The organism is Devosia sp. J20-27 (assembly GCF_055808595.1).
On record NZ_CM147875.1, the window covers coordinates 3,613,240 to 3,830,741 of the forward strand.

The window sequence follows — 217,502 nt, forward strand, 5'->3', positions numbered from 1 at the left end:
GGCGCGCGACTTCTTCGATGTGCACGACTTTTTCTGCTGGTCCGTATGCGGTGTTGACTGCGGCCTTCATGTCTTCAGTCCCTTCGATCTGCGCTTGCTGTTGTTGACGGAGGCGTTCTAGGCACAGCGCGTCCAAAGAGAAATTAACTGAATCCCTCCATTTGATATGCGTTTTCGCATGGATTGGCGCAGCGTAAGATTTAACTGGAACCGGGCGCGGGCGTTTCTCGTCACCGCGGAGGAGGGCTCGCTCTCGGCGGCGGCGCGGGCGCTCGGCATGACCCAGCCGACGCTCGGGCGTCAGGTCGATGCGCTGGAGGAAGAGCTCGGCGTCGTGCTGTTCGAGCGTGCCGGGCGGGGGTTGGTTCTGACGCCTTCCGGTCTCGAGTTGCTCGACCAGGTCCGTCGCATGGGCGAGGCGGCGAGCGGCGTGTCGCTCACCGCCTCGGGGCAGGCGCAGACCATCGAGGGCAATATCCGCATCAGTGCCAGCGAAATCGAGACCTTGACGCTGCTGCCGGCGATCGTCGCCAGACTGCGACGGGAAGCGCCCGGCATCGAGGTTGAGGTCGTCGCCTCCAACGCGGCGTCGGACCTGAGACGCCGCGAGGCGGACATCGCCATTCGCAGCTTTCGTCCGACCGAACCGGAACTGATCGCCAAGAAGATCCGGGAGAACTCGGCCCGGCTCTACGCCTCTACGGAGTTTCACGATCGGCTCGGGCGGCCCATCGATATCGCGAAGATCAACAGCGCCGACTTCATCGGCTACGAGCCGCCGGAGACGTTCCTGCAGAGCCTTAACGAGCGCATCGGGCTCGACGTGTCCCGGGCCAACCTGAAGGTGATCAGCTCAAGTTCCGCGATACACTGGGAACTGGTCAAGCTGGGCGTGGGCATATCCGTCATTCCCGATCGGTTGGGCGACGCCGAACCGGGGGTGGAACGGGTGCTCGACGGGGTTGCGAAACCCATCGTCTTTCCGATGTGGCTGACCACGTACCGCGAGCTCAATACCTCGCGCCGGGTGCGCTACGTGTTCGACTTCCTCGCCGCCGAGCTGTCGCACCAGGCGCCGGGCGCAGGGGCTACGCCGGTCGCGCGTTCGCCTCGCCGCTGACGTCGAGGACGACGATGCCGGTATTGGCGCCGCTTTCGACGTGGCGCGGCGCCGCGACGGCCTGCTCGAGCCGAGAGCTGCGATCGATGACGACCTTGAGCGCTCCGGCAATCTGCTGCTTGAGGTAGTCGAGGTCTTCGACCGGTTCGCCGGCCAGCTGGAACAGCACGCGCACCCGCTTGCGCCGGTTCTCGGTAGCGTCAGCACATCGGGTGGACCATAGCGTGTGCAGTGAACGGCTCTCATCGTCGCGCAGCTTAGCGATAGCGGCCCCGATGACAACCGCCTGTGGGTGACTTCCAGCCGCCAACCGGCGCACCGGGTTGCCAGGGCCAATGGTGTCAAACCATACTGCGGCGCCATGGGGACGGTAACGCCGACATTCGCGCAGGCACTGGCAAGCGCGGCAGGTTTGACGCTGGCGACCGATGGTCGGCTGCTCAAGGAGGACCAGGTCGTACGTCGGGTCACGGCGACCAACGGCAAGCTGTCGCACGAGGACTATTTCGATCTGGTCGAATGGGTGCAACAGACCACCCCAGACAGGACCGGGCTGCCCTTCGCCTACGCCCGTGCGGTCAACATCGACAATCTCGGCGCCCTGGGGCTTGCCATGAAGACGGCGCCCAGGCTTCGCGATTCACTGCAACGAGCCGAGCGCTATTTTCGCCTGCTGACTGACACGGTGGCCTACCGCCTGGACGACGGGCAGGAGCCGAGCCTCTTCACGTTGCATCAACAGAGCGAGCCCCATCCGGCGCTCGACCTGCGCAACGAATGCGCCATTTGCGGCTTTGGCCACATCTTCAAGAAGTTCGTCGGGCCGGACCTCCGCTACGAGTATGTGGCCTTCCGGCACGCCGGCACCGGCGAAGTGGGGCGCTACGAGACCTTCTTCGGCTGTCCCGTGCGTTTCGGGGCCGATCGAAACACCATCGCCATCGAAACGGCCATGCTCGACCTGCCGACCCGCCTCGGGGATCCAGCGGTCTCGCGCTTTCTGACCGAACACCTCGAAGCCGAGCTCGGTAAGCTGCCGGACGCTGAAGCGACGTTCGAGCGCCTGCTCGCCGAGCATTTGTCCAATGCCCTCAGCAATGGCATCCCCAGTGCCGCCGCGGTGGCGCGGGCCGTGGGTATGAGCGAGCGGACGCTCTATCGCCGGCTCTCGGAGTCACGCCTGACCTATCAGGGCGTGCTCGAGAAGACGCAGAAGTCGCTGGCCGAGAACCTGCTGTCGGAGAGCGCGTTCTCGATCGCCGAGGTGGCCTTTCTCACCGGCTTTTCCGAACAGAGCAGCTTCACCCGTGCCTTCAAGCGCTGGGCGGGACTGTCCCCTGGCGCCTACCGGAAACAGGCCGCCCTGACCTGAGCCGAAGGCGGTTTTGGCAGGCTCGCTCAAAAGCCTGGCGGTCTCGGCAAATACCGGGGGACACCTGCCGGCCTATCCCTTGGTCATCAATCAACCAAGGGAGACCACCATGCCTGCCCCCCACCACACCCCGGCCACCAACAATCACGCGCTGCGCGTCCGCTCGACCTACCGAGCCGCGGCAATCGCCCTGTCGCTGTCCCTGATGAGCTCCGTCGCGCTTGCCGAGACCGGCCGGTTCGACTCCAACGGGGTGCCGATCCACTTCATCGATGAAGGTACCGGCGAGACTGTCATCTTCCTCCACGGCTTCGCCGGTTCGTCCGACATGTGGCCGGCCGTCGGGCTGCTGCCGCTCGACGGTTTCCGCACCATTGCCTTCGACGCGCGCGGCCACGGCCAGAGCGGCAAGCCGACGGACCCGTCGGCCTATGGGCGCGAACTCGTCGACGACGTCCTCCGCCTGATGGATGCGCGCGGCGTCGAGGCCGCCCACGTCGTCGGCTACTCGATGGGGGCCGAGATGGCACTGGCTCTCGCTGCCGAACATGGCGACCGCGTGCTGTCGGTCGTTGCCGGCGGCTCGGGCTGGTCCGGCGAAGCGGAAGCGCAGAGCTATGGCTTAATCGCGGATGCTCTTGCCGAGTCCGGCTCGTTCGGCGAGTTCATGGCGGCGATGGCGCCACCCGACCAGGAACAGCCGCCCGAAGCAGCGGCGGCGATGATGGACCTGCTCGGGACGCACGGCATCGACCCCGCCCAGGCGGCTGCGCCGCTGGCAGCGGTTGCCGGCGGACTGCCCGAGATCATCTCGATCGAGGCCCCGGCCCTGGCTGGCGTCGCGGTGCCGGTGCTGGGCATCAGCGGGGAGGCCGATCCCGAGCGCGCCAATGTCGAGGCCCTCGCAGAGGCGCTGCCGACAGTAACGATCACGATCGTGCCCGGCGCGGACCACCTGTCGACGCCGGTCATGCCCGAGTTCGCCGAGGCGATCATCAGCTTTCTCGACGATTGAGCCCGAGCGCGCCGGGCCCGACCGCCCGGCGCGGCAACCATCCAGCAGAGGACAAATCCATGACACGCATCGCCATCATCGGCATTTCGGGCAAGCTCGGCCAGTACATGGCGGCCCACGCCCTCGACCTCGGATACGAGGTGGTCGGGGTCTGCCGCCCCGAAAGCACTGCCAAGCTCGAACGGTTCGGCGACCGGATCACCATCGTTGCCGGCGACACCAGCAATCCGCAGGTGATTGCCGAAGCCGTCAAGGGCTGCGACGGGGTGCTGACGGTTCTCGTACCCTGGGGCACGAATGGCATGGCCACCCGCACAGCGCTCGCCGTGCTGGGTCACGCAGCGCCGGGGACGCGACTGGTCTTTTCGGGCGGCTGGCACATGCGCCGCGACGACAGCGATCGCTACTCACTGCGGCAGCGTCTGACGAACTGGTTGTTCGGACGGATCGCCAAGCTGACGCGCATGGCCGACTTCGAGGACCACAAGCGCGCCGCACGGCTGATCTTCGCCTCCGAGGCGAACTGGACGCTCGTGCGCGCCTCGGACCTCGAGGAAGGCGAAAGCGAGGGCCTGCCGATCTGGGCGCCGCATGTCGGCGACCCGCTCCTCAGTTCGAACATGACCCGGCGGACCGACTTCGCCCTGTTCATGGTCAACGCCCTGACTGACGACAGCCTCATCCACGAGGCCCCCGCCATCGTGAGCCGCATTTCGGTGTCAGCCCGCATCCACGCACAGACCGCCGAACGCGCTGCCGCCTGATGGCGCGCGGCACAACACAAGGAGTTCCCACCATGACCGCCCAACTCACCCGCACAGAGACATCGACGGCCCGCTATGCCGGCCTGCTGTACCTGATCATCATCACCTTCGGCATCGGTTCGCAAGTCGCGCTGCGCGGCCCGCTCGTCGATCTCGCCAACGCCAGTGGCACGACGGAAGCAATCCTCGGTGCGGCCGGCGCCTATCGCCTGTCGATCGCCGCCGACCTGGTGATGGCCATCGCCGACGCGGGCCTCGCCATCCTGCTCTACGTCCTGTTCAAGCCGTTCGCACCGACGCTGGCGCTCGCCGCGATGATCTTCCGGCTCATCCAGTCGGTGCTGATCGGCGCCAACCTGATGTACATGCAGGCGGCGTGGCTGCTGATCTCCGGCGGCCAGGACATCGCCGGCCTGGCGCCGGGACAGGTGGACGCGCTCGGGGTCCTGTTCCTCAACCTGCACGCGCACGGATACGATTTCGGGCTCGTCTTCTTCGGCATCAACAGTCTGATGACCGGCTACCTGATCTGGCGCTCCCGCATCGTGCACAAGGCCATAGGCATCGGCGTCGCCCTGGCCGGGGCCGTGTACCTCGTTGGCAGCGCGCTGCACTTCCTTGCGCCGGATGCCTATGACGTGTTCTCCGCCGCATACGTCATTCCGATGCTCACCGAAACGGCCTTCTGCCTTTCGCTGCTACTGATAGGTGCCGTGAGGCATCAGAAGCGATACGCCTGACTATCCTCAGGTAGGCGTCGGCGACAACGGCAGCGTCTACCACTCCGTCGCATCCCTCAGCGGCACAGCCGAGTGCTTTTCCACCGAGTTGGCACCGGCGCTGGAGCGATAATGTCCGCTTTGGCGCAAAGGGGCCAACCTGCGTGGCTAGAGGGATGTCCACTTCTGGGCACCGCTACCGCCGCAATGACCGAGATGGGGGCGTATGCCGGATTGTTCGGCATGTGGGTTTGCGCGTGCAAACCGTGCCATAAGTTAGGGCAGTTCGAAGTACGGATCGTCAGCATTCTTGAACTCGCAGGGATTGCCGTCCGGGTCCGAAAAGATGGCGATCGTACCCCAGTCGAACCTCAGAACCTCGACTTCGATCCCGAACTCTGCAACTCGATCGGCTGCACGATCAACATCGGCTACATCAAACCGCAAGACGACCGGATTGCTCTCCGTGCCCTTTCGAAGACTCGACCCCACGCCGCCCTGCTCCACCAATAGGTAACTGTCGGCACCGAAATGGAAGCAGAACAGATCTTGCTTCTGGTACCATAATTTCAACGAAAGCACGTCTCGATAGAATTCAATGCATCCGGCGAAGTTCTCTGTCTTGAGGATGATGCCGAACCGAGCGGCGGTTATGTCTTCCATTTTGTTCTCCTGGTGACGGGTCGCAGTCGTTACAAACAACGGGGGCCTGGGCGAGGATCAATTGTAGCCTGCTTGGCAATTCACCGTTGGCGCTGGACAAACGAGATCTGAGTGCGAGAGTCCAAGATCATTCAGTCGGTGTTCCGAAAGAGCACAGAGGTCGACGGTCGCAATGCGCTTTCGGCGGCGGTCGGCAAGACGACCAAGCTTGGAGGCCAGAAACTTATGCGGTCCCCAATGGTTTTCGGAAGGTAGCAAGATCTGCGCAGTGCTGATTTCGCCTCGCGGTCGACGATTATTGATTTGTCCGGCCCAGACGGAAGCCAGAACGATAGCGCCGCCAAGGATCTGCAATGGCGTCAGTGACTGGTGCAGCCACAACCACCCTAGGGCAACGGCAACAAGCGGGCTGACCATGCCCAGCATGGAGACGGCTGCCGGTTCCAGCCGGGCCAGCCCGCGAAACCAAAGGCCATATGTTGCAGCCGCCCCTATCAGGCCGAGCCAGGCAAGGGCCAACCAGTTGGTGCCAGACAAGGATGGCAGTGCTGGCTCAACAACTATGGCAACAGGCAGCAGCACCAGACCGCCGGCAGTCAATTGCCAGGCCGTGAACCTTAGAGGGGAAACCGGCGGAGCCCATTTCCGACTCAGCACCGTGCCCGCAGCCATTGATGCCGCCCCTAGCACGCCGGCCAGAATGCCCACCGGATCAAGCGCAGCGGTTGGTCCCAGTAGCAGGAGTGCGACCCCGACCACACCAGCAAGCGCTGCAAATACGGCGCCGCCCAAAATGGGCGTGCCCAGCCAGGCGCGAGCCAAAATGACTACCATGAGTGCCTGGACGGCACCCAGGGTTGCCGCCACACCGCCTGGCAGCCGGTCTGCGGCGATGAACAGCATGGTCCAGAAAAGCCCGAAGTTCAGGAAGCCAAGGACCAGGATGCGTCCCATAAGGGCAAGGGGTGGAAAACTGCGGGTGAGCGCCAGGAGCAGGATTCCCGCGGGCAGAGCTCGGAGCGCAGCCAGGGTCAGAGGGTGACCACCCGGGAGAGCCTCGGTGGTCACAATATGGGTGCTGCCCCATACAGCCGGTGCCAGGGCAGTCAGGAAAATGTCTGATATCCGTGCCATTTCTAGGTTCCAATGCCGGATGGTGCAGGATCGGGTCAGTGCGTTTCAGGCCGCGTCCTGTACCCAATCTTCTTGTGCAAGCCGCCCTGCAACCCGGGCAACGTGAGCACCCTGGAAACGGGCGCCAGCGAGATCGATTTCAGTCGGATGAAGCGAGCCATCGACGCCTGCAATCGTCCCTGCGCCGTATGGGGAGCCCCCTATGACGTGGTCACCATGCGTCTGCCCCGCAAATGAGTAAGGCAGTCCGACAATGATCATGCCGAAGTGCATGAGCGGAACATGTGCCGACAGAATCGTGTTTTCGTGGCCACCGTGTTGCGAACCGGTCGAGGCGAAGACTGCACCAACCTTGCCCACCAGGGCATTGCGCGCCCACAAACCGCCCGCCTGGTCAAGAAACTGCTTCATCTGCCCCGCCATCATGCCGAAGCGTGTCGGGGTTCCAAGGATGATGCCGTCGTAGTTGGCGAGGTCGCCCGGACTGACCAGTGGCGTTTCGTCAACAATATATCCGGACTTCTCGCGGACGGCCGCAGGAACCGTTTCAGGAATACGGCGCAGGTCTACGATTGTCCCTGGGACGCTCTGCGCGCCTTCGGCCTCTGCCTGCGCCAAAGCGCGAACATGGCCATAGCTGGAATAGTAGGCGACAAGAATGCGGGTCATTTGGATGCCTCTGGCAAGGTTTAAAGCTGCCAGCAACATCCCTGAACTTGGGCGCCCGAGTAATCACCCGGCGCTCAAAACACTGTTCACGCCACGTCAGGAATAGAGGTCGTTAAGCGCATCCTGAAGATGGGCAACAAAGGCCTTGGCCCTGGGGTCGGATCCCATATGCGACGCGGTGACGGCAAAGACCTCGGGCGATGGCAACTCGTATTCGGGCAAGACGCGCTCGAGACGCCCATCGATCTCGGGCTCACGAGATATGAAGTCTGGAAGTGTCCCGATGCCGCAGCCTGCAATCAGCAGATCGCGCAGAACGACGCTGCTACCAACTTTGATGCGCGGATGCAGGGCAAGCTTTCTTGGCTCGCCTGGCCCATGCAATTGCCACTCGCTCTGATGACCGGCCAGAGTGAACCCGATCACCGTGTGAGCGGCAATATCTTCCGGCCTAGCCGGCGTCCCGAAACGTTTGAGATAAGTGGACGAGGCAAAGATTGCCTGCTTGAGCTGTCCCAATCGCCGAATCACCAGCGAAGAGTCTGGTAAAGCGGGTCGAATACGGATGGAGATGTCGAATCCACCCTCGATCATGTCGAGAATCCGATCATCCAGGGACAAGTTGACCTCGAGGTCAGGATGATCCTGCAGGAAGCGAGGCAGCATAGGCGCGATGACCAATTGTCCGAAGGAATGCGGAGCGTTGATCTTGAGTTGGCCGATCAGCGAACTGGCGCTCGCCCGGATGTCATTTTCGAGCGTGTTTATGGCCGACAGTATGGTCACGGACTTCTCGTAGTAATCTCGCCCGGCCTCCGTGAGTGACATGCTGCGGGTGGTTCGCGTCACCAGAGTGCAACCCAGGCTTTTCTCAAGCAGCTTGATTTCCTTGCTGAGCAGGCCGGGAGATACCCCGAGATCGCTGGCTGCGCCCACAAAGCTTCCACGCTCCACGATCCGTCGGAAGGCATTCATCACCGAAAGCTTGTCCATGTTCGGCCTGCGGTCTCGAAAGGGCTTTGGCCAACGGTAACCGGGTTTGCGGGCGGATAAAAGTCGTTCAACCTCGTCGGGCGGTAGGGGCAGAGTTGAGCATGCGCTAGATGCTGCCGAGTTCCTTAGCGAGGAAGTCGGACACCATGCGGACATGCCCGGGGGTATTGTGCTCGCGATGCGTGGTGAGCCAGATGGCGAATTGAAAGGGTGGGTAGGCGCCCTCCAAGGCGCGGACGATACCAGGGGTGGCTTCGCCCAGCAACTCTGGGACCATGCCAATGCTCAGGCCAGCCTTGAGCAGTTCCCAATGGACCAAGTGGCTGTCTGCCAGGATGGTCAGGTTGCTGCGGTCGACTGGCAGGCCCGCCCCGCCAGTGCAGACAGGTAGGTGTCAGGCGACCACAGGCTGATGAAGTCGGCCTCGGCGACTGTTTCCGCGCTCAGCGGCTTGCCGAAACGTTCGATATAGGCCTCCGATACATAGAGCCGCGCAGCAACGTCCTTGATCTTGCGGGCGATCAGTTCTGGCTGGTCGGGACGGAAATTGCGGATGGCAATGTCGGCTTCTCTGCGGCGCAGGTCGGCGGCGGAGTTCTTTGCGATTAGGTCCACGGTCAGGCCCGTGGCGGTGCGGCGCAACTTCTCGATGATGGGGGGCAGCAGATAGGCTGCGTCGATCTCGCTGGCGGTGATGGCGATTGTGCCTTCGAGCGCCTGTGCCCGTCCTGATGCGCCGAGCGAAAAACGCCCTGCCGCTTCGCCCATGGTGCGCACATGCTCGAGCAGGTCCAGGCCGCTGGGTGTGAACTCCAGCCCACGGCCGGTGCGCTCGAAGAGAACCACGCCCAGTTCCTCCTGCAGGGCCTCGACCTGACGGCCATGCGTCGGGTGCGCCATGCCCAGCGCGCGCGGCGGCCGACAACGAGCCCTCCTCGGCCGTGACCAGAAAGGCTCGGGCGCGGTTCCAGTCAACGGTGGGTATCCTTCTCTACCTGCTGTTTCGCCAGGTTGCGCCGCGTGTGGCGCTGACCGCGATGATCCTGCGACTGACGCAAGCCATCGTGCTTGCCACAAACCTCCTCTTTCAGGCGGCCGCGATGGTGCTGTTGCGCGGGGAGCACTTTGCCGAGGCTTTCGGGGCCGACAATCTCGCCTGGGCGGTGCAAGCATTGCTCGACTTGCAGGGGCAAGGCTATGATCTCGGCCTCATCTTCTTCGGGATCAACTGCCTGTTGACGGCCTGGCTGATCATAGGTTCGGGCATTGCACCCCGCCTAGTCGGGTTGGGAATTGCCGCATCGGGCCTGGTCTATCTTTCAGGGAGCGCATTTGCCGTCGTGACCGGCGATCAGCCGACGGTTATGACCATTGCCTACCTCATACCGCTGATTGCCGAACTGGCGTTCGCGATTTGGCTGCTGGTTGGCGCTCGGCCGAAACCAACCCGCGCCGCAGCTAGGTAGCCGTCACCAACAATCGATTGAGGACTCTTATCATGTCGTCGAACATTGCTAAGCTGCACTTGGTGTGCGGCAAAATTGCTGCTGGGGGGGCTGGTACGCTTACAGGTCATCCAAGGCCGCGCTCAATCAACTGGTACGAACGGCCTCGATCGAACTGAGGCGGTGATGCCCCGAGGCAATCTGCGTGGCTCTGCACCCGGGTACGGTGGCGACGGGACTGTCAGCGCCATTCGCGTCGGCCGGACTTGAGTTCCATAGCCCTGCGGTGGCGGCCGGCCACCTGCTCTCGGTGATCGATGCGCTGGGGCCAGAGGGAAATGGCGGCTTCTTCGACTGGAAGGGGGAGACCGTCCCCTGGTAGGTCCATGACTCTCTGAAACTATCTGGGGCACATTGCCGTAGCTCTTGGCAGGCACAAGGGTGTTCGGAGACCGATAATGACCAAAAAATTGACGGGCTTTGCTGCGGGAGTAATGCTGGCGCTGACGTGGGCGTCATCGGCGGGTGCCTTTGAATTCAAGGCATATGATGCTTCCGCCGTGCAGAAGGTAATCGCCTCAGGCAAACCCGTAGTAGTGCATGTGTTTGCACCTTGGTGCCTGCAATGCCGGGCGCAGCAGACCATTCTCGAGCGCTTGTCGACTGACGCCAGCTTTGACGGCGTCGCCTTCTATCGCGTCGACTATGACAAGCAGAAGGATGCAGTAAAAACCCTTGGGGTGCCGCGCTCAACTCTGATCGCCTACAAGGGCGGAGCGGAAGTGTCGAAGATGTCCTGGGGTACGAGCACGAGTGCGGTGCTGGGTGTGCTTGAGACTGTAGAATAGCATGCTCAGCATAGGGCTGGCGTTCCTTGCAGGCTTGCTGACCATCCTCAATCCCTGCGTGCTCCCGCTTGCGCCGATTGTGGTGGCCGGAGCGGCTGCAAAAGACCCGCGTGGGCCCTTTGCTCTGGCGCTAGGGCTGGCTCTGACTTTCGGAGTTGCAGGCGGGTTGATCGCATCGGCTGGGGCTGAATTGGGCGATAATCTCGCACTTCGCGTTGCATCGTCCTTGATCATGATAGTCCTCGGCCTCGCGATGGTGTTGCCAGTGATATCACACGGAGGCGAGCGGCTCCTGGCCCCGGTCGTGCAACTCGGACACCGCTTATCTGCGGCTATCCCTCAGACCGGATTGCTTGGACAGGCTGGACTTGGCGCTCTTCTAGCCCTGCTATGGGGGCCATGCGTTGGACCAACGCTTGGGGCAGCGCTCGTCTTGGCAGCTGGAACCGGCACATTGCCGCTGGCGATGCTGACCATGGGCGTTTTCGCCCTAGGGTCGGCACTATCTCTCCTACTTGCGGGCTTCCTGCTGGGACGGCTGACAAGTCGCAACAAGGCGATCACCCGCCAGTCGGCACGCATAGGCCGTATCGCTCTAGGAGGCGTCCTTGTCATCGTGGGGCTTTTTGCGATTACCGGTCTTGATCGCATGCTGGAAGCAAGTCTGGTGCAATTGATGCCGGATTGGCTGGTTCTGTTCGCGACACAGGTATGAGGTAGCGTCGAACTTCGACGTCCAGGAAGCTCTGCTGAAGGTCAGCAACTATCATCAGCCCGCAGGCTGGAAGAGGCACAATTCGAGGCGAAGAAGAATGGCTACCGAAGAACCTAAGTTTTCTCTCGTCTCGAGGGACCGGGCCTTTGAGTTGCGTGACTACCCAAGTCTCATCGTCGCTGAAACCATTGTGGGAGGAGACCGACGATCTGCTTCCAGTGAGGGGTTTCGTTTGCTTGCTGGTTACATCTTTGGGGGGAACTCGGGTAAACGCAGTATCGCCATGACCGTCCCGGTGGGGCAGTCTGCCGCAACCGGGAGCAAGATCGCCATGACTGCGCCGGTCAATCTGCTGGGAGAACAGGGACGGTGGACTGTCAGGTTCACAATGCCAAGCCGACTATCTATCGAAGAGTTACCGATACCCAATGACCAACGTGTGGTCATCAAGACGGTACCGCCGGTTCGCATGGCGGTCTTGAGATTCTCAGGGCTCGCCGGCGATGATGCAGTCGCTCGACATACAAAAGAACTTGAGAATATCGTGCGGCAGCGCAATCTGAGCCCGCTTGGCGCGACGTCCCTCGCTCGCTACGACCCGCCTTGGACGCTTTGGTTCATGCGACGCAATGAAGTGATGATCCCTGTTGAAAGGCACCAGATGTGACACTTAGTCGCGCACAAAGAATGACCGTTTTACCGCCTTTGTTAGGATGTACTTTTACGAATCTGCTACCGGGTGACGGTCTTGGCTTCTTTCGGACCAGACCTATGAAGCAATTGGTGACACCGCACTGCCCCTGCTGTGGCAAGGGCGCTCACAGTTCCGGTGGGGTTTTATCTTCCATCAAGAACAAGCATCGCTTGCGTAAAAGCAGAACGAGGATTTCTAAATCGTTCAGGACCTCAATGGGGTCACGATCGAGAGCGTCTCTCAAGGCCGTTTTCAGCCATGTGCTCATGTCTGGATGAGCAAGTACGAAATCCATCTGTTCTTTCAGCGCGATCTCGGCATCGACACCGAAAGACGATTTGTTAGATCCGCTCATTTTATATACGCCGCCATGTTGTTGAGTGATCATGGATTGCAGTTGTTGCATTGGCTGGGGTCTGCTGTAAGGTGTGTCGCAACTGCTCGATGCTCACTGTACCCACAAGAGGGGCATGAGAAGACCTTTGCCATTGTCGCATGCGTGGGCCGACCGCACCACGAGCAGGGCAAGCCAGATATGATGTCGGTGATATCAAAGCCGCGCTCGTCACACCGAGGGCAATGGCTGTGAAATCGTCGCGCGAGATCCCGCGTTGCCCGCTCTATTGCGAGCATGCGTATGGGGTTCCGATGGGCCCGCATGTCCGTTTGAATGAAGGCGGCGCCGCAAGCGCGAACAGCGTCCATAACCGACGCTTCAAGACGCGACAGTTCGGTTGCTTGTTTGTCCATGAGAAGGTCTGGAGCGGGCTGGTTGTCCCTACAGCTGACCTGAGCCCCTGGATCTCCTCCAGATTTTGGTAGAGTCCGCCGCATTAGGGGGCGGACGGATGAAGCGCAGCAGGTTCAACGAAGAGCAGATCATTGCGATCTTGAAGGAACAGGAGGCCGGGCTGGGGACGGCCGACCTGTGCCGCAAGCATGGGATCGGCAGTGCCACCTTCTACAAGTGGAAGGCCAAGTATGGTGGCCTGGAAGTGTCCGATGCCCGTCGGCTGAAGGCACTCGAGGACGAGAACACTCGGCTCAAGAAGCTTCTGGCCGAGGCAATGCTGGACAACGCCATCCTCAAGGATGTCGCTGCAAAAAAATGGTGACGCCCGACGCGAAGCGGGATGCGGTGGCCCATGCCTGCCTGGTGCATGGCGTGAGCCAGCGGCGGGCGTGTGAAGCTCTCGAAGTTGACCGATCGAGTGTCAGGTATCGCAGCCTGCGGCCGGACGATCGGGAACTGCGTGAGGCGATGAAGGCAGTCGCGTCACAACGCCGGCGGTTCGGCTACCGCCGCATCCACGTGATGCTGCAGCGGCAGGGCATCGACATGAACATCAAGAAGCTCAGGCGGCTCTATGGCGAGGAGAGACTGCAGGTGCGCAAGCGCGGCGGTCGCAAACGGGCCTTGGGCACGAGGCGCCCGATGATCGTGCCGGACCAGCCGAACCAGCGCTGGAGCCTCGACTTCGTCTCCGATGCCTTCACCGATGGTCGCCGCTTCCGGGTGCTGGCCGTCGTCGACAATCATACGCGCGAGTGCCTGGCTCTGGTCGCCGATACCGCGCTCTCGGGTAGGCGTGTGGTGCGCGAGCTCGATACCATCATTGCTCGCCGCGGTCGGCCCCTGACGGTGGTCAGCGACAACGGCACCGAGTTCACCAGCATGGCGATCCTGCGCTGGACCCAGGACCGCCAGATCGACTGGCACTACATCGCTCCCGGCAAGCCCATGCAGAACGGCCTCATCGAGAGCTTCAACGGCAGCTTCCGCGATGAATGTCTCAACGAGACGCTGTTCTCGTCACTGGCTGAGGCTCGGGACCGGATCAGCGCATGGAAGGAGGACTATAACACCCAGCGACCACACTCCTCGCTGGGCAATCTCACGCCCAACGAGTTCGCCACGCAACTGGCACTGGAAAAGCAGGCCGCATAGGGCCAAAACATCAACCAAGGACTCTCCTCAAAGCCGGAGGGAACTTGGGGCTCAGGTCACAGCCAAGGACGATTAGCCCTTGTTTGGGAAATCCGACGCTACTCGCGAAAGAACGGGCCACCTCTGTGCTGCTTGCAATAATGTGCCGGAAGTTAGCCGCAACACTGACATCGATGCCAGTCAGCTCGGTGCTACTCTCGCGGTCAACCAAGAGGACGATCTCCCGTCCCATCGCCAAGAATGGGACTGTGGGATGCGGCCGGAAGCTTCCTTCGCTCGCGACACCCACCTTCGCATCAGGTCTATGCCGAAATCCTTCGGCAATCTTTAGTCGGGCCGCTTCGAGCTGCGAGCCAGTCCGCTTGATCTCGTGACTGAATGTGCCGAATTTGTCAGTATCTACCGCAGTACAAACCTCCAAAATCAGTCCCATTTCATCTCGGAGAACCGGGGCGATAACCCGTTCCTTTCCATGCATTGATGTCAGCATGGCTAGCCGTTTTGGGTGACAGACCATTCCCGCTGACGTTTTTGTACCTGAGGCCTTTACAGCACTTCCTGCAACTGAGGAGGCGATGCAAAATCATCAGCACTTGCCATTGCAATCCACTGCAGGCCACCTCCATAGCGCCAAGCCATCTGCCCATCTTCATCGAGAGCGAACAGATGCAGCCAGGAGTTGTCGAACAGAGCTCGCACGGCATCATGCCGGGACAGCACGTTTGAAATTGCTTCGCGCGGCGCTTCAATACATACCGACAGCCGCAACGGGTCGTGCGCAAGCCGCTCGCCGTCGTGGACCGATTGCCATGGAAGCCCTGCCCTCAGCAGACCCCCGTTGCCCTCAACGACGCCGATACCGCCCGTGACGTTGTGGAGCAGTTTATTGCCGCCGCCGAAAGCATCGGGAGCTACTGTCGAGCCGTAGTATTGTAGGCTAATCCAGCTCGCCACTACGACCGGCGCGGTCAATATAAGCTCAAGAACACCAAATTCCTTGTCCAGTTTCCAGTCGTAGTTATGCAAGAAGGTTCTACCTTCCAAGTTCTTTCCGGCAGTTCTCGAACGCGGTGCGGCTATGAAAGATTGACATCCGGCAAGCGCCCATTCCGGACGGGTTTCGGCCCAGTTCCGACTCCGGCCCGCAATGGACATGTCGCCTTTTGCTCTGGGCAAACGCAGCGCCCTTTCCGTTCGAGCAATCCTGCCCGCGGCGGCAAGCCAGGACCCCGCACGCTCGATATCCTTGGTGTGGTCAGCGATCGAAACATCGTCGACGTAAAGCGTCACGTGATCTGTAGTGGTATCGTGCAGCGCCGCAACAAACAGCGTGTCGTCAGGAATGCTGATGCCGGCGAGTTGCAGACCTGCTCGCACCTCGTAATCGTTTAGGAGGGTAGCCAATAGCCGAGCATTCACTTCTCCTGAATATCCCCCGCAGGCGCCGCAATGCAGGCTGCTGGCATGGGGGTTGTTGACAACGTTGGCGCCGTGCCCAGCAACAATGAAAAGCCGCGCAAACCCACCTGTCATAGACATGGCTCGTAGCACGCCTTCAGCTATTTTTATCCGGGTCGGGAGATCAAGCGCCGGGTCGAGGTAAGGAGGCGGCTCGCTTTGTGAAACGCCCGTGCGAATGCCCAATGCATCTTTGATGAGTTTCCCGATGTAGACGGGTCCAGCGGCCTCGACGAACGCGAACGACGAGACGGCAGCAAGTTTGAAGCGACCCCACGCGCGCGTCGCCCTCGCTTGCACCCTGGCCTTTTGATCTGCCTGGGCGACAGCTGTGCCGCCTGACCTTGAATGCAAACCCGGATTGAGCAATACCGGCAAGTGCAGTTCGTCAACGTCCGATGCGAAGCGACGGTGGGACGTAGTCAAACCGAAAAACCCAGCAAATCCAATCGTCTGGATGTTTGGAGACAGGCCCTCCAAGGCGCGCCGGAAGACCTCGGACCGGACGTCGATGCAAAAGGCCGCCTGCAGGGAAGGACGACCAGCGCTTGTAGTTAAAGTCTGCGCGAGCACATGCCCGAGGGCCCTCTGTGCAGAACGCTCGGCAGCCTCTTGCAGGATCGCATCCAGAACTGTTTCTGAACAAGCCTCTACCGGCTCAGCGTGGGCTGTACATACGAGATGCCATTCGTCCATGATATCAGCGGAATACCGAAGAAAGAGAGCTTCTTCCCATACCAAGCGTATAGCGAGTAAGTCCGTGACGGTCTGATCTGAATGGCCGGCAAGCTCTGCCTGCCAGAGCTTGTAGCGCGCATACTGAGCCCAGCCCCCAAGCGTCGAAAGCATCTGGTGAAAATAGGTTTCCAGAGCCTCTTCGTTTAGGCCAAGTCGGCTGACCACACCCACGATCAGGTCATTTGCATTCTCAGGCCCTTCGGATACGTGCTGCGCAAAGCCTGCCAGACCAGCGATTTCGGGGGTCAGGTCATGGGTAGCAACCGCACGCCAGGCAGCATACGCACTCTTGAGCCGGGGCGCGGACCAGAGAGCCTGTCCCTCGTCGAAATAGCCGGCCGCCCACGCACCTATGCGCTCTGCCATCAAGCCAGGCCAATCGGTACCAGATGTGCGCGCCGCAATGTCGGCGATCGTCGGTAGCCTTGAGGGCTTTGGCGTCTCCACCCGTGCGGCCACTTTCAAGGTATAAGTATCTACAGGTCTCAGGTGCACTGGCGCGCGAGACCAAGCTTGCCTCAAGTCCTCGTCTGAGATCGTACCGGCTGCGATCTTCTCAAGATACCAACTCCTGGGCATCGTGACCGCTAGACCCGCAACTCTTGCAAGGCGGGCGCCAGCAACTGCAAGATTCTCTCCTGTCTGCCCGAGGAATGGATTGACGGCCACGCTTGAGGCCAGCGGCCAGGCAGGCGGGATAGAGCGGGCTGCACGAGAGGCTGCATCCTTGACGGTTTTCAGATCGAGGATATGGGAAGTACCGAGCTGTGGCATTTGAGGATCTCTCTGGACAAGGATGGATCAGGAATTGGCGCGAAGCGACCATCCCCGGATCAGACGATCAAAGACGGCGTTGGCATAAAGGCCGTTCGAGAGATGGACCCGCAGCCCGGCGGCCGCGGGATGATAGGCCCAGAGCGGGAACATGGCCTGCACAATGGCGACAAGGCCAAAGCTCATGACAGCGAGGATGATCAGCGACCACTCCAGTGCCCCGGTTGCTGGCGTTGCCGGCAGGTCAGCAATGGTAAGACTTGTAGCTAGGGCTTGAAGCGCGAAGTAGGCGATCGAAGTGGCCACGGCATAAAGCGCTGTCCGACGAGTGAGAGCCTTCGGCGCAGCGTCAGCAAAGCCTTGCGCCAGCATGTAAGCCACTCCAAAGATCAGGATCGCGCCAAGCGCGATCGCCTGGGGAGACTTGTGCGTCAGTCCGAAGCCAAAACCCACGACTACGTAAATAACGAGCGCCACGATGAAGGCTCGAGCGACGGCGCCGGCTCGTGGAATAGCGATGGCACCTGGCCTGCGGATCGCTGCGACCCTCTCTACCGCGCCTCCTGACGCGAGAAACGAGTGCGCCTTGTAGAGCGAGTGCGCGACTATATGCAGAAGTGCCAATGGAAAGAGTGCAAGTCCGCACTGCATGATCATGAAACCCATCTGTGCGATGGTAGACCAAGCGAGCGAGGTCTTTACAACGGGTTGCGTGAGCATCACAAGGCTACCGAAAAGTGCGGTCAACCCCCCAATGATGACGAGTATCGCCAGCACGGAAGGCAATAGAACAACGACGTCAGCGAAGCGGATGAGTAGAAAGCCGCCGGCGTTGATCACACCCGCATGGAGAAGCGCCGATACGGGCGTAGGTGTTTCCATAACCTCGGTCAGCCAACCATGGAGCGGGAACTGCGCAGACTTAAGGACTGCAGCGAACGCCAATAGGCCTGCAGCCAACATGACCAAACTGCCGCCTTCACCGTTGCGCGCAGCCTGAAGTATCGAACCTATGTCAGAAGTGTCATAAGCTAGCGCCAGCGCGACGGTTGCTCCAATAAGTGCAGCATCGCCCAGACGCGCTGTCAGAAACTTTTTGCGCGCCGCTCGCTGCGCTGCCAACCGATTGGGATAGAAAAGGAGCAGTTTGTGCAGAAACAGACTGGTCCCGATCCAAGCCAGGACCAAAAGTACGAGGTTTCCTGCTGTTACAAAGAGCATCACCGACGCCAATGTCAGGCACAGCCACCCGGTGAACGCTCTTTGGTTGAGCTCACCGTCTAGATAGGTCCGTGTGTAACGAATGACGATCCAGCCGATGAAGGCAACCAGAAGCAGCATTATCGAACTGATTGCGTCGAGCCGGAACGACAGCCCAACGCCGTTGATCCCGATCAACGCGCTGACGCCGGCACCGAATGTGATCAGATAGGCCGTAGACAATACCGCTGCCACAAGAGCCAGCAGAGCTCCAGCTTCCGCCAACGCATACTGGCGTTTTCTCCGCGAAGGACGCGACTGGAGGTAGACCGCAGCGACCGCAAGCAGCGGCGCTATCGCTAATGTCGGCAGAAACAATATCGGCATTCATTGCTCTCTCAATGGACCCATCCGGCGGGGACATTGATATCGGAGCCATCTGCCCGATGAAAAATTCATTGTTTCGGCCTTATCGTTCGCTATAATAGAACTATATGAGAGGGATAAACTTCAATCACCTGCGGTATTTTTGGGCCGTCGCTCACGAAGGGAGTCTCACGCGCGCTGCCGCCAACATGAACTTGTCGCAGTCGGCGCTCTCGGTGCAGATACAAAAGCTTGAACAGCAGATGGGTCATCTGCTCTTTGATCGGATCGGCCGAAAGCTCGTCCTCACTGAAGCGGGACAGATCACGCTCGACTATGCCGATTCCGTGTTCAAGGCTGGCGACGAACTAATGAGTACGCTGCAGGGGCGCCCCGCGGCTAACAGCCAAGTCCTCAGGGTCGGCGCACTGACAACCCTCTCCAGAAATTTCCAACTGGAGTTCCTTCGTCCGCTGGTCGGCCGCGCCGACGTTGAGCTCATTGTCAGATCCGGTAACATTCGCGATCTCTTTTCGCAGCTTGAAGCTCACACGGTCGACGTCGTGCTCGCAAATAGCGCTGCACCACAGGAAGCACGTTCGTTGCTGCGTAACCATCTGCTCAACGAACAGCCGGTGAGCCTTGTTGGCCGGCCGCGAACTGCCACTCGAGCGTTTCGCTTTCCGGACGATTTGCGCACTGAACCCTTGCTCCTACCAAGTCTCGACAGCGATATCCGCGTGGCCTTTGACCGTGTCCTCGAACGCGCAGGAATCAGGCCGATCATTTTGGCTGAGGTCGATGACATGGCGATGTTGCGACTACTCGCTCGAGAGCGCGAGGGCTTGACGCTGGTTCCACCAATTGTCGTGCGTGACGAGCTTGAGAGCGGCGTTCTGGTCGAACATTGCCGAATCCCAGAGGTGACTGAAAGCTTCTATGCCATCGTCCAGAAACGTCGGTTTCCCAACCAGCTACTGGCAGAACTGCTCCTCGAGATTGCTCCATCGGAGCACGCGCTCTAGTTAAGTGTGGCGCCCCGGGCGCAGTGGCTCGGGGCACCTCAGCCTCATTCGGCGAGTTGTAGAATTAAGGCACCAATAGCTAGCGATATCCCCATGGCCGCATCGTCGAGATGTTCGCCAACGCATCTTCCTCTGCGGGATGCCGCACGCCGTCCGCTTCAAGCACCGAAACGCAGACGCCGAGAAGCGCTCGGAACTTATCGTCGCTCAGATCGGCCATGACGATCTGCGAGCGTGCACGACGATCGGCGGAGGCGTGGTCCAGTTGAAATGCCTGGGTATGAGAGACAATTTCCCGAGCGATATCGTCGGCCGAAAAGCCTTGGAGCATCGGGTTGGTTCGAAACAACGAGATGACGCGGCGGCGCTCTGTCAGGTCGGCCTGGCCATCTGCATGCGCAATGATCATTGCTGCGGCGATCGTTGCCTCCATGAACGTCTCGTGACCCGCAATATCGGCCTCGGCAAGAACGTCCAGTCGGTTGAGCTTGGCGCGGAGGTCTACGACAGGGCGGCGGGTAAAAATGTCAGAAGTCGTTGTTTCGATGCTTTGTCATGGCGGAACTCCTCATTGCCGTTGGCGAACAAGGGACCAAGAGTTCATCACACCATGTGCTGAATGCTGGCCCCTGAGGTGAACCGACATCGTGGGTAAAGCTAGAACCTTACCGCACCAGAGGGGCCCGGATCACAATGAAGAGTTAGGATCCGATCTCCGCACTTCAAGGTCCGGGGTTTGATTTTGTCTGCATCGTCTCCAAACGGAACTGCGCTCTATGGTGTGTGCTGTGCAGATGCCGCTGGTGGGAGTTCGGCCGCACGGTGTATTTCGGCAACCAGACCCGCGTCCAGCCCCAGAACTCCGGGCGAGGCGATTCAGGTAACTACGCTCTATGTCGGTATCGGCAACCATCGCAACCAGTGAAGCGGCGTAGATATCCGCGGCATGCTCTGGACTGTCGGCGCTGGCGATAATTGCATCCATGTCTAGTGGACCTGAGAGCTCGTCAAAGACAAAAGCCTTCTCTTCGGCAGAAAGCGGCATTGCCTCGAGCTGGCTGAAGATACGCCGCTTTTCGTCAGCATCGATCTGACCGTCGGCCTTTGCAGCGGCGATCATCGCGCGAACCATCTTTTTTCCAAGTTCCTCGTTGGCCACCGGAGCGTGTGCAGACGGCGCAAAATCCTCGAGTTTCGGCTGCACACCACCGAGCTGTTGTTGATGATCTTTCCAAGCGGCATAAGCGATCCCCCCGATTGCGGCGACAGCGCCAACCTTTGCAGCATTGCCCGCGAGTTTGCCCAATCCGCCTCCGCTCAGCAGCATCCCAGCCGCCAGCCCGGCAGCTCCGGTCAGCGCGGTGCGTTTTGCATTTGGATCTGACTGCAGCGCTTTGATAATCCCATCGATATTGAACATGCTGATGCACTCCCTGGCCAGCTGTCGTGTGCAGCGTCAGGTGATGCGTCCAGTGACCATCGGCAATGGGGTGCGACAGGTTGTCAGCGCGTGCCTTAATTAAGACGCGCCAGATAGTCGATCGCCTCCCAGGCCAAGCTCGGTGATTTGGCTTTCGACTGGAGCGCAGGCCGTCATCTGATCGGCACGGCCCCCTTGGCGCAAACCAGTCTGCCGAGACCCTTGCAGCCAAGCTAGAAGAGGGTGACCGGCTCACCGCCCTTGATCCGATCGACAACCACCTTGCAAGAAGGCTGCAAGTCAGACCGTCGCTTGTCGAGGCATTCGGTCATCGCATCGCCATAGCCGACACCTTTGCAGAACTTTTTCGCATCGTCGCCGCACTTGCCGGCGATCTCGCCAACCGACACAGCCATTGCTGCGGTCGTAACAACTGCAAGTGCGGTGGCAAGGAGCATCCTGCCGAGTACCTTCATCGTTGCTTTCCTTTGTCTCACGAGTCATCTGCTGCCAGCGCGACTTGGGCATATCTGCCAGGCGCCCGGCCCAGGCTTGGTTCCGCCGTTCCGCTACCGCGACACAACAACGATCGCCCTGCACGGATCGTCGCTGTCCCGACGGTAGCTGTGGGGGTAGGCCGAGTCGAAATACATCGCGTCACCCGCGGCAAGAGACGTCTCGGTTCCGTCGACATTGATCACAAGGACACCTGAGATCACATAGATGATCTCTGCTCCCGAGTGCGTATGTGGCTCGGAGGCGCGGTTTGCACCCTCGAACTCCGCAAAGAATGCCTCCATCTTGCGGTCACTGACCGGGTAGTCGAGGCTCTCGAAAAAGTAGGTCGGCGGCTCTTTCCCCGGCTGGCTCGGAAGCCGCATGCGATCCTTCTTGCGCACCACTGCGATCGTTGCCTGCTGTTCGTTGACGAAGAAGTGCTCCAACCCAACCCCGAAGACCATCGCAATCCTGAGCAACGTGGGCAACGTCGGGAACACCGTGCCGCGTTCGATCTTCGACAGCATGCCTGAGGACAGACCCGTGTGTTCACCCAGTTGCACGAGGCCAAGGTCCTTGGCCTGGCGCAGGGCGCGGATCTTTGGGCCGATCCTGTAGGTCTCAAGACCCTCAGAGAGTGTGTCAGACAGCATCGTTTCGGTTTCCGGTTCGCATATCAGTCTATTCCTATTGTCGTGACAGGAAAGTAAATTATCACAACACGAACATGTGCATTACGTGCAAAAGAATTATCATGTTATGACATTCTGATTCGCCGCACAGAGTCGATGGACGACGCGGCATCAAACGCCACACGGAGGATAGAAACCATGTTTGCTTCCAAGATCGTAAAGTTCGCAGCCACCACGGCCACAGCTGTCGTTTTCGCAATGGCGAGCTCGGCCGCAATGGCCGCTGACCACTCCAAGGACATCGTCGATACGGCTGTTGCTGCCGGCGACTTCAACACTCTGGCCGCCGCACTTGGTGCAGCTGGTCTTGTCGAAACGCTGAAGGGTGATGGTCCGTTTACCGTTTTCGCGCCGACTGACGCAGCCTTCGCCAAGCTTCCCGCCGGCACCGTGGAGAGCCTTCTGCTGCCCGAGAACAAGGACAAGCTCACAGCAATCCTCACTTACCACGTGGTCGCTGGTGCAGTACCAGCTGCCGATGTTGTCACTTTGACCGAGGCGACCACGGTCAACGGCGCCAAGGTCTCAATCAAGGTAGAGGGCGGTACAGTGATGCTGAATGGCGACACGACAGTGACCGCCACCGACATCATGACCTCGAACGGTATCATCCACGTAATCGACACCGTGCTCATGCCGCCCGCCAACTAAGACATCGACGCGCCCTCTTCCTTTGACGCGTCGACATCCCGCCGGTCTGACCCTGCCCAACATTCCCCCACCCAGACCGGCGGGAAACAATTCTGGAGATCGACGAGACCGTCGCGGGGTCAGTAGAGTGTCAGTCACCAAGCTCTCAAACTTTTGGAGAAGAGACCATGCGTCGAATATTGCTTGCAGTTGCCATTGCCCTGACCGCGACATCGGCCCATGCCGAAATCGTCTCCGAGGCATTCACCTAAGATGTTGGCGGTGCCGTATTTGAAGGGCATGTGGCCTATAATAGTGAACTTTTAGAGACCCGTGGCACGGTCGCCATCCTGCACGACTGGGACGGGCTGACCGACTACGAAGTCCGCCGAGCCGAGATGCTCGTCGAGCGGGGCTACACTGGCTTGGCCATCGACGTTTTCGGACGCGACAACCGCCCCGGTTCGACCGAAGAAAACCAATAACGGACCAGCGAACTGTACGCCGACCGCGCTCTGTTCCAGCAGCGCCTGATCGGCTCGATCGCCGCCGCCAAGGAACTCTCGTCTGCCGCCCTGACCTGATAGCCGGTGTGTCCGCTATCGAGATCCTGCCACGATCGACCCAACGTCCGAAATTGGGCGCAGAGCCGACGTGCAGTTTTGAGCCAAGTGCAGACGTCGAAACCCAGCGTAGCTATGAGCACACAGACCTGCCCAACTCGAACCAGGTACTCATTGGTGCTTCGGTCAGAGATCCCCTCTCGCCGGCAGTCCTACGACAGTCCTACGGGTCGAGACAACAAACGCCAATACGTCCAGAATTCTAGCCTGTCTCCGCCTCAGTGGGTCCAGTCCATCATCGGCGCCACGGAGAATTTCCGGGCGGTCGCGAGATCGATGGAAGGCTGGTCGGACGTCGCAGGCATGGGCGAAACGGGCACCTTTTCGAGGTTGAGGGGCCGTATATCGGTCGAGACGACCACTTTGTCCACCGCCTGACCGATGCGTGATGGTCAAAGGGTTGGCTGCGCCGGGCCCGTCGCCTCCTAGCTCACCGCAAATCCGTCCAGCAGGTCCCAGCGGAAGCTGACGCCGGTGCCGGGGTCGTCCGGGGCGATGGCGAGCCTGTCGCGGACCACCAGCGGGCGGGTGGTGTACTGGTCGATGGGGAAGGAATGGACTTCGATCCAGCCGGCATTGGGCTGGCCGGCGACGAGGCTGACATGGAGCTCCTGCATGCCGTGGCTGCAGATCTCAGGCCCGTGCGGACGGGTCAGTTCTGCTACCTGCAGAAAGCCGGTGATGCCGCCGCAGTTGGACGAATCGGGCTGGATGTAGGTCAGGCTGGCCTGATCGAGCGCGAACTCGAACTCGTGGATGGTGTGGAGGTTCTCGCCCATGGCCAGCGGCATGCCGGTGGCCGCCGCGATGCGGGCATAGCCGGCATAGTCGTCGGGGATGATCGGCTCCTCGAACCAGAGCAGGTCATAGGGCTTGAACGCCTCGGCGGCACGGATCGCCGCGTCGACGCTCAGGGCATAGTTGGCGTCGACCATGAAAGCGACGTCGGGCCCGATGAGCTCTCGGACCGCCGCGACGCGTTCCACGTCCTCGCTCAGATGCGGACGGCCGACCTTGATCTTGATGCCGTTGAAGCCGCGCGCCAGATAGCCGCGCACATTGTCGAGCAGCCTGGGCAGCGGGAAGCCCAGATCGATGCCACCGCAATAGGCGCGACAGGCCGAGCCGGCGCCGCCGGCCATCTTCCAGAGCGGCTCGCCGGTCCGTCGCCCGCGGATGTCCCACAGCGCGATGTCCACGGCCGAGATGGCAAACGAGGCGATGCCGCCGCGGCCGACATAGTGCACATGCCACTGCATGGCCTCATAGAGCGCCTCGACATCGGTGGCGTCCTGGCCGATGAGGAACGGCGCCAGATCGTGCGCGATCATCGCCCGGATCGCATGGCCACCCTTGCCGCCGGTATAGGTGTAGCCGGTGCCCTCGGTGCCGTCGGCCAGCCGGATGGTGGCGGTGACCAGCTCGAAATGCGTGTGGTCGCCGTGCTTGGCGTCCACTAGCACCTCGGCCAGCGGCACGTGGAACAGCCGGACGTCGATCGCGTCTATGATGCTCATTTGCCGGCCCAGTTCACATAAAGCGTCTGCTTGCGCATATGGCCGTCAAAACCATACTTGCCGTCTTCACCGCCCAGGCCCGAGTGCCCCCAGCCGGTATGAAAACCCTGCACGGCCTCGCCATTGCTGCGATTGAAGTAGATCTCGCCGAATTTCAGCGCCGTCGGCAGCCGCAGCAACCGCTTCATGCTGCTGGTGAAGAGATAGGCTGAGAGGCCATAGCTGGTGTCATTGGCGAGAGTCACCGCCTCCTCGAAACTGTCGACCCGCATGGCCGGCACGACCGGACCGAACACCTCCTCCTGCATCACCGGCGAGGCATTGTCGGCGAGTTCGAGAACGGTCGGCGCATACCAGTGGCCGCGCGCATAGGCGCCGTCGGACAGGCGGCCGCCTTCGAGCAGGACACTGGCCCCGCCCGCCACCGCGCGATCGACCAGATCGGCAACCTTATCGACCTCGATGCCGCTGACCTTGGGGCCGATATCCACCGCACCGAGCGGATCGCCGATGCTGAGGGCGCGGGAAGCGGCCACGAATTTTTCGAGGAATTCGTCGGCAATGGCCCGGTGCAGATACATGCGCTCGTTGCAAGTGCAGATCTGGCCGCAATTGGTGTAGCGCGCCGTCACCGCCGCAGCCACTGCAGCGTCAATATCGGCATCTTCCATGACGAGGAACGGCGCCTTGCCACCCAGTTCGAGGCGCACGACCTTGAGGTCGGCAGCGGCGCTGGCGTAGATTTCCTTGCCCGCCCGGGTGCTGCCGGTCATCGTCACGAGGTCGGAGAGCGGGCTCTCGACCAGCGCCTTGCCGACCACCCTGCCCCGGCCGGTCACGACATTGAAGACCCCTGGAGGAAAGCCGACGCGCTGTGCCAGACGGGCCAGTTCGAGGCCCGACAGTGGCGTGATCTCATGGGGCAGCAGCACGAAAGTATTGCCGGCCACCAACGCCGGACCCAGCTTGCGGGCGGCCAGTGCCGAGGGATAGCTCCAGGCGGTCAGCCCGACTACCACGCCATAGGGGTGGCGGCGGATCTGGATCTCCTCGTCGGGATTGTCCGAGGCGATAATATCGCCTTTGATGCGGCGGGCATTCTCGGCGGCGTAGCGCAGGAAGGTTTCCACCGCCCCGATCTCGCCGCGGGCCTGCGCCAGCGGCTTGCCCTGCTCGAGCGTCACGATGCGGGCCAGTCGCTCGGCATCGGCGACTACCGCATCGGCGAGCTTGGCGACGAGGCGCCCGCGCTCGATGGCCGGCAGTGCGGCCCAGGCCGGTTGCGCCCGGCGCGCTGCCGCCAGTGCATCGAGTGCATCCTCGGCGGTGCCCTCCGGGATGGTGGCGATGACAGCTTCGGTCGCCGGGTTCTCGACCTCGATCTGCTGCCGGTCGCCGGGCGCGCGCCAGTCGCCATCGATGAACATGCTGGCCCTGATCACCGAGCCATTGCCAAAATCCTGATCCGCCACTACGCCCTCCGCTTTTTTGGTTCTACCAAATTTGCCGATGGATTAGGCGACTGTTTCCTTGTTGTCAAATTTCAGCGTTTTGTTATACCAAATTGAGCTGTTAGCAGACCTTTGGAGATCTCATGCCGGGACTGGATACCGCGATGACTCGCCCGGCCTCCGGCCGGGCCGCCGATGCGATCATTGCCCGCCTCGAGCAGCAGATCGTTTCCGGCGCGCTCGCCGATGCAAAGCCGTTGCCGCCGGAGCGCGATCTGATGGAGCAGTTCGGCACCAGCCGGACGGTGATCCGCGAAGCCATTTCGACCCTCGCCAGCCGCGGCCTGATCGAAAGCCGCCCGCGCTTCCGGCCCGTGGTGCGCAAACCGGACTACGGTACGGCGCTGCATGCGGTGGGCGGCGTGGTGCGGCACCTGCTGGGCGACCTCGAGGGGGTCAAGAACCTCTATGCCAGCCGTCTCTTTCTCGAGCGCGGGCTGGTGCGCGACGCAGCAACCTCGGCGCGCAAGGAGGACATTGCCGAGCTTCGGGCCGCGCTGGCCGCCAATCATGAGGCGATCCCCGACTCGCAGGCCTTCTACCGGACGGATACCGCCTTTCACGCCGTCCTCTACCGCATTCCTCGCAACCCGATCTTCCCCGCCATTCACCTCGGCTACACCGCCTGGCTGGCGCCGCAGTGGGACAAGATGGAGCGCTCCCGCGCGCGCAACGAGATCAGCTATCACGGCCATCAGGCGATCCTCGACGGCATCCTGTCGCGCGATCCGGCGGCGGCCGAAGCAGCGCTGGTCAGCCATCTCGACGCCGCCTGGCGCCACGTCGAGGCGACCTTCGAGTTCGACAACCAATGAACTTGATCGATCAGGTTGTGGTCGGGGGCGTCGGCGCGGCAAGGTCCGCCAGCGATATGATCATGGGGCGGCTATGACCGAAACGCTGAGCGCTGCCTCGCTCCGTGCCAGGGCCCATACACGCGGCCCCGAGTGGTATTGCGAGTTGCGGACCTACCCGGTCTCGGGTGACCTCGCGGTGGCAAGGCCCGGCATGGTCCGGCGCGATCCCAGCGCCATCATCGAGGCCGACGGCCGCTATCACGTCTGGTACAGCCGCTCGACCGGCCGCAGCCATGGCTTCGGCAGCGGCGATCCGCTGGCCAAGACCTTCCCCTGGGACTATTGCGACATCTGGCACGCCAGCAGCGTCGACGGCTGGGAGTGGCGCGAAGAAGGGCTTGCCGTAGCGCGGGGCGAAGCGGGAGCCTTCGACGACCGCAGTGTCTTCACCCCGGAGATTCTCGCCCACGCGGGCCGCTTCTACCTCGTCCATCAGGTGGTGCAATCGCCCTATGTGCGCCGGTCAATGGAGCACATCGCCATGGCAGTGGCCGACTCCGTGTGGGGGCCGTGGACCAAACTGCCCGAGCCGATCCTGCAGACGTCAGCCGACGGCGAATGGGACGGCGAGGAGGACAACCGCTTCCTCGTCAAACGCAAGGGCAGCTTCGACAGCCACAAGGTGCACGACCCCTGCCTGCTCGCCTATGGCGGCAAGTTCTACCTCTACTACAAGGGCGAACCGATGGGCGAAGAGATGACCTTCGGCGGTCGCGAGACCAAATGGGGTGTCGCCATTGCCGACCGGCCCGAGGGCCCCTATGTCCGCAGCCCGTTCAACCCGGTGACCAATTCAGGTCACGAGGTCTGCGTCTGGCCCTATGACGGCGGCATCGCTGCGCTGCTCACCACTGACGGCCCCGAGCGCAATACCCTGCAATGGGCCGCCGACGGCATCAATTTCGAGATCATGGCAGCCATCAAGAGCGCCCCGCATGCCCTGGGTTTGTTCCGGACGGCGGAGCCCGACCTGGGTCCGCTCGAGGGACTGCGCTGGGGCCTCTGCCATGTCGTCGACAGCCAGGGTGGCTACATGCAGCGTTTCGAGATCGACGAGACCATGAAGTCGTTCTACGCCCAGCGCCGCGCCTACGAGTAGCTCTGCCCCGTGAAGGTGAGGCCGGCCGGACCGACGCGCAGCTGGTGCGTCCGCCCGTCAACCGTTACCGCGACCGACTGTTCGGTCGCCGCGGTCATCGTCACTTTCGACAGCCTGCCGTTTGCCCAGTCGAGATCGAGCGTCAGGCCGCCGCGCGCGCGAACGCCGTGTACATGGCCGTCGGGCCAGGCAGCGGGCAAGGCCGGCAGCAGGAACAGTTCCCCTGGACGCGACTGCACCAGCATTTCCAGAATGCCGGCGGCGCCGCCGAAATTGCCGTCGATCTGGAACGGCGGATGGGCATCGAACATGTTGGGATAGGTGCGCTCCGGGCCGAGCAGCAGTTGCACCACGTCGTGGGCGTGGTCGCCATCCCGCAGCCGGGCCCAGAGATTGATGCGCCAGCCGATACCCCAGCCGGTGGCCTCGTCACCGCGGATCTCCAGTGAGCGACGCACCGCCGCCGCCAGTTCCGGCGTGCCATCAAGCGAGATCTGATGGCTCGGATAGAGCCCGTAGAGATGCGAGACGTGGCGGTGGTCGATCTCGGGGACGTCGAGGTCCCAGTCTTCCGGCCACTCCTGCAGCTGTCCGGCCTTGCCGATGCGGTGCGGCAGCAGCCGCGCTCTGGCGGCCTCGACCTCGGGGAGCATGTCGTCGGCAATGCCGAGCGTGGTCGCGGCGGCTTGCACCGCATCGAACAGATCGCGGATGATTTGGTTGTCCATGGTCGGGCCGTAGCAAAGCGCAGCGCCCTCCGGATGCACGTTCTCGGGCGACAGCGATGGCGCGGTGACGAGGAACTCGGTGCCCGGCAGCGGCACGAGCACATCAAGGATGAAGCGGGCCGCCCGCGCAAGCACGGGGTAGAGCCGGCGCATCAGGTCGAGATCGCCGGAAAAGCTCAGCTGGTCCCAGAGCTGGGCGCAGAGCCAGGCGCCGCCCGTCGGCCAGAGCCCCCACTTGGATCCGTCGACCGGGCCGGCGGCCCGCCACAGGTCGGTGTTGTGATGCATCACCCAGCCGCGCGCGTCATAATGCGCCTTGGCCATCTCGGCACCGGTGACCGTCAGGTCCTCGGCCAGCGCCACGAGCGGCTCGAGGCACTCGCCCAGGTTGGCCAGTTCGGGGAGCCAGTAGTTCATCTGCAGGTTGATATTGGTGGTGTACTTGCAGCCCCAGGGCGGGTCGGTCAAATCGTTCCAGATGCCCTGCAGCGTGGCCGGCTGGGTGCCGGGCCGTGACGAGGAGATCATCAGGTAGCGGCCGAACTGCGTGTAGAGCGCTGCCAGCCCCGGATCGGGTGTTGTCAGGTTCGCCGCGATGCGCCGGTCGGTCGGCAGGCTCTGGCCGGGCGACGCTCCCAGATCGATATCCAGCCGCCGGAACAGACGGCGGTGCTCGGCCACATGGTCATCGCGCAGGCGCGCGTAGCTGTGCTGGCGGGCGCTCGACAGACGTTCGGCGACCGATGCGAGCGGATCGCCGGAAACATCGTCAAAGCGCCGATAGCTGGTCGCGGCATCGACCAGGATCGTTGCCTGCGTCGCCCCCGAAATCGAGATGCCCTGGCCCTCCGCAGCCAGTGCGCCATCGGTGGCGATCTCCGCCTCGACGACAAAACTCAGCCGGCCCTCGATCCCCTCGGCGCCACGGTTGCGGCCGGTAAGGCGGATCGTCCCCTCTGCCACCCGCTCGACCCCGCCGGGCTGTTCGGAGGTCATCGACAGCACCGCATTGAGCGCGCCGGGCTGGCTGGCAGAAAGCTGGACGACAAGAATGCCGTCGACGGCCGTCGCGAACACCTCGCGGCGGAAGGTGATGCCTCCGGCGATAAACGTCGTCACGGTGATCGCCGTGTCGAGATCGAGGGCCCGGCGATAGTCCTGCGCCTCGCCGGAAAAGGTCATGTCCAGCCAGAGGTCTGCTGTCGGCTGGTAGGGCATCTGGCGGATGGGAATGGCCATCAGGTGGCGCTCGGCAAGGGCCTCGGCCTCCGCGTAGCGGCCGGCGAAGAGCAGCCCCCGCACCTCCTGCAGATGGGGCAGCGCCTGCGGGTTGACCGGCGAATACGGGCCGCCGGCCCAGAGCGTCTCCTCGTTGAGCTGCAGACGTTCGCGCGCCGTGCCGCCAAACACCATCGCCCCCAGACGGCCGTTGCCGACCGGCAAGGCCTCCGTCCAGACGGTGGCGGGCTTGTCGTACCAGAGTTCGAGATCGGTCATTTTCTACCCTGTCGGGCCATGTCTGCGGGAGCGATCAGGCGGCGGGTCGAGCCGCGCAGGATGACGTTGCACTGATGCGTGATGGTATGGAGATCATGGTGGCCGGCCCGTTCGGAGAGGCGCGTCTCGACCACACTGGCAATGCTTTCGGCGATCTTTTCGAGCGGCTGCTCGATCGCCGTGATGCCGGCGTCATGCAGCCGGAACAGCGCGATGTCATCGAAGCTGACCAGCGAGATATCGGCGGGCACATGCAGGCGCCGCTCCTTGAGCAACTGCAGCACGCCGATGGTCATGTTGTAGTTGCAGCAGAACAGCGCCGTCGGCGGCCGCGGCAGCGACATCATGCCAAGCGCGCCGGTATAGGCCTCATCCTCGTTCCAGTGGGTGTCGAGGACATAATCCGGATTGATCTCGATCCCCCGCTCCTGCAGCGCCAGACGATAGCCCTCGTAGCGTTCGCGGGCCGTCCAGTTGCTGGTTGCGCCGGTCAGCACGGCGATATCGGTGTGTCCGAGATCGAGCAGATGCGAGACGGCCCGGTAGCTCGCCTCGCGGTTCTCGACCAGCACGCGGTCAACCGGGAGTCCCGGGATGTCGTTGTCGTAGAAGACCACCGGCGTGCCGTTGGCGACGATATCGCGGATACGATCGTCGACGCCGACATGCGCATCCATGATCAGGCAGTCGACGCGGTGCATGTCGAAGAAATCGAGGGCATTGATCACGGCATCGGTATCGCCGGCGTGGCAGTAGCTGATCATGGCGCGGCCGGACCGGCGCATGCGCCGGCTGAGATACTCGAGCACCGGCGAATGGAACTCGCTCAGCGAGGGCACCATGAAGCCGACCGTATTGGTGAGGTCGGTCTTCATCGCCGCGGCCACCGCATTGCGGCGATAGCCGAGTTCGGCAATGGCCTGCTCGATCTGCTCGCGATTGCCCCGCCGCACGGGATGGCCGTTGAGATAGCGCGAGACGGTGCCGATCGCGACACCGGCGCGATCGGCTACCTCGACAATGGTCGCCTGCCGCCGGCGGCCGACATCTTCTTCAATCGTCACAAAGTCCCCTCGAACACCAGGGCGGTGTGGATCTTCAGGAATGGCACGGTGATCTCCACGCGATCGCCACCGTTCACGAACGGGATGTCCGCACCGGTCAGGGCGTCATAGACGCGCGACGGCGTTCGGGGAAGCCGGATGCTGGCGGTGACCGGGCCGAGCGTGGGGACGTCCTCGATCATTTCCATGACGCGATAGCCACCGTCGCCGGTAGGAACCTGCTTGCCGCGCACCTGCGGCGCGCCATAGAGCAGATGCAGGATGTGCCGGCCCTCTGTCGATTGCCGGGTCAGCGTGGCGCGGCCCGACGACGGCAGGTTGGAGATGATCACCGGATTGGGCAACAGGCGCTGCAGCAGGCCGCGGACGACATACTTGTACAGCGGCTGACCCATGGCGTGGTACATGCTGAAGATCGGATAGGCGATGTAGCCTACCGACTCCGACACCGTGACGGCGGCACCGAGCGGGGCGGCGTCGGGATCGTCCGGCGCATGCTGGTGCGAGCTGAAATGCGCGTAGGTCCGGTTGAAATAGGGGCGTCCGATTTCGGCCAGAACCTCAGCACCCTCGGACGCGATGGTCTGCCCGACGCCATACATGACGAACGGCGTCACCGGCATGGAGGCATCGAGCGCCTGCCCTGCCCGCAGATAGGATGGATTGAACGCCACCTCCGGACCACTGCGCCGGACGCCGGCCGGCACGGCGAAACTGCCGTCGGCCTTGATGCCTGAGGTGCCGCTCAGCAGCAGCTTGCCACCGCCCTCGGCATAGGCGCGGAGCCGTGCGCCCAGCGCATCGTCGACCGGGATGTTGTCGGGCAGGATGATGAGCCGGTAGTCCTCGAAGCGGGCACTGGGGTCGATGACGTCGAAGGGCTGCTTGAGTTCCTGCAGCATCTGCGCGGCACCGTCGTCGCTCTGGTTGTTCTTGGCACCGACCGGGTGGAAGAACTCGGCGGCGAGGATGGCGACGTCGGACACCTGGCGTGCGTCTTCGAGGTAGGGTTCCAGCTTCTCGATGCGGGCATAGGCCGGCGCGATCGAGGCATAGGTGTCGGGATTGATGGCGCCATTGGGGTGCAACTGGTCGCCGACCAGGCATTTCGATCCCAATGCCACCATCTGCGCGGCCTCGAATTCCAGCGCATCGGGATGCTTGAGGCCGCCGAACTCGCCCCAGGAGGTATGGAACTTGCCGGTGTGGGCGAGGAAGTCCAGTCCGAGCGTTGCAGCATAGCGGGCGCTGGAGGGAAAATGGTCATAACCCCAGCCGCCGGTCGGCAGACTCTCGAGTTCGAGATGGCTGTAATTGGCGAAGCGCTGCGGTCCCTGCTTGTGGATATGGCCGCAATTGTAGAACAGCCGCAGGCCGGGGAACTCTTCGCGGAGCGCAGCGCTCGTTTCGGAGCGGAAGCGCTCGTTGACCCACTCGTCGTTCTTGAGCCGGTCGGCCGCGCTCTCGGGATCGAGACCATGCTCGGCCATGGTGGCAAGGCACTCGGCACAGACGCAGTCCGGCGTCAGCACGATGTCAAAGAACAGGCCTTGCGTGGGGTAGAGGGTTGCCACCTCGCGCGCCTGCTCGAGCAGTTCATCACGATAGGCCTTGTGGTTGAGGCAGAGCGTGTGCCAGCCGGCCGTCAGTTGGTCGGGATCGAAGCGGTTAGGACGGGCCGAACGCACACGCCACTCCGGATGCAGCCGTGCGTTGCGCTCGTCCCACTGCACCGAGATGTAGATCGGACTGTCGATATCGGCGGCCGACAGCGCCTTGACCATGTCGCCCATCAGGTCGGGGCGCACGAGGTTGGGATGCGGCGCGCCGACCTTGGTCGGATAGTACGACCAGCCATGATGACACTTGGCGAAGATGGTCACCGAATCCACGTGGGCAGCCTTGAAGGTCGCCACGAAGTCGTCCGGGTCGAAGGCCGAACCGATCCCCGGGATATGCTCGGACGTGTGGAAATCGAGGTGAATCTGGCGGTAGCGCAGCGGACGATTGGTTGAGGTCGGCATGGTTATTCCTTGGCGCCGGACCGGGTTTCGGCCCCGGCGGCGAATTGACGTTGGAAGATGAGGAAGACGAGAAGCGGCACGATGGTGGTGATGATGGCCGCCACCGAGCGCATGTCCCAGTTGAGGTCGTAGGTTCCCGAGATACGGGCAAGGACGACTGGCAGTGGCACGTCGGTGCGCAGGTAGAGCATGGGCAGCAGCAGGGCGTTCCAGGTCCAGAGAAACTGCAGGATGCCGACGGCAAAGACAGGCGACAGCGAGTTGGGCAGCACGACGAACCAGAAGGTCTGCAGCGGCCCGGCCCCGTCGATGCGGGCCGCCTCGACCAGTTCCCTGGGAAAATCCTCGAGGAAGTTCTTCACGAGGAAGATCGACCACGCAAAGCTCAGCCCGACATAGGGAATGAGCACCGCGAGGATGTTGTCGATCAGGCCGGTGTCGCGCCAGAGCTGGAACAGCGGGATGATCACGACCTGCTGGGGCATCACGAAGGCGTTGATGATGAGCACCAGCAGCAGACGCCGGAACGGGAACTTCAGGAAGTGGAACGCATAGGCCGCGGCCGGGGTGAGCAGCATGGTGCCGGCGGTGGCGATGAAGGCGAGCTGGGCGGTGGTCCAGAAGGCCTTGGCCAGCGGATACTCGCTCCAGACGCGTATCCAGGCGCTGAGGGTCAAGGTCAGTTCGTCGATACGCCACCAGCCCAGCGTGATCTCCGAGGGCGGACGGATCGAGGTCACGACCATGCCCACGATCGGGATGATCCAGAGGAAGGCAACGATGGCGACCACCGGCGTGGTCCAGACGGGCGGGCGACCGATCATCTGACACCTGCCGTACGCTGGATGATGGCGGGGACGGAGACGACAAGCACGGCCACCAGCAGGATGACGGTCGCGGCGGCGCCGTAGCCGAGTTTGAACTGCGTCATCGACTCCCGGTACATGAAATAGCCGACGGTTTCGGTGGCGCGCACCGGTCCGCCACCGGTGATGATGTAGATGATGTCGAAGGCCCGCAGGGCGCCGAGCAGGTTGATGAAGATGGCGACGCGCACACCGGGCAGCGACAGCGGCATCATGATGTGACGCATGATCTGGGTCGAGGTGGCGCCATCGAGATAGGAGGCTTCGAGCACCGATTTCGGGATGGCCTGCACCGAAGCGAAGCAGAGCATCAGCGGCAGTCCCACGCCGCTCCAGGAGGCGGCGATGATAAGGGCGCCGAGCGCGGTGTTGGCGTCGCCCAGCCAGGCATGGGCAAAGCCCGGACTGAAGATGCCGATGACGGTGTTGAGCAGCCCGCCGGCGTCGGGGCGCAGGATGCCCAGCCACATGAAGCCCGCCACCGCTTCGGAGATGCCGAAGGCGGCAAAGATCATGACACGGAAGGGCAGCGTCCGTTGCGGCGAGAAGGCGCACAGCATGGCCAGCGCCCAGCCCAGGCAGACGGTGATCGCCGTGGTCCCGAGGGTGAAGATCAGCGTCGTGCTGATGGTATTGAGAAACGTGGCATCGCCGAACAGGCGCACATAGTTGCCGATGCCGACGAACTTTGGCTTACCCAGGCCCTTGATGTCGAACAGGCTGAGCCGGATGGTCTCGAACAAGGGGTACACCACGGCGATGCCGAACAGCACCAGGACCGGGAGGATCAGCAGCCAGGCCGCCGGCCAGTCGCGCAACCGCCAGCCACGGCTGGCGAGCAGCTTGCGCCGCTCACCAGCCATGCGGGAGGATCGCCCGACGTCCGAGGCCGCCGCATCGGATGCGACGGTCTCATGCATTAGTAGGCGTCCGCAGCTTTGGCCTCGATGGCAGCAGTCACTGCATCGATGGTGGCGTCAGACGGGTCCTGCAGGAACTTCTGCAGTTGCACGCGGTATTCATCGACCAGATCGCCGGGCAGCAGGTCGCCGAGCACGAACTGCACCTTGGATGCCGCGACGGCAGCGGTTGCCGTCTGCTGCACCGGACCAAGCAACGACGTGTCGGCAGCGGTGCTGGGTGAGGCATAGCCATAGTCGGCCTGGATCTTCGCGGCCTCGGCGCTGACGATGAAGTCGAGGAAGGCGTTGGCGGCTTCCGGGTTCTTGCCGTTGGCAGTGACGTTGAGTTCCTTGGTGTCGACGCTCGAGGTGTCGTCATGGCCCATGCCGAGGGCCGGGAACTGGAAGATGTTGTAGTCGACGCCTTCGGTCAGCGCGTAGTCGTTGCGGGCACGGGCGTTGTTCCACATGCCGATCATCATGAAGTTGGATGTGTCGGCCTTGAACACGAGGTCGGCAGCGCCGTCCCAGTCATTGGCAAACATGGTGTTGGCGTCGCCGCAGCAGCCGGCGGCAAGCATCTCGGCGAACTTCTTGAGCGCGCCCTTGACGGCCGGATCGGTCCACGGAATTTCGTGCCGGGCGAGCCTGGCCGCCGTCTCGACGCCGGCGGTACGCAGCAGCAGCGTTTCGAACCATTCGGCATGGGCCCAGTACTTGGCACCGATGGCAACCGGCGTTGGGAAGCCGGCGGCCTTGAGCTTGTCGAAGCTGGCGAGGAATTCTTCCCAGGTCTTGGGGGCCTCGATGCCGGCCTTTTCCATGTGGGCAGTCTTGTACCAGACGGCCGAGCGATCGCCATAGGTATAGGTCAGGCCATAGGTATCGGAACCGATCTGGCCGAGTTCCTTCCAGGAGGCGCTGAGCTTGTCGTCCCAGTTGTACTTGGCCCATTCGGCATCGATCGGGCGCAGGATGCCGGCATCGGCCAGTTCGGCACGGAAGGCCGGCCAGGTATTGATGATGATGTCGACGACCTCGCCGCCCATCAGTGCGGTACGCATGCCGCCACGGGCATCACCCTGAGCGGTAATGGCCAGTTCACGCACGGTCACGCCCGGATTGCTGGCGACGAAGGCGTCCTCGAGCTTCTTCCACATTTCGCCATCGGTGCCGCTCTGAAACTGCAGGATGACGAGTTCGCCGCTGATGTCCTGCGCCAGAACAGGCGCGGTTGACAGCAGCAGCGCGGCGCCGGCGGCAGCCAGTACAGAGCGCCTCGACAGCGCGGCCTTCAACATACCCATGGTCATTGATTTCCTCCTCCTTGTGACGCGACCTTATTGATCGTCGTCAACTAAGTTGAAACGTTATCATCTTTAGGCGGCTTGGCAAGCCGTCACGTGACCCTGTGAATTTCGGCAATGCTGAACGACGTCCCGCCGTGTGCGACCGGCTCGCCGCGCCGGCAACTAGGCTGAAGTCCTATATGCAGGCGAGGCAATCGCCCTAAGCTGCGGCACGAACGGATGGGCTGCCTGGGTGGCTCGCAGACGACAGGGGGAGAACATCATGACCGAGACGATCGAACGCCCGCAGACCACCGGGACGCTGCCCCTGAACGGCGTGTGCGCCGTTGTCACCGGCGGCGCCAGCGGCATCGGTCTGGCCACCAGCAAGATGCTGTCAGAGAACGGGGCACGGGTGATCATTGCCGATCGCAACACGGAGGCTGCCGCCGCAGCAGCCGCAGACCTGCCTCAGGCGACGGCCGCCGAACTCGACGTCGCCGACGCGGTCCAGGTCGACGCGTTCTTTGCCGGTCAGCCCGATATCGGTGTTCTGGTCAACTGTGCCGGCATCGCGCGGCGCCACGCCGCCGTGGATCACCCGTTGGACGACTGGGACCTGGTCACCAGCATCAACATGACGGGCAGCTTTCTCTGCGCCCGCGCCGCGGCGCGACAGATGATCGCCGCCGGCCGCAAGGGCAGCATCGTCAATATTGCCTCGATCATGGGACTGTCAGGTGGCGGGCTCTACCCCAACGTGTCGTACCAGACGACCAAGGGCGCCGTCGTCAACATGACCCGGGCCCTCGCAGTGGAATGGGCACCCAACGGCATACGGGTCAACGCCGTGGCCCCCACCTATGTCAAAACCCCGTTCATCGCCGCACTCACGGCGCAGCCCGAACTGGTGGCCCGCATCGAGGCAATGACGCCGCTGGGGGAATTCGCCACGCCCGAGGACATCGCCAATGCGGTCCTCTTCCTCGCCTCCCCGTCCTCCCGCATGGTGACAGGTCACATCCTGCCGGTTGACGGCGGGTTTCTGGCGCAGTGATGCAGCAGGGGTAGACGCGTCTTTCGCAACCAAGCGCAGCGCAGCGTCCACCGTCTCAGGGACGGGGACGCGCACTGCGTCAGGTTCAGCCCTTGCTCAGTTCGAGCTGGCAGGCCTGCGCGAGGTCGACGTTCGGCTTTTCGGCGCCGAGTGGCGTCGCCCAGCCGGCCTTCTCGACGATCGCGCGGCGGTTGTAGCTCGAGGCGGCCTTGAGTTCGGTCATCACGGCCATGGACGCAGGGTCGCTTGCCGACTTCTGGAGGCAATAGGGTACGAGAGCGGTGACGACTGCCGCTTCGGATTGGTCGCTTGCGAGCGTGGCAGCGGTACTGCCTGTCACCCAGCCAAGCTGCATGAATCCCAGAGCAGAAATAACGATAGCACCTGCAGCCGCGCCAAACAGAGCGGGCTTCAGCCAGATTGGAAATTTCATAGAGAGTGTCCGATTCGTGTCGGAGAAAACGACGCAGGATCACGACGCCTGTGCAGGTTAACACATATTGACCGGCATTGAGACGAAATCGATGTTCTGTCCCGGATCAGGCTGTGGTGCGGTCCGCGGCAAGCGCCAGTTCGAGATCCTGCCGCGTCACGTCGAGGGCCTGGGTGATGCCGCCGGACACAAGCATCAGGCTGAGGCTGATCTGGTAGGCCTGCCAGCTCAGGTCGAGCTCGCGCCGGGTTTGCCGGAGCTCGAAAGTGCCGGCACGATGCGGCTTGTCCAGCCCCGGCAGCATGAACGGGGCGCGAAACGTGACGCTTTGCGGTGGCTCGGGCAAGGCGACCGCCATTTCTCCGCCACCCGGCTCAGGCGCCATGCTGTCGCCGGCAAGGTTCGGAAGCGGAATGATCTTGGTCGGAGTCACATCAATGTCTCCCGAAGGCGGTTCCGGAACCGGAGCGCACAGCACGCATGGCTGCATGCCTATCACGTCCTGAGGGCCACGTATCGCCGCTGCGGGGCCATCGAGTGATTAGTTGCCATTGCCGATGGCCGGACAGACCCCACATAAGGTGAGCCGTGCCGATTGTGCACGCAGCTCTCACATCCGTTCGACCCGCGCCGGCATTCGCAGCGCAGGAACCGGTCCGCCGTTTCGGCAGATCCAGGAGTGCGCCATGCCGACCAAGACATCCCAGCAGCTCCGCGCGGAGCTGACCAATACCTTTTACGGAATCGATCCCGAGACCATGCTGGTCGAGACGGTCACCGTCTCACGCGGCGGCGTGTTGTCACGCTCCCGGAACGGCAAGTCGGCGATCGACTATCGCATTCGCGGCGGCAAGCCTGCCCTCGGCGAAGTGCTGCGGGTGTTCGGGCTGACCGACGTGGTTGCCGTGTCGCCGCAATTCATCCCGACGTTGGCGCAACCGCATCATCCGCTGGTCGTGGCCCTGCAGCGCCGCGCGGGACGGCAGCGGCTTGCGCGCGACGGCAAGCCGGAGGCACCGCGCCATGTCTGATGCAGCCGCACAAACCGATCAGTCGGTCACCACCGCCCCCAAGCTCGAATACATCCCCGTCTATGCCTACCATCTGCTCCGCAGGCTATCCCAGGGCACCGGGGTCCCGACGGCAACGCTGTTCGGTCAGGACGACGATGCGGCCGTGGCGTTCCTCGTCTCCCGGGGCCTGGCGCGCATCGATGGCGACGGCGATGCCGAGATTATCGCGACCGCAGCCGGCGACGCTATCGGGCTGATCGCCGACGAACGCTAGCGTCGGCATCAGCTCAACGCTGCCCGCCCGCATGCATGGCCGGCATGCACGACGGAACGATTGCTGTCCCGCGTCGTTGGCGTAATAGTCAGAAAGAGACATCTGCGGGTCATATATCGTGCGTTTGCGTTGGTTGTTGTCCGTCGTCGTTGCAGCGCTCCTCCCCTCGGCGGCTCTGGGCGAGGGGCTCAGCTTCAAGCCGGTGACGGTAAATTCTCCGCTGATCAGCGAGTTGCGCGTGGGTGCCGCCTTCGAGGGCGTGGAGCTCAACGAGACGTTTCTGATCCTGCCCGGCGAGGTACCGCTTGATCGCCTCCACAAGCTGAGCGTCGAAGCCATCTTCGGCGGCGTCGACCTCAATGTGCTCAATCTCTATGGCTCCTTCCGGCCCGCCGCCGGCGCAACGATCAGCCTGACCGGCGACGACAGCTGGGCGTGGGCGGGCGTCAACTATCACGCGCCGCTCATCGACCCGGTGTTCTTCGAGTTCACGCTCGGCGGGACGATCCACGATGTCTATCTCACCAACGCCCCCGCCGGCCGCGACGCCCTCGGCTGCCGCGCCCTCATCTACGCCCGGGGGACGTTCGGCCTCGATATCAACGAGCACATGACGGCTTCGGTCAATCTCGAGCACGGCTCGCACGCCAAGTTGTGCGGCCCGACCAATGACGGCTTCAACGCCGTCGGCTTCAACCTCGGCTACAAGTTCTAGGCTCAACAGCGGTGCAACACGGCAGCAAGCCAGTACGTTGACATCCTAAGTGTACTTATTATATGTGCGCTTATGAAAAACGAGACGTTCAAGAAGCGCGCCCCGCTGGGCTACCTGATCCACGAAGTGGCGCGGCTGATGAAGCGTCGCTTCGAGGACGAGGCACGCACGCACGGCATCACCCTGCCGCAGTGGAAGACGCTGGCGCAGATCGCCGAGAGCGAGGGGATGACCCAGTCGGCGCTGGCGGCCGCGACCGATATCGATCCCATGACCATGTCAGGCATTCTCGACCGGCTGGAAAAGCGCGGGTTGATCGAGCGCCTGCCCGATCCCGCTGACAGCCGCGCCAAACTGGCTCAGCTGACCCGGGATGGGGACGACCTGCTCGAGACCGCCCGTGCCTTTGGCAGTGCGATGTACGAGGCGACCCTCGACGGCATCTCCATGGGCGACCGCGACGTCGTCATCTCCTCTCTTGCGCGCATGCGCGACAACCTCTCGGGCCCGACGGCCGATCAGAAGGAATCTGCCTAGATGAACGCACCTGCCAAAAAGCCCGGCCCCGGTGAGGCCACGCCCGTCGACGCCACACTGGCCGAGACCGTCGCTCCGGCAGCGCCCGCCGCAAAGAAACGCTCGGGGCGACGTATCGCGATCATGCTGTCGGTGCCGCTGCTGCTGGCGGTCGCGGGCGGCTATTTCTACCTGACGGGCGGCCGCTTCATCGAAACCGACAATGCCTATGTGAAGCAGTCCAAGGTCTCGATCTCTTCCGACGTCGCCGGACGCATCGCGTCGGTGGCCGTTGCGGACAACCAAATGGTCAAGACGGGCGATGTGCTGTTCGCCATTGACGCCGAGCCCTACCGCATCGCGCTGGCCCAGTCCGACGCCGCGCTGGCCGCTGCCCGCGTCAATGTCGAGCAGTTGCGCGTCGCCTTCGGCACGGCCAATGCCAAGCTGAAGGCAGCGCAGACGACACTCGACATCCGGCAGAAGGAATTCGACCGCAAGCAGAGCCTCGTCAGCCAGGGCGTGAGCGCCGAGTCGACGCTCGATGACCTGCGCCTGTCGCTGCAGACCGCCAGTTCGACGCTGGCCCTGGCGCAGCAGGAAGTGGCCAGCAGCACCGCCGCACTGGCCGGCAATCCCGACATCGCCACCGACGAGCATCCCGCCGTGCTGGCCGCCCTGGCGGCGCGCGACAATGCCCAGCGCAATCTCGACAAGACCACGATCCTCGCTCCCGCCGACGGCATCGTCAGCCAGGTGGGCAGCCTGAACCCCGGGCAGTTCATCAATACAGGCTCGACCATCGCCACGCTGGTGGAGACCGGCGACATCTGGGTGGAAGCCAACTTCAAGGAAACCCAGCTCGTCGGCATCGCCGCCGGCATGCCGGCCGAACTGACCGTCGACGCCTACCCCGGCACCAAGCTGCCCGGCCATGTGGAATCGATCGGCGCGGCGACCGGCGCCGAGTTCGCGCTGATCCCGGCGCAGAACGCCACCGGCAACTGGGTCAAGGTGACCCAGCGCATCCCCGTGGTCATCCGCGTCGATGACGCCAAGGGCGAAGTGCTGCGCTCGGGCATGAGCGCACTGGTCTCTGTCGACACCAAGGCACCTGCCGCCGGCGAAAAGGCGCAGTAGGCATGGCCGCCGCTGTTGCCGACTCGGTCCCGACGGTCGTCGTCCCGAACAAGGGACTGCTGACGTTCGGCATCATGGCGGCCGTCATCATGCAGGTGCTGGACACCACCATCGCCAATGTCGCCCTGCCGCACATGCGCTCGAGCCTGGGGGCCAGCCAGGACGAGATCAACTGGGTGCTGACGAGCTATATCGTCGCCTCGGCGATTGCGACGCCACTGACCGGCTGGTTTGCCGACCGCTTCGGTCGCAAGGAGCTGATGGTGGGTGCCGTGTTCGGTTTCACCGCCGCGTCGCTGCTCTGCGGCATTGCCACCAACCTTGAGCAGATGGTGCTGTTCCGGGTGCTGCAGGGCATTTGCGGTGCCATGCTGGTGCCGCTGGCACAGGCCACCATGATGGATGTCAACCCGCGCGAAAAGCTCGGCCAGGCAATGGCGATCTTCGGCGCCGGCATCATGATCGGGCCGATCATCGGACCGACGCTGGGCGGCTGGCTCACCGAGTCGTTCAACTGGCGTGCCGTGTTCCTCGTCAACCTGCCGATCGGCATTCTGGCATTCTTCATGCTGTTCGCCCTGATGCCCAAGAGCGAGATCAAGATCCGCAAGTTCGACTTCTTCGGCTTCGGCATGCTGGCGCTCGCTGTGGCCTCGGCCCAGTTGCTGCTGGACCGCGGCCAGGGCGTGGGCTGGTTCAACTCGCCCGAAATCTGGCTCTACCTGATCCTCGCCATTTCCGGCGCCTGGGTGTTCATCTTCCACTGCGCCACCTCGGGCAATCCGTTCGTCGACCTCAAGATGTTCAAGGACCGGAATTTTGCCACCGGTCTGGTGATGATCTTTGTCATCGGCATCTCGCTGTTCGCGGGGCTGGCGCTGTTGCCGCCCATGCTGCAGAGCCTGATGGGCCTGCCGGTCATCGAGACCGGTCTGGTCATGGGGCCGCGCGGCATCGGCACGATGGTGTCGATGATCCTGGTGGGCCGGCTGGTGGCGCGTTACGATGCCCGTATCCTGGTGTTCGGCGGGACGCTGCTGATGGCCTATTCGCTCTACATGATGACCGAATTCGACATCGTCATGGGCACCGGACCGATCATGCTCTCGGGGCTGCTGCAGGGCGTCGGCATGGGCTTTGTGTTCATTCCGCTCAACACGCTGGCCTTTGCCACCATCAACGCCAAGTACCGCGTCGACGCGACGGCGATGTTCAGCCTCATCCGCAATGTCGGTTCGGGCGTCGGCATCTCGATCGTGACGGCGGTGCTGGCCAATATGCAGGTGATCAACCACGCCGAACTGGCCGAGCGCATCACGCTCGATTCCGGTCCTGTTCGCGACTTCACGGCCGCGGCCGGCGGCTTCCAGAACGTCATCGGCACGCTCAACGGGCTGATCACCCAGCAGGCGGCAATGCTGGCCTTCCTCGATGACTTCAAGCTGATGATGTGGATCACGCTGGCGTCCGTGCCCATCATCCTGCTGTTGCGGCGGCCCAAGGCGGCCGCCAAACCCGACCCCGCCCACGCTGTGGCGGAGTAAGCAGCGGCGCCGGGAGCGACCTCCCCCGGCGCCGTTTCATTTGCAGAGCGGGTTCGCCAAGCCCTGTCTCGTGTGCCGAGGCAGCCGCAGCACTGTCCCAACGACACCGCTTGCCAAACGTGCAGTTTCGTGCAATTTCACGCATGAACCGGCACGAACACTATGCTCACCGACGAACGACACGACATCATCCGCCATCTGCTGGCGACCGACGGGAGGGTGCTGGCGCAGGAGCTGGCGCAGCGGTTCGGGGTGTCGGAGGACACGGCCCGGCGCGATCTGCGCGAGCTCGCCAGGGCGGGTGACTGCCGGCGCGTCCATGGCGGAGCCCTGCCCCCTGCCCCGGCGGCGGGCAGCATCGCCGAACGGCGGAAGGTCAACGTCGCCGGCAAGGCCCGGCTGGCGGCCAAGGCCGCAGGACTGGTGACGTCGGGGCAGACGCTGTTCATCGATGCCGGTAGTACCAACCTCGCCATCGCGCGGGCCCTGCCGGCAGACATCAGCCTCACCGTGGTCACCAATGCTCCGGGGATTGCCGAAGCGCTGGCGGCGCATGCCGGCATTTCGATCATGCTGCTGGGCGGGCGCTACAATGGCCGGCTCGGCAGCACCGGCGGCCCGAAAGTGCTGCGCGAGATCGACAACGTGCAGGCCGATCTCTTCGTGCTGGGCGGCTGCGCCGTCGAGGCCGGCTTCGGCGTCTCCGCGCTGGACGACGAGGAGGCCGAGATCAAGCGCGCCATGGCGGCCCGCAGCGGGTCCATCGTGGTCGCGGCGACCTCCGACAAGCTCGGCACCGCAGCCCCCTTCCGCGTCGTGCCGCCGGAGCAGTTGACGCATCTGGTGGTCGAGCCGGACGTCGATCCGCGTCTTCTCGGCGGCCTGACCCGAACCACCATCCACCTTGCCGATTGGGAGACACACCGTGACCATTGACGCCGCAGAGACTCTGTTCCCGCCCGCCGCCCGTCGCGAGCAGGTGGCGACGCGGGTGATCTTTCTCGTTCTCGGCTTTGTCATGGCAGCCTTTGCGCCGCTGGTGCCGCTGATCAAGCTGCGTCTCGACGCCGACGAGGGCTCGCTCGGGCTGTTGCTGCTCTGCATCGGGCTGGGGTCGATCGCCGCCATGCCGTTCACCGGCGCCATCAGCAGCCGCATCGGCTGCCGGCCGGTGATCGTTGCCGGCACCGTGCTGATGGCGCTGATGTTCCCGCTGCTGGCGATCCTCGACAGCTGGCTGCTGCTCGCCCTCGTGATCATTCTCTATGGCGCGGCACTCGGCACAGTGGATGTGACCATGAACATCCAGGCAGTGCTGGTGGAGCGTGACGCCAGCCGGGCCATGATGTCGGGCTTCCATGGCCTCTTCAGTGTCGGTGGCATGGCCGGTGCCGGCGGCATGAGCGCCATGCTGCTGCTGGGACTTCAGCCGCTGGTCGCGGCGCTGATCGTGAGTGCGCTGTCGATCGCCGCCCTGCTGCTCATCGTGCCCGGGCTGCTACCCTATGGAGACCGCAGTGCCGGCAACGCATCACCCTTCGTCTTGCCGCGCGGTGGCGTGCTGTTCATTGGCTTGCTGTGCTTCGTCACCTTCCTCGCCGAAGGCTCGGTGCTCGACTGGAGTGCCGTGTTCCTCAGCAGCGAACGCGGCGCCGGCATCGCGGAGGCGGGACTGGGCTACACGTCCTTTGCCGTCGCCATGACCATCGTCCGGCTGACCGGCGACCGCATTCGCAGCGCGCTCGGCGATCCGCGCGTGCTGCTCGTCGGCGCGCTGATCGCCGCCGCCGGCTTTGTCATGGTGCTCGGCGTGCCGTCGTTCGCGGCCGGCCTCGTCGGCTACTTCCTTGTCGGGGCGGGAGCCGCCAATATCGTGCCGGTGCTGTTCTCGGCTGCCGGGCGCAGCAAGGACATGCCATCCGGCCTCGCCGTCACTGCCGTCTCCACGCTGGGCTATCTCGGCCTGCTGGCCGGTCCGGCGCTGATCGGGTTCGTCGCGCACGCGACCTCGCTCCCGACAGCGTTTGCCCTGCTCGCGGCGGGTGCGCTGGTGGTTGCCGCCAGCTTCCGTATCGGCGCGCGCTAGCCTCGCGGTGCATGCCAACCATGCGCCGGCAGATGCCGGCATGGCTTGAGCCCGCCGCCCGGGACGCTTATCTCTGAATGGCCGGGGGCCCGGCACAGGCAGGCAGAAAATGACCAGCACAGGCAAGCATCGCGTCGTCATCATCGGTGGCGGCTTTGGCGGGCTGAGCGCCGCACAGGAACTCAAGGGCGCCGATGTCGAGATCACTCTCGTCGACCGGCGCAATCACCATCTCTTTCAGCCCCTGCTCTATCAGGTCGCGACCACCGCGCTGTCGCCGTCCGAGATCGCCTGGCCGATCCGGCAACTGCTGCGCCACCGGCCGGAGGTCACGACCCTGCTGGGCAATGTCACCGGCATCGACAAGGCAGCACGGCAGGTCCTGCTCGAGGACGGCAGCACCCTGCCCTATGACAGCTTGGTCATCGCCACCGGCGCGCGTCACGCCTATTTCGGCCACGACGACTGGGAGCCGCATGCGCCCGGCCTGAAGTCGCTGGAGGACGCCACGGCGATCCGCCGGCAATTGCTGATGGCGTTTGAAAAGGCGGAGCGCGAGACCGATCCGGCGCGCCGCAAGGCCTTGCTGACCTTCGTCCTGATCGGCGGCGGCGCCACCGGCGTCGAACTGGCCGGCGCCATCGTCGAACTGGCGCGCATCTCGCTGCGCGAGGATTTCCGCACCATCCACCCCGAGGAGGCGCGCGTGCTGCTGAACGAGGCGGGTCCGCGGGTGCTCGGCAATTTCCGCGAGAGCCTCTCGGCCTATGCGCTCAAGGCGCTGAACCGGCTGGGCGTCGAAGTCTCGCTGGGACAGGCCGTCACCTCGGTCGCCGACGGGATCGTCACTTACGGCGACTCGACGGTAAAGGCCGAGACCATCGTCTGGACGGCCGGCGTGCAGGCCTCACCCGCCGCCAAGTGGCTCGGCGTCGAGGCCGATCGCGCCGGCCGGATCATCGTGGCGCCAGACCTGAGCGTGCCGGGCAGCCCGGAGATCTTTGCCGTCGGCGACACGGTGACGGTGATCGGCCCGAACGGCAAGCCGGTGCCCGGTGTCGGCGATGCCGCCAAGCAAGGCGGGCGGCATGCAGCCAGGGTCATCCGGGCGCGGCTCAAGGGCGAGACACCGCCGGTGTTCCGCTACAGCCACGCCGGCGACATCGCCACCATCGGGCGCAGCGCGGCAGTCATCGACTTCGGCTGGATCCAGCTGACGGGCTGGGTCGGCTGGTGGGCCTGGGGGCTCGCCCACATCTATTTCCTCATCGGCCTCAAGAACCGCATCTCGGTGGCAATGAGCTGGCTGTGGATCTATCTGAGCGGCCATCGCAGTGCCCGGCTGATCACCTGGGGCGAAGCGGGCAAAAAACACTGAAACGAAAAACGGGGCGCCAGAGGCACCCCGTTTCCACGTTCAGACACCGTTCATCACGGTGGCGATTGTGCGGCTTACTCAGCCGAGATGTTGTTGACGGCCATCTTGCCGGTGCGACGGTCTTCGGCGGTATCGAAGGAGACCTTCTGACCTTCCGTGAGGCCGCGCAGACCAGCGCGCTCAAGAGCGGTGGCGTGGACGAAGACGTCCTTGCCGCCGTTGTCGGGCTGGATGAAGCCATAGCCCTTCTGGTCGTTGTAGAATTTGACGGTACCGTTTTCCATCGGTGAAGTCCTTGTGTCAGCTTACGTTTTGGGATTGTAGCGACACACGTCACCTCGTCCCGGCCAGTCGATGTTTGGAAGTCTCTGAACGTGCGCCTGGCCAGTTATGGTGGCACCCGGCCGAATGTCAGCCAAATGTCGATACACTAGAGATACTTGCAGACCAATCCAAATGCAACCCGGAGCTTGGAGTGATCGCTATGCTCTGGACAGTAACCGGTCCGGGGCCAGCCAGTAGGGCGGCATGGCTGAAGCAAGGTTGGACAATGGCAACACCTCCGGCTTGAGCCGGATCCCCAGGACGTCGGCCATGAAGGTCCGCCGCGCCTCGACCCGCTGCCACAGGGCTGGGAACTTTTCCGCCATCTCGGCGCGCCCGCGCTCGTCCAGCAGGGCGATGCCGTCCTCGATATTGGCCGAGTGGTAAGGCGCGCCCACGGCCGGAATGATGTCGCACTGGATCGCCTGCCCGGAGCGCAGCGTCTCGGTGGAGCCGGGATAGACCGGGGTGTTCATCCACTCGTCGATATGGATGAGGTGGCCGGGATTGAGCACGAGATTGAAGAATGGGCCGCCCAGGTGCCGGCGCACCAGCGCGTCGAGTTCGCCCCCGGTCACACCGATGCCGACCGTTTCGTACCACTCGGCGACGCAGGCAAAGTACGGCGCGGCGAGGCGCTCGACATAGTCCGCTGCCTCCGCCGGCAGCCCGGACTCATCCTCGCAGAGCCAGCCGACACGGCTCGAGAGGCCACCGACATAGCCCACGGCGCTGGTCACCGGATCGCCTGCCTGCAGTCGCCGGCTTGACGGGCTGTTGAGCCCGACAAGGTTCTCGCCGGAGGACAGCATGGTATGGCAGGAGTGCGGCAGCACACCCAGACCCATGAGCTGGGCGGCCTGCATTTCGGTCATACCCGGTCGGATGCCGGCGATCAGTGCCTTGAGTGCCTCGGAGCAGGCGACCGCTCCGAACTCGAACTGGGCGATCTGCTCGACTTCGTTGATCGCGCGCAACCCGGTAGAGGACTGCATCAGCAGGCCATTGGCGTTCACCACGCGGCCGGCCTCGCCGGCAATACGGCGCAGCGTGTCAACGATATAGGATGGCGTCTCGAACCACGATTCGGGGCGCGCCGCCTCGTCGGAACCGAAGTATTTCCATCCCAGGATGCCGATGCGCTGTCCGGACTGAAGGCCGGCATGGGCCAGCACTTCATGCAGCGCCGGGGTGCTGGAGCGGTCCTGCCCCAGCAGCCCGAAGGGCGGATAGAGGCGCGCCTCGACTTCGATTGCCGAGGCCTGCGCGCGCCCCAGGTTCTCGGGTCCGGCCAGCAGGGTGGGCGTGCACCCCGGCGCGAGGATCAGCAGCGCCTCCTCGAAGCGCGGATCAAAGCCGGTGAGCCAGGCGAGATTGGCGCAATGCTCGCGGTCGGCGTAGATCAGCAGCGCATCGAGACTGGCCTGTCGTCGCGCCTTGCCAAGGGCGGCAAGCCGCTCGGCATAGACGTCGCGTGAGAGCTCCGGACGGTCCGTGGGCACACCGAAATCCGGCAACCTGGCCTGGATCAGTCGGACTTTGGTCATGGGCAACACGCAACAACTACAGGGATCGGGGATTGATGGTGCGGCAATCGACGCGGCTTTGCAATCGCGGGCATTGACAAGTCCGTCAAGATCAGCTGCTATTAGGAACCATTTGCAACTAACGAGCCCATTGATGTTTCGTCTTCTCGTCTCCGCGCTGCTGGCAGGCGCCCTCGGTCTTGCCGCCCTGCCGGCATCGGCGCAGGACAAGTTCAAGGTCATCACCACCTTCACCATCATTGCCGACATCGCAGCCAACGTGGCCGGTGACGCGGCGACCGTCGAGTCGATCACCCGCCCCGGCGCCGAGATCCACGGCTTCCAGCCGGGACCGCGCGATATCGTCAAGGCGCAGAACGCCGACCTCGTGCTGTGGAACGGCATGAACCTCGAAAAATGGTTCGAGAAGTTCTTCGAGAATGTCCGCGACGTGCCGCAGGCCGTGCTCAGCGATGGCGTGGAGCCCATGGGGATCGCCGAGGGGCCCTATACCGGCAATCCGAATCCGCATGCCTGGATGTCGCCGACAAGTGCCATCATCTACGTCGAGAACATCCGCAAGGCACTGGTCGAACACGACCCGGCCAATGCCGAAACCTACAATGCCAACGCGGCCGCCTACTCGGCCCGGATCGAAGCGCTGGATGCACCGCTGCGCGAGCGGCTGGCGCAGATCCCGGAGGGGCAGCGCTGGCTGGTCACCAGCGAGGGTGCCTTCAGCTACCTGGCGCGCGACTACGACATGAAAGAGCTCTATCTCTGGCCGATCAATGCCGACCAGCAGAGTACCCCGCAGCAGGTGCGCAAGGTGATCGACGCGGTGCGGGCCAACAACATCCCGGTGGTATTCTCGGAGAGCACGGTGTCCGACAAGCCGGCGCTGCAAGTCAGCAAGGAAACGGGCGCTGCCTATGGTGGCGTGCTCTATGTGGACTCGCTGAGCGAGGCGGACGGGCCGGTGCCGACCTATCTCAAGCTGCTGGAGGTGACTGTGGATACGATCGCCAAGGGGTTCGGCAAGTGAATCAGGCCGGCAAGGCTTCGCCAATGGCTGGCACCACGACTCCCCTCGCCTCGCTCAGCGTCAGCGGCGTGACCGTGGCTTATCCGAACGGCAATGTCGCATTGCGGGACGCCAGCTTCGAGCTGAGCGCCGGCACCATTGCCGGGCTCGTGGGCGTCAACGGCAGTGGCAAGTCGACGCTCTTCAAGGCCATCATGGGATTCGTGCGTCCCGTAGCAGGTTCGGTCGAGATCGCCGGCATGCCGGCCGTTGAGGCGCTCCGCAAGAGCATGGTCGCCTACGTGCCGCAGGCCGAGGAGGTCGACTGGAACTTTCCGGTGCTGGTCGAGGACGTGGTGATGATGGGCCGGCAGGGCCATATGGGCTTCTTCCGCATTCCGTCGGCCCATGACAAGCAGCTCGTGGCGCAGGCCCTCGAGCGCGTCGGCATGACGGATTTCCGCAAGCGTCAGATCGGCGAACTCTCGGGCGGCCAGAAAAAGCGCGTCTTCCTCGCCCGGGCACTGGCGCAGGAGGGCAAGGTGATCCTGCTGGATGAACCCTTCACCGGCGTCGACGTCAAGACCGAGACGGCCATTGTCGAGCTGCTGCAGGACCTGCGGGGCAGCGGTCACCTGATCCTCGTCTCCACGCATAATCTGGGCAGCGTGCCCGACTTCTGCGACCAGGTCGTGCTGGTCAACCGGACGGTGCTGGCGGCTGGCCCTACGGCCGAAGTGTTCACCCAGGAAAATCTCGAGCGGGCGTTTGGCGGCGTGCTGCGGCATTTCCATCTGGGCGGTGCAGACCTGCACGACGACAGCGACACCAGGCAGGTGACAGTGCTCACCGACGACGAGCGTCCCGTGGTGTTTTATGGCCAGCCCAGGTCGCAAAGCCCGACAAGTTCCAGCGGCAGCGGAGACTGACCGGTGGAAGAATTGCTGGTGCCGTTCGGCTACGACTACATGCTCAAGGCGATCTGGGTCTCCGCCCTGGTGGGGGCGGTCTGCGCCTTCCTGTCTGCCTACCTGATGCTCAAGGGCTGGTCGCTGATCGGCGATGCGCTGGGTCACGCCGTGGTGCCGGGCGTCGCCGGAGCCTACATGCTCGGCCTGCCCTATTCGCTCGGCGCCTTCTTTGCCGGCGGCCTCGCCGCCGCTGCCATGGTGCTGGTGCGGCAGCGGACGCGGCTGCGGGAGGACGCGGTGATCGGCATTGTCTTCACCTCCTTTTTCGCACTCGGGTTGCTGATGGTGTCGCTCAATCCGACGGCGGTCGACGTGCAGGCCATCGTCATGGGCAATATCCTCGGCATCTCGGACGGCGACGTGATCCAGGTCGCCCTGATCTCGGTGGTGTCACTGGTGATCCTGATCGCCAAGTGGAAGGACCTGATGCTGGTGTTCTTCGACGAGAGTTATGCGCGCACCGTCGGGATCAATGCCCGTGCCCTGCAGGTGCTGTTCTTTGCCTTGCTGGCGGCCTGCACCGTGGCTGCCTTGCAGACCGTTGGCGCCATCCTCGTCATCGCGATGGTGGTGACGCCGGGCGCGACGGCCTACCTGCTGACGGACCGCTTCAAGGTGCTGCTGATCCTCGCCGTGGTGCTGGGATCGGCGACCTCGGCGCTGGGCGCCTATGTCAGCTATTTCGTCGACGGCGCCACCGGCGGCGTCATCGTCACGCTGCAGACCGTCATCTTCCTGCTGGCATTCTTCTTCGCGCCCAAACACGGGCGGCTCGCCGCGCGACGCCGGGCTCTGGCTTCGGGGGACGTGCAGTGATGGACGCAGTCATCGGCTTCTTCGTCGACCCTCTGGCTTACGACTTCATGCAGCGGGCGCTGATGGTTGCCATCCTCGTCGGCTCGGTCTCGGCGGTGCTGTCGTGCTTTCTGGTGCTCAAGGGCTGGTCGCTGATGGGCGATGCGATCTCGCACGCCGTGTTGCCCGGCGTGGTGCTGGCCTATGTGGTCGGCCTGCCGCTGGCTGTCGGCGCCTTTGTGGCCGGCCTGTTCTCGGCGATCGCCACCGGCTATCTCAAGGACAACAGCCGGATCAAGGAAGATACTGCCATGGGCATTGTCTTCACCGGCATGTTCGGGTTCGGGCTGGTGCTGTTCTCGCGCATCGAGACCGACCAGCATCTCAACCATATCCTCTTCGGTGACATGCTGGGGGTGGGCTGGAGCGATCTGATCGAAACGGCGGTGATCGCCGGCGGGACGCTGCTGGTCATCCTCGCCAAGCGCCGGGACTTCCTGCTGCATGCCTTCGACCCGCAGCACGCCCGGGCCATCGGTCTGCCCGTCGGGCTGCTGCATTACGGCCTGCTGGCCATGCTGTCGCTGACCATCGTTGCCTCGCTCAAGGCGGTCGGCATCATCCTTGTGGTGGCCATGCTGATTGCGCCGGGCGCAACCGGCTTCCTGCTCACCCGCAGGTTCGACAGGATGCTGCTGGTGGCCCTCGCCGTATCGATCTCGTCGAGCATTCTGGGCACGCTGGTGAGCTTCCAGATCAATTCCTCGACCGGCCCCAGTATCGTCCTGATCCAGACAATGCTGTTTCTCGCCGCCCTGCTCTTTGCGCCGCGCGGCGGGTTGCTGCGCCGGCGAGCGCCACAGGAACAGCCCGCAGCACCGGAAGTGCCGCGCTGAAGCCGGATGGCGCGGCAACCGAACGCCGCGCCACCAGAAACTGACTCAGTGGCCGGCGTGGTGCTCGGCGTTGCGCTTGCGTGTCGCCGCGGCCTTCCTGGCTGAGGCCGAACGCTCCGCAGCGCTGCGGCTGGCGGACGCCTCGCCGCCCTTCTTACCACCCTTCTTGGCGGCTGGATGGCCGGTGTCCTTGCCGCGGCCTGAGCCGCCCGGCTTCTTGCCACCACCATCATCCTTGTTGACCGTTGCCCAGGCACGGCGCTCGGCCTCCTTTTCGGAAACACCGCGCGCTTCGTAGCTTTCCTCGATGTGCTCGGCCTTGCGTTCCTGCTTGTCGGTATATTTCGACTTGTCACCACGGGGCATGTCCGCCTCCTCATGTTGTTGAGGTGGCAAAACGTCGATGTCGGAGCGCTGTTCCGCGAAATCGGCGCGGACGCGACCGGTTCAGGGTGCTAGGTTCTGTACCCATAAAGGGGATTCCCTTTGAGTACGAAGGCTGATTCAACCTCCTGAATGGAGGTGGCGATGGCTCGATTTGATCTCAGCGATGCGGAGTGGCGGATCATTCTGCCCCTCCTGCCCAACAAGCCGCGCGGAGTGCCGCGCACCGATGACCGACGGGTGATCAACGCCATCTTCTATGTGCTGCGCACCGGCTCGCCCTGGCGCGACCTGCCGGAGCGCTACGGCCCCTATACGACCGCCTATAACCGGTACAACCGGTGGGCCAAGGCCGGGGTGTGGCTCGGGATATTCGAAGCCCTCGCCGAGCGCTCGCCGCAGTCGATGGCGCTGATCGACAGTTCGATCATCCGGGCACACCAGCACGCCGCGGGCGGAAAAAAGGGGGCCCGGATCACGCCATCGGTCGGTCTCGTGGAGGACTGAGCACCAAAATCAATGCCGTGGTCGATGGGACCGGCCTGCCGATCCGCATCATGCTCACTCCCGGCCAAGCCTCCGACAAGCAGGCCGCCGCCGTCCTCATCGAGAGCCTTACACGCACCCGCGACCTTGTTGCCGACCGCGGCTATGACGCTCGCGTCCTCATCGACCTGGCTGCGGCACGGGGAGCCCGTGCCCACATCCCCACACAGAAAGACCGCAGGGTCCAGCGCAGCATTGACCGGGGCCTCTATCGCGAACGCAATCTGGTCGAGCGCTTCTTCTGCAAACTCAAACACTTCCGTCGCGTCGCCACACAATTCGACAAGCTCGCCCGCAACTTCCTCGCCAGCGTTCTGCTCGCCTCAATCCCACTCTGGACCAGAAGTTATGAGTCCAAGACCTAGTCCCGCGACGCCAGTTCCGTGACCACCGGTTTGGCGAGCTGACGCTCGCGCACCCAGATATAGAGACCCGAGCCAATCACGATGGGCGCGCCAATAAAGATCCAGATGTCGGGCGGCTGGTTGAATACCAGCCAGCTCGACGCCGTCAGGTAGACGATCAGCGAGTAGTTGAACGGCGCCAGAACCGAGGCCTCGGCGAAGCGGTGGGCGACGGTGATCGCCTGATGCCCGGTCAGTGCGGCGGCGCCGATCAGGATGAACGGAATCCAGGTTTCCGGACCGTCCGGCCACTGCCAGCCGCCGAGGGCGAACGGGACCAGGCACAGTGTCGAGATACCGGCGGCATAGAACTGCTGGGTGGTGGTGGCGTCGATGCCGGCCAGCTTGCGGGTCAGCAGGAAGTAGAAGGCGGTGAACACCACGCCCAGCAGCGACAGCAGCATGGCCGGGTGAAAGGCATCGGTGCCCGGCCGGACGATGACGAGCACACCGGCGAAGCCGACGAGGATCGCCATCCAGCGGCGCCAGCCGACCTTTTCACCGAGCAGCGGGATCGACAGGGCACAGAGCACGAAGGGCATGGTGAAGCCGATGGAGGCGGTCACCGTGAGTGGAATATAGACGATGGCAACGAAGTTGCAGATGGTCGAGCCGAGCAGGCAGAGTGCCCTCAGCAGCTCGAGCAGCGGCCGGTTCGTCTTCACCACGGCAACCACACCCTGCCGCGGCATGAACAATGCCAGCACCAGGACGAACTGCCCGAGATAGCGGACAAAAACCACTTCCATCGGCGGCAGCCCGTGCAGCATCAGCCACTTGGCGCAGCTGTCGATGATCGAAAAGCAGAAGTAGCCGAGGAGCACGAGGCCGATGCCGAGCAGGCGGCGGTCTTCCATCGGATGGATGGTAGCGCCGGCCATCAGTCCTGCACCGTCTTGAGCATGATGGCGCGGCGCAGCATGCGCTCACGCAGCCAGATATAGAGGCCCGAGGAAATGATGATGGGTGCTCCGATATAGAACCAGATGTCGGGTGGTTCCTTGAAAATCAGCCAGCTGGCAAAGGCGAGGAGAAGCAGCTCGGTATAGCTGAAGGGCGCCAGCAGCGAGGGCGGCGCGTAGCGCAGCGCGATGGTATTGAGCTGGTGCGCGATCATGCCGGCAACCCCGGCCGCGCAGAAGGCGAACCAAGTCGGCCCGTCGCTGGGCCAGACCCAGCCCTCGAAGGCAAAGGGCGTGACGCAGCACAGCGCAATGATACCGGAATAGACCTGCTGGGTCGCCGGGGCGTCCACGCCGGCCAGTTTACGGGTGAAGATGGTGTAGAGCGCGGCGGAGACGGCACCGGCCAGCGCGATCAGGGCCGCCGGATGAAAAGCATCGGTGCCCGGGCGGACGATGATCAGGACGCCGACAAAGCCGATCAGCACCGCGATCCAGCGCCGCAGCCCGACAGTCTCGCCCAGCATGAAGACCGACAGAACGGTGACCATCAGTGGCATGGTGAACATCAGCGCGCCGGTCACCGGCAGCGGCAGGAAGCGCATGGCCAGAAAATTGCCGAAGGTGACGCCGAGCAGGCTGAGGCCACGGGCCAGCTCGAGCTTCCAGTTCTGGCTGCGAAAGAGCTGCCAGCCGCTGACGGGGAGAAACAGCGCCAGCGTCAGCAGCACGTGCACGCCGTAGCGCACGAAGATGATCTCGGTGGTGGGCAGCCCGGCGACAGCGAGGAATTTGGCCGAGGTGTCCAGCGTCGCAAAGAACAGCTGCGCGACCATCAGAATGCCGATGCCGAGGCCTCGGCGATCCTCGATCTGCGCTATTGTCGTGGTCATGGCTTATCCGGCGGGCAGTCCGCTTGGGCAAATCCAGGCCGGGAGGGGGACCTGCGATGCTGCAGCAAACAGACCGGCGGATGGCCCGCCTGTCAATCGCAGCGGCCGTCAGTTCGGTACGCATCAGACGAAAAGACGATGGGCCGGCGCGGGCCGGCCCATCGTCATCGTGTCAGCTGGCAAATGCGCTCAGGCGAGCCACTTGGCGTAATCAGACACCAGCAGGTGCCAGGGTTCCTCATCCTCCTCGATGCCGCCGAAGCGGGCGATCCTGGGATCCTCGAAGACGTTGTCAGTGTTGTCGTCGTTGACGGTCGACACCTCGCCGATGAAGACGTCGCCGCCCTCGCCCCAGAAGGCGTGCCAGTGCTCGTTGGGCATCAGGGTGACACTCTCGCCCGGCTTGAGCCGCAGCTTGTGGCCGGGCGCGAACTCGTGGCGGATGCCATCGGTGAAGACAACGGTGCCCTTTTCACGGTCGCACTCGCCATTGGTATCGCCGAACAGCTCAATCACCAGCGTGCCGCCGCCGCGGTTGATGATGTCCTCGGCCTTCAGGTTGTGCCGATGCATGGGGGAATACTGATCCTGGCGCGAAATCATCGCCTTTTCTGCGTAGAGCATGCCGCGGCCCTTCGCCAGATCGGCGCTGTTGCCATTCCGGACCGTGAACAGGAACAGCCCGGTCTTGTCGAAATCGCCGAGACCGTAGTCGGAAATATCCCAGCCAAGATTGGAATTGATGATGGCCTGGGCAATCGGCTTGTTCTGCTTGAACTCGGCCGGGCTCCAGTAGGCGAAGGGCGGCAGGATATAGCCAAACGAGCGGATGAACTCGTCACTTTCGCGCATGATCTGGTTGACGCGGCTGCGCTTGATGGATGGTTGGGTCACGAGGTCCTCCGGAACATTTCAAGGCCGACCGGCCTGGAACAGTACCTCTTTCCTAGCGCGCGCCGGGACGAACGTCATGTCCACAATTGGGGGCATCGGCAACGCCCGGTGTCAGGCCAGCATGGTTCCGGTCGCCATGCGTCGCGTGTGCCAGGCGAACGCCTCCTCCAGCAGATGCGGGGTATGTCCGCCGCGGGCAGTGGCGCGCCGGAAATAATCGGCCAGGGCGTCGCGATAGGCTGGATCAACGCAATTGGCGATCACCTCGGCCGCGCGCTCGCGCGGCGCGAGGCCGCGCAGGTCGGCCAGGCCATGCTCGGTGACGAGGATATCCACGTCATGCTCGCAGTGATCGACATGGGTCACCATTGGCACCACCGAGGAGATGGCGCCGGCCTTGGCGGTCGAGCGGGCGACGAAGATCGACAGATAGGCATTGCGGGCAAAGTCGCCGGAGCCGCCGATGCCATTCATCATCATGGTGCCGTTGACATGGGTGGAATTGACATTGCCGTAGATGTCGAACTCCAGCGCCGTGTTGATGCCGATGATGCCGAGGCGGCGGATCACTTCGGGATGATTGGAGATTTCCTGCGGGCGCAGAACCACCCTGTCGCGGTAGGCCGCCAGATTGCCGAAGACCCGGCTGGAATAGTCCGACGACAGGGTAATTGCCGAGCCAGAGGCAAAGTTCAGCTTGCCCGCATCGAACAGGGCGAAGGTCGAATCCTGCAGCACCTCGCTATACATGCGCAGATCGTGGAACGGCCCCTCGGCGAAGGCGCCGAGCACCGAGTTGGCGATCGTGCCGATGCCGGCCTGCAGTGGATTGAGCGTCATGTCGAGCCGCCCCGCGGCGACCTCGGCCGCCAGGAAATCGACAAGGTGGGCCGCAATGGCTTCGGTCACCGCGTCGCCGGGTTCAATGGTGGAGAAGCTGTCGGCCTCGCCGGTCATGACAATGGCGACGATACGGTCCGGATCGACGGGGATGGCCGTGCTGCCAATGCGGCTGTCGCAGGCAACAATGGGAATGGGCGTGCGCGTCGGGCGTTTGCCGGGGATATAGATATCGTGCAGGCCCTCGAGTTCGAGCGGCTGGTTGAGGTTGATCTCGACGATGATCTTCTGGGCCAGCCGGCCAAAACTCGCCGTATTGCCAACCGAGGTGGTGGGAACGATGTGCCCCTCCTCGGTGATGGCCGTGGCTTCGATCACCGCGACGTCGAGGGCCCCCATCTCCCGGGCGCGCAGATGCTCGACCATCTCGGACAGATGCTGGTCCACGAACATCACCTCGCCGCGATTGATCGCGGCACGCAGGTTCGGGTCGGTCTGAAACGGCAGGCGCCGCGCCAGGATATGCGCGCGGTTGAGCAGGCCATCGATGTCGTGGCCGAGCGAGGCCCCGGTGAGCAGCGTGATCTTGAACGGCTCCGCCTCGGCGCGCCGCACCATGGCCAGTGGCACGGCCTTGGCATCGCCGGCCCGGGTGAAGCCGCTCATGCCGACGGTCATGCCGTCGCCGATATGGGCGGCGGCCTCGTCCGGCGTCACGATGCGGGACAGCAATTCGGGGCGGCGGATACGATGCTCAAGCAAGTTGAAGACTCCGGGACCAGGGTCTGCACCTTCTAGTCCCGAAGCCCACGCTCCCCCTTGACCGAGGTCAAGCGCTCAGTAGGTCTCGCGCAGATGCCGGACCTTGAGGCTCCTTGCCAGCGCCTTCTGCGTCACCTTGGCGCCAAGCCGCGGCGTGAAGGACAGCCTGGTCTCGCGGCCCGGTAGCAGGGTGACGGCGTTGTCGGAGAAATACCCCGGCACGTCCACGGTCGCGGTGACGAACAGCGCCGGCTTGTCGGCGCTCAGCGTCAGCACGGGCGACGCATCATCCCCCGACCAAGTCGCCGTGACCTTGGCCATGGCGGGGTCGTAGGCCTTGTAGGGTTTGGGGAAGTAGTCGTTCTCGCCGAGCAGGGTACCGGCCGCGTCGCGCCAGGAGAAAAACAGGAACTCCCCTGCCCCGAGCTTTTCGGCAGGCAGCCTGAAGGCAAGGCCGGACGCATCGGGAGACACCGCAGTCTTGCCCGAATGGATGACGCGATCGCCGCCGTCGACGTCGACGGCACGGATTTCGAGGCTGATCTCGGTCCTGGCGCCGGTGTCGTTGATGGCCTTGAAGAGGATGGTGTCGCCTTCCGGATAGGCCACCACATTGACCGGCAGGAAGAAGCGCTTGGCCATGTACTGCAGGATCTTCCACTGCCCGCCATAGTCGAGGCTGGCCCAGCTGGCGACCGGATAGGTGTCGTTGATCTGCCAGAACAGCGTGCCCATGCAGCGCGGCTTGGTCGAGCGCCAGTATTCGATGGCCGTCTTGATGGCGAGGCCCTGCTGGATCTGGCTGAGGAACACCATCTGGTCGAAATCGCGCGGGAAGCGGAAGTAGCGCGTCATGGTTTCGAGGATGCGGGCATTGCCACCAGTATTGCGCTGATGGCCTTCCATCACCGCGGATGACGGGTTGCGGTCCTCGGGATTGGAAAAACTCTCGATGACGTTCATCGAGGTGAAGGACTGGAAGCCGAACTCGGAGGCAAAGCGCGGATTGACGTTGCGATAGGCGGAAAAGTCCTTGGCCGAGTGCCAGACGTCCCAGAAATGCAGGTCGCCGCGGGTGTCGGAGTGCCAGCCGTCGGAAAAGTCCATGTAGCCCAGCGAGGGCGATGACGGCCAGAAACGGCGCGCCGGATCCTCGTCCTCGACCAGATAGCCGAGCATGGAGTTGAGCCGGTCGTAATTGGCGACGTAGCGCTCGGGATTGGCCTTGGTCTCGGGGTACCAGCTGAGGGAACCGATCACCTCGTTGTCGCCGCACCACAGGGCAATGCAGGCGTGGTGGCTGAGACGCCGGATCTGCTGGGTGATCTCGACCCGCACGTCATCGAGGAACTCGCGGTTGGACGGGTAGCTCATGCACGAGAACATGAAATCGTGCCAGATCAGCAGTCCGAGTTCGTCGCAGATCTCGTAGAAGACGTCGGGCTCGTACTGGCCGCCACCCCAGACGCGGATCATGTTCATGTTGACCGCTTTGGCGCTCTCGAGCAGGTCACGGATGGCGGCCGGGGTCTGGCGCGACGGAATGGCGTCGGCCGGAATCCAGTTGGCGCCCATCATGGTGATGTCGCGGCCATTGATCCGGCACTTGAAGCTGTGGTCGATCTTGTCCTTCTCGACGATCCACTCGAGCTTGCGCAGCCCGATCCGGCGCGTCGTCAGCTCGCCATCGAGGGTCGTCTCAAGGGTATAGAGCGGCTGCTCGCCCTGCCCGTTCGGCCACCAGAGGTTCGGCTCCGTGACCTTGATCTTGTGGATGAAGACGTTTTCGCCCTGGCCCACCTTCACCTTGCCGCCGATGGCCTTGCCGTCGAAGACGTGGCCGAGTTCAACCTCTCCTGCAGCGAAGGCGAAAAGCCGAGTCTTTACGGTCAGTTCGACGCCCGACTTCGAGTGCTTCTGGTCGACCTGCACACTCTCCTGGCGGGCCAGCCTGCTGCGGCGGATCGCCATCCTGCCGTAGACGCCGGTCGGCATCAGGCAGATGCCCCAGTCCCAGCCAGCGTGGCAGGCGGCCTTGCGCACGAAGTTCATGTGCACGCCTTCGAGGCCGTTGGTCAGGTAGTTATAGGTGAAGGGGATCGGGAACGGATGTGCCTCGGCGCGCGCCTTGGCCACCTCGCGGGTGACGTCGAACTCGATGCGCAGCGTGTTGTCGCCGGTTCTGACCTTGCCGGTGACGTCGATGTCGTAGCGGATGAACTGGTTCTGCGTCCGCGCGACGACCTCGCCGTTGAGCAGCACGGTGGCGATGCAGTCGACATTGTCGAGCGTCAGCGTCAGGAACCCGTCGACATCATCCGCCGTCGCTTTGAAGGTGCGCTCCACGGTCCAGGCGGTGTGATTGACCCACATCACGTCCTGCTCGTTGAGGCCGAAATAGGGATCGGGGATTTCACCCGCTTCCAGCAAGGCGGTGTGCACGTCGCCCGGCAGGCTGATCCTGGCCCTGGTCTTGTGGCCGGGCGACGACAGCGCAAAGTCGCCGGCCAGGTTGAGCTCGGCGTAATCGGTCGACTTCGGCATTGCAGCGGCTTTCGCCATGGATCTCTACCTCGATCAGCGTGCGGAATGGTGCGGCAGTCATAGACAGGCCGATGAGGGCTGCCAAGCCAGGTGCCGACACTGCCACGACCATACGCAGGACAGTTGACAGTGATAGCTAACTTCATTATCTATCATCGCTACTGTACTTAGCTATAAGGTGCTTGCCATGACTGGCTTTCCACCGCGGGAGGTGTCGCTCCTGCTCCGACTCGAAGGCGTTGTCGCGCTGATCGCGACGATCGCCGCCTACCAGATGCTTGGCGGCAACTGGTGGCTGTTTGCGCTGCTGATCCTGGCGCCCGACCTGTCGATGCTGGCAATGCTGGCCGGGAAGACAACGGGTACCCGCATCTACAATCTTGCCCACACCTACGCGCTGCCGATCGCCTTCGGCGGCCTCGCCTGGCTGGCGGGCGCGATGCCCGTGGTCCCCTATGCATTGATCTGGGCGGCGCATATCGCTCTGGACCGTGCTCTGGGCTATGGCCTCAAATATCCCGGCAAGTTCGATGCGACCCATCTGGGTCCGATGGGCCAAGCCAGGAAGGACGCCAAGCTTGCCAACCCCGGCTAAGACCTCACGCGACGCCTTGGTCGGCATCGCCCGCGCGCTGGTCGATGCCGGCGGTGCCGAGGCGCTTACGGTCAGCGCCGTGGCGCAACAGGCCGGGGTCAAGCCACCCTCGCTCTACAAGCATTTCACCGATCGCGCCGCCATCCTCAAGGCCGTCGAGATATCGGTCCTGCACGACCTCGAGCAGAGCCTCCGCGCCGGGACCAAGGGCACCCATGCGCGTCAGCGCTTGCTCAGCATGGCGCAGGCCTATCGGCGGTTCGCCAACAGCCAGCCCCATCGCTATGGCGTCATCTATTCGCGGGAGGCATTCGACGATCCCGAGATCGAGGCCGCCTGCCGCTTTTCAGCCGAGCCGCTGTTCGAGGAACTGGCCAAAGCCGGCGTGCCGGCCGGCCGCATTCTGCCGCTGTCGCGGACCCTTGCGGCCTTTCTTCACGGCTTTGTCTCCATGGAGATCATCAAGGCGTTCCGGCTGGGCGGCGATCTCTACCGGGACTTCGAGGACTCCGTGGCGACCATCCTTGCCGAAGTCGAAGACAGACCTATCGCCTGAAGTCCGAAACGGCAGGGCGCATGCCGCCCTGCCGCCTGGTTGTTACTCGGCCGCCTTGGCGTCGAGGTCGAGGAAGCCGCCGGACTGGCGCTCCCAGAGCTTGGCATAGTGTCCGCCCGAGGCGAGGAGCTGGGCATGGGTGCCCTCCTCGACGATCCGGCCCTGCTCGAGCACGACCAGCCGGTCCATCGCGGCGATGGTCGACAGCCGGTGGGCAATGGCGATCACCGTCTTGCCCTGCATCAGGCTGGTCAGCTGCTCCTGGATGGCCGCCTCGACCTCGGAGTCGAGCGCCGAGGTGGCTTCGTCGAGCACGAGGATCGGCGCGTTCTTGAGCAGCACCCGGGCGATGGCAACGCGCTGGCGCTGACCGCCCGAGAGTTTCACCCCGCGTTCGCCGACATGCGCATCGTAGCCCCGGCGATCCTTGGGATCGACGAGGCCAGCGATGACCTCGGCGACCTTGGCCTGTTCGGCCGCGCGGATCATCTCTTCGTCGGTCGCCGACTGGCGGCCGAACTTGAGGTTCTCCCGCACCGAGCGGTGCAGCAGCGAGGTGTCCTGGCTGACCAGGCCGATAGCGGCGCGCAGGCTCTCCTGCGTCACCTTGCTGACATCCTGCCCGTCGATGCGGATGGCGCCGGCCTCGACGTCAAAGAGCCGCAGCGCCAGGTTGACCAGCGTCGACTTGCCGGCACCCGACCGGCCGACAAGGCCGACCTTCTCGCCCGGCCTGATGGTGAGCGAAAAATCCTCGATCACCGTGCCGGACTTGCCGCGCCAGTAGTTGAAGCTGACATTGTCGAACTCGATGCCACCGGCCTTGACCACCAGCGGCGGCGCGTCCGGAGCGTCGAGCATGGTGAGCGGCTGGGCGATGGTTTCCATCGAATCGCGGATGGTGCCGACCTGGCGGAAGATGTTGGAGCCGATCTCGAGGATCCAGCCCGACATGTTCATGATCTGCAGCACGAACGGGATGACGGTGGCCACGGCAGCCGCCGAGAGCGTGCCGGCATTCCAGCCGGCCAGCGCCAGCCAGGTGGTCGCCACCACCAGCCCGCCGTTGAGCAGGAACAGGGTCGACCACATGTAGGTAAAGACCCGCATCAGCTTGCGGAATTCCACCGTGTGCGCGGTGACCGAGTCGGCGACGTACTGATCCTCGTGACCATCGGTGGAGAAGGTCTTGATGGTCTGGATGTTGGTGTAGCTGTCCACCACCCGGCCGGTCAGGACCGACTTGGCCTCGGAAAGATCCTCCGAGTACTTGGCGATCAACGGCATGGTGATGGTGAACAGCACGCCATAAAAGATCAGCCAGGCTGCGATGGGCAGCAGCAGTACCGGATCGAGGCCGGCCAGCACCACCACCGCCACGATCACAAAGACCAGCGCATACCAGGCCGCGTCGATCAGCAGGTTGACCGCCGTCTCGATGGCTTCGCCGGTCTGCATGATCTTGTTGGCAACGCGCCCGGCAAAGTCGTTCTGGAAGAAGGTCCAGCTCTGCCGGATGACGTGCCAGTGGCTCTGCCAGCGCGCCAGGTTGACGAGGTTGGGGACGATGGAATGGTTGCGCACCAGCGTGTCGAGAAAGAACGACAGCGGCCGCACAATCACGATCACCGCAATCATGGCGAGAAAGGCCGGCCAGTGGGCGGAGAACATCTCGCCCTGTGCAGTGGTCGCGAGGAAGCCGACGACCAGGCCGACAAAGATCGGCATCATCGAGTCGGAGACCGAGCCGATGGCCACAAGGATCATGCGCAGGATGAAGCCGGTGCGGAACTGACCGACGAAGTAGAGGATGAACTTGTTGACGCCCATGGGCGGCTGGCGATCGGCGGCCAGCGCAACGGGGGAATACCTGGCATCGAACCAGGAAATGACGCGATTGAGCATTTTTCTCTCATCGGGATGAGAGCCGGCGCTGACCTCAGGTCAGGGACTGGCTCTTGTGGAGTTGTTTTCGTCTCACGGCCTCGGGCCCCTGGCCCCCGGCATTGAAGTGACGTCCCGCGCTGATGATTGAACTGTTATCCATTCTGTCCTCCTTGGATGGTTGATGGTTGCGACGCTGCCTACTCGGCAGCCTCGGTATGGTCTGCGTCGATGAACCCACCCGACTGGCGGGCCCAGAGCTTGGCGTAGTGGCCGCCCAGTTCCAGCAACTGGGCGTGGCTGCCCTGCTCGACGATCCTGCCGCCATCGAGGATCACCAGCCGGTCCATCGCCGCGATGGTCGAGAGCCGATGGGCGATGGCGATCACGGTCTTGTTCTGCATCAGCAGCTGGAACTGGCTCTGGATGGCCGCTTCCACTTCGCTGTCGAGGGCCGAGGTCGCTTCGTCGAGCACCAGGATGGGGGCGTTCTTGAGCAGCACCCGGGCAATGGCGATACGCTGTCGCTGGCCGCCCGAGAGCTTCACGCCGCGTTCCCCAACCTGCGCCTCGTAGCCACGGTTACCCTTGGGGTCGACGAGCGTGTCGATGAACTTGTCGGCCTCGGCCAGCCGCGCCGCTTCGTACATTTCCTCGTCCGTTGCCGCGGGGCGACCGTAGAGAATGTTCTCGCGCACCGAACGATGCAGCAGCGAGGTGTCCTGGGTCACCACGCCGATCTGGCTGCGCAGCAAGTCCTGTGTCACCTGGGCGATGTCCTGGCCATCGATGGAAATGACACCGCCCTCACGGTCGTAGAACCGCAGCAGCAGGTTGACGATGGTCGACTTGCCCGCGCCGGAGCGGCCGACCAGACCGATCTTCTCGCCCGGCCGGATATGCAGGTCGAGATGATCGATGACGCCGGCCTTCTTGCCGTAGTGGAAGGAGACATCGCTGAAGCGGATATCGCCCTTCACCGTGCCGATCGGCTTGGCGTCGGGCACGTCGGCGACGATGCGCGGCAGCGAGATCGAATTGATGCCGTCGCGGACCACGCCGATATTCTCGAACAGCGCCGACATTTCCCACATGATCCACTGGCTCATGCCCTGGAAGCGCAGCACCAGCGCCGCCGCAACAGCAATGGCGCCCGGCGTCATCGTGCCGGTGAGCCACTGCCAGATGCCGACCGATACCACGGCCGCCAGCAACGTCGCGTTCATCGCCGTGATGGTGACGTTGAGGATGCTGACCATGCGCATCTGCGTGTGCACGGTGCCCATGAAGCCGTCCATCGCCTCGCGGGCGTAGGCCTCCTCCCGCTTGGAGTAGGAAAAGAGCTTGACCGTGGCGATGTTGGTGTAGCTGTCGACGATCCGTCCGGTCATCATCGAGCGGGCATCGGCCTGCTTCTCGGACACCTTGCCGAGTCGCGGGATATAGTGCCGGAGCAGCAGCGTGTAGGCGGCCAGCCAGACGAGGAAGGGCACGGCCAGCCACGGATCGCCCATGAAGGCGAGAACCACAGCGCCGATGAAGTAGACGACGACGAACACGGTGACGTCGAGCAGTTTCATCACCACTTCGCGCGCCGCCAGCGAGGTCTGCATCAGCTTGGCGCCGATGCGGCCGGCGAACTCGTCCTGGAAGTAGCTCATCGACTGCCGGATCAGGTAGCGGTGGGCCATCCAGCGAATGCGCTGCGGGAAGTTGCCGAGCAGCGACTGATGGATGATCAGGGAGTCGGCCAGTTGCAGCGCCGGCAGCAGGAGCAGCAGGAAAGCCGCCATCAGGCCGAGCTTCCAGCCTTCGGTGGCGAGGAACGTCGCCTTGTCGGCGGTCCCCAGCCAGTCGACCAGCGAACCCATGAAGCCGAACAGCATGACTTCGCCGACCGCGATGCTGGCGCCGAGCACCGTCATCGCCGCCAGCCAGCGCTTGGCTCCGAACGAGTAATGCAGGCAAAAGCCCAGCAGCGTCTTGGGCGGCTGCTGCGGTTCTTCCTGCGGGTAAGGATCAATGCGGCCCTCGAACCACTTGAAAACCTGATTGATCATTCCGTTCTTCCTCCGACGCACGACACGTGCTGCGCTACAACCTCAACACCTGTTGAGGTCAAGCGCGAAAACGTTCCGATGCAAAAACTCGCCGCGCGGGCTATGCTGGATTTCGCACGCGGCATGCCCACAATTGACATGACGGAGGTGCGAGCTGAGATCCGACCGGCCACCCCAATGCTGCCGCGGTTGGCAGGAAGTATGGCTATTCAGTCGTTCACAGCCCGTCAGAATACACGAACTGTCGGAGTCGGCTGTTGCGCCACTGCCACAATCAGATAACGAGTTACGAGTTGACGCCCTGCGGAGTGAATGATGCGCGCTGAAGACGAACACACCATCTACCTCAAGGACTACGTCCCCGCCCCCTATATGGTGGAGCGTGTCGACCTTGACGTGAGGATCGAGCCCGGTCTGGCCCAGGTGCGCGCCCTGCTGACCGTGGTGCCGCGCGAGGGTACGCCACCCGGTACACCGCTGATCCTGGATGGTGACGGACTGACGCTCCACTCCATCGCCATTGACGGACTGCCGCTGGCGCTGACCGCCTATGACACGACGCCGACCACGCTCACCGTGCTCGAGCCGCCGAAGAAGCGCTTCGTGCTGGAAACCGAAGTCGAGATCGAGCCCGAGAAGAATACGCGGCTGATGGGTCTCTACCGCTCGAACGGCACCTGGTGCACGCAGTGCGAGCCGGAGGGGTTCCGCCGCATCACCTATTTCCTCGACCGGCCCGACAATCTCGCTGTCTTCAAGGTGCGCATGCATGCCGACAAGGCGCTGGCGCCGGTGCTGCTGGCGAACGGCAATCTGGTCGACAGCGGCGACGAGCCCAATGGTCGTCACTTCGCCGTCTGGGAGGATCCGCACCCCAAGCCCGCCTATCTGTTTGCCATGGTCGCCGGTGATCTCGGCTCAATCCATGACAGCTTCACGACGGCCTCTGGCCGCGAGGTAGCGCTGGGCATCTATTGTGCGCATGGCAAGGAAGACCAGTGCACCTGGGCGATGGACTCGCTCAAGCGCTCGATGGCCTGGGACGAGCGGCGTTTCGGGCGCGAGTACGACCTCGACATCTTCAATATCGTCGCCGTCTCCGACTTCAATTTCGGCGCAATGGAGAACAAGGGCCTCAACATCTTCAACGACAAGGTGGTGTTCGTCTCGCCCGAGTCGGCGACCGATGCCGACTATGACGGCGTCGAACGGGTCATTGCGCACGAGTATTTCCACAACTGGACCGGCAATCGCATCACCTGCCGCGACTGGTTCCAGCTCTGCCTCAAGGAAGGCCTGACCGTCTATCGCGACCAGGAATTCTCGTCGGACGAGCGCTCGCGCCCGGTCAAGCGCATCAGCGACGTGCGGCTGCTGCGCACGGCGCAGTTCCCCGAGGACGGGGGCCCCCTCGCCCACCCGGCGCGGCCGAGCCAGTACAAGGAAATCAGCAACTTCTATACGACCACGGTCTACGAGAAGGGCGCCGAGATCGTCCGCATGCTGGCGACGCTGCTCGGCGAGGCCGGCTTCCGCAAGGGCATGGACCTCTATTTCGAGCGCCATGACGGCGAGGCCACCACGATCGAGGCCTTCCTCAAGGTGTTCGAGGACGCCAATGGCGTCGACCTGGCGCAGTTCGGCCAGTGGTACCTGCAGGCCGGCACACCCGAGGTGACCGTCACCGACAGCTACGACGCTGCTGCCCAGACCTATACGCTGACCCTGACACAGCACACCGCGCCGACCCCCGACCAGCCTGACAAGCAGGGGATGGTGGTACCGGTCAAGTTTGGTCTGATCGGCCCCAATGGCAGCCCGATGACCTGGACCGGCGTCAGCGGCGGCCGGGTCGAAGGCGACATGATCGTCCTCGACACCGACAGCGCCACGCTGACGTTCACCGGCATTGCGAACCGGCCCGTGCCGTCGCTGTTCCGCGACTTCTCGGCTCCGGTGAAGATCAGGTCGAATGCCACAGAGGCCGACCGGCTGTTTTTGGCCCGTCACGACGAAGATCCGTTCGGGCGCTGGCAGGCGTTGCAGGACGTCTCGATGGGGCTGCTGGTCAATGCTGCCGGCGGTAAGCCGTGGAGCGAGGCGCAGATCACCGGCCTTGCCGAGGCGATCGAACAGACGGCGACCAGCGAGACGCTGGACGATGCCTTCAAGGCACTCGCCATCACCCTGCCCAGCGTCCCCGAGATTGCGCAGGCCAAGGGCAGCGATGTCGATCCAAGCGCCATTCTCGACGCGCGCAATGCCATGATCGTGCAGATCGCCGATCGCGCCGGCGAGGCGCTCGAGCGCGTCTACGAGCGCACCCAGGACAGCGAGGCCTACGCCCCGTCCCCTGCCCAGTCGGGCAAGCGGTCGCTGAAGAACATGGCGCTCGACTATCTGGTCCGCGGCCTGCCGGAAAGGGGCGCGGAACTGGCTGCCGCGCAGTACCGCACGGCGCAGAACATGACCGATCGCTTCGGCGCGCTGCGGGCCTCGGTTGCAGTCTGGACGCCGCAAGCCGCCGGCCTGCTCGGCGACTTCCGTACCATGTACACTGCCGACCCACTGGTGTTCGACAAGTGGCTGATGCTCAACAGCGCCCCGGCGCATGACGAGACCATCGCGCGGCTGCGCGCCATCCTGGCCGACCCCGACTTCCCCAAGAACAATCCCAACCGCCTGCGCGCGCTGGTCTATACCTTCGCCAACGCCAATCTGGTGCAGTTCGCCCGTCCCGACGGCGAAGGGTTCCGTTTCGTCACCGAGTTCGTTGCGGATGTCGATACGCGCAACCCGCAGGTCGCAGCCCGTGTGCTCACCAGCTTCCGCATCTGGCGCAGCCTCGAGCCGGGGCGTCGCGAGCTCGCGGAATCCGCTCTGAAATCGCTGCAGGATTCCGGTTCCTTGAGCCGCAACGCCGCCGACATTCTCGAGCGAACGCTGGCTGGTTAACAGAACCTAAATTTGGAAGAATTTTTCTTCCCTGCGTAAGTGACTCTGCGGACTCACGAAATTCCCGAACGACCCGGACGGCCGTTTAGGCCCTACTGGACAGCGTCGCAGCGCTGATTCAAAGTTGCTTCGCGGTGCAAATCACCGCCGGGGCGAATACTAAAACTGCGAGGACTATTTCATGGTGTCGGCAAGGCCATCCGACGTCGGAGGTGAAGGATTCGATCATCCGCAACCTCCGCCGGCCTACAGTGGCGCGCGGACCAACCAGCTTCGGTTTCCGCCCGCCGCCACGCTGCTGATTACCGTCGCCGCGCTGTTCGCTGCCGTGCTGTCGGTCGGCATGGACCTGCAGCGCACAATCGACGAGGACAGCAGCCGGAAGGCGCTGATCGCGCAGATCGCTGTTGCACAGGGGCCCGTCGCGGCGCTGTCGCAGACCGAAACCAACCTCGATGGCGTCACGCAGCGCGGCCTCGCCGCCTTTGCGCTGGCACTGCTGATCTCGGGGCTCGCCTGGATGCGCCGACCGGCCGCAGTCAGGCCGGAACCGCCGATTGACTGTCACGCGCTGATGTCGTCGATCCCGTTCGGGGTTGCCTGCTGGACCGCCGAAGGCGACCTGATCAGCTGCAATGAGCAGTTTCGGGCCCGGCTGAACCTCAAGACCGGCGAGTTCCCGGCCGGCACCCGCTATCTTCAGTCGATCAGGCAGCTGACCATTGGCGGCTACACGCAACTGCTGCGCGAGAATGACAAGAACCGCCTCCTGGAACTGCATCGCAGCGACGATTCCTGCCTCCTTATCGACGAGCGCCCGCTGGGCAACGGCACGTTCATCACCCTGATCTCGGACGTCACGGCCTCGCGTCGCACCGACCAGCTGCTGGCCACCATCCGTGAGGAGCAGCGCCTGCTGGCCCGCCGCTATCACGAGGAAAAGCTCAAGGCCGAGGCTGCCAACCGCGCCAAGACAGCCTTCCTCGCCCACCTCTCCCACGACATCCGCACCCCCCTCAACCACATCATCGGCTTTGCCGACCTGATGCGGCAGCAGACCTACGGCGCGTTGGGCGACCCGCGCTACGTCAACTATGTCGACGCCATGAAGGGCTCGGGCGAACGTCTGCTCTCCTACTTCGCCTCGATCCTCGAACTGGCCGAACTGGAAGCCGGCCGGCGGCCGCAACGTCTCGAACGGATGGGCGCGGACGACCTGCTGCAGGCGGCGGCACGACGCTTTTCCAGCCAGGCCAGCCGCGCGGGCCTGACCTTGCGCATCGGCGAGCGCTGCCAGGCCTCGATCGTGGGCGACCGGTTCTCGCTGGAACGGATGGTGGCCAATCTGGTCGACAACGCCCTCCGCTTCACGCCGAGCGGCGGCAAGGTGACACTGGCCGCCTATGCCGCAAGCGATGGCGTGGTGCTCGAAATCACCGACACCGGAATCGGTATTCCCCCTGAACGGCTCGAAACCCTGTCACAACCCTTTGCCTTCCGCGATGACGTGCTCACCCGGCAGCAGAGCGGCGCCGGGCTGGGTGTGGCTATCGCCCGCGCCATTGCCGAAACCAGCGGCGGACGACTGGCCATCGACAGCCGCCTGGGCATCGGCACAACCGTGGCCGTTTCGCTGCCGCTGCAGCCGGCCATGGACCTGCCCGCCGCCGCGGCCGCCTAAAGCGACCGGGCCTTCTCGTACCATTTCGTCGCTGCCGCACTGACTTCGGTCTGCATGTCCTTGAGGTCGGCTTCGAGACGCTCGAAACTGGGGCTGTTGGTGCGCTGTGCCAGCAGTTCGCGGAAGGCGTCGGTCCAGCCGCTGTCCTTGAACGGCGCCACCAGCGCGGCACTCATGACCTGCAGCACCGTCGCATAGGTGCGGTAGATCTCGGCCAGCCGTTCGCCTTCGGGCAGCAGCCCGGTCAGCGCGAGGCGCTGCAGCACCGCATCGGTTCGCGCATGCGGCGCATCGACCTGCTGGCGCGCCACCAGTTGCGCCGACTGGGCAATGAACTCGAGGTCGACCAGGCCGCCGGCCGCCAGCTTCAGATCGAACGGATGACGCGGCCGCCGCTCGCGCGCCATCAGGGCCCGCATCGACACGACGTCATCAATGGTCTTGGGCACGTCGCGCGGCCGTGACAGGATTTCCTGCAACGTCGTCTCGATCCGCTCGCCCAGCCCGTCATCGGCCACCATCACCCGGGCGCGGCTCAGTGCCAGATGTTCCCAGGTCCAGGCGTTCTCGTGGTGGTAGATGATGAATCCCGGCATGCCGGTCGCCAGCGGCCCGGCATTGCCCGACGGACGCAGGCGCATATCAGCCTCGTAGAGCACACCCTCGGACGTCGGCGAAGTGATTGCTGCCACAAGGCGTTGGGTCAGCCGGGTAAAGTACTGATTCACGCTCAGCGGCTTTTCGCCATCGGACTCGTCGGCCTCCTGCTGCTGGTCGTAGAGCAGGATGAAATCGAGATCGGAGCTGACCGTCATCTCGCGGCTCGCCATCTTGCCGAAAGCCAGCAGCGCCGCGCGCGCTCCGGGGATGGTGCCGTGGCGCTTGGCGAACTCGGCACGCACGGCATCAAAGAGGTGATCGAGCAGCGTCTCGGCCAGCGCCGTGAACTGCTCCCCGGCCCGCTCGGCGGTCATGGTGCCCGAGAGCAGGCCGGCAGCGATCAGGAACTTCTGTTCCTGGCCGATGATCCGGGCCCGATCGATCAGGTCCTGGTAGTCGCGGGCCTCGTCCAGGAAGGCGCCCACCTTCTTGACCAGCAGCTTGCGCCGCCGCACGTCGTCGGCAAAGGCCGGGTCGATCAGGCCATCCATGACATGGGCACGGTGGATGACCGCATCGGCCATGCGCGGCGCCGAGGCCATCAGCGCGATCAGCAGACTGCGCAGGTTCTCGTGCTGGCGCAGCAGCGAGAACAACTGCACTCCCGCCGGCAGGCGCGACAGGAAGTTGTCGAAGCGCAGCATCGCCTCGTCGGCATTGCCAGCTCCGGCGATGGTGGTCAGCAGCGCCGGGAGCAGCTCGGTCAGATGCGCGCGCGCCGCCGAGGTGCGGGTCGCGGCGTAGCTGCCATAGTGCCACTTGCGAATGATTGCCGACGCCTTGGCCGGTTCCTTGAAGCCCATGTGCGAAAGGGTTTCGAGCGTCCCGGGATCGTCGTCGGACCCGGTAAAGACCAGGTTGCCGTCGATGCTCCCCAGGGTCTCGCCTTCGGTGAACAGCTCCGAGTAGTAACCGACAACCAGAGTCAACGCGTCGCGGTAACGCTTTTCAAATGCAGGCAAATCCGCTTCGCCCATCAGCGTCGCGATGGTGGCGACCTCGGCCGGGGTCTCGGGCATCACGTGGGTCTGCTCGTCGCGCAGCATCTGCAGCCGGTTCTCGACCCCGCGCAGGAACCAATAGGTCGCAGTCAGCTCGTCGCGCGCCGTCGGCGAAATCCAGTTGGCTGCCGCCAGCGCCGCCAGCGCTTCGGTCGTCGGCCGCACGCGCAGCGAACGGTCGCGGCCGCCTGCGATCAGCTGCTGGGTCTGGGTGAAGAATTCGATCTCGCGAATGCCGCCGAGCCCGAGCTTGACGTTGTGCCCCTCGACCCGGATGTCGCCGACATTCTTGGCGATGTTGATCTGCCGCTTCATCGCCTGGATATCGGCAATGGTGGCGAAGTCGAGGTGCTTGCGCCAGATATAGGGCGCGAGTTCGGTGAGGAAGGCTTCGCCGACAGCGATGTCGCCGGCGCAGGGCCGCGCCTTGATCCAGGCGGCGCGCTCCCAGTTCTGGCCGCGAGCCTCGTAATAGGTCAGCGCCGCCTCGATCGGCAGCGCCACCGGCGTCGAGCCGGGATCGGGCCGCAGCCGCAGGTCGGTGCGAAACACATAGCCGTGCTCGGTGCGATCCATCATCAGCGCCGCCAGCTTCTGGACAATGCGCGTGTAGATCTTGGTGCACTCGTACGGGTCGGTCAGCACGGGTGTGGATGGGTCGAAGAAGGCAACGATGTCGATGTCGCTGGAGTAGTTGAGTTCCCGGCCGCCATGCTTGCCGAGCGCAAAGATGGCGAGGCCGGATTTGGCCGCGCTGGCAAACTCGGGGACAACGTCGCCCTTTTCCGCAGCCTTGCGCATCAGGAAGTCGAGGCCCGCATCGAGCGCCGCATCGGCGAGGTCGGACAATGCCGCGGTCGATTGCGCCGTGCTCCAGACGCCGGTCACCTCGGCCGCCGCCGCAAGCAGGGCAACGCGGCCCTTGGCGACGCGCAGGGCCTGCGACACCGACGGCTCCTCGCTGGCGGCAACGCCTTGGGCGCGCAGATCGGCGAGCAGCGCGGCAAGTGCCGCATCGGGCTCCGCCAGTGCCTGGTCAAGCCAGGCGCCATGCAGTTGGGCAAGGTCCGCCAGATACGGGGCAGAAGCGAGAAGCGTGTCGAGCGAGGCGGTCATTTCCGATCGATAGCGCACTGGCCGCAAATGTCACTGGATTTCGGCACGGAGCCCGCTATCTTCCGGCGCGAAAACCAGCCCTGCGAGTTCCCATGCGCCTTGTCTCTGTTGCTGTTGTAGCCGCCCTGTCGCTGGCGTGCGCCCTGCCCGTCGCGGCTGCCTCGCTGGGCGGCATGGGCAAGGCGATCTTTGGCAATACCTTCAATTTCAGCAAGGCAAACCTGGAAAAGACCCCCGTCAGCGCCATCACCGTGGGCAAGCTCAAGATGGCACTGCAGACGACGCGGCTGAAGGATGTGCAGAAGGCCTTCGGCGGCACACTGCAGCAGGAAGGTGATGGCGCGGAGCGGGCCGACTGGCTCTGCTACAATACCGAAGGCGCCACGGTGTGGTTCGTCTCCAACGCCCTGGGCGGCTATGAATTCGTGATGATGGTGGCGGCTGAAGCCAGTACGCGCCCGGCGGCCGGCTGCGATACGGCACCTGCGGAATTCGCTGTTCCCGATCTTGGCATCCCGGGGCTGGGCGCCAGTGCCGCCGACCTCAAGGCGGCGTTCGGCGCGGCCTCGGGCAGCAAGGTCAGCTACCGCGTCGACCGGCCGGGTGGCTATGCCAATATCGCCCAGTATATCGGCTACACCCTCAAGGGCGGCAAGGTGTCGGGCATCGGCGTGGGCGAGACCTCGGTACCGACCCAACACTAGGCTCTGACGCGGTCAGTCCGCCGGCAGATCGATGATGGCCCGTACACCGGGCATGTTGTCCTCGATGCGGAACTCGCCCTTGTGTAGCCGGGCGACGGCGGCGACCAGCGACAGCCCGAGTCCCGAGCCGGGCTCGGTGCGGCTCTTTTCCAGCCGGACGAAACGCTCGAGCACTCGTTCGCGATCCTCCGGCGCGATGCCCGGACCGTTGTCGCTGACCTCGATCAGCACCCGGCCATCGACGACGCGGATGCCGACCTTGATCCGGCCCGTCTTGCCCTCGGCGGGCTCGTAATATTTCAGCGCGTTCTCGACCAGGTTGACCAGCGCCTGGCCGATCAGTTCGCGGTTGGCGCGCGCCTTGATGCCTTCGGTCACCTCCGTCTCGAGGTCGATCCCGGCGTCCTCGGCCACGGGGCCATAGAGCTCGGCAACGTCGGCGGCCACGGCACTGAGGTCGACTTCGGCAAAGGCGCCCGAAGGCGCCCCGGCCTCGGCGCGGGCAATCATCAGCAGCGCGTTGAAGGTCTTGATCAACTGATCACTCTCGCCGATCACCGTTTCGAGTGCCTCGCGGCGCGCCTCTTCGCTGTGGCTGTCGCGCAGCGCTGCCTCGGCGCGATTGCGCATCCGGGTCAGCGGCGTCTTGAGGTCGTGCGCGACGTTGTCGGTCACTTCCTTGAGCCCGGCCATCAACTGCTCGATCCGGTCGAGCATCTGGTTGAGGTTCTGGGCCAGCTCGTCGAACTCGTCATTGCGCTTGGTCAGCGGCACCCGCTCGGAGAGATTGCCTGACATGATCTTGCGGGAGGTCGAGGCAATGGTGTCGATGCGGCGCAGCACGCGCACCGCGGTGATGCCGCCGGCAATCAGCGAGAACACCAGGATGCCGCCGACGCCGAACAGGAAGCTCTGGAAGATGATCGCGGTAAAGCCGCGCCGCTCCACCACATCACGTCCGACCACAAGGATCAGGCCGCTGGTCAGCACGGTGGAGCGCACCATGGCGTTGCCTTCGCGCTTGTCGTCGGGCTCGCCGTCGAACGGCCGCGACAGGGCGTAGTTGAAGCTGAAGGTGCCCGGTTCCTTGAGCACGTTGAGCGGCAGGTCGGAGACGTTGCCGGTGATCATCAGGCCGGCGTCGGTTCCCAGATAGTAGACGCCGGGTCCCGGCTGGCGCGACAGGCGCTCGACGGCCACGATGGTAGCGCGGAAACCGCGCTCGCGGTCGACGCGTTCGAGCTGGGTCACTTCCCGGTCGATGTCGTTGGACTGCTGGGTCTGGATCTGGATGCTCGACTGATACGAGATGATCGCCAGCAGCAGCACCGAGAAGACGACGAAAATGACAATGAAGAGCGCGGTCAGGCGGACGGTGGACGTGCGCCAGAGCTGGATGATCCTGTTCAAGGTGCTGGCTAGTCCCGGATCATGTAGCCGGCACCGCGAATGGTGTGCAGCAGCGGGCTGGCGAAACCCTTGTCGATCTTGCTGCGCAGGCGGGACATGTGCACGTCGATGACATTGGTCTGCGGATCGAAGTGATAGTCCCAGACATTTTCGAGCAGCATGGTGCGGGTCACCACCTTGCCGGCATTTTTCATCAGGTATTCGAGCAGACGGAACTCGCGCGGCTGCAGCAGGATGCTTTCGCCTTCGCGTTCGACCTTGCGGCTCAGGCGGTCCAGCGACAGGCCGCCCACCTCGAAGCTGGTGGCGGCCTCGGCCGGGCTGGAACGGCGGGCCAGCACTTCGATGCGGGCCAGCAGTTCGGTAAAGGCATAAGGCTTGACCAGATAGTCGTCGCCGCCGGCCCGCAGTCCGGTGACGCGGTCGTCGACTTCACCGAGCGCCGAGAGGATGAGCACCGGGGTCTTGTCGTCCTCGGCGCGCAGTGACTCGATGATCGACAGTCCGTCGCGGCGCGGCAGCATGCGGTCCACGATCAGCACGTCGTAGTCCATGCTCGAGGCCATGGCATAGCCGGTCTCGCCGTCGCTGGCATGATGGGTGACGTGCCCGGCCTCGTCGAGCGCCTGGATCAGGTAGCTCGCCGCCTCACGGTCGTCTTCGATCAGCAGGATCTTCATGGGTCGCCCTCGGCCTGATCAGAAAGGGATAGCGCCGTTCCGGTGAAGACCGCAATCGTGCTGCCTGGCGGAGGCAGGACACAGGGCTCCAGATACGCGGACTAACCCCTGACTGACTGCGGCCTTCGCCGGAACGTCGAAACGGAATGGTCCCGGGGCGAGCCCCGGGACCACGCGTGCTGCGTCTTAGTTGGACGCGTCGAGCGGCAGGCCGAGATAGCGGACATTGCCGCCGCGTTCGGCCTTGATCAGGGCGGTGTTGCGGCCGCTGTCCTTGACGCCCTGGATGGCGTCCTCGAACTCGGCGGCGGTCGCCACCTTCTTGTTGTCGACTTCGAGGATGGCATCGCCGACGGCAAACCCCTTCTCGGCTGCGATCGAGGACGGATCGATGTCCTGCACCAGCAGGCCTTCACCATCGCCATTGGGGACAACGGTCACGCCAACGCTCGATGGAGCGGGAGCGGCAGGTTCCTCGGCCGGCGCGGGCTGCTCTTCTTCGGCAGCGGCAGCGACGTCTTCGTTCAGCTTGCCGAGCGTCACCTTGATGCTGGTTTCCTCGCCATCGCGGAACACGGTGAGGTCAACCTCGGTGCCGGGGTCCTTGCTGGCAATGGTGCGCGACAGGGCGAGCGCATTGCTGATCGACTTTCCGTCGACCTCAGTGATGATGTCGCCCGACTTGATGCCGGCAGCCTTGCCGGGGCCATCGGCGGCCGGCTCGGTGACGAGGGCGCCACGCGGGGAGTCGAGACCGACGCTGTCGGCGATATCGCGGCTGACATCCTGGATGCCGACGCCGAGATAGCCGCGAACAACCGTGCCGCTCTTGATCAACTGGTTGGCCACCTGCTTGACGATATCGGACGGAATGGCGAAGGCGATGCCGACATTGCCGCCATTTGGCGAGAAGATCGCCGTGTTGACGCCGACCACTTCGCCCTTGAGGTTGAAGGCCGGGCCACCCGAGTTGCCGGTGTTGACGGCAGCGTCGATCTGCAGGAAGTCGCCCTGCGACGAGCCGGCGATGTCGCGGCCACGGGCCGAAACGATACCGGCCGTCACCGTGCCGCCCAGACCGAAGGGATTGCCGACGGCAACGACCCAGTCGCCGACGCGGACGTCCTCGGTGGTGAAATCGACATAAGGCAGGTCGGAGACATCATCGACCTTGACCACAGCGAGATCGGTGCGCTTGTCGGTGCCGACAACGGTGGCGGTCTTTTCGTCGCCATCGTCAAAGATCACCGTCACCTTGCTGGCGTTCTCGACCACGTGGTTGTTGGTGACGATGTAGCCGTCGGCCGAAATGGCAAAGCCGGAGCCGGCCGCCATGAACTTGCGGGCCGGTGCGCGCTGCTGCGGGGCGCCGCGGTCGCCCTGACCGAACTGCTGGCCAAACTGCTCGAGGAAGTCGCGCAGGTCGCCATCGGGCAGGTCGGGGAACTGGAAGTTGAACTGACGGCCGCCCGACCGCAGGTTGCGGCTGGCATCATCGCCTTCAACGACGATGGAGACCACGGCCGGCTTCACGGCGTCGACGAGGTCGGCAAAGCTGGTGGGGGTGACTTCGGTGGGCAGGGTGATCTGGGCCGCAGGCTGGACCTGGGCGAAAGCACTGGGGCTGGAAGTGGCCAGGAAGGCCGAACCGCCGCCGACGCCGACCAGAATGGCCAGCGCCGAGGCGCCAATCCACTTGCGGGTGCGAGACAGGAAACCGGTGCGCATCTAGATATTCTCCTTTGAGCGTCTCAACAGTTGCAGGGACTCTTGCAACGCGTCGCCTTTCCGCACTGTGACGCCCGCATTAACGTTCCGTAATGTTGCTCAATATTGCCCAGATTGGCCCGGCATTGCCGAAACTGGCCGCCGGTCAGGCGAACACGGCGCCGCGCACGAGGTTCAGCGCCACCAGGCTGAGGACGATCTTGAAGCCCCAGCGAAACGCCGCTTCGGGCACGCGGAGCAGAAAGCGGCTGCCTAATGCCGTGCCGCCGAAGCCGGCGACGACCATCACGAGAATCAGCGGGAGATAGCTGGCAAAGGCAAAGCCCAGCGCCACAAAGACGATGACCTTGAAGCTGTTCTGGAAGGTCATCAGCATGGCGTGGGTGGCCACGAGGTGCTGGCGCACCGGCAGGCCCCGCAGAAACACCGCCACCAGCGGCCCCGTCGCCCCGACCAGCATCGACAATGCCCCGATCACGGCGCCGCCGGCCACCTGAGCTGCCCGGCTGGTGCCCACGACCCTCGGCTGCGGCAACCAGACGGACACGAGGATGAAGGCGCCGATCAGGGCGGTGAAAAGCTGTTCGGGCAGGAGATTGGCAAACTGGCCGCCGGCCACCGTGCCGATGGCAGCACCCAGCGACATCCAGAGCACCAGGTTCCACTGCACATGGGCGCGCTGCAGCAGTGTCCGGCCGGCATTGGAGCCGAGCTGGATGGCGCCATGCAAGGGTACGACGATTGCCGGCGGGAAAACCGAGGCCAGCATGGCCAGCATCAGGATGCCGCCACCCAGGCTGAAGGTGGCGGTAATCAGCGACGACACGAAGCTGAGCGCGACCAGCGTCAGCGCCATCAGGGGATCGAGACCGGCGGGGAGGAACTCGGAGAGGGGCACGCCGGCTGGATACGCCGCAAAACCCCGCCCGGCAAGAAGCGGCGGCAGCTAGCGCTCGAGCTTTTCCAGGGCGCGGGCTTCTTCGGCCGACAGTTCGGCCTGCGGGGACGGTGCGGCGCGACGGCGGCGCAGGCCGATGAACACGCCGATGCCACCGATCAGCAGCACCAGCGGCGCGGTGATCCACAGCAGCAGCGTGTGCGGACCCATCCGCGGGTTGAGCAGCACGTACTCGCCATAGCGATCGACAATGTACTGCACGGCCTCGCCATCGCTATCGCCGGCGCTGAGCCGCTCGCGCACCAGGATACGCAGGTCGCGCGCCAGATCGGCGTCGCTGTCGTCAATCGACTGGTTCTGGCAGACAAGGCAGCGCAGGTCGCCGGAAATGGCGCGCGCCCGTGCCTCCAGCGCCGGATCGTCCAGCATCTCGTCGGGATTGACCGCGAAGGCCGGCAGCGTCGCCAGCAGCAGCAGCAGCGCGGCGAGCAACCGTCTCATTGGGCGGCCACCGGCTTGTGCGATGGACGTGGCGCCCCGACGCGCAGACGCCGATAGGAGAGCGAGATCACCCCTGCCCCGGCCATCAGCAGCGCGCCCAGCCAGATCAGCGTCACGAACGGCTTGTACCAGAGCCGCACCACCTGGCTGCCATCGTCCTGGGCCTCGCCCAGCTGCATGTAGAGCTGTGAGAAGCCGTAGGTTTCGATGGCCGCTTCGGTGGTCGGCATGCCGCTGGCGGCATAGATTCGGCGCTCCGGTGTCGGCTGGCGCAGGCCGCCCTCCGGCCCGGCCACGGTGAAGGAGCCGGTCTGGCTGCGGAAGTTGGGGCCGGCGACGTCCTCGAGACTGTTGAACGTCACCGTAAAGCCGGCGATTTCCGCCGACTGCCCGGGCGTCATGGTAGTCACCACTTCGCTCTGCCAGGCCGAGGCCGAAACGATGCCGATCACCGAGATGCCGAGGCCGAAATGCGCCAGTGCGGTTGACCACGCGGTGCGCGGCAGGCCGAAGAGGCGACGGAAGCTGGTGCCGATGTCGGTGCGGAAGAATTTCGCCCGGTCCTGCAGTTCGGCCAGCGCGCCGATGGCCACCCAGAAGCCGAGGAAAAGCCCGAGCGGCGCCAGCGACACCGAGCCGCCACGCAGCGCAAAGAACAGGATGGTGACAAACAGCGCCAACCCGGCGACCCAGGCGAGGCGCTGGGTGACGGCCACCAGATCAGCCCGCTTCCATGCCAGGAATGGCCCGAACGGCAGGATGACCAGCAGCGGCGCCATGATCGCCCCGAAGGTCAGGTCGAAGAACGGTGCCCCCACCGAAATCGTCTGGCCGCCCAGCGCATCGAGCAGCAGCGGATAAAGCGTCCCTACCAGAACTGCCACCGTCGCCGAGGCAAGCAGCAGGTTGTTGAGGATCAGCGCACCCTCGCGGCTCACCGGCGCAAACAGGCCGCCCGATTTCAGGCTCTGCGAACGGAAGGCAAAGAGTGCGAAGGCGCCGCCGATCACCGCGGCGAGGAGTGCCAGGATGACCAGTCCGCGCGTCGGATCCGAGGCGAAGGTATGCACCGAGGTCAGGATGCCGGAGCGGACGAGGAAGGTGCCGAGCAGCGACAGCGAGAAGGTGATGATCGAGAGGAACACCGTCCAGATCTTGAGCGCGTTGCGCTTTTCCATCACCAGGGCCGAATGCAGCAGCGCCGTACCGGCGAGCCAGGGCATGAAGCTGGCGTTCTCCACCGGATCCCAGAACCACCAGCCGCCCCAGCCGAGTTCGTAATAGGCCCAGTACGAGCCCATGGCGATACCGAGGGTCAGGAACACCCAGGAGAGCAGCGTCCACGGCCGCACCCAGCGGGCCCAGGCGGTATCGATACGACCCGAGATCAGTGCTGCCACGGCAAACGAGAAGCAGATCGAGAAGCCGACATAGCCGGTGTAGAGCAGCGGAGGATGGATCGCGAGGCCGATGTCCTGCAGCACCGGATTGAGGTCCTGGCCCTGGAACGGAGCCGGGTCGAGCCGGGTAAAGGGATTGGACGTGAACAGCGTGAAGGCACCGAAGGCGGCGGCCAGCAGGCTTTGCGTTGCCAGCACCAGCGTCAGCAGGTCCTTGGGCAGCGTTCGGCCAAAGGCTGCCACCGCGGCGCCCATCAGCACCAGGATCATCACCCAGAGCACCATGGAGCCTTCGTGATTGCCCCAGACCGAGGTGATCTTGTAGAGCAGCGGCTGGTCCGAATGCGAATGCTCAGCCGCCAGCAGCAACGAGAAGTCGGAGTTCAGGAAGGCCTGGATCAGCGTGGCAAAGGCCGCTGCGACCAGCAGGAACTGCAGCACGGCGCCCTGTTGCAGATAGCCGGCAACCCGCGCCCCGCCGCGCCAGTAGGCGTAGCCCAGCACGGCCGATACGGACGCAATGGCCGTCGCCAGAATGAGCGCGAAGTGGCCGAGTTCGATCGACATCAGGTCCCGGCTCCCTCGCGCTGCCATTCGCCGCGCGCCTTGAGTTCCTCGACGACTTCCTTGGGCATGTAGTTCTCGTCATGCTTGGCGAGCACACGGCTGGCGGCAAACGTGCCGTCATTGGCCAGTGTCCCGTCGGCGACAATGCCCTGCCCCTCGCGGAAGAGATCGGGCAGCAGGCCGACAAAGTGCACGCTGAGTTCGGTCTCGCCGTCGGTGACGATGAAATCGCTGGCTTCGCCGGTCTTTTTCCAGCTGCCGTCCTTGACCAGGCCGCCAAGGCGGAACGCCGTTCCGGGCGCCACCGCAGCCTCCCTGGCCTGGCTGGGAGAATAGAAAAAGCTGATCTGGGACGACAGCGCATAGAGGATCAGCCCGACAGCGACGGCCAGCACGGCACCCAGTCCGGCAATGGTAGCGAGGCGTTTCTGCTTGCGGGTCACATCGGCTCCTTGGAACTGACCAGTCCATTGTCGGCGGCGAGCACATCGAGTTCCTGACGCTGCGCCGGATCGGGATAGGCAGCGCGGGCCTTCTCGTAGGCGTCCTGGGCTTCGGCGGTCTGGCCGAGCACCAGCCGCGACCGTACCAGCCGGGTCCATTCCTCGACGCTGCCGCCACTCTCATAAAGCCGCGCGCCGAGGCCTTCGACCATGCCGCGGATCGCCGCATCATCCGGCACCTGGGCGTCGCCGTTCAAGCCGGCCTGCGCGGCTGAAAGTCCTGCCTTTGCCGTCTCGACCCAGGCCTCGGTGCCATTGCCGAGCGCCAGCAGGTCGGTCCATTGCTGGATCGCCGCCTCATAGGCACCGCTGCGGGTCGACTCGCTGGCGATATAGAAGCGTGAGCGCACGTGCTGGGGATCGCGCGCCGCAGCGCTTTCGAACAGCTCCAGCGGCGCACCGGTGGCACTGCCGCCGTTCTGCATCATCAGCGCCTCGCCCAGATTGGTCTCGAGATCGGCAGACGGGCCGCTGAGCGCAATCAGCTGGCGATAGGCGCGCTCGGCATCGGCATAGCGCCCCTGCTGCATGTAGACCGGTGCAATCACCGTCCAGCCGCGGGCGTCGTCCGGCGCCTTTTCGAGCTGCGCCTCGATCGTGGCCAGCGCCGCATCGAGGCTGAGTCCGGTGGTTTCCACCTGCCGCTCGGCCAGCGGCAGGGCCGGCAATCCGGGATTGCCCAGGAAGGTGTAGGTGCCGAAGGCCAATAGAGCCGTCAGCAGCACGGCACCGGAGACGACCCAGCCCTGCACCTTCAGGGCAGCCGCTGCCGGCTGATCCTGGCGACGCAGCAATTCGCGCGCCAGCTCGGCCTTCGCCGCGATCGCCTCGGCGTCCTGCAGGCGGCCGGCGGCGCTGTCGTTCTCGATTTCCTTGAGCTGCAGGCGAAAATGCGCCGTGGTCGCGTCGTCAGTCGGTGCTGACGCTGCGTTGACCGTTCGACCGCGAGCCGCATAATAGAGTGCGGCGGAGGCGATCGCAGTAATCGCGATGGCAAAAATCCAGAACATGCGAACCCGGGTTACTTGCGGGCTGCATCTATAGGGGCATTTTGGCAGAAATGGCATTGCGATATGTCAATCGGTGACGCGCGCATTGCCGCAGTCCACGGCCGGGGAACGCCCTGACCCCATGCCCCTTGATTTTGCGATCTTTGGCACATCGCCGCTCGCCCGGCTGCTGGCCGGCTTCCTGGCCGAGCAGCACGGCAAGTCCGTCTGCCTCATTGGCGACGCCTGGTCACCGCTGCTGCTGCCGCGCCGGCTCGATGCCGCCATGATGGTGGCGACGCGGCCGGAGACCTGGACGCAACTGCGCACCGCTGGTGCCGAAACAAGTAAATTTCTCAACGGGTTGGGACGAGGTCTTGTCGAGCATATCGATGTTCTGCTGATCGCCGAGACGCACGCCAGCACCGAGGCGATCGCGCATATGCGGACCAGTGCGGGCGGCTGCGGCTATGCGCTCGAGCGCGTCGCCGATCATACCCTGGCCGAGCCCGGCGCGGCCTGGGTGCTGCGCGGCATTCCGGCGCTGGTGCGCGACAAGGCCGACTCGGCAATCGAGCACTGGCTCGACCAGATTGGCCTGCGCCGCATCGCCCCGGCGGAGCACGATATCGCGATCCGGCGCGACGGCGTGGTCAAGATCCGCGGCGGCGGCATCGAACTGGAGGCGGCGCGGGCGATTCTGGCGGACGACGCGGCGCTCCTCGCCTGGCTCGACGAATCGGTGCGCGAGCGGCTGCTACGGACGGTCCCTGCCCGCACCCTGCTGACCGAGCCGGCGCGCGCCATAGCGGCGCCAATGGTCAGATATCTCGATCGGGGCGTGTCGCTGGCGCAGCGCGGCAAATCAGGCATCACCGTCCTCGTCACCGGCGCCGAGGCGATCCTGGAACGGGTCGGCTCGACGCTGACGCTGCAGGCGCCGCTCCGCTCGGCTGCCGACGTGTCGCATCTCCATCTTGAAACGCAGGATGGCGGGCCGCTGGTGGCCACCGCCAATGGCCCGAAGGTCAGCATCCTCGCAGGGTTCGGCGAGGCTGCAGCGTTCTTTGCACCGGCACTGGCCCGGCACTATGCCGAGGCCTCCACCGAGAGCGAGGCCAGTTATTTCGCCGCCCGCGACACCGGCCGCGGCAATGCCCGCAAGCAGATCGCCGACTTCATCGCGGAGCCGGCGTGATGGTGCAGCCCAATCGCCTGCCAGCCGACGCGCTGCACGGGTTCGGCGGTGCCGCGCTCGACCGCAGCAAGCCGCTCAGTTTTCGGCTCGACGGCCGCACGATCCACGGCTTTTCCGGCGACACGGTGCTGAGCGCCCTGCTCGCCAACGGCATCATCACTGCCGGCACGCATGGCGGCACGCCGATCGGACTTGACGAGAGCCTCGCGCCGCTGGTGTCACCGCGATCCGCGCCCGGCACTGTGCTGCCGATGGAGCGCACGCCGGCCCTTGCCGGGCTCGACCTGACACTTGCGGAAAGCGCCGGACCGGGTGGCCTGGGCCTGCTGTCGCGCCTGCTGGACCGCATCGGCAGTCCCGCCGACGCCTTGACGCTGAAGTTCAGCGACCACAGTACACCGCCCTGGTTCAACGCCAGAGCGGAAACGACCATCGAGGTCGAGACGCTGATCATCGGCGGCGGCATCGCCGGACTGAGTGCCGCCGAAGCCGCCGGAACACGCGCCTTGCTGGTCGAGCGGCGGCCCTGGCTGGGCGGCGACGCCCGCTATTTCGGGACCACCGGCGACGAGACGCCACCCGATCGCCTCATCGCCGGGCTGATCGACGCGCAAGCGGCAGAGATACTCCTGGGGACCGAGGTGTTTGCACTGGCCGGAACGACGGCCCGCGCCCATCAGGTGCGGATCGAGAACGGTCGCCCGGTCACCCGGGTCATCGAGATCGTCGCCGGACAGGTGGTGCTGGCGACCGGCGCACTGGAGCGGCTGCCGCTCTTTGCCGGCAACCTGATGCCGGGCATTACCGGCGCCATCGCCGCTTTCCACCGGGCCGAGCGGCATGGCGTGTGGGCCGGCAAGCGCACCCTGCTGAGCACGCCGAGCGGTTTCGGCTACCGGCTGGCGCTGCTGGCCAAGGATGCCGGCGTCGACGTGCTGCGCATCGCCGACACCCGACTGGCGCCCAACTCGCGCTTCATCGATTTCTGCAAGGCCAGCGGCGTCTCGTTCACCTCCGGCCTGCTGCCGCGTTCGGCCGTCCTTGCGGGCAAGGGCCAGAGCGGCCTCGCCATCGACTTTGCCGTGGCCATCGATGACATCGAGCAGGAGACCGGCGTCACCCGCACCGACCAGTTCATCGCCGGCGGCGGACTGCAGCCGGACCTGTCACTCTGGCTGCAAGCCGGCGGCGAGGCGAACTGGACGGCCGACCGGCTCGAGGCGCGCGGCACTCTGCCCGGCATCCGCCTCGTCGGCTCGGCCGCCGGCTATCGCCGGTCCGCGGCCTGCGTCGCCAGCGGTCGCGCCGCCATCACCGGCAAGCCCGAGGCCATCGACGACCCGGTGATCGAGGCTATCTACGAGACGCCGGACGCACCGACGCCCGTCGGACCCTTCATCTTCGCGCCGCCGACCTATCTGGCGCGCGGCCGCGGGCTGGCGCGCCGTCCGGCCGAGCCCGGCGCCTTCGCACCGCTCGGTGCCCTGAGCCTCGGCGAGGTCATCGCGTCGGTGCAATTGGGGGCACACCCGGCGGCCGTGGCCGGCCGCGTGGCGGCCGAGCGGGTGCTATGGAGTGTCGATCTGGTCGACAGTGGCTGGAAAGTGCCGGTCGCGCCGCCGAGCGCCGAACTGCCGGCCTACCTTACCGGCCGGTTCGGACCGAGGCCACAACTGAGCGTCGTCAGGTCGGCCGATGCGCGCTATTTCGAGCGCGGCAGCCTGATCTTTGCCGGCTCCGACCTGCGCGAGCCGGAACTGGCGGTTGGCGTCATTGTCGGCAAGGTGCCGGACGGGAGTGTCGGCGGGCTGGCCCTGATCGAGAAGGCGGCAAGCGCCGCCGAGACGCGCCTTTTTGTCCGCGACAGCGGCGGCGCCGTGCCGATCGAGACGATCAAACCGGCCTAGTGCGGGCGCTCGGCGCTTTCCTTGGAGCGGCGCAGGGCCGCGGCATATTCGGCATTGAAGCGCTGTCCGGCCATGGTGATGGCGGCGTCGAGCCGGGCCGAGGTCACGGTGTCGGCGGGGTTGGCCCGCAGCACCTCGAGATTGCGCTCGATATGGATCTCCAGCGCCTGCCCGACCTGCTGCCACACCTGGTCCAACGTGGCGTTGACGCCCAGCGAGTCGCGCGCGGCGCGCACGGCCGCCAGCACGTAGACGCCATGCAGCGCCACCAGCAGCATGTCGCTGTCGAGCCGGTCGCTACCCTCGCGGCCGCGACGCAGGGCAATGTTGAGATTGCCGGCCAGTTCGCGCAGCCGCGGCTCCACGCGTTCGGACATGGCCCGCGTCACCGCTGCCATGGTCGTCGTCCAGCGGCTGTTGCGCGAGAGTTCGACGTAACCGTTGATGGCACGCGCCAGGCGGTGGAACCGCTCGATGGAGCGGCAAATCTGGTCGACATCCGAGAAGGCGCCGGCATTGTTCAGGCTGTGCGTCTGGTTCTGGGCGTGCGCCAGGATGGCCTCAACCAGCGGGCCGAAGCCAGCCGCCTGGATGGTCGATTCGCGGGCCGAACCGGCAATGCGGATCACCGCGGTGATGAGCTTGGCCGGATTGGCGACCTGCCCGAGTGCGGCCATGAACAGCAGCGACGAGACGGCCTGGTCCTGCAGCGGCATGGATTGCAGCGCCAGCGCCATGCCGGCTTCATCGGGCATGTTGTTAGCGGCGCGGCCGAAGGCCTGGGCCTTGTCGAGCAGGGTCCGGCATTTGAGTGCGTTGAGCACCACCGGCAGGCGGGCCCAGACGAGCTCGCCGCCCAGCTGCGACTTGAGGCGCCGCTCCAGTTCGAAACTGCTCGATGCGGCGGACACGGCCTTGCGGGCCCGGCTGAGCAGTTCGGGCATCAGAGTGTCGAGCGCCTTGCGGGCGGCGTCGCTTTCGGGCACCGCCGGGTCGATCAGGTCCGGCGCCAGGTCGCGCGCCATCCATGTCCAGATGGCATTGGCATGCTCGCGCGAGACGGCGCCGTCGAACTCGAAACTGGCCGGAGATTCGACAACCACGCTCTCGATCAGGCCGAAAAACGGCCGGCCGGCGCGCTGGGCGCGCGGGGAGGCAGCACCGGCGGGCGCTGTCGGGGCGGGCGAAACGGGGCTGGCTGCGGCAGAAGTCATCGGGGCGTACTATCAGTCCGGGTTTGCGTCCCCGCTACCCTACCGGCCCCTGGTAAACAAAGATTACCGAACCGGCCGCAAGTTACTGCCGGCGCCAGCACAAATCGGCATCAACCCTGATTGACGACGGTCCAGCTGCCGTCGGCCTCACGGCACGCCGTGCCCTTCCTGGCGTGGTCCTGACCGCCCAGCTTGACGGTATGGGTGAAGTCGCGGCAGTCGATATTGTTGACCCGCACATAGGGACCGACGGTGACGTTGCCGGAGGTCCCCTTGTCGCCCTGCCAGGCGCGCGGTGCGCCGGGGCGGCCGAACTGCAGCGCGTTGAACTGCGCACCGGCTGCCTGGGCCCGATCGTTCGAGCTCAGCTGCGGAATGATGGTCGCATCGACAAAGGCGCTCACATCGGTCAGCGAGGCCGCCGACGAGAGCTGCTGGGCCGGGCTGGGCAGCGCAGCGGTCTGCAGGGTCGGTGCCGGCTGGGCCAGCGTCGGGCCCTGCGCGTATTGGGTGGTGGGACCGGAGGCACAACCGGCGAGCAGGAGGACGCCGAAAAATGGAAGAACGCGGATCATAAGCTGCATACTGGTCCCGGGGGAGTGGCCGCGCCTTAGTCGGGTTTTATTGCGGCGAAAGTGCGGACAGCCCTCGCCCCATTCCGAGCTTGGCGCCCGGCAGCCGCAACTCTGCCAGAAGTCCGCCGAGCACGGAGCGCTTCAAATGCAGGCTGCCGCCGTAGACGTCAACCAGTTCCTTGACGATATCCAGACCCAGCCCGCTGCCGGGGGTTTTCTCGTCGAGGCGGACGCCGCGGCGCAGCGCGGCCTTGGCCTCTTCCTCGGTCAGACCCGGACCATCGTCCTCGATCTTGATCAGCAGATTGCTGCCGGCCGGCGTGCGCTCGGCCAGCATGGAAATGCCGATCTTGCCGCGCGACCATTTGCAGGCATTGTCGAGCAGGTTGCCCGCCATTTCCTCGAGATCGCCCTCGTCACCGCGGAACCAGGGCAGCGAGGCGTCGGGACGCACAAAGGCGATGGTCTTGCCGGGATTGAGCTTTTCCATGACGCGCGCCAGCCGCAGCATGACATGGGTGGCGTCGGCCTTCTTGCCCACCACCGTGCTGCGCGCCGCGATGCGGGCACGATCGAGATAGGTGGTGACCAGCTGCGACATCTTCTCGGACTCCGAGAGCACAACGCGGCTCAGACCCGATTCCTTGGCGGCAGCGGCCTCGTTGCGCAGCACGGCCAGCGGCGTCTTCAAGCCGTGGGCCAGGTTGCCGACCTGGTTGCGGGCGCGCTCGAGGATCTGGGTATTGGAGCGCAGCAGTTCATTGACCTCTTCGGCGAGCGGTGCAATCTCGCGGGGATAGGTCCCGACGACGTTCTCGGCCTCGCCCTCGCGCACCTTCTCGATGGCCTTGCCCAGACGGCCGATCGGGCGCAGCGCGATGCGGGCGACGATGGTGCTCATGATGGCCAGCATGATCGCCACCGCCAGCAACACGATCAGCGTCTGGCCGCGGAACTCGTCGACCAGCTGCAGGATCTCGTCGAGGCTGCCGGTAGCGGTGAAGCGCAGCCGGGTGCCGTTGACCGTGGCCGCCAGTTCGACGACCCGCATGCGGGTATTGAAGGGGTCGGTCGCGACCGCCGTGCGCAGGTTGTTGGCGTCGTAGGTGCCGGTCAGTTCGGGCAGCAGCATGCCCACCATGGAACCGGAGAAATTGAGTACCTGCCCCGTGTCGTCGCGGATCACCCAGTACCAGCCCGAGGCGGTGCGCTCGAAGCGCGGATCGCCGACACGGACCGACTCGCTCATCGGATCGTCGCTGTTGAGCGTCCGGTCGACCAGCGACTCGATGTGGAACTTCAGGGTTTCGGTCAGGCTGGTGTCGAGCGCGCGCGAATAGAGCTCGGTCAGCAGGAATGCCGTCGCCAGCAGGGCGATGATCAACCACCCCGCCGACAGCCAGAACAGCGATGCCGCTATCGAACCCTTGCGCATCTGTCAGGCGCCCCCGCCCGCCATCAGTCCTCGGCGATCTGATAGCCGAGGCCACGAACCGTCTGGATGACTTCCTCGGGCAGCTTCTTGCGCAGGCGTCCGACGAACACCTCGATGGTGTTGCTGTCGCGGTCAAAATCCTGGTCGTAGAGATGCTCGGTCAGTTCGGTGCGCGAGATCACCTTGCCCTTGTGGTGCATCAGATAGCTCAGCAGGCGCAGTTCGTGGCTGGTCAGCTTGACCGAGTGCCCATCCACCGTGACCTTGCCGGCCTTGACGTCGAGCCGCACCGGACCGGCAGTGATCTCGTTGGACGAGTGGCCGGCGGCACGGCGCACCAGGGCGCGAAGGCGGGCGAGAATTTCTTCCATGTGGAAGGGCTTGGCGACGTAGTCGTCGGCGCCGGCATCGATGCCCTGCACCTTGTCGCTCCAGCGGTCGCGGGCGGTGAGCAGCAGCACCGGCATGGTCCGTCCGGCGCGGCGCCACTCCTCGAGCACCGAAAGCCCGTCCATATGCGGCAGGCCGATGTCGAGCACCACCGCATCATAGGGTTCGGTATCGCCGAGGAAATGCCCCTCTTCGCCATCGAAGGCGACGTCGACCGCATAGCCGGCCTCGGTCAGGGCGTCCTTGATCTGCCTATTGAGATTGGTATCGTCTTCCACGACGAGGATGCGCATCGGATAGTCCCTCTCCAGGCGAGCGCTGCGGTAACTGCCGGGTAGACCCTCCGCCCGACATCAGCAGCATTCGCGTTGCCAGTCTATTGCGAGCCATCCCGGGCGTTCAAGGTAACGCTTTGGCTGCCGCCGTAGGAATCCATCATGTTGACGATGTAATGCGGCGCGCCGTCCACATCGCAGACCTGCACCGATAGTGGGCGCTCCTTGATGCCGGCACGATTCATCACGTCGGCCAGCGGCGCAATCCTGCCGTCGGCCAGCTCATTCTGGATATCCTGCTTGGTCAGGCAGTCACGCTGCTGCGCCGCTGCCGGCAAGAGAGCACTCGCCAGCAGCGCCACGACCATGGCCGCCAGGATGTTCACGTTCGTTTTGTTCATGTGGCAAGAATATGAACGAACGCCTGAACGTTAGATGAACGTTCGATGTCGCTTTGCGGTGTCAGGTCTTGATCCCCTTGCGCAGGAAGATGATGGCACAGGCCTGCATCAGCAGGTCGCCGGCCGACTGGCCGTCAAAGCTGGGCAGATCGACGCCGAACAGCTGCGTGACTGCAGCCAATATCATTGCGACCGCAACCAGATAGGTGCGGTACCCGACGAGGAACGCCAAGTTCATCCGAAGTCTCCTTTTTGTGAAGTCTGTCAGCCGGCAAAGCTGCCGGTTGCCGCGTGGCCGGGCCCGTAGACCGGGCTGAGCTGGGCGACGGTGAAGTCCAGGGTGGCGGGCAGCAGGCCGAAGTCGGCGATTTGTTCGACCGCCGCGTAGGTGGCCGACGGCGTAGGCAGATCGATCGACCGGACCTCGATCCCACCGTCGAGGATGATGAGTCGGTAAGCCTCGGGCGTCACCTCGAGCGGCGCCTCGCTGGCCCAGCTGTCGCTGTCGGCCCGGCTGCGGCGCGTCCATGTGATTGCGATATCGTCGCTGCCGGGCTGTCGCGTCGCCCGCAGGTGCACCGGCGCCAGCGGCAGCAGCGGTCCGAATCCGGCGGTGACGGCGAAAGCCGCGCCCTCGACGTCGTTCCGGCCGGCATAGGCGCGCAGATCGACAGAGCCGCCGAGCCATTCACCGGGCACCGGCAGCAGCGTGGGTCGATCATCGAGCACAAGGACGCGATTGCCGGCCGCCGCCGGGCCCATGGCCCAGTCGGTGCCGCTCCGCCCGCGCAGCAGTCGCGTCAGCCGGTAAGTGCCGGACGCGATCAGCTCCGCCCCGGCAAAGCCGATGACTTCCCAGTTGCCCGAGTCGGTCTCGACCGCCAGCCGGTTGCCGCCCGCCAGCACCACCTCCTCGTCCATCGCCGCCAGATGGCCGGAATAGAGCCTGAGCTCCAGCGCATTTGCCATGTCCCAGGCGAAGATCGTGCCCGGCATGAGCGGCGCCAGCAACTCACCCAGCGCGGCATTGCGGCCCAGTCGCGCGACAGCCGCCCCCGTCACCGCCTCGGTGACGCTGACATCGCCGGGCCAGGGCTGCGCTGAAGCGGCAAAGGCCATGCGGGACTGCGCCGGACTTGCCGGCACTCCGGGCAGATGCGCTGCCGCCAGCACGGGGATCGACCGTGCCGGAACCTCGCCGCTCCCCGGTGCCGGACGATCGGCGACGATGGCAGCCGTCAGCACCGGCGGAATGGCACGCGCCGAAATCCTGCGGGCCAGCCCGTCGCGGATTTCGGTGATCTCGAAGGGCCCCTCGCCCTGCCCGGCCACCGCAATCGCGTCGCCAACCTCGAGTCCCAGTGCCGATGGCGGCAGGGTGAGCTCGAGCGTATCGCGTTGCACCGTGCCGTCGAGCAGAATGCGCTCCGCTGCCGCCCGGGCTCCGGCGAGATCAAGCACCAGCGCCGAGGCCTCGCTGGCGGCAATGCCGCCGTCGAGCCGCATCGCCGTCACCGTGCCGGTGAGGTAGCTGCGGCCCCGATCGGGATAGCTGAGGGCCAGTTGCCCCACCGCTTCTCCCGGATCCGGCCGCTTGCGCGACAGCCTCGGCTCACCCCCGACAGGCTCCGCAACCGCCACGGCATCGCGCCCGCGCGTCCGTCGCAATTCGAGGCCGCTGGCGGTATCGCGGAAACTGAGCCCCGTCGCCGCCAGCAGCGGCGCCAGGGCATCGCGCAGACTCGCCTGCCCCTCGATGCAAAAGCCCTGCAACAGCGGCGGCTGAGCAGCGACCCCAGCCAGCGTCACGCCATAGTCGGCGGCAACGGCGCGTGCCAGTTCGTCGCTGGCAAAGCCGCCGGCGCGGCCGGTGAGCCAGTGGCCGGTGGCATGGTTGGGGCCGTCGGACCAGACAGTATCCAGCTGCGGAAAGGCGGGAAACGGCCGCGCGTCCCAGGTCCAGAGATAGATCCGCTCGACCATTGCCGAACCGGCCCAATGGGCCAGATGGGCGCGCAGCACCTGCCGCTGCATCAGCGGATCGGGCGCCCCGCTGGAGAACCACGGCCTTGCATCCTCGGCACTCTTGGGATCACCGAAGACATTGGGCTGGTTGCCGCCCTTGTCGACTGCCCCGCAGCCCAGTTCGGTAAACCACACCGGCTTGCTGCCCGGGACCCAGGCTGTCGGCAGTGCGTCGCGCACGCCGCCCGGCCGGTTGTGATGAGCATGGCTCCACCAGCTGGCAATGTCCTTGAAGCGCCAGATCCAGGGCTCGCCCTGATCGTCGCCAATCGGCGTCCGCAGCCCGTCGATGCGGTCGGCGTCGCTGGCATAGAACCAGTCGAATCCTTCGCCGCCCTCAATATTGGCCGCGAGATAATCGCGCGCATACGGGCCTTCGAACAGCACGGCATCGGCATGGTCGTCGCCGTCGCGCCAGTCGCTCACCGGCATGTAATTGTCGATGCCGACCGCGTCGATATTGTCGTCGGCCCACAGCGGATCGAGATGAAAGAGTTTCTCGCCATCGCCCGACTGCACGCCGGAATATTCCGACCAGTCGGCGGCATAGGTCAGCTTTGCCGCCGGCAGGATTGCCCGCACCCCGGCCGCCAGATCGACCAGCGCCGAGACGAACGGAAATGACGCGCCGTCGCGCACAGCCGTCAGTCCGCGCAGTTCCGACCCGATGATGAAGGCATCGACGCCGCCCGCCGCCGCTGCCAGCCCGGCATAGTGAGAGACGAACCCGGCATAACCCGGCACGAAGGCCGCTACGTCCGCAGCGTCGCCGGTGATCCGGCCGCGCCAGGGATAGGCGGGCTGCGCCATCGGATTGTCAGCCGCAATATCCATCAGCACGATGGGGTAGAGCGTCACGCCCAGCCCGCGCGCCCTGAGATCGGCGATTGCAGCCAGCACCGCCGCATCGCTGGGCGTGCCGCCATAGGCCGGGCCACCGTCGACAGAACTCACCACCTGCGCGGCGCCCCGCGCCATCCCCGCCACCGACCAGGTCGCGCCCGATATGTCGCGTACACTGGACTCGACGCGCGGCGCGATGCTGCATTGGCCGGCGCGCAGGTCGTCACCGAACCAGGCCACCACCAGCGCCACATGTTCGAGATGGGGGCAGAGCGCCGTCAGTTCGTCGATCGACAGCGTCCAGTCGCTGCTGCCGGCGCTCAGATGCGCGTTCTCGTTGACCGTCGCACCGGGGCCGACCACGCGTACCCGCGGCACCGGATCGTAGCCGAACTCGGAAGCGCCGGGGATCACCGTCACCGCCCTGATCTGCGGCTCCAGTTCGCCCCGCACCCGGCAGAGCTCGACGGAAATGTTGGGAATGCGGTTGCCGAACGAACCGATCGGCAGCCGTTCGAACACCAGATAGCAGAGCCCGCGATAGGCGGGCGCGTCGACGCCCTGCCGCGCCTCGATCAGGCTGTCGGCGTCCTGCGTCTCGGTGCCGCGATAAAAGCGCAGCGACAGGCCCTCGGTCGGCAGCACCTGGCCGTCGGCCCAGATGCGGCCGAGGTGGCTGACCTCGCCTTCGCACAGCCCGACGGCGAAACTGGCAAGGATCGTCGTTTCGCTCTCGGTCGACTGCGAAGTTCCCTTGCCGCCGGAGGTTTCGCTGGTCACCTCCTCGAGCTCAGTGGCCCAGATGATGTTGCCGGTGATGCGGCTCCAGCCATAGAGCCTGGGGATCGGCGCGCCTTCGGTCGAGCCCTGCAGCCGGATATCGGCGCCCGCTACCTGCCGGGTCTGCGGCTTCTCGCCGAAGAGTTGCGCGTCGATGGCCGAGCCGGCCAGCGCCCCGAGCGCCCGTCCGATGGTGGCGCCGATCGGCCCGCCCACCGCGCCGCCGACTAACTGCCCGGCCAGCGAAAGTGCCAGTGTCGCCATCTAGGTGCTCTCCGGAAAGGCGAAACAGCCGGCCACCCGCCTGGCCCAGCCTTCGGTCAGGTTGACCTCGACCACACCCACCCGCTCCTGCGCATGGAGGAAGCGCGCCGGACTGGTGAGGATGCCGCAATGGCGCGGTACGGCGCCGAGCCGGAACAGCACAATGGCACCTGCCGTCAGCGGAGCGGGCAGCAGCCGCGCCTGCGCCGCCGCCAGCAGATCGCGATGGTCCCGCAGGTCGGGCCGATAGTTCGGCACCTCCGGCAGTTCGCCATAGAGCTCGGCCCAGACGCCGCGGATCAGCCCGAGGCAATCGCAGCCGGCGCCGCGTGTCGCTGCCAGATGCCGGTAGGGCGTGCCGAGCCAGTTTCGCGCCGTGGCAACGATCCGTTCCGGCGTCATCGATAGAGCGCCCGGCCGTCGAGTTCGGCTCCGGCGCGCGGATAGCGCAGCACGAAGTCATTGCCCGGCACATGCGGAAAGCCGCGAAAATTGGGCACGTTGCCGAACTTCTCCCGGCACGTCGCCAGTTGTCGGTCGCAACCGGCACGGACCGTCAGGCCGTCGCCCGCCTCGACCCAGTCCCCCACCGGCGCGGCAAAGCCCAGAATATCGATGCCACCGATCCGGCGGTGGCTGACAATGCCGTCGCGCAGCCCGCTGCGCCGGCCGTCGGTCCACAGTCCATGCCCCAGCCCGAACCAGTTCTCCGCATAAGCCTCGATGCCGTCGACCACGACCCGGAAGCGGTCTCGGACCTCGGTCACCGTGGCGATGGCGCGAAACGCTGAGTCCTCGAGGCTGATGCCGCACCGCGCATCGCCGAGCTCGGCATCGCAGAGCGCCTGATAGAGCCGCCCGCGCGTCCGGTTCAGTACCCACTGGGCGCTGCGCAGCTCGGCCCGGAACGCCCCGTCCTCACGCGTGATCTCGCCGATACTGGCCCGGCGCAGCAGCAGCCGCTGGCCGACATCGCGCCAGTTCACCCGCCAGGTCTCGACGCTGGCGCCGTCATAGCGGCCGAGCAGGATGTCGTCCTCGGTAATGGCGTCGGAGGTCAGCACGCCGACCACCTCGCCGGTATCGGTCTGCGCCCCGAGCTTCTGCGCGCCCTCGCCACCGTCGAGCAGCGGCACGAATGCCGTGCCGTCGAAATCCAGCACCTCGTCGTGATCGGTGAAGCCGAGCGTCACCGCATCGCTGCGCACCAGCCGCCAGCAGGTGGCAAGCGTCGTCGCGCCGCTTTCCAGATGCGTCCTGAACCCCAGGTCGAGCGTTCTCATTCGCGCACCTCGATCAGTGGAATGCTGGGCGCCTCGGCGGCGTCGAAGCTGGAGAGTTCGATATCGAGCCGGTCGGTATCGAAGCGCACCGGCACGTCGAACTCGAAACTGGCGCTGACCACTGCGCCCTCCCCGGGCGCCGCATCGCAGGTCACCACGCCGGTCAGCGGATCGGTGGTGGCCTCCACCGCCACCCCGTCGACTTTCACCACGACGCTCGCCGCCACCGGCTTGCTGATCGGTCGCACATAGGGATCGAAATCGGCGCCATAGCGCTTCACCAGCTGAAACTGCGCGCTTACCCCGTCGCCGCTGCCGATCACCTGGTCGGTCGCCGCGTGATCGAGCCCGTCGCGCCACAGAAAGCTGTGAAACCGCCCGCGTCGCTCCTCGAAAAACGCCAGCACCGCCGCCATGTCGGCGCGGCTCTTGATGCCGTAACCGGCATTATACCGCCGTCGCGCATGCGCCCAGCGACTGTTCCGCTCCTCGCGGCCACTGGCCAGCACGACGACATCGGTCGTCCGCTCCGGCCCACCCCGCGAGGCCAGCGCGATATCGAGCGGAAAGCGGATGGGATGGAAGGACATTTGCGGTCTCCATGTTGGATGAACCACCGGCAGTGCTGTCGGGGTCCTCCCCCGTTCACGGGGGAGGGGGACCAGCCGCAGGCTGGTGGAGGGGGCGATGCATCCGGGGCGTCTCAGTCGGGACCTCTCTCCCCTTGAGGGAGAGAAAGCGAGACTTGCGAACGCAGTGAGTTGGTCGCAGCCAGAGAGGGGTGGTCCAGACGCTCAGCTCGCCCGCGTTCCCCGCCGCACGACCCGCAGCAGCATCGCGGAAATTTCCGCCTCGCTCGCGGCAAAGCTCCGGGCATCCGTCGCCGTGACATTGAACGTCACGTTCACCGATCCGCCACCGCCAGTGACACCCAGCCGCCCATCCGGGCCACGCGCCAGCGGCAGGATAGCTTCCGCTCCGGCCTCGCCCATCAACCCCAGCCCGCGCCCCAGCGGAAAATAGCTCGGCGCCGCCACCACCCCGCCCTTGGCGAAAGGCGTGATCGCCGGATTGCTGGCGGCAAGGACATTCTCGACCAACCCGCCCACCAGCGTGCCCAGCGGCTTGAATGCGGCCTGCAGGGCAATGTCGGCAAAACTGCGCGCCACCTGCCCCAGCACGGAGTTGAGCGATTTGCCGTCGAGCACGGCGCCACGAAACGCCCGGCTCAGCGATCTGGCCACGCCATCGGCAAGGTCGCCAATGCGCTCGAGCTCCACCGATAGGTCGCCCAGTTCGCTGCGAAAATCGTCAAAGCCGTCAGCCATGGGTCACCTCGTCAGGAAATCGCGCCATCAGTTCGTCCAGCCCGTCGCGGCCTGGCGGCGCCGTCCGGCCGCTGCGGGCGCCGAACGCCGCCGCCAGTTCGCGCGGCGTCAGCCCCCAGAAGTCCTTGCTCGAAAGCCGCAGCACGCCGAAGCCGAAGGCCATCGCCTCGGACCACGGAAACGCCCTCATGCCGGTTCTCCGAAGGTGGCGCGCAGCAATCGTGCCGCGATCTCGGCGGCGCCCTTCAGCCCGCCCTCGATATGCATGCGGGCGAGATCGTCGTCGGTCACCGCATTGCCGCCGCCGCGCAATCCCGCGCCGATGATGGCGGTCAGGTCCCGCGCCGTCACCCGGCCGCCGGCAAAGCGCTCGCTCAGCCCCACCAGGTCGCCGGCCTGCAGCCGGGCCTCCAGTTCGGCCAGTGCCCCCAGCGTCAGGCACAGCAGTTTTTCCTCACCCTCGATGATCGCGCTGACCTCGCCGCGCTGCGGGTTCGCCATAGCCGTTTCTCCGATTTGATTTTCTCTGCGGCTGCCGCTACGACCGGCGCCAACAGGGGTTTCTCAACATGTCCGACGCGCTCGAAATCGTGCCGCCCAGCCACCCGCTCCGCGGCCGCGTGTCGCCGCCCGGCTCGAAGTCGATCACCAATCGCGCCCTGCTGCTGGCCGCCCTCGCCAGGGGCACGAGCCGCCTCACCGGCGCGCTCAAGAGCGACGACACGGCGCGGATGGCCGAAGCGCTGATCGCCATGGGCGTCAAGATCTCCGAACCAGACGCCACGACCTTTGTGGTCGAGAGCACCGGCCGGCTGATGGCGCCCTCCGCACCGCTGTTCCTCGGCAATGCCGGCACCGCGACGCGCTTTCTCACCGCCGCCGTTGCGCTCGTCGATGGCACGGTGATCGTCACCGGCGACGAACACATGCAGAAGCGGCCGATCCAGCCGCTGGTCGATGCGCTGCGCCAGCTCGGCGTCACCGCCGATGCACCCTCCGGCTGCCCGCCCGTCACCGTCTACGGTACCGGCGGTTTCCCCGGCACCTTGGTCACGCTCGACGCCGGTCTCTCGTCACAATATCTCAGTGCCGTGCTGATGCTGGCCGGTGGTGGCGACCACGCGGTCGACATCACCCTCGCCGGCGACAATATCGGTGCCCGCGGCTATGTGGATCTGACGCTGGCCGGCATGGCGCATTTCGGCGCGCGCTTCAGCCAGACCGGCTCCGGCGCCTGGCGCGTCGAAGGCACCGGCTATACCGCCCGCGACTTCCACATCGAACCCGACGCCTCGGCCGCCACCTATCTGTGGGCCGCCGCAGTGCTGACCGGCGGCGCCATCGACCTGGGCGTACCCACCGACGAGTTCACCCAGCCCGATGCCAGATCAGCCGAACTGATCGCCATGTTCCCCAACATGCCGGCCGAAATCGACGGCTCGCAGATGCAGGACGCGGTCCCCACCATGGCGGTGCTGGCCGCCTTTAATAACAATCCGGTCCGCTTCGTCGGCATCGCCAACCTGCGCGTCAAGGAATGCGACCGCATCAGCGCCCTCTCGACCGAACTCAACCGCATCCGGCCCGGCCTCGCCGAGGAAGTGGGCGATGACCTCATCGTCCACGCCGACCCCGGTCTCATCGGCCAGACGCTGCCCGCCCGCATCGAAACCTACGCCGACCACCGCATCGCCATGAGTTTCGCCCTCGCCGGCCTCAAGATCGGCGGCATCACCATCCTCGACCCGGCGTGTGTGGGGAAGACCTACCCCGGATACTGGGACATGCTGCGCGGGCTGGGGGTGGAGACACGGGACGCATAACCCCTCTCTTGCTGCGACTAGTTCGCTCCGCTCACAAGTCTCGCTTTCTCTCCCTCAAAGGGGAGAGAAGCAACAAGAGCCGAGTATTCTCTGCCGGGACCTCTCCCCCCTTGAGGGGGAGGCGCGAGACTTACGAACGCAGTGAGTTAGTCGCAGCAGAGAGGGGTCCTGCCCCGCCGTTTCATCTCCGCCGCCCGACCAACGCCAGGATCGCTGTCGCAACTCCCTCGCGGTTCCGCAGCGCCTCGTTGTTCCACACCCGCAACGTCCGAAATCCGGCTGTCTCGAAATAGGCATCCCGCTGCTCGTCGCGTAAAGATCCCGCGTGCTGCCCACCGTCGATCTCGACAATCAGCATTTCCTCAAAACACACGAAATCAACGATGTAGGGCCCCATCGGCACCTGCCGCTTGAACTTCAGCCCATGCAACCGCCCGGCGCGTAGCATGTGCCAGATCGCTCGCTCGGCATCGGTCGGCCGCGCACGCATCACCTTGGCGAAGTGCAGATGAGGACTTGCCATTCCGACCTCCTGCACGAGAGCTAGCTCTGCCTGCCCGCGCCCCGCAAGACCCCTCTCTTGCTGCGACTAGTTCGCTGGCGCTCTCAAGTCTCGCTTTCTCTCCCTCACGGGGAGAGAAGCGCAAGAGCCGAGTATTCTCTGCCGGGACCTCTCCCCCCTTGAGGGGGAGACGCGAGACTTACGAACGCAGTGAGTTAGTCGCAGCAGAGAGGGGTCCTGCCCCGCCTATGCCGCCGTAAACCCCATCTCTCCCGCGCTCTCCAGCGCCATCTCGAACACCACCTCGCCGGCATGGTCGGCCGAAAACTCCAGGGCGACGATCTGGAACGGCCCCTCGACCGTGCCGAAATCGGGCAGGATCAGCTGCCACGCACGGATGGTGCCGGCAAAGAACAGCTCGCGGATGAGCGCGTCCGACGCCGCGTCCTTGAAGATGCCCGAGCCCGCCACCGCGGCGCGCTTGATGCCACCGCCGGCCAGCAGCTCGCGCCAGCGTCCGGCGCTTTCGGCGTCGGTGACGTCGATCGGCGCGGCGTTGAACGCCAGGCTGCGGCTGCGCAGCCCCGCCACCGTGACAAAACTCCCCGACCCCGTCTGGTCGAGCTTTAGAAGCATATCCTTGCCGCTCTGGGCGCTCATTTTTGTATCCTTTGCACACCCCTCGTCCGCCCTTCAGGCACCTTCTCCCCGGCGGGGAGAAGGGACGATGCGGAGAGGTCTCAGTCAGGTCCCCTCGCCCCTCCGGGAAAGGGTGGCGCGTCAGCGCCGGGTGAGAGGTCTTGCCATCAACTCGCCTCCGTCAGAAACCGCAGCACCACGGCGGCGCGGGCCAGGCCGGTCTCGCCGTCGATCGCGGTTTCGGTGCGTTCATGCCGGGCAGTGGTCACCAGCACGCCACCCGACAGCGGCCCGAGCCCTGCCGCCAGCACAGTGTCGGCCAGCGCCAGCGCCGCCTTGCGGCTCGGCTCGCCAGCCCAGCAATGGATGGCGACGCGATGCTCGAAGCCGGGCGCCATGTCGCCGTCGCGCGGCACGAGGTCGTGGCGGGCGATGGCGAGGTAGGGCGCGGCGGCGCCGTTGGGCGGCGCATCGAATACCGGTACGGCCGACGCCGCCCGCAGCGCGCCGACCAGCATGGCCTGCAATTCTACAATCGGGTGGGTCATCCGGTCACCTGCCGCTCGCTACAGCGGCAGGCGAGAAACGCCCGACGCCCGCCCAGCGGTTCGCTGCCCAGGATTTCCAGCTGCCGCCCCGCCAGCACGAAACGGTCGCCCGGCGCAATGCCGCTGCGATGCCGGATGACGACGCTGTGGCTCGCCACCATGCCGCGCCCGTCGGCCGCATTCGAGCGCGACAGCCCCAGCGGGCGTACCCGGCCCCAGAGCGTCAGCATGGGCATGTAGGTGACGGCGTGGCCGCTCTCATCCTCGGTGGTGGTGACCTTGCGCTGCCATTGCAGCCGCTCGGTCAGCCCGCCCAGCGGCACCTCGGCGCTCACAGCGACACCCGGCGATAGGGTGCCAGCAGCCGGTCGAAGGCGACCGGCACCACGGCGCCGGAACCGGCGACAATCACCGCGTCGCGATGCTCGAACCAGTAGCCGACCAGCACCAGGCAGGCATGCCGGAGATCGGCCGGCACCGCCGACCCGTCCTCGCCATAGCCGGCGACGTAGTCGATCTCGATGCCCAGCCGCTGGCGCAATGCCGGCATGCCCTTGATGTCCGCAGGCAGCATGAGCCGCCCTGCCTGCACCGAGAACTGCGCCAGCCCCAGTTCGTGCGGATCGTCATCGGCGTCAAAGGCGGTCACCGCCGTCAGCGTCGCCACCGGCCCAACCGGCAGCGCAATGGTCCGCGCGTGCGGCCAGGCATCGGTCACCAGCCGCCAGCTCTGCAGCAGCATGGCGCGCGCCGTGACGCTCTCGACATGCAGCCGCGCTGCCGTAACCAGCGTCGTTATCAGCCCGTCCTCGGCCGTGTCGTCGAGCCGCAGAAACGCTTTCGCATCGGCAAGCGATACCGGCTCCTCCGCGGGCCCCGCGAGAAGGTAGGAAATCATGGTCTTTCACCTTGTTGGAAGAGGTGGGTGGGCCGATGGGCCACAATGGCACCCACCCACCGGCGTCATCCCGGCGCAGGCCGGGACCCAGTATCCTCGATGCTGCGGCACATGCCGTGCACGCGCCACACGTCCCGTGTGTACTGGGCCCCGGCCTGCGCCGGGGTGACGATCAACGGGTTTGGAACTAACGCCCGCCCAGCCGGCAGCGCTCACTCCCGCAACAGCCCTCATCCTGAGCCTGTCGAAGGACGAGGGCGTGCCACCCTCTGAGCGGGGTGCCGCTAGCGCCGCCCCCCGTTCACCCCTCCCCCTTGAGGGGAGGGGCCGGGGGTGGGGGGTCCATTCGTGAACCACGGCACCCCCGGGCCAATGGCCCACAAAATGGCGCCAACCCATCGGCGGTCATCCCGGCGAAGGCCTGGACCCAGTATCCTCGATGCTGCGGCACATGCCGTGCCCGCACCGCACGTTCCGCGTGTACTGGGCCCCGGCCTGCGCCGGGGTGACGATCCCTGGGAGCGTCCCTTGCGCCTTTCTCAGCTCGCCGCGAACTTCAGCAGCTTGATGGCGTCAAAATCCTGCACGCCGCCGCCGACGCGCTTGGTGGTGTAGAACAGCACATAGGGTTTCGCGCTGAACGGATCGCGCAGCACGTTGACGCCCTGGCGGTCGACCACCAGATAGCCGCGGCGGAAGTCGCCAAAGGCGATCGGCGTGGTGCTGGCGGCGATGTCGGGCATGTCCTCGGCCTCGACCAGGTCAAAGCCCATCAGCGTCGCCTTGCCGCCCGGCGCATTGGCCGGCTGCCACAGGTAGTTGCCGTCGGCATCCTTGAACTTGCGCACCGCTGCCTGGGTGCGGCGGTTCATCACCCAGCTGGCGTTCTGCCGGTAGCCGGCCTTGAGCGCATAGACGAGGTCGATCAGCACGTCGGTCTCGTCGCTGGCCGGCCAGTCGCCGGCCACGCCCGTTGCCAGGTAGCCGATCTTGTCCCAGGCCCAGCTGGCCTCGGCGATCTGGGTTTCGCTGAGAAAGCCCTTGGGCTTGTTGGTGCCGTTGCCCGAGACGAACGCCGTCGTCTCCTGCTCGGCAAAGGCGGCGTTGACCTCGTCGGCAATCCACTGGCCGACATCCACCGCCGCGTCGTCGAGGAAGGCGCTGGTCGCCGCCGGCATGGCATAGAGTTCGGCGGTCGGGAAATCGAGCAGGTCGATGGTCTGCGCATTGGTCTGCGGCCGCGCCGCCGTTTCAGCCACCCAGCCCACCGCGGGACCGCTCAGCGCCACCGGCTTCTTGTAGACCGTGGTCGACACCTGCCGCACCGCGGCAATGGCGCGGATCGGCGAGATCGCCGTCAGCCGGCCAAGAATGTCGCTCTCGGTTTCGCTGGGCACCAGATAGCCGCCATCGGCATTGACGCCGATCGACAGCGCCTTCTCCTCGCCGCGCTTGATGTAGCCGGCAAAGGCGTCCTTGTATTCGTCGTGGTCCTGCGGCCGCCCGGCTTCCAGTTGCGGCCGGCTGCGCTCCAGTTGCGCCCGTTCCAGCGCCGATTTGGCATTGTCGAGCACACCGTTGAGCCGGTTGAGCTTTTCTTCGGTCAGCGCATCGCTGGCGCCGCGCTTTTCGAGCTCGGCAAGACGCCCGTCATTGGTGCGCTTGAACTCCTCGAAGGCGCCCATGAACTCGGCGAACATGCCGCCGATATCCCCCGGCGCCGCCGCCTTGTTCTCGAGGCGGTCGGTCAAAACTTCCGTCATTGCTGTCCTCATGGTTTGAGTAGCGAAAGCGCGGCACCCAGCGTGCCGGCCAGCCGGGCGCTCGACCCGGCCTCTGCAATCCGTGCCCGGTCGAGCATCGGGAAGGTGACGATGGAGATCTCCCACAGGTCGATCTGCCAGAGTTTTCGGGGGCCGCCGCGGGCCTCGCGGGTGGCGCGGACGGTGCGAAAGCCGATGGAAAGGCCATCGATGGCCCGCGTCTCGATCAGCCGCTGCAGTGCATCGGCGCGGGGCACGCCCGGCACCAGCCGGCCCTCGACCCAGAGTCCCGCTGCGTCCTCGCCGACCCGCTCCCAGACGCCCACCGGCTCCTTGGGATCGTGCTGGAACAGCATGCGGATCCCGGCCGCGCCGCGCCGGCTCAGGCTTTTGCCGAAGGCGCCCGGCATCACCATGTCGCCGCTCGCGTCAAGCGTGGTGAAGAGGCTCGCATAGCCGGCGAAGCGCCCATCGTCGTCGATCGGCAGCGGCCGCTTCATCGCTTGCCCGCCCTCGCGCCGCGGCTGCCCGCCCTGCCCTGCGGCTTGCCCGCCGCGGGCGTCCTCCGCGCGAGTTTCCCCGCCAGGTGCCAGGCAAACTGCCGGAACACCTGCTGCGCCTCTTCCGAGGTCGTCTTCATCGGTTCAGTCCTTTCGCTGGAACAGCCGGTTAAGGCTGGCGATCTCCTTGACGAAGTCCTCGAAGCGCCGGTTCGCCGCCGCCATCTCGCGCAGTGCCCAGGCGAGCAGCGCGCGCCGATGCAGTTAGTCAGATGGCAGCGGATGAGCTTCGAAGAACTGGTCGGCGTGCAGGATCAGCTCGATCTCTCGACGGCTCAGGACAAAGTCCGGGTGCTGCCGCGCTGTCTGCATCTTGCGATCCAGCCCAACGGCAGTTTCATGCGCATCGAGAGGCAGCTTTGCCGTTGACCTGATGACACAGCTTCCACCGTCCGGGGTTCGCCGTGACCTGCCGTCACGTCCAAACTCCACCACAGCCTGGCTGGTGATATGCCGCGCCACAAAGCGATCATCATCGGCATGGATGACGATCAGAATCTTCTTCTGTCCGCCCCCGGCGATGCCAAAGATGATGTCGCCGACCTTTATCGTATCCAAGGGGATTTCCTCGACTGCCATCGGTGAAACACTCCTCACTTGAAGGCCCTTGGATCGAAGTCACGTATGATCTTTAGCTGATCCGCTGGGCTCAAATGCTGTATGCCGAGGTGCTTCAGAGCACAGTCCCAGCATAATCTCAGTCCTTCAGCGTGTACCATCCCTGACGATCCAAATGATCCGGGCGCGAGGGTTCATCGCTTCGCCGCCGGTTGCGGCTTTGCCGCCGGTCGTCGCGGCCCATTGGTCCGGGCGAGTTTCCCCGCCAGGTGCCAGTCAAACTGCCGGAACACCTGCTGTGCCTCCTCCGAGGTCGTTTTCATGTCAGTCCTTGTGCTGGAACAGCCGGTTGAGGCTCGAGATTTCCTTGACGAAGTCCTCGAAGCGCCGGTTCGCCGCCGCCATCTCGCGCAGCGCCCAGATCAGCAGCCCCGAGGCCCCGCTGGCCCACAGAAACAATGCCAGATGCGCCAGGTCGCCCCGCTCGGCGATGGTCTTGGTCAGGTCATCCATCTGTCCCTCCCTCCTGCCGCTGCACGACAGCAGCGCCCATCGGCCTTGCAGAGGGTCGCCCCCGCCGTCGCAGCCAGCCCCACGGAGTGCAGAATGCCGCTCCAATCTCCCCACCCACCGTCATCCTCGGGCTTGACCCGAGGACCCATCTCGCCACAGCGCCATGCTCCGGCGTTCGGCGCCGGCGCCGCTAGATCCTCGGGTCAAGCCTGAGGATGACGGTGCGAGTGGGAACAGTGCGGTCCACGTCATCATCAAGGGCAAGGTCGCCAGTTAAAGCCGGGCCCTCATCCCCCGACCCCCAGCATACCCCGCTTCTCCTCATCGCTGAGGAATTCCGCCGCGCCGATGCGCGCCCAAAGCGCCGTGCGGTCCTCGGCCAGCGCCTCGACCCTTTCGAGGTCCGGCACGATGGCAAAGCCGCCGCCGAAGGCCGGGGCCAGCCAGAAGCCGAGGTCGTCGGCGACGCGGCGCACCAGCGGCACCACCGTCTGCCGCCACAAAGCGCGGTTGGCTTCGGCCATGTTGGCGTAGGTATTGTCGCCGGGAATGCCGAGCAGCATGGGCGGCACGCCGAAGGCCAGGGCGATGTCGCGCGCCGCGCCGTTCTTCAATTCGATAAAGTCCATGTCTTTGGGGCTGAGCGCGATGGTCTTCCAGTCGAGCCCGCCTTCCAGCACCATTGGCCGGCCGGCATTGTGGGCGCCGGCGAAGCCCTGCTCCAGTTCCGTCTTGAGCCGCGCGAACTGGTCGGGCGTCAGCTGGCCATTGGCGACCGAATAGACCAGCGCGCCGCTCGGCCGTGCTGCGTTGTCGAGCAGCGACTTGTTCCAGCGGGCGGCGGCATTGTGGATATCGAGGCTGGTCTGCGCCGCCTCCAGCGGGCTCAGCCCGTAGTGATCGTCGAGCGGGTGGAACAGTGCCAGGTGCAGCACCTTGGCAATCGGCGTCGACTCCTGGCTCAGGGTGCGCGTGGCGCCGCCGACGGCATAGGCATAGGCGCCCGGCCAGCCGTCCCGACCTGGCACCACCTTCATGCGGTCGGGCCGCAGGCAGTAGAGACCCCGCACTTCTCCCTCGATGATCGCCGCCTCGAGATAGGCATTGCCCGCCGTCTGCAGGTAGGCATAGACCGCCTCGAGCAGTTCGCCGCCCGACTGGCGCGGGTTGGGCCGCCGCAGCAGCGCCAGCGCCGGATGCTCAGCCAGCCGCCGGCCGCCTTCCTCGACAGCGAGCGGCACCGAGTTGGCCGCCTCGGCGATCATCCGCACGCAGCGGTGCACCACCGGATTGCGCACGAAGCCCTCATTGGCGAGGCTGACAAAGCCACGCCGGCTCCAGTTGGCATCGCCCAGCGCCGTCAGCGCCAGCAGACTCTGCGGCCCCACACTCTTGGCCTCCGCAGGCGCAGTCGATCGGCCGCTCAGGCGGCTCCACCAGTTGGGCATGTCTATCCTCTGACGTTTCTGCGGGTCTCGTTCTCAGCGTCCCTCGGACGCCCTCAGGGCGAGCCTGTCGAACCACGAGGGCGGTGCCTCAGTGCCCGGCCTCGTCCTTCGACACGGCTCAGGATGAGGTCTCCCCTCCAAAGGCGGGAGAGCCCCTCGCTCCCCTCCCCCTCGAGGGGAGGGGCCGGGGGTGGGGGTCCATCAATGACGAACCACACGCCCCCTCCCCAGCCCTCCCCACAAGGGGGAGGGTGTCCGCCGGTTGGATCGGCGAGAACGCGCCCCAGACTGGATCGGCACCTCCCCCCTTTGCGGGGGAGGTTGGGAGGGGGGAGAGCCCCTCGCTCCTCTCCCTCAAGGGGGAGGGACGACTGTTGCTTTGCGCCCTATCAAAAATCTCAGAACCGCACCCGCGGTTCGCTCCCCTGCAGCAGCAGGTCGGTGATGGCCCAGACCAGCGCATCGACCCTGTCGGGCGAGTGGCCCTCGCTGCGGCCGTCGGCGCCGAAGGCGCACATCTCGTCTTCCAGCGCCGCGAGGCCGGGCATATGCCGCACCCTGCCCTGCGCATAAAGCGTTGCCACCGGTTCGGCCCGCAGCCACTTGCCGCGCATGGCCCGCACCGCCTTCACCGGCACACCGGCATCGACCTGGCCGATCACGGTTTTCACCATGTCGCCGCCCTGGTTGACCTCGACCACGATGCAGTCGGCGCGATGCGCATGAAACGCGGCGACCGCCCGCCGGGCCCAGCCCATCGGGCTGGCCGGCTGCAGCGTCAGGTCTTGCAGTACCACCGCGCCGCTCTCGGTCTTGCCCGAGACGATGATGCCGCAGGCGTCCGAGCGCAGCCCGCCGGTTACCGGCGGATCGACCGCCACGACGATGCGTCCCGGCGCCTCGGCCGTCGGCGACCGGAACATATGGCGCTGCCAGAGTGCGTCAGGCCGGTCCTCGATCAGTTCGCCGTCCAGTTCCTGCCGTCCGAGCACCGAGCCGCGATAGCGACCGACCACGGCGCTGAGAAAGGTTCGCGCCAGGTGCTTGTTCTCGTCGGTCTTCATCCGGCCCACCATGGTGGCCGGATCGCCGAGCAGGCGCTTGAGCAGCGGGATCGGCCGCGGCGTTGTCGTCGCCAGCTGCCGCGGATGATCCCCCAGTCGCAGCGCAAACTGCAGCATGTCCCAGGCCGCATCGGGGTCGGGCCATTTGGCCACCTCGTCGCACCAGGCCGCAGCAAATTGCGGCCCGCGGAACCGGTCCGGGTCGCTGGCCGACATGACGAAGGCTTCCACCCCGTTGCGCCAGCGCAGCACATTGTCCCGCACGCGCGGCCGTTTGTCGGCCGGATGCGCGCCGAGAATGCCGCTGTCGCCGCGCACCATCACGGTCACCGCCTCGGTCATCGTCTGGCCGACCAGCGCGATGGGAGAAATCTCCGCCTCGGCCAGCGCTCGCACCCATTGCGCGCCGGCCAGTGTCTTGCCCGAGCCGCGTCCGCCGAGCAGCAGCCAGGTGGTCCAGTCGCCTTCCGGCGCACGTTGTTCCGGGCGGCCCCAGCGCCGCCAGTCGTAATATTCGTCGATGACCCGCTGGTCGCTGTAGGTGCCATCGAGCGCGCTACGAGCGCTTAAGGTTTTCAATGCGCCGGGCCAGCTTGATGCGCAGGTCTTTCATGTTCTCGCCGCTGCCCGCCGGGGCCTTCGAGCGATCCTCGATAGTGACGAGCCTTTCCAGCGTCGCTGCCAGTTTGCCAAGCACGACGACCTCCTTGTCTCCGGTCCGGGTCATTTCAACAGTCTCCAGATGTGCAATCTGCCGCTCCAGCGCGCCGAAGAGCATGTCGATCAGGATCAGCCGATCCGTGTCGTCGGTGCGCAGCGTGCGCCATTTGTGCCGGGTGGCCCGCAGCAGCAGCGTGCTGCGGGTGATGCCGTGCTTCCGGCAGAGCGCCGGAAGGGTGAGATGTCCCGTCTGGTAATCGATGGCGACAATGTCCCAGTTCGGCTCCGCCGGCGCGACAGGCGGCTGTGCCAGTCCGTCGCCTTCAGGATTGTCCTCCACCCTCGCCCTCGCCCACTTCTCCGACCATGCCTGAACTCTACCCGACCAGCGTGACGCGGGGATAAGTCGGCTGAACTTTCTGCAAATCTGGTGCTGGCGCAGGGCGTTGCGGGGTCAAGTTGCGACGCGGATTCAGCTGGCGGCGGATCGCTCCGCCGCAGCACTGGCCCTCTGGACCGCCACCCTATGCGGGTGTCTTCGGCCCGTTCCGGCCCGGCCACAAGCGACCCGGTGCCGGTTTCCAGGGGCTGCGCAGGAAGTCGAGCGGCCGGCGAAACCGGCTGGCCCTGTTGCCGCCCCTGAACGTATCTTCCTTCAACTCCGCCGCCTGGCGGTTGTGCACGTCTGCCGGATCGGTATGGGGTCCGGACCCTGGCTGGTTCTGCATGTCGATCGCCTCCTCGAGATCAACGCTGCAGTGGGCGAAGACGCATCCGCCCGCCGCATCGTCACGATAAACCTCGATCGGACGATTTGGCTTCATCAAAAATTTGCCGCTTCGACGCTATTGAATCGCGCCTGTGACGGCGGCCGCCCGGCAGCGACTTGAGGACCTTCGAGAGATGAACATGTTGAGGATATTTTCGGCGCTCCTGGTCCTCCTGCCGGCGACGACAGCCAGTGCCGAGACCTGGCAGTTCGAGGATGCCGGCGTGCCCATCGCCTATTACGACAATGGCGGCGCGCAGTTGCAGTTCGCCTGCCGCGGCGGCGATCTGGCGCTCGGCTTCTGGGTGCGCTCGCCGCACCGGCAGGTCGCCGGGGCCAGCTCGATGAACCTCGCGATCACTCCCGATCCGGCCGCCGGCGCCTCGGGCACGGTGCCGGCCGGCAGCAGCTTTGCGCAGGACATGCCGCTCATTCACAGCGATGGCAGCTCGGTGATCGTGCGCGGCCCGGTGGCCCGGCAGTGGGCGCGCATCGCGCAACAGGCGCGGACCGCCATCGGCGTCGCCTATGTCCGCAACACGTCGGGCAAGCTCGAGGTCTTCGACAGCAACGCCTTCGGCGCCAAGGGCTCATCGGCCGCCATCAAGCGAGTGCTCGACATCTGCGGCTGACCCGCCGCCGCTGACCGGCGACGGGTCCGATTCTGCGCGTGATCAGGCCGCCAGCGCCACGGCGTCGGCGCCCGCCGGCAGGCGCATCGGGCAGGAGGGATCAGTCGCTGCCCGCCACACCGCTTCGGCCACATCCGACGACAGCGTCTTGGGGGCGTCGGGCTGCTGCAGGCGTGCGATAACCTCCTGGGCCAGACCGGAATAGGCCTCGGGGAACCCGCCGGCGCCCTGGATTCGCGCCATGGCGGTCTCCGCGAAACTGGTCCCCGGTGCGGCACCGGGCAGGACGATGCGCACCTTGATGTTGAGCGGCTCCAGTTCCAGCGCCAGTGACTCGGTGAAGGCGTTCACCGCTGCCTTGCTGGCCGTATAGACCGAGAGCAGCGGCAGGGGTTCGAGGGTGACGCTGGAGGTCACGTTGATGATCATGCCGGCCCGTCGCGCGCGGAACTGCGGCAGCACGGCCTGGGTCATGCGCATGGTGCCCAGCGTATTGGTGTCGAACAGGTCGCGGGCGACATCGATCGGCGTGCCTTCAAGCGCATTGAGGAAACCGATGCCGGCATTGTTGACCAGCACGTCGACCGGACCGGCAGCGGCCAGCGCCGCCTTGACGCTGGTCTCGTCGGTGACATCGAGCGGCAGGATGCGGAGGCGGTCTGATGCCGGCAGCACATCCTCACGCGGCGTACGCATGGTGGCGATGACGGTCCAGTCCCGCGCCAGGAAGTATTTTGCAATGTCGAGGCCGAAGCCGGACGAGCAGCCGGTGATGAGAACGGTAGTCATGGGAAAATCCTTTCGAGGGTTTCACGGCTCTCATGTGGACTCCCCATGTCAGACTTTCTATCATGAATAGTCCTGCTTTCATTCGAGATAGTCCGAAATGACTGACCCGTTCGCCGAAGTCGTCGCGCTACTGCAGCCGAGCCTGCCGTTCTCGAAGACCACCAGCGGTTCGGGCGTCTGGCACGTGGAGGCCAGCGGCAACGGACAGCCCTTCTTCTGCGTCCTCCTTGAGGGCGCGGCGCGCCTGACCGTCGCCGGGCATGCCGAGCGCGAACTGCGGGAGAACGATTTCTTCCTGCTGCCTGCCGCTCACGAGTTCTCGATGTCGAGCCTTGAGACCGGCACCAGCGGTCACCTTCGGGCGGTCACCAAACGGGCGGACGAAACCCGGCATGGCGATCCGGACGGGCCGCCCAATATGCGGGGGATGGTTGGTCAGCTGGCCTTCGGTTCGCCCGATGCCGCGCTGCTGCTGGCATTGCTGCCCGAGTTCATCCACGTGCGCGGCCAGAAGCGGCTGGCCCGGCTGGTCGAACTGATCCGCGGCGAGGCCCTCGATGACCGGCCTGCCCGCGACATGGTGCTGGAGCGGCTGCTGCAAGTGCTGCTGATCGAGGCCTTGCGCTCGGCCTCCGACAGCGCCGCCTCGCCCGGCCTGCTGCGCGGGCTGGCAGACGAGCGTCTCGCCACCGCCCTGCGCCGCATGCACGAGGATACGCGGCGCGACTGGACGGTCGAGCAGCTGGCCAACGCAGCCGCGCTCTCCCGCTCGGTGTTCTTCGAGCGGTTCCGCAAGGCGGTGGGGATGTCACCGATGGAATATCTGATCGCCTGGCGCATGGCGCTGGCCAAAGATCTGCTGCGCCGCCGCGAAGGCGGCATCAAGGAGATCGCCGAACGCGTCGGCTATGGGTCCGCCAGCGCCTTCAGCGTCGCGTTCACCCGCTTCGTCGGCATGCCGCCGACACGCTATGCGCGCGACATCCAGCGATAGAATGGTCCGTCCCGCCGTTCGCCCTGCGAACGGCCCCGTCAGTGCGGCACGTCGATTGGCGCTTTGACGAAGCGCCGGCGATAGGCTGCCGGGGTAATGCCGACGAGGCGCTTGAACAGGCGACGAAACGCCGAGGCTTCGGCATAACCGACCTGGGCGGCAATTTCGTCGAGCGGCAGCTCGGTGGTTTCAATGAGCTGCTTGGCCTCTTCAATCCGAAGGGTTTGCACATATTGCATCGGCGACTGACCGGTGGCGCCCTTGAACCGTCGCAGGAAACTGCGTTCGGTGAGCCCGGTCTGTGCCGCCATTGCCGCGACCGGGTTGGGATTGGCGTAATTGTCCACGATCCAGACCTGGGCAGCCGTGACGAGGCTGTCATGGTGGCGCATGCCGACCGTCAATGCGGCATAGGGCAATTGCCCATCTGAATGCCAGTCGAGGAGAAAGAGCTTGGCCAGCCGGCGGGCTTCTTCCGCTCCCGCCATGCGCCCCACGATATAGAGCAGCAGATCGTGCCAGGAGGCAAAGCCTCCGGTGGTGATGAGCCGGTGCCCCTCCCCGGCGGGCACCAGCACACGCTCCTTGCGCATGCGGATCTCGGGGTGCCGGCTGCTGATCGCGTCGCAATAGCCCCAGTGCGAGGTCGCGTCCTCACCATCGAGCAGCCCGGTTTCGCTCAGCAGCATCGATCCCGAACAGAGCGCCGCGACGGTGGCACCATTCTGGTGCGCGGTGGCGATCCAGCTGGCGATGGCCGAGAACGAGTTCGGCAGCGGCTTCCAGGGATCGATCGCCAGTTCAGGGATCATCACGATGTCGGGGGCCGGAAAGTCCTCGAGCGCGCCATGCGGATGAATGGTGACACCGTGCAGGTCCTTGTAGGGCTCACCGTCGAGGGTCACGAGGCGCGGCAGGAAGCGCGGCGGGCGCAACTCCTCGCCATGCAGCGTTTCCCAGAGCTGCCCGACGGCCGACAGCAGATCCATGATGATGAAGGTGCCGGCGGTCCCCGTCTCGGGGGTGACGACAACCGCAGTCACGAGCGGCTTGCTGCTTTCCGGGGGCACACGAGTGTCCGATTCAGACCGTTTCCGACGGAAGCCAACCTACCAGCCGAACGGGTGCGGCACTAGAGCAGGCCATCGGTGGCCACGGCGCAACGCGCGCCCCAACCGCCGGATCAAGGCTCGCCGCAACGGCAGCTCCATAATCCTACGGATAGTCAAATGAAGAAGTTCACTACCAGTCTTGCCGTCACAACCGTCGCCATTCTCGGCCTCTGCGCATCCGCCAATGCTCAGGAGACGTCCTCGGCGGCCAATGCCTACCAGGACATCGAGACCACGCTCGGCGTCGTGCCGTCCCACTTCAAGGCCTACCCCGACACCGCGGTTGCGGGCGCCTGGGCGATGACCAAGAGCCTGCTGCTCGATCCGGCAAACAAGCTCGAACCCAAGGTGAAGTCGCTCATCAACCTCGCCGTCGCGGCCCAGATCCCCTGCCAGTATTGCATCTGGCTGGAGACCAGGTTCGCCAAGCAGCAGGGCGCCACCGACGAGGAAGTGTCCGAAGCGGTGGCCCAGGCGGCTTATGTCCGCCACTGGAGCACTGTCATCAACGGCATGCAGATCGACTTCGACACCTTCAAAGCCGAGTTCGGCGGCGAATAACCCGATGCAGCGCCCGTCCCCGACGGGCGCTGTCTCTCCCGCGCGCCGGAGACCAGAATGCCCTTTGCTTGCTCCCCCGCCAGGCCGTCCGGGTGATCGCCATGGACCCGCTCATCAATCTGGCAAACGTGCTCTACATCGTTGCCTACTTCACCGCTGATCTGCTGCGGTTGCGCCTGCTCACGCTGGCTGCGGCAGGCTGCCTCGCCCTCTACTTCTTCAACCAGCCGGTGCCCATGCTCAATGTCGTGGCCTGGAACCTGGCCTTCATGGGCCTGAACCTCTGGCAGCTGGCGAGGATCGTTATTGCCAGACGGGCCGCTGCACTCACAAGGTGACGGCACTCGAGCGATGCAGCGGCAGGCCCATCTCCGGACGATCACCTCGCCGGCGGGATCAGGCTGACGCGCATCTCCCTGGCTTCGTAGACGCCAATATCGTCGGCAAAGACGCGCCCGTCCGCGACGCCGAGCACCAGACGGCCACGGCGCACCTGGCGGATATCGATCTCGTAGCGGACCTGCCGGCAGTCCGGCGTGATCTGGCCGCGGAACCGGACCTCGCCGACGCCGGTCGCCCTGCCCTTGCCGGGCGAGCCGGACCAGCCGAGCCAGAAGCCGATGACCTGCCACATGGCATCGAGCCCCAGGCATCCGGGCATCACCGGGTCGCCGGGAAAGTGGCAAGCGAAGAACCAGAGGTCGGGCACGATATCCAGTTCGGCGACGACATGCCCCTTGCCGAACGCCCCGCCGTCGCGGCTGATGCCGGTGATCCGGTCCATCATCAGCATGGGTGGCGCCGGCAATTGTGCATTGCCCGGGCCGAAATAGCCGCCCTCGCCGGAACGGAGCAGATCCTCGCGGCTGTAGGAGGCCTGCGGCGTATGACATTCAAGCGGGTCGGACACGCGGATACCTTGGCGAACAGTTGCTGGGTGAGAGTCTAGGCCGTCGTCAGCCGGAGGGCGGAGGCGATATAGGCCCAGATGTCGGCTGTGAGCTTTTCCGGCGGCGGGCGCTCTGCCTGCCGGAAGGCGAAGATCAAAGCCTGGCGAATGCCGCCGATCATCATCGCGATGGTCAGGTGCGGATCGATATCGCCGTGCACGATGCCGTCCCGCTGCGCCGCGATCAGCATCTCCGCCCCGCCGCCCAGCTGCCGGTCGGTAAAGGCGGTCTCGACGGCCAGCACTTCGGCGGCGCGGCTCAACGGTCCGATCACCAGCGGCGCGAACGGATGATCGTAGTGAAAGGCGACATAGGCAGCGATCCGCCCCCGCTCCCTCTCCGCCCAGGTCGTTGCCGGCCACGTCGGTTTGCCGAACACCGTCTCTTCCAGCCGGGCGTAGAACGCCTCGACCACTGCGGCGATCAATCCGGCCTTCGAGCCGAAGTGGTGATAGGCCAGCCCGACGGAAACCTGCGCCCGCCTGGCGACCGATTGCATCTCCAGGTGCCCCTGTCCCTCGATCAGGTCCTGCTGCGCCGCCGCCACCAGCCGCTCATATGTTCCGATCACCTTTGCCATGCTCGGTCCCGTGTTGAATTGAATTCAGTTCAATACGATCAACGCTGCCATTGTCGAGGCAGCGAGGATGGGTTTCCGACCCGCGGTCACGCCGGTCCGCACTCGCCTGCCGGCGCCTTGACAGAGATCAACTCCCCCGACCACCTTTCCTGCTCCTGATGCGGCAGCGCGAAAGCCGGTTCCGGCGGCGCCGAAACGCCCGATGCGAGGAGACCGCCGTGACGCAAGATCACAACCCGTCAGCCGAGTTTGAGCTGCTCGACCGGTACTGGCGGGCCGCCAATTATCTCTCGGCCGGACAGATCTATCTGCTCGACAATCCCATGCTGCGCGAGCCCTTGCGGCCCGAGCACGTCAAGCCGCGGCTGTTGGGGCACTGGGGCACCACGCCGGGACTCAACTTCATCTACGCGCATCTCAACCGGCTGATCCGTGCCCGCGATCTCGACATGATCTATATCTGCGGTCCCGGTCACGGCGGACCGGGCATGGTCGCCAATGTCTGGCTCGAGGGCAGCTACAGCGAGACCTATCCGCAGATCGGCGAAAACCTCGACGGCATGCGCCGCCTGTTCCGGCAGTTCTCGTTTCCGGGTGGCGTGCCCAGCCACGTCTCCGCCGACACGCCCGGCTCGATCCATGAGGGTGGCGAACTCGGCTATTCCCTGGCGCATGCCTTCGGCGCGGCGTTCGACAATCCCGATCTGGTCGTCGCCTGCGTGGTCGGCGATGGCGAGGCCGAGACCGGACCGCTGGCCGCCTCCTGGCAGTCGAACAAGTTCCTCAATCCGCGCCGCGATGGCGCCGTGCTGCCGATCCTGCATCTCAATGGCTACAAGATCGCCAACCCCACGGTGCTGTCGCGCATCGATACCGAAGAGCTGCTCGCTCTCTTTACGGGGCTGGGCTACGCCCCGATCCTCGTCGAGGGCAGTGACCCGATGCCCATGCATGCGAACATGGCCGCCGGCATGGACCAGGCCGCGGAGAGGATCGCCGAGATCCAGCGCACGGCCCGGCAGGGCACCGCCCCGCCCGAGCGGCCGCGCTGGCCGATGATCATCCTGCGCAGCCCCAAGGGCTGGACCGGACCGAAGGAAGTCGACGGCAAGAAGGTCGAGGGCTTCTGGCGCTCGCACCAGGTGCCCGTCAGCAATGCACGGGGCGACGAGGGCCATCGCCGCATCCTCGAGGACTGGATGCGCAGCTACCGGCCCGAGGAGCTGTTCGACGCGACCGGCCGGCTGCGCCCCGAACTCAGGGAGCTGGCGCCCAGGGGCCGCAAGCGCATGGGATCGAGCCCGCATGCCAATGGCGGCGTGCTGCGGCGCGAACTGATGCTGCCGGCCATGACCGACTTCGCCGTCAGCGTCGACACACCGGGCGCTACCACGGCGGAGGCGACGCGGGTCATGGGCAGTTTCCTGCGCGACGTGCTGCGGCTCAACGATGCCAGCAGCAATTTCCGCGTCTTCGGTCCCGACGAAACCGCCTCCAACCGGCTCGATGCGGTGTTCGAGACAACGACCCGCACCTGGATGGAGCCGATCGAGGATTATGACGTGCAGCTCGGCACGGACGGCCGGGTCATGGAGATCCTCAGCGAACACCTCTGCCAGGGCTGGCTCGAAGGCTATCTGCTGTCCGGCCGGCACGGGCTGTTCTCGTGCTACGAGGCGTTCATCCACATCGTGGATTCGATGTTCAACCAGCACGCTAAGTGGCTGAAGGTGTCACGCGACCTGCGCTGGCGTGCGCCGGTATCGTCGCTGAACTATCTGCTCACCTCGCATGTCTGGCGGCAGGACCATAATGGCTTCTCGCATCAGGACCCCGGCTTCGTCGACCACGTCGTCAACAAGAAATCCGACATCGTGCGCGTCTACTTTCCGCCCGACGCCAACTGCCTGCTGTGGGTCACCGACCACTGCCTGCGCACCCATGACCGCATCAATGTGATCGTCGCCGGCAAGCAGCCGGCGCCGCAATGGCTGTCGCTGGACCAGGCCGTGGCGCATTGCGAGGCGGGCGTCGGCATCTGGGACTGGGCCGGCAATGAAGCCTTCGAGGGCGAACCCGATGTGGTGCTGGCCTGCGCAGGCGATGTGCCGACGCTGGAAACGCTGGCGGCGAGCGACCTGCTGCGCACGCTGCTGCCCGACATCAAGGTGCGGGTCGTCAACGTCGTCGACCTGATGGCCCTGCAGCCTAAGGACGTGCACCCGCATGGCCTGAGCGACCGCGACTTCGACAGCCTGTTCACTCCGGACAAGCCGGTGATCTTTGCCTATCACGGCTATCCGCACCTCATCCACCGGCTGATCTATCGCCGCTCCAACCACGACAATTTCCACGTGCACGGCTTCCAGGAGGAAGGCACCACCACCACCCCGTTCGACATGGCCGTCATCAACGAGATCGACCGGTATCATCTGGCGATCGCCGCCATCGACTGGGTGCCGGGGCTGAGCGGCCGGGCAGCGCAGGCCAAGCAGCAGCTCAACCACAAGCTGATCGCGCACCAGAAGTACATCTGCGAGCACGGCGAGGACATGCCCGAGATCCGCGGCTGGAGCTGGCCCTACGCGGCCAGGACCGAAGGGGAAAGCCATGCCTGAAGGCGTCCTTGCCTTCAATGCCGGCTCGTCGAGCCTGAAGTTTGCGTTCTTTGCCGGCGCCGGAGCGGACCTGGAGGCAGTCTTGCGCGGGCAGATCACCCAGTCGGCGTTCGGGCATCACCTGCGCCTCCGGGACGGGTCCGGCCAGATCATCGAGGAGCGGCAGTGGCGGCCCAGCGATGAGCCGGGCGCCGATGCCCTGGCGCTGCTGCACCTCGTCGAGGAGCGGCCCGATGCCCAGGTGGTGACGGCCGTCGGGCACCGGATCGTGCATGGCGGGCGCCGCTTCGTCGATCCGGTCGTGGTCGACGCCGACGTGATCGCCGCCATCGAGGCGCTGACGCCGCTGGCGCCGCTGCATCAGCCGCTCGGTCTTGCTCCGGTGAAAGCCATCGCGCAGGCTCGCCCGGACGTCCGGCAGATCTGCTCTTTCGATACGGCCTTCCACCACGGGCTGACGCCGCCGGCCAGTCGCTACGCCATCCCCCGCCAGCTCGAAGCCAAGGGCATCCGGCGCTATGGCTTTCATGGCCTCTCCTGCGAGTCCATTGCCGGGCAGTTGCGCCAGAGCTGGCCACAGCTGGCAGCCGGCCGCGTCATCGTCGCGCATCTGGGCAGCGGCGCCAGCCTTACCGCCATGATCGACGGCCACAGCGTCGACACCACCATGGGCTTCAGCGCCCTCGACGGCCTGGTGATGGGCACCCGTCCCGGCGCCATCGACCCCGGGGTGCTGCTGCATCTGCTGCGCACCGAGAACCTCTCGGTCGATCAGCTCGAGCACCTGCTCTACTACGAATGCGGCCTGCTCGGCGTCTCCGGCATCAGCAGCGACATGGCCGCGCTGGCGCAGTCCGACGATCCGCATGCCGTGGAGGCAATTGAGCTCTTCGTCTTTCGCGTCGCCCGCGAAGTGGCCGCGCTCACCGCCACGCTCGGGGGACTGGACGGCCTCGTCTTTACCGGCGGCATTGGCGAACACAATGCCCGCATCCGGCAGATGGTGGCTGACCGCCTTGCCTGGCTCGGCGTCGAGATTTCCCCGGAGGCCAACCGGGCGGCATCCACCGTCGCCTCCCCGCCCGACAGCCGGGTGAAGGTCCTTGTCCTGCCAACCGACGAAGAGGCCGTCATCGCCCGGCACGCCGCGATGGCGGCTGGCTAGGCTGTCTCTGCCAAACCCCCAAACCAAAACGCCCCGCGCCTGGCGGGGGGGCGCGGGGTCGCAGTTTGGCGGTCTTGGGCGCCGCCTATTTCGTCGGCACTAGAGCCGGTCGAAGCTCATGGATTTGCAGAACACGCCCTTGCAGCCCGAGAGCTTGAGCGCGTTGGAACTGACCATCTTGACGCTGCCGGCGAAGGTATCGCCGTCGTAGCGCACCATGCCCTTCCACTGGTCGGTGCCGGTCGGCTTGGCGCCGCGCATCACATAGGCGCCCAGCAGAGCCAGGTTCTCTGGAGTTTTGACGTCGTCGCGCAGCCAGGTCAGCTTGGCGCACAATTGCGTGCCGTCGCCGCAATAGCTCACCTTGTAGCGGCTTTCGCCGGTCGAGGATTGCCAGGTGCCGGTGGGATCAGCGGCGAGGCTGAGGGCGGGAGCCGTGGCGAGGCCGAGGGCCAGGGTTGCGGCAGCGAGTTTCTTCGCGAGGTGCATCGGGATGCGTCTCCGGATCAGATCGATGGGGTGATGGGCGGTTGTTGACCCCATAAATAGGGCCATTGTCTGAATTGCGGATAACAGCGCCGTTCATCTGGCGTTCAGGAACGCGGCCCTGATGTGTCGTCAACAAGACAGCATTGCTGACGCAGTGCTGAACGCGCTGCTCAGCAACGGTTCAGCCCGCCACATTTGCCGCGGCAGCCCACGCGCCTCGCGCTGATAACTTCCCGCTTCACAAAGTCGTCAGGACGCTCAGATCTCCTCCGGCGGCTCCCAGTCGGGCCAGTCAGCGAGGTGAGTCTCCCATTCGCCCGGCTTGACCTTGTCCTCGTTGATGGTGCGGCCGCGCACCGAGACGCCGACCGCCACCACGGTCTCGGGGTCGCCCGAGATCAGCGGGTGCCACCAGGCGAGCCCCTTGCCCTCGGCCAGGCGGCGGTAGGCGCAGGTCTTCGGGATCCAGCTGATGGTGCGGACATTTTCCGGGTTGAGCTTGATGCAATCGGGCACCCGGGCCAGCCGGTTGGGGTAGTCGCTGCACTTGCAGCTTTCGCCGTCGAGCAGCTTGCAGTGGACGTCCGAGGTGAAGATCTCGGCCGTGTCCTCGTCCTCGAGCTTCATCAGGCAGCAGCGGCCACAACCGTCGCAGAGCGATTCCCACTCCACCACGGTCATTTCCTCGAGTGTCTTTTCGTCCCAGAAAGCCAATTGCAGCCTTTCATTAGCGCTTTGCACTTGCGAGAAAGCGATCTCAATCATAATCCAGCGATAGACTTGCACCCCGGGCGCGAAACGGGGAGACTCGGCAAGAGCGCGCGTTCCGGAGACTTCGGTGCAAGACCCCTTCTACCACAAAGAGAAGCGCAAGAAGAAAGTCCGGATGCTGGATGCGGACGCCTGGCTCGACTCGGCCATGTACGAGTTCTGGCAGTCGCTCGGCCGCGGCTACAACCGCGTGCAGGACTTCTTCTCGATCTTCCAGGTCACCGGGTTCAAGCGGTTTTTTGTCGAGATCTTTTCGGATGCCCTGAGCTTCGGCGCCATCGGCGCGGTGCTGATGACCGCCCTCGCCCTCCCCGCCTTCGACGCCACGGCGTCGGGCAAGTTCAACAAGGCCGAGGATTATTCGGTGCTGTTTCTCGATCGCTACGGCAACGAGATCGGCCGCCGCGGCATCCGCTCGGACGATTCCTATCCGCTCGACAAGTTGCCCGACTATTTCGTCAAGGCGGCGCTCGCCACCGAGGACCGGCGCTTCTACGAGCATTTCGGCATCGACGTGGTCGGCACGCTGCGCGCGCTGATGAGCAATGCCTCGGGCGAGTTGTCGCTGCAGGGCGGCTCGTCGATCACCCAGCAGCTGGCCAAGAACCTCTTCCTCTCCTCCGAGCGCACCATCGAGCGCAAGATCAAGGAAGCCTTCCTCTCGGTCTGGCTGGAGTGGCACTACTCCAAGGACGAGATCCTCAAGCTCTACTTCGACCGCGCCTATATGGGCGGCGGCAATTTTGGCGCGGCGGCGGCGGCCGAGTATTATTTCGGCAAGAAGATCACCGATGTGAACCTCGCCGAAGGCGCCATGCTGGCCGGCCTGTTCAAGGCTCCGACGCGCTATGCGCCGCATGTCGATCTGGCCGCGGCGCGGGCGCGCGCCAATCTGGTGCTCTCCAACCTCGTCGATTCGGGCTTCCTCACTGAAGGCCAGGTGACGGCGGCGCGGCGCAATCCGGCAACGCCGGTGGATCGCTCGCACGAACTCAATTCGCCGAACTACTTCCTCGATTACGCCTTCGAGGAAGCCAAGCGGATCATCGAGGATTCGGACAGCACCTCGAACAGCTTCGTCGTGCGCACCACCATCGATCCGGTGCTGCAGTCCTATGCCGAGGACGCCGTCACCTCCGTCGTGCGCGAACAGGGCGAGCAATATGGCGTCAAGGAAGCGGCGATGGTGGTGACCGAGCCGGCCGGCGCCATGCGCGCCATGGTCGGCGGCATGGATTACGGCAAGAGCCAGTTCAACCGCGCCATCGTCTCCACCCGGCAGCCCGGCTCGGCGTTCAAGCCCTTCGTCTATTCGACCGCCTTCGAACTGGTGCCCGAGTACACACCCAAGAGCACCATCACCGATCGCCCGGTCTGTATCGGCAACTGGTGCCCGGTCAACTATGGCCGCAACTACAAGGGCTCGGTGACGCTGGAAAGCGCCTTTGCCCAATCGATCAATACCGTGCCGGTGACGCTCTCGATCAAGACCGGCCGCGGCCCGATCGCCGAGACGGCGCATCGCATGGGGATCACGAACGAATTCCCGGTCACCCGCTCGCTGGCGCTCGGTGTGGCCTCGGTCAGCGTGCTGGACATGACCTCGGCCTACGCCGTGTTTCCCAATGGCGGGCTGAAGGCCACGGCCTACAGCATCACCCGCATCAGCACCCTGGCGGGCACACCGGTCTACGAGGCCGATACCACCACCCCGCATGAGCGCGTGCTGTCGGAACGGACGGTCACCTTCATGAACCAGATGATGCGCGGCGTCGTCGACCACGGCACCGGCCGCCGCGCCGCCGTCGAAGGTGTACCGACGGCCGGCAAGACCGGCACGACCTCGTCCTATCGCGATGCCTGGTTCTGCGGTTTTACCGGCAATTACGTCGCCGCGGTCTGGTTCGGCAATGACGACTACCGGCCGACCAAGAACCTCACCGGCGGCACGTTGCCGGCCATCGCCTGGCAGAAGTTCATGGCCTATGCGCACACCAATATCGAGGTGAAACCGCTGTTCGGCGTCGACTTCAAGACTGCGCCCTTCGTCATCGCCCAGGCCGATGCCGACGCCGCCGCCGCACAGCAGGCCGAGCGTCCGCCGACGCTGCAGCCGGCCGCGGCGCAGAAGCTGCTCGAGGTCGCCGATCGCCTCAACTTCACGCTCAAGTCGGCGCGTCCCGGCGACACGGCCGCAATCGGCACCAAGCCTGCAGACAAGGCGCTGTAGTCCTTGCGCTTTGTCACCCACCTGCTGCTGCTGATCGGCGTGGCCCTGGCCTTCGGCTTCGGCCTGTCGTGGTTCGCCCTGACCGACGGACGGTTCTTCGGCGTCACGCAGGTCGGGCCGTGGACCACCTGGCGCGATGCCGGCTCCCCCGCTCCCGATCCCTATAGCCGCGCCTATGTTGCCCGTACCGGCGCCTTGCAGCTTGGCTCCAGCGAGGGTCTGCAGTTCGTCGCCAAAGTCGACAGCGAGGGACGCGCCCTCGACCGCGCATGCCGCTATCGCATCGACGGCACGACGCCGGTGGCAACCTTCTGGACGCTGACGGCAGTCGATGCCACCGGCACGCTCATCACCCGCGAGGGCTCTCCAGCCGCGCTCTCCAGCCGGCACATCGCGCGGGCCAATGACGGATCGATGGAACTCTATATCAGCCGCACGCTGGCGCCCCGCAACTGGCTCGAGATCACCGGCGACGGCGCCTTCGCCCTCGCGCTTAACCTCTACGACACCTCGAGCATCGGCACCGGCCTCGCCTCCCCCACCCTGCCCTCGATCATCCGCGAGGCCTGCGCATGATCCGCACCCTGCTCTGGGTCTTTGGCGGGCTGGTGCTGGGCGGCATCATCCACATTGCCGTCATCCTGGCGCTGCCGACGCTGACCGGCAGTGGCGTCTGGGCGCAGGTCACCGCGATGGGCGCGCTCAACCGTCCCGTGGTGCTGGCCGCGCCGGCGCCCGGCCAGCCCAATCCGCTGCGGCTCGATCCCGAACTCGCCTATGCCGTCTGCCAGATCGATCTCCGGCATGGCCCGGGCGTCGTCGCCGGCACGCTGCCGCAGGCGTTCTGGTCAGTCGCCGTCTACAACCGGAACGGCGTGGCCATCTACTCGACCACCAATCGCGACGGCATCGGCCAGACACTCGACCTGGGACTCTTCAACCAGGCGCAGACACGGCTGCTGGCCGAGCAGAAGCTGGACGTGGCCGCCGGGCTGCTGATCGTCGAGAGCGCCGTGGATGATGTCTATGTGGTGGTGCGTCTGGCCCCTGCCCATCAGGTCATGCGGCCGCGCTACGAGGCGCAGCTTCAGGCACTGACCTGCGGCAACATTCCGAGCTAGCTCGAGCTATTTGGGATAGACCTTGCCGTCGCCCATGAGCACGCGCGACGGCACGCCGCCTTTGCCGCCCTGGGCATAGCGTCCGGCGTCGCTGCAGAAATCGTGTCGCTCGCCGCGTTCCACCCAGGTCAGCCACTGGCTGAGGAAGCCGTCGACGCGCACCGCTTCCCGATGCGGTGTTTCCACCAGCAGGTGTTCGAGCGCGTAGTTGTAGGACTCGTAGCGGTAGCGGATGGCGCGGACGAACCAGCCGATCTTCTCGTCGTTCTCGGCCTTGCGGTCACGCTGCTCCTGGCGCATGTGCGGCGCCAGCCCGTCGATCTCGGCGGCTGCAACGGCGCGCTGCCGGTCGATGTCGATCACCGTGCAGATGGCGCGGAAGGTCGGCTGCATCATGTCGATGTCGAGCGAGACGTGATCGGCCAGCGTCGAGAAGCGCGTGTGCGAGGACGCATAGGCTTCGCTCGACAGCAGCTTGTAGTAGCGATCGGTCTGAAAATGCCGGTCGGTCGTGCCGATGCGGGTGCGCTGGAACTCGACCGACACATTGAAGGACCAGTCCTTGGCGTGCGCAGCCGTCAGATAACGCCAGACGCGATCGTGCATCTCGCGTTCCTCGTCGGTCTGGTTGAAGGTCGAAACCGGTTTCTTGTCGATATATTCCGACTTCAGCCGGCCGGCCGCCGGCATCACCTGGTCATGGAGAACGCTGTCGCTGGCCCGACCGAAATCGCCGGTCGGCCGCGTCATGCACGCAGCGCTGGCGAGCAGCAAGCCGGTAGCGACCGCTGCGCGGATCAGGGCGACGCAGTGTTCACCCACGTTTGCGCTTCTGCCGTGCCGAATTCAAAGGCTTCCCGGGAACCGGAGTCCCGTCGCGCTCGTAGCGCACACCGGTGAACAGGAAGATTTGCGCGTTGCCCGCCAGAATGGGCCTCACCTTCGGATGACGTCCGCGTTTGTCGAATTGGACCAGTTTACCCAAGACCCGACTCCGTTTTTGGCCGCGCACCATTGCAGCGGACAAATCGGGGCGACGCGTTCCCCGACAGGGTCATTAAGAGTTCGTCAAGGTTAACAGTTCGCTAACGATTTTGCGGAAATAGTCGCCTTGCGTGGTTTACGTCCGAGTCTCGGGCATTCAGGGCAGATTATGATCGGTTTCCAGCCGTATGAGACGTTTCAACTTCTGATCGAGACCGGCGGGATCGATCGGACCAACACCTTGCTGGTGGCTGCCTGCGACGCTTTCTCCCGGCGCGGCACCCCGACTCATGCCGAAATGGAACAGTTTGCGGCGCTGGCGCAGCGCCTCTTCCCCACCGCGGCGCCTTCAGCCCGCGCAAAAGCCGCGGCAACGCTGGGACGCTCCGACTCGCTCTCTCCCGAGCTCGAGGAGCTGGTGATCGCCCATCTGGGTGAGGACCTCCCGGATTTCCTCGTTGCCGCGCCCAGATTGTCCGAACAGACCATGCTCAAGCTGGTTTCGAACAATGACGTGCCGACCGCTGCCGCGCTGGCGCGGCGCAACGACCTGACCAATGTGGTGCTGGCCAAGCTCTTCCAGCTAAACAGCCGCAAGGTCTATCGCGCGCTTGCCACCAATACCTCGATCGTGCCGCGCGGCGCCTTCCTTTCCGCCCTCGCTCGTTCGGCGCAGATGGATCATCAGGTCGCCTGGTCGCTGGCCGCCCGCGACGACTTCGATTGCGCCCTGCTGGCGCCGGCCTTCTTCGATCTCAACGAGACCGACCGCATCAAGGTCATCACCGCCTTTGCCAATCGCAGCACGCCGGTCGCGCCGATCAAGAAGACGCTGGAACAGCTGTCGGTGGCGACACCCGAGCTCACCAAGGCGCTGATGAAGCTGTTCTCGGAGAACCGCCGCCCCGAAGTCACCACGCTGCTGCACCAGATCACCGGCCTCGATGAAGTGCGCTGCGGGCAGATCGCCCACGACACCAGCGGTGCCGCGCTGTTCGTGGTGCTGCGGGCCTTCGGCTGCAACGAATATGACGGGCTCAAGGTGCTGATCCACGCCACCAGCCATGACGAGGACCGGTCCAAGGCGCTGTCGCAGTTCGCCACCCTGTTCCAGACGGTCAATGTCGATGCCACGGCGTTCCTGATGAGCTCGTGGCGCGGCGAGGTGAACCTGCTCGATCTGTCCAAGCCCGAATACCGGCCGTTCACGCAGGAAAGCCGCCGCACCCCTGCCCCGCAGAAGCGCGAGCGCGATCCCGTGGTCGACCAGGCCATCGAGGCACTGGCCCGGATCGGCGTGCGTCAGGCCAGCTAGGGCTTTACCAGCTCGAGTCCGGGATCCCCGGACCGCATCTCCAGCGTCAGCACCCAGAGGTCGGGGTCGAAATCGGCCTCGCGCGCAATGCGTTCAGCCACCTTGGCCGGTTCAACGCCTGCATAGCGCACCTGGAACAGCCGGTCCTCGATCCGCTCCTCGATCGCCGAAGCCGGCGCGGGGACGTAGAGCGTCGACGTGCCGTTGAGGTGATCGAGCTCGACAAACACCTGGCCGGCAATCGGATCGCCCCGCCGCGACACGACGCAGAGGTGGCCAAGGTCGTTGTGCCGCCGCACGAAGGCGGCGGTCCAGAGGTCGGTGCGCAGCATGGCTGCTGGTTACAGCGTGGCGCCGGCCTTCACAAGCAGGTCGGGCAGTTCGGGGGTGATCCGGCCGGTCCGCTCGTAATTGTAGAAGGTCTCGAAGGTGCGGATGGCCTTGGCCGTGGCCTCGCCGGCAACGCCGTCGATCGGGCCGTGCAGGAAGCCCAGGCTGGACAGACCGCGCTGCACGCTGGAGACGATCACCGGGTCGGTCACCGAGAAGGGCGGCATCAGGTCCTCGACCTTGGCGTCGGTGTCGAGCACCGGAACGACGACAGGACGGGCCTTCACCTCGGCTTGGGCAGCGGCCTTGGGCGCCACCACGGCAGTCGCCGAGACGCTGGCGGTCAATTGCGGATCGGTGCCGGGCGTCGTGTTCGTCATGGGCACCAGCGGCAGCGGGGTCGCGGCCGGCTGTGGCGCGGGCGCCCTGCCCGGCTTGGTCATGGCCAGCGACTGCACGCCGTTGATGATGGTGTCGATGGCATCACCCGCTGTGTCGGCGGCGATGCTCATTGCCTCCTGCGGCGTGGCCGGCAGTTCGCGCGTGGTGACGCGCTTTTCTGCGACTGGCAGCAGGTCGACCGGCGCGCTCGCCTGCAGCGGCTCGGGCGCCGGCAGCGGCTGCGCTTCGGCCACCGGTTCGGCGACCGGCTGGGGCACCACCTGCACCATCACCTTGGGCAACGGATCGGCGGCGGGCAGCGGTTCGGGCGTCGGCAGGATCTTGGGCTCGGGCTCGGACGCGATCAGCGGCGCATCGAGAATGGCCTTGACGATTTCCGGGGTCAGCTGACCGGTGGACTTGAGGCCGGCCTTCTTTTCGAAGGCCCGGATGGCGCCGGCGGTCTGCGGGCCATAGTAGCCATCCACAGTGCCGGTAAAGAGCCGCATGCTCTCGAGCTTGCGCTGCAGGGCAAAGACTTCGGAATTGCCGATCGGCTCGACGCTTTCCACGGCGGGCGCCGGGGCGATGTTCTCGACCCGCGGAACCACCAGCTTGGGCGTCGATGCCGTGACCGTGCGGTCCGGGCGCATGGCGGGGACCACCGGTTCGACACTTGGATCGATGATGCCGGCGGTCTGCACCGCGTCGCCGAAGAGCGGTGCCGGATGGCGGCTGTGCTGGAAATAGAGGGCATTGCTGGTCGCCACCAGACTCAGCGTCACCATGACGGCGACGCCGGTGGAGGCGAGTGGCGCCCGCATGTAGCGGGCAAAGCCCCAGGAAATGGCCGATTGCACCGCGCGGCCTGTCGTGGCCAGCACGGCGCCACCTGCCTGGAGAGGCAGGCGCGTCAGGGTTGCTGCGGTCATAGCGCTTTTCTTTTTCCGTCTTCTTGCCATTGCGGCGTCTGCTGCGGTGCGGGGTCCCTATGGAGGGGGGTGATGGAGGCAGTCTCCTCCACCTTTATTGCCGGACCGTTTATAGGCAGCAGAACAGTCACAATCGTTCCCTGCCCGGGTGACGACATGACGTGGAGCTGGCCGTCGTGCAGTTCGACGAGCCCCTTGACGATGGACAGGCCCAGTCCGGAGCCTTCATAGCGCCGGTTGAGGCCGTCATTTGCCTGGAAGAAGGGTTCGCCGATGCGCTTGACCGCATCTTCGCCCATGCCGATGCCCAGATCGGTCACCGACACGTTGAGATAGCGGCCCTGGCGGCGCATCCCGACGGTGACCACCGAATGCTCGTGGCTGAACTTGATGGCATTGGACAGCAGGTTGATCAGCACCTGGCGCAGCGCCCGCTCGTCGGCGGTGATCTGCGGCAGGATCTTGGGCAGGTCGGTGGCAAGGCGAATGCTCTTCTCGCGCGCCAGCGTGTCGACGATCTTGAGGCACGGCTCGACCAGTGCATCGGCCGGGAAGGTTTCGGTCTGCAGTTCGAACTTGCCGGCATCGAGACGGCTCATGTCGAGCAGCATCTGCACCACCTCGATCAGGTGCTTGCCCGACGAGTGGATGAGCGAGGCATATTCCTGGTGCTGCGGGCTGAGATCGCCGACCACGCCAGTGGTCATCATTTCCGAGAACCCGACAATGGCGTTCAGCGGAGTGCGCAGCTCGTGGCCGATGGTCGCGAGGAAGCGCGACTTGGCACTCGACGCGTCTTCGGCCGCCTTGCGGGCATTGCGCATCTCGGTCTCATGGTCGCGCCGCTCGGTGATGTCGCGAAACAGCGCCACCACTTCATGCCGGCCGTCGGCGTCGGAATTCTCGATCACCGGCGACAGGCTGGCCTCGACCCAGAAGAACTGGGCCGCCGGCGCGGGCATTTCATGGTCGTCGCGACGCATCCGCATCTCGACGCGGCGGGTCCGGCCGTCATGGTTGGCTTCGGCGAAGGCGGTCATGTAGGCGGGTCGATCGAGCACATGGATGCGCTCGATCAGGCCGCCGCCGCTCAGTTCATAGCGATGGCAGCCAAGCAGCCTTTCGGTGGAACGCGACGAAAACAGCAGCGTGCCGTCCGAGGCAAAGCGCATCACCGCGTCCTGCACGTGCTCGATCAGGTGCCGGTAGGCGTTGATCTGGGACTTCTCGTAGACCTCGAATACCGAGTTCAGCCGGTTGGCCGAATGCGCCACGATCAGCGCCGCCACGCCAAAGGCCAGCATCGAGACGAGGCTGTTGTCGCCGGCAAAGGCATCGGGCCAGGCCGGCAGGCCCAGCGACGCCAATGCGGCAAAGCTGACGACGACCACCAGGCCGACCCAGGCGCGCTTCTTGACCGGCGTACGGGCCAGCAGCGAGGCATGCACCGGCGCCAGCAGGGCGACCGCAAGTCCGAAATCGGCAATTGCCGGGTCGATCATGGCCAGCAGGAAACCGGCGATGAGCATGGCATAGACCTGACCGGCGGCAGCGCGCTCATACTGGCCGCGGTGGTGCAGCGCCAGCGTCAGGATGCCGGCGCTCAGGCCGACAATGCAGAGGATGAAAGGCAGCAGCGTGCCATGCAACAGGACATAGAGTGCGCCGGGCAGGCCGAGGGCACTGGCGGCCACGAGGATGTACGAATTGACCGCGAGTGTACGCTTGCGCAGCACTTCGGGACGGCTGTTGCCGTCGCGTGCCTCGCCGGCGGGCCGCACATCGGACACATCTTTCCCGACAATCTGGGAGAAGAGGCTACGCATTACAAAAGCTCACTTCGGAGACGCCTGTTCTTGTTGCGCCCAACCTCGTCCCGAGACCCTAAAGCGGGTTTAAGGAAAACGCCCCGGTCGGCGTTTCGCGTGCTTTCCCCGTCGTTGGCGGGTTGCTTTCTAGGGTTAGCGTAAACAGTTCGTTTCCCCTGCCGCGTTCGGCAGTTGCGACCCGTGCAACTGCGGGTCGCAGCAATTTGCATCGAATTTTATCGAGTTGCCAAAAGCGGTTTTAAGCCGGGGCGCCTAGCGTTCCCTCAACGAAGGCGGAACTCGGCCGCCCGATCTGGGGTTCACTATTCATGTTTCTGCTGCGGTCGGCATTCTGGCTCACAATGGCGTTCATCGTGCTCGCCCCCAAGGACGTCGACCTCCGTCAGCGGGCCGAGGACATGTCGGCGAAGGCCGTCTCGGCCGGGCAGCAGATGATCGTCTCCCAGATTCTCGCGAGCGATTGCTCCAGCCTCGAATGCGTCGGCGGCAAGGCCGTTCTTGCTGCCGTCGTCACCAAGACCCCGTCCGTCGAACGTCCCATGCAGGATACCTCGATCGCTCCGGTCCCTTTCCCCCGACCGCGACCGGACTGGATGGGTTAAGCCAGGGTGCGTCACTTCCCCGACGCTACTCCAAGTCAACGCCCTTGGCCGGCCGGAAACACGCTGCCCCGTGTTTCCGGCCTTCTTTCTTGCGCGGCGTGGTCCCGACCTTCCATCGCCCGGTCAAATCCCCTATTTAGCGGACATGGCGCATCCCCAGGCATTTGAAGACATCCGCGAAAACCTCACCTTCCTCGACGACTGGGAAGACCGCTACCGCTACCTGATCGAACTCGGGCAGGCGCTGCCGGCGCTCGCCGAGGACGAAAAGACCGCCGAAAACAAGGTGCATGGCTGCGTCTCGCAGGTCTGGCTGACCTCGGAGGGCGATCGCCAGAACATGCAGTTCCGCGGCGACAGCGATGCGATGATCGTCAAGGGCCTCGTCGCCGTGCTGCTCGCCCTCTATTCCGACCGGCCGGCCAGCGAGATCGTCGACACCGACGCCATCGCGCTGTTCGACGAACTGGGGCTGCGCGAGCATCTGACCACCCAGCGCTCGAACGGTCTGGTCGCCATGGTCAACCGCATGCGCGGCGAGGCCAGCGCCGTCGCAGCCTAACCGACAGTGCCGGGCCGTTCGCCCCAGACCCGCGCCCGCCGGTTCTCCGGCCCCTCTGCCGCTTCCGCCAGCCCGAAATAGCGTGCCGCCTGCTCGAGCCCGATGCGCAGCACCAGCTTGGCGCTGCGCCGCGGCCAGCCGCGTTCGCTCTCGACCTGCTGCAGCCCCTTGAGCAGCCCGCAGACGTCGAGCACCACGCCGGCACAATCGGACGGCAGGCTGCGATGCAGGCCGGCCAGCTGGCGGCGTGACTCGGCCGCCATGTCGGTCAGGTCCCGCAGCTGCGACACGCCTTTGCCGGCGGTGTGGGCGGCGCTGTAGCTCATGGTGAGGCGTGGCTGCAGCTGGGCCCGCTCGTAGAGCCTGCGGACCTTTTCCCCGGCCTCGAGCTGATGCCGGGCGAGGAACGGCTCGGCGCCGGACGCCAGGCGGGCCAGCGGGCTCTCGGCCAGATTGATCCGCAGGCCGTCGCCGCTGACGGCCTCGATGCGGTGCTGCGCTGCAAAGGCAGCATCGTCGAGCAATTGCCGCTTGAGCCAGCCGCGGGTCTCGGCACGCGCACGGCCATCTGCCTGCAACACCCCGTCGGACACCAGCTTGGAGAGCTGCGCGCGTGCCAGCCGGACCCCCGCGGCCTCGACCTCCCCGTCGCTGGCCTGCACGGCCGCGCCCGCCAGCACGGCCCGGACGAAACGGAGACTTGCCCGTTCACGACGGGTCATGACGAAGCTCCCCGAGCCGGGCCTGCACAATGGCCTCGATGGCCTCGACCTCGCGGTCGAAGGCGCTGCGGTCGTCGCGCCGGTCCTCGATGCGGGCGCAGGCGTAGGACACCGTGGTCCGGTCGCGGCCAAAGACTTCGCCGACCTCCGCATAGGTCCGCCCCAGCAGCACGTGCACGAGGTACATGGCCAGCTGCCGGGTCCCGGCGATCTGCTGCGAGCGCCGCCGCCCCAGCATTTCGGTGCCGGCAATCCCCCGCGCCGCCCCCACCACCTCGATCACGAACGCCGCCGAGCGGTCACGCGGCCGCCGCCGCCTCAGCCGCCGCGCCCGCCGGCGCTGTTCCCCAATCGTATAACTGACCGATCCCGCCATCTCGCGCTCCTACGTAGGACAATATTCCCAATTATATACGTGACAAAGCACGCTCCCTTTGGTACAAAGAACCCATAGGAGAACTGCGATGCGCCTTGATCACCCCGTCTTCACCAATGCCGACGAAGCCCGTAAGCACCTTGAAGCCCAGCGTTGGCCGAATGGTCCGGTTTGCCCGCATTGCGGAAACGTCGATCAGTCCAAGATCACGGCGATGCAGGGCAAGGCGCACCGTCCGGGCCTCTACAACTGCAAGGAATGCCGCGAACAGTTCACCGTGACCGTTGGTTCGGTGTTCGAGCGTTCCAAGATCGCCCTGAACAAGTGGCTACTGGCGACGTTCCTGCTCACTTCGTCAAAGAAGGGCATGAGCGCGCACCAGCTGCACCGCATGCTTGGCGTTACCTACAAAACCGCTTGGTTCATGGCGCACCGCATCCGCGAAGCCATGAAAGAGGACGTTGCTTCGTCTGGTCCGATTGGTGGCGAAGGCAAAACCGTTGAGGCCGATGAAACCTACATCGGCAAGAAGGACGATCAGTCGCCGTCACCGCAGCGCAAGGGCAAGCCGTACCTGAAGCGCAAGCCGGGCAACATCAAGCGCACCGTTGTTGCTCTGGTCGAGCGCGGCGGCTCTGTCCGCTCGTTCCATGTTGAGCACGCCACCAAGGACAGCGTGCGCGAAATCCTGTTCACCAATGCCTCGCGCAAGTCAGTGCTCTACACCGACGAAAGCCGCCTCTACACCGAGTTGGGCAAGGACTATCAGCAGCACCGCACCGTCAATCACAGCGGCAAGGAATATGCCCGCCGTGAGGCTGGCAAGGTCGTCCACACCAATACGATTGAGAACGTGTTCTCAGTGTTCAAGCGCGGCATGCATGGCACTTACCAGCATTGCGGAGAAGCCCACCTGCACCGCTACCTTGCGGAATTTGATTTCCGCTACAACCGCCGCACGGCGCTCAAGGTCAGCGACACCGAGCGCCACGACATGCTGCTCGCAGCCATCGGCGGCAAGCGCCTCACCTATCGGCGGATTGGTGAAGCCCGTCACTAAGTCTCAGCGCCTAAAGTTGCTCAAGCGAGTCCACAAACGTGCCAGCAAAGGATAGCCTCTTCGCAAACAAAGGAGGGGCGTTCCAATTGGCAGCAAAAATCGAGCGAGAGCTTTCAGAGCACTTCGCCAATATCGCGGGCGAGGGCATAACTGGCTGGGCAATGGCGCTAACGGCGCTTGATACCCTGATGGTAATGGCAGCGAACGACGACGTTCGGCGGAAGGTTCTGAAGCGGTTTGAGACCAGCTTCGACAATATCTTTGAACGTCTAAAGCCAATCGACGGCGACCCAGAAATGAACGAACGCTCAAAGGAAGTAGCGCGAGCACGGTGCGATGCGGCGCTTGGACAACTCCGTAAGACCCATCTTCCGAACGGATGAGTACGCTTCCGGTAGGGGCGAGTTCAGGACTTGGGTTTGGGGCGCTCTCTATCGCGTGGAACGTTAGATTTTCCATCCCTAGAAGCTGCCCCATCGCTCGTCTTGTGCGGCTTTGGCGGGCTCTTGAGCATCCGCTTTAGCGTCTCGTTGAATTTGGTTTCGTCGTCTTTGGGGAGATCTTGCTTGTCAGACACTTTGGGACCAGCCGGTGAAAATGGGTGGGAAAGCAGCAACCTGGAGTTCGCCTTCTATCACAGCTTGGTTGATGACGATCCTGCCCATGCTGCGCCTGCTCTTGAAGCACTTGGTCGCATTGCAGCCAGTTGGTCGCGGATGGAGCACCACCTCGATGCCCTCATCATTCAGATCAACAAGCCGCAATACTCGGAACGGCTATTCGAGCCCGAACACCCCGTCTCCTTCTCGCGCAAAATCCGCGTGCTGCGAAAATGGTTCAACCAGTACCCGCCGCTCGCGCCCTACAAACAGGATATGGCGTGGCTGACATCGCGGCTTGTCTTCCTCTCAAAAGAAGACGGCAAGGTTGCCCTAAGCCGCAACGTCCTGCTTCATGCCATACCGGCAAAGTTCGACGCCAAAACTCAAACGCTAACACTCCACCACCTAAGGTTCGTCGGCGCCAACATCCATTCGAGGCACATTGCGCTCACTTTGGATAAGTTGGCCGTCTTTGCCGATCTGGTCCAGCGCTGCAACGTATTCCTAGGCTCGATCACGCAGGAGCTTTTTACTCCTGCTGGCTACGAACTATTGCAAAAGCGCGGATAGCCGCGTCAGACGCAAGCCCATCGAATTCGTCTCGGTCAAAGTCCCCAAACAGTTTCTCCAACGCGTCAAACATCGAAGGCGTCATCCCCACCGGGAGACGGCGCCCGCGATGCTCGATCTGCGCCGGCCTGTCAGCCGAATCAATAGGACGTCCCGTTTGCTTTGTCATGTATATAATTGGGACAATATTCCTATGTTGTGCACGAGGCAAATGGCGAGGGGGATAGCTTGGGGAAAATTGTGGTGGGGGAAGATGTTAGGGGGAGGTGCGCGGGCGGCTCGTTAGCACACGCGCCGAGGAATTTGATGCGAGATCCTAAATAGTGCCGGAGTTGGCTTCTGCCGTAGGAAGGCTGGTGACCGCCAACTATAACAATGGTCGAAGGGCATTCTAAATTTCGCAGTGATCCAAATTCTTGCGCCTGGGAGTTCTGATCTCACATCACGTGGCAGAAACGACAGTTCATTGCCTGTTCCTGACTTTGGACCTCCAAAATAACCAACTGAAGAAACCATCAACTCTTGCTTTGATTCCCATCTTGGTCAACATCGACGAATGTATGTGATGTACGTCGATGAAACTGGGGACACTGGGCGCCTGCCGGGCTCCACTCCCTACTTCGGCCTCTCCGGGCTGGTAGTTCACGAATCGAGATGGCGCGATTTGGTGGCAGTACTTCTAGCCCACCGTAGGGTGTTGAAGGCCAATTATGGCCTCCCTTTGCGGTCAGAAATCCATTCTTCTGAGTACATGCAGACGGCAGTATACGGGCTCGCCAAGCACAATCGACTGGCGATCTTGAGGAATGTACTCGATGAGATTGCGAAGGTTCCCTACGTCTCGCTCACCCACATTTTGATCGACAAGGCCGGTAAGCCTCCCAATTATGACGTGTTCGAGGCCGCTTGGGGGACGCTGTTTCAGAGGTTTGAGAATACCCTTATCCACGGCAACTTTCCCGGAGGACACAAGGGCGACTACGGGATGGTCATTACAGACGCCACTGCCGGCAAGCAGCTAATGCGGCTCATGCGTAGGATGTCGGTGTTCAACTACATTCCGAGCCTTCAAGCGGGTGCAGCGCCGAGAAACATCCCAATCGTAAAGGTGATTGAAGACCCATCCGGACGCGACTCTTCCGAGTCTTTACCCGTTCAAGTGTGCGACGTAGCCGCGTACTTTTTGAAAAGCACGAGATGGCCAAGCGTATACATCCGAAAGAAGAAGGCTGACACCTACTTCTCAAGACTGAAACCTGTACTGAATGTGAAGGCGAGCCGCACTGATCCGCTAGGTATTGTAAGACTCTAAAAATAAGGGCGGGCAGTATTACCTGCCCGCCGGGTTAACCCTACTAGTGGGTTGTGCCCATTTTCAGGTCACCTGACTAAATATGGCATTTCGCCTTAAGAATCAAGGTTTTAATATTGCCCTTGCCGGCCAAAGGCTTAGCGGACCTTGCATCCTTTTGCCTTCTCATCGGGCTATCAGCCGCCGAAAGTCCAAACCAAAACGGCCGCCCGAGAGGGCGGCCGATACGTCGTGCGTCAGAGGTGCGGCGCCGGGCGCCGGCGACCTCAGGCGGCCTTGCGGCCCAGGCCGTTATCTTTGGCCAGGCGCGAGCGCGTGGCCGAATAGCTCGGCGCCACCATCGGGTAGTCCGACGGCAGGCCCCACTTCTCGCGATACTCTTCGGGCGAGAGATTGTAGTGGGTGCGCAGGTGGCGCTTGAGCGATTTGAACTTCTTGCCGTCTTCGAGGCAGATGATGTAGTCGGGCGCGATCGACTTCTTGACCGGCACGGCCGGCTTGAGTTCCTCGGCGACTTCCACATCCGGGTTCGTGCCCAGGCCGCGCAGGGCCGCATGGACGTCGGCAATCAGCTTGGGCAGGTCGGTCACGCTCAGGGCGTTGTGAGAAACATAGGCACAGACGATATCGGCGCTGAGATCGATGAGATCGTTGTCAGTGCCATCAATGGTGCCGGACATGTCGTTCATTTCGGGTCCTTTATTGAAGCTTTGGTGCAGGGCGGAAAGGTGGCCCGCTGTTGATGCCGGGATTACGTGTGTTTGCTTTCAAAGGCAATAGCTGAATCGACTATGTGACAAAACCGTAATCAAAATATGCTTACTAAACGTGAGACGCCAGTCTACTTGTTTAAATTGTCAGTATTTTTTCTGTTCAATGGAACATGTCCGGCCTTGATGGCCGCCCGCGCCAAGAGATGCGCTGCAACCGGCGTCGTCAGTGCGAGGAACAACGTGCCGAGAAGAGCGCGCAGAATAATTGCACTGTCCGCCGAAACTATGGCGATGCCCAGCATCAGTAATCCGGCGCCGACAATACCGGCCTTGGAGGCGGCGTGCATGCGGGTGAAAAGGTCCGGCAGACGCAGCACGCCGATGGCCGCGACCAGCCCGAACAGGCCGCCGGCAATGATCGCCAGAGCGGCGATGAAGAGCATGATCTCGTCGATCATTTCGAGGTCTCCTTGGCGGCAGCCTCTGCCTCGGCGCGCTTGAGCACATAGCGGGCCAGCGCCACCGTCGACAGGAAGCCGACGAGGCCGAGCGAGATGGCGATGTCGAGATAGAGGTGAAAGCCGGTCAGGATCGCCACCAGCACCGTGAAGCCCAGTGCCAGCGTGGTGATCATGTCGAGCGCGAGGATGCGGTCCGGCAGGGTCGGCCCGCGGATCAGCCGGATGATGACCAGCACCAGCCCCAGCGACAGGCAGGCGAGGCCGATCCAGCAGGCCCAGAGGATAGCCAGTGCGCCGCTCATCGGAATGCCCTCGCGACTGCCCGCTCGAAGCCATCGCGGATTTCGGCGATCAGCACCTCGCGGTCGGTGACCCGCAAGGCGTGCACATAGAGGATCTTCTTGTCCTCTGACACGTCGATGCTCAACGTGCCCGGGGTCAGGGTGATCAGGTTGGCCAGCAGGGTGATCTCGGCATCCGATTCAACGGTCAGCGGAAACTCGATGATCTCGGGCGCCAGTTCGCTGTCCATATTGGGCCGCAGCACCAGCAGCGCGACGCGCACGGCACTGAGCATCAGTTCCTTGATGAACAGCCAGGCGAGGGCGATGACGCGCAGGAAGCGGATCCAGAAGCTGGTCCCGTCCATGTTGTCGCGCACGAAGTAGAGCGTCACGCCGCCCAGCGTGGCGCCGAACACCAGATTGAGCAGCGAGAACGTGTCGGTGGCGGCACACCAGCCGAGACCAAGCAGCAATGCGATCAGAGGAAGGTTCATTTGAGCCCCACCGCCTGAATGTAGAGTTCGGGGGTCAGCAGGTCGCGGGCCGCCGTGTCGCCCAGTTCAAAGAGCACATCTGGCACCAGTGCGGCCAGCGCCACGAGGGCGACGAGCAGCGCGGTCGGCGTCACCCCGAGCCAGAGGTCGCGCCGGCTCAGCGATTTCAGGTCCGGATTGGGCGTCTCGGCCATCGGCCCGTCCGGTCCGGCGCGCCAGAAGATATGGGCCCAGAGCCGCGACCCGGCAATCAGCGTCAGCAGGGCATTGACCAGCAGGGCCCCGGTGAGCAGCAGCGCCCCCCAGTCGAAGGCACCCGAGACCAGTCCGCTGCCATCGATACCGGCCTCGATCAGCAGCAGCTTGGGCCAGAAGCCCAGCAGCGGCGGTACGCCGGCCACGGCCAGCACCAAGGTGAGAAAGAGGATCGAGGGCACGCTGACGGCGGCATAGAGACCGCCCATCTTGCGCGTATCGGTCTGGCCGGTGAGCTTTTCGATGAGGCCGGCCGCCAGATAGAGCCCGGTCATGGTGATCATGGCATGCAGCACGTAGACCGCGCTGCCGCCGATGCCTGCGGCACTGGGCAGGGCAATGCCGGCAATGGTCGAGCCGATGCCGCCGATGACGAGGAAGCCCAGCGCCCGGCGCAGGTGCGTCTCGGCAATGGCGCCCAGCGGGGCGATCACCAGCGTCAGGATGGCAACCAGCGTCAGCACCGGATCGAGCACATCGCGGCTGGCCGGCAGCAGGAGCACGAGCGAGCGCAGCAGGGCATAGACGCCGACCTTGGTCAGAAGTCCGGCGAGCAGCGCCGAAATCGCCGCCGGGGGCGTGTGATAGCTGGCGGGCAGCCAGGCGTTGACCGGGAACGCGGCGGCCTTCATGCCGAAGGCCAGCATCAGGATGGCTGCCACCGAGGCCATGGCGGCCGGATCGGCGGTGGTCGCGACCCGCGCGATGTCGGCCATGTTGAGCGTGCCGAGCAGGCCGTAGAGCAGTCCCAGCGCCAGCAGGAAGAAGGTGGTGGCGAGGAAGTTGAGGAAGCCGTACTTGACCGTACCGTCGAGCTGGATGTTGCGGCCGCCCAGCACCATCAGGCCGAAGCTCGAGATCAGCATCACCTCGAACCAGACATAGAGGTTGAAGAGATCGCCGGTCAGAAAGCTGCCGCTGACGCCGGCCAGCAGCAATATGGTCAGCGCATAGAGGCCGTCGGTCTTGGCGCGCTCGGGCGCATCCATCTGCATGTAGATCAGCAGCAGGAAGGTGACGATGGCGGCCACGAAGGCAAAGCTGGCGCCCATCAGGTCGGCCGTGAAGCTGATGCCGAAGGGCGGCAGCCAGTTGCCCATGGTCATCGAGACCGGACCGACCTCGAGCACATGCAGCAGCAGTGCCAGGTCGCAGAGCGCCACGCTGCCCACGGTGATCAGCGCCAGCAGCAGATGGAAGTCGCGGGCGAAGCGCAGCACCAGCAGCAGCGCGGCGCCGAGCAGGCACAGCACCACCGGCAGGATGATGAACCAGTCGCCCGGATATGTCGGAAAATCGATCATCTAGTAGCTCAATGGCGGGGTCGGGCCGCTCCGGGGTTCTGCAACCCGCATCTTGTCGGTGTCGTCGGCTTCCAGCGACTGGTAGGCGCGGTAGCTGAGCACCAGGAGGAAACTGAACATGGCAAAGCCGATGACGATGGCGGTCAGGATCAGGGCCTGCGGCAGCGGATTGGCGCCCAGTTCGAGGACCTTCTCGCCCTCCGGCACGATGGGCGGCACGGCCCGGGTCAGCCGGCCCGACACGAAGATCAAGAGGTTCACCGCATTGCCCAGCACGCCCAGCCCGAGCAACATGCGGATCAGCGCCCGGCTGAGCAGCAGATAGGTAGCCGCCGTGAAAAAGACGCCGCTGAGCGCGGCAATGGCGTAATCCATCAGCCGTCCTCCCCGCTATCCTCGAGGGCCAGCGCAATGGCCGAAATCGTCCCCATCACCGCGGCGTAGACGCCAATGTCGAAGAACATCGGTGTCGACAGCGAGATTTCGGTGCTGCCCAGATGCAGTTCGGTCCACAGGCCGGTGAGGAACGGCAGTTCGAACGGCAGCGACAGCACGCCGGCCAGCGCCGCCAGCACCACCCCTGCCCCGGCGATCGACAGCGGATCGACCTTCATGGCGTGGCGCGTGGCCTTGGGCCCGGCGGCCATGCCGTAGATGGCAATGGCGGAGGCGGCGATCAGCCCGCCGATGAAGCCGCCGCCCGGCTCGTTATGGCCGCGCAGGGTGATGAACACCGAGAACACCAGCATGACGACGACCAGCAGCGGCGCGATGGTGCGGAAGATCAGCGTGTTCATTTCGAGGTCCTCCGGGCGCCGCGGATCAGCGCCAGGATGGCAATGCCGGCCGTCATCACCACCGAGATCTCGCCCAGCGTATCGAGGCCGCGGAAGTCGACGAGGATGACGTTGACGATATTGCTGCCATGCGCCAGCACCTTGCTGTTGGCGTTGAAGAAGTCGCTGAGACGCGGATCGAAGACGCCCTGCAGCACGGCAAACATCAGCACCGTGATGGCAATGCCCACGGCCAGCGACAGCAGGCCGTCGCCGACGAACTCCTTGAACGTGCGGGCGTCATGCTCGTCGAGATTGAGCCGGGTCATGACCAGCGCGAGGATCACCACCGAGAGGATTTCCACCATGAACTGGGTAAAGCTCAGGTCCGGCGCGCCGAACAGCATGTAGATCATGGCCACCGCGATACCCTGGATGCCGAGCGCCAGAATGGCGAACAGCCGGTCGCGCGCGGCGATCAACGTGACGAGGCCGATCAGCGCCAGGCCAATGACGCTCCACTCGTAGAAACTGAGGTCCGGCATCGCCGGGATATAGGGCAGCCCGCCCATGGCCCAGAGCGGCACGATGGCCGCCAGTGCGAAGAGGGCGAAGACCACCACCAGGTAGATCTCCAGCCGGCCGTGGTGGAAGAGCCGCGTCACCCAGGCGCTGAAGCGGATCAGCCCGAACATCATGGCGTCAAAGCCGCGGTCGAAACTCCAGTTGCCGCCAATACGGCGCAAGGTGGTGCGCAGCCAGTCGAGCCGCCAGTAGATCAAGGCGCCCACCGCCCAGGTCGCCAGCGACAGCCAGAACAGCAGACTGAGCGGATCGAGATGCAGGGCGAGATAGTGCTCGACGTCGTGCGCGGTGATCACGCCGGCCGCCGTCATCACCAGATTGTCGCCAAACCAGCCCGGCACGAAGCCGGCCAGCAGCGCCACAAGTCCAAAGACCACCGGGCCGGCCAGCATGGCCATCGGGGCCTCGTGCGGATTTTTGGGCGGCACGATGAACGCCCCCATGAAGGGCCGGATCATCACGGCGAGAGCCACTGCGCCGAGCAGGCCGTTGCCGACGATCAGCAGGATCAGCGTGAGGATCGGCTGCCAGCCCTCGGGCGGCAGCGCCGCATACATTTCTTCCTTGGCCATGTAGCCGAGCACCGGCGGCAGGCCGATCATCGACACCGCCGCGAGGATGGTGGCGATGAAGGTCGCCGGCATCAGGTCCCGCAGTCCGCCCAGGGCGGTGATGTCGCGGGTGCCGGTCTCGTGGTCGATGGCGCCGGCGACGAGAAACAGCGCGGCCTTGTAGAGCGCGTGGGCGACGAAATAGACCATCGCGCCGATCACCGCCATTTCGGTGCCGATACCGAGCAGCAGCACCAGCAGGCCGAGCGAGGCAATGGTCGATTGCGCCAGCATCTGCTTGAGATCGGTCTGCTTGAGCGCAAAAATGCCGCCCCACAGCAGCGTCACGCCACCGAACCCGACCAGCAGCAGGGTCCACATATCGGTGCCGCCAAGGACCGGCGAGAAACGGGCCAGCAGGTAGACGCCGCCCTGCACCATGGTGGCCGAATGGAGATAGGCCGACACCGGGGTCGGCGCTTCCATGGCGTTGGGCAGCCAGAACTGGAACGGGAACTGCGCCGACTTGGTAAAGGCAGCCAGCAGGACCAGCGCCAGCACTACCGGATAGGCGCCATGGGTGGTGAGATCGCCGAGCCCGCTGATGTCCCAGCTGCCGCCGATGCGCTGGAGCAGGATGCCGGCGGCGAGCAGCGCCAGTCCGCCCATGCCGGTGATCACCAGCGCCTGAATGGCTGCCCGGCGGGCCGCCATGCGGCTGCCGTCAAAGCCGATCAGCAGGAAGGAGGTGACCGAGGTCAGCTCCCAGAAGGCATAGAGCGCCACCATGTTGTCGCTCAGCACCAGCCCCTGCATGGCGCCCATGAACATCAGCATGAAGCTGAGGAAGCGGCCGCGGTGCACATGCCCGTGCAGGTAGCTGCCCGAATAGACCAGGATAAAGGCGCCGATGCCCGCAATGGCCAGCGCAAAGGTCATGCTCAGCCCGTCGAGGCGGAACGTCAGCTCAAGCCCGTGCAGCGCGCCCCAGGACAGGCCGCCCGAGAAGGCCTCGCCAGCGGCGATATCGGGCAGGAACTGCCAGAGGAAGACAAAGGCCACGGCCGGCACCAGCGCCGCGATCCAGCCTGCCGCCTCGGGGAAGGCCTTGTGGATGACAGGCATCAGCGCTGCCGCCACAAAGGGCGCCAGCGCGCAAAGGATCAGGGCGATGTCCATAGGTACGGGCAAGCGTCAGTGCATCCTTTGGCGGGAATCTCTGCCGCCAACTTAACGACTGCCGCCTCCCAAACAAGCTGAACCGATGTCACACCTCGTGCATCGGCCAGATTGTAACAACTTGTTTCACCCGGGGAGGCGGGGAAAGCAGCCGCGGCGGACGCCGCGGCCGCCGTGACTTATTTCGCCGTATTCTCGACAGTATAGACGTGCGAGAGGGCGGGGAGCGCGTAGAACGCCGGCTCCACCGGGTCGCAACTGCCCTGGTAAAGCTTGCCGGCCTGGTCCTTGACCGCCCACCCCTCCCGAAAATTGATGCACATCGTGTCGGCGGCCATCAAATCGGTCAGTGGGCGGGTGGCACGGTGCGCATGTCCGCCGGCATACGGCGCCCATTGGAAATCCTCGACATCGGCAATGACCTGATCGCCTTTGAGGAACTGGACGACGAACTTTGAGTCTTCCGGGATGGCGATGTGGATCCGGGCCTCGGTTGTATCCAGCAACTGCTCCGCCACCGCCTCGTACTCGGGACCGAGATCATTGTGCCGTGCCAGCCAGAGGCAGATGACCGCGTAGTTGTCTTCCCTGAGCGCGAGGGCCGGTCCGGCGATGTTGGAGGCCTTCATATGGGCGTCGAACGCCTTCTTGGTGCCATTGCCGATCACGCCGTCCACGCCACCGACCGGAAAGCCGGCGGCATTCAGGCCGGTCTGGACGCATTTCGCCAGCGTTGCGGTTGAGATCGGCCCCATCACCCCGTCGGCAAGCGCCAGGCGAGGACGGTTGGCCATGGCCCGTCCGGGGTTTTTCCGCAGCGCCTGACGGTAGGGCTCGAACTGCTCGTAGAACGACGTCAGTTCCAGCCCGAAAGCCGACCTGAAGGTCTTGGCCACGGACTTTCCCGCCTTGAGTTCATCGGCAATGATGCGGATGGATCGGCGGCCGTTCGGCGACTCGGCGACGAGCCAGTCGATGGCCAGATACCCCACGTGTCCCGCCCAGGCAGGACTCTCGGTGGTGCCGAAGGCTTCCAGCGGATTGTCGAGTTCGGGCCCCCTCGCCGCACTGGCGACGCTGGCATTGGCGTTCTTCAGCGACATCCGGCCGGCATCGACCATTGCCTGGTAGGCGATGTACTCGGCGATGCCCTCGTTCATCCAGTTGCCGAGCGGTTGCTGGTATATGGACATGACACCGAGATAGGCCTGCCAGCCGTGCGTATATTCATGCACCACGGTCTTGATGTTGTCGGTCGCGGTCGTCCAGCCCCGTGACTTGGCGTTCTGGTTCCACTGCTTGTTGGCAACGTCGAAATACGGACGCGGCAAGAGGTCGTTCTGCGATGACAGCCCCGTTGCGACACCATTGCCGCCGCCACGCTCCTGGTTGCCTTTGCCGGTGGCCTCCACCTTGACGATCACCTTGGCGGCCACTTCGGCCGGGATGGCGCCGCCGAATTCTCTCTCCAGAAAGGTCTGAGCGATGGCCAGCCCTTCCTTGATCTCCGCCACCTGCTTTTTGGTGACGCCCTTGCCGACGTCGAAGATGAAGCCGGACTCGTCGGGAGTCCCGCCGAAACCGCGATATTCGGCCATGCCTTTCTGAATGAAGTGGGTCAGGGGGTTGATCCCCAGAGCCGCGACGTCCGGATTCGCCTCGAGATAGGCTGAGGTATCGAACAGCGCGGAAGGGTCGTAACCGTCCTTCCAGCCTTTCTGCAGAAAGTGGGAATAGGCGCTGGTCCTGGCCACCGAGGGATCGGGCAGTTGCGCCAGGTAGTAGTCCTTGTCAAAAAGGAACTCGCGTCTGGCCGCCTCGACGCTGAACTTCGGATCGAATGCCGGTTGGTCGCCTTCGTCCTCCCCCAGGAATTTCCGGTAATGCGAAGCAACCTCGGGAAAGGCCCCGGCCACCTTCTCGCACCAGAAGTCGGCATTGTCGGCCTTGAGCGCCGGCTGGGCCCAGTTGGGATCGCGCCGCTTCATGTCTGCCCGGTAGGCCTCGGAGGCGCCGCGCGTCATGCCGCTGAGCTCTCCGTCGATCTGGCCGGGATTGTAGCCGAGCTGCGCCAGTTCCTCCTGCACGCAAAGTACTGCGCTGGATGCGGCCCACACAGGGCTCGCGAATGAAATGGCGCCGGCAGTGACGACGGCGCGCCCTAGGCTGATAAACATGAATCCCCCACTTACCCCGACTGCACGGGGTCTATATTCGGACACTGCAAGCGATCCGATTATTCGTTTTTGCCAATACATTTATTTCATGGACTTGAAATAGTTCAACCAGAAATGCGGATAGAGGCCGTCATCAGCGGGATTTTCTGTGGTCTTGCGAGATAGTCTGCTGGGTTTGTTGCACCGCAGCGCGTCATTGCGGATGTGGACGCCCGGAGCCCCTGCCCCCGCCTCCCCGATTGGCGGGCTTACATTTGGCGACGATCGGGCTATCAAGTCTGCCTTCGCCAGACCTCCCCTCGCAGTCCGGAACCCGCATGACCAAGCTTACCCCGCCCGTCGCCGAACAGCGGCCGCACGCCACGACCTTTCACGGCATCACGCGGCAGGACCCGTACCACTGGCTGCGGGCCGATAACTGGCAGGAAGTGATGCAGAAGCCGGAGACGCTGCCGGCCGATATCCGCAGCTATCTCGAGGCCGAGAACGCCTACCTGGCGGCCAGCTTCGAGGAGCCGCACGCCGCGCTGACCGAAAAGATCTACCGGGAGATCCGCGGCCGCATCAAGGAAGACGACAGCGGCATCCCGTCGCCTGACGGGCCGTGGGCCTATAATTCGCGCATGGAAGAGGGCAAGCAGTACCCGATCATGGTGCGCACGCCGCGCGACGGCGGCGCCGAGCAGGTGCTGCTCGACTGCAATATAGAAGCCGGCGACGGCTATTTCGGTTTTGGCGACAGCGAGCACGATCCGTCGCATCGGCTGCTGGCCTGGAGTGCCGACCGGCAGGGATCGGAGTTCTACACCCTCGAAATCCGCGACATGGCGACCGGCAAGGATACCGGCGAGCGCATCGTCGACATGGCCGGGGACGCCGTGTGGTCGGCCGACAGCACGGCGCTCTACTACACCGAATTCGACGACAGTCACCGGCCCTTCCGGGTACGCCGCCATGTGCTGGGTACGCCGCAGTCGGAGGACAGCATCGTCTACGAGGAGAAGGACCCGGGCTTTTTCGTCGGCGTCGGCCAGACGCTGTCGGGCAAGTACATCTTCATTGACGCGCACGACCACCAGACCTCGGAAAGCCGGCTGATCGACGCACGGCTGCAGGATGCCCCGCGCCTCGTGGCGCCGCGCGTCGTCGACCGCGAATACGAGTTCGACGAGCGCAATGGCGAACTCTACATCCTGACCAATGCCGATGGCGCCGAGGACTTCAAGATCGTCACCGCGCCGGTCGAGGCACCCGGTGCCGAGAACTGGCGCGACTTGATCCCGCACGTGCCGGGCGTCCTGATCCTCGATATCATCGTGCTGGCCAACCACGTGGTGCGGCTGGAGCGCCATGAGGGGCTGCCGCGGCTCATCTCGCGCGACCTGCGCACCGGCAAGGAAGAGACCATCCGCTTCGAGGAAGAGGCCTATTCGCTCGGCATGTCGGCCGGCTACGAGTTCGACACCACCACCATCCGCTTCGTCTATTCCTCACCGACGACGCCGTCGCGCACCTATGATCTCGATCTCGAAACCGGCGCCCGTACCCTGCTCAAGGAGCAGCAGGTGCCCTCGGGGCATAATCCCGATGACTACGAGACCCGCCGCATCTTTGCCGATACCGCCGATGGCGAACGCGTACCGGTGACGCTGCTCTACCGGAAAGGCCTGGCGCTCGACGGCACGGCCCCTGCCCTGCTCTATGGCTATGGCGCCTATGGCATGGCGATGCCGGCCAGTTTCTCGGTCTCCAACCTGTCGCTGGTCGATCGCGGCTTCGTCTATGCCACCGCCCATATCCGCGGCGGCATGGAAAAGGGCTACGCCTGGTACCGCAATGGCCGCCGGGACAAGAAAACCAACAGCTTCAGCGACTTCATCGCCGCGGCCGAGACATTGATTCAATCCGGCTACACCTCGAAAGGCCGCATCGTGGCCGAAGGCGGGTCGGCCGGCGGCATGCTGATGGGCGCGGTGGCCAACCAGCGCCCCGACCTCTGGGCCGGGGTCATTGCCGAGGTGCCGTTCGTCGATGTGCTCAACACCATGCTCGACGCCAGCCTGCCGCTGACGCCGCCGGAATGGCCAGAATGGGGCAACCCGATTGCCGCCGTCGCCGACTACGAGCGCATCGCCGCCTACGCCCCCTACGAACAGGTCGAAGCCAGGGACTATCCGCCGATTCTGGTGCTCGCCGGGCTCACCGATCCGCGCGTCACCTACTGGGAGCCGGCCAAGTGGGTGGCCAAGCTGCGGGCCACCAAGACCGACAGCAACCCGCTCTATCTCAAGACCCACATGGGGGCAGGACACGGCGGCGCGTCGGGCCGCTTCGAGCGGATCAAGGAGACGGCATTGTGTTATGCATTTGCGCTGTCTTGTGCAGGATTGGCATAATCCTTCCAATGGCGCGATTGTTGAGCAAACTCAAAGCGCCTATATGAGGCAGGTCGATTTTCAGCGCCCCAGTGGCGTCCATCCCAATAATCCGGAACAGGAGGCTCACCATGGCTCTCGAACTCCCCCCGCTGCCCTATGCCTACGACGCGCTCGGCCCTTACATGTCGGCGGAAACGCTTGAGTTCCACCACGACAAGCACCACCAGGCCTATGTCACCAACGGCAACAAGCTGATGGAAGGCAAGGGCCTGGACATCCTGCCGCTCGAAGACATCGTCAAGGAAGTGCACGGAAAGGATCCCGGCCTCTTCAACAATGTCGGCCAGCACTACAACCACGTGCACTTCTGGAACTGGATGAAGCCCAATGGCGGCGGCGGTGCCGACAAGGTGCCCGGTGCGCTGCTCAAGGCCATCGAGTCCGACCTGGGCGGTTTTGACATGTTCCGCGCCGATTTCATAGCTGCCGGCACGACGCAGTTCGGTTCCGGCTGGGCCTGGCTCAGCCTCAAGAACGGCAAGCTCGAAGTCTCCAAGACGCCCAATGGCGAAAGCCCGCTGATTCACGGCGCGCATCCGCTGCTCGGCGTCGACGTCTGGGAGCACAGCTATTACATCGACTATCGCAACGCGCGGCCGAAATATCTCGAGGCCTGGTTCGACAATCTGGTGAACTGGGAGCATGTCGAGCACATGTTCGAGGAAGCCAAATAAGCTTCGGAGCCCTGCTCCCGGAAGGCCCGCTTCGGCGGGCCTTTTTCGTTGCAAGGGCCTAAATCAGCGGATCGACCGTTGCGTCGCCTTCAATCGCCGAGTCCCCGGTGTTAACGTCTGCTTAACCATAGGGAGGCGGATGATGGCATCCAACGCAGCAGTCGTGGCGATCCTGGTCTCGAATCCAGCACTGTGCGCCTTGCTGTCGGCAACGCTGGCCTCCTCTCCGGCCCTGCGGGTCCGGCCGTTCGAATCACAGATCGCACTGACCACCTACATGCGGCTGGCGCCGGTGGATCTGGTGGTCTGCGATTTCGATGGCGAGACCCGCGCCGACCAGCTGGCCCGCGACCTGCGCGTCGACGACCGGGTCGAGCGCCGCAGCTTCCAGATCATCGCGCTCACCAGCACCATCGATGGCGCCATCAAGACCGCGTCGGTGCATGCCGGCATCGATGAGATCATCCTCAAGCCGATGTCGCCAAAATACCTGCTGGAGCGGGTGATGTCGCGGCTCAGCCGTCGGCCGGCGCAACAGCCGCCCCGCCGGCTGGCGCCGGTGCAGTGGCCGGCCAATGTGATTCCGCTGTTCGGCCGCCATCCGCAACCGCAGCACTGAGACTTTTCGATCTAGCCCTGACGGCGTTCGTGCAGCGACTTGAGCAGCCGCTCGCGGGCATCGTTGATCTTGGCCGCCAGATAGCTTGAGCCGCCATGGTCGGGGTGCAGCCCCTTCATCAACTCGCGATGCGCCGCCTTGATCTCGTCGGCGGTGGCGCCGCGCGACAGGCCCAGCACCGCATAGGCCTCGTCATCGGGGTCGGTCCGCGGCGCCGCCTCGGCCCCGGCTCCGGCTCCGGCCTGCGCCGTTTCCTCGAAGTACTCGCGCCATCCGGCGCGGTTGGCGTCGAGCCAGCTTTCCAGCAGCCGCTCGCTGTCTGCATCGCCCTCGATTTCGGCAAACAGGGCGCGGGTTTCCATCTCGCCCAGATCCATCAGGTCCTGGCCACGGAACTCGCCGGCAATTACCCGCCCGGCAACCGTGCCGCTGTCGTGGTCGAGTTCCATGGCAAAGTAGCGGCTGCGGACTTTTGAGGCATTGTTCTCGCTGACATCGCCGCCGCCCAGGCTAATCGGTCCCAGCCGGCCGAAGCGCAGGATCGACACGGCCGCCATGCCGGTAAAGGCGGCGAGATCGATGCGCCGCACGAAGGCCAGACCCACCGTCGCCAGCACCGCAATGCCGCCCAATCCCCAGCGCAGCACGCCGGCTCGCGCCGCCGGGCGCAGTCTGGCGTAGCCATTGTAGGCGAGAGCTCCAAGGAGCAGCACCAGGGCGCCGAGAAGCACGTAGGTCATGTCAGGACAACTGCTCCAGCAGCGCCGTGGCGCCTGCCGATTTCTGCAGCTTGAGCGCCGCACGTCCGCCACTGGCATAGGCGGCGACGGCGCGCAGCAGCGCCGCCAGTTCGGCCGGGGCATTGGCGTCGAACCGGGCATAGGCGCCCTTGGTCAGCCGCGCGAATTCGCGGAATGCCGCCTCGACCCGGGGATCGCGGCCTTCCTGAAAGACGAACATCCGGCACCCGAGCAGGCCCAGTTCGCCGGCCTTGGCGGCGAGGCTGTCGACGTTCTCCTCGATGGCGTCACCGACATAGACCACGGCATCGATCGGCTGACGGGCGTGCTCGCGCCGCGCATGCGCCAGCACCTTGGAAATCTGCGTATTGCCGCCCTGGCAGGCCACGCCCGACATCACCCTGGCGAGTTCCGTCGTGTCGCCGACCCACTTGGAGGCCTTGCACTCGCCCAGTCCGCGAAAATAGATCAGCTGCACCGAGAGGCTGTTGTCGCTGGGCAGCGCCTTGAACATTTCGGCCTGCAACGAGCAGGCGAGATCCCAGGTCGGTTGCCGGCTCATCGTCGCATCGAGCGCAAACAGCAGCCGGCCACGGCCGCGCGCGCCCGCCGGACGGGCCACCTGCCCGACTTTCTTGACGAAATCGGCAATATCATTGCTCGAAGACGGCGCCTCAGGCGCTTTGCCCGGCTTGGCGAACGGCTTCAGGCTGTGGGTTTTGTCTGCCATCTACCGAATATGCTGACGCGCCATGGCTGCCGCAAGGTGAAACGCGGAAAGTTGACGCGCGCGTCAGTCGGCCGGATGGCCCAGCGCCCAGGCCACCTTGTTCCAGAGATCGTCGAAATTGTCGGTGAACACGGCCATGCGGTCGAACTGCTTGACGCTGTGCGAGAGCACATCGGCCGACATGCCGCGCACCACCTCGAAGGCCCTGTTGCGGTTGAACAGCACTACCGGCTTGTGGCTCGAGCCGGCTCCGGCCGCCACCCAGACGCGATAGAGATTGGCCACCGACTGCAACGATCCGGGCAGCCCGACAAAGGCATCGGCCAGTGCCGCCACCCGGGCGCAGCGCGTGGCCTGATCCTCGATGCTCTCGATTGTGGCGCTGGACAGCGCCGCCGGCAACTTGACCCGGCCATCGCCGATCAGCAGCACTTCGCCGCCGGACGACCGGGCGCTGGTGATCAGCGGCACCGGCACGCCGCTTTCCTGGGCCAGACAGACCAGCCTGATACCCTTGCGGGCAAACAGGGCGCCGGCCTGCGACATGATCGAGGCCCGCTCGGGATCGCCGCGCCCCTTGTCCGAGGCAAAGACGGCCAGGGTCGGCTTGTGCGGGCGCGACGCGGGTTCATTTGCCACTCTTGAGGCTCCCCAGAATGCCGCGTACCAGCGCCCGGCCCAGCGACGACGCTGCCGAGCGGGCCATCGAGGTGATGGCCGCCTCAAGCGGCGAGGCCCGGGTCGAGCGGCGCGCCGCCGGCTCCTTGCGCTCTGCCGCTTTGGCCGCAGCCTCGGCTTCCTCGCGGGCCGCCTCCAGCCGTTCGGCGTGCTGCTTCTCCTCGGCACGCCTGGTCAGGATCTCGTAGGCCGACTCGCGGTCGATGGCAGTGTCGTAGATCCCGGCTACCGGCGACGTCTGGATCAGCGTCCGGCGCTCGTCCGGCGAAATCGGCCCCACCTTGGCCGATGGCGGCCGGATCAGCGTCCGGCCCACCATGGACGGCACGCCCTTGCTCTCGAGGACCGAGACCAGCGCCTCGCCGACGCCGAGCTGGGTTATGGCCTCCTCGGTGGAAAAGGCGGGGTTGGGCCGGAAGGTCTCGGCTGCCACCCGCACTGCCTTCTGCTCGCGCGGCGTATAGGCGCGCAACGCGTGCTGGATGCGGTTGGCAAGCTGCGCCAGCACCGGTTCGGGGATATCGACCGGGTTCTGGGTGACGAAATAGACGCCGACGCCCTTCGAGCGCACCAGCTTGACCACCTGCTCGACCTTTTCGACCAGCGCACGCGGCGCGTCGTTAAAGAGCAGGTGCGCCTCGTCGAAAAAGAAGACGAGCCGCGGTTTGTCCGGGTCGCCGATTTCGGGCAGTTCCTCGAACAGTTCCGAGAGCAGCCAGAGCAGGAAGGTCGAGTAGAGCCGTGGCGACTGCATCAGGTCGTCGGCGGCGAGGATCGAGATGACGCCGCGCCCGTCCGTCGTCGTCCGCATCAGGTCGTTGATCGTCAGCGCCCGTTCGCCGAAGAAGCCGGCGCCGCCCTGCTGCTCGATTACCAGCAGCGCACGCTGCACGGCGCCGATGGATGCTGTCGAGACATTGCCGTAAGTGGTTGAAATCAGTTTTGAATTCTCGGCCACGTTGACCAGCAGGGCGCGCAGGTCCTTGAGGTCGAGCAGCAGCAGGCCCTGATCGTCGGCATATTTGAAGGCGATGTTGAGCACGCCTTCCTGCACATCGTTGAGGTCGAGGATGCGGGAGAGCAGCAGCGGTCCCATCTCGGAAATGGTGGCGCGGACCGGGTGGCCCTGCTTGCCGAAGAGGTCCCAGAACATCGCCTGGAAGCGGTCGGCCTTGTAGTCCTCAAAGCCGATATCCTTGGCCCGCCCGGTCTGCCAGCCGAGCAGTTCGCCCATGCCGCCAACGCCGGACAGGTCGCCCTTGATATCGGCGGCAAAGACCGGCACGCCGGCGGCGGCAAAGCCCTCGGCCAGCACCTGCAGCGTCACCGTCTTGCCGGTGCCGGTGGCGCCGGTGATCAGCCCGTGGCGATTGGCATATTTCAGCGTCAGATATTCGGGTCTGGTGCTGGTGCCGAGAAAGATCTTGTCGTCGACGAGCATGGGGCCTCACGCAATTGCTGTGGCGTCCCTTATAGACGCGCCCGCCGGGGACCAAAAGGCCTGCCCGCCCGGCGCCGCTGCCCAAGGCCTGTCTTCTGGGGATGATCTTCACCATTGTCAGCGGGAATGCTCCCAAAATCCGGCGCTTGAGCCTAAAGTCGGGACATGATGCCGAGCCGCCGTACTCTCCTTGCCGCCCTCGCAGCCGCGACCGTCACCCCGGTCATGGCGCAGTCGCTGGACGGCAGCCAGATGGGAATCACTGCCGATGGCAGCGACCAGAGCGCCGTGCTGCAGGACGCGCTGCTGCGCGCCGCTGCCGAGGGCCGGCCGCTGTTCCTGCCTGCCGGGACCTATTTCGTCACCAATCTGCTGCTGCCCAGCGACGTGATGGTCGAGGGCGTGCCGGGGGCCACGGTGCTGGCCGCCTCGGCCAGTGATCCGGTGGCCCGGATTTCGGGCAATACCGATGTCACCCTGCGCGGCCTGACCTTTGCCGGCGGCACCGGCGGACCGGGAGGCGACGGCGGCCTGCTCGAGATCAATGCCAGCGACAACATCGCCATCGAGAACTGCGCCTTTACCGGCAACGCCGGCAATGGCCTGACCGTGAGGGACGCGGCCGCCAGCATTGTCGGCTGCCATTTCGACAGCCACGCCCAGGCCGGCATCTTTTCCGTCGACAGCCGCGGCCTGCGCATTGCCGACAACAGGGTGCGCGACTGCGGCAATGGCGGCATCCTGATCTGGTCGAGCGAGGTCCGCCGCGACGGCTCGATCATCACCGGCAACTCGATCGAGCGGATCGACTGGAAGGCCGGCGGCAACGGCCAGAACGGCAATGGCATCAATATCTTCCGTGCCGCCGAGGTGATCGTTGCCAACAATCACATCGCCGATTGCGCCTTCACCGCCGTGCGCCTCAATGCCAGCCGCGACTGCCAGGTGAGCGGCAATGTCTGCGTCAATTGCGGGGAAGTGGCGATCTTTTCCGAGTTCGGCTTTTCCGGCTCGGTCATCGCCAACAACCTGATCGACAATGCCGCCACCGGCATCTCGATCACCAATCTGGATTCCGGCGGCAACCTCGCGGTCTGCACCGGCAATATCGTGCGCAACATCTCGGAGACCTCGGCAGTCAATCCCGACACGCGCGGCGTCGGCATCTACGCCGAAGCCGAAACCGTGGTCTCGGCCAATACCGTCAGCACGGTCGCCGGCTTCGGCATCGTCGCCGGCTTCGGCCCCTACCGCCGCAACGTGGTGATCACCGGCAACACCATTTCCGCCGTGACCTACGGCATCGGCGTCAGTGTGGTCGACGAGGAGCCGTCCGGTCCGGTCAGTGTCACCGACAACCAGATCTCGCAGGCCGCGTCAGGCAATATCGTGGGCATGCGCTGGCAGGACCTGGTCGAACCCGATCTCGCCACCAATGCCGCGAAGTATCGCAACGTCGTCGTCAGCGGCAACCAGGTCGGCTGACCGGCCGCCCTGCGCCTTTCAGAGGATCCCCCATGCTCGCCGATCGTCACGAGAGTTTCCTTGCGCTGCACCAGAGCGGGTGCTTCGTCATTCCCAACCCGTGGGATATCGGCTCGGCCCGCATGATGGCCGCCTCCGGCGCCAGGGCGCTGGCCACCAGTTCGGCCGCCCTCGCCTTCACGCTGGGCCGCCCCGACATGGGCCGGGTCAGCCGCGAGGAGTCGCTGCTGCATGCCGAAACCATGGTGCGCGCCACGGCGCTGCCGGTGTCGGGCGATTTCGAGAACGGCTTTGCCGACGCCCCCGACGATGTCGCCGAGACCATCCGGCTGGCAGCCGAAGTCGGGCTCTCGGGCTGCTCGATCGAGGATACGCAGATGGTCGAGGGCAACCCGGCCTATGCGTTCGACCTCGCCGTCGACCGCATCCGGGCCGCCGCCGACGCGGCCCGCTCGCTCGGGCGCCCCTTCGTGCTCTGCGCCCGCGCCGATGGCGTCATGAACGGCGCCTACGATCTCGACGAGGGCATCCGCCGCATCCAGGCTTTCGAGGCCGCCGGGGCCGACCTGCTCTATGTCCCCGTGCCGCCCGGTGCCGACGAGCTGCGCCGCGTCGTCGCCGCTGTCGACAAGCCCGTCAACGCCCTCGCCGTCGGGCCATTGGCCAAGCTCAGCGTCAGCGAACTCGCCGGCATCGGCGTCCGCCGCATCTCGACCGGCTCGATGATCTCCCGGCTGACGCACGCCGCGATCGCCCAGGCCATGGACAGCATTTACGAGGCCGGCAATTTTGCCGCCTTCGCCGGCGCCGCCTCCGGCAAGCGCATCAACGAGATGCTGGAGAAGGGTGCTGCGGGGGCGTGACCGTCACTCAAGCACCCTATGGCAAAGGCGCGACTTCGAGCATAAGTTGAAGGCCAAGGAGTGCGCAGATGAGCCGAAAAGCCTTCACGATCCGCGCGGTCTGGGATGACGAGGCCGCCGTCTACTATGCCGACAGCGATATCATCGGCCTGCACGTCGAGGCCAAGACGCTGGATGAGTTCGAAGCGGTGATCTTCGACGTTGCGTCGGAACTGGTCATTGCCAACCATCTGTCCGCAGACGATCTGGCCAGCAAGTCCCTCAAGGACGTCCTGCCCGCTATCGTCTGGGAGCGTCCACGGCAAGTCGCCTGACGTGGTTGCGGGCTACTTCAAGGCTGTGACTGCCGAACTGCGGCGTCTTGGCTTTTCCTATAGCTCGAATGCGAAAGGATCCCATGAGAAGTGGGCAAACGCCGCGGGCAGAATTCTTATCGTCCCGCGCCATCTCTACTCAAGACACACCGCCAACGGCATCCTGAAGGACGCCGGCAGCGATCTTCGCCTCTAGCGTCTCACAAACTCGTCGACGCCTGCCCCGACATCTGCCAGTGGCCGTCTGCACCCTGGCTGAAGCACACGCCCGCCGCCCATGGCTTTTCCAGCGCCACCGTTTCGAAATTGACGAAGGCCGAGCCGCCCTCGGGCAGGTGCACGGCAATCCAGCGGCCCGGTGCATCGGTATCGTAGTCGAGCGCATAGAGCCGGTCGGGCTCCAGCGTCGCGACCACCGGCGAGGCCGCATCGGTTGCGGCGTGCAGTTCCGTCGGCGCATCGACATAGAAAAAGCCCGAGCTCTGCACGCCCAAGGCGTCCGCCAGCGTTTGCAGACCGTTCTGGTCGAAGCTGCGATAGGCGTAGGTGCAGATCGAGTCCTTGAACATCGGATCGCGGCCCCATTGCGGCGCGTCGTCGACAAAACCGAGGATGTACTGGCGCTCGGCGTCGATGGCGATGCGCGTCGATTCCGCCTTGTCGTCGGTCAGAGGCAGGTCACCCCCGGTATTATAGGCCAGCTCCTCGAGCATCTGTTCGATGCCGTCAAAGGGTCCGAGCACGTCCCTGCGCCGCGGGATGGCCAGCTCGAGCGCGCCGTCGACAACGGTTACTTCCGGGGCGAGGCCGCTCGCAATGCCGGCGCCGTCGCCCGATTTCAGCGCCGCCACGAACGCGGCGACATCCGCCAGCATCTCCGCCGAAGGCTCGACCCGCTCCGGCGCTGCAAGCTCGGGCGGCGCATAAGGCGCGCCGGCCACGGCAGGCGTCACCAGGGTCAGGACAGCAACAGCAACAAGCAGATGACGCACGTCAAACCTCCAGATTGGGCCGCCGATCCTGCGGCCGTTCAGACATGAGACGCCACCCGCTCAGCAAAGCTTGGGGATGGATGCAGAAAACCCCGCCTCAGCCCGCCAGTGCCGCCGTCGGTCGCATCTCGCCGACGTCGAACTTGCGGACATTGCGGATGGTCTGCCGGGCAAGGCGGTCGAGCACCTGGCGCTGCGCCGCATCCGGATCGGCAAAGCGCAGCAGCAGGTTGGCGACGGCCAGCTGGCTCGCCTGCATGTTGCCGTCATCGATCTTGAGGGCATAGCCCCAGCCCTTGTCGCGGATGGCGCCGCATTGCACGCCTTCCGCGCCGCCCTTCTGCATCACCCTGCCGCCAAAGGCGCGCATCACCAGCGTATCGAGATGATCGGTACCGGCGACGAGATGCGGATGCGCGGTGGCGGCATCGAAAATGCGCCTTGCCGCACTGGCGAGATCGTCGGGCAGTCCCTGCCCCGTCGCCATCCGGGCAAAGCCCTGCGCAAAATTGTGCAGTGGCGCCGCCCAGGTCGGGATCGAGCAGCCATCGCGCCCGCACTGGTCGACCGAGAGCGTCGCGCCGGTGACCGTCTCGATCGCCTTGCGCACCGCGATCTGCACCGGGTGGTCGCGCTCGACGTAATTTTCGGTGGGCACGCCGAGCGCCAGCGCCACGCTGAGCATGCCCGAATGCTTGCCCGAGCAATTGTTGTGCAGGGCCGTCGGATGGCCGCCGGCCGCCCGCATGGCGTCGCGGGCTGGCGCGAAGGTCGGGGCATGGGCGCCGCATTCCAGCGCCTCCGGGGTCAGGCCGACATGGCCGAGAAACGCCTCGACCCCCGCCACATGGAAATCCTCGCCCTGATGGCTGGCGCAGGCGAGCGCCAGTTCCTCGTCGCTCAGGTCGAACCTGCCGAGCGAACCGGAACTGACCATGGCCAGCGCCTGCATCGACTTGATGGCCGAGCGCGGGAAGACCGGCCGGGAGAAGTCCCCGGCGCTGGCAATGATCTGCCCTGCGGCATCGGCGATCACATAGGTGCCGCGGTGGCGGTTCTCGACGAAGTCGCCGCGGGTCTGCTCAACAAGAATGGGATTGGCGTCTGACATGAAAAAAAGGGCCCGGTGGTTCCCTCTTGGGACAACACCGGGCCATCAAAGTCAACGTCTGGAGGTCAGTCGATAGTCAGTGCATGGGAGGTCAGTCGGTCGGCACGTCGGAGGCAAAACCTAGATATCGGTGTCGTAGGCGAGTTCGAGATAGCGGGAGTTGACCCAGCCGCGCTGCGCGCCACGCTCGACGAGGCACCAGTCGGAGCCACCGTCCTCGTTGATGATGCAGCGCTCGACCCAGACATGGACCTGCGGCGAGAGCGCGCCGGTCTTCTGCGAATAGGCAGCGGGCCACTTGCGGATATTGAGCACGTCCCAGTGCCGCACGCCCGTCACCTGGGCCGGCGCGTCGACAGTGTAGCCGGCAGCCATGGCGGGCTGGACGGCGAAGGCGGCAGCGCTGCAGATTACGAGACCGGCGAGCGTGGCAACCAGCAGCTTTTCTTGAACCTTGTTCATGTCAGTTCCCCTCGGGGAGTTGCGTTTGTTGTCCCCGTTCTAGCGGGGCGGCCTTGAACCGCCCCTGAGACCCGCATTCATTTTCCGTTCATCCGGCAAGCCCGCTCCAGGCCCAAGAAAAAGGGCGGGAGCCGCTGCTCCCGCCCGCAATTTTCCGAGTCTGGCGAAGCGCTTAGCTGCGCTTGTGGACAAACAGGATGGCGTTGCCGTCCTTGTCCCAGTCGATGCCGACCACGTCGCCGGCACGATAAGCGGTCTGCCCGAGCTTGGAGCGGATCAGGTCGTTGGCCTTGAGCGACGGCTCCAGCGCGTAGGCATTGCCGCCCTCAACCAGCACCGGCTGCAGACCGGTCAGCGACTTCTCCTCGCAGATCGGTGTCAGCGTCACCTTGCGCGGATTGCCGAAGCTGTCGATCTCGGCTGCGCTGACCTGCGGCAGGCGTTCAAGGCGCGCCTCGCAGGCCCGGAGATTGGCGGCCGCCTGCTTGGCCGGGTCGCCGCCGGGCTTTCCACCCGGATTGTCGCCCGGATTGTCGGGGTTACCCGGGTCATCCGGGTTGCCCGGATCGTCGGGATTGCCCGGATCACCGGGGTCGTCACCGCCCTTCGGATCATCAGGGATAAACGGGTCGCCCGGCTCGGTCGGCTGGCCGCCGCCGCCTCCTCCGCCGCCGCCGCAGTTGACTGTGCAGCGAGGCGCGGCAGCAAACTGCGCGAAGGTGGGGGCGGTATAGATTGCGATGACGCCGACTGCGAGCAGAGCGGCAAGTGTGAGATTTTTCATCTGTTTGGTCCGTCTGTTGGGCAGCGCGGGTCTGCTGAAGGGATCAAGCCGCTCGCCGCCGGTTGGGTGCGTCGAACACCGTGTTCGATGGCGCCCTTTTGACCGCTCGCCGTTGAACGGCGGCTGAGATCGGCATTCACAGATTGTTCACCACGCCGAAGCGCCACCAACTGCCTGCAATTTGAAGCATTCGCGAAAAGGCGGTGTTAGGGACAGCTTGCAGAAAAGTCGCCCAACCCCCCGGAATAACTGGTCCTTTACCAAGTCCGGACGGTCGTTCTGCTAGGCTCTCCTGACAATCGCGGGGCTCGCTCCGTCTTCTGCCAGGGGGCAAAACGATGTTCAGCCAATCCAACAAGTCGCCCAGGAGGTCGCTGGGGTTCCGTATGGGGGCAATCGCCCTGCTTGTCGTGCCGCTGGCCGCCTGCAGCGCTGCCGGGCTCGGCACCTATGGCAACAACCGCCTGCAAGTCGCCGAGCTCAAAAATCCGGGCAGCTACACCGCCGATACGGCGCTGGTCGAAGCCCGCGGGCATTTCCGCAACAACGATTTCGGCCACTCCGCCGCGCTCTACAAGCGCGTCGTCGAGCTGTCGCCGAATTCAGCCGAAGGCTATATCGGGCTCGGCGCCTCCTACGACCGCCTGCGGCGCTTCGATCTGTCGGACCGCGTCTATGCCTCGCTCTTTGCCATCTCGGGGGGCACGGCGCAGTACTACAACAATGTCGGTTACTCGCAGATGCTGCGCGGCAACCTGCGCGAGGCGGTCGGCAACTTCCGCAAGGCACAGAAGCTGGCGCCGGACAATCTGGTGATCGCCAATAATCTGCAGCTGGTGGCCCGTGCCGCGGCGACGGCCCGCACCTGACCCGTTCAGACGAAACGCTGAAATACAGAACGGCGGCCCTCGGGCCGCCGCTTCTTTATCCAGATCGTGTCTATCGCCGCGCTAGGGAACGATGACGCCGTCAGCGGGCTCCGGCACGATGACGACGCCGTTCTTGCCCAGCCCCTTGGTCTCGTATTGCGAGCCCTTGGTGGGGTTGGTGGTGTGGCGCTCGATATTGGCGCGCACCGCATCACCGGCACTGTAGGCGACGCGGTCGGTGCGCTGCAGGTAGTCATAGGCACAGCCGCCGAGGGCAAGCGCCAGCCCGAGGGCGGCGCCGATACGGATCAAGCGGTTCAAATGCCTTCTCCCAGGTCGATGATGAAGCCATAGGGTCCGGAGACGCCGGCGCCGGACTGGAAGGTGTCGATCATCTTGGGCGTCACTTCCATCTGCCCGAAGGCGAAGAACTCGACGTCATTGGCCGGCATGGTCTGGTCGAGCGGCGTGGCCACCACCTGCCCCGGCGTCGATGGCTGCACCAGCCGCGGGGTGACGATCACCACCAGCTCGGTGTCATGCTTCTGGAATTTCGATGACTTGAACAGCGAGCCGAGGATCGGCACGTCGCCCAGCCATGGCAACTGGTTCTGCTTGAGGCCGGTCTCGCTCTGCAGCAGCCCGGCCACCGCAAAGCTCTGGCCGTCGCGCAGTTCCACCGTGGCGTCGAGGTTGCGGGTATTGAACACCGGGTCGCCCGCCGAGGTGAAGCCGTTGATGCCGCTGACTTCCGGGGTCAGATGGATCTGGATGCGGTCACCGTCGAGCACAACCGGGGCAAACTTCAGCCGCACGCCGAAATCGCGATATTCGATGGTCTGGTTGCCGTTGGAATCGGGCACCCGGATCGGGATCTGGCCACCGGCGAGGAAACTGGCATCGACGCCCGAGAGGGTGGTCAGGTTCGGCTCGGCCAGGGTCCGCACCAGGTTCTTGGATTCGAGGGCATTGATGGTGGCCGAGAGGCTGATTCCGGCCGCGCCGGAGATGACGCTGGTGATAAAGGACGAGAAGGTCTGGGCGCCGGCCGTCGGGCTGTCGGCGCCGGTGCTGCCGATGCGGGTCTGCATGCCGCCGACGCTACCGCCCCACTGGATGCCGAGTTCGCGGCCGGCATCGCGCTGGGCCTCGAGGATGCGCACCTCGAGATTGACCTGCTGACCGCCGGTCAGGGTCATGGTGTTGATCACCGCCGGGCTGCCATACTGCGCCACGATCTCGAGCGCCTTCTGCATCGAATAGTCGTCGGCGACCGACCCCGACAGCCGCACGCGGCCGTTCACGGTGTCCACCTTGACACTGGAATTGGGCAGCGCCGCCTTGATCGAGCGGGTCATGTCGCCGACATCGGCGCCGACTTCGACCGCCAGCAGCCCCACCGGCGCACCGCTTTCAGAGAAGAGATTGACCGTCGTGGTGCCGAAGGTGCGGCCGACCAGATAGAGCGACCGGGCGGTGATCGGCTGCGCTTCGGCCACAGTGTTGTCGGCCGAGACCACCTTGCCTACCGGGCCCGAGATGGTCACCGTCACCGCCTGCGACACTGGCAGGTTGATCCGCATCACCGAAGTGGTGGCGAGATCGTAGTGCACGGTCTGCGCCTGCGCCGGGCCGGCGAGCAGCAGAAAGACCAGCAGCAGCGCTGACCAGGTCAGCATGGCGAGCGTCCGGCCGCGGTGGACGGCCACAAGCGTCTGGGATTTTGACATTTCGGTTCGGGACCTGCTGGGGATCGGGTGCAACATGATCATCACCTCGACCAGAATGGGCTGGAGGCGCGGATCGCCTGGTTGGCTGCCAGTTCCTCGCTGGAGATATTGGCATCGAGATCGGTGACCGATCGCAACACCATCGACAGCCGACCGATGGCCACGGCATTGATCACCAGTTCGGCTTCGGCCGGCGTCAGTTCGAGCGTCGCCAGCGCATCGCCATCGAAGATGTCGGTCTGCGACTCGTCCCTGACCGCCTCGCTGCCCTGCTGGCCGAGTTGGCCGTTGAGGGCGAGAACGCGCACATTGCGGAGGATGGTTTCCGTCGCCTGGCTGGTTTCGAATATCCGTGTGGCGACAAGGTCGACCCGGTCGTTGGGGGCGATGAAGCCCCCCGAGGCCGAGGCGGCCTTGACCGGCACCGAGACGGCGCGCTTGCCGGTGGCGAGGACGCTCGCCAGATAGCTGCCGCCGGGCGCCACGAGTTTCTGTTCGAGGATCGGTTCGCCGGGCAGGATCTCGGTGCGCACCACCGAGCCTTCCATGTCGGTGATCGCGTCGGGCGTCGCCGATTGCGTCACAAAGCCTGCCGGCACGGCATTTTCCGGCCAGTCGATCCATTCCAGCGCCGAGGCGGTGACGCGCTGGCCGACGGCGATGGTGTCTTTGGCGACCAGCACCTGAGTGGTCGGCGCGGCAACCACCTGCGTCACCACTTCGGGTGCCGGCGGCTCGGGCGGCTGGATGGTGGTGGCGAGATAGGCGGCAACACCGCCGGCAAGCAGCGCCACGGAAACGAGGATCACCCGCGACGGGGTGAAACCACGGCCGAAGCTGCGGCCGCGCAGGCCGCCGAAATTGCGGTCCTCGACCTTGGAGATGAGATTCTGCAGCGCCTGTTCGCGCAGCGAGTCCATGCCGCGCCGGGCCGAGCGGCCCTCGTCCGGCTTGGGTCGGAAGCTGGGGCGCTGCGGCGCGATCTGCTCGACTTCGGGCTCCGGGTCGAAGCGGTCCCGTTCAAAGGCCTGTTCCATTACGTCAAGCTCCGGTTCCGGGGCGGGATCAGGCACAAGAAATGCGTCGACTGGCTTGGGCTGGGAGCGCCGCAGGCTGAGCGACGGGCCGGTGGCGAGGACGCGCTCATTGGCAGCACGCAACCCCTGGCTTTCGTCATCCATTCTGGCAGCGACGGTTTGAGTACGCCGTAGCAAAAGTTCCTCGCATAAGAGGCCTATAGAAACTGGCTGATCCGGTGTCCGGCCGGTAAGCCCCACGCCAGCCATACTGGCCGAAAAATGCTCACGGTTTCGCTCCAAAGCCGCGACAGTTGCAGTGCTGACGTCAACCAATGCTTCACCATGCCGGGCCGCCGCCGCTGTCCCCGGGCCACTGCCTTTCATCGTGTTCTCACGATCGTCCCATTTACCCCGTCGACGCCCGCCGCTAGGCTTGCCGCAAGCAACAAGAACAGGAGGATGTCATGGCAAGAGTTCTGGTGACCGGCGGCAGCGGCAAGCTCGGCAAAGCCGTACTCAAGGACCTGGTGGCCAACGGCTATTCGGTGCTCAACATCGACCAGACCGTGCCGCGCGACGCCGTCTGCCCGACGGTGCGCATCGATCTTTCCGATTTCGGCCAGGTGATGGAGGCCATGCTCGGGGTCGACGAGCGGGGCGGGCCATTCGACGCGGTTGTGCACCTGGCGGCGATCCCGGCGCCCGGCCAGTTCTCCAATTCCCGCACCTTCAAGAACAATGTGCCCTCGAGCTACAATGTGTTCGAGGCGGCCCGGCAGGCCAGGATCAAGACCGTGGTGTTCGCCTCCAGCGAAACCGTGCTCGGCCTGCCCTTCGACACGCCGCCGCCCTACATCCCGGTGGACGAGGAGTACTTCCCGCGGCCCGAGAGCGCCTATTCGCTCGGCAAGCTGCTCGACGAGACCATGGCCGGGCAATATTGCCGCTGGGATCCCGAGCTGAAGATGGTCGGCCTGCGCTTTTCCAACGTCATGGATGTCGAAGACTACAAGGCCTTCCCTGCCTTCGATGCCGATCCGCGCCAGCGCAAGTGGAACCTCTGGGCCTATATCGATGCCCGCGACGGCGCCCAGGCGGTGCGCCGCGGCATCGAGGCCGAGTTCAAGGGCTTTGAGGCCTTCATCATCGCCAATGCCGACACCGTCATGCGGCGGGACAACAAGTCCCTCGTTGCCGAGGTCTTCCCCGATGTGCCGATCAAGGGCAGCCTGTCACCGCACGGCACCCTGCTCTCCATCGACAAGGCCAAGCGGCTGCTCGACTACAACCCCCAGCACAGCTGGAAGAACCACGTCTGATGATCCGACTTGGAGGACACGGCCTGCCGGTCGGCACTGACGATCCGCAGCTGCTGGCGCGCGCCCATGTCGAGCATGGCTATGGCGCCGCCTACGTGCCGGCGACGCTCACAGCGGCCGACACGCAGAGGCTCGCCGACTTCGAAGCGGCCTTTGCCGCTGCCGACGTGATGCTGGCCGAGGTCGGCGTCTGGCGCAATCTCGTCAGCCCCGACGACGCGGTGCGCAAGGCCAATCTCGCCTACGCCGCCGACAAGCTCGCCGTGGCCGACGCGGTCGGCGCCGGCTGCGCCGTCAGCTATATCGGCTCCCTCAAGTCCGGCACCAATCACGAGCCGGCCCTCGAGAACTTCGGCCCGGAGGCCTTTGACGCCTGCGTCGAGACGGCCCGCTATCTCATCGACACCGTCAAGCCGAAGCGGGCGAAGTTCGCGCTCGAGATGATGCAGAACTCCCTGCCCGACAGCGTCGACAGCTATGTCGACCTGATCAGGGCAGTGGATCGCCCGATGTTCGGGGCGCATCTCGATCCGGTCAACCTGGTGATGACGCCGCGCGTCTACTGGAACACGGGGGCGCTGATCCGCGAGTGCTTCGACAAGCTCGGGGCGCACCTCGTCTCCTGCCATGCCAAGGACATCGTCCTGCATCCCGAGGCAGCGCTGCATCTGGACGAATGCCAGATCGGCGAGGGTGCGCTCGACTACCGCGAATATCTCACCCAGCTCGACCGCCTGCCCCACGACGTACCGCTGCTCACCGAGCACCTGAGCACCCCCGAAGAGTACACCACCGCCCGCGACCGCATCTTCGCCACCGGCGACGCCATCGGCGTCACCTTCAGGCACCGCACCAAAACCGAGTAGTCGGCGCTCCCCTCCCCCTTGAGGGGAGGGGTTGGGGGTGGGGGTCCATCATTGGACCACCGCACCACCCCCACCCTCGTTCCCTCCCCTCAAGGGGGAGGGAGGCGAAAACGCGAGAGCGGGGACAATCCCCTACGCCCAGGGATCCTCGATCCGCGGCCAGATCTGTGTCGGGGCCTTCTTGTAGGCCGTGACCCGCGGGTTATTCGGATAGGGCGACCCGGCCTCGCAATAGAGCACCTCGGAGGCAAATTTCGAGAAGTCGGCGTAGAAATGGTTGGTCGATTTGACCACCAGCACGGCCTTCTCCTCAGGAACGATACCGACCGCCGAAAACACGGTGCGCTCGAAGGCCTGACTGCGCGTGGAATTGAGCACCACCTCGATGCCCGCCACCTCGATCAGCGCCGCGTCGCCCATCGGCACCATGCTGGCGCCAAACGTCTGCTCGGCGCCGCGCACCAGCCGCTTGACCAGCACTTCGGCGTCGATCGGATCGCCGCAACCGGGGGCCGACTTGGCGCCGAAGCGCAGCGGCACGCGGGCGCCCTCGCCGGCAACGAAGCAGAGCCTGACCGCGATCGGGTCCCAGATCGTCGCCAGCGCGGCGTTCTCGACCCTGGCATCGATCAGCGCCTGCAGCAGCACCGTGGCATCACCGGCGACGCCCCCGCCGGGATTGTCCCAGGTGTCGGAGATCACTACCGGGCCGGGCAGTTCGCGCGCCCGGGCGATCGCCGCTTCCGGCGACAGCATCTTGGGCATCACCTTGCCGCGCATCTCGAACACCTCGCGGCCGAGGCGTTCGGCCAGCGCCGCGCCGTAGGCGGCGTCGCCATCGGTGACGACCAGCATCCTGGTGCCCATTTCGGGCACGTCGGCGGCCATGAAGCCGTGCACCAGCGAGACGGACAGAACCTTGGCGTCGTCGCGCTCCAGCGCAAACAGGCGGTCGACAAAGTCGCGCATCGGCTGGCGCGAGGTCGGGAAGACGTCGATCATCCGGCAATCGAAGACCGACATGACAGGCGCGATCTCGTCGCGGATCGCCCGCACCAGCAGATCGACCACCTCGGCGCCGCGCTGGACGAAATCGGTATGCGGAAATTCCTTGAAGGCGACGATGACATCAGCGCCCGCCACCCGCTTGGCCGTCAGATGGCTGTGCGGATCGATGCCGACCGAGATCTTCGTCCCGGGTCCGACGAGTTCGCGGATGCGGCCGATCAGGTCGCCCTCGGGATCGTCATAGCCCTGCGCCACCATGGCGCCGTGCAGGCAGAGCGCCACGCCATCCACCGGCAACGCCGCCCGCAGCTGCTCGAGGATTTCGTCGCGCAGGTCTTCATAGGCCTGCCGCGCCACCAGCCCGCCGGGATCGGCCCAGGCCGTGGTCCCCTCGATCAGTTCGAACTCGCCCGTCGCGGCGCGCTTGCGCGCCTCGGTGAGCGGCGCCGTGCACAGCGTCGGCGTCGCCGGATGCTGGTACGGGCGCGCCAGCAGGCTGGCTTGGAAGTCCTCCATGCCGATGAAGATCGGCGAGAAGGTGTTGACCTCGGTGGCGATGCCGGCAACGAAAATACGCATGCGGGAGCAATAGCCTGCAGGCAGCGCCGCCGCTAGGTCTGACTTGCGGTGACCTGTTCGACCAGTTCTTCCGGGATATCGTCGAACGAGGCGTAGTTCATGTTGTAGAGCTTGGCATAAAGCCCCTGCTTGGCCATCAGCTCGTCGTGACTGCCGCTTTCGGCCACTTCGCCCGACGCCAGGACGATAATGCGGTCGGCATTGCGGATGGTGGCGAGGCGGTGGGCGATGACCAGGCCAGTGCGGCCCTCGAGCACCTTGACCAGCGCCTTCTGGATCAGCATTTCGGTGTAGCTGTCGATATTGGCCGTTGCCTCGTCGAGCACCAGAATCTTGGCGTCCGCCACCAAAGCTCTGGCAAAGCTGAGCAACTGCCGCTGGCCCTGCGAGAGGTTGCCGCCGCGCTGCTCGAGCTGGGTGTCATAGCCCTGGGCCAGACGCATGATGAAGTCATGCGCACCAACGGCCTTGGCGGCCTCGACCACCTGATCGCGGGTGGCTTCGGTCTTGTGGTAGCGGATATTGTCGATCACCGAGCCGGAGAACAGGAAGCTGTCCTGCAGCACCATGGCCACCTGCTCGCCCAGCGAGTCCTGGGTCAGGTCGCGCACGTCGTAGCCACCCACCGTCACCGAGCCGTCCCAGACGTCATAGAAGCGGTGCACCAGCGCCATCGAGCTGGTCTTGCCCGAACCGGTGGGGCCGACCAGGGCGACGGTCTCGCCCGGGTTCACGCGGAAGCTGACATTTTTCAGGATCGGCAGGTCCTTGCGGTAGCCGAAGGTCACGTTCTTGAACTCGACCGAGCCGTCCATGTCGGGCGACAGCACCTTGGCGTCGGGCTTGTCGGTGATCTCCACCGGCACGTCGAGCACTTCGATGATGCGCTGGCCCGAGGCCATGGCGCGCTGCATCACCGAATACTGCATGGTGAGCGAGCGGATCGGATCGAAAAAGCGCTGGATGTAGAACAGGAAGGCCACCATGACGCCGACGTCGAGGCCGCCGTTCAGCACCATCTGGCCGCCCACAACGATCACCGTGGCCATGGAAATGCCGGTCAGCGTGTCGACCACGGGCACCATCACCTGCGAATATTTCGCGGCAGTAAGGTGGGTCTTGAGGTTCTTCATCGCCTTTTCTTCGTAGAGGTCGAAATTGACCCTCTGACGCTCGAGGCTCTGGATGGTGCGGACGCCGTTGATGCCTTCGGCGAGGGCGCCGTTGGCCAGCGAGTTGGTTTCATGTGCCGCCATGAAGGCGCGCTTGGCCGGGGGCAGCCAAAACAGCCGGAAGACAAAGAGCAGCGGCATGGTGATCAGGGTCAGCAGCCCGAGCCGCAGGTCCATCCAAAGCAGCGCCACCACGATACCGAACAGCAGCAGGATATCGCCCACCGAGAGCACCGAGTTCTCCAGAAACTCCTGCATCGAGTTGACGTCGCCGGTCAGGCGCGACATCAGCCGGCCGACTTCGGTCTTGTCCATGAAGCTGAGCGACACGCGCTGCAACTGGGCGAACATGGCGCGCCGCATGTCGAACAGCACGTTCTCGGCGGCCTTGCCGACCACCAGTTCCTGGATATGGCTGGCGGCATAGTTGATCACCACGGCGATGGCAAAAACCACCACCGCAATGGTCAGCACGCTGCCGTCGGCACCCGGCGCCATGCCGTTGTCAATGGCGTAGCGGATGATCAGCGGGATCATCAACTGGATGCCGGTGAAGACCACGACCGCCACGATCGAGATCAGCATTTCCTTGCGGTAGGGCTGGACGAAGCTGAGAATGCGCCGCACGACGCGCGGGTCGTAGGCCTTGCCGAAGGCCTCTTCCTTTTCGCTATGCGATCCGACAACGGCCTTCAGGCGCCGCGGCTTGTCGGTATGGTCTTCCAAGGACTCGGCGGTCATTGCGCGGCTCCCAGTTCGATGTCGTCGGCGGGACGAACCTGCAATTCGTAGAGCCTGCTGTAGCGGCCACCCTGCTTGAGCAGTTCGTCGTGGGTGCCGCGCTCGACAATGCGGCCATTCTCGATGAACAGGATCAGGTCGGCATGCATGAGCGAGGACAGGCGGTGCGAGACGATCAGCGTCACCCGGTCCTGGGCGTAGCGCTTCATGGCGACGCGGATGCGCTGCTCGGTGCCGGCGTCGATGGCCGCGGTGGAGTCGTCGAACACCATCACCGCGGGCTTGAGCACGAGGCTGCGGGCAATGGCGAGGCGCTGGCGCTGGCCGCCCGACAGCGACATGCCACGTTCGCCGACAATGGTCTCATAGCCCGCCGGCAGCCCGGCCACGTAGTTGTGCAGCTGCGCCGACTCGGCCGCCCGCTCGATGCGCTGCTCGCGCGCCCATGGATTGCCGTAGGCGATATTGTTCTCGATGCTGGTGGTGAACAGGAAGCTGTCCTGCTGCACCACGCCCACCGCATTGCGCAGCGAGGTCAGGGTCACGTCGCGGATGTCCTGGCCGTCCAGGGTGATGCGGCCGCCGGTGACGTCGTAAAAGCGCGGGATGAGGTGGGCGATGGTCGACTTGCCGCTGCCCGGCGGGCCGACGATGGCGATCGTCTGGCCCTTGCGTCCCTCGAAGGAGACGTCCGTCAGCACCGGCCGTTCCGGCGCGCTGGGATAGGCGAAGCTGACATTTTCGAAGCGGATGGTGCCTTCGGTGACCTCGATCGGCTTGGCGCCCGGCTTGTCCTTGATGGCCAGCTCGAGATCGAGCAGCTGGAACAGGCGGGAGCCGCAGGTGGAGGCGCGGGCAAAGGAATTGACCAGCAGGCCGAGCTGGCGCACCGGCATCTGCAGGATGGTCATGAAGGTGAGGAACGAGGCCAGCGTGCCGACGCTGATTTCCTCGGCAATCACCTTCTGGCCGCCGACCCAGAGCACCAGCCCCATGGCGATAAAGAACGAGAAGTTCATCGAGCTGGTGGATTTGACGCGGATATTGGTGCGCTTGTGCGCCAGTTCCAGCGCATGGCGGCTGGCCTTGTCGAACTTGTTGAGCTCGTGCCAGCCGGCGGCGAAAGCCCGCACGACGCGGATGCCGCCGAGATTTTCTTCCATCACCCGCGACAGCTTGCCAAGGCGTTCCTGCAGTTCGAGCCAGGTGGCGCGCAGCGTCAGCTGGGCGACCGAGGAGCGCCAGGCGACGAAGGGCACGAAGGAGAGGCTCAGCAGCCCCATCACCACATCGGTCGAGAGCAGCAGATAGGCGCCGACGCCGATCAGGATGGTCAGCAGCACCAGCCGCACCAGCCCGGTGGAAAAGAACATGCGCACGCCCTCGATATCGAGGATGCCGAGCATGATCAGGTCGCCCGAGTGCACGCTGTCGTGGAAGGAATAGCTCAGCCGCTGCACCTTTTCGTAGGTGGCAAGGCGCAGTTCATAGGCGGCGCTCAGGCCCACCGATTCCGACAGGTAGTTCTGCACCAGGGTGAACAGGCCGCGCAGCACGGCGACGACCAGCAGCGTGATGGCGGTGAACCACAGGGCCGCTTCGCCGGCCGCGCCGCTGGTCAGCACGCCGGCCGACTGGTCGACCGCCTGTCCGAGCAGCCGCGGGATCAGCAGCTGCAGCGAGGCCGCAACCAAAGTCGCCAGCAGGCAGAACGTGACTTGCCAGGGATGCCGCAGATTAAGGCGCGTAATGCGCACCAATGTGCCCAGGCCCTGGCCCCAGCCAGCCGCTGCAACATGAGAAAAGGGATTTGTGCGCTCGTTGGCGCTCGCCACCGTATCGGTGTTCACGGGAATATCCAGACTATGTATTGAACGCGCATCCGGATAAGGAGCCCCAGTCTCCTCCGGGCTCGGCCTCATGCGCGTGAAAGCAGAATAAATTCATGAACCGGTTTGCCGACCGGTTCAAGTATGGAGGCAGCGGTTCAAATACGACTTTTGGATGACAATTGCAGTATGGCAACAGGTTTCAAATGACAGGGCAATGAAATGAGGATGACGCGACAGTGACGCCCTTCGCTGATGTCTTGCCGATTGACGATGCCCTGCCCGGTCTGCTGGCGGCGCTGGCAGCCGGGCCGTTTGCTGTCCTCGTGGCGCCGCCCGGCGCCGGCAAGACGACCCGCGTGCCGCTGGCGCTGCTGGAGGCGACCTGGCGCGGCGATGGCCGCATCATCATGCTCGAACCGCGCCGGCTGGCCGCCCGCGCCGCCGCCCGGCGCATGGCCGGGAGCCTCGGTGAGGCCGTCGGCGACCGGGTCGGTTACCGGGTGCGGCTGGACGCGAAAGTCAGCAAGGCGACGCGCATCGAGGTGGTCACCGAGGGCGTCTTCACCCGCATGCTGCTGGACGATCCGGAGCTTTCCGGCGTCGCAGCGGTGATCTTTGACGAGTTCCATGAACGCAGCCTCGATGGTGATCTGGGGCTGGCCTTGGCGCTCGACGCCGCGGCGCTGCGCGAGGACCTGCGCGTGCTGGTGATGTCGGCCACCATCGATGGCGCCCGGGTCGCGCGGCTGCTCGACGGCGCGCCGGTGATCGAAAGCCTCGGCCGCGCGTTTCCCGTCGACACCCGGCATCTCGACCGCGATCCGCTGCGCAAGCTCGAGGAGCAGGTGGCGTCTGCGGTGCTCGAAGCCCTGCGCAGCGATCCCGGCTCGGTGCTGGTCTTCCTGCCCGGCCAGGCCGAAATCCGGCGCACTGCCGCGCATCTGGCCGACCGCCTGCCGGCCGATGTCGAGATTGCCCCGCTCTATGGCCAGCTCTCGCCGCAGGAGCAGGACCGGGCCATCGCCCCGGCCCCGCCCGGCCGCCGCAAGGTGGTGCTGGCGACCTCGATTGCCGAAACCTCGCTGACCATCGAGGGCGTCCGCATCGTCGTCGACAGCGGCTTTGCCCGCGTCCCCGCCTATGAGCCCGCCACCGGACTGACGACGCTGGAGACCCGCCGCGTCTCGCGCGCCAGCGCCGACCAGCGTCGCGGCCGCGCCGGACGCACCGAGCCCGGCATCTGCTATCGCCTCTGGAGCGAGGGCCAGACCGCCGCCCTCGCCGCCTTCGATACGCCGGAGATCCTCGGCGCCGATCTCTCCGGTCTGGCGCTCGATCTTGCCAGCTGGGGGGTCAGCGACCCCGGGGCGCTGCGCTTCCTCGATCCGCCGCCGGGACCGGCCTGGACCGAAGCCGTCAACCTCCTCGTCTCGCTCGAAGCGCTCGATGCCGGTGGCCGCATCACCGCGGAAGGTCAGGCGCTGGCCCGCCTGCCGCTGCATCCCCGCCTCGCCCATATGGTGCACCGCGCCGCCGCAGAGGGCGACGCCACGACCGCCGCCGAACTGGCCGTGCTGCTCTCGGAACGCGGACTGGGCGGCGATGGCACGGATATCGCGCACCGGCTGTCGCGCTTCCGCTCGGAACGCGGTCCGCGCGCCGACGAGGCCCGCAAGCTGGCGCAACGCTGGGCAAAGCTCGCCGGCGGCGCCTCCGGACGTTCCGAAGACGTCGGGCGGCATCTGGCCCGCGCCTATCCGGACCGGGTGGCGCAGGCAGCCGGGGCGCGCGGCCGCTTCCGGCTGGCCAATGGCCGTGGTGCCGCCGTCGACGAAACGGACGCGCTGGCACGAGCGCCCTATCTCGTTGTCGCCGACGTCACCGGCTCGGCCGCCAATGGCCGCATCCGCGCCGCCGCCGAGATCGACCGCGCGACTATCGAGGAGCTCTTTTCCGGCCAGATCACCGACGCGGAGACGCTGAGCTTCGATGCCGGCTCGAAATCGGTACGGGCGCGACAGGTCAAATCCCTCGGCGCCTTGCGGCTCGGCGATGCGCCGTCCAAAATCACCGATGTGGCGCAGGCAGCCGCCCTCTTTGCCGAGCACATGACGGGCAATGTCGCTGCCCTGCCCTGGTCGAAGGACCAGAAGGCGCTGCGGGCGCGCTCGACCTATCTGCACCAGCATATTGGTGGCGACTGGCCCGATCTCTCCGATGCGGGGCTGGCGCAGCCCGGCTGGATCGCCGCCATGGGCGTTTCGGCGCTGAGCGAGGTGTCGGGCAACCACCTGGACGCCGCGCTCGCCACCCTGCTGCCATGGTCGCAACGGGCCGAGATCGAAAAACTGCTGCCCAGCCATTTCCATGCGCCGTCCGGCTCGCACCTGCCGATCGACTACGCCGCCGAAAACGGTCCCGCGCTGGAAGTGCGGGTGCAGGAGCTGTTCGGGCTCAAGGCACACCCGGCAGTGGGCGGCGGCAAGATCCCGCTGCTGCTGGTGCTGCTGTCGCCGGCCCATCGCCCGATCCAGACGACGCGCGACCTGCCCGGTTTCTGGGCCGGCAGCTGGACGGACGTCGCCAAGGACCTGCGCGGTCGCTATCCCCGGCACTTCTGGCCCGACGACCCGGCGCGATCGGCCGCCACCAGCCGCGCCAAACCCCGCGGGACGTGAGTGTTTGGGGGCAAGTCTCCCCTCTCTGCTGCGACGAACTCACTGCGTTCGCAAGTCTCGCGTCTCTCCCGCAAGGGGAGAGAGGGTTCGAAAGCCGATATCTCTCAGTCGGGACCTCTCCCCCCTTGAGGGAGAGAAAGCGAGACTTGGGCCCGCGAGGGCCTTCGTCGCGGCAAGAGAGGGGGACGGCCTCTAGATGACCCGCAGCCCCTCGCGCCACACCGTCCGCACCATCGGCAGGCCGAGTTCGGCATTGACCCGCACCAGGTCGGCGCGCTTGCCGGCGGCGATGACGCCGCGGTCGGTGAAGCCGGCGGCTTCGGCGGGGTGGCGCGTCACCATGGCGACGGCGGCGGGCAGCTCGATGATGTCGTCGAAGGCGAAGATCGCCTGCATCAGACTGAACGGCACATAGTCGGACGAGAGGATGTCGAGCAGCCCCTCGGCTGCCAGTTCGCGAGCCGAGACATTGCCTGAATGCGAGCCGCCGCGTACCACATTGGGGGCGCCCATCAGGATCGCCATGTTGCCGTCACGCGAGGCGCGGGCCGCTTCGAGGCTGGTGGGAAATTCGGCAATGCGGATGCCGAGGGCGCGGGCGTCGGCGACCTGCTCGACCGTGGCGTCGTCGTGGCTGGCCAGCACGATGCCCAGTTCGGCGGCACGGCGGGAGATGACATCTCGGTTGGGCGCCGCGAACTCCGCCGACTCGCGGGTGCGCGTTTCGGCGAACAGCTCGAACTCGGCATCCGACAGGCGTTTCTTCTTCTGGTAGTAGTTCCGGTAGGCGTCCATCGAGGCGAACTGGCGCTGGCCGGGAGAGTGATCCATCAGCGAGATCAGCCGCACCCGGCTGTCGCCCTCGAACGGCAGGAAGCTTTCGAGGCAGTTCGGCGCTGCCACCTCGCAACGCAGGTGGATGTGATGCTCGGCCCGCAGCCGCCCGGAATTCATGCCCAGGTGGATGGCTTCGCCCAGCGTCCGGAAATCCTCCGCCGTCATGCCGTCATCGGTATTGAGGCCGACGCGCAGCGCATCGAGCACGGTGGTGATGCCCGAGGCGGCGACCTGGGAGTCATGGGCCTGCACCGAGGCCAGCGCGTTCCAGCGCACGCCGGGGCGCGGCGCGTAGTGGCCCTCCATATGGTCGGTGTGCAGCTCGACCAGACCGGGCAGCAGAAAATCGCCCTCGAGGTCCTCGCCGGTGGCCCTGCCGTCGCCGATCTCGGCGATCAGCCCGTCGCGCAGCACGAGGTGGCCCTCAAGGATGCGATCGGCAAGGACAATGCGGGCGTTGCTCAGGACCTGTTCGGCAGCCAAGTGTGAAATCTCCAGATGCGGGTTCGGGGCTCTAGCGGCACTCTGTGACAGGAAGACGACGCGCCTGGCCAGTGCAACGTGCCGATCAGGCCCGAGCGCCGCCCTGACCGGTTCGTCAGTGACGCGCCTCGTCGCCCTTGATCAGCTTGCGGCGGGCCCAGCCCGACAGGGCGTCCATGGCCATGACCATCAGCACGATGAGAATGATGTAGTAGGTCACCTCTTCCCAGTCTTTCTGCGTGGCAATGGCCTGGGTCAGCAGCAGCCCGATACCACCGCCGACGATGGCGCCGATCACCGTTGCCGACCGGGTATTGGACTCGAAGTAGTAGAGCAACTGGCTGAGCAGCACCGGCACGATCTGCGGCATGACGCCGAAGCGGTGCCGCTGCAGGGCATTGGCGCCGGTCGAGCGGACGCCCTCGATCTGCTTGTCGTCGACATTTTCCAGCGCCTCGGAGAACAGCTTGCCGAAGGTACCGGTGTCGGTGAGCAGGATAGCCAGCGCCCCGGTCAGCGGTCCCGGACCGAAGGCGCGCGACAGGATGATGGTCCAGATGAGGCCGTCGACGCCGCGCAGCACGTCGAAGACGCGCCGCAGGGCGAAGCGCAAGGTTCGCGCCGGCGAGAAGTTCGACGCGGCAAAGAAGGCCAGCGGCAGGGCGACGAGACCCGCACCGAACGTGCCGAGAAAAGCCATGAGCACCGTTTCGAACAAGGCCCACGCGACATCGCCATGCCGCCACATGCGGTTGTTCCAGAACTCGCTGGCCATGGCGACGATGTTGGGCTGCCCGGCCACCAGTTCATTGCCGGATACGGCGAGCGCGACAAGTTCGCCGAAGCTCTTGCCGTAGAACGGGCTGTCGAGAGTGAAAAAGAACAGCTCCCAGCCGGTCTCGTAGCGGAACACTTCCGATTTCGAGCGCGTCACCTGCACGCGGCCCGACGGCATGACCAGCGAGACACGGGTGTTCGAGGCGCTGATCCAGTCGGGCGTCCCGGCGCTCGGCAGCGTCAGCTTGATGGCGCCATCGACGGCGGCAATGGTCACCAGCCCGTAGTGAGGAGCGTCGACGGTTACCGTCTCGCCGCGGAACTGCACCTTGGTGCCGTCCTCCAGCGCAACATCGGCATCGGTGCCGTAGAGCGTCACCCAGTCGGGGGCCACGCCCTGGGCATAGCTGCCCTTGTTCTCGCCTTCGATGGCGACACTGATCTCACCCGAGCGGTTGTCGCGGGTGACATGGGTCTTGAAGCTGTAGGCATCGGCCAGCAGGATGCGGGCATTCTCCGGCCGCGCCCGCTCGGCAATGCCGGCAATGTCGAAGCTGATGAAGATGTAGCCGAGATAGGCGAGGATCAGCAGCGGGATGCCGATGCTGACGAGGCGCTTGCGGCCAAAATGGCTGACGGCGGCGGCGCGCAGGTCGAAGACGGTTTCGGTCGCAGTGCTCTGTGCAGCGGTCATGCTCAGTTCCCCCGCACAAGGCGATTGCGGTAAAGGCTCGAGAGCTGGTCGACGACGATGATGGTGACCAGCAGCAGCAGGAAGATGGCGGCGACTTCGTCATAGCGGCCCTTGCCCCAGCTCAGGGCATTGCGCAGGTCGTAGCCGATGCCGCCCGAGCCGACGAAGCCGAGGATGGCGGAGGCGCGGATATTGATCTCGAAGCGCAGCAGCGCGTAGCTGAGAAAGTTCGGCGCCACTTGTGGCACCACGGCAAACCACATGCGCTGCAGCCAGGTCGAACCGACCGATGCCAGGCCCTCAACGGGCCGGAGATCGGCATTCTCGTTGACCTCGGAGAAGAGCTTGCCCAGCGCACCGGTGGTGTGAAAGGCAATGGCAATCATGGCCGCAACCGGCCCGCCACCCAGCACAAAGATCAGCACCAGCGCCACCACCACCTCGGGCACGGCGCGGCTGATATCCATGATCCGGCGGAACACCGGGATCAGCAACGGCCAGCGGGCCAGGCCGCGCGTCGCCAGCAACGAGATCAGTACCGCCAGCAGCCCGCCAACCAGGGTCGAGGCGGCGGCGATATTGATGGTCTCGACCAGCGAGGGGAAATACTTGACCAGGTGGCCGGGCAGGTTGGCCGATTTCTCGAACGCCTCGGCGATCAGCTCGGTGGGAAAATCGAAAAGCCTGGGCAGGCCGTCCCAGAAACCACCGGCATTGCGCTCGTCGGCCAGCATGAAGCCGGAGACAAGCAGCAGCGCGAAGATCGCCACCAGCAGACCCGAATAGAGCCGCCGGCGCTGCAGGTCTTCGACATAGCTGCCGCGGATACCGGGTGGACGCGGCAGGCTGGCGGAGGTTTCGGACATTGTGTGTCGGCCCCGTACAAATAATGGCCGGGCACCATCACGGTGCCCGGCCCTGGCTCGTTTGAGCCGACCTTAGTTCTCCTGCGACAGGCGCAGGTCGATCATGGTCTGGTAGGCGTCATGGGTGATCGGCGCGAAACCGGCCGTGTCGCCAGCGGCCATGTTGTAGGCGCACTGCTTGTCCTTGGCATGCAGGCCGGACAGGAACTCGACCATCTTGGTCTTGACGTCGTCGGGCAGTGCGCGGCGCAGCACGATGGGGCCTTCCGGGATCGGCTTGGACTTCCAGATTTCCACCAGGTCGTTCATGTCGACCAGGCCCGAGTCCACGGCCTTGCGCAGCGCGCCGGAATTGTAGCCGTCGGCCCAGTCGCCCTGGCCGTCGGCCCAGGTGACGCCGCCATCGACATCGCCGTTGTTGACGGCAACGATGGTCTGCTCGTGACCGCCGGTGAAGCGGACTTCGCCGAAATAGTCGCCGCTTTCCATGGTGGCGCCGATTTCCTTGGGGATTTCGACGGAGGGGATGAGGTAGCCCGAAGTCGAGTTCGGATCACCGAAGCCGAACACCCTGCCCTTCATGTCGGCCAGCGACTTGATGCCGGAGTCGGCGCGGGCGAAACCGATCGAGTGATAGGCAAACGAGCCGTCGAGATTGGTCTTGACCAGCACGACGTCGACCGCTTCCGGATCGGTGATGTAGGTCTTGGCATAGGCCGAGGCGCCGAGCCAGGCCATGTCGATGGTGCCGCCGAGCAGGCCCTGGATGACGCCGTCATAGTCGGCGGGCGTGAAGATCTTGGTGGGGACGCCAAGCAGTTCCTCGGTGTAGGCGCGGACGCATTCGTTCGAGGTCAGGCGGTCCTGGGCGTTCTCGCCGCCGAGGATGCCGATGCGGAATTCGGTGATATCCTGGGCGAAGGCCGGGACGACCATCGTCGACGTGAGCAGCAGCGCTGCAACAAGCTTCTTCATTTCAACTCTCCGATAGGGGAAACCCCGAAAACGGGGCGGTGTCGTCAAACTGCCAGTGCGACGTCTGGTTTGCTGAAGCCGCTGATGCGGCTGAGGGATTCGATGCTCGTGGAGGTGGCCTCCTCCGAGAAATCGGCGTCGGCGCCGTAGATTTCGCGCGCCACGCTGGTGGTCAGTTCCTCGGCCTTGCCGTCGAAGACGATGCGGCCGGCGCGCATCCCGATGACCCGGTCGCAATAGCGGCGGGCGGTATCGAGCGTGTGCAGGTTGCAGATGACCATGCGTCCGTCCTCGTCATGGATGCGCCGCAGCGTGTCCATGACGACCTGGGCGTTCATCGGATCGAGGGAGGCGATCGGCTCGTCCGCCAGAATGATGCGCGGGTCCTGCATCAGCGCCCGGGCGATGCCGACGCGCTGCTGCTGGCCGCCCGACAGCGCCTCGGCACGCTTGGCGCCATGCTCGGAAATGCCAAGGCGCTCCAGAATGTCGATGGCGGCGTAGATGTCGTCGCGCTGGAACAGGTTGAGCACCGTGCGCAGGGTCGAGCGCTGGTTGAGGCGGCCGAACATCACATTGGTGATCACGTCGAGCCGCGGCACCAGGTTGAACTGCTGGAAGATCATGGCGCAGTCGCGCTGCCAGCTGCGCAGCTCCCTGCCGCGCAACGCCGACACCTGCACGCCATCGAAGTGGATCGCGCCATCCGAAACATCGGTCAGCCGGTTGACCATGCGCAACAGTGTCGACTTGCCGGCGCCGGAGCGCCCGATAATGCCGACCATCTGGCCGGCGGGGATTTCAAGCGTGACGCCATCAACCGCAGTCTTGGCGCCGAAGCGTCGTGACACCCCGGAAATCTTCAGCATGGACCGTCCCCCGTCCGTGATCGACGGGATCAAGAGTTAAGTCGGTTGCGCGACCTGCGTGTGAAGATTGGATGACGGGTCTGTGACAGTGGAAAAGCCGCTGCGTCTCCGGCGCAAGCCTTTGAGACGGCAGCGTTATGCGCTGCGATGCGCATGGCACGACCCGGTGCGTCCCCAAACCATTGCGTAAATCGTTGAGGGCATTGTCGCGTTCGCCACGCCCTATCCCCCGCACCGTCATCCTCGGGCCCGACCCGAGGACCCAGCCCTCCCCAGTCACCGGCATACCCTTGCCACCGGGCTAATCGTCGTCTATAAACTACACATGCTCGAGCTCAGACAGACCGAGACGTTCCGGAAGTGGCGGTCTGCGCTCAAGGACGTCCGGGCCCGGGCGATCATTGCCTCCCGGCTTGATCGGTTGCGCTGGGGCATATGGGCGACGTCGAGGTCTATTTCCAGAAGCGCGGCGATACGATCGTTGTCCTGCTGTGCGGGGGCGACAAGAGTTCGCAGGCAAGAGACATCAAGGCGGCGCGGCAACTTGCTGGCACATGGACAGGCTGATGAACGAGAAGCTGACGACTTATGATCCAGCGGAAGACCTGGGATCGGCCGAGGCCGTCACGGTGTTCATGGAGAAGGCCTTCAAGACTGAAGACGCGGCCTACATCGCACATGCGCTTGGTGTCGTGGCCCGCGCCAGAGGCATGACGCAGATTTCGCGGGAAACCGGGCTGTCGCGCGAGCAGCTCTACCGGTCCTTCAGCGAGAACGGCAATCCAACCGTCAAGACTACGATCGCGGTGATGAAGGCACTGGGCATCGAACTGACCGCCAAGGCGCAGTCCGACCTCGTCTAGCCTGGCACAGCCCCACCCCCACCACCGTCATCCTCGGGCTCGACCCGAGGACCCATCCCTCCCCAGTCACCGGCCAGACCAGACTGGTTCCTCGGGTCAAGCCCGAGGATGACGGAGCGTGGGGGTGATCAGGGACGAGGCTCTGGGCAACGCGCACATGCCCCGCGCAGACTCACCCCTACTCGTACTTCTCCAGAAAGGCCTCGATCTCGAGCGTGCGGAAATCCTCGAGCGCGCCGCGCAGGCGGGCGTGGTCCCAGTCCCACCAGGCGAGCTCCAGCAGCCGCGCCGCGATGGCGTCGGGGAAGCGCTGCTTGATGGTTCTCGCCGGCACCCCGACGGCAATGGCGAAGTCGGCGACGTCCCTGGTCACCACGGCGCCCGAGCCGATGATGGCGCCGGTGCCGATGCGGATGCCGGGCATGACGATGGCGCCATGACCGATCCAGGTGTCGTGGCCTATCGAAATCGGGGTCGCGGCGCGCCAGTCGAAGAAGCTCTGGTCGTCCTCGGCGTCGTCAAAATACCAGCTCGAGCGGTAGGTGAAGTGGTGCAGCGAGGCGCGCTGCTGCGGGTGCATGCTGGCATAGATGCGCACATGGGCAGCAATGTTGGAAAACTTGCCGATACTGGCATAGGCGATCTGGGTGTTCTCGACGCAATAGGAATAGTCGCCGAGGCTGGCATGGGCGACATGGCAGCCGGCGCCGACCTCGGTATATTTGCCGAGCACGGCGTCGGTGACGCTGGCGGTGGGATGGATGAGCGGCGTCTCGGAGAGTTTCATGCGGCCTGCCGGGGTGCGAAGGCGGTGACGTCGACGACGCGGTCGGCCACCTGGGCGCGCACCTCCTCGTCATGAAAAATGCCGAGCAGCGCCGTCCCCGCGGCTTTCTTTTCAGCGATCATCTCGACCACCACGGCGCGGTTGGTGGCATCGAGCGAGGCGGTCGGCTCGTCGCAGAGCAGCACCGGATGGTCGGTGATGAAGCCGCGCGCGATGTTGACCCGCTGCTGCTCGCCGCCCGAAAACGTCGCCGGCGGCAGTGACCACAGCCGCTCGGGCAGGTTGAGGCGGGCCAGCAGTGCCGCCGCCCGGCCCCGTGCCGCTTCGCGCTCTATGCCGCGGCTGACCAGCGGCTCGGCCACCACGTCGAGCGTCGAGACGCGCGGCACGGTGCGCAGGAACTGGCTGACATAACCGATGGTGTCGCGGCGCAGGCCGATGACGGTGCGGGGGCTGGCTGTCGCCAGGTCGACCCAGTCGCCATGATGCAGCAGCCGGATGGCGCCGCCGTCGACGCCGTAATTGCCATAGACCATCTTGAGCAGCGAACTTTTGCCGGCCCCCGATGGCCCGCCGAGCACCACGCATTCGCCCGCCACCACCTCAAAATTCACATGCTCCACCACCGGCAGCACAATGCCGTCGCGCAGATGCATGGTGAAGGATTTTTCGACATCGGAGACGGAGAGGAGCGTGGTCATTCGTGAACCTCGTGAGGCAGATCGAAAAGTAGCAGGCCGGGCGCATCGAGCGGCAGTTGCGCCACCACTTCGCCGGCGGGATTGAGTATCGCCGTCGGCCCCCAGGCGACGCGGCCGTCGCGGGTGCCGGTGACATCAGCAGAGATCAGCCACAGGCCAGTCTCGCGGCAGCGCTCGCCACGCGCCGCGTTGTGCCGGTCCTTCCAGATCTCGGCGCGATCGGCAGGCATCATGTTGTTGGCGGGGCGGACGATCAACGATGCGCCAGCCTCGCGCAGCTGCTTGGCAGCCGGCGGGAAATTGGTATCGAAACAGATGTTGATGCCGAAGCGCAGTCCGCCGACGTCGAAGGTCGGACTTTCCGCGCCAGCCGTGAAGAGGCGCTCGCCTTCGAGCAGGTTGACCTTGCGATAGCGGCCGATGAGCCCGCCCTCCGCGATGACTGCGGCCGTATTGTAGATCGCGTCGCCATCCCGCTCGACAAGGCCGAGTACGATGGTGAGGCCGGGACGCGACAGGTGGGCCGCGATGACCTTGAACTCAGCAGAGTCCAACTCCATCGCCACGCTATGTGCCAGAGTATCTGTCAGGTAACCCTGCAAGTATCCCTCGGGGAAGCAGAGCAGCGCCGCGCCTTCGGCCACTGCCGCGTCGGCGACGCTCTCCGCCCAGTCGAGGGCAGCGGCGACTTCGTTGCGGAACTCCGGCGTCTGGGCACCGGCGATGCGGATTGTCATGACCCGTACCTTTTAGGGACGACCGAACTCCCCCTCATCCGCCCTGTCGGGCACCTTCTCCCACGAGGGGAGAAGGCGACCACGGAGAGTTCAGCGCACGCCTTCTCCCTTGATGGGAGAAGGTGGCCGAAGGCCGGATGAGGGTGATGGAGGGCCACCGCTCTACACCTGCAAAATCGAGCTGACGAGCAGCTGCGTATAGGGTTCGCGCGGGTCGTCGAGCACGCGGTCGGTCAGGCCCTGTTCGATCACCTTGCCGTCCTTCATCACCATCATGCGGTGGCTCAGCAGCCGCGCCACGGCGAGATCATGAGTGACGACGATGGCCGCCAGCCCCAGATCGGCGACCAGCCCGCGCAGCAGGTCGAGCAGCCGCGCCTGCACCGAGACGTCGAGGCCACCGGTCGGCTCGTCCATGAACACCAGCCGCGGATTGGTGACGAGATTGCGGGCGATCTGCAGCCGCTGCCGCATGCCGCCGGAAAAGCTGCGCGGCTCGTCGTCGACGCGGTCCTCGGCAATCTCGACGCGCCCGAGCCATTCGATGGCGGTGGAGCGGATATGGCCGTAGTGCCGGTCGCCCACGGCCATCATGCGCTCGCCGACATTGGCGCCGGCCGACACCGCCATGCGCAGCCCGTCGGCCGGGTTCTGATGCACAAAACCCCAGTCGGTCCGCATCAGGAAGCGACGCTCGGCCTCGCTGAGCTCGTAGAGATTGCGCCAGCTCTCGTCACGCATCCGGTACTCGGCCCGGCCGCCGCTCGGCTCGAGCCGGGTGGACAGGCAGTTGAGCAGCGTCGTCTTGCCCGAACCGCTCTCGCCCACCACCGCCAGCACTTCGCCGGGCCAGAGCTCGAACGACACGTCGGCGCAGCCAATGCGGCTGCCATAGGTCTTGGAGAGGTTGGTGACGCGAAGAAGGGGTTCGTCAGTCATTTGCATTGCTCCGCGCTGTCGCTGTCGCTCCCTTCCCCCTTGAGGGGAGGGGCTGGGGCTGGGGGTCCATCGGCGTGCCACCGCACCACCCCCACCCTCGATCCCTCCCCTCAAGGGGGAGGAAGGCGCTAACACCGGAGTGCGTGGAAGAGAGGCTCGAGGCAGACGCTACGCCCCCTCCACCATGCTCCGCATGGTCCCCCTCCCCCGTTTCGCGGGTGAGGATCAGCTGTGGCGCGATCTCTCCATGATCCTCCCCTGCGAAGCGGGGGAGGGGGACCACCCGGAGGGTGGTGGAGGGGGCATGCCGATGCTCAGGAGCGATCATCATTCCGCCGCCTCCAGCGGATGTCCCGCCAGCGCGCCACGATGCCCGTCGGCGCGGCGGTCCTCGCAATTGTCGGTGTCGGAGCAGACGAACATGTGCCCGCCCTGGTCATCGAGGATGACCTCGTCGAGATAGACGCCCTCGGCGCCACAGAGCGCGCAGGGCTGCTCGAACTGCTGGATCTCGAACGGGTGGTCCTCGAAATCGAGGCTGACCACTTCGGTGTAGGGCGGCACCGCGTAGATGCGCTTTTCGCGCCCTGCCCCGAACAGCTGCAGCGCCTCGGACATGTGCATCTTGGGGTTGTCGAATTTCGGCGTCGGCGAGGGGTCCATGACGTAGCGGCCCTCGACCTTGACCGGATAGGCATAGGTCGTGGCAATGCGGCCGTGCCGCGCGATGTCCTCGTAGAGCTTGACGTGCATCAGCCCGTATTCCTCCAGCGCATGCATCTTGCGCGTTTCGGTCTCGCGCGGTTCGAGGAAGCGCAAGGGCTCGGGGATCGGCACCTGGTAGACCAGCACCTGCCCCTCGTGCAGCGGCTTTTCGGGAATGCGGTGCCGGGTCTGGATGATGCTGGCGTCGGCGGTGTGCGTGGTCACCGCGACATTGGCCACCTTGGCAAAGAAGGCCCGGATCGACACCGCATTGGTGGTGTCGTCGGCGCCCTGGTCGATGACCTTGAGCACGTCGTCCGGCCCGATGATCGCCGCCGTCACCTGCACCCCGCCGGTGCCCCAGCCATAGGGCATCGGCATCTCGCGGCTGGCAAACGGCACCTGATAGCCGGGAATGGCAATCGCCTTGAGGATCGCCCGCCGGATCATCCGCTTGGTCTGCTCGTCGAGATAGGCAAAATTGTAGGTCGGGGCGGTCACAGCGGATACCTCTCGAATTGGGCGCGGGTGAACTGAGACCTATTGCAACAACGACACCTCAACCGGCGCTCGCACTCCCCTCCCCCTTGCGGGGAGGGGCTGGGGGTGGGGGTCCATCGGCGACACACTGAACCACCCCCTCCCTCAATCCCTCCCCTCAAGGGGGAGGGAGGCGAAAACACCGAACGCGAGGACGTTGAAGAGGCCGTGTATTGCATCCGTCTGCACCAGCGACACCTCAACCGGCGCCCGAACTCCCCTCCCCCTTGAGGGGAGGGGCCGGGGGTGGGGGTCCATCGGCGTCGCACTGAGCCACCCCCTCCCTCCATCCCTCCCCCCTGGGGGGAGGGATGGAGGGAGGCGAGAGAGCCGCGCGCAACGAGGTTGAAGCGAGAGGCACCCCCGCAGTCCGCGACCCGCTCATTCCGCTGCCTCCTGGGAAGCTGGCTCGGTCTTGCCTGGTCCACCGGCCGGCACCTCCCCCCTTGCGGGGGAGGATGGGTGGGGGGGAGCGGTGGGCACGGAGAGTGCGTCACCCCCCTCCCCAACCCTCCCCGCAAGGGGGAGGGTGTCTGCCGGAGCGTCGGGCGCGCCGGTGGCTACCAGGCGATCGTCGTCTTCTGCTTGCGCCGCCTCGTACTCGCCGCGCATCCGCCGCACGAGATCGAGCTCGGCCTGGAAGTCGACATAATGCGGCAGCTTCAGGTGCTCGACAAAGCCGGTGGCCTGCACGTTGTCGCAATGGCTGATGACGAATTCCTCGTCCTGGGCGATGCCCTTCAAATCCTCGCCGAACTCGCGGGCCCGCAATGCCCGATCCACCAGCGACATCGACATCGCCTTGCGCTCGGCCTGGCCGAAGGCGAGGCCGTAGCCGCGGGTGAACTGCGGCGGCACCTTGGCGCTGCCCTTGAACTGGTTGACCATCTGGCACTCGGTCACCTTGATGCGACCGAGCGACACCGGAAAGCCGAGCTCGGGAATGTCGAGCTCCACCTCGACCTCGCCGATACGGATTTCACCGACAAAGGGGTGCGAGCGGGCATAGCCGCGCTGGGTGGAATAGGCGAGCGAGAGCAGGAAACCCTCGTCGCCGCGCGCCAGTGCCTGCAGGCGCAGATCGCGGTCCAGCGGGAACTCCAGCGGCTCGCGCGTCAGATCGCCGATGGCGTCGTTCATATCGGCTTCATCAACGTGGCCGAAATCTGGCTCAATCAAGCCCTCGCCATTGAGCAGGTCAGTGACACGCGGCGTATTTTCGTCGTCGCTGACGGCTGACTCGGGCGCTTCGGTCAGCCCCTCGAGCAGGCTGGGGTCGAGCAGGCGATGCGTATAGTCGAACGTCGGGCCGAGCACCTGGCCGCCCGGCAGGTCCTTGAAGGTGGCTGAAATACGCCGCTCGATCAGCATCGTGCCGGTGTCGATCGGGGTCGAGTAGCCGAAGCGCGGCAGCGTGGTGCGATAGGCGCGAACGAGGAAGATCGCCTCGATCAGATCGCCGCGCGCCTGCACGATGGCGAGCGCCGCCAGCTCCTTGTCATAGAGCGAGCCCTCGCCCATCGCCCGGTCGACGGCCAGCCCAAGCTGTTGAACGATCTGGTCAATCCGCAGCGCCGGGACCGCGCGGTCGCCGCGCCGGCGATCGGCGAGCAGTCTGTGGGCATTGGCAATGGCGGCCTCGCCACCCTTGACGGCAACATACATGTCTACTGGCCTCCGGCAGAAATGCGGGTGCTGCGCGGCAGCCCGACAAGGCCCTCGGGCGCCACCAGCAACAGGTCGACGCCGCGCGGAAACCGGGCGCGATTGTCGCTCCACTGCGCAAGGAAATCCCCGGGCAGTCCGAGCGGGCTTATAGTGGTGACGTCCTTGATCCCGGGTCCGCGCAAGGTCAGCGCGGGACCGCCATCGAGCGACGAAACGGCGAGGCAAATTGTGGCAGAGCGGTCCGGATATTCGTCCGTCCCGAGCGAAAAAACAGAAAGTTTCGGCAACTGTTCCTGAGACGTGACGAAGACAAAATCGGCCTCCGCGACGCTTTCCACCAGTGGCGCACCGGTGTGGAAGCGGAGCCAGTCGGCAACGGCGCCCGCGGCCGACAGCAGGCCGTCGAGATAGACCGGCGAGTCGTGGTCGCAGAGCGTCAGTGCGATCTCGGCCAGCCCCTGCGGCATCGGCGCGGGTGGAACTGCCTCGGCCGGCAGTTGCTGGATCGTGCCGGGGCGCGCCAGTGCATCCATCACCGCCTTGAAGCCACGCTGGCCGGCCAGCACCGGATCGGCGAAACCGCCTTCAATCGAGAGTGCCTCGGTCATCAGTCGTCGCCTCGCACCATGGTGAAGAAATTGACGCGGGTGGCAGCGGTCTCGCGGCGCATGGCAGCGTCGGCGGCGGTCCGCGTCTGGCGCAGGGGTTCCAGCACCTGGGCCTCGATCCGGTCCGGCTCGCGCTGCCAGAGCGCGTCGAGCAATGCCGCCCGCACCGCCTTCTCGCCATCGCGGCCAAGCGCATATGAGTGGCCGATCTCGCCGCTGGCGAGCCGCACCGTGGCGCGCGTCACCGTGGCTTCGCCGAGGTTGAACGGCTTGCCGCCGCCCCCTGCCCGGCCGCGGATCATCACCAGCCCGGTCTCGGGGCCGCGAACCAGCCGGTACTCGGGCGTCACGGCCAGTGCTTTCCAGAGCTTTTCCAGCTCCGCCGGCGCAGCGACCGAGAGGGTATCGATACTCGCCTTGCGAGCGGATTGTGCGGTCGACATGTTTGCCTCAATTTGTCTAATTTAGTAGACAACTTGTTCTGCTGTTTCGCTCTTACGCCCTGGGTATGAATTTGCAATGACAAAGTCAGACGAACGCGGCGGCGTTGCCCTGTGGCGGCGGATCGCCGACGATATCCGGCTCGACATCATCGGCGGCAAGCTGGCGCGGGACGAGCAACTGCCCACCGAGGCAGCACTGGCAGCGCGCTTCGATGCCAACCGGCATACGGTGCGCCGGGCGCTGGCCGTGCTGGCCGAGGAAGGCGTGGTGCGGGCCGAACAGGGACGCGGCACCTTCGTCAACGAAGCACGGCGCCTCTCCTACCGTATCGGCAAGCGGACGCGGTTTTCCGAGGGGCTGGCCGGTCAGGCGCGGGACACGCATGGCGACCTGCTGTCGTCGCGCCACGAGGCCGCCAGTGCCAATGTGGCGCGCGGCCTTGCGATCAAGCCGGGGGCACGGGTGATCCGGCTGGAGACGCTGTCATTTGCCGATGGCCGGCCGCTGTCGCGCGGCACCAGCTGGTTCCCCTACCAGCGCTTCGGGCAGATCGAGTCGATCTATGCCGAAACGCAGTCGATCACCCAGAGCCTGGCGCGCCTCGGCGTCGCCGACTACTCGCGGCACTCCACCCGCATCTCGGCGCGCTATGCCACGCCCGAGGAAGTGCGCGATGCCCGGCTGGTGCCGGGCACGGTCATGCTGGTCACCGAGATCGTCGACATCGATGCCGATGCCGTGCCGATCCAGTATGCCCTGACGCGCTTTCCAGCCGACCGGCTGGAACTGGTGGTCTAGTCGTCGCCGCGCTCGCGAATGGCGAAATCCTGCAGCGCCAGGGCGGTGTCGATGTCCTGGTCGGCGACGGCGATCAGCGAGGCGAATGCCGCGTGCACGATTTCCTTCTTGGTCGCCTTGGGGTGAGCCTTCCTGGTGGCCTTGAGCAGGTCCTTCGGCGTCATCTTCGATGATGCCAGGCTCAACAACGTGCTCCGCAGGTCTTTCTCAGATGTCATCGCGCGCCCCCGTGTGATTTTCCCAAGTGGCGTTGCAGCACAATCGACTGTCACAAACCAGTCCGGAATCTGCAGGGGCGGCCTGCTGCCGCAGACCGCCCCCGCATTTGCGCGACTCTGGAGGTCAGTAGTCGAACTGCTTGGCGAGCGTCACCTTGAAGGTCCGGCCCTTCGAGCGGTCCATCGACAGGTTCTCGCGATAGTCGGTGTCGAAGACATTATCGACACCCAGCTGGGCCTCGAGGCCGGCCAGCGGGCCATCCTGCGGCTTCCAGCTGGCGAAGAGATCGACCGACGCCCAGCCGTCCGGCTTGCCGGTGGCCGGCGACGTCTCGACATAGGTGATCGGATTGGCCGCGACGGTCAGCCGGGCGCCGTATTCGAGGTACTGGTCAGGCAGGCGTCCGCCAAGCGTCAGCACCACCTTGTCCTGCGGCAGCCCGTCCAGCGGGTCGCCGGCATTGCGGGCGTTGGTGGCGCTGCTGGCCGCAAAGCTCTGCGTGTATTCGCCGCGCGTCAGCGTATAGGCCAGGCGCGCAAAGGCCACCTCGGACTCGTAGGAGCCCTCGACCTCGAGACCCCAGAGCCGCATGCCGGCGATGTTGACGAAATAGGGCGCGTTGGCGGTGACCGGGTTGGACCGGATGCCATCAGTGATGTTGTTGACGAAGGCCGTGGTCTTGATGCCCACCGTGTCGCCCTGGGTCAGCAGGTCGTAGCCCGAGAGCCCGAAGCCGGCTTCGACGTTATCCGAGTATTCCTTCTGCAGGTTCAGGTTCGACGTGCGGGTACCCGAATACTGGAACATCTCGTCCAGCGTCGGCATGCGCTCGGTATGCGCGGCCGAGCCGAAGATGTTGAAGTTGTCGTTGAAGCGGTAAAGCGCGGCGACCTTGGGCGAAAAAGCGACATCGTCACTGGGGGTGGTGACAGTAAAGCTCGCGCTTGGCGCGAGGTGCGCGAAGTCGAGCCGCGCCCCGCCGATCAGCGTCAGCTTCTCGTCGATGGTGTGCTCGGACTGGGCGAAGACACCCAGGTTGGTCGAGGTGCCTTCGGGGTGCGTCGTGATGATGGTGCCGGTGCTCGGAGTGGCCACGCGGTCCTGGTTACTCACCTGCACGCCATAAGTGAGATAATTGACCCAGTTCTCACCGGTGAAGGTCGACGTATTCTGCGCATTGAGTTGAACAGTCTTGTAGCCGTAGTCGGCGTTCAAGATATTGAACCCGGGAGCCACCAAGGTGGCATTTTCCTGTTCAACGGCGGTATCGGAGTAGGAGAGCTGGACCTTGAGGTCGAGCATGTCATTGGCGGAGTCCGGGTTCTCATAGGAGACGATGGTGGTCTGGTCGACGACATGGCGGTCGACGGTGCCGAAGTCGGCGGTCCCGGTCTGGGCGTAATACTGGTTGTCCGCGTCGTTGTCCCAGCGCTGGTACGAAACGCGCACCACCTGCTCGTCGTCGAGATGCATGGTGCCCTTGAGCAGCCCCGACCACGCCTGGAACTCCGAGCCCTGCAGCGTGCCGCCATTGGCCAGGGCCTGCAGGTCCGAGCGGCGGAAATTGCCGGCGGCCAGCACTTCGAAGGTCTCGTTGAGCCGATGTGCCAGGATGGCCGAGGTCAGCGTGCCGTTGCCGTTGCTGCTGTAGTTCTGCTTGAGACGCAGCGCGCCGGTCTTGCCGTCCGCGATGAAGTCGGCCGCATCCTTGGTGGTGAAGTTGACGACGCCGCCAAAGGCGCCCGAGCCGTAGAGCGTCGAGGACGCCGGGCCGCGCAGCACCTCGACCTGCTTGTAGAGTTCGGGATCGGAGAAGAACGAGCCCATGCGGTACTGTTCGTAGAACTTCTTGGCGCCGTCCACGGTGATGATGATGCGCGACTCGTCGCCGGAGGTTTCGGCCGCGCCGATGCCGCGGATGTTGAAGCTTTCGCCCAGCGGCCGTTCCGAACCGACCAGGGTGACGCCGGGAACGTCCTTGAAGATCTCGCCCGTGGTTGCGGCCTGCTTGTCGTCAATGTCTTTCTGGTCGACCACGGTCACCGCCTGGGGCGTATCGATCGCCACCTTGGCGGCACCCGAGCCGATCACCAGGCGTTCCAGCAGGGTGACGAATTTGGTGTTGGCATTGGCCGATTGTGCGCTGGCCGCGCCCCCCGCCAGTACTCCCAGCGCAACGCCGCCAAGCAGCGTTGTGGCCAGACGTGCCACGTGCCCCATAGTCTTTCTCCAGTCGGTTCTGCTCCGTAGCCACGCCACGGATGCGTTCAAAAAATGCTGGCTGGCGAAAGGCTTGCTGGCACCGAGGGGCGGAAATTTAAATATGACTCCGCCACTCATCTATCGCTTGACGTATAAATCCTGATGTGGAAAGTCAACAAATATGTTCGAAAGGTGGTCGACGGCTGATGCCGCTCTCCGCCGGACGCCGCACGCACCATGGAGACGCATAAAGTGCACGACGCCCACACCCTTGATCCGGCCCAGATCCGCCAGCTGCGCGCCAGGCATCCGGAGATGCGCGAACGCGATTTCGCCCGCATCCACAAGCTGAGCGAAGCGCAGCTGGTTGCCGCCTATGTCGGTGACACGGTGGTCCGGTTGCGGCCCGACGTGCGCACGCTGCTCGAGGGCGCTCCGGCGCTCGGGGAAGTGATGGCGCTGACACGCAACGAGAGCGCCGTGCACGAAAAGATCGGTCCTTACGAAGCGGCGAAGTTCCATCCGCACGCCACGACCGTGCTCGGCGAACAGATCGACCTGCGGATCTTTCCGGGCAAGTGGGCGTCCGGCTTTGCGGTGCAGAAGACCGACGCGGATGGCGCCATCAAGCACTCGCTGCAGTTCTTCGATGCGGCCGGCGACGCCGTCCACAAGCTGCATCTGCGCCCTGCGTCGGACCTCGTCGCCTATGATGCGCTGGTCGCGGCGCTGCGCGCCGACGAACAGTCTGACGAGGTCGCGACCCAGCCCGTGGACGACAGCGAGGTCCGCTCCGACGAACCCGTCGGTTCGCCCGCCGAACTTCGCGCCGCGTGGGACAAGCTCACCGACACGCATCAGTTCTTCCCGATGCTGCGCAAGCTCAACCTGTCGCGGCATCAGGCCCTGACCAGCATCGACGCCGACTATGCCTGGCCGCTTGAGCCCGGCGCGACGCGCGCCATGCTCTCCGGCGCTGCCGGCACGGACCTGCCGATCATGGCCTTTGTCGGCAATCGCGGCTGCATCCAGATCCATTCGGGACCGGTGCAGTCGGTCAAGGAGATGGGCCCCTGGCTCAACATCATGGATGAGACCTTCCACCTGCACCTGCGTCTTGACCACATCACCGAGGCCTGGGCCGTGCGCAAGCCGACCGCCGACGGCATCGTTACCTCCTTCGAGGCGTTCGGCGCCGACAACAAGATGATCATCCAGTTCTTCGGCAAGCGCCGCGAGGGTGGTGGCGAACGCCAGGGCTGGCGTGACCTGGTCGAAAGCCTGCCCCGCCTCAATCGTTCCAACGCCGCCTAGGACCTCTCCCCAGATGCATCCCTTCCGCTCGTCCCTGCTCGCCATCGCAGCCCTTGCAGGTCTTTCGCTCCCGGCGCTGGCGCAGTCTCCCGTAGAACCCTTTGGCGATCCCTCGCGTCTCGTGGTGATCGGCGGCTCGCTGCTGGAAATCGTCTATGCGCTGGACGAAGGCAGCAAGGTCGTCGCCCGCGACACGACCGGCGTCTTTCCGCCCGAAGCGACCGCCCTGCCCGATGTCGGGTATATGCGTGCCCTGTCGCCGGAAGGCGTGATCGCGGTCAACCCGACCGCCCTGCTGGTGGTCGAGGGCGCCGGCCCGCCGGAGACGCTCGACGTACTCTCCAAGGGCTCAGTGCCCTATGTCGTCGTGCCCGACAGCTTCAGTCATGAGGGCGTGCTGACCAAGGTGCGCACCGTCGGCGCGGCGCTCGGCGTCCCTGACAAGGCCGAAGCGCTGGCGCAGCGGCTCGACGCCGAAATCACGGCCGCCGAGGCCGCGACCGCGCAACTGGCAGAGGCGGACCGGCAGCGGGTGCTGTTTGTGATCTCGGTGCAGGACGGCAAGATCCGGGCGGCCGGCGGCGGCACGGCCGCCAACGGCATCATCGCGCTGGCCGGCGGCATCAATCCCCTCTCCGACATGAACGGCTACCAGACGCTGACCGATGAGGCGATCCTTGCGGCCAACCCCGATGCCGTGCTGATGATGAGCAATGGTGGCCAGGAGGACCTCTACCAGCAGTTGTCGGCCAACCCGGCGCTGGTCGCGACACCGGCGCTGCGCGATGGCCGGATCATCCAGATCGACGGCGCCTTCCTCCTGGGGTTCGGGCCGCGCACGCCGGCGGCGATCCTCGAGCTGGCCGGCAGCCTCTATGGCGATGCAGTGGCGGCGCACTGATGCTGATGCGCGCCGACACTGCCGATCCGGGACTGGCTGGCGACAGAAGCGGGCTTGCCCGTCTCGCCCTCGTGGGCCTCGGCTTGCTGCTCGTCGCAGCCATGGTGCTGGGTCTGCTGACCGGGGCCTCCGACGCCTCGCTGCTGCGCCTGCTGCAGAGCTGGCTCGGCCTTGAGGTCGACCAGACCCTGCTGGCCCGCGACCGTCTGGTGTTTCTCGATATCCGCCTGCCGCGGCTGCTGCTGGGTGCCGCCATCGGCGCCGGGCTCGCAGTCTCCGGCGTGGTGATGCAGGGGCTGTTCCGCAATCCGCTGGCCGACCCCGGTCTCGTCGGCGTCTCCTCCGGCGCCGGGCTCGGCGCGGTGCTGGTCATCGTTCTCGGCGGCACCGCATTGGCGCCGCTGCTGCTGCCGCTCGGCATCTATGGCTTGCAGATCTTTGCCTTTGCCGGCGGGCTGGCGACCACGACAATGCTCTATCGTGTCGCCACCCGGGGCGGACAGACCCAGGTCGCCACCATGTTGCTGGCCGGCATCGCCATCGCGGCGCTGGCGGCAGCACTGATGGGCGTCCTGATCTACATCGCCAGTGACTCGCAGCTGCGCGACTTCACCTTCTGGAGCATGGGCTCGCTGGCCGGATCGAACTGGCAGAAGGTCGCGGCGTCCACCCCGATCATCCTCATCGCGATCATTGCCTCCTTCGGTCTTTCCGCCGGCCTCAATGCCCTGACGCTGGGCGAGGCAACGGCGGGTCATCTCGGCCTGCGGGTCGAGCGGCTCAAGAAGATCGCAATCGTCGCGGTGGCGGCGGCGACCGGAGCAGCCGTTGCGGCCAGTGGCGGCATCGGCTTTGTCGGCATTGTCGTGCCGCATCTGCTGCGGCTCGTCATCGGACCGGACCACCGCTTCCTGCTGCCGGCCTCGGCCCTGCTCGGCGCTGCATTCCTGCTGGCGGCCGACGCCGTTGCCCGCACGCTGGTGGCACCGGCGGAACTGCCCATCGGCATCGTCACGGCTGCCGTCGGCGGACCATTCTTCCTCTGGATCCTGCTGCGCAAACGCAGCCAGCTGGCGTGGTGATTGCGATGCTCCAGGCAAAGCGGCTTTCGGTCTCTATCGACGGGCGACCCATCGTCCAGGGCCTGTCATTTTCTGCCCGCGCCGGCGAGGTGACAGCCATCATCGGGCCGAACGGCTCGGGCAAGTCCACCGTGATGAAGGCGCTGTGCAGCGATCTCGCCTATGGCGGTTCGATCAGCATCAACGGCCACGACATTGGCGCGCTCAAGCCCTACGAAACAGCGCGCATGCGGGCCGTGCTGCCACAGGCGTCGACGCTGACCTTCCCCTTCACCGTACTTGAAGTGGTGCGCATAGGGCTGAGTGCCGGGGTCAGCGGCGTCGACGGCCGCCGGCGCGCCCATCTGCCGATGGAGGCCCTGAAGGCAGTCGATCTGGGTGGCTTCGGCGGGCGGATGTACCAGAGCCTCTCGGGCGGCGAACAGCAGCGGGTGCAACTGGCGCGCGTGCTCTGCCAGGTGTGGCAGCCCGTGCTCGACGGCGTGCCCCGCTTCCTGCTGCTGGACGAGCCGGTATCGAGCCTCGACATCCGGCACCAGCTGCTGGTCATGGAAATCGCCCAGGACTTTGCCCGGCGCGGCGGCGGGGTGCTGGCGATCCTGCACGACCTCAATCTGGCGGCGCTCTACGCCGACCAGGTGCTGGCACTGAAGTCCGGCCGGGCGGTGACGTTCGGCACACCGCAGAACGTGCTCGACGCGGCTCTGGTGCGCGAGGTGTTCGACTGCAGCCTCGACGCAATGGAACGCCCCTCCGGCGGCCGCATCTTCACGCTGCCCGGACGCCGGCAGCAGCAGGTGGCGGCATGACGCAGGCACCGGCGATCGAAACTGGCGCGCGCCCCCCGGCTGCGGACCAGAAGCCTGACCTCGACACCCGGCAGCTGTTCGGCAGCCGGAGCGAGATCCGCATCCTGCATCAGGGCGCGATCTACCGGCTGCGCATCACCAAGGCCGGCAAACTGATCCTCAACAAGTAGAGGCCCTTATGAACCACACTCTCACCGCTGCCGCCCTTGCGCTGGCCATCGTCGCGTCGCCGGCGGTGGCCCAGGACGCCGCATCGATGTCGCTCGAGCTCAATGCGCTGCAGCCGTCCGACGCCGGTTGTCGCATCACGTTCGTCGCCAGCAATGGGCTCGGCACGGCCGTCGACAAGGCCACCTTCGAGATCGCGCTGTTTGGCACAGGCGGCGGCATCGACCGGCTGGTGTCGCTGGACTTCAAGAACCTGGCGCCGGGAAAGACCAAGGTGCTGCAGTTCGAACTGGCCGGTCTTGAGTGCGCATCGCTCGGCCGGGTGCTGGTCAATGACGTGACCGCCTGCGAGGGCGAGGGACTCGACCCGGTCTCGTGCCTCGCCGGTCTGTCGACCTCCAGCCGCGTCCAGGCCGCGTTCGGGGTCTAGGCCATGGACAATCCCGCACTCGCCATTTCAGCCGGCACGACGCTCCCGCATATCGACATGTCGCCGTTCGCCCTGTTCATGCAGGCCGACTGGGTGGTGAAGTCGGTCATGCTCGGGCTGTTGCTCGCGTCGATGATCTGCTGGGCAATCATCTTCTCCAAGATCGCGGCCTATGGGCGCGCGCGCCGCGAGATGCGTCGCTTCGAGAAAGCCTTTGCAGCGGGCGAGCCGCTCGGTTCGCTGCACGAACGGTTGAGGCAGACACCGGCGCGCGGCCTGTCGGCGATCTTTGTGGCGGCCATGGATGAGTGGAACGGCAGCCATGCCGCCGATGCCGCCACCCCGGCGGGCCTGCAGGCGCGCCTGCGGCTGGTGCTCGATGGCGCCATCGCCCAGGAGGCCGACACGCTCGAACAGGCCCTGCCCTTCCTCGCCACCGTTGGCAGCGCGGCGCCGTTTGTCGGTCTGTTCGGAACGGTGTGGGGGATCATGAATGCCTTCACCTCGATTGCCGCCAGCAAGGACACCAGCCTTGCCGTGGTGGCGCCGGGCATTGCCGAGGCCCTGTTCGCCACGGCGATCGGCCTGCTCGCCGCCATCCCCGCGGTCATCGCCTACAACAAGCTCTCGATCGACAGCGGCAAGCTGCTGGGCCGGCTGGAAGCCTTTGCCGACCGGCTGGCCGTGCTGCTGTCGCGGCAGCTCGACAGCAAGAGCGCCAACTGATGGCGATGATGCCGGGCAGCACCGGCGGCAAGCGGGGCCGGCGCGGATTGCGGCGTGGCGGCCTGATGAGCGATATCAACGTCACGCCGATGGTCGACGTCATGCTGGTGCTGCTGATCATCTTCATGGTGGCAGCGCCGTTGCTGACTTCCGGCGTGCCGATCGATCTGCCACAGACGGCGGCCCAGGCCCTCGCCACCGAGAGCAAGCCGATCACCGTGACGGTGCGTCCCGACGGGGCGCTCTACCTCGGCGAGGACCCGGTGGCGGCCGATGCCCTGCTGGCCGAAGTCAACGCCCTGGCCGGCGGCGACGTCGCGCAGCGCCTCTACATCCGCGGGGACGCCACCGCAGCCTACGGCGCCATCATGGAGGTGATGGGCACGCTCTCGGGTGCAGGCTACGCGCATATCGGGCTGATCACCGAGCAGAAGAAGACGCCCTGATGCGCCGCGCGCTGCCGGCCTCCGTGCTCGTGCATCTGGCGCTGCTCGGCGGCGCCTGGCTGGCGCTCGACCTGACACCGCCGCCGGAAGACACGGGACTGGAATCGGTCACGGTCGATATTCTCAATATCGAGGAGTTCGCCAGCAGCAGCGCCAGCACCGCCGTCAGTTCGGCGACCGAAGCTTTGGTCGCGGCCGGGGCGGAGGCTGTGCCTGAAGCCGAAGTGATCGCCCCGACCGAGCCGGTCACAGCCGAAGCAATCCAGCCCGAGGCCGAGGTCGCCGGGCCGGCGGCCGTCGACAGCCCGGAACCGCTGCAGCCAGATGCTGCGCGCCCCTCGACGACAGAAGCAGCAGCGACAGACGATGCCGCATCACTTGCCGTTCTGGCGGCCGCGACGGTCCCCGACAGCCCGCCGGTCGAGGGGCTGGTTCCCGTCCGGACGGCGGCAGTGGCCTTCGAGGTCGCGCCCGCTGCCCCGGCAGCCGACCTGCGCGTCGCGGCGGTAGCGCCGCAAATGGTCGAGCCTGTCAGCACCACAGGCGCGCCCCTTCAGGCGATCGAGGATAAGGTGGCTCCCACACCGTTGCCGCGACCGGTCTTCAAGCAGCAGGCTGCGCCACCGCCACAAAAGCCGTCCCCCAGGGCCGACCGGTCGGAGACACCGCGGCCAAAGCCCAAGGCCGAACCGAAACCCAAAGCCAAGCCGAGCCAGGCCGGTGACGGCGGCAAATCCAATGCCACCGTCGCAGCGGTGGCGCAGTCGGGTGGCAAGGGGGCCAGCACCGCCGCCGGAAATGCCGCCGTCAGCAAATATCCGGGATTGGTGCAGCGCGCCTTGCGCCGGGCGCTGCGGTTCCCCAAGGGCGCCGGCAGCGCCCGCGGCGAAGTGCAGGTCACCTTTGTCGTCTCGTCGTCGGGCGCCGCCTCGCAGATTGCCGTCACCCGTTCGTCCGGGCACGCCGTGCTCGACCGGGAAGCCATTGCGACGGTGAAGCGGGCCGCACCTTTTCCGGCGATCCCGGCGGCGGCAGGCCGCAGCAGCTGGACGTTCACCATGCCGCTCGCCTTCCTGCGATAAGGGGCATCACCGAGCTTGCCAGACGATCGCAGGACCGGGATTATCCGGTCTCGCGCGAGGGGGCAGGACGTCATGGAAACGATCATTCACAACTGGGCCGAGCATGTCGCCTTCGGCGCTACCTCGACGCATCTGCCGGCCAGCCTTGCCGAGGTGCAGGATGTCGTCCGGCAATCGGCAAAGCTGCGCGCCGTCGGGGCCCGGCACTCGTTCAACAGCATTGCCGACACGACCGGTGCCATGGTGTCGCTCAGGGGACTGGCCCGGCGCGTCGAGATCGACGCCGCCTCAAGGACGGTCACCATCGATGGCGGCATCACCTATGCACAGCTCTGCCCGCTGCTCGATGCCGCGGGCTGGGCGCTCGCCAACCTGCCCTCGATCCCCGACTTCTCGGTGGTCGGCGCCGTGTCCACGGCAACACACGGCTCGGGGAACCACAACAAGAACCTCGCCGGGTGCGTCGCCGGTCTCGAGATCGTCACGGCATCGGGCGAGCTGCTGACGCTGCAGCGCGGCGACGCCGATTTTGACGGTGCGGTCGTCGGGCTGGGCGCCCTGGGCGTCGTCACCGCCCTGACGCTCGATCTGGTGCCGCGCTTCGACATCCGGCAGGACGTCTTCCATGACCTGCCCTTCCAGACCGTCGCCGACAATTTCGATGCCCTGATGGGCAGCGCCTACAGCGTCAGTCTGTTCACCCATTTCCGCGGCGACCGTATCGAGCAGGCCTGGCTCAAGACCCTCGCCGATGCCGAACCGCCGGGCCGCGCGTTCTTCGGTGGCCACTCTGCCGAGGCCGAGAGCAGTCCGGTCTGGGGCAAGGACCCGGCCGGGACCACGGCGCAGATGGGCGTGCCCGGGCCCTGGTTCGACCGGCTGCCGCATGCCCGCATCGGCGCCATCCCGCCGATCGGGGGCGAGTACCAGTCCGAATATTTCGTTGCCCGCAGCGACGGCCCGGCGGCGCTTCGCGCCATCAAGGCGATCGAGGCGGCATTGCACCCGGCGCTGATCGTGGCCGAGATCCGCACCATCGCCGCGGACAGCTTCTGGCTCAGCACCAACTCCGGGGGGCCCAGCGTCGGCTTTCACTTCTCCTGGCAGCGCGACTGGAGCGTGGTCAGCACGGCACTCCATGCCCTCGAGGCGGCGCTCGCGCCGTTCAGGCCGCGTCCGCACTGGGGCAAGCTCTTCGTCATGGCTGCCCAAGAGGTGCAGTCCGGCTATCCCGACCTCGCCGCATTCCGCGCCCTGGCCCGCCGCCACGATCCACACGGCAAATTCCGCAACGCATTTCTCGATGAGTACATATTCGACGCGTGAGCGCAGCGCGGCGTCACCCAATTGGGAGCTGGCTGGGGCGCCAGGATTCGAACCTGGGAATGGCGGTACCAAAAACCGCTGCCTTACCACTTGGCGACGCCCCAACGCGCGGGTTGGTACACGGTTTGATTGGGGCGTGCAACTGAGGTGAGATGGGGCGTTTCATGGCTTGAACAGGAGGGGCAGCAAGGCTATATAGCCGCCGTCCGGGCCGGTTTCGGCGATGACGGAGTATAGCGCAGCCTGGTAGCGCACCTGCTTCGGGAGCAGGGGGTCGAGTGTTCGAAATCACTCTACTCCGACCAAAAGAAAGGGCCGAAGATCCTTGGATCTTCGGCCCTTTGCCATTTCGAGGCTGTCAGCGGCCCTAGCGGGCGCTGCGCCGGGTCAGGCTCAGGGCGCCGGCAACGGTCAGCGCCGCAAAGACCATCTTGAGGATATCCCAGACGATGAAGGGCTGCACCGCGCCGTTCCAGGCGACGGTCAGCAGGTCGCCGGAGGCGAGCCACTGGGGCAATTCACCGCCCGTGCCCAGGATCATGTTGGCGACGGCCATCAGCCAGGCAAAGCCGAAGGCAAACGACACGGCGTCCGCGGCAATCATGCCCAGGGCCATCGGCACGATGCGACCGCGGGCCTTTTCGGCGACAAGGCCGGCAATGATGACCATCGGCACCCAGCCGACGATGAAGCCGAAGCTGGGGGAGAAGACGTAGGCAAAGCCGCCACCGCGGGAGAACACCGGCAGGCCCAGCAGGCCTTCAGCGATGTAGAGCGCCAGCGTCGCCAGGCCGAGGCGCCAGCCCATGACACCGCCGATGACGGCAACAACCATGCTCTGCACGGTGATGGCGACCGGCCAGACCGGCACCTGAATCTTGGAGGCAATCGCCAGGGCGACCGTCCCCAGGATGACGGCAGCGACCTGCGTTGCGAGCCTGGCGCTCCGCGCCTCGGGCAGCAGGGTGCCCAGAACCGTGTTCGGAGTGGTCAAAGTCTCGGCCATTGATGTACCTTCCAGAAGGGCGAATATATCGTTCGAGTTCTAGTCCGTCCCCCAAGCGAGCGCAATGGCCGCCCCTCCTCCCAAACTGGTCTTTGACACGGGTTTCTCGCCGCAAACCGGCCAAGCCGAAGCAATCTCCGACGGGGTGTGGCGGGTTACCGCGCCCAATCGGGGGGCTTATACCTTTACCGGCACCAACAGCTATCTGGTCGGCGGGGCGTCGCTGATCGTGATCGATCCGGGGCCGTACGACCCGGATCATCTCGCGGCCCTGCTCCGGGCGATCGCCGGCCGGCCCGTCGAGGCCATTCTGCTGACCCACACGCACACCGACCATTCGGCTCTGGCGCCCCGACTGCAGGCAGCGACCGGCGCCCCGATCTGGTTCGAGGGGCAGCATCGCCTCAGCCGGAAGCCGCGCCTGTTCGAGGTCAACGGCGTGGGCGGCGCAAGCGACTGGGGACTGCGGCCGGACCGGGTGCTTCGCGATGGCGAGCGGCTCAACATTGCCGGCCGTTCGCTGACGGTCGTCGCCACGCCGGGACATTGCGCCAACCATCTGGCATTCACGCTCGGCGGCACCGGACTGTTGTTTGTCGGCGACCACGTGATGGGCTGGAATTCGACGCTGGTCTCGGTGCCGGACGGGTCGATGGCCGATTACCTGGAGTCATTGCGGAAGGTCATTGCCCTGCCCGCCAGCCGCTACCTGCCCGGCCATGGTGGTGCGATCGATGATGGCCGGACCTATGCCGAGGCGCTGCTGGCGCATCGGGAAGCCCGCAACGATCAGGTGATCGCAGCCGTAAACGCCGGTGCGCGGAGCCTGCGCGACCTGCTGCGGCAGATCTATCCGGGCCTGCAATTGGCGGTAGTGCCGGCGGCGCTGATGACGCTGAAGGCGCATGTCGAATATCTCGAGGCCAGGCAGTCCATCCGGGTATCGCGAGGCGTGCTCGGGCTGCGCCTCGCGCCCGCCTAGTTGTCGGTGGCGGCGCCGGCCTCATCCGGTTCGACCGGGGCGGCGGGCGTTTGCGGTGCGTCGCGCAGCATCAGGGTGATGCGTTCGTCGAGGGCGAGCAGGAACTGCTCGATGCGGCGGCCATTCTCGCCGAGATCGGACCAGTCATGGGCCGCGGCCGACCGCATATCCACCGTCGACCCAGTCGGAATGCCGCCGACTCGCACGGCCACCTCGTCGCGCCATCCAAGCAGGGTCGTGGCAATGACGTTGAGTTCGCCGGTATCGAGCGGGGTGGTGGGAGCCCGGCGGGCCCGCAATTCCCAGCCATTGGCGAGGGCCAGTTGCTCGACCAGACCGAACATCTGGCCAGCCTCGATGGGGTAGGTCCGCGTCCGGGCGTTGGGGAAGGTGGCCTCGAGTTCGGCGCGCTGATCCGGCGTCGACACCCGACCGGTGATACTGACAAACCGCGGCGGGTTGGTGAAATTGGTCGAGACATCGGTGGTGGCCGGATAGTGGAAGGCCATCCAGAAGACAAAAGCCAGCGGCACCAGACAGATGAGCGAGAAGACCAGGCCGATGGCGGCGCGCGCCCAGCCTTGATCGCCGGTGACCCAGAGCCGGGCGAAGGCACCGATGGCGAGGAAAAGCGCCAGGAAGGCGAAGCCGCCGGCAACCAGTTCAATGACATGGAAGTCGTTGCTGCCGATCATCCGCTCGCGGTGCAGGAAGATCGGGATGATCGCCAGCGGCAGGGCAAAGGCGCCCAGCCGGCGAGACCAGATCGCCCATTTCGAGGTGCGGATGAGGATGCGCATGGAATCCGGATGGTTGTTGGGGTTACCCGACTATTGCACTGATGCGGCAAGTGATGGGAAGCGCCCGGCGCGGTTTATACGCACTTCAAGTGCCCGAAGCTGCAAGTGCCCGAAGCTGCGCCGCGTCATAGTCTGGCCACCGAGATGAAGGCGATGTGACGCGCACGCCTCAGGGGTAAAGGCGCTGGCGCGTCCAGTTACCGGCCGCATCGCGGGTGAAGCGGACACGATCATGCAGACGATTGGCGCCGTCCTTCCAGAATTCCATGCTCTGGGGAATGACGCGGAAGCCCGACCAGTGCCTTGGACGCTGCACCGGCTCATCGGCGCCCAGGCTCTTGGTCAGAGTCTCGACGCGTTCGAGCAAGGTGAAGCGGTTGGGCAGCGGCCGGGACTGCTTGGAGGCGTGGGCGCCGATCTGGCTGGCGCGGCCGCGGGTGGAGAAATAGGCATCGGCCTCGCTGTCGGACACCACCTCGACCGGGCCGCGAATACGGATCTGGCGACGCAGCGACTTCCAGTGCAGCAGCAAGGCGGCCTTGGGGTTGGCCAGCAGTTCGGTGGCCTTGTCGCTTTCGAAATTGGTGAAGAAGCAATAACCGCGGTGGTCGCGGGCATTGAGCAGGACCATGCGGGCATCGGGCATGCCGTCGGCGTCGACGGTTGCCAGCGCCATGGCGTGGGGGTCGTTGGGTTCGGACAGGCGCGCTTCCTCGAACCAGTCCTCGAACAGCGAGCAGGGGTCGATGGGCCCGGTGTCGGCGTCATCGAACAGACGTTGCGTCAGATTGGTGGCGGCGGTGCTGGAGGTCATCGACTGCTCTCGTTTGCGGCGGGGCCGCGTTTTGCTGTCCTGTGGGCTGAAGGGCCTGATATCCCTTGAAAACCCGCAAAACCTAAGGCGTGCCCCACACTGGACAAGGCCGGGAGGCAGGCCCATATAGGACGCAAAGGGCCGGTGATACAATCGGCACAAACGACAATTCGAAGGAACCCATGCGCGATCCATACACCGTGCTCGGGGTGCCGCGGTCTGTGAGCGAAAAGGACCTCAAGTCTGCTTATCGCAAGCTGGCGAAGGCGCATCACCCCGACCAGAACCGAGACGATCCGAAGGCTCAGGCGAAGTTCGCCGAGATTTCTTCGGCCTATGATTTCCTCACCGACCCGGAAAAGCGCGGGTCGTATGACCGTGGAGAAATCGACGCCAGCGGGCAACCGAAGTTCTCCGGCTTTTCCCAGGGCGGCGGCTTCAACGGTGCCGGCCGCGGCGGTGCGCGTACGGCGCAGGGCGGGTTTTCGGCCGAGGACATCCTGAAAGAGTTCATGAGCGGCTTCGGCGGCACGCAGCGCGGCGCCGGACCGGGGGCCGGACGTTCGGCCGGCTTTGATCCGTTCCAGGGAACCGGCGCCGGCGATACCGGCGGTCGCGGCGCGCAGGTGCGCGGCGAGGACGCCCCGGTGACGGCCACGGTCAGCCTCGAGGATGCCCACAAGGCCGCCAGCGTGGCGCTGCGCATGCCCAATGGCAAGATGCTGAACGTCAAGCTGCCCGAGAAGGTGGAAGACGGCCAGCAGATCCGGCTCAAGGGCCAGGGCCTGCCCTCGCCGTTCGGCGGGGAACCGGGCGATGCCATCGTCACGGTGAAATTTGCGCGGCACAAGCAGTTCCGCCGCGACGGTGCGGACATCCGGGTCGAGGTGCCGATCACGCTCTACGAGGCGGTGCTGGGCGGCAAGGTGCGCGTGCCAACGCTGGACGGATCGGTGGAGATTTCCATCCCCGCCTCGGCCAACACTACCAAGGCGCTGCGGCTCAAAGGCAAGGGTCTGCATGGCGGCGGCGACCTGTTCGCCACGCTCAAGATCGTGCTGCCCGAAAGCGGCGACCCCGATCTCGAGAGCCTGATGCGCTTCTGGCGGGATCAGAAGCCCTACAAGGTACGCGACTAGCGCAGGCGCGAGGGCCGCAAGCCCTCGCGTGCGCCGACGGCTCCTGGCTCAGGCAGCGTCGGCGTCGATGCGGGCAACGGCCCGCTCAAGTGCCGCCAGACAATCCGGATCGACGGCGGTGCCACTCATCTCCGCCATGATCTGCAGGGCCTTGCCGACCGGCATGGGACCGCGATAGGGGCGCTCGGCGGTCAAGGCGTCAAAGATATCGGCAGTGGTGACAATGCGGGTCTCGAGCGGCAGCTCGGCCGCGGCGAGGCGGCGCGGATAACCGGTCCCGTCGAGTTTTTCGTGATGGGTGGCAGCGATGCGCGCCAGATCGGCGAAGGCGGCAATACGTGACAGAATCGTCTCACCCAATTCCGGGTGGCGCTTGATTTCGCACCATTCGTCATCGTCGAGCTTGCCGGGCTTGTCGAGCACCTGATTGGAGACCCCGAGCTTGCCGATGTCGTGCAGCAAGGCAGCGCGCCGCAGCCAGCGGCGGCGCTCGGCGGAGAGGCCCATCGCCTCGGCAATCAGATCGGTAAAGAGCGCCACGCGGTCGGAATGACCACTGGTGTAGGGACTTTTGGAATCGACCACCTTGGCAAAACCCGCAGCAACATCATCGAGATAGTCGTCGTCGACGGTGATGACCAGTTGCACGGGTTCAAGGGCCAGGACCTGGGCCTCGATATCGGCCGATCCAAGACCGGACCAGAAAAAGGGGTCGGCCGCGACGGTCTCGAACAGGTCCACCAGTGCCGGATCAAACCAGCCGCCCTTGCGCTGGCGGATTTCCTGCATGGCCGCCTTCGGGCCGCCGGACATGTAGAAAACGTCGATCACCTGCGCCAGCAAGGCAATGCGGGCGCCCTGCGCAATTTCCGCGCCCTGCCGCCCGAGCGGCAGGCCCTTGCCGTTCCAGTGTTCATCGAGATCGAGAATGCCCTGGGCGACGGTTTCGGAAAAGCGCATCTGGCGCGCGATTTCGGCGCCGCGCTGACAGCGTGTCTCGATCAGTTCGCGGGAAAACTCGCCGCCATTGCGGGCGCTGTTGATGATGGCGCGGAAGCGTTCGGCAAGGCTGTGCTTCACGCCGGCATGCGAGATGATGAAGCCGAGCAACTGGGGCAGTGTGTGTTCGACGAACTTGTAGTCGCGCTTGAACTGCAGGTCGTCCGCCAGATAGAGCTGGCAGAGGCGGGCGGCATTGCTGGAGCAGCCGACGTCCTTGAGCAACAAGGTATAATAGAGGTCGGACAGTGCGGCATCGTCCAGACCGAGCTTCTTGCCGATATGCATGCCGATCCAGCAGCAGCGGATGGAATGCCCTTCGGGCTGCCCCTCGGTCACGTCGAGAGCGTAGCTGAGGGCGCCGACGATCTCGGCAAGATGGATGTTGGTCGCAAGTTCGGTCATGACTGCAGTCAAGCAGCGCAATCCCTAATGTCCGGTTTTAGGCTTGATCACATTTTGCTTGGCCACGATCCGCGACCGGCGTCTCATCGCCCTGGCTAGTTGCGCGGCGCTGCAGCGCGCTGCAGGCGGTCGTTGATCGCTTCGCCCAGACCGGTCGCCGGGATGGGAGAGACGGCGATACGGGTGGCCATGCCATCAAGCTGGTGCAGCATGGAAAACAGGTTACGGGCGGCTTCGTGCAGGTCGCCGGTGGGCGAGAGGTTGAGGGTGAAGGCCCCTGCCCCGAAGCCGAGCGTTGCCTCGCCCGGTCGCGGTACCGTGGCATTGAGGCGCAGGGTGGCGTTCGGGGCGTAGTGGCTGGCCAGCATGCCCGGCGCGGCGATGGCGGCGTTGGCGGCGGCGACCGCAACCGGCCGGCCAATGGCGGCCTCGACCCGGTCCCGCGAGAGGGCGCCGGCGCGCAACTGGGTCACGCTGTCGCCATCGACGGCAATGATGGTGGATTCGACGCCGGAAGCGCAGGGACCGCCATCGAGCACGGGCACACGACCGTCAAAGCCGCGCACCACCTGCCCGGCTGTGGTGGGCGACAGCTTGCCGGAGGGATTGGCGGATGGCGCGGCCAGCGGGCGGCCGGTGGCGCGGATGAGATCGTGCGCCAGCTTGTGGGCCGGGATGCGGATGCCAACGGTGTCGAGCCCGGCGTTCACCAGATCGGAGAGGCCCGCATCGGGGCGTTTGGGCAGCACGAGGGTGAGCGGGCCGGGCCAGAACGTGGCAAGCTGACGCGCCAGCGGCGAGAAGACGCACAACGTCTCGGCCATTTCCTGATCGGCGACATGGACGATCAGCGGATTGAAGCGCGGGCGGCCCTTGGTCTCGTAGATCTTGAGCACGGCATCGGAATTGGTGGCATCGGCACCCAGCCCGTAGACCGTCTCGGTGGGAAAGGCGACGACGTCGCCGGCCCTTAGCAGGGCCGCAAAATGTGCGATTTCCGTGGGTTTGCCGAGATCGAGCATGACGCGTGTTTGACAAGGCGCCGGGTCCGCGTCAAGAAAGCTTCACACGGCGGCGTTTCCAGAGGCAATGACCACCCTACTTGTCAGTCAGCGCAATTTCGAAAGCCATGTGACCCCTGCCGGTCATCCGGAGCGGCCGGACCGACTTCGGGCGGTAAACGAAGCGCTGAGCCGCGAAGGGTTTGAAGCCCTGTTGCGCCGGGACGCGCCATCGGGCGACCTGAACCTTGCTGGCCTCGTACATCACCCCGACTACCTGGAAGCGGTGCGGCAGGCGCGGCCAGCAGAGGGGCTGGCACGGATCGATGAAGACACCTTCATTTCCTCGGGCTCGCTGGATGCCGCCTCGACGGCGCTGGGCGCCGCCCTGCATGCGCTTGATGCGGTGGCGATGGGCGAAGTCGACAATGCCTTCTGCGCCATCAGGCCACCCGGTCATCACGCGGAAGCCGAGCTGCCGATGGGCTTCTGCCTCATCAATACCGTTGCCATTGCGGCACGCGAGGCGCAGCGCAAATATGGCGCCGAGCGTGTGGCCATCGTCGATTTCGACGTGCATCACGGCAATGGTACGCAGGATATCTTCCAGCGCGACCCGACAGTGTTCTACGCCTCGAGCCACCAGATGCCGCTGTTTCCCGGCACCGGTTCGCCGAGCGAGCACGGGGTGGGCAATATCGTGAATGCGGCGCTCTCGGCCAACACTGGCGGCGAGGCCATGCGTGAAGTCTACAACGAGCGCATCTTCATCGACCTCGAAGAGTTCCGGCCAGATTTCCTCTTCCTTTCGGCGGGCTTTGATGCCGACTATCGCGACCCGCTGGCGCAGCTGAACTGGAAGCCGGACGACTTTTCCTGGCTGACCGGCAAGCTGATGGACATTGCCGACCGGCGCTGCGGCGGGCGTATCGTGTCGCTGCTCGAGGGCGGCTACGACCGGCACGGACTGGCCGAAGGCGTGAGCGCGCATGTGGCGCGGCTGATGGGGCACTAGCCGCCTGCACGGCTTGCGCCGGACGCGCCGATGGCGCTAGACCAGAGCCCTATCCAAGGAGCAAGCCCGTGGCCGAGACGACCAATGACGACGTGAAGACGATGAGCTTTGAGGCCGCACTGAGCGAGCTCGAGAAGATTGTCGGCACGCTGGAGAGCGGCAAGGCGCCGCTGGCCGAGTCGATCGAGATCTATGCCCGTGGCGAGGCGCTCAAGTCGCATTGTGAAGCCCTGCTCAAGACGGCAGAAGCACGGATCGAAAAGATCACGTTGCGCAACGGCCAGCCAACTGGCACCGAGCCGCTGGACGCCCAGTAGGAGTTCTGCATGCCTGAAACCGCGTCTGTCGGCCTGCGCCGGTTCCGCATGATTCTCTGGGGACTGGTGATCGTGGCGGCGATCGGCGCGACGCTGCTGTTTGTGCTGCGGCCGCCGGCCAACCCTCTGGCGGTTACCGGCAAGCCGTTTGCGATGCAATCGACCCAGGGCGGCACATTTACCCAGGATGACCTGAAGGGGACGCCGAGCCTGGTGTTCTTCGGCTACACCTACTGCCCCGACGTCTGCCCGACGACTCTGGCCGAGAGCGTTGCCTGGAAGCAGGCGGCCGGACTGACGGACGCGCAGTTGCGGACGATCTTTGTCACCGTCGACCCCGAGCGCGACACCAGAGAGGTGCTCACGGACTATCTGGGGGGCTTCGATCCGGATGTGATCGGGCTGGTCGGCACTCCCAAGCAGACCGAAGCGATCAAGGCCTCGTTCGGGGTGCTGAGCGAAAAGAGCGATGACGACGGCAGCGGCTTCTATCTGGTCAGCCATACCGCCTCGGTGTTCCTGATCGGCCGCGACGGTTCGTTCGAGGGCACGATTGCCTATGGTGAAGCCGAGGCGACAGCGGTGGGCAAGATCGAGAAACTGGTGGGAAAGAGCTGACGTGAGCACTTCCCCCGCCTGCCCCAGCCAAGCAGACGCCACATGAGCGACCGGACCAGACTGGATCAGGCAATCGAGGCGCGCGGGCTGCTGCCGAGCCGGGCGCGAGCCCGCGATGCGATCAATCGCGGTACGGTGACCGTGAATGGCGAGCCGGCGAAAAAGCCCAACCAGATGGTAGGCAGGGACGACCTCATCGCGCTGGACGATCCGGCCGCGCACTATGTGTCGCGCGCCGCGCTCAAGCTGATCGCCGGGCTCGATGCCGGAGGCATCTCGGCGGATGGCAAGGTTTGCCTCGACCTCGGCGCCTCGACGGGCGGCTTCACGCAGGTGCTGATGGAACGCGGGGCGAAGCGCATCTACGCGGTGGATGTGGGGCACGCGCAGCTCAGCGAGCGGCTGCAGGGCAGCGACCGGATCGTCAGCCTCGAGGGCGTGAACGGTCGCGATCTCGAGGCGACGCTCGTCCCCGAGCCGGTTGCGCTGCTGGTCAGCGATCTCAGTTTCGTGTCGGTGGTCAAGGTGATCGAGCCGGCGCTCGGCCTCTGCACGGCGGATGCCGAGGCGGTGATCCTGATCAAGCCGCAGTTCGAGGTGGGCCGCGACAATGTCGGACGCGGCGGCATCGTCACCGACGAGGCGGCGATTGCCGGCGCGGTCGAGGCGGTCATCGACTTCATGGCCACGCGCGGCTGGGCGCTGCGCATCGCGGTTCCCTCCCCGATCCATGGCGGTGACGGCAATCGCGAGACGGTTGCGGTGTTCTCGCGCGCTCAGGGCAGCAGGGTGGCCGACAGCGTCGCCGCCAACCACGCGGCATAGGCCTCGGGCGACAGCCCATCTACATCGCGCAGCAGCAGGAAGAGTTCAGGGCTGGCGAGACGCCAGAGCTGGGCCGTCGCCTCAGCCTCATCGACCCGCAACGTTCCATTGGCCAGCAGGGTACTGATGACAAAGTGCAGGTTGTTTCTGCGGCCGGTATGGAGCTGACGGTAGAGGGTGGCCATTTGCGGGTCGGTTTCGGCGGCGGAGCGCACCACAGCCACCAGTGGCGCTACCCGTGACAGCACAGCCGCGATATCCGCAGCGAAAATCACGACCTGCCGGTGCTGGTCGGTCTCGGCCGCAAGAGCGCGTGGTACGGCCTGGTCAAGCAAGGGCGTCTCCGGCGCCGCGCCGCGGATGGCCGTGGTGACCAGCGCCTCAAGCAGGGCGAGCTTGTTACCAAACACAGCGTAGATGGTTTCCACCGAAACGCCGGCGGTACGGGCGATTGCGGCGATAGTGGTCTTCTGCCAGCCGGTGGTCACGAAAAGCCGGCGCGCCGCCTCGAGGACGGCATCGCGGGTGTCCGCCGCCTGGGCCGAGCGGCGGCCGGACCGGTACCGGCGTTTGGAATTGACAGCCTCCGGCATTTCACTACATACTCACTATATTGAATACACCCCTACACTACCAACCTGTCCGGGAGCTGCAAGCCCCGGCGCAATGAGGCTCGCCATGGCTGCATTTGTTCCGACGGTCCTGCAAGCAACTGCCCTGCTCGTGACGTCCCTGCTGGCGGGCAGCATGTTTGGAATCTGGCGTGGGTATGACCCGGCGCTGTTTTCGCCATCGACCTTTGTGGAAGTGCATCATGGCGCGGTGCGTGGCCTCAATACGTTGCTTCCCGCGATGGGGCTGGCGGCGATCGTTCTCTGCGTGCTGCTGGCCGGACTGGGGCGGCAAAGACCAATGGTGCTGGCGCTCTACCTTGCCGGCGCCGCAGCACTGGTTGCGGCCGGACTGATCACCCGCTTTGCCAACCAGCCGATCAACGACATCATCATGACCTGGGCGCCGGCATCGCCGCCGGAAAGCTGGACCGGCCTGCGTGACAGGTGGTGGAGCTGGCATATGCTGCGGCTGGCCGCCGCGATTGGCGGAGAGGTGCTGCTGATCGCCGCAGTGTTTGCCGACCGCGAGGGTTGACGGTTTCATCGTCAATATACGATGATCGTGGTGCGTGGCGGCTCTGCCCGCGCTTGCACAAACATGCTGTCGGCCCGAGTGACGTCCCAACGGGGCGGTCTGCGGGCCGACCAACGATTGGAACGACATCATGGAATATCGGCGTCTTGGAAAGTCCGGCCTCAAGGTCAGCGAACTGAGCTTTGGCTCGTGGGTGACCTTCGGCAAGCAGGTGGATGGTGGCGATGCCATCAGCCTGATGAGCTACGCCTATGATCAGGGCATCAACTTCTTCGACAATGCCGAAGGCTATGAAGCGGGTAATTCCGAAGTGGTGATGGGTGAGGCGCTGAAGCAGCTCGGCTGGAGCCGCGACAGCTTCGCCGTGTCGTCGAAGGTGTTCTGGGGTGGTGCCAAGCCGACGCAGAAGGGCCTGTCGCGCAAGCACGTGACGGACGCCGCGCATGCCGCGCTCAAGCGCTTGCAGGTCGACTATCTTGATCTCTATTTCTGCCATCGCCCGGATATCGATACGCCGATCGAGGAGACGGTGTGGGCGATGCACAACCTGATCACGCAGGGCAAGGTGCTCTACTGGGGCACGTCCGAGTGGAATGCCCAGCAACTCACCGAAGCCCACGCAGTGGCGCGGCGCGAGCACCTGACGCCGCCGACGATGGAGCAGCCGCAGTACAACATCTTCACGCGCCAGAAGGTGGAGGCCGACTACCTGCCGGTCTACGAGATGGGTCTGGGCACGACCATCTGGTCGCCGCTGGCCTCCGGCATCCTGACCGGCAAGTATCAGGATGGCATTCCCGACGACAGCCGCATGAACCTGCCCGGATACGAGTGGCTGAAAAAGAGCCTTGAGACCGAAGAGGGCAAGGAACGCATCCGCAAGGTCGGGCAACTGGGGAGCCTGAGCAAGGAGATCGGCGTGCCGCTGGCGCAACTGGCGATCCTCTGGTGCCTCAAGAACCCGCACGTCTCCACCGTGATCCTCGGCGCCAGCCGCCTCAGCCAGCTCAAGGACAACATCGCCGCGCTGGAGCACCGCGAAAAGGTGACCGATGAGGTGATGGCCAAGATCGACGAGATCGCCGGCAACAAACCGGCAGAACCGCAGCGCTTCTAGCTCAGTAGCCTACCCCGCCGTCGCGGCCGGTCTGGCCGCGGTGGCGGAGGAAGTGGTCGGCGAGGGTGAGGGCCATCATGGCTTCGCCGATGGGCACGGCGCGGATGCCGACGCAGGGGTCGTGGCGACCCTTGGTGACGACTTCGGTGTTCTCGTTCTCCGTCGTCACCGACTGGCGCGGGGAGATGATCGAGGAGGTCGGCTTGACGGCAAAGCGGACGACGACCGGGTCGCCGTTGGAGATGCCGCCAAGGATGCCACCAGCCTTGTTCGAGGTGAAATACGGCCCGGCATTGCCGGCCCGCATCTCGTCGGCGTTCTCGGTGCCGGTGAGGCTGGCGGCCTCGAAACCGGCGCCGATCTCGACGGCTTTCACGGCATTGATCGACATCATGGCGGAGGCCAGATCGGCCGAGAGCTTGCCGTAGATCGGGGCACCCCAGCCGGGCGGCACGCCTTCGGCGACGACTTCGATGACAGCGCCGACCGAGTTGCCGTCCTTGCGGATGCCATCGAGATAGCCTTCCCACATTTGCGCGGCCTTCGGGTCGGCGCAAAAGAACGGGTTGTTGCCGACCTCGTCCCAATCGAAATTGGCGTAGTCGATCTTGTGCGGGCCGATCTGGACCAGCGAAGCGCGGATCGTCACTTCCGGGATGACGAGCCGCGCCACGGCTCCGGCGGCGACGCGGGCAGCGGTTTCGCGGGCCGAGGCCCGGCCCGACCCCTTGTAGTCGCGGATGCCGTATTTCTGGTGGTAAGTGAAATCGGCATGACCCGGCCGGTATTTATCGCGGATCTCGGAATAGTCCTTGGAGCGCTGGTCGGTGTTTTCGATCTGCATGGAGATCGGCGTGCCCGTGGTCTTCAGACCGCCGCTGCGCTCGTCCTCGAAGGTACCGGAGAGTATCCGAACCGTGTCGTCCTCGCGGCGCTGGGTGGTGAAGCGGGACTGGCCCGGCTTGCGGCGATCGAGGTCGCGCTGGATGATGTCGGCCGAGATCGGGATCCCCGGCGGGCAGCCATCGACAACGACGCCGAGCGCAGGACCGTGGCTTTCACCCCAGGTGGTGAAGCGGAAGAGATGTCCGAAAGTATTGAAGCTCATGGCCGACTGCGTCCCGAATGGTCAGGGCGTTCTAGGGGCAAGTGGCCACGACGTCTAGATTTCATCGTACACGTTGTCGCGCCGGCCGATTGCGATGACGATAATCAGCACCTGATCGTCCCGCACTTCGTAGACCAGTCTGTATCCGACCGTCTTGAGTTTTATCTTGTAGCGCGGGCCGGGCCAGCGGCCACGCAGTCGGGCCGAGGGCACGTGTGGTTCTTCAATGCGTCGGGCAATGACCACCTGGAACTGCAGGCGGACCGCCGAATCCAGCTTGTTCCACTGCTTTCGGGCCCGTTCGCTAAATGTCAGCCGATAGGTCGGCAATCGTGACCTCCACGACCGGCTCGTTGTCCGATGCTTCAGCCAGCTCGGCGAGCTTTACGTCGTCATAGAGCTCCTGCACATATTCCCAGACGGCGGGTGTGACGACGTAGGCCACCACCTTGTTATGGTTGAGGATGGCGACAGCTTCCTCCTCCGACGCCTTCACCACGGCCATCGGATTCCGTTTCAGTTCGGAAACGCTAAACGCCAGGTCTGCTTCAATACGTTGCCCAACATGGTTCATTCTGACCTCCTATTAAGGGCCAAAAATAGTACCATTTTATGAGGTCGGTCAACGCGAGACGTCCATGTTGGAGAAATCCGTCCTTCAGGCAGACGCACAGACCGCCATCCCCAGGCCGGGCCGGCGACTGTCGCAAAGGATGGCAATGCACTGACGGTTGTCAGTGCCTCAGTCGTCCCAGCTCTGGCCGGCGGGGTAGACGACGGACTTGCCGTCGATGAAATGCACCACCGAGTCCTGGGGCGGGAACCAGTTGACGGTGCGATCAGCGGGAAAGTCTTCAATCAGGCGGCGGAGGATGCGGAGGATGCCGCCATGAGCGACGACAATCGCCGGCCCGTTGAGCGACTCCGCAAAACTGAGGACGCGTTGCGCCACATCCTCGTAGCTTTCCCCCGAGGGTGGACGGAAATGCCAGAAATCGGCCGTGCGTTCGCCGGCAATGGCCATTTCGCCGGCTGCGAGCTCGGTATGCAGCCGGCCCTCGTAGACACCGAAGGAGACCTCGACCAGACGCTTGTCGGGCACGACTGCGGGCAGTTCGACATCGAAGGCGCTGCGCACCCGCTGCATGGTCTCCATGGTGCGCCCCAGCGGCGAGACGTTCCAGGAGAATTCGGCGGGGTCGCGACGGTCACGCTCGAAGAGCTGGCGCAGCAGAGTGCCGTTGAGATCGGCCTGGCCGCGGCCGATCTCGTTGAGCGGGATGTCGCGGCTGCCCTGATAGCGTCCCTCGGCGTTCCAGTCGGTCTGGCCGTGACGGATGAAGTAGAGTTCAGGCCAGACGAAGGACATTGTCAGTCTCTAGGGAATGGAACGCAGAGGCGGGCGTTACTCGGCTGCGGCTTCCTGGTCGACATACATGCCGATGATGTTGAAGCCGCAGTCGACGTACTGGATCTGGCCGGTGACACCGGACGCAAGGTCGGACAGAAGATAGAGGGCGGCAGAGCCGACCTCGTCCTGGGTGACATTGCGCTTGAGCGGCGCCGACTTCTCCTGCCAGCGCAGCATGTCGCGCAGGCCCTTGATGCCGGAGGCGGCCAGCGTCTTGATGGCGCCGGCGGAGATGGCGTTGACGCGGATATTGCTGGGGCCGAGATCATTGGCGAGGTAGCGCACCGAGGCTTCCAGCGCGGCCTTGGCGACGCCCATGACGTTGTAGTTGGGCACGTATTTCTCGGCGCCGTAATAGGTCAGCGTCAGCAGCGAGGCGCCGGGGTTCAGCATCGGCTCGGCGCGCTTGGCGACGGCGGTGAAGGAATAGACCGAGATGTTCATGGTCAGGGCGAAGTTGTCGGCCGAGGTTTCGATATAGCGGCCTTCGAGCTCGTCCTTGTTGGAATAGCCGATGGCATGGACGACGAAATCCATCGTCCCCCACTTGTCCTTGAGGATGCGGAAGGTCTCGTCCATGGCGCTGTCGCTGGAGACGTCGCACTCGACCAGCGTGGTGACGCCGATTTCGGCGGCCAGAGGTTCGACGCGCTTCTTGAGTGCTTCGCCCTGATAGGAGAAGGCGATCTCGGCGCCCTGATCGGCCAAAGCCTTGGCGATGCCCCAGGCAATCGAATTCTTGTTGGCGACGCCCATGATGAGCCCGCGCTTGCCTGCCATCAAACCAGCCATTTTTCTTGTCCTTTGCCGCTTGGGGTGCGCCGGTTTTGGCATAGCGGGCAGTGGCGGGCAAGTTTCGCGTTATTGCTGGTGCCAAGCGGCCCGGCTATGGTCCACGCACCATGACCAAAACTCCCCAGCAGATTGCCGACGCCCTGACCGGACTGCTCGGCGCCAATGCCGTCATCGCCGACGCCGGCAAGATGGCCATCTATCTCAATGAACCGCGCAAGCGCTTTCACCAGCCGGCCGCCGCAGTGGTCCTGCCGAGCAGCGTGGCCGAGGTACAGGCGCTGGTGCGCTGGGCGAATGCCGAGGGGATCGGGTTGATCCCGCAGGGCGGCAATACAGGGCTTGTGGGAGCCCAGGTGCCGCTGCGGGGCGACGAGGTGATCGTCAGCCTTACCCGGCTCGACAAGGTGCGCGAGATCGATGCGACGGCCGGGCACATGACGCTGGAGGCCGGGGTCATCCTGCAGGAGGCGCATCGGGTCGCCGAAGCAGCCGGCGCCATGTTCCCGCTCTGGCTGGCCAGCCAGGGCTCGGCACGAATCGGCGGCCTGCTGTCCTCGAATGCCGGCGGCGTGCAGGTGCTGGCGTTCGGCAATGCGCGTGAACTGACGCTGGGAGTCGAAGCCGTGCTGGCCGACGGACGACTCTACCAGGGGCTCAACTCGCTCAAGAAGGACAATACCGGCTATGACCTCAAGAACCTGCTGATCGGGGCAGAGGGTACGCTGGGGATCATCACGGCGGCAACGCTGAAGCTGTTCCCGCCGCCGGAGGCGCAGGAGACGGCAATCGTCAACGTCGCCTCGCCCAAGGCAGCGCTGGAGGTCTTCTACCTGCTGCGCGCCCGGACGGGAGCGCGACTGACGGCGTTCGAACTGATGCCGCGGTTCGGTGTCGACCTGCAGCTCAAGCACGGGTTGCTCAGCCGGGACCCGACGGCGAGCCCGTCGCCGTGGTATGCACTGATCGAAGTCAACCGCATGAAGGGCGGCATGCCGGGCGCGTTACAGGCGGCGCTGGAGGAAGCGCTGTCGTCGGAGCTGATCAGCGACGCGGTGATGGCCGAATCCGAGGCCGACCGGATCGCCATGTGGGCGGCGCGCGAGCAGATGAGCGAAGTGCAGAGCAAGGAAGGCGCTTCGATCAAGCACGACGTTTCGGTGCCGATTGCGGCGGTGCCGCAGTTGATTGCCGAAGGCGTGGCGGCGGTCGAACAGATCGCGCCGGGCATTCGCGCCTGCCCCTTCGGGCACATGGGCGACGGCAATATCCACTTCAATTTCAGCCAGCCCGAAGGTGTCGACGGCAAGGCGTTCATGGCAAGCTATGACGAGCGGGTGCATGAGGCGATCTATGCGGTGGTGCTGCGGCTGGGCGGATCGGTATCGGCCGAGCACGGCATCGGCCAGCTCAAGGTCGATCTGCTGAGGCAGGTGAAAGATCCGGTGGCGCTGGAGATGATGCGGGCGATCAAGACGGCGCTCGACCCCAGGGGCATTCTCAATCCGGGCAAGATGCTGGGCTGAGGACGGTCACCGAAAAGTGCCTACTTGAATGCAGGCGCGCAGCGGTTATCTCGGACGAATGATCGACGATATCGAATTCCTGGACGACGCGACGCGACCCAAGGCTCCCAAGCTGGACGGCCTGACACCGCATCAGAAGCAGGCTGGTGAGCATCTGCGGATGATCCACGACCACTTGCGCAGCAACATGACCACATTGCGCACGCTCATCCAGCGCGCGGCTACGGGTCAGGCCACGGCGGCGGATGTCGCTGCCGAGACTGGCAACATGGAAATGATCGCCAATTTCCGGCGCTTCGGAAATCTCTGCGGGCAGCACTGCCAGATCGTCAACACGCACCACTCGATCGAGGACTACTCGATCTTCCCGGCGCTGGCGGCGCAGGGCGCGGCGTTCAAGAAGGTGGCGGACCGGCTGCAGGCCGAGCACGTGGTGGTGCACGAACTGCTGGTGCGGCTGGTGGGGGCGCTCAACGCCCTGGTGGAAGCGCCCGGCGCCGATACCTTTGCCGACGCCAGGCTGCTCTACGAGACGCTGGAAAAGGTCCTGCTGTCACACCTGGGCTACGAGGAAGACGAGATCGGCGACGCCATCGGCTATTTCGGGCTGCTCTAGAAGAGGATGCTGCGGCTGTCGTAAGCCGCAAGCGTCTCGTCATGGGTCACCAGCCGCAGGCGCTCGACTTGCGCCTGCGCCAGCAGCAGCCGGTCGAACGGGTCCGGATGGGCGACGGCAATGGTCTCCGATGCAACAGCGTGATCGGCGGTGACGTCGAGCAGGCGGAAGCCGGCTTCAGGTATGAGGTCTTGAACGTCTTCTGCGGAGATAGCAGGGGCGCCCTTGCGCCCGGTCGCCCGCTTCATGGCAATCTCGAACAGGCTGATGGCGGAGACAATGACGTCATTTGCCGGATCCAGGAGGATCACCTGCACGGCCCTTGGGATTCTGTCCGGGCCGGTGAGGGACCACACCACGAGATGCGTATCAAGCAGCAGCCTCACTTGGAGGGCTCTGGCTCGGCATCGGACGGTGCGGCGGCAGCGTCCCAGGGATGCCCGAGCGCCTCGCCCCAGACGACCTTGTCGAGGGCCTGGAACGCGTCGTAGTCAAGTGGCGGATACTTGTTCTTTGCCAGACCGAGCCGACGCGCGGGGCGTGGCTGATCGGCAAGCGGCACCAGGCGCGCCACGGGACGGCCGTTGCGTGCAAGGATCACCTCATCCTCGGTGCCGTCCTCGATGGCACCGACCAGCCTGGAAAGACCGGTCTTGGCCTCATGCATGTTGACGGTTTTCATTCGAGATCCCGCATTAGCTAGGCTTAGCTAAGCAATGTAGTGCGGGGACAACCGATCGACAAGCTAGAACAGCTCGCCCTGACCGCCGCCGCTGGCGGCCTTGTTCTTGCGGGCGGGTGACGGTGCGGCATCGGCGGCGAGTTCGTCGGGGGTGAGCGGGCGGATGAGTTCGGGGCCCTCGGCCAGGGCGGACCCTATGGCCTTGCCGACGGCATGAAATTTCATGGTGCCGGGGGGTGGCGGGACGGCAAGCTTGACGGCGTCGCGCGCCGAGACGTCGCGGGTGTTGAGCCAGTCGTCCATGGCCTGCTCGTCGCGCAGAATGGCCGGCATGCGGTCGTAAATGGCGGAAATCTCGGGATTGGGTTCGACGGTGACGATCGCGGCGGTGTCGATCTCTTCGCCCTCGGGGCCCGACCAGGTGGAGTAGAGACCGGCAAAGGCCATCGGTTCGTCGTTTTTGAGCGTGATGTAATAGGGTTGCTTCCGGCCGTCCGGGGCCTTCATCCACTCGTAGTAGCCGTTGGCGGGAATGACGCATCGCATGCGCTTGACGGTGTCGCGGAAAGACGGCTTTTCGGCCATGGACTCGGCGCGGGCATTGATCAGCAGCGGGAAGTCGCGCGGGTCCTTGAGCCAGCCGGGGACGAAGCCCCAGCGCACCAGTTGCACGGTGCGGCGCGCCTCCTGCTCCCAGATGACGGCGATCGGTTGCGTCGGGGCAATGTTGTAGCGCGGTGGATAGTCGATGCGATTGAGCAGCTTGAACAGCTCGGTCATCATTTCGGGCGGCAGGGTTGCCGCATAGCGTCCGCACATCGTGTCGTCTCCGATCACCCCTTAGTTAGGGGCTTGCGAGGCGGGAGGCAAATTGCGACACCGTGAACATGACAAGAACACCCAACGCCGCCAGCGTCGCCCTGATCGACCGGGACAAGGTGCTGCTGATCCAGCGGGCGCGCAAACCCTATTTCGGGTTGTGGAGCCTGCCGGGCGGACGGCTGGAGCCAGGCGAGACACCCGAGGACGCCGCCCAGCGCGAGGTTCTCGAGGAAGTCGGGCTGACCTGCTTCCGGCTGATGCCGGTGCGGCGGATGTACCTGGGCGACGACGGGGTGTTCCTGCTGCAGGTCTTTGCCACCGAGGGATTTGAGGGAAACGTGGCCGTTTCGGACGAGATTTCGGCCTATCGCTGGGTACGGCCATGGGAGATTGCGGGATTGGCGACCACACCCGACCTCGACAGCGTGCTGGATGCCGCCTTCCGACTGTTCGACCGGACCTAAATCAGGTAGCTCTCAGGCATGCGTCTCCCGCCCCTCCTCCGCTCGATGCTTGTTGCCGCCCTGCTGTGCCAGCCGGCGATGGCGGTCGACCCGCCCTATCAGGACGACATGGAGCGGCTGGCGGAGCTGCTGGGCAGCCTCTATTTCCTGCAGCCGCTGTGCCAGCCGGGCGTCGAGGACTGGCGGGCGCAGATGGAACAGCTGATCCTGCTCGACCAGCCCGACGAGGACCGGCGGCAACGGCTCGCCGGCGCATTCAACGAGGGCTACACCAATTATTCGCGGCTTTATCGCGCCTGCACGGTGTCGGCCAATGAATCGCTGACGCGGCTGCTGGTCGAGGCCGAGACAGTGGCGCGCGACATCCACTCGCGCTATGCCGAGTAAGCCGAATTAACTAAACATTTCGAGGCGATGTTAACCTTCGCCTTACTTCTGATGCGGCGGCGACGGGCCAGCGTGGTACGCGAGTCGACATGAAACACGATAAGCCGCTGTTTGCTGATTCTGCCGCGGAAGCGGCGCAGGACAATGACCACGAAGAGCGGCAGCTGGCGCTCGAGTATCTGGCCGAAGCCTGGAACACAGCCGAAGACGAAGGCGTCGAGAGCCACGCCCTCGCCCACGCCTCGCTGTTTGCAGCGCTGACGGCACTGGTGACGGCGCACGGCTCGGAAGCCGTGGCCCTGCTCGTCGAAGGCCTGCCGACCCGTATCCGCTCGGGCGAATACGAACTCGACCGCACCATCCAGTAGCTAGAGCGCTTCGAGAAAGCGCATCGGCTGCCCCACGGACGGGGTGACCAGTTCTCCCTGCCACATCACCTTGTGGCCACGCACGATGGTGCCGACCGGCCAGCCGGTTACGGTGACGCCGTCATAGGGTGTCCAGCCGGCGCGCGAGGCGACCTGGTCATTGGTGATGGTTTCGCTGCGCTTGAGATCGACGATGGTGAGATCGGCATCATAGCCGACGGCGATGCGGCCTTTTCCGGCAATGCCGAAGAGGCGGTTGGGCCCATGGCTGGTCATGTCGACGAAGCGTTCGAGGCTCATGCGGCCGGCATGGACGTGGTCGAGCATGATAGGCACGAGAGTCTGGACGCCGGTCATGCCCGAGTGGCTGTCGGGATAGGCGTGATCCTTCTCGGCGCGGGTGTGCGGGGCATGGTCGGAGCCAAGGATGTCGGCGACACCGTTGTGGACGCCTGCCCAGATGCCCTCGCGATGCGCCTTGTCGCGCACCGGCGGGTTCATCTGCGCATAGGTGCCAAGACGGGTGTAGGCGGTTTCGTCGAGCGTCAGGTGATGCGGCGTCACCTCGACGGACGCGACATCCTTGTGATCGGCGAGAAACACCATTTCCTCAGCGGTGGAGATATGGAGCACATGGATGCGCTTGCCGGTCTTGTGGGCGAGCGCCACCAATCGACGGGTCGAGAGCATGGCCGCCTCGGGGTCGCGCCAAACCGGGTGCGAGGACGGATCGCCCGGCACGCGCAGCGGCTTGCGCGCCTCGAGCCGGTACTCGTCTTCCGAGTGGAAGGCAGCGCGGCGTGAAATGGCGCGCAGAATGGCCTCGACACCGTCGTCATCGGCAACCAGCAGGCTGCCGGTGGAGGAGCCCATGAAGACCTTGATGCCGGCGCAGCCGGGCAGTTTCTCGAGGGCGGCGAGTTCCCCGACATTCTCGTGCGTGCCGCCGATATAGAAGGCGAAATCGCAGTGCATGCGGTTGGTGCCGAAGCGGATCTTTTCCTCGAAGGTCTCGCGGCTGGTGGTCAGCGGATTGGTGTTGGGCATTTCAAAAACGCCGGTGACGCCACCCATGACCGCCGAGCGGGAACCGGATTCGAGGTCTTCCTTGTGCGTCAGCCCGGGTTCGCGGAAATGCACCTGGGTGTCGATGACGCCGGGGAGGATATGCAGCCCGCGGCAATCAACGGTTTCGTCGGCGCTCGATGTGGCAAGGTTGCCAATTGCTGCGATGCGGCCGCCGCTGACGGCGATATCGGTGGCGTGGACGCCGTCATGATTGGCGACGGTGCCGTTCTTGTAGATCGTTTGGTAGTGCGCCATGTGTCCCTTACCTCTATCATGTAGGGGCATACTGGATTCCCGCCGTCGCGGGAATGACACGGTGAAAAATGGCACTCTTCAATCTCGATTCCAGACGCGTGGTTCGCATTTCGGGCGAGGACGCGAAGAAACTGATCAACGATACGCTGACCTGCCGCTTCGACGGGCTGGGATCGGGTGCGGGGCGCTGGTTCGCCTTGCTGAGCCCGCAGGGCAAGATCCTGATCGAAGGGCTGGTGACCCTGGAAAACGGCGCCTACTGGTTCGATATCGATGCCGCGGCGGCCCAGGACTTCATCAAGCGCATGAAGATGTACAAGCTGCGGGCCAAGGCCGAGATCGTGCTGAGCGAGAGCTATGGGGTGGCCTGGTCACCCGATGGCGAGGAGCCTGTCAAAGGCAGTTTCATCTCCTATATCGACGAACGCGGACCGACCCTGGGGCGGCGCTACATCATCGACTGGGCCGACCTGCGGGGGCATGTGCCCTCCGACGAAGGCGAGTACGACCGGCGGCGGATCCAGGCCGGCATCGCCGAATGCGGCCCGGATTTCGGCAGCAACGAGGTGTTTCCGCACGATATCGGCATGGACATGCTGGAGGGCGTCGATTTCAAGAAGGGCTGCTATATCGGCCAGGAAGTGGTGAGCCGGATGCAGCATCGCGGCACGGCGCGGCGTCGGCCGGTGCTGGTGTCGGGCCTGCCCGACGGCGCTGCCCCCGGCGCGCCGCTGCTGGTCGGGGAGCGCGAGGTGGGGACGATCCTCAGTGCGCAGGAGGGGCACGCGGTGGCGATCGTGCGGCTTGACCGCGTTCCGCACGGGCAAGCTGCCACATTTGCCGGCCTGCCGGTCGAACTGCACATTCCGGGATGGGCCAGCTACGACTTCGCCGCGACGCCGGCAGAGGAGTAGTTTCCGGCCTACGACTGTGACGGGAGAATCGTGCAGAGTACGCCCGGGTCGGAAACCGGGGGCACACAGATGGCGCGTGGCAAGGAGCGGGCATGGCAACGGATG

At 65.1% G+C, this 217,502-nt stretch carries 231 protein-coding genes, 2 tRNA genes and 2 pseudogenes (2 of these 235 only partly in view); 95 read left to right on the top strand and 140 right to left on the bottom strand.

Annotated features, from left to right (window positions below; translation table 11 throughout):
• Positions 1–70, bottom strand: the start of a protein-coding gene (locus AC0L4C_RS17880; protein WP_473401073.1) for an NAD(P)-dependent alcohol dehydrogenase. Its footprint begins 926 nt before the window's first position; 70 of the gene's 996 nt are visible here — the first part of the coding sequence; its start codon is at positions 68–70; its stop codon lies beyond the left edge, outside the window.
• A 108-nt stretch (positions 71–178) separates the two neighbouring features.
• Here AC0L4C_RS17880 and AC0L4C_RS17885 point away from each other — a divergent pair, with 108 nt between their 5' ends.
• Complete coding sequence (locus AC0L4C_RS17885; RefSeq protein ID WP_473401074.1) at positions 179–1,120, top strand: LysR family transcriptional regulator; 942 nt, start codon at positions 179–181, stop codon at positions 1,118–1,120.
• On the opposite strand, the gene AC0L4C_RS17890 is transcribed toward AC0L4C_RS17885, so the two are convergent.
• Positions 1,089–1,430: a zinc-binding dehydrogenase gene (locus AC0L4C_RS17890; RefSeq protein ID WP_473401075.1), complete on the bottom strand. Its 342-nt coding sequence runs from the start codon at positions 1,428–1,430 to the stop codon at positions 1,089–1,091. The two genes, AC0L4C_RS17885 and AC0L4C_RS17890, sit on opposite strands and share 32 nt — an antisense overlap.
• A 51-nt stretch (positions 1,431–1,481) precedes the next feature.
• Here AC0L4C_RS17890 and AC0L4C_RS17895 point away from each other — a divergent pair, with 51 nt between their 5' ends.
• From AC0L4C_RS17895 to AC0L4C_RS17910, 4 genes are all read left to right on the top strand, one after another.
• Positions 1,482–2,492 (top strand): helix-turn-helix domain-containing protein, encoded by a 1,011-nt coding sequence (locus AC0L4C_RS17895; protein WP_473401076.1) that lies wholly within the window; start codon positions 1,482–1,484, stop codon positions 2,490–2,492.
• 109 nt (positions 2,493–2,601) lie between these two features.
• Positions 2,602–3,507: an alpha/beta fold hydrolase gene (locus AC0L4C_RS17900; protein WP_473401077.1), complete on the top strand. Its 906-nt coding sequence runs from the start codon at positions 2,602–2,604 to the stop codon at positions 3,505–3,507.
• Positions 3,508–3,566: 59 nt separating this feature from the next.
• Positions 3,567–4,271: an NAD(P)-dependent oxidoreductase gene (locus AC0L4C_RS17905; protein ID WP_473401078.1), complete on the top strand. Its 705-nt coding sequence runs from the start codon at positions 3,567–3,569 to the stop codon at positions 4,269–4,271.
• 32 nt (positions 4,272–4,303) lie between these two features.
• Complete coding sequence (locus AC0L4C_RS17910; RefSeq protein ID WP_473401079.1) at positions 4,304–5,011, top strand: DUF4386 domain-containing protein; 708 nt, start codon at positions 4,304–4,306, stop codon at positions 5,009–5,011.
• A gap of 255 nt (positions 5,012–5,266) precedes the next feature.
• On the opposite strand, the gene AC0L4C_RS17915 is transcribed toward AC0L4C_RS17910, so the two are convergent.
• From AC0L4C_RS17915 to AC0L4C_RS17940, 6 genes are all read right to left on the bottom strand, one after another.
• Positions 5,267–5,653 (bottom strand): VOC family protein, encoded by a 387-nt coding sequence (locus tag AC0L4C_RS17915; protein WP_473401080.1) that lies wholly within the window; start codon positions 5,651–5,653, stop codon positions 5,267–5,269.
• A gap of 57 nt (positions 5,654–5,710) precedes the next feature.
• Positions 5,711–6,787, bottom strand: coding sequence for an EamA family transporter (locus tag AC0L4C_RS17920; RefSeq protein WP_473401081.1), 1,077 nt, complete (start codon positions 6,785–6,787; stop codon positions 5,711–5,713).
• Between the two features lie 45 nt (positions 6,788–6,832).
• The gene (gene wrbA, locus AC0L4C_RS17925; RefSeq protein ID WP_473401082.1) at positions 6,833–7,456 is read right to left on the bottom strand and encodes an NAD(P)H:quinone oxidoreductase; all 624 of its coding nucleotides are present in this window, start codon (positions 7,454–7,456) and stop codon (positions 6,833–6,835) included.
• 96 nt (positions 7,457–7,552) lie between these two features.
• Positions 7,553–8,449 carry a LysR family transcriptional regulator gene (locus tag AC0L4C_RS17930; protein ID WP_473401083.1) on the bottom strand — a complete coding sequence of 299 codons (897 nt, stop codon included), beginning with the start codon at positions 8,447–8,449 and terminating at the stop codon, positions 7,553–7,555.
• 106 nt (positions 8,450–8,555) lie between these two features.
• Positions 8,556–8,768, bottom strand: a complete 213-nt coding sequence (locus tag AC0L4C_RS17935; protein ID WP_473401084.1) for a hypothetical protein — start codon at positions 8,766–8,768, stop codon at positions 8,556–8,558.
• Between the two features lie 20 nt (positions 8,769–8,788).
• Complete coding sequence (locus tag AC0L4C_RS17940; protein WP_473401085.1) at positions 8,789–9,349, bottom strand: LysR family transcriptional regulator; 561 nt, start codon at positions 9,347–9,349, stop codon at positions 8,789–8,791.
• A gap of 77 nt (positions 9,350–9,426) precedes the next feature.
• Between AC0L4C_RS17940 and AC0L4C_RS17945 the strand changes: the two genes are divergently transcribed.
• From AC0L4C_RS17945 to AC0L4C_RS17965, 5 genes and pseudogenes are all read left to right on the top strand, one after another.
• Positions 9,427–9,915, top strand: a complete 489-nt coding sequence (locus tag AC0L4C_RS17945; protein WP_473401086.1) for a DUF4386 domain-containing protein — start codon at positions 9,427–9,429, stop codon at positions 9,913–9,915.
• An 85-nt stretch (positions 9,916–10,000) separates the two neighbouring features.
• A pseudogene (locus tag AC0L4C_RS17950) lies at positions 10,001–10,276 on the top strand (Rossmann-fold NAD(P)-binding domain-containing protein); the annotation flags it as partial.
• A gap of 76 nt (positions 10,277–10,352) precedes the next feature.
• On the top strand, positions 10,353–10,742 hold the full coding sequence (locus AC0L4C_RS17955) for a thioredoxin family protein (RefSeq protein WP_473401087.1): 390 nt from the start codon (positions 10,353–10,355) through the stop codon (positions 10,740–10,742).
• Position 10,743: 1 nt separating this feature from the next.
• Positions 10,744–11,457: a cytochrome c biogenesis CcdA family protein gene (locus tag AC0L4C_RS17960; protein WP_473401089.1), complete on the top strand. Its 714-nt coding sequence runs from the start codon at positions 10,744–10,746 to the stop codon at positions 11,455–11,457.
• A 97-nt stretch (positions 11,458–11,554) separates the two neighbouring features.
• Complete coding sequence (locus AC0L4C_RS17965) at positions 11,555–12,124, top strand: SOUL family heme-binding protein (protein WP_473401090.1); 570 nt, start codon at positions 11,555–11,557, stop codon at positions 12,122–12,124.
• 151 nt (positions 12,125–12,275) lie between these two features.
• On the opposite strand, the gene AC0L4C_RS17970 is transcribed toward AC0L4C_RS17965, so the two are convergent.
• Both AC0L4C_RS17970 and AC0L4C_RS17975 read right to left on the bottom strand, forming a co-directional pair.
• A complete protein-coding gene (locus AC0L4C_RS17970) occupies positions 12,276–12,557 on the bottom strand; it encodes a hypothetical protein (protein ID WP_473401091.1) in 282 nt (93 codons plus the stop codon).
• On the bottom strand, positions 12,536–12,985 hold the full coding sequence (locus tag AC0L4C_RS17975; RefSeq protein WP_473401093.1) for a DUF6671 family protein: 450 nt from the start codon (positions 12,983–12,985) through the stop codon (positions 12,536–12,538). Before AC0L4C_RS17975 ends, AC0L4C_RS17970 begins: the two co-directional genes overlap by 22 nt.
• A gap of 14 nt (positions 12,986–12,999) precedes the next feature.
• On the opposite strand from AC0L4C_RS17975, the gene AC0L4C_RS17980 reads away from it, so the two are divergent.
• Positions 13,000–14,099 (top strand): IS3 family transposase gene (locus AC0L4C_RS17980; protein ID WP_473399812.1). Its coding sequence is split into 2 segments (ribosomal slippage): positions 13,000–13,252 and positions 13,252–14,099, totalling 1,101 coding nucleotides; the frame shifts between segments, so codons are not numbered across the junction.
• 10 nt (positions 14,100–14,109) lie between these two features.
• Here AC0L4C_RS17980 and AC0L4C_RS17985 read toward each other — a convergent pair.
• Genes AC0L4C_RS17985 through AC0L4C_RS17995 form a run of 3 tightly spaced genes read right to left on the bottom strand, consistent with a single transcriptional unit; the run spans position 14,110 to position 18,656 of the window.
• Positions 14,110–14,616 (bottom strand): DUF6671 family protein, encoded by a 507-nt coding sequence (locus AC0L4C_RS17985; RefSeq protein ID WP_473401094.1) that lies wholly within the window; start codon positions 14,614–14,616, stop codon positions 14,110–14,112.
• A 29-nt stretch (positions 14,617–14,645) separates the two neighbouring features.
• Positions 14,646–17,069, bottom strand: a complete 2,424-nt coding sequence (locus AC0L4C_RS17990) for a YbcC family protein (protein WP_473401096.1) — start codon at positions 17,067–17,069, stop codon at positions 14,646–14,648.
• Positions 17,070–17,096: 27 nt separating this feature from the next.
• Positions 17,097–18,656: a proton-conducting transporter transmembrane domain-containing protein gene (locus AC0L4C_RS17995; protein ID WP_473401097.1), complete on the bottom strand. Its 1,560-nt coding sequence runs from the start codon at positions 18,654–18,656 to the stop codon at positions 17,097–17,099.
• A 107-nt stretch (positions 18,657–18,763) separates the two neighbouring features.
• Here AC0L4C_RS17995 and AC0L4C_RS18000 point away from each other — a divergent pair, with 107 nt between their 5' ends.
• Positions 18,764–19,660, top strand: coding sequence for a LysR family transcriptional regulator (locus tag AC0L4C_RS18000; protein WP_473401099.1), 897 nt, complete (start codon positions 18,764–18,766; stop codon positions 19,658–19,660).
• A 79-nt stretch (positions 19,661–19,739) separates the two neighbouring features.
• Here the strand turns inward: AC0L4C_RS18000 and AC0L4C_RS18005 are convergent, their stop codons facing one another.
• The 4 genes from AC0L4C_RS18005 to AC0L4C_RS18020 all read right to left on the bottom strand — a co-directional run bounded on the left by AC0L4C_RS18005 (position 19,740) and on the right by AC0L4C_RS18020 (position 22,231).
• Positions 19,740–20,093 (bottom strand): TerB family tellurite resistance protein, encoded by a 354-nt coding sequence (locus AC0L4C_RS18005; RefSeq protein ID WP_473401101.1) that lies wholly within the window; start codon positions 20,091–20,093, stop codon positions 19,740–19,742.
• Positions 20,094–20,348: 255 nt separating this feature from the next.
• A complete protein-coding gene (locus AC0L4C_RS18010) occupies positions 20,349–21,080 on the bottom strand; it encodes a tellurite resistance TerB family protein (RefSeq protein ID WP_473401102.1) in 732 nt (243 codons plus the stop codon).
• 233 nt (positions 21,081–21,313) lie between these two features.
• On the bottom strand, positions 21,314–21,556 hold the full coding sequence (locus AC0L4C_RS18015) for a hypothetical protein (protein ID WP_473401103.1): 243 nt from the start codon (positions 21,554–21,556) through the stop codon (positions 21,314–21,316).
• A gap of 93 nt (positions 21,557–21,649) precedes the next feature.
• On the bottom strand, positions 21,650–22,231 hold the full coding sequence (locus AC0L4C_RS18020) for a cupin domain-containing protein (protein ID WP_473401104.1): 582 nt from the start codon (positions 22,229–22,231) through the stop codon (positions 21,650–21,652).
• 237 nt (positions 22,232–22,468) lie between these two features.
• Between AC0L4C_RS18020 and AC0L4C_RS18025 the strand changes: the two genes are divergently transcribed.
• Together AC0L4C_RS18025 and AC0L4C_RS18030 are read left to right on the top strand one after the other, a co-directional pair.
• Positions 22,469–22,921, top strand: coding sequence for a fasciclin domain-containing protein (locus AC0L4C_RS18025; RefSeq protein ID WP_473403466.1), 453 nt, complete (start codon positions 22,469–22,471; stop codon positions 22,919–22,921).
• Between the two features lie 281 nt (positions 22,922–23,202).
• A complete protein-coding gene (locus AC0L4C_RS18030) occupies positions 23,203–23,385 on the top strand; it encodes a hypothetical protein (RefSeq protein ID WP_473401105.1) in 183 nt (60 codons plus the stop codon).
• A gap of 563 nt (positions 23,386–23,948) precedes the next feature.
• Here the strand turns inward: AC0L4C_RS18030 and AC0L4C_RS18035 are convergent.
• Together AC0L4C_RS18035 and AC0L4C_RS18040 are read right to left on the bottom strand one after the other, a co-directional pair.
• Positions 23,949–25,040, bottom strand: coding sequence for a mandelate racemase/muconate lactonizing enzyme family protein (locus AC0L4C_RS18035; protein WP_473401106.1), 1,092 nt, complete (start codon positions 25,038–25,040; stop codon positions 23,949–23,951).
• Positions 25,037–26,512 carry an aldehyde dehydrogenase family protein gene (locus tag AC0L4C_RS18040; RefSeq protein ID WP_473401107.1) on the bottom strand — a complete coding sequence of 492 codons (1,476 nt, stop codon included), beginning with the start codon at positions 26,510–26,512 and terminating at the stop codon, positions 25,037–25,039. The genes AC0L4C_RS18035 and AC0L4C_RS18040 overlap by 4 nt, the downstream gene beginning before the upstream one ends.
• Positions 26,513–26,655: 143 nt before the next feature.
• Here AC0L4C_RS18040 and AC0L4C_RS18045 point away from each other — a divergent pair, with 143 nt between their 5' ends.
• Positions 26,656–27,366, top strand: coding sequence for an FCD domain-containing protein (locus tag AC0L4C_RS18045; RefSeq protein ID WP_473401108.1), 711 nt, complete (start codon positions 26,656–26,658; stop codon positions 27,364–27,366).
• A gap of 73 nt (positions 27,367–27,439) precedes the next feature.
• A complete protein-coding gene (locus AC0L4C_RS18050) occupies positions 27,440–28,507 on the top strand; it encodes a glycoside hydrolase family 117 protein (protein WP_473401109.1) in 1,068 nt (355 codons plus the stop codon).
• Here AC0L4C_RS18050 and AC0L4C_RS18055 read toward each other — a convergent pair.
• The 6 genes from AC0L4C_RS18055 to AC0L4C_RS18080 are packed head-to-tail and all read right to left on the bottom strand — an operon-like array spanning position 28,498 to position 36,901.
• Positions 28,498–30,732 (bottom strand): glycoside hydrolase family 95 protein, encoded by a 2,235-nt coding sequence (locus AC0L4C_RS18055; protein WP_473401110.1) that lies wholly within the window; start codon positions 30,730–30,732, stop codon positions 28,498–28,500. The genes AC0L4C_RS18050 and AC0L4C_RS18055 overlap by 10 nt on opposite strands.
• Entirely contained in the window at positions 30,729–31,796 is a 1,068-nt protein-coding gene (locus tag AC0L4C_RS18060; RefSeq protein WP_473401111.1) for a LacI family DNA-binding transcriptional regulator, read from the bottom strand. The genes AC0L4C_RS18055 and AC0L4C_RS18060 overlap by 4 nt, the downstream gene beginning before the upstream one ends.
• Positions 31,793–33,820 carry a beta-galactosidase trimerization domain-containing protein gene (locus AC0L4C_RS18065; protein WP_473401113.1) on the bottom strand — a complete coding sequence of 676 codons (2,028 nt, stop codon included), beginning with the start codon at positions 33,818–33,820 and terminating at the stop codon, positions 31,793–31,795. Before AC0L4C_RS18065 ends, AC0L4C_RS18060 begins: the two co-directional genes overlap by 4 nt.
• A gap of 2 nt (positions 33,821–33,822) precedes the next feature.
• Positions 33,823–34,644 carry a carbohydrate ABC transporter permease gene (locus AC0L4C_RS18070; RefSeq protein WP_473401114.1) on the bottom strand — a complete coding sequence of 274 codons (822 nt, stop codon included), beginning with the start codon at positions 34,642–34,644 and terminating at the stop codon, positions 33,823–33,825.
• Positions 34,641–35,606, bottom strand: coding sequence for a carbohydrate ABC transporter permease (locus tag AC0L4C_RS18075; RefSeq protein WP_473401115.1), 966 nt, complete (start codon positions 35,604–35,606; stop codon positions 34,641–34,643). The genes AC0L4C_RS18070 and AC0L4C_RS18075 overlap by 4 nt, the downstream gene beginning before the upstream one ends.
• The gene (locus tag AC0L4C_RS18080; protein ID WP_473401116.1) at positions 35,606–36,901 is read right to left on the bottom strand and encodes an ABC transporter substrate-binding protein; all 1,296 of its coding nucleotides are present in this window, start codon (positions 36,899–36,901) and stop codon (positions 35,606–35,608) included. The genes AC0L4C_RS18075 and AC0L4C_RS18080 overlap by 1 nt, the downstream gene beginning before the upstream one ends.
• A 259-nt stretch (positions 36,902–37,160) precedes the next feature.
• Between AC0L4C_RS18080 and AC0L4C_RS18085 the strand changes: the two genes are divergently transcribed.
• The gene (locus tag AC0L4C_RS18085; RefSeq protein WP_473401117.1) at positions 37,161–37,934 is read left to right on the top strand and encodes an SDR family NAD(P)-dependent oxidoreductase; all 774 of its coding nucleotides are present in this window, start codon (positions 37,161–37,163) and stop codon (positions 37,932–37,934) included.
• A gap of 85 nt (positions 37,935–38,019) precedes the next feature.
• On the opposite strand, the gene AC0L4C_RS18090 is transcribed toward AC0L4C_RS18085, so the two are convergent.
• Together AC0L4C_RS18090 and AC0L4C_RS18095 are read right to left on the bottom strand one after the other, a co-directional pair.
• A complete protein-coding gene (locus AC0L4C_RS18090) occupies positions 38,020–38,367 on the bottom strand; it encodes a hypothetical protein (RefSeq protein ID WP_473401118.1) in 348 nt (115 codons plus the stop codon).
• Between the two features lie 106 nt (positions 38,368–38,473).
• Positions 38,474–38,800: a hypothetical protein gene (locus AC0L4C_RS18095; protein ID WP_473401119.1), complete on the bottom strand. Its 327-nt coding sequence runs from the start codon at positions 38,798–38,800 to the stop codon at positions 38,474–38,476.
• A 253-nt stretch (positions 38,801–39,053) separates the two neighbouring features.
• On the opposite strand from AC0L4C_RS18095, the gene AC0L4C_RS18100 reads away from it, so the two are divergent.
• From AC0L4C_RS18100 to AC0L4C_RS18140, 9 genes are all read left to right on the top strand, one after another.
• Complete coding sequence (locus AC0L4C_RS18100) at positions 39,054–39,398, top strand: hypothetical protein (RefSeq protein WP_473401120.1); 345 nt, start codon at positions 39,054–39,056, stop codon at positions 39,396–39,398.
• Complete coding sequence (locus AC0L4C_RS18105; protein ID WP_473401121.1) at positions 39,391–39,654, top strand: hypothetical protein; 264 nt, start codon at positions 39,391–39,393, stop codon at positions 39,652–39,654. The genes AC0L4C_RS18100 and AC0L4C_RS18105 overlap by 8 nt, the downstream gene beginning before the upstream one ends.
• A gap of 136 nt (positions 39,655–39,790) precedes the next feature.
• The gene (locus AC0L4C_RS18110; RefSeq protein WP_473401122.1) at positions 39,791–40,369 is read left to right on the top strand and encodes an acyloxyacyl hydrolase; all 579 of its coding nucleotides are present in this window, start codon (positions 39,791–39,793) and stop codon (positions 40,367–40,369) included.
• Positions 40,370–40,441: 72 nt separating this feature from the next.
• Complete coding sequence (locus AC0L4C_RS18115; RefSeq protein WP_473401123.1) at positions 40,442–40,906, top strand: MarR family winged helix-turn-helix transcriptional regulator; 465 nt, start codon at positions 40,442–40,444, stop codon at positions 40,904–40,906.
• Positions 40,907–42,025, top strand: coding sequence for an HlyD family secretion protein (locus AC0L4C_RS18120; RefSeq protein ID WP_473401124.1), 1,119 nt, complete (start codon positions 40,907–40,909; stop codon positions 42,023–42,025).
• Positions 42,026–42,027: 2 nt separating this feature from the next.
• Positions 42,028–43,569, top strand: a complete 1,542-nt coding sequence (locus tag AC0L4C_RS18125) for a DHA2 family efflux MFS transporter permease subunit (protein WP_473401126.1) — start codon at positions 42,028–42,030, stop codon at positions 43,567–43,569.
• 162 nt (positions 43,570–43,731) lie between these two features.
• The gene (locus AC0L4C_RS18130) at positions 43,732–44,505 is read left to right on the top strand and encodes a DeoR/GlpR family DNA-binding transcription regulator (protein ID WP_473401127.1); all 774 of its coding nucleotides are present in this window, start codon (positions 43,732–43,734) and stop codon (positions 44,503–44,505) included.
• A complete protein-coding gene (locus tag AC0L4C_RS18135; RefSeq protein ID WP_473401128.1) occupies positions 44,495–45,655 on the top strand; it encodes an MFS transporter in 1,161 nt (386 codons plus the stop codon). Before AC0L4C_RS18130 ends, AC0L4C_RS18135 begins: the two co-directional genes overlap by 11 nt.
• Positions 45,656–45,764: 109 nt before the next feature.
• On the top strand, positions 45,765–47,033 hold the full coding sequence (locus AC0L4C_RS18140; RefSeq protein WP_473401129.1) for an NAD(P)/FAD-dependent oxidoreductase: 1,269 nt from the start codon (positions 45,765–45,767) through the stop codon (positions 47,031–47,033).
• Positions 47,034–47,107: 74 nt separating this feature from the next.
• On the opposite strand, the gene AC0L4C_RS18145 is transcribed toward AC0L4C_RS18140, so the two are convergent.
• Both AC0L4C_RS18145 and AC0L4C_RS18150 read right to left on the bottom strand, forming a co-directional pair.
• Complete coding sequence (locus tag AC0L4C_RS18145; RefSeq protein ID WP_473401130.1) at positions 47,108–47,317, bottom strand: cold-shock protein; 210 nt, start codon at positions 47,315–47,317, stop codon at positions 47,108–47,110.
• Between the two features lie 198 nt (positions 47,318–47,515).
• Positions 47,516–48,904 (bottom strand): M24 family metallopeptidase, encoded by a 1,389-nt coding sequence (locus AC0L4C_RS18150; protein ID WP_473401131.1) that lies wholly within the window; start codon positions 48,902–48,904, stop codon positions 47,516–47,518.
• A 133-nt stretch (positions 48,905–49,037) separates the two neighbouring features.
• Between AC0L4C_RS18150 and AC0L4C_RS18155 the strand changes: the two genes are divergently transcribed.
• The 4 genes from AC0L4C_RS18155 to AC0L4C_RS18170 are packed head-to-tail and all read left to right on the top strand — an operon-like array spanning position 49,038 to position 52,569.
• On the top strand, positions 49,038–49,928 hold the full coding sequence (locus AC0L4C_RS18155) for a metal ABC transporter substrate-binding protein (protein ID WP_473401132.1): 891 nt from the start codon (positions 49,038–49,040) through the stop codon (positions 49,926–49,928).
• Between the two features lie 23 nt (positions 49,929–49,951).
• Positions 49,952–50,836, top strand: coding sequence for a manganese/iron ABC transporter ATP-binding protein (locus AC0L4C_RS18160; RefSeq protein WP_473401134.1), 885 nt, complete (start codon positions 49,952–49,954; stop codon positions 50,834–50,836).
• Between the two features lie 39 nt (positions 50,837–50,875).
• Positions 50,876–51,694 carry a metal ABC transporter permease gene (locus AC0L4C_RS18165; RefSeq protein WP_473403553.1) on the top strand — a complete coding sequence of 273 codons (819 nt, stop codon included), beginning with the start codon at positions 50,876–50,878 and terminating at the stop codon, positions 51,692–51,694.
• Entirely contained in the window at positions 51,694–52,569 is an 876-nt protein-coding gene (locus AC0L4C_RS18170; protein ID WP_473401135.1) for a metal ABC transporter permease, read from the top strand. Before AC0L4C_RS18165 ends, AC0L4C_RS18170 begins: the two co-directional genes overlap by 1 nt.
• Positions 52,570–52,614: 45 nt before the next feature.
• Here the strand turns inward: AC0L4C_RS18170 and AC0L4C_RS18175 are convergent, their stop codons facing one another.
• Entirely contained in the window at positions 52,615–52,935 is a 321-nt protein-coding gene (locus AC0L4C_RS18175; RefSeq protein WP_473401136.1) for a plasmid stabilization protein, read from the bottom strand.
• Positions 52,936–53,097: 162 nt separating this feature from the next.
• Between AC0L4C_RS18175 and AC0L4C_RS18180 the strand changes: the two genes are divergently transcribed.
• A protein-coding gene (locus AC0L4C_RS18180; protein WP_473401137.1) for an IS5 family transposase occupies positions 53,098–53,864 on the top strand; the annotation gives its coding sequence in 2 pieces (ribosomal slippage) (positions 53,098–53,407 and positions 53,407–53,864; 768 coding nt in all).
• Here the strand turns inward: AC0L4C_RS18180 and AC0L4C_RS18185 are convergent.
• From AC0L4C_RS18185 to AC0L4C_RS18205, 5 genes are all read right to left on the bottom strand, one after another.
• On the bottom strand, positions 53,861–54,784 hold the full coding sequence (locus tag AC0L4C_RS18185) for a DMT family transporter (protein ID WP_473401138.1): 924 nt from the start codon (positions 54,782–54,784) through the stop codon (positions 53,861–53,863). The genes AC0L4C_RS18180 and AC0L4C_RS18185 overlap by 4 nt on opposite strands.
• Positions 54,784–55,698, bottom strand: a complete 915-nt coding sequence (locus tag AC0L4C_RS18190) for a DMT family transporter (RefSeq protein ID WP_473401139.1) — start codon at positions 55,696–55,698, stop codon at positions 54,784–54,786. The genes AC0L4C_RS18185 and AC0L4C_RS18190 overlap by 1 nt, the downstream gene beginning before the upstream one ends.
• Positions 55,699–55,887: 189 nt before the next feature.
• Positions 55,888–56,577, bottom strand: coding sequence for a D-lyxose/D-mannose family sugar isomerase (locus AC0L4C_RS18195; RefSeq protein ID WP_473403554.1), 690 nt, complete (start codon positions 56,575–56,577; stop codon positions 55,888–55,890).
• A 126-nt stretch (positions 56,578–56,703) separates the two neighbouring features.
• Positions 56,704–58,194 carry an acetyl-CoA hydrolase/transferase family protein gene (locus AC0L4C_RS18200; protein ID WP_473401140.1) on the bottom strand — a complete coding sequence of 497 codons (1,491 nt, stop codon included), beginning with the start codon at positions 58,192–58,194 and terminating at the stop codon, positions 56,704–56,706.
• A 75-nt stretch (positions 58,195–58,269) separates the two neighbouring features.
• Complete coding sequence (locus tag AC0L4C_RS18205) at positions 58,270–60,756, bottom strand: beta-mannosidase (protein WP_473401141.1); 2,487 nt, start codon at positions 60,754–60,756, stop codon at positions 58,270–58,272.
• 169 nt (positions 60,757–60,925) lie between these two features.
• On the opposite strand from AC0L4C_RS18205, the gene AC0L4C_RS18210 reads away from it, so the two are divergent.
• Together AC0L4C_RS18210 and AC0L4C_RS18215 are read left to right on the top strand one after the other, a co-directional pair.
• On the top strand, positions 60,926–61,333 hold the full coding sequence (locus AC0L4C_RS18210; protein WP_473401142.1) for a DUF4260 domain-containing protein: 408 nt from the start codon (positions 60,926–60,928) through the stop codon (positions 61,331–61,333).
• Positions 61,317–61,889 carry a TetR/AcrR family transcriptional regulator gene (locus tag AC0L4C_RS18215; protein WP_473401143.1) on the top strand — a complete coding sequence of 191 codons (573 nt, stop codon included), beginning with the start codon at positions 61,317–61,319 and terminating at the stop codon, positions 61,887–61,889. Before AC0L4C_RS18210 ends, AC0L4C_RS18215 begins: the two co-directional genes overlap by 17 nt.
• Before the next feature lie 42 nt (positions 61,890–61,931).
• Here the strand turns inward: AC0L4C_RS18215 and AC0L4C_RS18220 are convergent, their stop codons facing one another.
• Positions 61,932–63,794: an ABC transporter ATP-binding protein gene (locus tag AC0L4C_RS18220; protein WP_473401144.1), complete on the bottom strand. Its 1,863-nt coding sequence runs from the start codon at positions 63,792–63,794 to the stop codon at positions 61,932–61,934.
• Between the two features lie 179 nt (positions 63,795–63,973).
• Positions 63,974–65,833, bottom strand: a complete 1,860-nt coding sequence (locus AC0L4C_RS18225; RefSeq protein ID WP_473401145.1) for an ABC transporter ATP-binding protein — start codon at positions 65,831–65,833, stop codon at positions 63,974–63,976.
• 312 nt (positions 65,834–66,145) lie between these two features.
• On the opposite strand from AC0L4C_RS18225, the gene pepN reads away from it, so the two are divergent.
• Entirely contained in the window at positions 66,146–68,788 is a 2,643-nt protein-coding gene (gene pepN / locus AC0L4C_RS18230) for an aminopeptidase N (protein ID WP_473401146.1), read from the top strand.
• Positions 68,789–68,969: 181 nt separating this feature from the next.
• The gene (locus AC0L4C_RS18235; protein ID WP_473401147.1) at positions 68,970–70,469 is read left to right on the top strand and encodes a sensor histidine kinase; all 1,500 of its coding nucleotides are present in this window, start codon (positions 68,970–68,972) and stop codon (positions 70,467–70,469) included.
• Here the strand turns inward: AC0L4C_RS18235 and AC0L4C_RS18240 are convergent.
• Positions 70,466–73,246: a bifunctional [glutamine synthetase] adenylyltransferase/[glutamine synthetase]-adenylyl-L-tyrosine phosphorylase gene (locus AC0L4C_RS18240; RefSeq protein WP_473401148.1), complete on the bottom strand. Its 2,781-nt coding sequence runs from the start codon at positions 73,244–73,246 to the stop codon at positions 70,466–70,468. The two genes, AC0L4C_RS18235 and AC0L4C_RS18240, sit on opposite strands and share 4 nt — an antisense overlap.
• Before the next feature lie 92 nt (positions 73,247–73,338).
• Here AC0L4C_RS18240 and AC0L4C_RS18245 point away from each other — a divergent pair, with 92 nt between their 5' ends.
• Entirely contained in the window at positions 73,339–73,950 is a 612-nt protein-coding gene (locus AC0L4C_RS18245; RefSeq protein WP_473401149.1) for a hypothetical protein, read from the top strand.
• A 12-nt stretch (positions 73,951–73,962) separates the two neighbouring features.
• Here AC0L4C_RS18245 and AC0L4C_RS18250 read toward each other — a convergent pair whose 3' ends face one another.
• The 8 genes from AC0L4C_RS18250 to ccmI form a co-directional block, all read right to left on the bottom strand.
• Positions 73,963–75,360: a sensor histidine kinase gene (locus tag AC0L4C_RS18250; protein ID WP_473401150.1), complete on the bottom strand. Its 1,398-nt coding sequence runs from the start codon at positions 75,358–75,360 to the stop codon at positions 73,963–73,965.
• Between the two features lie 8 nt (positions 75,361–75,368).
• Positions 75,369–76,040 carry a winged helix-turn-helix domain-containing protein gene (locus tag AC0L4C_RS18255; protein ID WP_473401151.1) on the bottom strand — a complete coding sequence of 224 codons (672 nt, stop codon included), beginning with the start codon at positions 76,038–76,040 and terminating at the stop codon, positions 75,369–75,371.
• A 186-nt stretch (positions 76,041–76,226) separates the two neighbouring features.
• Positions 76,227–77,768 (bottom strand): Do family serine endopeptidase, encoded by a 1,542-nt coding sequence (locus AC0L4C_RS18260; RefSeq protein ID WP_473401152.1) that lies wholly within the window; start codon positions 77,766–77,768, stop codon positions 76,227–76,229.
• Between the two features lie 145 nt (positions 77,769–77,913).
• A complete protein-coding gene (locus tag AC0L4C_RS18265; RefSeq protein WP_473401153.1) occupies positions 77,914–78,666 on the bottom strand; it encodes a sulfite exporter TauE/SafE family protein in 753 nt (250 codons plus the stop codon).
• Between the two features lie 48 nt (positions 78,667–78,714).
• Positions 78,715–79,167 (bottom strand): cytochrome c-type biogenesis protein, encoded by a 453-nt coding sequence (locus tag AC0L4C_RS18270; protein ID WP_473401155.1) that lies wholly within the window; start codon positions 79,165–79,167, stop codon positions 78,715–78,717.
• Positions 79,164–81,134, bottom strand: a complete 1,971-nt coding sequence (locus AC0L4C_RS18275; protein WP_473401156.1) for a heme lyase CcmF/NrfE family subunit — start codon at positions 81,132–81,134, stop codon at positions 79,164–79,166. The genes AC0L4C_RS18270 and AC0L4C_RS18275 overlap by 4 nt, the downstream gene beginning before the upstream one ends.
• Positions 81,134–81,577 (bottom strand): cytochrome c maturation protein CcmE, encoded by a 444-nt coding sequence (gene ccmE, locus AC0L4C_RS18280; RefSeq protein WP_473401157.1) that lies wholly within the window; start codon positions 81,575–81,577, stop codon positions 81,134–81,136. The genes AC0L4C_RS18275 and ccmE overlap by 1 nt, the downstream gene beginning before the upstream one ends.
• Entirely contained in the window at positions 81,574–82,647 is a 1,074-nt protein-coding gene (ccmI, locus tag AC0L4C_RS18285) for a c-type cytochrome biogenesis protein CcmI (RefSeq protein WP_473401158.1), read from the bottom strand. Before ccmI ends, ccmE begins: the two co-directional genes overlap by 4 nt.
• Positions 82,648–82,768: 121 nt before the next feature.
• Between ccmI and AC0L4C_RS18290 the strand changes: the two genes are divergently transcribed.
• Both AC0L4C_RS18290 and AC0L4C_RS18295 read left to right on the top strand, forming a co-directional pair.
• Positions 82,769–83,824, top strand: a complete 1,056-nt coding sequence (locus tag AC0L4C_RS18290) for a hypothetical protein (protein ID WP_473401159.1) — start codon at positions 82,769–82,771, stop codon at positions 83,822–83,824.
• Positions 83,824–85,731 carry a 2Fe-2S iron-sulfur cluster-binding protein gene (locus AC0L4C_RS18295; RefSeq protein WP_473401160.1) on the top strand — a complete coding sequence of 636 codons (1,908 nt, stop codon included), beginning with the start codon at positions 83,824–83,826 and terminating at the stop codon, positions 85,729–85,731. Before AC0L4C_RS18290 ends, AC0L4C_RS18295 begins: the two co-directional genes overlap by 1 nt.
• Here AC0L4C_RS18295 and AC0L4C_RS18300 read toward each other — a convergent pair.
• The 13 genes from AC0L4C_RS18300 to AC0L4C_RS18360 all read right to left on the bottom strand — a co-directional run bounded on the left by AC0L4C_RS18300 (position 85,728) and on the right by AC0L4C_RS18360 (position 97,045).
• The gene (locus AC0L4C_RS18300) at positions 85,728–86,945 is read right to left on the bottom strand and encodes a hypothetical protein (RefSeq protein ID WP_473401161.1); all 1,218 of its coding nucleotides are present in this window, start codon (positions 86,943–86,945) and stop codon (positions 85,728–85,730) included. The genes AC0L4C_RS18295 and AC0L4C_RS18300 overlap by 4 nt on opposite strands.
• A gap of 110 nt (positions 86,946–87,055) precedes the next feature.
• Positions 87,056–87,520 (bottom strand): hypothetical protein, encoded by a 465-nt coding sequence (locus tag AC0L4C_RS18305; RefSeq protein ID WP_473401162.1) that lies wholly within the window; start codon positions 87,518–87,520, stop codon positions 87,056–87,058.
• 46 nt (positions 87,521–87,566) lie between these two features.
• Positions 87,567–88,955 carry a sensor histidine kinase gene (locus AC0L4C_RS18310; protein WP_473401163.1) on the bottom strand — a complete coding sequence of 463 codons (1,389 nt, stop codon included), beginning with the start codon at positions 88,953–88,955 and terminating at the stop codon, positions 87,567–87,569.
• 23 nt (positions 88,956–88,978) lie between these two features.
• Positions 88,979–89,638, bottom strand: a complete 660-nt coding sequence (locus AC0L4C_RS18315; RefSeq protein ID WP_473401164.1) for a response regulator transcription factor — start codon at positions 89,636–89,638, stop codon at positions 88,979–88,981.
• A gap of 83 nt (positions 89,639–89,721) precedes the next feature.
• Positions 89,722–90,021: a hypothetical protein gene (locus AC0L4C_RS18320; protein WP_473401165.1), complete on the bottom strand. Its 300-nt coding sequence runs from the start codon at positions 90,019–90,021 to the stop codon at positions 89,722–89,724.
• A gap of 61 nt (positions 90,022–90,082) precedes the next feature.
• A complete protein-coding gene (locus AC0L4C_RS18325) occupies positions 90,083–90,259 on the bottom strand; it encodes a hypothetical protein (protein WP_473401166.1) in 177 nt (58 codons plus the stop codon).
• A gap of 26 nt (positions 90,260–90,285) precedes the next feature.
• A complete protein-coding gene (locus AC0L4C_RS18330; protein ID WP_473401167.1) occupies positions 90,286–93,933 on the bottom strand; it encodes a baseplate multidomain protein megatron in 3,648 nt (1,215 codons plus the stop codon).
• Complete coding sequence (locus AC0L4C_RS18335) at positions 93,934–94,335, bottom strand: NlpC/P60 family protein (protein WP_473401168.1); 402 nt, start codon at positions 94,333–94,335, stop codon at positions 93,934–93,936. It abuts the gene before it with no gap.
• Positions 94,332–95,216 carry a DUF2163 domain-containing protein gene (locus AC0L4C_RS18340; protein ID WP_473401169.1) on the bottom strand — a complete coding sequence of 295 codons (885 nt, stop codon included), beginning with the start codon at positions 95,214–95,216 and terminating at the stop codon, positions 94,332–94,334. The genes AC0L4C_RS18335 and AC0L4C_RS18340 overlap by 4 nt, the downstream gene beginning before the upstream one ends.
• Entirely contained in the window at positions 95,213–95,806 is a 594-nt protein-coding gene (locus AC0L4C_RS18345) for a phage distal tail protein, Rcc01695 family (RefSeq protein WP_473401170.1), read from the bottom strand. Before AC0L4C_RS18345 ends, AC0L4C_RS18340 begins: the two co-directional genes overlap by 4 nt.
• A 204-nt stretch (positions 95,807–96,010) precedes the next feature.
• Positions 96,011–96,544 (bottom strand): phage tail tape measure protein, encoded by a 534-nt coding sequence (locus AC0L4C_RS18350; RefSeq protein ID WP_473401172.1) that lies wholly within the window; start codon positions 96,542–96,544, stop codon positions 96,011–96,013.
• Positions 96,537–96,734: a rcc01693 family protein gene (locus AC0L4C_RS18355; RefSeq protein ID WP_473401173.1), complete on the bottom strand. Its 198-nt coding sequence runs from the start codon at positions 96,732–96,734 to the stop codon at positions 96,537–96,539. Before AC0L4C_RS18355 ends, AC0L4C_RS18350 begins: the two co-directional genes overlap by 8 nt.
• Complete coding sequence (locus AC0L4C_RS18360) at positions 96,731–97,045, bottom strand: gene transfer agent family protein (RefSeq protein WP_473401174.1); 315 nt, start codon at positions 97,043–97,045, stop codon at positions 96,731–96,733. The genes AC0L4C_RS18355 and AC0L4C_RS18360 overlap by 4 nt, the downstream gene beginning before the upstream one ends.
• Positions 97,046–97,113: 68 nt before the next feature.
• On the opposite strand from AC0L4C_RS18360, the gene AC0L4C_RS18365 reads away from it, so the two are divergent.
• A complete protein-coding gene (locus AC0L4C_RS18365; protein WP_473401175.1) occupies positions 97,114–98,367 on the top strand; it encodes a 3-phosphoshikimate 1-carboxyvinyltransferase in 1,254 nt (417 codons plus the stop codon).
• Positions 98,368–98,548: 181 nt separating this feature from the next.
• Here the strand turns inward: AC0L4C_RS18365 and AC0L4C_RS18370 are convergent, their stop codons facing one another.
• The 14 genes from AC0L4C_RS18370 to AC0L4C_RS18435 form a co-directional block, all read right to left on the bottom strand.
• Positions 98,549–98,890, bottom strand: a complete 342-nt coding sequence (locus tag AC0L4C_RS18370; protein ID WP_473401176.1) for an endonuclease domain-containing protein — start codon at positions 98,888–98,890, stop codon at positions 98,549–98,551.
• A gap of 225 nt (positions 98,891–99,115) precedes the next feature.
• Positions 99,116–99,529: a phage major tail protein, TP901-1 family gene (locus AC0L4C_RS18375; RefSeq protein WP_473401177.1), complete on the bottom strand. Its 414-nt coding sequence runs from the start codon at positions 99,527–99,529 to the stop codon at positions 99,116–99,118.
• 146 nt (positions 99,530–99,675) lie between these two features.
• Entirely contained in the window at positions 99,676–100,056 is a 381-nt protein-coding gene (locus tag AC0L4C_RS18380) for a DUF3168 domain-containing protein (RefSeq protein WP_473401178.1), read from the bottom strand.
• Positions 100,053–100,391 (bottom strand): phage head closure protein, encoded by a 339-nt coding sequence (locus AC0L4C_RS18385; protein WP_473401180.1) that lies wholly within the window; start codon positions 100,389–100,391, stop codon positions 100,053–100,055. The genes AC0L4C_RS18380 and AC0L4C_RS18385 overlap by 4 nt, the downstream gene beginning before the upstream one ends.
• Complete coding sequence (locus AC0L4C_RS18390) at positions 100,388–100,954, bottom strand: head-tail connector protein (protein WP_473401181.1); 567 nt, start codon at positions 100,952–100,954, stop codon at positions 100,388–100,390. The genes AC0L4C_RS18385 and AC0L4C_RS18390 overlap by 4 nt, the downstream gene beginning before the upstream one ends.
• A 539-nt stretch (positions 100,955–101,493) precedes the next feature.
• The gene (locus AC0L4C_RS18395) at positions 101,494–102,717 is read right to left on the bottom strand and encodes a phage major capsid protein (RefSeq protein WP_473401182.1); all 1,224 of its coding nucleotides are present in this window, start codon (positions 102,715–102,717) and stop codon (positions 101,494–101,496) included.
• Positions 102,718–102,725: 8 nt separating this feature from the next.
• Entirely contained in the window at positions 102,726–103,217 is a 492-nt protein-coding gene (locus tag AC0L4C_RS18400; protein ID WP_473401183.1) for an HK97 family phage prohead protease, read from the bottom strand.
• Positions 103,214–103,357, bottom strand: a complete 144-nt coding sequence (locus tag AC0L4C_RS18405) for a hypothetical protein (protein WP_473401184.1) — start codon at positions 103,355–103,357, stop codon at positions 103,214–103,216. Before AC0L4C_RS18405 ends, AC0L4C_RS18400 begins: the two co-directional genes overlap by 4 nt.
• Positions 103,358–103,481: 124 nt before the next feature.
• Complete coding sequence (locus AC0L4C_RS18410) at positions 103,482–103,856, bottom strand: hypothetical protein (RefSeq protein WP_473401185.1); 375 nt, start codon at positions 103,854–103,856, stop codon at positions 103,482–103,484.
• Positions 103,857–104,159: 303 nt separating this feature from the next.
• Complete coding sequence (locus AC0L4C_RS18415) at positions 104,160–104,348, bottom strand: hypothetical protein (RefSeq protein WP_473401186.1); 189 nt, start codon at positions 104,346–104,348, stop codon at positions 104,160–104,162.
• Positions 104,349–104,635: 287 nt separating this feature from the next.
• Complete coding sequence (locus tag AC0L4C_RS18420; RefSeq protein WP_473401187.1) at positions 104,636–105,796, bottom strand: phage portal protein; 1,161 nt, start codon at positions 105,794–105,796, stop codon at positions 104,636–104,638.
• Positions 105,797–106,194: 398 nt separating this feature from the next.
• Positions 106,195–107,439, bottom strand: coding sequence for a DNA-packaging protein (locus tag AC0L4C_RS18425; protein WP_473401188.1), 1,245 nt, complete (start codon positions 107,437–107,439; stop codon positions 106,195–106,197).
• Positions 107,417–107,860: a hypothetical protein gene (locus AC0L4C_RS18430; RefSeq protein ID WP_473401189.1), complete on the bottom strand. Its 444-nt coding sequence runs from the start codon at positions 107,858–107,860 to the stop codon at positions 107,417–107,419. Before AC0L4C_RS18430 ends, AC0L4C_RS18425 begins: the two co-directional genes overlap by 23 nt.
• Positions 107,861–108,044: 184 nt before the next feature.
• Positions 108,045–108,344 (bottom strand): hypothetical protein, encoded by a 300-nt coding sequence (locus AC0L4C_RS18435; RefSeq protein ID WP_473401190.1) that lies wholly within the window; start codon positions 108,342–108,344, stop codon positions 108,045–108,047.
• An 85-nt stretch (positions 108,345–108,429) separates the two neighbouring features.
• Between AC0L4C_RS18435 and AC0L4C_RS18440 the strand changes: the two genes are divergently transcribed.
• Positions 108,430–108,921: a hypothetical protein gene (locus AC0L4C_RS18440; protein ID WP_473401191.1), complete on the top strand. Its 492-nt coding sequence runs from the start codon at positions 108,430–108,432 to the stop codon at positions 108,919–108,921.
• Between the two features lie 42 nt (positions 108,922–108,963).
• On the opposite strand, the gene AC0L4C_RS18445 is transcribed toward AC0L4C_RS18440, so the two are convergent.
• The gene (locus AC0L4C_RS18445) at positions 108,964–109,710 is read right to left on the bottom strand and encodes an SDR family oxidoreductase (RefSeq protein WP_473401192.1); all 747 of its coding nucleotides are present in this window, start codon (positions 109,708–109,710) and stop codon (positions 108,964–108,966) included.
• A gap of 97 nt (positions 109,711–109,807) precedes the next feature.
• Here AC0L4C_RS18445 and AC0L4C_RS18450 point away from each other — a divergent pair, with 97 nt between their 5' ends.
• On the top strand, positions 109,808–110,704 hold the full coding sequence (locus AC0L4C_RS18450; RefSeq protein ID WP_473401193.1) for a helix-turn-helix transcriptional regulator: 897 nt from the start codon (positions 109,808–109,810) through the stop codon (positions 110,702–110,704).
• A gap of 38 nt (positions 110,705–110,742) precedes the next feature.
• Here AC0L4C_RS18450 and AC0L4C_RS18455 read toward each other — a convergent pair whose 3' ends face one another.
• The gene (locus tag AC0L4C_RS18455; protein ID WP_473401194.1) at positions 110,743–111,747 is read right to left on the bottom strand and encodes a GlxA family transcriptional regulator; all 1,005 of its coding nucleotides are present in this window, start codon (positions 111,745–111,747) and stop codon (positions 110,743–110,745) included.
• Between the two features lie 186 nt (positions 111,748–111,933).
• Between AC0L4C_RS18455 and AC0L4C_RS18460 the strand changes: the two genes are divergently transcribed.
• Together AC0L4C_RS18460 and AC0L4C_RS18465 are read left to right on the top strand one after the other, a co-directional pair.
• Positions 111,934–112,377, top strand: a complete 444-nt coding sequence (locus AC0L4C_RS18460) for a carboxymuconolactone decarboxylase family protein (RefSeq protein ID WP_473401195.1) — start codon at positions 111,934–111,936, stop codon at positions 112,375–112,377.
• Positions 112,378–112,478: 101 nt separating this feature from the next.
• Positions 112,479–112,715 carry a hypothetical protein gene (locus AC0L4C_RS18465; RefSeq protein WP_473401196.1) on the top strand — a complete coding sequence of 79 codons (237 nt, stop codon included), beginning with the start codon at positions 112,479–112,481 and terminating at the stop codon, positions 112,713–112,715.
• Positions 112,716–112,756: 41 nt separating this feature from the next.
• On the opposite strand, the gene fabA is transcribed toward AC0L4C_RS18465, so the two are convergent.
• Positions 112,757–113,287, bottom strand: coding sequence for a bifunctional 3-hydroxydecanoyl-ACP dehydratase/trans-2-decenoyl-ACP isomerase (gene fabA, locus AC0L4C_RS18470; protein WP_473401197.1), 531 nt, complete (start codon positions 113,285–113,287; stop codon positions 112,757–112,759).
• A gap of 35 nt (positions 113,288–113,322) precedes the next feature.
• Positions 113,323–113,907: a TetR/AcrR family transcriptional regulator gene (locus AC0L4C_RS18475; RefSeq protein WP_473401198.1), complete on the bottom strand. Its 585-nt coding sequence runs from the start codon at positions 113,905–113,907 to the stop codon at positions 113,323–113,325.
• Positions 113,908–114,125: 218 nt separating this feature from the next.
• On the opposite strand from AC0L4C_RS18475, the gene AC0L4C_RS18480 reads away from it, so the two are divergent.
• Together AC0L4C_RS18480 and AC0L4C_RS18485 are read left to right on the top strand one after the other, a co-directional pair.
• A complete protein-coding gene (locus tag AC0L4C_RS18480; RefSeq protein WP_473401199.1) occupies positions 114,126–116,525 on the top strand; it encodes a phosphoketolase family protein in 2,400 nt (799 codons plus the stop codon).
• Positions 116,518–117,690, top strand: coding sequence for an acetate/propionate family kinase (locus tag AC0L4C_RS18485; protein WP_473401200.1), 1,173 nt, complete (start codon positions 116,518–116,520; stop codon positions 117,688–117,690). Before AC0L4C_RS18480 ends, AC0L4C_RS18485 begins: the two co-directional genes overlap by 8 nt.
• A gap of 99 nt (positions 117,691–117,789) precedes the next feature.
• Here the strand turns inward: AC0L4C_RS18485 and AC0L4C_RS18490 are convergent, their stop codons facing one another.
• Both AC0L4C_RS18490 and AC0L4C_RS18495 read right to left on the bottom strand, forming a co-directional pair.
• Positions 117,790–118,179, bottom strand: a complete 390-nt coding sequence (locus AC0L4C_RS18490) for a DUF2147 domain-containing protein (RefSeq protein WP_473401201.1) — start codon at positions 118,177–118,179, stop codon at positions 117,790–117,792.
• Positions 118,180–118,437: 258 nt separating this feature from the next.
• Positions 118,438–118,944, bottom strand: a complete 507-nt coding sequence (locus tag AC0L4C_RS18495; RefSeq protein WP_473401202.1) for a YcgN family cysteine cluster protein — start codon at positions 118,942–118,944, stop codon at positions 118,438–118,440.
• Positions 118,945–119,017: 73 nt separating this feature from the next.
• Here AC0L4C_RS18495 and AC0L4C_RS18500 point away from each other — a divergent pair, with 73 nt between their 5' ends.
• From AC0L4C_RS18500 to AC0L4C_RS18510, 3 genes are read left to right on the top strand one after another with little or no spacing between them, the layout of a single operon-like run.
• Positions 119,018–121,180 (top strand): transglycosylase domain-containing protein, encoded by a 2,163-nt coding sequence (locus AC0L4C_RS18500; RefSeq protein ID WP_473401204.1) that lies wholly within the window; start codon positions 119,018–119,020, stop codon positions 121,178–121,180.
• 3 nt (positions 121,181–121,183) lie between these two features.
• Positions 121,184–121,756, top strand: coding sequence for a DUF1214 domain-containing protein (locus AC0L4C_RS18505; RefSeq protein ID WP_473401205.1), 573 nt, complete (start codon positions 121,184–121,186; stop codon positions 121,754–121,756).
• Positions 121,753–122,301: a DUF1254 domain-containing protein gene (locus AC0L4C_RS18510; protein WP_473401206.1), complete on the top strand. Its 549-nt coding sequence runs from the start codon at positions 121,753–121,755 to the stop codon at positions 122,299–122,301. The genes AC0L4C_RS18505 and AC0L4C_RS18510 overlap by 4 nt, the downstream gene beginning before the upstream one ends.
• Before the next feature lie 6 nt (positions 122,302–122,307).
• Here AC0L4C_RS18510 and AC0L4C_RS18515 read toward each other — a convergent pair whose 3' ends face one another.
• Both AC0L4C_RS18515 and AC0L4C_RS18520 read right to left on the bottom strand, forming a co-directional pair.
• Positions 122,308–123,123 carry a hypothetical protein gene (locus tag AC0L4C_RS18515; protein ID WP_473401207.1) on the bottom strand — a complete coding sequence of 272 codons (816 nt, stop codon included), beginning with the start codon at positions 123,121–123,123 and terminating at the stop codon, positions 122,308–122,310.
• Positions 123,116–123,286 (bottom strand): hypothetical protein, encoded by a 171-nt coding sequence (locus tag AC0L4C_RS18520; RefSeq protein WP_473401208.1) that lies wholly within the window; start codon positions 123,284–123,286, stop codon positions 123,116–123,118. The genes AC0L4C_RS18515 and AC0L4C_RS18520 overlap by 8 nt, the downstream gene beginning before the upstream one ends.
• A gap of 168 nt (positions 123,287–123,454) precedes the next feature.
• Between AC0L4C_RS18520 and AC0L4C_RS18525 the strand changes: the two genes are divergently transcribed.
• A complete protein-coding gene (locus AC0L4C_RS18525; RefSeq protein WP_473401209.1) occupies positions 123,455–124,600 on the top strand; it encodes a DUF2336 domain-containing protein in 1,146 nt (381 codons plus the stop codon).
• Here the strand turns inward: AC0L4C_RS18525 and AC0L4C_RS18530 are convergent.
• From AC0L4C_RS18530 to AC0L4C_RS18540, 3 genes are read right to left on the bottom strand one after another with little or no spacing between them, the layout of a single operon-like run.
• Entirely contained in the window at positions 124,597–124,932 is a 336-nt protein-coding gene (locus tag AC0L4C_RS18530) for a DUF1491 family protein (RefSeq protein ID WP_473401211.1), read from the bottom strand. The genes AC0L4C_RS18525 and AC0L4C_RS18530 overlap by 4 nt on opposite strands.
• 9 nt (positions 124,933–124,941) lie before the next feature.
• Positions 124,942–126,243 carry a peptidoglycan-binding protein gene (locus AC0L4C_RS18535; protein WP_473401212.1) on the bottom strand — a complete coding sequence of 434 codons (1,302 nt, stop codon included), beginning with the start codon at positions 126,241–126,243 and terminating at the stop codon, positions 124,942–124,944.
• Positions 126,240–128,069, bottom strand: coding sequence for an ATP-binding protein (locus AC0L4C_RS18540; RefSeq protein ID WP_473401213.1), 1,830 nt, complete (start codon positions 128,067–128,069; stop codon positions 126,240–126,242). Before AC0L4C_RS18540 ends, AC0L4C_RS18535 begins: the two co-directional genes overlap by 4 nt.
• A 311-nt stretch (positions 128,070–128,380) precedes the next feature.
• On the opposite strand from AC0L4C_RS18540, the gene AC0L4C_RS18545 reads away from it, so the two are divergent.
• Both AC0L4C_RS18545 and AC0L4C_RS18550 read left to right on the top strand, forming a co-directional pair.
• Positions 128,381–128,674: a hypothetical protein gene (locus AC0L4C_RS18545; RefSeq protein ID WP_473401214.1), complete on the top strand. Its 294-nt coding sequence runs from the start codon at positions 128,381–128,383 to the stop codon at positions 128,672–128,674.
• 145 nt (positions 128,675–128,819) lie between these two features.
• A complete protein-coding gene (locus AC0L4C_RS18550; protein WP_473401215.1) occupies positions 128,820–129,236 on the top strand; it encodes a SufE family protein in 417 nt (138 codons plus the stop codon).
• Here the strand turns inward: AC0L4C_RS18550 and AC0L4C_RS18555 are convergent.
• Positions 129,233–129,958, bottom strand: coding sequence for a DUF6456 domain-containing protein (locus AC0L4C_RS18555; RefSeq protein ID WP_473401216.1), 726 nt, complete (start codon positions 129,956–129,958; stop codon positions 129,233–129,235). The genes AC0L4C_RS18550 and AC0L4C_RS18555 overlap by 4 nt on opposite strands.
• On the bottom strand, positions 129,945–130,334 hold the full coding sequence (locus AC0L4C_RS18560; protein WP_473401217.1) for a helix-turn-helix domain-containing protein: 390 nt from the start codon (positions 130,332–130,334) through the stop codon (positions 129,945–129,947). The genes AC0L4C_RS18555 and AC0L4C_RS18560 overlap by 14 nt, the downstream gene beginning before the upstream one ends.
• A gap of 88 nt (positions 130,335–130,422) precedes the next feature.
• Here AC0L4C_RS18560 and AC0L4C_RS18565 point away from each other — a divergent pair, with 88 nt between their 5' ends.
• The 4 genes from AC0L4C_RS18565 to AC0L4C_RS18580 all read left to right on the top strand — a co-directional run bounded on the left by AC0L4C_RS18565 (position 130,423) and on the right by AC0L4C_RS18580 (position 133,878).
• On the top strand, positions 130,423–131,394 hold the full coding sequence (locus tag AC0L4C_RS18565) for an IS1595 family transposase (RefSeq protein ID WP_473401218.1): 972 nt from the start codon (positions 130,423–130,425) through the stop codon (positions 131,392–131,394).
• 86 nt (positions 131,395–131,480) lie between these two features.
• Positions 131,481–131,777 carry a hypothetical protein gene (locus AC0L4C_RS18570; RefSeq protein WP_473401219.1) on the top strand — a complete coding sequence of 99 codons (297 nt, stop codon included), beginning with the start codon at positions 131,481–131,483 and terminating at the stop codon, positions 131,775–131,777.
• A gap of 183 nt (positions 131,778–131,960) precedes the next feature.
• Positions 131,961–132,566: a hypothetical protein gene (locus AC0L4C_RS18575; RefSeq protein ID WP_473401220.1), complete on the top strand. Its 606-nt coding sequence runs from the start codon at positions 131,961–131,963 to the stop codon at positions 132,564–132,566.
• A gap of 565 nt (positions 132,567–133,131) precedes the next feature.
• Entirely contained in the window at positions 133,132–133,878 is a 747-nt protein-coding gene (locus tag AC0L4C_RS18580) for a DUF3800 domain-containing protein (protein WP_473403555.1), read from the top strand.
• A 266-nt stretch (positions 133,879–134,144) separates the two neighbouring features.
• On the opposite strand, the gene AC0L4C_RS18585 is transcribed toward AC0L4C_RS18580, so the two are convergent.
• From AC0L4C_RS18585 to AC0L4C_RS18625, 9 genes are all read right to left on the bottom strand, one after another.
• Positions 134,145–134,567 carry a Ros/MucR family transcriptional regulator gene (locus AC0L4C_RS18585; protein ID WP_473401221.1) on the bottom strand — a complete coding sequence of 141 codons (423 nt, stop codon included), beginning with the start codon at positions 134,565–134,567 and terminating at the stop codon, positions 134,145–134,147.
• A 152-nt stretch (positions 134,568–134,719) separates the two neighbouring features.
• Positions 134,720–135,049 (bottom strand): monovalent cation/H(+) antiporter subunit G, encoded by a 330-nt coding sequence (mnhG, locus tag AC0L4C_RS18590; protein ID WP_473401222.1) that lies wholly within the window; start codon positions 135,047–135,049, stop codon positions 134,720–134,722.
• On the bottom strand, positions 135,046–135,354 hold the full coding sequence (locus AC0L4C_RS18595; RefSeq protein WP_473401223.1) for a cation:proton antiporter: 309 nt from the start codon (positions 135,352–135,354) through the stop codon (positions 135,046–135,048). Before AC0L4C_RS18595 ends, mnhG begins: the two co-directional genes overlap by 4 nt.
• The gene (locus AC0L4C_RS18600) at positions 135,351–135,830 is read right to left on the bottom strand and encodes a Na+/H+ antiporter subunit E (protein ID WP_473401224.1); all 480 of its coding nucleotides are present in this window, start codon (positions 135,828–135,830) and stop codon (positions 135,351–135,353) included. The genes AC0L4C_RS18595 and AC0L4C_RS18600 overlap by 4 nt, the downstream gene beginning before the upstream one ends.
• Positions 135,827–137,389, bottom strand: a complete 1,563-nt coding sequence (locus AC0L4C_RS18605) for a proton-conducting transporter transmembrane domain-containing protein (RefSeq protein WP_473401226.1) — start codon at positions 137,387–137,389, stop codon at positions 135,827–135,829. Before AC0L4C_RS18605 ends, AC0L4C_RS18600 begins: the two co-directional genes overlap by 4 nt.
• Complete coding sequence (locus AC0L4C_RS18610; RefSeq protein ID WP_473401228.1) at positions 137,390–137,764, bottom strand: Na+/H+ antiporter subunit C; 375 nt, start codon at positions 137,762–137,764, stop codon at positions 137,390–137,392. It abuts the gene before it with no gap.
• Positions 137,764–138,186 carry an MnhB domain-containing protein gene (locus AC0L4C_RS18615; protein ID WP_473401229.1) on the bottom strand — a complete coding sequence of 141 codons (423 nt, stop codon included), beginning with the start codon at positions 138,184–138,186 and terminating at the stop codon, positions 137,764–137,766. The genes AC0L4C_RS18610 and AC0L4C_RS18615 overlap by 1 nt, the downstream gene beginning before the upstream one ends.
• Positions 138,183–140,492: a hydrogen gas-evolving membrane-bound hydrogenase subunit E gene (gene mbhE, locus AC0L4C_RS18620; protein ID WP_473401231.1), complete on the bottom strand. Its 2,310-nt coding sequence runs from the start codon at positions 140,490–140,492 to the stop codon at positions 138,183–138,185. The genes AC0L4C_RS18615 and mbhE overlap by 4 nt, the downstream gene beginning before the upstream one ends.
• A 167-nt stretch (positions 140,493–140,659) precedes the next feature.
• Positions 140,660–142,657 (bottom strand): hypothetical protein, encoded by a 1,998-nt coding sequence (locus tag AC0L4C_RS18625; RefSeq protein ID WP_473401232.1) that lies wholly within the window; start codon positions 142,655–142,657, stop codon positions 140,660–140,662.
• Between the two features lie 317 nt (positions 142,658–142,974).
• Here AC0L4C_RS18625 and AC0L4C_RS18630 point away from each other — a divergent pair, with 317 nt between their 5' ends.
• From AC0L4C_RS18630 to AC0L4C_RS18640, 3 genes are all read left to right on the top strand, one after another.
• Positions 142,975–145,053 (top strand): S9 family peptidase, encoded by a 2,079-nt coding sequence (locus tag AC0L4C_RS18630; RefSeq protein ID WP_473401233.1) that lies wholly within the window; start codon positions 142,975–142,977, stop codon positions 145,051–145,053.
• Positions 145,054–145,163: 110 nt separating this feature from the next.
• Positions 145,164–145,769 carry a superoxide dismutase gene (locus AC0L4C_RS18635; protein ID WP_473401234.1) on the top strand — a complete coding sequence of 202 codons (606 nt, stop codon included), beginning with the start codon at positions 145,164–145,166 and terminating at the stop codon, positions 145,767–145,769.
• Between the two features lie 142 nt (positions 145,770–145,911).
• Positions 145,912–146,388 carry a response regulator gene (locus tag AC0L4C_RS18640; RefSeq protein ID WP_473401235.1) on the top strand — a complete coding sequence of 159 codons (477 nt, stop codon included), beginning with the start codon at positions 145,912–145,914 and terminating at the stop codon, positions 146,386–146,388.
• Between the two features lie 11 nt (positions 146,389–146,399).
• On the opposite strand, the gene AC0L4C_RS18645 is transcribed toward AC0L4C_RS18640, so the two are convergent.
• The 4 genes from AC0L4C_RS18645 to AC0L4C_RS18660 all read right to left on the bottom strand — a co-directional run bounded on the left by AC0L4C_RS18645 (position 146,400) and on the right by AC0L4C_RS18660 (position 149,977).
• Positions 146,400–147,128: a DnaJ domain-containing protein gene (locus AC0L4C_RS18645; protein WP_473401236.1), complete on the bottom strand. Its 729-nt coding sequence runs from the start codon at positions 147,126–147,128 to the stop codon at positions 146,400–146,402.
• A gap of 1 nt (position 147,129) precedes the next feature.
• Positions 147,130–147,858, bottom strand: a complete 729-nt coding sequence (locus AC0L4C_RS18650) for a VWA domain-containing protein (RefSeq protein WP_473401237.1) — start codon at positions 147,856–147,858, stop codon at positions 147,130–147,132.
• Between the two features lie 63 nt (positions 147,859–147,921).
• Entirely contained in the window at positions 147,922–148,497 is a 576-nt protein-coding gene (locus AC0L4C_RS18655; protein ID WP_473401238.1) for an LOG family protein, read from the bottom strand.
• Positions 148,487–149,977 (bottom strand): helicase HerA-like domain-containing protein, encoded by a 1,491-nt coding sequence (locus AC0L4C_RS18660; RefSeq protein ID WP_473401239.1) that lies wholly within the window; start codon positions 149,975–149,977, stop codon positions 148,487–148,489. Before AC0L4C_RS18660 ends, AC0L4C_RS18655 begins: the two co-directional genes overlap by 11 nt.
• A gap of 165 nt (positions 149,978–150,142) precedes the next feature.
• Between AC0L4C_RS18660 and AC0L4C_RS18665 the strand changes: the two genes are divergently transcribed.
• The 4 genes from AC0L4C_RS18665 (at position 150,143) to AC0L4C_RS18680 (ending at position 152,835) form a co-directional block, all read left to right on the top strand.
• Entirely contained in the window at positions 150,143–151,462 is a 1,320-nt protein-coding gene (locus tag AC0L4C_RS18665) for a TIGR03808 family TAT-translocated repetitive protein (RefSeq protein WP_473401240.1), read from the top strand.
• Between the two features lie 32 nt (positions 151,463–151,494).
• Positions 151,495–152,325 (top strand): isocitrate lyase/PEP mutase family protein, encoded by an 831-nt coding sequence (locus tag AC0L4C_RS18670; protein WP_473401241.1) that lies wholly within the window; start codon positions 151,495–151,497, stop codon positions 152,323–152,325.
• 68 nt (positions 152,326–152,393) lie between these two features.
• Positions 152,394–152,639 carry a DUF1902 domain-containing protein gene (locus AC0L4C_RS18675; RefSeq protein ID WP_473401242.1) on the top strand — a complete coding sequence of 82 codons (246 nt, stop codon included), beginning with the start codon at positions 152,394–152,396 and terminating at the stop codon, positions 152,637–152,639.
• Between the two features lie 25 nt (positions 152,640–152,664).
• Positions 152,665–152,835, top strand: a complete 171-nt coding sequence (locus AC0L4C_RS18680) for a type II toxin-antitoxin system HicA family toxin (protein ID WP_473403556.1) — start codon at positions 152,665–152,667, stop codon at positions 152,833–152,835.
• Between the two features lie 4 nt (positions 152,836–152,839).
• Here AC0L4C_RS18680 and AC0L4C_RS18685 read toward each other — a convergent pair whose 3' ends face one another.
• From AC0L4C_RS18685 to AC0L4C_RS18700, 4 genes are all read right to left on the bottom strand, one after another.
• Complete coding sequence (locus AC0L4C_RS18685; protein WP_473401243.1) at positions 152,840–153,631, bottom strand: hypothetical protein; 792 nt, start codon at positions 153,629–153,631, stop codon at positions 152,840–152,842.
• Positions 153,632–153,728: 97 nt separating this feature from the next.
• Positions 153,729–154,742 carry an asparaginase gene (locus AC0L4C_RS18690; protein ID WP_473401244.1) on the bottom strand — a complete coding sequence of 338 codons (1,014 nt, stop codon included), beginning with the start codon at positions 154,740–154,742 and terminating at the stop codon, positions 153,729–153,731.
• Positions 154,743–154,862: 120 nt separating this feature from the next.
• Positions 154,863–155,204 (bottom strand): SH3 domain-containing protein, encoded by a 342-nt coding sequence (locus AC0L4C_RS18695; protein WP_473401245.1) that lies wholly within the window; start codon positions 155,202–155,204, stop codon positions 154,863–154,865.
• A gap of 172 nt (positions 155,205–155,376) precedes the next feature.
• Positions 155,377–155,988, bottom strand: coding sequence for a hypothetical protein (locus tag AC0L4C_RS18700; RefSeq protein WP_473401246.1), 612 nt, complete (start codon positions 155,986–155,988; stop codon positions 155,377–155,379).
• 338 nt (positions 155,989–156,326) lie between these two features.
• On the opposite strand from AC0L4C_RS18700, the gene AC0L4C_RS18705 reads away from it, so the two are divergent.
• Positions 156,327–156,857 (top strand): tetratricopeptide repeat protein, encoded by a 531-nt coding sequence (locus AC0L4C_RS18705; protein ID WP_473401247.1) that lies wholly within the window; start codon positions 156,327–156,329, stop codon positions 156,855–156,857.
• An 81-nt stretch (positions 156,858–156,938) separates the two neighbouring features.
• Here AC0L4C_RS18705 and AC0L4C_RS18710 read toward each other — a convergent pair whose 3' ends face one another.
• From AC0L4C_RS18710 to cpaB, 3 genes are read right to left on the bottom strand one after another with little or no spacing between them, the layout of a single operon-like run.
• Positions 156,939–157,178 (bottom strand): hypothetical protein, encoded by a 240-nt coding sequence (locus AC0L4C_RS18710; RefSeq protein ID WP_473401248.1) that lies wholly within the window; start codon positions 157,176–157,178, stop codon positions 156,939–156,941.
• On the bottom strand, positions 157,175–158,587 hold the full coding sequence (locus AC0L4C_RS18715) for a type II and III secretion system protein family protein (protein WP_473401249.1): 1,413 nt from the start codon (positions 158,585–158,587) through the stop codon (positions 157,175–157,177). Before AC0L4C_RS18715 ends, AC0L4C_RS18710 begins: the two co-directional genes overlap by 4 nt.
• Positions 158,588–158,628: 41 nt before the next feature.
• Positions 158,629–159,624 (bottom strand): Flp pilus assembly protein CpaB, encoded by a 996-nt coding sequence (cpaB, locus tag AC0L4C_RS18720; RefSeq protein ID WP_473401250.1) that lies wholly within the window; start codon positions 159,622–159,624, stop codon positions 158,629–158,631.
• Positions 159,625–160,070: 446 nt separating this feature from the next.
• Here cpaB and AC0L4C_RS18725 point away from each other — a divergent pair, with 446 nt between their 5' ends.
• Complete coding sequence (locus tag AC0L4C_RS18725) at positions 160,071–160,925, top strand: NAD-dependent epimerase/dehydratase family protein (RefSeq protein ID WP_473401251.1); 855 nt, start codon at positions 160,071–160,073, stop codon at positions 160,923–160,925.
• On the top strand, positions 160,925–161,791 hold the full coding sequence (locus tag AC0L4C_RS18730) for a sugar phosphate isomerase/epimerase family protein (protein ID WP_473401252.1): 867 nt from the start codon (positions 160,925–160,927) through the stop codon (positions 161,789–161,791). The genes AC0L4C_RS18725 and AC0L4C_RS18730 overlap by 1 nt, the downstream gene beginning before the upstream one ends.
• A gap of 132 nt (positions 161,792–161,923) precedes the next feature.
• Here AC0L4C_RS18730 and AC0L4C_RS18735 read toward each other — a convergent pair whose 3' ends face one another.
• Genes AC0L4C_RS18735 through AC0L4C_RS18745 form a run of 3 tightly spaced genes read right to left on the bottom strand, consistent with a single transcriptional unit; the run spans position 161,924 to position 167,141 of the window.
• Positions 161,924–163,378 (bottom strand): M81 family metallopeptidase, encoded by a 1,455-nt coding sequence (locus AC0L4C_RS18735; protein WP_473401253.1) that lies wholly within the window; start codon positions 163,376–163,378, stop codon positions 161,924–161,926.
• 32 nt (positions 163,379–163,410) lie between these two features.
• Positions 163,411–165,291: an ABC transporter ATP-binding protein gene (locus tag AC0L4C_RS18740; RefSeq protein WP_473401255.1), complete on the bottom strand. Its 1,881-nt coding sequence runs from the start codon at positions 165,289–165,291 to the stop codon at positions 163,411–163,413.
• Positions 165,288–167,141 (bottom strand): ABC transporter ATP-binding protein, encoded by a 1,854-nt coding sequence (locus tag AC0L4C_RS18745; protein WP_473401256.1) that lies wholly within the window; start codon positions 167,139–167,141, stop codon positions 165,288–165,290. The genes AC0L4C_RS18740 and AC0L4C_RS18745 overlap by 4 nt, the downstream gene beginning before the upstream one ends.
• Positions 167,142–167,359: 218 nt before the next feature.
• Between AC0L4C_RS18745 and hrpB the strand changes: the two genes are divergently transcribed.
• Positions 167,360–169,801 carry an ATP-dependent helicase HrpB gene (hrpB, locus tag AC0L4C_RS18750; protein ID WP_473401257.1) on the top strand — a complete coding sequence of 814 codons (2,442 nt, stop codon included), beginning with the start codon at positions 167,360–167,362 and terminating at the stop codon, positions 169,799–169,801.
• Positions 169,802–169,993: 192 nt separating this feature from the next.
• Here hrpB and AC0L4C_RS18755 read toward each other — a convergent pair whose 3' ends face one another.
• The 5 genes from AC0L4C_RS18755 to phnC form a co-directional block, all read right to left on the bottom strand.
• Positions 169,994–171,121: an alpha-D-ribose 1-methylphosphonate 5-triphosphate diphosphatase gene (locus AC0L4C_RS18755; protein WP_473401258.1), complete on the bottom strand. Its 1,128-nt coding sequence runs from the start codon at positions 171,119–171,121 to the stop codon at positions 169,994–169,996.
• Positions 171,122–171,236: 115 nt separating this feature from the next.
• On the bottom strand, positions 171,237–172,592 hold the full coding sequence (phnE, locus tag AC0L4C_RS18760) for a phosphonate ABC transporter, permease protein PhnE (protein WP_473401259.1): 1,356 nt from the start codon (positions 172,590–172,592) through the stop codon (positions 171,237–171,239).
• A 2-nt stretch (positions 172,593–172,594) separates the two neighbouring features.
• Positions 172,595–173,458, bottom strand: a complete 864-nt coding sequence (gene phnE, locus AC0L4C_RS18765; protein WP_473401260.1) for a phosphonate ABC transporter, permease protein PhnE — start codon at positions 173,456–173,458, stop codon at positions 172,595–172,597.
• Positions 173,459–173,530: 72 nt separating this feature from the next.
• Entirely contained in the window at positions 173,531–174,433 is a 903-nt protein-coding gene (phnD, locus tag AC0L4C_RS18770) for a phosphonate ABC transporter substrate-binding protein (protein WP_473401261.1), read from the bottom strand.
• A gap of 44 nt (positions 174,434–174,477) precedes the next feature.
• Entirely contained in the window at positions 174,478–175,302 is an 825-nt protein-coding gene (gene phnC, locus AC0L4C_RS18775; RefSeq protein ID WP_473401262.1) for a phosphonate ABC transporter ATP-binding protein, read from the bottom strand.
• A gap of 435 nt (positions 175,303–175,737) precedes the next feature.
• Here phnC and AC0L4C_RS18780 point away from each other — a divergent pair, with 435 nt between their 5' ends.
• Together AC0L4C_RS18780 and AC0L4C_RS18785 are read left to right on the top strand one after the other, a co-directional pair.
• Positions 175,738–175,869, top strand: coding sequence for a hypothetical protein (locus tag AC0L4C_RS18780; protein WP_473401263.1), 132 nt, complete (start codon positions 175,738–175,740; stop codon positions 175,867–175,869).
• On the top strand, positions 175,869–176,165 hold the full coding sequence (locus AC0L4C_RS18785) for an addiction module antidote protein (protein WP_473401264.1): 297 nt from the start codon (positions 175,869–175,871) through the stop codon (positions 176,163–176,165). Before AC0L4C_RS18780 ends, AC0L4C_RS18785 begins: the two co-directional genes overlap by 1 nt.
• Positions 176,166–176,343: 178 nt before the next feature.
• Here AC0L4C_RS18785 and AC0L4C_RS18790 read toward each other — a convergent pair whose 3' ends face one another.
• The 8 genes and pseudogenes from AC0L4C_RS18790 to phnG all read right to left on the bottom strand — a co-directional run bounded on the left by AC0L4C_RS18790 (position 176,344) and on the right by phnG (position 183,293).
• Positions 176,344–176,952, bottom strand: coding sequence for a DapH/DapD/GlmU-related protein (locus tag AC0L4C_RS18790; RefSeq protein WP_473401265.1), 609 nt, complete (start codon positions 176,950–176,952; stop codon positions 176,344–176,346).
• Positions 176,949–177,653 (bottom strand): phosphonate C-P lyase system protein PhnL, encoded by a 705-nt coding sequence (phnL, locus tag AC0L4C_RS18795; RefSeq protein ID WP_473401266.1) that lies wholly within the window; start codon positions 177,651–177,653, stop codon positions 176,949–176,951. The genes AC0L4C_RS18790 and phnL overlap by 4 nt, the downstream gene beginning before the upstream one ends.
• Positions 177,650–178,390, bottom strand: a complete 741-nt coding sequence (locus AC0L4C_RS18800) for a carbon-nitrogen hydrolase family protein (RefSeq protein WP_473401267.1) — start codon at positions 178,388–178,390, stop codon at positions 177,650–177,652. Before AC0L4C_RS18800 ends, phnL begins: the two co-directional genes overlap by 4 nt.
• Before the next feature lie 162 nt (positions 178,391–178,552).
• On the bottom strand, positions 178,553–179,329 hold the full coding sequence (gene phnK / locus AC0L4C_RS18805) for a phosphonate C-P lyase system protein PhnK (RefSeq protein ID WP_473401268.1): 777 nt from the start codon (positions 179,327–179,329) through the stop codon (positions 178,553–178,555).
• A 327-nt stretch (positions 179,330–179,656) separates the two neighbouring features.
• Positions 179,657–180,535 (bottom strand): alpha-D-ribose 1-methylphosphonate 5-phosphate C-P-lyase PhnJ, encoded by an 879-nt coding sequence (locus AC0L4C_RS18810; protein ID WP_473401269.1) that lies wholly within the window; start codon positions 180,533–180,535, stop codon positions 179,657–179,659.
• A 612-nt stretch (positions 180,536–181,147) separates the two neighbouring features.
• A pseudogene (locus AC0L4C_RS18815) lies at positions 181,148–182,239 on the bottom strand (carbon-phosphorus lyase complex subunit); the annotation flags it as partial.
• A gap of 2 nt (positions 182,240–182,241) precedes the next feature.
• Positions 182,242–182,850 (bottom strand): phosphonate C-P lyase system protein PhnH, encoded by a 609-nt coding sequence (phnH, locus tag AC0L4C_RS18820; RefSeq protein WP_473401270.1) that lies wholly within the window; start codon positions 182,848–182,850, stop codon positions 182,242–182,244.
• Positions 182,850–183,293: a phosphonate C-P lyase system protein PhnG gene (phnG, locus tag AC0L4C_RS18825; RefSeq protein WP_473401271.1), complete on the bottom strand. Its 444-nt coding sequence runs from the start codon at positions 183,291–183,293 to the stop codon at positions 182,850–182,852. The genes phnH and phnG overlap by 1 nt, the downstream gene beginning before the upstream one ends.
• Before the next feature lie 76 nt (positions 183,294–183,369).
• Between phnG and phnF the strand changes: the two genes are divergently transcribed.
• Positions 183,370–184,092 (top strand): phosphonate metabolism transcriptional regulator PhnF, encoded by a 723-nt coding sequence (gene phnF / locus AC0L4C_RS18830; RefSeq protein ID WP_473401272.1) that lies wholly within the window; start codon positions 183,370–183,372, stop codon positions 184,090–184,092.
• Here phnF and AC0L4C_RS18835 read toward each other — a convergent pair.
• Both AC0L4C_RS18835 and AC0L4C_RS18840 read right to left on the bottom strand, forming a co-directional pair.
• Positions 184,089–184,277 (bottom strand): hypothetical protein, encoded by a 189-nt coding sequence (locus tag AC0L4C_RS18835; protein ID WP_473401273.1) that lies wholly within the window; start codon positions 184,275–184,277, stop codon positions 184,089–184,091. The genes phnF and AC0L4C_RS18835 overlap by 4 nt on opposite strands.
• A 157-nt stretch (positions 184,278–184,434) precedes the next feature.
• Positions 184,435–186,531: a TonB-dependent receptor domain-containing protein gene (locus AC0L4C_RS18840; RefSeq protein WP_473401274.1), complete on the bottom strand. Its 2,097-nt coding sequence runs from the start codon at positions 186,529–186,531 to the stop codon at positions 184,435–184,437.
• A gap of 219 nt (positions 186,532–186,750) precedes the next feature.
• Here AC0L4C_RS18840 and AC0L4C_RS18845 point away from each other — a divergent pair, with 219 nt between their 5' ends.
• The 10 genes from AC0L4C_RS18845 to AC0L4C_RS18890 all read left to right on the top strand — a co-directional run bounded on the left by AC0L4C_RS18845 (position 186,751) and on the right by AC0L4C_RS18890 (position 194,797).
• Positions 186,751–187,827, top strand: a complete 1,077-nt coding sequence (locus tag AC0L4C_RS18845; protein ID WP_473401275.1) for a hemin-degrading factor — start codon at positions 186,751–186,753, stop codon at positions 187,825–187,827.
• Between the two features lie 13 nt (positions 187,828–187,840).
• Entirely contained in the window at positions 187,841–188,728 is an 888-nt protein-coding gene (locus tag AC0L4C_RS18850) for a heme/hemin ABC transporter substrate-binding protein (RefSeq protein WP_473401276.1), read from the top strand.
• Positions 188,729–188,733: 5 nt separating this feature from the next.
• Positions 188,734–189,810 (top strand): FecCD family ABC transporter permease, encoded by a 1,077-nt coding sequence (locus tag AC0L4C_RS18855; protein ID WP_473403557.1) that lies wholly within the window; start codon positions 188,734–188,736, stop codon positions 189,808–189,810.
• Positions 189,811–189,815: 5 nt separating this feature from the next.
• A complete protein-coding gene (locus AC0L4C_RS18860) occupies positions 189,816–190,619 on the top strand; it encodes a heme ABC transporter ATP-binding protein (RefSeq protein WP_473401277.1) in 804 nt (267 codons plus the stop codon).
• The gene (gene hemP / locus AC0L4C_RS18865; RefSeq protein WP_473401279.1) at positions 190,616–190,789 is read left to right on the top strand and encodes a hemin uptake protein HemP; all 174 of its coding nucleotides are present in this window, start codon (positions 190,616–190,618) and stop codon (positions 190,787–190,789) included. The genes AC0L4C_RS18860 and hemP overlap by 4 nt, the downstream gene beginning before the upstream one ends.
• Positions 190,790–190,797: 8 nt before the next feature.
• Positions 190,798–191,217 carry a hypothetical protein gene (locus AC0L4C_RS18870; RefSeq protein WP_473401280.1) on the top strand — a complete coding sequence of 140 codons (420 nt, stop codon included), beginning with the start codon at positions 190,798–190,800 and terminating at the stop codon, positions 191,215–191,217.
• Between the two features lie 3 nt (positions 191,218–191,220).
• Positions 191,221–191,943 (top strand): protein TolQ, encoded by a 723-nt coding sequence (tolQ, locus tag AC0L4C_RS18875; RefSeq protein ID WP_473401281.1) that lies wholly within the window; start codon positions 191,221–191,223, stop codon positions 191,941–191,943.
• Positions 191,943–192,389, top strand: a complete 447-nt coding sequence (locus tag AC0L4C_RS18880; RefSeq protein WP_473401282.1) for an ExbD/TolR family protein — start codon at positions 191,943–191,945, stop codon at positions 192,387–192,389. The genes tolQ and AC0L4C_RS18880 overlap by 1 nt, the downstream gene beginning before the upstream one ends.
• Complete coding sequence (locus AC0L4C_RS18885) at positions 192,389–193,471, top strand: energy transducer TonB (protein ID WP_473401283.1); 1,083 nt, start codon at positions 192,389–192,391, stop codon at positions 193,469–193,471. Before AC0L4C_RS18880 ends, AC0L4C_RS18885 begins: the two co-directional genes overlap by 1 nt.
• 72 nt (positions 193,472–193,543) lie before the next feature.
• Positions 193,544–194,797: an FAD-binding protein gene (locus AC0L4C_RS18890; protein ID WP_473401284.1), complete on the top strand. Its 1,254-nt coding sequence runs from the start codon at positions 193,544–193,546 to the stop codon at positions 194,795–194,797.
• A gap of 29 nt (positions 194,798–194,826) precedes the next feature.
• Here AC0L4C_RS18890 and AC0L4C_RS18895 read toward each other — a convergent pair.
• Positions 194,827–194,901: transfer RNA gene (locus AC0L4C_RS18895), tRNA-Gln, on the bottom strand.
• Between the two features lie 123 nt (positions 194,902–195,024).
• Between AC0L4C_RS18895 and AC0L4C_RS18900 the strand changes: the two genes are divergently transcribed.
• Positions 195,025–195,102: transfer RNA gene (locus AC0L4C_RS18900), tRNA-Pro, on the top strand.
• 62 nt (positions 195,103–195,164) lie between these two features.
• On the opposite strand, the gene AC0L4C_RS18905 is transcribed toward AC0L4C_RS18900, so the two are convergent.
• The gene (locus tag AC0L4C_RS18905) at positions 195,165–195,803 is read right to left on the bottom strand and encodes a biotin transporter BioY (RefSeq protein ID WP_473401285.1); all 639 of its coding nucleotides are present in this window, start codon (positions 195,801–195,803) and stop codon (positions 195,165–195,167) included.
• A 64-nt stretch (positions 195,804–195,867) separates the two neighbouring features.
• Here AC0L4C_RS18905 and AC0L4C_RS18910 point away from each other — a divergent pair, with 64 nt between their 5' ends.
• On the top strand, positions 195,868–196,785 hold the full coding sequence (locus tag AC0L4C_RS18910) for an MBL fold metallo-hydrolase (RefSeq protein ID WP_473401286.1): 918 nt from the start codon (positions 195,868–195,870) through the stop codon (positions 196,783–196,785).
• On the opposite strand, the gene AC0L4C_RS18915 is transcribed toward AC0L4C_RS18910, so the two are convergent.
• Both AC0L4C_RS18915 and pdxH read right to left on the bottom strand, forming a co-directional pair.
• Positions 196,782–197,585 (bottom strand): DUF1499 domain-containing protein, encoded by an 804-nt coding sequence (locus tag AC0L4C_RS18915; RefSeq protein ID WP_473401287.1) that lies wholly within the window; start codon positions 197,583–197,585, stop codon positions 196,782–196,784. The two genes, AC0L4C_RS18910 and AC0L4C_RS18915, sit on opposite strands and share 4 nt — an antisense overlap.
• 169 nt (positions 197,586–197,754) lie before the next feature.
• Entirely contained in the window at positions 197,755–198,399 is a 645-nt protein-coding gene (gene pdxH / locus AC0L4C_RS18920) for a pyridoxamine 5'-phosphate oxidase (protein WP_473401288.1), read from the bottom strand.
• Between the two features lie 182 nt (positions 198,400–198,581).
• Here pdxH and AC0L4C_RS18925 point away from each other — a divergent pair, with 182 nt between their 5' ends.
• Positions 198,582–199,538, top strand: coding sequence for a DnaJ C-terminal domain-containing protein (locus tag AC0L4C_RS18925; protein ID WP_473401289.1), 957 nt, complete (start codon positions 198,582–198,584; stop codon positions 199,536–199,538).
• A 48-nt stretch (positions 199,539–199,586) separates the two neighbouring features.
• On the opposite strand, the gene AC0L4C_RS18930 is transcribed toward AC0L4C_RS18925, so the two are convergent.
• Together AC0L4C_RS18930 and AC0L4C_RS18935 are read right to left on the bottom strand one after the other, a co-directional pair.
• Positions 199,587–200,942 (bottom strand): HD-GYP domain-containing protein, encoded by a 1,356-nt coding sequence (locus tag AC0L4C_RS18930; RefSeq protein ID WP_473401290.1) that lies wholly within the window; start codon positions 200,940–200,942, stop codon positions 199,587–199,589.
• Between the two features lie 95 nt (positions 200,943–201,037).
• On the bottom strand, positions 201,038–201,964 hold the full coding sequence (locus tag AC0L4C_RS18935) for an L-threonylcarbamoyladenylate synthase (RefSeq protein ID WP_473401291.1): 927 nt from the start codon (positions 201,962–201,964) through the stop codon (positions 201,038–201,040).
• 67 nt (positions 201,965–202,031) lie between these two features.
• On the opposite strand from AC0L4C_RS18935, the gene AC0L4C_RS18940 reads away from it, so the two are divergent.
• The 4 genes from AC0L4C_RS18940 to AC0L4C_RS18955 all read left to right on the top strand — a co-directional run bounded on the left by AC0L4C_RS18940 (position 202,032) and on the right by AC0L4C_RS18955 (position 204,718).
• Positions 202,032–202,958, top strand: coding sequence for a histone deacetylase family protein (locus AC0L4C_RS18940; RefSeq protein ID WP_473401292.1), 927 nt, complete (start codon positions 202,032–202,034; stop codon positions 202,956–202,958).
• Between the two features lie 68 nt (positions 202,959–203,026).
• Complete coding sequence (locus tag AC0L4C_RS18945) at positions 203,027–203,275, top strand: exodeoxyribonuclease VII small subunit (protein WP_473401293.1); 249 nt, start codon at positions 203,027–203,029, stop codon at positions 203,273–203,275.
• 9 nt (positions 203,276–203,284) lie between these two features.
• On the top strand, positions 203,285–203,893 hold the full coding sequence (locus AC0L4C_RS18950; protein WP_473401294.1) for an SCO family protein: 609 nt from the start codon (positions 203,285–203,287) through the stop codon (positions 203,891–203,893).
• A 42-nt stretch (positions 203,894–203,935) separates the two neighbouring features.
• The gene (locus tag AC0L4C_RS18955) at positions 203,936–204,718 is read left to right on the top strand and encodes a TlyA family RNA methyltransferase (protein WP_473401295.1); all 783 of its coding nucleotides are present in this window, start codon (positions 203,936–203,938) and stop codon (positions 204,716–204,718) included.
• Here the strand turns inward: AC0L4C_RS18955 and AC0L4C_RS18960 are convergent.
• The gene (locus tag AC0L4C_RS18960; RefSeq protein ID WP_473401296.1) at positions 204,670–205,311 is read right to left on the bottom strand and encodes a TetR/AcrR family transcriptional regulator; all 642 of its coding nucleotides are present in this window, start codon (positions 205,309–205,311) and stop codon (positions 204,670–204,672) included. The two genes, AC0L4C_RS18955 and AC0L4C_RS18960, sit on opposite strands and share 49 nt — an antisense overlap.
• An 85-nt stretch (positions 205,312–205,396) precedes the next feature.
• Here AC0L4C_RS18960 and AC0L4C_RS18965 point away from each other — a divergent pair, with 85 nt between their 5' ends.
• The gene (locus AC0L4C_RS18965; RefSeq protein WP_473401297.1) at positions 205,397–205,867 is read left to right on the top strand and encodes an anthrone oxygenase family protein; all 471 of its coding nucleotides are present in this window, start codon (positions 205,397–205,399) and stop codon (positions 205,865–205,867) included.
• A 130-nt stretch (positions 205,868–205,997) separates the two neighbouring features.
• Positions 205,998–206,984 (top strand): potassium channel beta subunit family protein, encoded by a 987-nt coding sequence (locus tag AC0L4C_RS18970; protein WP_473401298.1) that lies wholly within the window; start codon positions 205,998–206,000, stop codon positions 206,982–206,984.
• Position 206,985: 1 nt separating this feature from the next.
• Here the strand turns inward: AC0L4C_RS18970 and aroC are convergent, their stop codons facing one another.
• From aroC to AC0L4C_RS18995, 5 genes are all read right to left on the bottom strand, one after another.
• Entirely contained in the window at positions 206,986–208,092 is a 1,107-nt protein-coding gene (aroC, locus tag AC0L4C_RS18975) for a chorismate synthase (RefSeq protein WP_473401299.1), read from the bottom strand.
• 54 nt (positions 208,093–208,146) lie between these two features.
• A complete protein-coding gene (locus tag AC0L4C_RS18980; RefSeq protein WP_473401300.1) occupies positions 208,147–208,422 on the bottom strand; it encodes a type II toxin-antitoxin system RelE family toxin in 276 nt (91 codons plus the stop codon).
• Positions 208,397–208,666: a type II toxin-antitoxin system Phd/YefM family antitoxin gene (locus AC0L4C_RS18985; RefSeq protein WP_473401302.1), complete on the bottom strand. Its 270-nt coding sequence runs from the start codon at positions 208,664–208,666 to the stop codon at positions 208,397–208,399. The genes AC0L4C_RS18980 and AC0L4C_RS18985 overlap by 26 nt, the downstream gene beginning before the upstream one ends.
• Positions 208,667–208,834: 168 nt before the next feature.
• A complete protein-coding gene (locus tag AC0L4C_RS18990) occupies positions 208,835–209,461 on the bottom strand; it encodes a histidine phosphatase family protein (protein ID WP_473401304.1) in 627 nt (208 codons plus the stop codon).
• A gap of 36 nt (positions 209,462–209,497) precedes the next feature.
• Entirely contained in the window at positions 209,498–210,295 is a 798-nt protein-coding gene (locus tag AC0L4C_RS18995; protein ID WP_473401305.1) for an enoyl-ACP reductase FabI, read from the bottom strand.
• 110 nt (positions 210,296–210,405) lie between these two features.
• On the opposite strand from AC0L4C_RS18995, the gene AC0L4C_RS19000 reads away from it, so the two are divergent.
• Positions 210,406–211,821: an FAD-binding oxidoreductase gene (locus tag AC0L4C_RS19000; RefSeq protein ID WP_473401306.1), complete on the top strand. Its 1,416-nt coding sequence runs from the start codon at positions 210,406–210,408 to the stop codon at positions 211,819–211,821.
• A 28-nt stretch (positions 211,822–211,849) separates the two neighbouring features.
• Positions 211,850–212,437 carry a hemerythrin domain-containing protein gene (locus AC0L4C_RS19005; RefSeq protein ID WP_473401308.1) on the top strand — a complete coding sequence of 196 codons (588 nt, stop codon included), beginning with the start codon at positions 211,850–211,852 and terminating at the stop codon, positions 212,435–212,437.
• Here AC0L4C_RS19005 and AC0L4C_RS19010 read toward each other — a convergent pair.
• The 3 genes from AC0L4C_RS19010 to AC0L4C_RS19020 form a co-directional block, all read right to left on the bottom strand.
• Positions 212,434–212,823 carry a type II toxin-antitoxin system VapC family toxin gene (locus tag AC0L4C_RS19010; protein WP_473401309.1) on the bottom strand — a complete coding sequence of 130 codons (390 nt, stop codon included), beginning with the start codon at positions 212,821–212,823 and terminating at the stop codon, positions 212,434–212,436. The genes AC0L4C_RS19005 and AC0L4C_RS19010 overlap by 4 nt on opposite strands.
• Entirely contained in the window at positions 212,820–213,119 is a 300-nt protein-coding gene (locus AC0L4C_RS19015) for a type II toxin-antitoxin system Phd/YefM family antitoxin (RefSeq protein ID WP_473401311.1), read from the bottom strand. The genes AC0L4C_RS19010 and AC0L4C_RS19015 overlap by 4 nt, the downstream gene beginning before the upstream one ends.
• Positions 213,120–213,182: 63 nt before the next feature.
• Entirely contained in the window at positions 213,183–213,938 is a 756-nt protein-coding gene (locus tag AC0L4C_RS19020) for an SOS response-associated peptidase (RefSeq protein ID WP_473401312.1), read from the bottom strand.
• Between the two features lie 68 nt (positions 213,939–214,006).
• On the opposite strand from AC0L4C_RS19020, the gene AC0L4C_RS19025 reads away from it, so the two are divergent.
• The 3 genes from AC0L4C_RS19025 (at position 214,007) to AC0L4C_RS19035 (ending at position 215,160) form a co-directional block, all read left to right on the top strand.
• A complete protein-coding gene (locus AC0L4C_RS19025) occupies positions 214,007–214,405 on the top strand; it encodes an NUDIX hydrolase (RefSeq protein ID WP_473401314.1) in 399 nt (132 codons plus the stop codon).
• 18 nt (positions 214,406–214,423) lie between these two features.
• Positions 214,424–214,792: a TIGR02301 family protein gene (locus tag AC0L4C_RS19030; protein WP_473401315.1), complete on the top strand. Its 369-nt coding sequence runs from the start codon at positions 214,424–214,426 to the stop codon at positions 214,790–214,792.
• 89 nt (positions 214,793–214,881) lie between these two features.
• Positions 214,882–215,160 carry a hypothetical protein gene (locus AC0L4C_RS19035; RefSeq protein WP_473401317.1) on the top strand — a complete coding sequence of 93 codons (279 nt, stop codon included), beginning with the start codon at positions 214,882–214,884 and terminating at the stop codon, positions 215,158–215,160.
• Here AC0L4C_RS19035 and AC0L4C_RS19040 read toward each other — a convergent pair whose 3' ends face one another.
• Positions 215,161–216,483: a dihydroorotase gene (locus AC0L4C_RS19040; RefSeq protein ID WP_473401318.1), complete on the bottom strand. Its 1,323-nt coding sequence runs from the start codon at positions 216,481–216,483 to the stop codon at positions 215,161–215,163.
• Between the two features lie 68 nt (positions 216,484–216,551).
• Between AC0L4C_RS19040 and ygfZ the strand changes: the two genes are divergently transcribed.
• Together ygfZ and AC0L4C_RS19050 are read left to right on the top strand one after the other, a co-directional pair.
• Positions 216,552–217,397, top strand: coding sequence for a CAF17-like 4Fe-4S cluster assembly/insertion protein YgfZ (gene ygfZ, locus AC0L4C_RS19045; RefSeq protein WP_473401319.1), 846 nt, complete (start codon positions 216,552–216,554; stop codon positions 217,395–217,397).
• Positions 217,398–217,466: 69 nt separating this feature from the next.
• On the top strand, positions 217,467–217,502 hold the beginning of the coding sequence (locus AC0L4C_RS19050) for an HD domain-containing protein (RefSeq protein WP_473401320.1). 576 nt of this gene lie beyond the right edge of the window; 36 of the gene's 612 nt are visible here — the first part of the coding sequence; the start codon lies at positions 217,467–217,469; the stop codon falls past the right edge of the window.

What these genes read in the sequence shown, in the direction of transcription:
- AC0L4C_RS18335 (WP_473401168.1), bottom strand. Translation starts at nt 94,335, where the DNA reads ATGACGCCGGAACGGATCGTTGCCACGGCGCGAAACTGGCTCGGCACG.
- AC0L4C_RS18540 (WP_473401213.1), bottom strand. Translation starts at nt 128,069, where the DNA reads ATGCGTAGCCTCTTCTCCCAGATTGTCGGGAAAGATGTGTCCGATGTG.
- AC0L4C_RS18650 (WP_473401237.1), bottom strand. Translation starts at nt 147,858, where the DNA reads ATGGCAGACAAAACCCACAGCCTGAAGCCGTTCGCCAAGCCGGGCAAA.
- AC0L4C_RS18290 (WP_473401159.1), top strand. Translation starts at nt 82,769, where the DNA reads ATGCCCCTTGATTTTGCGATCTTTGGCACATCGCCGCTCGCCCGGCTG.
- AC0L4C_RS18960 (WP_473401296.1), bottom strand. Translation starts at nt 205,311, where the DNA reads ATGCCGGAGGCTGTCAATTCCAAACGCCGGTACCGGTCCGGCCGCCGC.
- AC0L4C_RS18310 (WP_473401163.1), bottom strand. Translation starts at nt 88,955, where the DNA reads ATGCGCAAGGGTTCGATAGCGGCATCGCTGTTCTGGCTGTCGGCGGGG.
- AC0L4C_RS18220 (WP_473401144.1), bottom strand. Translation starts at nt 63,794, where the DNA reads ATGCTCAATCGCGTCATTTCCTGGTTCGATGCCAGGTATTCCCCCGTT.
- AC0L4C_RS18240 (WP_473401148.1), bottom strand. Translation starts at nt 73,246, where the DNA reads ATGACCGCCTCGCTCGACACGCTTCTCGCTTCTGCCCCGTATCTGGCG.
- pepN (WP_473401146.1), top strand. Translation starts at nt 66,146, where the DNA reads ATGATGCGCGCTGAAGACGAACACACCATCTACCTCAAGGACTACGTC.
- AC0L4C_RS18100 (WP_473401120.1), top strand. Translation starts at nt 39,054, where the DNA reads ATGCCGACCAAGACATCCCAGCAGCTCCGCGCGGAGCTGACCAATACC.
- AC0L4C_RS18435 (WP_473401190.1), bottom strand. Translation starts at nt 108,344, where the DNA reads ATGAAGCCAAATCGTCCGATCGAGGTTTATCGTGACGATGCGGCGGGC.
- AC0L4C_RS17895 (WP_473401076.1), top strand. Translation starts at nt 1,482, where the DNA reads ATGGGGACGGTAACGCCGACATTCGCGCAGGCACTGGCAAGCGCGGCA.
- AC0L4C_RS18995 (WP_473401305.1), bottom strand. Translation starts at nt 210,295, where the DNA reads ATGGCTGGTTTGATGGCAGGCAAGCGCGGGCTCATCATGGGCGTCGCC.
- AC0L4C_RS18915 (WP_473401287.1), bottom strand. Translation starts at nt 197,585, where the DNA reads ATGCGCATCCTCATCCGCACCTCGAAATGGGCGATCTGGTCTCGCCGG.
- AC0L4C_RS18405 (WP_473401184.1), bottom strand. Translation starts at nt 103,357, where the DNA reads ATGAAGACGACCTCGGAAGAGGCGCAGCAGGTGTTCCGGCAGTTTGCC.
- phnD (WP_473401261.1), bottom strand. Translation starts at nt 174,433, where the DNA reads ATGAAGAAGCTTGTTGCAGCGCTGCTGCTCACGTCGACGATGGTCGTC.
- AC0L4C_RS19005 (WP_473401308.1), top strand. Translation starts at nt 211,850, where the DNA reads ATGCAGGCGCGCAGCGGTTATCTCGGACGAATGATCGACGATATCGAA.
- ccmI (WP_473401158.1), bottom strand. Translation starts at nt 82,647, where the DNA reads ATGTTCTGGATTTTTGCCATCGCGATTACTGCGATCGCCTCCGCCGCA.
- AC0L4C_RS18065 (WP_473401113.1), bottom strand. Translation starts at nt 33,820, where the DNA reads ATGCCGACCTCAACCAATCGTCCGCTGCGCTACCGCCAGATTCACCTC.
- AC0L4C_RS17900 (WP_473401077.1), top strand. Translation starts at nt 2,602, where the DNA reads ATGCCTGCCCCCCACCACACCCCGGCCACCAACAATCACGCGCTGCGC.
- AC0L4C_RS18845 (WP_473401275.1), top strand. Translation starts at nt 186,751, where the DNA reads ATGGAGACGCATAAAGTGCACGACGCCCACACCCTTGATCCGGCCCAG.
- AC0L4C_RS18105 (WP_473401121.1), top strand. Translation starts at nt 39,391, where the DNA reads ATGTCTGATGCAGCCGCACAAACCGATCAGTCGGTCACCACCGCCCCC.
- AC0L4C_RS18005 (WP_473401101.1), bottom strand. Translation starts at nt 20,093, where the DNA reads ATGGAGGCAACGATCGCCGCAGCAATGATCATTGCGCATGCAGATGGC.
- AC0L4C_RS18465 (WP_473401196.1), top strand. Translation starts at nt 112,479, where the DNA reads ATGGACCCGCTCATCAATCTGGCAAACGTGCTCTACATCGTTGCCTAC.
- AC0L4C_RS18085 (WP_473401117.1), top strand. Translation starts at nt 37,161, where the DNA reads ATGACCGAGACGATCGAACGCCCGCAGACCACCGGGACGCTGCCCCTG.
- AC0L4C_RS18885 (WP_473401283.1), top strand. Translation starts at nt 192,389, where the DNA reads ATGCGCCGCGCGCTGCCGGCCTCCGTGCTCGTGCATCTGGCGCTGCTC.
- AC0L4C_RS19025 (WP_473401314.1), top strand. Translation starts at nt 214,007, where the DNA reads ATGACAAGAACACCCAACGCCGCCAGCGTCGCCCTGATCGACCGGGAC.
- AC0L4C_RS18665 (WP_473401240.1), top strand. Translation starts at nt 150,143, where the DNA reads ATGATGCCGAGCCGCCGTACTCTCCTTGCCGCCCTCGCAGCCGCGACC.
- AC0L4C_RS18445 (WP_473401192.1), bottom strand. Translation starts at nt 109,710, where the DNA reads ATGACTACCGTTCTCATCACCGGCTGCTCGTCCGGCTTCGGCCTCGAC.
- AC0L4C_RS18390 (WP_473401181.1), bottom strand. Translation starts at nt 100,954, where the DNA reads ATGATTTCCTACCTTCTCGCGGGGCCCGCGGAGGAGCCGGTATCGCTT.
- AC0L4C_RS18850 (WP_473401276.1), top strand. Translation starts at nt 187,841, where the DNA reads ATGCATCCCTTCCGCTCGTCCCTGCTCGCCATCGCAGCCCTTGCAGGT.
- AC0L4C_RS17905 (WP_473401078.1), top strand. Translation starts at nt 3,567, where the DNA reads ATGACACGCATCGCCATCATCGGCATTTCGGGCAAGCTCGGCCAGTAC.
- AC0L4C_RS18365 (WP_473401175.1), top strand. Translation starts at nt 97,114, where the DNA reads ATGTCCGACGCGCTCGAAATCGTGCCGCCCAGCCACCCGCTCCGCGGC.
- AC0L4C_RS17975 (WP_473401093.1), bottom strand. Translation starts at nt 12,985, where the DNA reads ATGCGGCGGACTCTACCAAAATCTGGAGGAGATCCAGGGGCTCAGGTC.
- AC0L4C_RS18345 (WP_473401170.1), bottom strand. Translation starts at nt 95,806, where the DNA reads ATGTCCTTCCATCCCATCCGCTTTCCGCTCGATATCGCGCTGGCCTCG.
- AC0L4C_RS18965 (WP_473401297.1), top strand. Translation starts at nt 205,397, where the DNA reads ATGGCTGCATTTGTTCCGACGGTCCTGCAAGCAACTGCCCTGCTCGTG.
- AC0L4C_RS19040 (WP_473401318.1), bottom strand. Translation starts at nt 216,483, where the DNA reads ATGGCGCACTACCAAACGATCTACAAGAACGGCACCGTCGCCAATCAT.
- tolQ (WP_473401281.1), top strand. Translation starts at nt 191,221, where the DNA reads ATGGACAATCCCGCACTCGCCATTTCAGCCGGCACGACGCTCCCGCAT.
- AC0L4C_RS18495 (WP_473401202.1), bottom strand. Translation starts at nt 118,944, where the DNA reads ATGATTGAGATCGCTTTCTCGCAAGTGCAAAGCGCTAATGAAAGGCTG.
- AC0L4C_RS18630 (WP_473401233.1), top strand. Translation starts at nt 142,975, where the DNA reads ATGACCAAGCTTACCCCGCCCGTCGCCGAACAGCGGCCGCACGCCACG.
- AC0L4C_RS18790 (WP_473401265.1), bottom strand. Translation starts at nt 176,952, where the DNA reads ATGAAACTCTCCGAGACGCCGCTCATCCATCCCACCGCCAGCGTCACC.
- AC0L4C_RS18415 (WP_473401186.1), bottom strand. Translation starts at nt 104,348, where the DNA reads ATGGATGACCTGACCAAGACCATCGCCGAGCGGGGCGACCTGGCGCAT.
- AC0L4C_RS17930 (WP_473401083.1), bottom strand. Translation starts at nt 8,449, where the DNA reads ATGGACAAGCTTTCGGTGATGAATGCCTTCCGACGGATCGTGGAGCGT.
- AC0L4C_RS18130 (WP_473401127.1), top strand. Translation starts at nt 43,732, where the DNA reads ATGCTCACCGACGAACGACACGACATCATCCGCCATCTGCTGGCGACC.
- AC0L4C_RS18080 (WP_473401116.1), bottom strand. Translation starts at nt 36,901, where the DNA reads ATGACCATGGGTATGTTGAAGGCCGCGCTGTCGAGGCGCTCTGTACTG.
- phnL (WP_473401266.1), bottom strand. Translation starts at nt 177,653, where the DNA reads ATGACCACGCTCCTCTCCGTCTCCGATGTCGAAAAATCCTTCACCATG.
- AC0L4C_RS18990 (WP_473401304.1), bottom strand. Translation starts at nt 209,461, where the DNA reads ATGTCCTTCGTCTGGCCTGAACTCTACTTCATCCGTCACGGCCAGACC.
- AC0L4C_RS18525 (WP_473401209.1), top strand. Translation starts at nt 123,455, where the DNA reads ATGATCGGTTTCCAGCCGTATGAGACGTTTCAACTTCTGATCGAGACC.
- AC0L4C_RS18315 (WP_473401164.1), bottom strand. Translation starts at nt 89,638, where the DNA reads ATGCGCATCCTCGTCGTGGAAGACGATACCAATCTCAATAGGCAGATC.
- AC0L4C_RS18125 (WP_473401126.1), top strand. Translation starts at nt 42,028, where the DNA reads ATGGCCGCCGCTGTTGCCGACTCGGTCCCGACGGTCGTCGTCCCGAAC.
- AC0L4C_RS19030 (WP_473401315.1), top strand. Translation starts at nt 214,424, where the DNA reads ATGCGTCTCCCGCCCCTCCTCCGCTCGATGCTTGTTGCCGCCCTGCTG.
- AC0L4C_RS18985 (WP_473401302.1), bottom strand. Translation starts at nt 208,666, where the DNA reads ATGAACCATGTTGGGCAACGTATTGAAGCAGACCTGGCGTTTAGCGTT.
- AC0L4C_RS18275 (WP_473401156.1), bottom strand. Translation starts at nt 81,134, where the DNA reads ATGTCGATCGAACTCGGCCACTTCGCGCTCATTCTGGCGACGGCCATT.
- AC0L4C_RS17955 (WP_473401087.1), top strand. Translation starts at nt 10,353, where the DNA reads ATGACCAAAAAATTGACGGGCTTTGCTGCGGGAGTAATGCTGGCGCTG.
- AC0L4C_RS18605 (WP_473401226.1), bottom strand. Translation starts at nt 137,389, where the DNA reads ATGATCGATTTTCCGACATATCCGGGCGACTGGTTCATCATCCTGCCG.
- AC0L4C_RS18270 (WP_473401155.1), bottom strand. Translation starts at nt 79,167, where the DNA reads ATGAGACGGTTGCTCGCCGCGCTGCTGCTGCTGCTGGCGACGCTGCCG.
- AC0L4C_RS18670 (WP_473401241.1), top strand. Translation starts at nt 151,495, where the DNA reads ATGCTCGCCGATCGTCACGAGAGTTTCCTTGCGCTGCACCAGAGCGGG.
- phnE (WP_473401260.1), bottom strand. Translation starts at nt 173,458, where the DNA reads ATGTCCGAAACCTCCGCCAGCCTGCCGCGTCCACCCGGTATCCGCGGC.
- AC0L4C_RS18190 (WP_473401139.1), bottom strand. Translation starts at nt 55,698, where the DNA reads ATGACCACGACAATAGCGCAGATCGAGGATCGCCGAGGCCTCGGCATC.
- pdxH (WP_473401288.1), bottom strand. Translation starts at nt 198,399, where the DNA reads ATGACCTCCAGCACCGCCGCCACCAATCTGACGCAACGTCTGTTCGAT.
- AC0L4C_RS18485 (WP_473401200.1), top strand. Translation starts at nt 116,518, where the DNA reads ATGCCTGAAGGCGTCCTTGCCTTCAATGCCGGCTCGTCGAGCCTGAAG.
- AC0L4C_RS18225 (WP_473401145.1), bottom strand. Translation starts at nt 65,833, where the DNA reads ATGATCAATCAGGTTTTCAAGTGGTTCGAGGGCCGCATTGATCCTTAC.
- AC0L4C_RS19015 (WP_473401311.1), bottom strand. Translation starts at nt 213,119, where the DNA reads ATGAAAACCGTCAACATGCATGAGGCCAAGACCGGTCTTTCCAGGCTG.
- AC0L4C_RS18015 (WP_473401103.1), bottom strand. Translation starts at nt 21,556, where the DNA reads ATGAAGGTACTCGGCAGGATGCTCCTTGCCACCGCACTTGCAGTTGTT.
- AC0L4C_RS18890 (WP_473401284.1), top strand. Translation starts at nt 193,544, where the DNA reads ATGGAAACGATCATTCACAACTGGGCCGAGCATGTCGCCTTCGGCGCT.
- AC0L4C_RS17920 (WP_473401081.1), bottom strand. Translation starts at nt 6,787, where the DNA reads ATGGCACGGATATCAGACATTTTCCTGACTGCCCTGGCACCGGCTGTA.
- AC0L4C_RS18555 (WP_473401216.1), bottom strand. Translation starts at nt 129,958, where the DNA reads ATGACCCGTCGTGAACGGGCAAGTCTCCGTTTCGTCCGGGCCGTGCTG.
- AC0L4C_RS18870 (WP_473401280.1), top strand. Translation starts at nt 190,798, where the DNA reads ATGAACCACACTCTCACCGCTGCCGCCCTTGCGCTGGCCATCGTCGCG.
- AC0L4C_RS18645 (WP_473401236.1), bottom strand. Translation starts at nt 147,128, where the DNA reads ATGACCTACGTGCTTCTCGGCGCCCTGGTGCTGCTCCTTGGAGCTCTC.
- AC0L4C_RS18075 (WP_473401115.1), bottom strand. Translation starts at nt 35,606, where the DNA reads ATGCATGAGACCGTCGCATCCGATGCGGCGGCCTCGGACGTCGGGCGA.
- AC0L4C_RS18715 (WP_473401249.1), bottom strand. Translation starts at nt 158,587, where the DNA reads ATGTCAAAATCCCAGACGCTTGTGGCCGTCCACCGCGGCCGGACGCTC.
- phnG (WP_473401271.1), bottom strand. Translation starts at nt 183,293, where the DNA reads ATGTCGACCGCACAATCCGCTCGCAAGGCGAGTATCGATACCCTCTCG.
- AC0L4C_RS18640 (WP_473401235.1), top strand. Translation starts at nt 145,912, where the DNA reads ATGGCATCCAACGCAGCAGTCGTGGCGATCCTGGTCTCGAATCCAGCA.
- AC0L4C_RS18355 (WP_473401173.1), bottom strand. Translation starts at nt 96,734, where the DNA reads ATGAGGGCGTTTCCGTGGTCCGAGGCGATGGCCTTCGGCTTCGGCGTG.
- AC0L4C_RS18160 (WP_473401134.1), top strand. Translation starts at nt 49,952, where the DNA reads ATGGCTGGCACCACGACTCCCCTCGCCTCGCTCAGCGTCAGCGGCGTG.
- AC0L4C_RS18375 (WP_473401177.1), bottom strand. Translation starts at nt 99,529, where the DNA reads ATGAGCGCCCAGAGCGGCAAGGATATGCTTCTAAAGCTCGACCAGACG.
- AC0L4C_RS17965 (WP_473401090.1), top strand. Translation starts at nt 11,555, where the DNA reads ATGGCTACCGAAGAACCTAAGTTTTCTCTCGTCTCGAGGGACCGGGCC.
- AC0L4C_RS18205 (WP_473401141.1), bottom strand. Translation starts at nt 60,756, where the DNA reads ATGGCGAAAGCCGCTGCAATGCCGAAGTCGACCGATTACGCCGAGCTC.
- AC0L4C_RS18780 (WP_473401263.1), top strand. Translation starts at nt 175,738, where the DNA reads ATGGGCGACGTCGAGGTCTATTTCCAGAAGCGCGGCGATACGATCGTT.
- AC0L4C_RS18840 (WP_473401274.1), bottom strand. Translation starts at nt 186,531, where the DNA reads ATGGGGCACGTGGCACGTCTGGCCACAACGCTGCTTGGCGGCGTTGCG.
- AC0L4C_RS18145 (WP_473401130.1), bottom strand. Translation starts at nt 47,317, where the DNA reads ATGGAAAACGGTACCGTCAAATTCTACAACGACCAGAAGGGCTATGGC.
- phnF (WP_473401272.1), top strand. Translation starts at nt 183,370, where the DNA reads ATGACAAAGTCAGACGAACGCGGCGGCGTTGCCCTGTGGCGGCGGATC.
- AC0L4C_RS18235 (WP_473401147.1), top strand. Translation starts at nt 68,970, where the DNA reads ATGGTGTCGGCAAGGCCATCCGACGTCGGAGGTGAAGGATTCGATCAT.
- AC0L4C_RS18245 (WP_473401149.1), top strand. Translation starts at nt 73,339, where the DNA reads ATGCGCCTTGTCTCTGTTGCTGTTGTAGCCGCCCTGTCGCTGGCGTGC.
- AC0L4C_RS18955 (WP_473401295.1), top strand. Translation starts at nt 203,936, where the DNA reads ATGAGCGACCGGACCAGACTGGATCAGGCAATCGAGGCGCGCGGGCTG.
- AC0L4C_RS19000 (WP_473401306.1), top strand. Translation starts at nt 210,406, where the DNA reads ATGACCAAAACTCCCCAGCAGATTGCCGACGCCCTGACCGGACTGCTC.
- AC0L4C_RS18035 (WP_473401106.1), bottom strand. Translation starts at nt 25,040, where the DNA reads ATGAGCATCATAGACGCGATCGACGTCCGGCTGTTCCACGTGCCGCTG.
- AC0L4C_RS18380 (WP_473401178.1), bottom strand. Translation starts at nt 100,056, where the DNA reads ATGACCCACCCGATTGTAGAATTGCAGGCCATGCTGGTCGGCGCGCTG.
- AC0L4C_RS18210 (WP_473401142.1), top strand. Translation starts at nt 60,926, where the DNA reads ATGACTGGCTTTCCACCGCGGGAGGTGTCGCTCCTGCTCCGACTCGAA.
- AC0L4C_RS18350 (WP_473401172.1), bottom strand. Translation starts at nt 96,544, where the DNA reads ATGGCTGACGGCTTTGACGATTTTCGCAGCGAACTGGGCGACCTATCG.
- AC0L4C_RS18910 (WP_473401286.1), top strand. Translation starts at nt 195,868, where the DNA reads ATGGCCGCCCCTCCTCCCAAACTGGTCTTTGACACGGGTTTCTCGCCG.
- AC0L4C_RS18660 (WP_473401239.1), bottom strand. Translation starts at nt 149,977, where the DNA reads ATGCTCGTCGACGACAAGATCTTTCTCGGCACCAGCACCAGACCCGAA.
- AC0L4C_RS18610 (WP_473401228.1), bottom strand. Translation starts at nt 137,764, where the DNA reads ATGGATTACGCCATTGCCGCGCTCAGCGGCGTCTTTTTCACGGCGGCT.
- AC0L4C_RS17885 (WP_473401074.1), top strand. Translation starts at nt 179, where the DNA reads ATGGATTGGCGCAGCGTAAGATTTAACTGGAACCGGGCGCGGGCGTTT.
- AC0L4C_RS18675 (WP_473401242.1), top strand. Translation starts at nt 152,394, where the DNA reads ATGAGCCGAAAAGCCTTCACGATCCGCGCGGTCTGGGATGACGAGGCC.
- AC0L4C_RS19035 (WP_473401317.1), top strand. Translation starts at nt 214,882, where the DNA reads ATGAAACACGATAAGCCGCTGTTTGCTGATTCTGCCGCGGAAGCGGCG.
- AC0L4C_RS18490 (WP_473401201.1), bottom strand. Translation starts at nt 118,179, where the DNA reads ATGCACCTCGCGAAGAAACTCGCTGCCGCAACCCTGGCCCTCGGCCTC.
- AC0L4C_RS18400 (WP_473401183.1), bottom strand. Translation starts at nt 103,217, where the DNA reads ATGAAGCGGCCGCTGCCGATCGACGACGATGGGCGCTTCGCCGGCTAT.
- AC0L4C_RS19020 (WP_473401312.1), bottom strand. Translation starts at nt 213,938, where the DNA reads ATGTGCGGACGCTATGCGGCAACCCTGCCGCCCGAAATGATGACCGAG.
- AC0L4C_RS18730 (WP_473401252.1), top strand. Translation starts at nt 160,925, where the DNA reads ATGATCCGACTTGGAGGACACGGCCTGCCGGTCGGCACTGACGATCCG.
- AC0L4C_RS17940 (WP_473401085.1), bottom strand. Translation starts at nt 9,349, where the DNA reads ATGGCGCACCCGACGCATGGCCGTCAGGTCGAGGCCCTGCAGGAGGAA.
- AC0L4C_RS18560 (WP_473401217.1), bottom strand. Translation starts at nt 130,334, where the DNA reads ATGGCGGGATCGGTCAGTTATACGATTGGGGAACAGCGCCGGCGGGCG.
- AC0L4C_RS18185 (WP_473401138.1), bottom strand. Translation starts at nt 54,784, where the DNA reads ATGGCCGGCGCTACCATCCATCCGATGGAAGACCGCCGCCTGCTCGGC.
- AC0L4C_RS18260 (WP_473401152.1), bottom strand. Translation starts at nt 77,768, where the DNA reads ATGCGCACCGGTTTCCTGTCTCGCACCCGCAAGTGGATTGGCGCCTCG.
- AC0L4C_RS18340 (WP_473401169.1), bottom strand. Translation starts at nt 95,216, where the DNA reads ATGAGAACGCTCGACCTGGGGTTCAGGACGCATCTGGAAAGCGGCGCG.
- AC0L4C_RS18010 (WP_473401102.1), bottom strand. Translation starts at nt 21,080, where the DNA reads ATGTTCAATATCGATGGGATTATCAAAGCGCTGCAGTCAGATCCAAAT.
- AC0L4C_RS17995 (WP_473401097.1), bottom strand. Translation starts at nt 18,656, where the DNA reads ATGCCGATATTGTTTCTGCCGACATTAGCGATAGCGCCGCTGCTTGCG.
- AC0L4C_RS18925 (WP_473401289.1), top strand. Translation starts at nt 198,582, where the DNA reads ATGCGCGATCCATACACCGTGCTCGGGGTGCCGCGGTCTGTGAGCGAA.
- AC0L4C_RS18935 (WP_473401291.1), bottom strand. Translation starts at nt 201,964, where the DNA reads ATGCTCGATCTCGGCAAACCCACGGAAATCGCACATTTTGCGGCCCTG.
- AC0L4C_RS17970 (WP_473401091.1), bottom strand. Translation starts at nt 12,557, where the DNA reads ATGCAACAACTGCAATCCATGATCACTCAACAACATGGCGGCGTATAT.
- AC0L4C_RS18585 (WP_473401221.1), bottom strand. Translation starts at nt 134,567, where the DNA reads ATGAACGACATGTCCGGCACCATTGATGGCACTGACAACGATCTCATC.
- AC0L4C_RS18600 (WP_473401224.1), bottom strand. Translation starts at nt 135,830, where the DNA reads ATGAACCTTCCTCTGATCGCATTGCTGCTTGGTCTCGGCTGGTGTGCC.
- AC0L4C_RS17915 (WP_473401080.1), bottom strand. Translation starts at nt 5,653, where the DNA reads ATGGAAGACATAACCGCCGCTCGGTTCGGCATCATCCTCAAGACAGAG.
- AC0L4C_RS18410 (WP_473401185.1), bottom strand. Translation starts at nt 103,856, where the DNA reads ATGGCAGTCGAGGAAATCCCCTTGGATACGATAAAGGTCGGCGACATC.
- AC0L4C_RS18025 (WP_473403466.1), top strand. Translation starts at nt 22,469, where the DNA reads ATGGCGAGCTCGGCCGCAATGGCCGCTGACCACTCCAAGGACATCGTC.
- AC0L4C_RS18550 (WP_473401215.1), top strand. Translation starts at nt 128,820, where the DNA reads ATGGCGCATCCCCAGGCATTTGAAGACATCCGCGAAAACCTCACCTTC.
- AC0L4C_RS18070 (WP_473401114.1), bottom strand. Translation starts at nt 34,644, where the DNA reads ATGATCGGTCGCCCGCCCGTCTGGACCACGCCGGTGGTCGCCATCGTT.
- AC0L4C_RS18000 (WP_473401099.1), top strand. Translation starts at nt 18,764, where the DNA reads ATGAGAGGGATAAACTTCAATCACCTGCGGTATTTTTGGGCCGTCGCT.
- AC0L4C_RS18175 (WP_473401136.1), bottom strand. Translation starts at nt 52,935, where the DNA reads ATGCCCCGTGGTGACAAGTCGAAATATACCGACAAGCAGGAACGCAAG.
- AC0L4C_RS18165 (WP_473403553.1), top strand. Translation starts at nt 50,876, where the DNA reads ATGCTCAAGGCGATCTGGGTCTCCGCCCTGGTGGGGGCGGTCTGCGCC.
- AC0L4C_RS18535 (WP_473401212.1), bottom strand. Translation starts at nt 126,243, where the DNA reads ATGACCGCAGCAACCCTGACGCGCCTGCCTCTCCAGGCAGGTGGCGCC.
- AC0L4C_RS18155 (WP_473401132.1), top strand. Translation starts at nt 49,038, where the DNA reads ATGTTTCGTCTTCTCGTCTCCGCGCTGCTGGCAGGCGCCCTCGGTCTT.
- AC0L4C_RS18295 (WP_473401160.1), top strand. Translation starts at nt 83,824, where the DNA reads ATGGTGCAGCCCAATCGCCTGCCAGCCGACGCGCTGCACGGGTTCGGC.
- wrbA (WP_473401082.1), bottom strand. Translation starts at nt 7,456, where the DNA reads ATGACCCGCATTCTTGTCGCCTACTATTCCAGCTATGGCCATGTTCGC.
- AC0L4C_RS17960 (WP_473401089.1), top strand. Translation starts at nt 10,744, where the DNA reads ATGCTCAGCATAGGGCTGGCGTTCCTTGCAGGCTTGCTGACCATCCTC.
- AC0L4C_RS18450 (WP_473401193.1), top strand. Translation starts at nt 109,808, where the DNA reads ATGACTGACCCGTTCGCCGAAGTCGTCGCGCTACTGCAGCCGAGCCTG.
- AC0L4C_RS18860 (WP_473401277.1), top strand. Translation starts at nt 189,816, where the DNA reads ATGCTCCAGGCAAAGCGGCTTTCGGTCTCTATCGACGGGCGACCCATC.
- AC0L4C_RS18940 (WP_473401292.1), top strand. Translation starts at nt 202,032, where the DNA reads ATGACCACCCTACTTGTCAGTCAGCGCAATTTCGAAAGCCATGTGACC.
- AC0L4C_RS18800 (WP_473401267.1), bottom strand. Translation starts at nt 178,390, where the DNA reads ATGACAATCCGCATCGCCGGTGCCCAGACGCCGGAGTTCCGCAACGAA.
- phnC (WP_473401262.1), bottom strand. Translation starts at nt 175,302, where the DNA reads ATGCTGAAGATTTCCGGGGTGTCACGACGCTTCGGCGCCAAGACTGCG.
- AC0L4C_RS18565 (WP_473401218.1), top strand. Translation starts at nt 130,423, where the DNA reads ATGCGCCTTGATCACCCCGTCTTCACCAATGCCGACGAAGCCCGTAAG.
- AC0L4C_RS18785 (WP_473401264.1), top strand. Translation starts at nt 175,869, where the DNA reads ATGAACGAGAAGCTGACGACTTATGATCCAGCGGAAGACCTGGGATCG.
- phnK (WP_473401268.1), bottom strand. Translation starts at nt 179,329, where the DNA reads ATGACTGACGAACCCCTTCTTCGCGTCACCAACCTCTCCAAGACCTAT.
- AC0L4C_RS18690 (WP_473401244.1), bottom strand. Translation starts at nt 154,742, where the DNA reads ATGTCAGACGCCAATCCCATTCTTGTTGAGCAGACCCGCGGCGACTTC.
- AC0L4C_RS18970 (WP_473401298.1), top strand. Translation starts at nt 205,998, where the DNA reads ATGGAATATCGGCGTCTTGGAAAGTCCGGCCTCAAGGTCAGCGAACTG.
- mnhG (WP_473401222.1), bottom strand. Translation starts at nt 135,049, where the DNA reads ATGATCGACGAGATCATGCTCTTCATCGCCGCTCTGGCGATCATTGCC.
- AC0L4C_RS18635 (WP_473401234.1), top strand. Translation starts at nt 145,164, where the DNA reads ATGGCTCTCGAACTCCCCCCGCTGCCCTATGCCTACGACGCGCTCGGC.
- AC0L4C_RS18150 (WP_473401131.1), bottom strand. Translation starts at nt 48,904, where the DNA reads ATGACCAAAGTCCGACTGATCCAGGCCAGGTTGCCGGATTTCGGTGTG.
- AC0L4C_RS18300 (WP_473401161.1), bottom strand. Translation starts at nt 86,945, where the DNA reads ATGACTTCTGCCGCAGCCAGCCCCGTTTCGCCCGCCCCGACAGCGCCC.
- AC0L4C_RS18705 (WP_473401247.1), top strand. Translation starts at nt 156,327, where the DNA reads ATGTTCAGCCAATCCAACAAGTCGCCCAGGAGGTCGCTGGGGTTCCGT.
- AC0L4C_RS18740 (WP_473401255.1), bottom strand. Translation starts at nt 165,291, where the DNA reads ATGACCGCCGAGTCCTTGGAAGACCATACCGACAAGCCGCGGCGCCTG.
- AC0L4C_RS18255 (WP_473401151.1), bottom strand. Translation starts at nt 76,040, where the DNA reads ATGAAGATCCTGCTGATCGAAGACGACCGTGAGGCGGCGAGCTACCTG.
- AC0L4C_RS18305 (WP_473401162.1), bottom strand. Translation starts at nt 87,520, where the DNA reads ATGATCCGCGTTCTTCCATTTTTCGGCGTCCTCCTGCTCGCCGGTTGT.
- phnH (WP_473401270.1), bottom strand. Translation starts at nt 182,850, where the DNA reads ATGACCGAGGCACTCTCGATTGAAGGCGGTTTCGCCGATCCGGTGCTG.
- AC0L4C_RS18475 (WP_473401198.1), bottom strand. Translation starts at nt 113,907, where the DNA reads ATGGCAAAGGTGATCGGAACATATGAGCGGCTGGTGGCGGCGGCGCAG.
- AC0L4C_RS18725 (WP_473401251.1), top strand. Translation starts at nt 160,071, where the DNA reads ATGGCAAGAGTTCTGGTGACCGGCGGCAGCGGCAAGCTCGGCAAAGCC.
- AC0L4C_RS18440 (WP_473401191.1), top strand. Translation starts at nt 108,430, where the DNA reads ATGTTGAGGATATTTTCGGCGCTCCTGGTCCTCCTGCCGGCGACGACA.
- AC0L4C_RS18510 (WP_473401206.1), top strand. Translation starts at nt 121,753, where the DNA reads ATGATCCGCACCCTGCTCTGGGTCTTTGGCGGGCTGGTGCTGGGCGGC.
- AC0L4C_RS18735 (WP_473401253.1), bottom strand. Translation starts at nt 163,378, where the DNA reads ATGCGTATTTTCGTTGCCGGCATCGCCACCGAGGTCAACACCTTCTCG.
- AC0L4C_RS18420 (WP_473401187.1), bottom strand. Translation starts at nt 105,796, where the DNA reads ATGCCCAACTGGTGGAGCCGCCTGAGCGGCCGATCGACTGCGCCTGCG.
- AC0L4C_RS18545 (WP_473401214.1), top strand. Translation starts at nt 128,381, where the DNA reads ATGTTTCTGCTGCGGTCGGCATTCTGGCTCACAATGGCGTTCATCGTG.
- AC0L4C_RS17990 (WP_473401096.1), bottom strand. Translation starts at nt 17,069, where the DNA reads ATGCCACAGCTCGGTACTTCCCATATCCTCGATCTGAAAACCGTCAAG.
- AC0L4C_RS18055 (WP_473401110.1), bottom strand. Translation starts at nt 30,732, where the DNA reads ATGACCGATCTCGAACTCTGGTACGACAAGCCCGCCACCGTCTGGACG.
- AC0L4C_RS18360 (WP_473401174.1), bottom strand. Translation starts at nt 97,045, where the DNA reads ATGGCGAACCCGCAGCGCGGCGAGGTCAGCGCGATCATCGAGGGTGAG.
- AC0L4C_RS18700 (WP_473401246.1), bottom strand. Translation starts at nt 155,988, where the DNA reads ATGAAAAATCTCACACTTGCCGCTCTGCTCGCAGTCGGCGTCATCGCA.
- AC0L4C_RS18090 (WP_473401118.1), bottom strand. Translation starts at nt 38,367, where the DNA reads ATGAAATTTCCAATCTGGCTGAAGCCCGCTCTGTTTGGCGCGGCTGCA.
- AC0L4C_RS18050 (WP_473401109.1), top strand. Translation starts at nt 27,440, where the DNA reads ATGACCGAAACGCTGAGCGCTGCCTCGCTCCGTGCCAGGGCCCATACA.
- AC0L4C_RS18695 (WP_473401245.1), bottom strand. Translation starts at nt 155,204, where the DNA reads ATGAACAAGGTTCAAGAAAAGCTGCTGGTTGCCACGCTCGCCGGTCTC.
- AC0L4C_RS18020 (WP_473401104.1), bottom strand. Translation starts at nt 22,231, where the DNA reads ATGCTGTCTGACACACTCTCTGAGGGTCTTGAGACCTACAGGATCGGC.
- phnE (WP_473401259.1), bottom strand. Translation starts at nt 172,592, where the DNA reads ATGACCGCTGCACAGAGCACTGCGACCGAAACCGTCTTCGACCTGCGC.
- AC0L4C_RS18530 (WP_473401211.1), bottom strand. Translation starts at nt 124,932, where the DNA reads ATGCTGCGCACCGACCTCTGGACCGCCGCCTTCGTGCGGCGGCACAAC.
- AC0L4C_RS18930 (WP_473401290.1), bottom strand. Translation starts at nt 200,942, where the DNA reads ATGACCGAACTTGCGACCAACATCCATCTTGCCGAGATCGTCGGCGCC.
- aroC (WP_473401299.1), bottom strand. Translation starts at nt 208,092, where the DNA reads ATGAGCTTCAATACTTTCGGACATCTCTTCCGCTTCACCACCTGGGGT.
- AC0L4C_RS18395 (WP_473401182.1), bottom strand. Translation starts at nt 102,717, where the DNA reads ATGACGGAAGTTTTGACCGACCGCCTCGAGAACAAGGCGGCGGCGCCG.
- AC0L4C_RS18120 (WP_473401124.1), top strand. Translation starts at nt 40,907, where the DNA reads ATGAACGCACCTGCCAAAAAGCCCGGCCCCGGTGAGGCCACGCCCGTC.
- AC0L4C_RS17910 (WP_473401079.1), top strand. Translation starts at nt 4,304, where the DNA reads ATGACCGCCCAACTCACCCGCACAGAGACATCGACGGCCCGCTATGCC.
- AC0L4C_RS18045 (WP_473401108.1), top strand. Translation starts at nt 26,656, where the DNA reads ATGACTCGCCCGGCCTCCGGCCGGGCCGCCGATGCGATCATTGCCCGC.
- AC0L4C_RS18330 (WP_473401167.1), bottom strand. Translation starts at nt 93,933, where the DNA reads ATGGCGACACTGGCACTTTCGCTGGCCGGGCAGTTAGTCGGCGGCGCG.
- AC0L4C_RS18115 (WP_473401123.1), top strand. Translation starts at nt 40,442, where the DNA reads ATGAAAAACGAGACGTTCAAGAAGCGCGCCCCGCTGGGCTACCTGATC.
- AC0L4C_RS18625 (WP_473401232.1), bottom strand. Translation starts at nt 142,657, where the DNA reads ATGTTTATCAGCCTAGGGCGCGCCGTCGTCACTGCCGGCGCCATTTCA.
- AC0L4C_RS18140 (WP_473401129.1), top strand. Translation starts at nt 45,765, where the DNA reads ATGACCAGCACAGGCAAGCATCGCGTCGTCATCATCGGTGGCGGCTTT.
- hemP (WP_473401279.1), top strand. Translation starts at nt 190,616, where the DNA reads ATGACGCAGGCACCGGCGATCGAAACTGGCGCGCGCCCCCCGGCTGCG.
- AC0L4C_RS18880 (WP_473401282.1), top strand. Translation starts at nt 191,943, where the DNA reads ATGGCGATGATGCCGGGCAGCACCGGCGGCAAGCGGGGCCGGCGCGGA.
- AC0L4C_RS18595 (WP_473401223.1), bottom strand. Translation starts at nt 135,354, where the DNA reads ATGAGCGGCGCACTGGCTATCCTCTGGGCCTGCTGGATCGGCCTCGCC.
- AC0L4C_RS18905 (WP_473401285.1), bottom strand. Translation starts at nt 195,803, where the DNA reads ATGGCCGAGACTTTGACCACTCCGAACACGGTTCTGGGCACCCTGCTG.
- AC0L4C_RS18855 (WP_473403557.1), top strand. Translation starts at nt 188,734, where the DNA reads ATGCGCGCCGACACTGCCGATCCGGGACTGGCTGGCGACAGAAGCGGG.
- AC0L4C_RS18580 (WP_473403555.1), top strand. Translation starts at nt 133,132, where the DNA reads ATGTACGTCGATGAAACTGGGGACACTGGGCGCCTGCCGGGCTCCACT.
- AC0L4C_RS17985 (WP_473401094.1), bottom strand. Translation starts at nt 14,616, where the DNA reads ATGGTCTGTCACCCAAAACGGCTAGCCATGCTGACATCAATGCATGGA.
- AC0L4C_RS18325 (WP_473401166.1), bottom strand. Translation starts at nt 90,259, where the DNA reads ATGAACTTGGCGTTCCTCGTCGGGTACCGCACCTATCTGGTTGCGGTC.
- ygfZ (WP_473401319.1), top strand. Translation starts at nt 216,552, where the DNA reads ATGGCACTCTTCAATCTCGATTCCAGACGCGTGGTTCGCATTTCGGGC.
- AC0L4C_RS18170 (WP_473401135.1), top strand. Translation starts at nt 51,694, where the DNA reads ATGGACGCAGTCATCGGCTTCTTCGTCGACCCTCTGGCTTACGACTTC.
- AC0L4C_RS18320 (WP_473401165.1), bottom strand. Translation starts at nt 90,021, where the DNA reads ATGAACAAAACGAACGTGAACATCCTGGCGGCCATGGTCGTGGCGCTG.
- cpaB (WP_473401250.1), bottom strand. Translation starts at nt 159,624, where the DNA reads ATGGAACAGGCCTTTGAACGGGACCGCTTCGACCCGGAGCCCGAAGTC.
- AC0L4C_RS18615 (WP_473401229.1), bottom strand. Translation starts at nt 138,186, where the DNA reads ATGAACACGCTGATCTTCCGCACCATCGCGCCGCTGCTGGTCGTCGTC.
- AC0L4C_RS18460 (WP_473401195.1), top strand. Translation starts at nt 111,934, where the DNA reads ATGAAGAAGTTCACTACCAGTCTTGCCGTCACAACCGTCGCCATTCTC.
- AC0L4C_RS18370 (WP_473401176.1), bottom strand. Translation starts at nt 98,890, where the DNA reads ATGGCAAGTCCTCATCTGCACTTCGCCAAGGTGATGCGTGCGCGGCCG.
- AC0L4C_RS18950 (WP_473401294.1), top strand. Translation starts at nt 203,285, where the DNA reads ATGCCTGAAACCGCGTCTGTCGGCCTGCGCCGGTTCCGCATGATTCTC.